Below are 225,964 nucleotides of genomic sequence, written 5' to 3' on the forward strand. Positions count from 1 at the left end.
AACTTCACCTGCGCGACGATCTTCACGCAGAGCAACCTAGTAGGAATGGTCTTGGGAGGGAAAGTTGAGGTACCGACAGATCCGCAGAGAACTCCACCGCTACGCGGCTCCGCACCAAGGGCCCTTTCCTCCCAGGGCTAAAGCCCTGGGCTTCCTTGGAGAATCCTGGTGAAACAGCGCCTGGAGAAGCTCCTCAGCCGGCCCGAGAACGAGGCGTCTCGAACACCACTACGGGCACTCGCGAAGGTGCCCCCAGTCGGCCCCCTGCCGGCGACGAGCCGCGCGGCACGGAGGAACACGGCGGCCGACCAGTCCGACCGGCTACACGGCCTGCACCCTCCACTCCACTATCGTCCACCGCATGAGCGATCCGAATGCTGCCTGGCAGGTCACCGCCGACGCAGAGGGAAAGCCCACGCGGCGTGAGTGTGCCCATCTCGGCGAAGTACGTGAGGTGGCTCCGTCCACGACTGAGGGCTGCGAGGACTGCCTGAGGATCGGCAGTACCTGGCTCCACCTCCGTGAGTGTCTGGCCTGCGGTCATGTCGGCTGCTGCGACAGCTCTCCCCACCGGCACGCACGCGCTCACGCGCGTACGGAAGCCGGCCATCACCTCGCCCGGTCCTTCGAACCGGGCGAAGACTGGGCCTGGTGCTTCGCGGATGACCTGCTGCTGACACCGCAGTAGAGGGCATTGCTCTGCCGCTGGAGGAAGACGCCGACGTGGACGAACTAGCGGCGAAGGTCGCCTGCTGATCTGGCGGCCGGGCTCACCGCGGCGCACTCAGCCGAATGCGGAACCGGCACGCGCTCCCCCATCGTTCTCCCGCAGGCGCGGCCGCAACTCGGTCCAGTCCCCCATTGCCTGCCGGACGTGGCGCTCCATCTGTTCGGCCACCTCACGCGCCTCGGCCACGATGTCGCCGCGCTCTCTGACCAAACGGTCGTAGATCGGCGGATGCTCAAAACCCCCTGCGGTGCTCATGACACCCAATCATTCCCCCTGACCGGCGATCTGTCAGGTCAGACCAGGAATAAGCCCAGGGTGCTGACCGAAAGCGGCGCCAGGACAAGGCCCACAAGGTCCACGAGATCCCGTTGCAGAGTGCGGGAACCTGCCGGCACGAGCGGCAGTCTCGTCGACTGTGTCCTGACGGCTGGAGCAGGCACCTTCGCGTCCCCGCACCGGTCGGAAGGACATCGCGAACGGGCAGTCACCGGGCGGGGCTTGCGGGACTTCGCCGAACCCGGACGTGCGCCCTCACTCCTGGAGCAAGAATGGCCACCTGGGCCCCAGGGGATGCAACGACGCGCAGGGACGGAGTTCTGCATGACGAGCCGGGCGGAAGCAGCCGGACTGAGGATCGCCAAGGCGCTGTCGTACGTGTGCCGACATCGGGATGAACTCGCTGTGCTGCTCGACGAGGACGGCAACGCCTTGCGTGCTCTCGAAGCCGCGGTCGGTCGCCCTGCCTCGGACGACGGCTCGCTCAGCGCCCTTCTGGACTCCCTGCACACGGCAGTTCGACGTGCGGGCGACCCGTTAGGGGTGTACGGAGGAGCCGGCCGTAGTGTGCTGCCGGCGGGCGTTGGTGATGTGGACATCGTGTACCGGTGTCCCTTGCAGCTGTGCATCGGCCGATCCGGTCATGAGGTGGACGGTGAAGTGCCACACTGCGGGTTCGCCCCCACCGGGACGGCGCTGATCCGCGAGAGGCTCCCGTAGTGGGAGGGCTGCTCGGCGAACTCGGCAAGAAGCTGGCCGAGCGGTGGCTGGCGCTCCTCGTACTGCCGGGCGCGCTCTACCTGGCGGTCACCGCAGCCGGACACACCCTGGGGCACGGTGCCGCGCTGGACTTGGGTCGGCTCACCCGCGCGATCTCGGACGCCGCCCGGGCTCCCCAGGTGACGACGGTGGGCGGCCAGGTCGTGCTGCTGACTGCCGTCCTGGCCGGTGCGGCCGCCGCCGGATTGGCCGCCCAGTGTCTCGGCTCCGCTGTCGAGCGGGTCGCCCTGGCCACTGGCTGGGGGGCCTGGCCGTGGCCGTTCGGCGAGTTGGCGGAGCGCTGCGTGGCACGCAGGCAGCGTCGCTGGGACGCGGTTCGGGCGGAGTACGAAGACCTGCGGCTCCGTGAACGCGCTCCTCGTCCGACCGACCGGCCCAACCCCCGGGAGCGTCATCGTGCGGCCCGCAAGTGCGAACGCATCTCCGTGGAGCGGCCTGAGCGACCTACCTGGAGCGGCGACCGCATCCATGCCGCCGCCATCCGGCTGGACCGGGACGCACACGTCAATCTGCTCGCCGTCTGGCCGCACCTATGGCTCGTGCTGTCGGAGGAGATACGCGCTGAGATCGGTGGGGCCCGAGCCGCGCTGACACGGGCCGCCGTTCTTGGCGGATGGTCCCTGCTCTATCTGCCCCTGGCCTGGTGGTGGTGGCCCGCGGCGCCACTCGCCATGACGCTCGTGGTCATCTCCGCACGTCGCCTCCGTACGGCCTCGGACACCTATGCCGCCCTGCTGGAGGCATCCGTGCGCCTTCACCTGACGGACCTGGCCGACAAGCTACGCATCGAGGAACAACCGATGGGCCCACCGCTCGGTGGGGCGATCATGCGACGGTTGAGCAGCCCGCCACCTGCCTCGGAACCGGCCTCGTAAGCACCGTCGGGCCCTTTGGCGCGCCTCACCCGGGCCCGACCACATGGGTCCGCCGGGCCGCCGAGATCGGAGGGGAACTGAACCGGCGGCAGCTCGACGACCCACCGGTTCCCGTCGTCGAATGACTGCGTTCGCCGCTGCCTGAGCGGCATTGTGTTCGTGTCAACTGTCGTGCAGACTGCGGCACATGACACAGGTGGGGCGCTTTGGAGAAGCAGACGACGCTTCCGGTGAGGAGCGTGTTCTTCTCCTGGGTTTCGATGCCGATGGGCGGGTTGTCATAGCGAGGAACAACCCGGACCACGCGCAGCATGTCGTCATCGTCATCCCTGGTGTCGGCGCGTGGCCGTCCGGCCTCGATCCACTCCTGCTCCGTGCCGAGTTCCTCTGCCGTGAGCTCTCGTCGGGACCGGACGACGATTCCGTCTCGGTCATCACATGGGTCGACTACCGAACACCCACGTCGCCCGCAGAGGCCCGCGATCCGGCGTTCGCCGCGCAGGGTGCGACCCGGTTGGCCAGGTTCATCGTGGATCGACGGGTGACGGCGGAGCACTGGAGCGGGAGGTCCTCCCCGGCGCGGATCACGGTCATCGGACACGGCTACGGCGGGCTCGTGGCCGGTTTCGCGGCGAGGGACCACGGCTTGGAGATCGATGCGCTGGTCCTTCTCGGCTCTGCGTCCGCAGGGACCGAGACAGCGAGCGGGCTGCGCCTCGCCGGGCCGGTGTACGCCACGTCTCCCGAGGTGAACGGCGACGGCACTCCCTTCGGGCTGCACGGCCCGCGGCCGGATGCCCCCGAGTTCGGTGCCACCCTTCTGCACCCCGGCCCGCTGTCGCACGGAGACGATCCGACGGTCCGGTATCTGCCGTCGATCAAGAAGATCATCCTCGGGACGGTCTGACCGCCGTCAAGCGCCGGTGTACAGGTGCGCGGCCCACAGCGAGGGCGTGCGGCGATACCGGTCCCGCTGATTGCGGGCGGCACGGTGCAGGGCCTCAGCGGCGCGGCCGAGATGCAGCGTCCCGGTCCGGGGATCGCGGAGCGCGGAGTAGAAATCCTCGGCGATGTCGACGGCGACCTCGTCGTCCACCATCCACAGCGTTCCGACGACCTGCGGGAAGCCGGCGAGCTGGAAGGCACCCGCCAGGTGCATCGCCTCGTCCAGCAGATGGTCAGCGGCGTTCAGAGCGGTGTGGCACGCCGAAAGGTAGGCGAGCTGGGCGCCTTCGAGGTCGGCCCCGGCCAGACTGCCGACGGTCAGGGGACTGCGCTCGTGGTCGTGCAGGAGAAGCCGGCTGGCCGAGGGGTCCTGGAGGTCGTGGTCGCCATGGCAGGCGAAGTGCACGATGGCGCGGCCGGGAAGTTCCGCCAGGACCAAGTCCCGGGTGGGAAACGGGCCGTGGTCGGCGTCGGGAGCCGGGTCCGGGTCCGGCTCGATCAGCACCAAGGGGTCGGGGAGCAGTCGGGCGAGCAACTCGACCTCGGCCTCGACGTGTTGGAGCAGCCCGTGCTGCGGCAACCCCGGTGTGTTCGGCATCGCGACGACAAGCGAGCGGTCCGCCCCGGGGACGGTCTGATGGCGGCGCGCATGACGCAGGGCTCTGATGGTGGGGGTGTACGAGGACACGACACGGTCCATGACCGTACGGCGAGCGCCGGAGTCGGGGTCGTCGTGGTGACCGGCCGCGTGCAGGGGCAGTAGACCAAGGCGTCCACTGGGAGCCCACCAAAGACGCGGCCAGGCGGCGCCCTCGGGCGGAGTGGCGTCGTGGCCGAGGGCGGCGAGGACCGGCCCGACGGCGCTGTCCCAGAGCCACTTCAGTACGTCGGTGAGAGTGGCCTGTGCGGCGATGCGGGTTGCGTGTGGATCGGTTGCCTCGCGCAGCGCCACATGGAAGGCGTTGACGTGGTCGATCACTGCTCGCGGCGTCAGGGCGGGCAGGTGCAGCGCGGTGATGCCGTCCGCCGTCAGCAGCAGGGCATGGCTGTGCCGATCGTGGAGGGTGAAGGTGACGATCGGGCCTTGCCCGGCGTCGGATCGCAGCTCGTCCGGGGTGGGCGGCAGGGCGAAGTCGGCGAAGCCGTCCAGAGCGCGGATCCGGCCGAGCAGCGCCGTCATCTGTGCGGCCGTATCGACGCGGTCCTCTGACACTTCCTCCCCGATGTTCTTGGCATGAAGGGGCTCGATATCGCGGTCGAGGCTCTCCCTGAGCTCTGCGAAACGTGCCGCGAGCGCGGGGTGGACGCGGCGCAGTTCGGCGAGGTCGCTGCGAGCGTCGAGGGTCTGGCCCAGGAGGACCGCGCGTCCCGCCTCCAGCAGGGAGAGGGCGCGCTGCGCACGCTCCGATAGCGGACGCGTCGTGTCGGCCAGCACGGCAGCGGCGGCACCGTCGGCGAAAGCGCCGGCCGACGCGAGGGCATGCTGCTGATCAGCGCGTCGCATACGGTGCGAGGCGAGTTCGGGCAGCAGAAGGACCACGGTTTCCAGCAGTTCCGCCGTGAGGGCGGGCGAGACGGCCAGCCCCTCGATGAGACGGGCGCTTTGGATGCGCAGGCTCGGAGGCGCGGTCTCGCGGTGGACCAACTCGGTGATGATGCGCAGCGCTTCGTCTCCGTCGACGGCAGCCTCGTCGCGGAGGAATCGGGACCGCAGGGCTGCTGCTGTCACCAGCAGCGCTCCGGGTCGGTTGGCATCGTCGGCGGCAGCTTCGTCGAGGGCCTCGCGTCCCGCGTCCACCGCGTCGTCGAGGTCCCTCGCATTCCTGGCGAAGTCGGAGCGGCCCTGGAGAAGGTGGCACAGGTTCGAGAGACCCTGCACCCGTGCCTCACTGTTCTCCGGTGCGAGTTCGACGGCCTGACGGCCGAATTCCACAGCCGCTTCGAGATCCGCCGCGTCACTGTTCCACTGGAACCGGAAATGATGGGCGTTACTCAAGGACGTGAGGTAGCCGGCGCGCTGGGGGTCCTCGGCGAAGGCGGCATCGACTGCCCGGCGCCCGGCCTCGACGGACTCGTCGAGGTCCGCACTCTCCCCGACACGTTCGAAGCGGAGCCGGAACGCGAAGCTGAGAGCCGACAGGCGCCTTGCCCGCCCGATGTCGTCCGCGGCCGTGGCCTCGACGGCCCGACGGCGTACCTCGACCACTTCCTCCGCGTCGGCCAGCGAGCGAGTCCGCCCGAAACGGTCCTTGAGGCAGTCGGCGAGCAAGTCCAAGCGGGCGGCATGCTCGAAGCCCCTTCCGATGACCAGTCTGGCGGCCCGTCCCTCGGCAGTGAACGCCTCGCCTGCTCCAGACGAATTGCCGTCCGGCTTCCGCCGCGCGGTTACCTCGACGGCGCGGCGAGCGAAGCCGACCGCCTCATCGAGATCCTGCATTGATCTCGTCAGTCCTGAGCGTCTGTGCAGCACCGTGGACAGGTTCAGCAGAACTTCGAGATCGTGTTCAGGTGTGTCATCCGCCGCCTCAACGGCCAGACGGCCGAGGGCGACCGCCTCGTTCAGGTCTTCCCGGTCGCCCAGGCGGTCGAAGCGGATGTACAGCGCGCTGCAGAGGTTCGCCAGACAGACGGTGCGCTCGGAACCCTCCCCTGCGGCTTCCAGGGCCTCGCGTTCGACGGTCAACGCCCCGTTCAGATCACCGAGCGCCTCTTCCGCGCGCTGGAAACGCCGGACCAGCGCCGCGGAAAGGCTCTGCAGCCGCGCGCACCGCTCGGCGCGCCCCGCCGAGGTCGCCTCGACGATCAGTTGCCGAATGGTGATCGCCGAGTCGAGGTCCTCAGGCGTTGCGAGCCGTTCGAAGCGTGTCCACAGTGCGGTGTCGAGGACGATCAGAGCGGCCTCGCGGTAGGGGTCGTCATCCGTCGCGTTGTCGACGGCCTGACGGCACAGTGCGACGGCCTCGTCCAGATCTGCCGCCCCGTTCATCATCTCGTGGCGGGTCAGCAGCATGGATCCGAGGTTCGCGAGCATCAGCGTCCGGCCGGAACGGTCGCTGTCGTCGGCGGTCGACTCGACGGCTTGCCGGGCCACAGCGACCGCTTCGTCGCACACCGCCGGTGCCCGGGTGGACGCGAAGCTCTCCTTCAGCACCATGCTGAGGTCCAGGAGGCGGAGGGTGCGCTGTGCCGAGTGCGGAGATGTGGCGGTGGCCGCCTGACGCAGTACCGCCACCGCTTCGTCCAGATCCTCCTGGCTGCTGGTCAGGCCGAAACGAGAGCGCAGGGCCTTGCCGAGATCCACCAGGCGCGAGACCCGCTCGCCATGGTTCGCCGGCGTGGCTTCGACCGCCCGCCGCAGCACCTCCACGGCCTCGTCCAGGTGCTCCGCCAACCGCGTCTGCTCGAACCACCCCTGGCACGCCTTGCCCAGGGTCGTCAGATACATGGCCAGGTCGGGATGCGCCGTGCCGGCTGCCACGCACTCGCGGCCGACGCGTACCGCCTCATCCAGGTCGGCCATCATCTTCGTACGGTCGAACCCGTGCCGAAGCGCGGTGCTGAGGTTGTTGAGCATCGCCGCGCGGTTGGGGTCGTCCGCGGTGGCGGCCGCGAGGGCTCGTCGGACCACGGTCGTCGCCTCGGCCAGATCTTCCCAACTGCCCCTGAGATCAAAGCGGGTTTGAAGGACAGCGCCGAGGTTCGTCAGCATGGGGCTCTGCCCCGGAAAGCCGTCGGCGGCGTCAACGGCCCGCCGGGCGACCGTCACCGCCTCGTCCAGATCCGCCTCGGCGCGTGTGTGTTCGTATCTGCTCTTGAGCGCGGCGCCGAGATTCGACAGGCCCATCACCAGATCACGGCGCCGCGAGGCGATCTCCACGGCTCGTCGCCCGGTGGCCAGCGCGTCGTCGAGATCCCGGGGGTCCCCGGTCCGCGAGAAGCGCATCCAGAACGCGCCGCAGATGATCGCCAGGCGGTGTGGCCGTTCCGGGTGGCGTTCCGGGGTGGCGTTCACCAGATGGATCCAGTGATCGACGACATAGGAGAGCAGGGTCGTGTCGGAACCGGCCGCGGCGTACTCGAGTACGGTGATCAAGCTCGGTGCGGCCCTGTCCGCCAGCGCGGGCAGCAGCGGTTCGGGCAGTTCCCACAGCCCCATGGTGATCGCGGCCGGGGTGAGATGCTCCAGAGCCTCTTCGAGCACCGCCCGTTGCTGCGGCCCCTCCGGCAGGGCCTGGAACTGGTACCACTTCAACCAGCCCAGCGCGTGCCTGGCCGGCGTGTCCGTGGTCCCTGATGCGTCGAGGCTCCGCGTGTCCGCGCTCGCTGATGCATCGAGGCTCCGCTCCAGCTCGGCGGCAAGTGCGTTGATGCCCGGCATCAACGCCTGTGACGGATCCCGCGAGTTCCTGACCCGTTGCAGAAACTCGTCCAACAAGTCCACCAACTCGTCACGACGCCGCATCAGACCCCCTTGTCGCAGCGATGTCCGATCGTACGATGACAACGTTCCGCGCGGGGTGAGAAGGCAGCTACCGTCCGGGGAGACCTTTGAGGCACGGCCGGACACGTACGCCGGAGCACATCATCATCGCCGACGTGCTCGCGGACCCACATGAAGGCGTCGATCGGTTCCGCGCTTACTCCGGAAGACGACCGCCCAGCCGACGGCCGAGTCGAATTGACGGTGTGTCAGACACAAACCCCTGAACTCGCTGAGCACAGTAGCCGTACGCTCGTTCGGCCGCGTGGAAGGATGAGGCCATGTGGTCGCGACTGCCGTTCGGGAGCGAGTTAAAGGCCGAGCTGGGATCGCCCAGGCGCTCTCGCAGACTGGGCAGCAGCCCTCGCTCGCGTGTGTGGCGCGTCGAATTGCCAGAGGCAACGGCGGTGGTGAAGCAGATCGTCGACGGTCCTGATGCCGACGAGCGATACGCCCGCGAGGTGGCCGCCCTGAGGATCGCCGCCCGAGCTGAAATTCCCGTGGTGCCCGCGTTACTGGCAACCGTCCCCGGCGAACGGGTCCTGGTACTGGAGCATCTGGCTCACCGACGCCCGGCCGACGACTGGATCGTCGACTATGCAGCCGCGTTGGCACGACTGCACGCCACCCCCCGCCCGGAGGACGTTGGCGTACTCCCCCGGTGGCAGGGCCCGAACCAGGCCGATATCGAGTCGTTCCTACGCCTGGCCGGGGCTCTGGAGGTTCCCGTCACTTCTGGTGTGTCCGGCGAACTCCATGACCTCGTGAAACGGCTGGACCACGCATCCGGGCATGCCCTTCTCCACGGGGACCCCTGTCCCGGTAACGATCTCCACACCGCCACGGGGGTCAGATTCATCGACTTCGAGCAAGCGTCGCTGGGCAGCGGCTTGATGGAACTCGCCTACCTGCGCATCGGCTTTCCGACCTGTTGGTGTGTCACTTCAGCCTCGGAGCGGCTGCTGGAACGGGCGGAGCGCGCGTATCGCAATGAGTGGCGCGCCATGACCGGCTCCCAGCTGCAGGAGGGGCTCGCTGACGCGTGCGTCGGATGGCTGCTCCGTGGCGACGCGCTGGTTGAGCGGGCCCACCGCGAAGGCACTGATCACCTGGCTCGGATTCCGCACCGGGACTGGAAGTGGGGCACCGCGACCGCACGGCAACGGCTCGTCCATCGGCTCGGGGTTGTTGGAGGGTTGACGGCCGACCACACCTCTCTCAGCGGCGTGAGCAGCCTCAGCACCGCTATGCGCCAACGAATGCTCGCTCGCTGGCCCGCACTCCAGCCAGTCCCGACGAAGCGACGATAAGGGTCGGCCGGCACCCCGGAGCCGCTGGCGGGTGGGCTGCGATCACCCCTCATGCCCGCCTGCTCAGCCGGGGCAGCCGGGGCAGCCGGGGCAGCCGGGGCAGCTGGGGCAGCTGGGGCAGCTGGGGCAGCTGGGGCAGCAAGAGCCTGGCCGGCCTGCCTCTCACTCCGTCCCGGGCCCCGGCAGCCGCCGAACACCGACCATCGAGACGGACTCCGGGGTCCGAATACGCTGGAGGGAGCCTCCGCAGCCCACCCACCCGACGTGCGGCGGAGGTCCGGAAGATGAAGGAGGTGGCGTGATCACGATGAAGCATGCCACTGCTGGTGCTGCCTGACGGGGGACGACGCCGACGGCAGTGAGACCGGATGGACACCTACCGGCGGCACGTGGAACACCCGCGTGACAGTGGCTGGGACAAATACACAAACCCAGTCGTGGTCCGGATCCAGAGCCGCAAGCGCCTCTCTGGTGAAGCTGGAGCCGGAAGTAATCGCCCGCCAAGAGCGGCGGTGAACCGCGTCCCTCCCCGGTCAAGCCTGCGACCCCTGCCTCGGCAGGGAGAGAGCGAACGGAACCCTGCGCCTCCGAGTTGAAGACCCCTTCGACTCGCTGAGGAGCAGCACCATCAGCAGAACAACCGAACACAAGGCCATCGGCCATCACGAAGCCGGACACACAAAGCGACGCCGGACACACATCTGACGCCCCTGCGGCTCCCGCCCACGGGCGGGAGCCGCTTCCCTTCACCCACAGGGGCACGAAGCGTTCCCCACCCTCGGATGCGTACTGATCTGCCTTCGACGCCTGCACACATTCCGGCACAAGGATCTACAGTTCGGCGTCGCCCCACTCCTGAACGACCACTTCGTCGCCCACCGACAGCTTCCCCGGCCGCGCCACGGAGAACTTCGCGCCGAACACCACGCCCCCGCTCGCCGCCCGCCGATAGCCGGCGAGCGTGCGCAGCGGCTCCCGCCCCTGCCGCGCCCCGGCCTCCTGATCGACCAGGGTGACAGCGCAACGCACCGCGAGCTTGGCGTAGCCCAACTCGGCCCCGCCGATGGTGATGCGGCGGGCGCGGTCCTCGGTGTGCGGGACGGACGCCCAGTCTCCGCCGTCGCTGTCATGGCCGTCGCCGCCGCCAGGGCTGCTGTCGACGACGATGTTCGGGCGGAAGCGGTTCATCGGCAGAGGCGGGGCATCCCGTTCGGCCATCCGCCGGTTGAGGAGGGTAAGGGAGGAGCGGGAGAGCAGGTGCACGGCGCTGCTGTCGGCGTAGCCGGAGGGGCCTGGTGTCAGACCGTCGGCGACGCGGTCGTGCTCGGGTGGCACGCGGACCAGGCGGCTGGGGGTGCCGAGGAACTCCGAGAGCCAGGCGGCGACTTCGTCGCCCTGGTCAATCCCCTGGAAGGCGGCGCCGAACAGGTCGACGTCGCGGCGCGGAGCGGACGTGGTCACATCGAGGCACACCTTTCCGTAACGGACCGTGGTGTCGGCCGAGTCGAGCGTGAGCCGGGTGCCGTCGGAGCTGACGGCGGGACGGATCAGGGCGAGGCGGGGGTGGCGTCGCTGGGTGCGGTAGACCCCGTCCTCGCTGATGACCATGAAGCTGCGATCGTGCGCGAGGCCTGCCGGCGTGAGGAGCGCATCGTTCATCGACGTGCCCGCGCATCCCTTGACGGGATAGCAGATCAGCTCCGTGACGCCGGACATGTGCCGCCTCCTTTGGTCGACAGCCAGATTAGAACATCAGCCCTGATGGGGTGATGTCATTCAGCCTCGGATGATCTGACCACTCTTGGGTGATCTGACCCCTCTTGGAGGTCATTTCGTGAGAGGACAGTAGGTCGCGCGTCCCTCGCTCGGCTGCTCCCTAACGCTGGGCAGCTCCCCCCTTGTTTGACTCACAGTTCGCATAGCGGGGCCCTTCAGGCGTTACTCGGGGAGGTCCGTCCGGTCGTCCAGGGCGGCAGGGGTTGTCGCGAGCGTCCGGGCGGCCGCTGTTTCCGCTTGAGTACGTCTTTCGCATGCACTGGTCGTATGCGGCGGCGCTGTCCAGGCCCATCGCGGCGCGCCGTTCGTCGAGGCCGTCGGGATCCTGGACGGGCTGGGGTCGCAGGCTGTTGCCGTCGTCGGCGTACTGCGTGCCGTAGAGGTGGGGCTTCCCGGCGCCGACCAGGACGCGGTCGGTGAGATAGGCGAGGTGCCGGGCTGGTGCGTCGCCGGCCTCGACGGCGGATTTCAGCTGTTGCAGAGCCTGGCCCTGGAACTCAGGGGCGCGATCGGCGTGCTGGACCAGGAGCCATGCCTCGTCGGCGCCCCGGTCGCCCACCAGGGCGGTACCGGGCCAGCCGTGCTCGGCGATGACGGACTTGATCCAGGCTGTGTTGTCGGCATCAATCCGTGCGAGGTCCCCGGCCTCGCCCGTCTGGCTCCATCGATTGCGGGCTCGCCGGTCGGTATCGGCGCGACGGCTCAGCTCAGCGGCCAGGCCGGCGCGAATCATGATGTACGGCACTCCCATTCCTTCAGTTGGCGGTGAACTGTGGTGGCTGGGTGCGGATGGCGCCGGAACAGCGGCAAGGTATGCGACTGCTTGCGCATGCATGCTGGATACCCACTGTCAGCAGGGACTGACATCCGGCATGCCCGACGAGCGATCCTTCAGCGGTCTGAATCGGTGACCGGAAAACCCCGTGGACCTGCTCCATCACCGCACTAGCATCTCGGGATGCGCTGCATGGACGACCGAGAGGTCGACGAGGCCGTGGCCGAAATGATGCGGGTGCTCGGCCAGCACGACACGGAGAACTGGGCGGTACCGGCGGGTTCGCTGGAGTGGAGTTGCTGGACGACGGCCGCACACGTCGCGCACGACCTGATGGCCTACGCCGGGCAAGTGGCGAGTCGCCCCGCCGGGGCCTACCTGCCGTTCGACCTCACCGTCCAACCAGGCATCGCTCCGCGCGAGGTACTTCAGGTGGTCAGCGCCTGCGGACGGCTGCTCAGCAGCGCTCTGGTCACGGCAGATCCACATACGCGGGCCTGGCACTGGGGGCCGTGCGACCCGGCGGGGTTCGCGGCAATGGGTGTCGCCGAGGTTCTCCTGCACACCAAAGACATCACCGTGGGGCTGGGGGCGCAGTGGCAGCCCCCGACATCGCTGTGCGCCGCGGTGCTCAGCCGCCTCTTCCCCGATGCCCCGACCGGTGACCCGGCCCAGGTCCTCCTCTGGTGCACCGGTCGCGGCGAATTGGAAGGACGCCCCCGCCGCACCTCGTGGACGTGGCGGGCGGCAGTGTCCGACTGAGCAGGCGCTGATGTGCAGGACGCAGGATTTCGAGCCCGGACGCGAGCTCCTGTTTCGCGGCCGCGGTGGAGTCATGAGCCTCGGAACGCGCTTGGCCCGCGACAGCCGGGCAGGTGGGCAGGTGGGCAGGTGGGGCAGCGTCCGCGCTGCTCCGGGCGGACGGATAATCTGGGCCCGTCAGCAAAGATCAAAGAAGGGTGGAGCACATGACAGACATCGTGGAGACGGCGGCGCGGAAGGTCTTCGAGCGCTACGACATCGACGGGGACGGCCTGGTCACCGCGGACGAGTACCGGAAGGTCGTAGCGGAGCTGGAGGGCTCGGAAATCACCGAGTCGCAGGCCCAGGAGCTGATCGACTCGCTCGACACCAACGGCGATCGCCAGATGTCCTTCGAGGAGTTCTGGGCGGCCATGAATGGCTGACACGGTCGGGTCCGGCACGTGAACGTGCCGGACCCGGTTCGTCACCGCACCCGTTCCGGTTCCCTGAACAGTCCAGCTCAGGCACCTGCAGACTGTTCACGATTCACTGACGTCCTCTGCCGGTGAAGTCCGTCCGCCCCTTGCTGATCGAGCTAATGGCTTTGTTCATGAGCACGGACAGCAGATGCTCACCGCTTCGGGATGCGCCAGAGCACACCGAGAACTCGAACGCTGCTTGAGTGCCGGCCCTAGAGACCACTGCCGCGGTCTGGCCGGCGGTGGCGGCGCCTGCCTGCCTGCCGATCCATCCGAACGTGGCCACGACATTCCCGCGTTTTCGTGTGTGCGGCGCCGACTGCGTCAGAGTCGCACAGGCGGCCTGGACGTGCTCAGTGGTCGCCCGTGTGCGGGCGCACGGGGCGTGGCAGTGGCTGACGCCAGTCGCCCAGCCTCGTGAGGAGGAACTGGCGGGCGAGAGAACGTATGTCGTCCCACGCCGGATCTGTGGCCAGGGCGTTGGCCCAGAGGCCGACGCGGCAGACGGCATCGATCTCGCCCAGGCGACGGCCGATGGCCCGAAGACCGCGCAGATCCTTGGGCTCGAAGGCGCCGCGCTCCGCTAGTCCCTCGGAGACGCTGCAGAGGAGCTCCACCTCTTCAACGACGTCCTTCGTCCTCAGCTCGCGCTCCCCCAGCCAGGCAAGCTGATCCTGGGTGTCGGCTGCCAGGAGGGCCATGAAGCGCAGCGTCCAGGTGTGCAGGTTCGCGTCGCCGAGATGGTTCATACATGCAGGATCGCACCTAGCTCCCGCAACCGTGTTCGATGGCGCGGAAGGGCAGCAATGGCCGACGAGGCACCGCGGAGGTCGAAGCGCGAGTGCTGCTGCCACAGGCGAACAGCGCCAGACAGCGGTGCCTCCCGAAGTGCTGAACATCTGCTGTCCATTCATGAACAAAGCCAAACTGACGAGAGCGTGGCGTCGGTGCACGGCGTGTGGATGGGGACCAGCGGCCTGCCGAGACTCGATGCACGCGTAGTGCACAACCGCACGCTTAACAGGGCCTGGACTGCGTCAGGTCGCTCCTCACGCTGACGAGTCATCACCTCGGCCTGTTGGGCCGCTGCCTGGCAGACTCCCCCGTCCCGCCTTCCACACACATGCCGGGACGGCGGTAGCCTCGCCCCGGGGCCGGTGTCGGCGCCCGGCCGACAAGCCGGACGCCCTACCGCTCACATCAGGCCGGCGAGATGACCGCTTGGCCGAGGTGCCGGGCGAAGAACCAAACGGCGCTGTCGGCCTCGAACCTGGAACGCTTCCTTGTGCTTGCCCGCGTTGGCGTGTCCGATGGGCCGACCCTGGCTGAGCAGCTGTCAAAACCTGTGGATCGGCGGAGCCCAGGAGGCCCATTCCACGAACGAAAACGAGGTGCGCGCGGTCTGAGGCCCTGACAAGCTGCGCCCGTGAACCGTGAACAGATCTCCAGGATCGCCCATGCTGATCACCCGATTAAGTCTCCGCTCGACGACGACTCGGTGCGCCGGCTTCTGGAACGCGGCCTCCCGCGCGGCGACGAGCGGGTGCTCGACCTCGGTTGCGGCGGCGGGGAATGGCTCCTGCGCGCCCTGGCCACCCGCCCGCACGTGCACGCCGAAGGCGTCGACATCTCCGGGGAAGACCTGGCGCAGGCGCACCGAGCAGCGAGCCACCTCGGCGTCCAGGAGCGTCTCGTCCTCCACCACCGGGAGGCCGCGGACTTCGTCTCGCCGCAGCCGTTCGACCTGGTCCTCAGCGTCGGGGCCGCGCATGCCTTCGGCGGTCTGATCCCCACCCTCGCGGACGCACGCAAGCACCTGGCTCCCGGCGGCCGCGTCCTGATCGGTGAGGGATTCTGGGACCGCGATCCTTCCCAGGAGGCCGTCGAGATGCTCGGAGACTTCGCCGACCTGGCGACCACCGTGGACCGCGTCGTCGCCGACGGCTGGACTCCTGTCGACGGCCACGTCAGCACGCGCCGCGAACTGGACGACTACGAGTGGGCCTGCTGGGGGTCATTGGCGTCATGGGCCCTGGACCACCCCGCCGACCCGGACAGCGCGCACGCACTCGCGACAGCCACCACCCGGCGCTCCGAATGGCTACGCGTCTACCGGGACACTTGGGGCTTCGTATCCCTGGTCCTGCGTCAGACGTCCGACTGACCGAGTGACCGACTGACCGACTTCGACATGGTGGCCGCATTCGAACTCGCAGAACGTGCCCTAGCCACGCGGCCATCACGAACCGATGATGGTCGAGGGCCAGGAGCAGCCGGTGGAGCACCGCCTTGGCGTATGGATCTCCCACACCCAGGGGCCGCCGCGACCAGCTCGCCCGGGTGCCGGGCTGTTGCAACGGGCCGTGGCGTCGTGACGCGGTCCGCCAAGCTCGCTGGTCCGTTACGAAGCCACCATCCACCTCGCCTGATCCCCCAGGCGCTTGACCACTCGGTGAGCGCGGCTAGAGACTGCCGAAATCGGGAAGGGTGACCGAGCCGTCCTCGGCGAGGGGGAACCCGGGGTTGTGCGCGATCTCCCAGGCGTGGCCGTCCGGGTCGACGAACGCACTGGAGTAGAAACCAATGGCGTTCATGGCCGCGGGCTTGGTGATGGTCCCACCGGCCCTCTCTGCCGCCGCGAGCAGAGCATCGACCTCCGCCTCGGACCGGACGTTGTGCGCCAGGGCAATTCCGCCGAATCCGACCGCCGGCCCGGGCTCCAGGCCGCAGTCCTGCGCAAGTTTGTCGCGGCTCCACAGGACCAGCCCCAGGCCGCCCGCCTGGAAGAAGACGGTCTCCTCGACTTCTTGCCCCCGCCAGCCCAGGGCCTCGTAAAAGCCCTTGGCCCGAGCGAGATCGGAAACCCCAAGCGTGACCAAAGTGATGCGCTGCTCCATGAAATCAAGGTAGGCCGCCCCCGGCGATGGCCGACTGCGCCCCTCCCAGCCTCATCTCAAACACGCCCTAGCGGGCTACCAGTCACGTGGCAGCTGGTGGTACTGGAGAACCGTCTGCAAGCTCGTGCCCCAGGATCGAGCGAAGCCCATTCGCCCATATGAGCATGAAGGACGAAGTGCCGTTCACTCCATCCACAGCGGAGTGCCGCTGACTCGGCCGGCACGCTCATTCGGTGAGGCGCTGGAGGGCGCGTGCCCGGGTGCCGCGCGGGCACGCGTCCCCGCGCGGAACGCTCACGCAGCCGCCCGGCCTCCGCGTGGAACGCCATGGTCCGGACGTGTCGGGCCGCCGCGGCGAGATGGTGGCTGAGATGTCCGGCCACCGGTCCGACAGGCTGCCGCCGGCGGTTGGGAGGCTCCAAGCCCGGACAGCTTCCCCGGCTCTTTCCGGGTGCTTGAGCGAGCGCCGGGCCCGCTGGCGACAGATGGATACGGGGGTGGGCTCGGGGTGGATACCGTTTTGCCACCCGCGTGACCATCGTTGAGTACGGCGGTGGCTGTGATGGGAAACGCCTCTTCCCCGAGGCGCAAACACACTGCTGGCTAGCGTGTACAGGCCGGGATCGCCCTGGCGGTGGTCATCGCAGCGAGGAGCCGGTAGTCCTGCAACCGGACCGGGACTACTCCGCCTCGGGCTCGAAGTCCTCCACGAAGTAGCTGTCGTGCCGCATACGAAACTGCTTGAGTTCCTCGCTGCCGCGCCGTGCCATCTCCCCGACCCGCTCGAAGTATTCCTCGCGTGGGGCACCTGGGGAGAAAAGCATGAGCATGGACATGGGCTCGTCGGTCACGTTCTTGAAGGCATGCAGGCCGCCGACCGGTACGTACAGGAAGTCGCCCTCGCGGCCCGTGACCCACTTCTCGCCGTTGTAGAGCTCAAGTTCGCCGGAGAGTACGTAGAAGGACTCTGACATCGCCTTGTGGAAATGGGTCTTGGCTCCGGCGGACCTCGCACCCAACTCCACCTTGTACAGGCCGAATTCGCCGCCGGTCGACCCGTTGGTGGCGAGGTAGTGGGTAGAGCCGCCCGGCGAGGAAATGTCCGGCGGGGTGTTGGCCGACCGGAACGCTGCGTTCACTTCGCCCTTGTTGCCGTGGTAGCGGGGCTCCGGGTACTCAAGGTTATCCGGGTAGGACATGATGCGCTCCTTTGGCAGGTCTCCACAGCATGGTGGCTCCACCTCGTAGACGGCCGCATCGGGCCTGCGGATGATCTTGAGTCGGCCGGCACGGGGCTGGGGCCCTAGTACTGCAGACCTAGTCGGTGGGGCCGTAGGGCTGACAGGTGAGGCGCTCGCGTGCGGGCTGCTGGGATTTCGGTCAACCGGGCATTGAGGCTGCGCCACTCGGCGGACAGATCGTCACCTCCAGCGACATGGTCACCACGGGTATGCAGTCACCAAAAAGCGGCCCCGGCCCCGGCCACGCCGCGCGCCCGCGCCCGCGCGCTGCACGCGACGCGCTGACCGAATGGCTTGAACGCTCTGGCTAGCGGGGCTGATGTGAACCCGGAGTGTGTCCGAAGGTACGGCGGAAGACATCGATGAACGCGCTGGCGGACGACCATCCGCACGCGTGGGCCACGGTGGTCACAGGTGTGTTCTCAGCGAGCAGGATCAAGGCGTGATGGAGGCGTAGTTGCGTGCGCCACTGCGGGAAGGTCATGCCGAGATCGGCTTTGAAGAGGCGGGACAGGGTGCGGTCGCTGGCGCCGACCTGGCGGCCCAGGGCGGTCAGGGTGCGGCCGTCGGCCGGATTCGTGCGCAGGATCTCGCACACTGCCTTCAACTGAGGGGTGGTTGGGGTGGGCAGGTGCAGCGGCTGCTGGGGTGAGGCCCGCAGTTGGTCGAGCAGCACGGCCCGCAACCGCCCGCGTTCGGGGCTGTCGTCGTGCGGGGTGTGCGTGTAGTTGAGGATCAGTTCCCGCAGGAGGGGGCCGACGGCCAGCACGGTCGGCTTGTCCAGGCCGAGCGGGTTGTCTCTTGCGGGCAGGCCGACCATGTGCAGTTGGAGTTCGCCGTGGGCCTGGTGGGCATGGACGGTGCCGGCCGGTACCCAGATGGCGCGAGTGGCCGGTGCGATCCACGAGCCGGCGCTGGTCGTGACCGCCAGCACTCCCCGGCCCGCATAGACGATCTGGTGGTCGTCGTGGTGGTGGGCGTCGATGGCGGCTCCGGACGCCAGCCGCTGGGTGCGGGTCGGCGCCACGGGCTCGTGGCGGATTTCCGTCATTGATTGGCAGTTTATCGGAAGCGGGACACATTGGTCGGCAATGATCATTGTGACGTGTCAAGGAATAAATCAATCATCATGCTGTCAGCCGGCCATGCCTGCGTGGACATCTACCAAGGCGCGGTGGCGTCGCTGGTCCCGTTCTTCGTCGCCGAGCGCGCCTACAGCTACGCCGCGGTCTCGGGCATCGTGCTCGCCGCCTCCTTGCTGTCCTCGGTGGCCCAACCGCTGTTCGGCCTGCTCACCGACCGCTGGGCGATGCCCTGGCTCCTCCCGGTGAGTACGATCCTCGGCGGACTGGGTATCGCCCTGAGCGGCTTGAGCGGTTCCTACGCCCTGACGCTGACGTTCGTGGCGGTGTCCGGTGTCGGGGTCGCCGCCTACCATCCCGAGTCCGCCCGCGTCGCCAGACTCGTCAGCGAGGGCAGCCACAGCGCGATGAGCTGGTTCTCCCTCGGCGGCAATCTCGGCTTCTCCGCCGCGCCGCTCATGGTCACCGCCGTCGTCGCCTCCGGCGGCCTGCGCCTGTCGCCGCTGCTGGTGGTACCGGCTCTGGCCGGCAGCGTGCTGTGTCTGCCCGTCCTGCGCGCGCTGGCGAAGAGGGCACAGGGCGGTTCCGGCACCACGGTTGCGGTGGGTACCGACGACAAGGTCTCGTTCGTGAAGCTGTCGTTGGCCGTGGTCTGCCGGTCCATCGTCTTCGTCGGTTTGAGCACCTTCATCTCGCTCTACGCACAGCAACGTTCGGGAGGCAGTACGGCAGCGGGCACCTTGGCGCTGTTCTTGCTCTATCTCGGTGGCGCGGTGGGCTCTGTGCTGGGCGGCAGCCTGGCCAATCGCTGGGACCGGGTCGTTGTCTCCCGGTGGGCGTACCTCCTCACGGTCGTCGCCGTCGCAGGGATCGTGTTCATACCCGGCCCGGCGATCTTTGTGTTCGTGGCGCTGGCCTCCGCCGGCCTGTACGTTCCCTTCTCCCTTCAGGTCACCCTCGGCCAGGACTACCTGCCCTCGCGTGTCGGCACCGCCAGCGGGATCACCCTCGGACTGACCGTCAGCATCGGCGGCCTGGCCAGTCCTGTCATCGGCAGCGTCGCCGACGCGACCTCCCTGCGTATCGCCCTGACGCCGCTGATCGTGATGCCCGTCCTGAGCTGGCTGCTGTTTCGCACACTGCCCGAACCCGCCGTGCCGAAGCCGGTGACGGCGCGACCGACCGGAGACGACACGGATGCCGAACTCTCCCCAGCGAGCGATCACCGCTGACCAGCCTGCGCGTCCAGCGAGAACGGGCGGCCGCGGCAGACCGGCGGCATGAACGGCGTGTGGCTTGCTTGCTTGCTTGCTTGCTTGCTTGCTTGCTTGCTTGCTTGCTGCACCACGATCCACCCGGGGCGACCGGGAACACGAAGTGTCCGAAGTCGCGCACAATCCGTCACATGATGGCCGGTGATGCTCTCCCGGTTCCTGCTGTCGTGCCGACTGCCGTCGTGGGATTCCCGCGGGCATGGGAGGACGACACGGTGCACCCGCCGAGGGGCTCCTCGCTCAAGGTGCGCGGCGGGGCAGATGGCTCCGTAAGCTCGTAGGCACAGGTTCCCTTGGGCCGTGCAGCGACGGTCTCGGAGGTGACAGCCATGCGCGCCTCGTTGATACAGCTGTCGGTGGACTCGTCGGATTCCGCCGAGGACCGCCGTCACAGGGCAGCGTCCCTGGTCCGCGGCCGGGCGGGCGACGATCTGGTGGTACTACCGGAGCTGTGGACAGCCGGAGCTTGGGCCTACGACCGCTGGGAGCGCGACGCCGAAGGGATCGACGGCCTCACTGCCGAGGTCATGTCCGCCGCTGCTCGTGAGGCCGGTGCGTGGCTCCATGCCGGATCGATCGTCGAGCGGGACCGGGACGGGACGCTGTACAACTCCGCCCTCCTCTTCGACCGGGCCGGCGTCCTGCGCGGTCACTATCGCAAGATCCACCGATACGGCTTCGACACCGGCGAGGCGACGATGATGGGCGGGGGGCGCGACATCGTCACCGTGCCCACCGACTTCGGCGTGATCGGCCTTGCCATCTGCTACGACCTCCGCTTCCCCGAACTCTTCCGGGGCCTGCTCGACGCGGGCGCGGAACTGATCGTGGTGCCCGCCGCATGGCCCGCGGCTCGTCTGAGCCATTGGCAGCTCCTCACGCGCACCAGGGCCCTGGAGGAGCAGGTCTTCCTCCTTGCCTGTGACGCGGTGGGTACCCACGGCGGTATGCAGCAGGCCGGCCACAGCACGGTCATCGACCCTTGGGGAACCGTCCTGGGCGAGGCCGGCACTACGGAGGAGTCGGTGACGGCTGACTTCGACGTGGCCCACGTTGCCCGGATCCGCTCCGAACTCCCGGTTCTGCGCGACCGTGTCCTCGCGATCGAAGCTCCCGAGGGACGCAGGCAGTAGACGTGGGCCGGGTCGCGGTGGTCGGGTGCGCAGCGCCTCGAGACGACGTGGACCCCGACATCATGCGACGCACTGTTACCGCGCAGCATGATCAGCCGAGTTGCTTCGGTCCGCCCACCATCACGACCGTGACGCTTCCATCGGCCACCGACAACGCCCGGAGCGACAACGGCCACCCCGCCCTCCCGCAGCCGAGATAGGTGCCTTGAGAGGGAATGGCGCCGGCCTCGCCCGCCGCGATCTGGCGGCCGGGCCCACCGCGGCGCACTCAGCCGAAGGCGGAACCGGCACGCGCTCCCCCATCATTCTCCCGCAGACGCGGCCGCAACTCGGTCCAGTCCCCCATTGCCTGCCGGACGTGGCGCTCCATCTGTTCGGCCACCTCACGCGCCTCAGCCACGATGTCGCCGCGCTCCCTGACCAAACGGTCGTAGATCGGCGGATGCTCAAAACCCCCTGCGGTGCTCATGACACCCAATCATTCCCCCTGACCGGCGATCTGTCAGGTCAGACCAGGGATAAGCCCACCTCACGCAGCAACGGAACCGTGGAAGTCGTAGGCGGTGAAATTGTAGGTGCCGGCGAGTCGACTCCAACCGCGGTTGCCCGGCAAGGCTTGGGAGGTGTGTCAGGTCCACGGGCAGCTCAGGGGTGGGGCCTGGGGATGGACTCACCCCTCCGAGGCCCGGCCAGCAGCAGCGAGCGAGGGACCTGCGCTCATTCGCCCGCTTCGTCGTCTGCGTCCTTGCCGGGCGGACGCGGCCCGCACCGGGTACAGGTCGGGCGCCGTGTGGAGAGCCGCGTCGGCGCTTGCCGAGTCCGAGCCGCGATTCCTCCTGTGGCGCGGCTTGGTCTCAAGACTGCGCGCACCTGCGCGCCCTTACCCCTCCGCCTTCCCTCCCCCAAGCTCGCAGGACCGTTCCTGCGCCGGCATGGGCGCGTCTGGAGGCTCTCGCGTGTGGCGCTCTCGAACTTCTCCACGACCGCCCCTGAGTGGGATGTCAGGGCGAGCGGCACCGGCCGTGACGGTGCCCCAGCTGGTGGGTTGCAGAAGGCGGTGGGCGGATCGGCGGAGATGGTCGAGGACGGCGGGGTCGGCGTCGAGGGTGTATTCGGTGTCGATGGCGGCCAAGGTCTGGGTGATGCGGGGCAGATGGTCGTCGGCGCCGTCGAGGCGGGTGGTGTGTTTGTCGAGGGCGCGGACGCGGGTGCCCAGGCCGGGGATGCGGGGGTGGACGTGGTCGGCGGGGGCGTGGATGGTGGCGATCCGCACCGAGATCGACCGTCTCGACGCCTTCCTCAACTGCACCCGCATCACCCCCTCCTACCGCACCCCTCTCGAACGCCGCCTCGCCATCGGCGCCTGAACCCGCCCCAGCGGTACGCACGGTGAGGCCCTTCCTCCAGGTGCGCGCGGCGCCGGAATTCAGGAGTCGGCCGGAAAATGGGCGGTGCCAAGGTTGTGGACGCTTTTCTACTCGGTGAGTGCCCGGGGAGCGATATCCGACATCGTCTTGATCACGGCTGGAGACATGTCAGCCGGGCACGCCCATGTGCTGCGTGCCGACGACTGACAGCAGCCGCATCGCCTCTTCCGACCGTGAGCCGGGCGCGGCGGTGTAAATGACGACTCGTTGGTCCCGGTCGGCGATATCCAGGACATCGCAGTTGACGGCGACGGGGCCGACGAGGGGGTGCTCGAAGGTCTTGCAGAGGGTGGGCCCGGCGGTCACGTCGTGCGCGGCCCAGAGCCGGGCGAACTCCTCACTGCCGGCGAGGAGTTCCTTGATCAGGTCGGTCATCTCCGGATCGTTGGGGTAGCGAGCTGCGGCGGCGCGCAGGTGCTGGGCCGAGCTCCGGGCGAACTCGTCCGCGTCCGAGACTCCGTAGAGCCGTCGGCCCTGCCGGTAGGGGCCGAGGAAGGCTCGTCGGAGGAGGTTTCGGTCCCGGCGCGACAGGGCGGAGAAGTCCTCCATCAGGGCAGCGGCCAGATCGTTCCAGGCAAGGACCTCGTACGTCGCCGACATCACGATCGCCGCAGCCTCCGGCAGCCGGTGGAGCAGGTCGACGACGCTCTGCCGTACCTCCCGCGAAGGCCCGGGCGGGGGCGCGGGCGGGGCGCCGGCGAGGTGGTGGAGATGGTCGCGCTCGGCGTCCGACAGGCGCAGCGCGCGGGCGAGTTGGACCAGCACCTCGCGGGAGGGCTGTGGGGCGCGAGCCTGCTCAAGTCGCGTGTAGTACTCGGTCGAGATGAACGCCAGCTGCGCCACCTCCTCCCGACGCAATCCCGGGGTTCGGCGGCGCGCCCCGGCGGGCAACCCCACGTCGGCGGGGGTGATGCGCTCGCGCCTGCTGCGCAGGAAGTCACCAAGCTCACGTCGTACTCGTCGATCCACTTCCCCAGTGTGCGCGGCGCCGACGCGCCTAGCCAGGTACTGCCGGTGCCTGGATGAGCAGGGTGGCCGGACACAAGCTCGTCGGCATGAACAACACAACGATCACGTCCACCACGACCTCGGGCCTGCTGGCCGGCAAGGTCGCCTTCATCACTGGTGCCGGTCGCGGTATCGGCTCGGCATCAGCGCGGCTGTTCGCCCGGGAGGGGGCCCGGGTGCTCCTCGCCGCCCGCACGGAGACCCAGCTCAAAGCGGTGACCGAGGAGATCCGGACGGCCGGCGGCACCGCGGACTACGTGGTGTGCGACCTGGCCGACCCGGCGAGCGTCCGTGCCGCCGTAGACCGGTCCGTGGAGCTGTACGGCCGGCTCGACGTGGCCTTCAACAACGGCGCGACGGGCCAGCCGCCCGGCCCGATGGACCAGCTGTCGGAGGCCGATTTCGACCGCGTCTGCGCCGTCAACTTCAAGGGCCCGTGGGTGGCCATGACCGCCGAGATCGCCGCCATCCGCGCCACCGCGAAGCGCGGGGCCATCGTCAACACCTCCAGCGTCGGCAGCCTGATGGCCAACCCCGCGCTGCCCGCATACGGCGCGGCGAAGCGGGCGGTCAACAGTCTCACCGCGTCGGCAGCCACCACATACGGCCCGGAAGGAATCCGCGTCAACGCCATCGCGCCCGGCACCACACTCACCGAGATGCTGCACGAGTGGGACGAGAAGTCTCCCGGCACCATCGAGCAGCTCAATGCCCTGACCCCGCTGGGCCGCGCCGCCGATCCGGACGAGATCGCCCAGGCCGCCGCCTGGCTCCTCAGCGACCGCTCCTCCTACGTCACCGGCACGGTCCTTCGGGTCGACGGCGGCATGCGAGCCTGAGTCGAAGCGGGGTCTTGCTCGCGGTCGCGGCGCCGTGATGGAAGGGATCGCCCCTCAGAGTCCGCGGAGAGCGTTCGCCACGAGTTCGCGTGCGTAATCGGCGTCCAGCCGGCTGGGGCGAAAGAGGATGCGGTACATGATCGGCGCTACGACGCGGTCGATCATCAGCTCAGTGGCAGGCACCGGTTCACCGCGCCGCGCCGCACGGTCCAGCACGGCATCGATCTGTTCCGCCGCGTAGCCGGAGCACTGCCCGGCGTTGGTGCCGTCCGGGTCGCCGAGGAGCGCGTCCCTGATGTAGGCGCGCCCCGACGGTGAGGCCATCTCGTCGAGGAACTGCTCCGCCCACGCGTCGAGGTCGGCCCGCAGGCTACCGAGGTCGGCGGGGTCGGTCTCCGGACGGAGCCGTTCCACCGCTACGTCGGACAGCAGTTCCTGCAGGTCGCCCCAGCGGCGGTAGATCGTTGACGGTGTCACACCGGCCCGGGTCGCCACCATGGGGACGGTCACCGCGTCGCGGCCCACCTCGCCGACGAGTTCACGGACGGCGGCGTGCACGGACTCCTGCACACGTGCGCTGCGCCCACCCGGGCGAGTCATGGGCTTGGGGCTCATAACCTCCACCTTAAGGCAAATCCGTAGCTTCTAGCCGGGCCGCTCAGCCCTCGACGGCGCGAGCCGCAGGCCAGGCGTCCGGGCCTCAGGCCGTGATAGGGGCCGGCCTCCCCGCGTCGGTGGCTGCCTCCTCGTAGGCCCGCCCCACGCGCAGCACCGTCGCGTCCCGGAAAGGACGCGCCATCAGTTGCATACCGATCGGCAGTCCGGCGGCATCGTGCCCGACCGGCAGGGTGAGTGCCGGTGCACCGGTGACGTTGGCCGGGGCGGAGAGGCGGACGTAGCTGTCGGACACGCCCTCCTTGGTGCCGTCGGCCCACTCGACCGTTTCCTGGCCGGCCTTGGCGGCGGTCATGGGTACGGTCGGCGCGGCGAGGACATCGATCCCGTCGAACATGCGGGCCCAGGCGTCGCGCATTTGGGTACGGGCCCGCTGGGCGCGGAGGTAGTCGCCCGCCGAGGTAAGTTCACCGGCCTCCAGGAGAACGCGGACGTCCGGCGCGTACAGGTCGGCCGTGGCCCGCAGCGACCGCTCGTGGTAGGCGGTGGCCTCGGGCACCATCAGGCCCCACTGGACGGCTTGGATGTAGCGCGCCATCGGGATCTCGACGTCGACGAGCTCCGCCCCGAGTTCGGCCAGCCGGTCGATCGCCCGGCGTACGGCTTCCTCGACTTCGGGCGAGACCTGCTCGAAGTAGTGGTTGCGGGGGACGCCGACCTTCAGCCCCTTCAGGTTGGCGCCGCCGGAGAAGTCCGGCGTCTGACCGGACACACTCGCCGGGTCGCGCGGGTCGTGACCGGCCGTCGCGGAAAGGACCAGGGCCGCGTCCCGGACGGTGCGGCTGATGGGGCCGACGTGGTCCAGGGACCAGGACAGCGAGGTCACTCCGTGGCGGGAGACGAGCCCGTAGGTCGGCTTGAAGCCCACCATGCCGTTCAGCGCGGCCGGGACCCGGATGGAGCCTCCTGTGTCGGTCCCCAGGGCGAACGTCGCGGCGCCCGCGGCGACCGCGACCGCCGAGCCGCCGCTCGATCCTCCGGCGATTCGGCCCTGGTCCCAGGCGTTGCTGGTCTGCGGCGTGGTCAGGCCGTACGCGAACTCATGGGTGTGCGTCTTGCCCAGGAGGACGGCTCCGGCGGCCTTCAGCAGCGCGGCCACATGACTGTCGTGGTCCGCGACATGTCCCGCCCTGACGTTCGAGCTTGCCGTGGTGGGCAAACCCTGGACGTCGATCAGGTCCTTGAGGCCCATCGGGATGCCGTGCAGTGGACCGCGCGGTCCGCGTTCGGAGATCTCCCGTTCCGCGCGGACCGCCGCGTCCAGAGCGGCGTCCGCGGCGACGGTGACGTAGGCACCAAGTCGTCCGTCGACCGCGTCGATGCGGGCCAGAACGGATGTGGTGAGTTCGACCGGGGACAGCTGCCCCGTGCGGATCGCGCGGGCCGCCTCCGTGAGGGTCAGCTCAAACGGCTGCATCGACGCTCCCCTGTCCGGCGCGGTAGGAGGCCGCGGGCGGCGTGTCACCGAAGTCGAGCTCGCGCAGTGTGGCGATGACGGAGTGGATGTGGTTGGCGGTCGCGGCCACCCCTTCATGGCGGTCGCCGGTCAGGGGAAGCCCCGCTCGGAGCGCCCCTCGGGCCGCCTCCTGAGGAGTGAGTTCGCTGGTCATACGCGCCCTTCCGGCCATGAGCGGTGCCTCGGCCGGGTACGGGCCCTGGCCATCGACACCTAAAAGCGAATCGTTTGCTTTAGGTGACAGTAGGGCCTAGGGTGGCTTAACGCAAACCAATTGCTTTTAGCTCGGGAGGGGGCAACCGTCACCAGAACCCGGCGCACCCGGCTCCCCTCCCCCGGCGCCCTCGTCGCTCACCGGCGACAGGAGCCATGCCGCCCCGGCCGACGTCACCCACGACAAGTAAGGAAGCTCCGCAATGTCCTCGAACACGCAGCCCGGCAGCACAACCGCCCCGCGGGCCCCCGCCTGGACGGTGGGCGACCACACCGTGCGACGTATTGACGAGACAGCTCTTCCCCCTCAGACCGGCCCGTGGCTGCTGCCCGGCGCGAACGCCGATGTCGTGGCCCGCACACCGTGGCTGCGCCCCGACTTCGCCGACGACCAGGGCGTCCTGCGTCTGGCGAGCCACACCTTCGCCGTCGAGGTGGAAGGACTGCGGATACTGGTCGACACCGGTATCGGCAACGGAAAGCAACGCGCCAACCCCGCCTGGCACAACCTGGACAGTGACTACGAGGCGCGACTGACCGCGGCGGGCTTCGCTCCCGAGACGGTGGACGTCGTCGTCCTGACCCACCTCCACACCGACCACGTCGGCTGGAACACCCGGGCCGAGGGCGGCTCCTGGGTGCCCACCTTTCCCAACGCGCGCTACCTGACGGCTCGTACCGAGTGGGACTACTGGGCCGGTGTCGAGATGGAGGAGGCCCGGCGGCAAATGTTCCGGGACTCGGTTCACCCCGTGCGGGACGCCGGCCTTCTCGATCTCGTCGACGTCCCGGACGAGGGAACTGACATCGCGCCGGGCGTCCGCCTCCTGCCCGCTCCCGGGCACACGCCGGGTCAGGTGGCGGTGGAGCTGAGCAGCCGGGGCGAGCGCGCCCTCATCACCGGTGACAGCATCCACCACCCGGTCCAGCTGGGACATCCCGAACTCTGCAGCTGCGTGGACATCTCCCCCGAACTCGCCACGCGGACCCGGCACCGGCTGCTCGATTCGCTGGCCGGCACCTCGACCCTCCTGCTCGGGAGCCACTTCCCGCCGCCGACCGCCGGTCACGTGCGGCGTGAGGGCGACTCGTACCGGCTGGTGCCCGCCGCCCCGGGGTTCGCGACACCTCAACTGCGGTCAGCCCCGCCCAGCGCATAGCGGTAACGGACGCGCTGTCAGGCCCTCGGCACCGACCAGCCGGCCTCAGGTCTGCGTTCCGCAGGCATCCGCAGACGCCCGTACGGCCGGTTACGCGGACGCGGCCGCGATGACTGCGCGTACGTTTTCGGCTCTGCCAGGAGCGGATGCCAACTGATCCCGGCGTGCCTTGACGAAAGCAGCACCGAGTTCGGCCCGCCGCGCGTCGCTGACGTTCTCCCGGGTGTCGTTGATCAGTGACCGCTCCTCCTCGTCCAAGTGGTGCGTCACCGCCTGGACGAGGTCCTCCAGCCGCTCATCCCATTCCTCGGTGCCGGGCTCACCGGCCTCCAGCAGCGCGAGCAGAGCCTCGTTGCCCTCCGCGTGCTCTTCCTTTCCGTGCTCCACATCGTGATCGTCGACGTTCTTGAACCGGCGAAGCGCTGGGTAGACCTCGCGCTCCTCAGCCTCGGCGTGCGCGATCAGCAGGTCGGCGAACCGGCGCAGAGCCGCGCCACGGTCCGCGTCCACACTGCGCATCTCCCGGAACAGATCCTCCATGGTGCGGTGGTCCCGCAGGATCAGCTCCACGACATCCGTTCCCGCCTCGGTCAGCTGGTCGCTCATGTCACCCACCTTTCGTTGACTGGCGGATGCCCCACAGCGATCGCCTCACTCATCCCTCCTGTCACGCCGGTGATTGAACGGACGCCTCCGACAGGCCGTACAGATAACGGCGGCCCGATCTCCCGCGCCTGGTCCGCCGTGCCACCACCGGGCTTCGCACGGAAGGACCCTCGGGTTGTCCCACTTCCCCAGCTCTCGTCAGCAGCCGGACACGGATACGGCAACAATGGATACGGCAACAACGGAGGATGTCAGGACGCAGGGCAGCCCTCTGGAGCGCGACCCGTACGACACTGTCGACGGTCAGACCGCCACAGGAGGTGACGACGCCGACGTCGGTGGCGCCGCCAGTGACCACCCGGGCTCCGCTAGGGGTTGGCGGGGCAAGTACCCCGCCGCGGCAAGGGCCTTGGCGTGGATGACCACTGCTCTGGCCGCCTTGCTCGTACTCTTCGCCCTCCTGCTGCCGAACGAGTTCACCCGTCTCACGCCCGGTACGTTCGCACGGCTCCCGGTGGAGGGGATCTTCGGTGCCGTCGTGCTGCTCGTCCTGCCGCCGAAGGCGAGGCGGCCGGCGGCGGTGGCCGCCGGTGTGGGCCTGGGTGTGCTGACCGTCCTGAATTTCCTCGACATGGGTTTCCGCTCGGTTCTCGGCCGGCCCTTCGACTTGGTGCTCGACTGGATCCTGCTCGACGACGCCGAGTCGTTCCTCAGCGACTCGGTCGGCCGGACCGGCGCGATCGGCGCCGTCATCGGAGTCGTGGCCCTCGTTCTCACCCTGCTCGTCCTCATGACGCTGGCGGTCGCCCGGCTGAGCCGTCTCATGGCCCGGCACAGCGCCGTAGCGACCCGTACGGCCTTGGTCCTGGGAACGACGTGGATAACCTGCGGGGCGCTCGGCGCGCAGATCGCTGGAGTGCCGGTCGCTTCGCGCAACACCTCCGACCTCGTCCAGGACCGTGCCGACCAGGTGCGGGCGGGCCTGAAGGATGGACGGGCGTTCGCCAAGGAGGCCGCCGATGACGCCTTCCGCGACACCCCGGCCGACCAGTTGCTGACCGGGCTGCGCGGCAAGGATGTCCTCTTCACCTTCATCGAGAGCTACGGACGCAGCGCGCTCCAGAACCCGGCGACGGCATCACCGGTCGACGCGGCGCTCGAGGACGGGACCCGTCGGCTGCGCAAGGCCGGTTTCTCCTCCCGGAGCGCCTTCCTCACCTCGCCGACAGCGGGCGGCGGCAGCTGGCTGGCGCACTCCACCTTCATGTCAGGCTTGTGGATCAAGAACCAACAGCGCTACCGCAGCGTCACCTCGAGCGACCGCCTGACCCTCACCGGCGCCTTTCGTCGAACCCATGCCTGGCGGACGGTCGGCATCATGCCGGGCGTGACCCGGGCCTGGCCGGAGGGAAAGTTCTACGGCCTCGACCACGTCTACGACACCCATCATCTCGGCTACAAGGGCCCGCAGTTCAGCTGGTCGCGGGTCCCCGACCAGTACAGCCTGGCGGCCTTCGAGCGTCTGGAGCACGGCAAGCCGGGCCGCAAGCCCTTGATGTCGGAGAACATCCTGGTCTCCAGCCACAACCCGTGGGCGCCCATACCCAAGATGATCGACTGGGGCAAGGTCGGTGACGGCTCGGTCTACGACGCCATCGAGAAGCAGGGCAAGACTCCCGAAGAGGTGTGGAAGGACCCCGCGCGGGTGCGCACCGAGTACCGGCGTGCGATCGCGTACTCACTGCGAAGTCTCATCTCGTACGTGGAGAAGTACGGCAACAAGAACACCGTGCTCGTCTTCCTGGGCGACCATCAACCGGTACCGACCGCCACCGGCGAGAACGCCGGCCGGGACGTACCGATCACGATCGTCGCCCACGACCCGGCGGTGATGCGGCGGATCTCCGGCTGGGGTTGGCAGGACGGCCTGAAGCCCGGCCCGAATGCACCGGTCTTGAGGATGGACACGTTCCGCGACCGCTTCCTGTCCGCCTACAGCTCGTAGCCCGGCCCGACACTGTCCCCGTCCGCCTTGTCCCATCCCACATATCCCTCAACGCGGACTCCTGCCGAGCGGGGCGGAGGAATGTGATGCGTCGCAAGGACGGCTGGCCGTCACGGACCTTGTCGGTCATGCTGCCGTCGGGCTGCCTCGCGTCGTGGCGTCGGCAGTGGCGTGCCGCAGCAGAACTGCTCGCTCGGATGGGCCGGCCCGGGACGGCGGGCCGGGCGGGTTACTGCCCGTCAGGCGACAGTCAGCACACCGGCTGCAGCTCCTGACGCACCACGATCGCGTTGAGCCTCAGTGCGAACGGGGCGACATCCGAGATCTCCAGGGCACCGACCCGCGCCTTCTCCAGGCCGATGGTCGCATCCACGCAGAAGGCAATGGCGTACACCCCCGCCCCGGTCTCCTCGTCCTGGAGGGCGAAGAACAGGTCCCGGTAGAAGCTGGTGTGTTCCTCGCCTTCCTCGTAGTACGAGAGCCCCGGCTCACCCTCCTGCGCGGCGAGGCCGGTGAAGGCGCGCACCAACTCCTCCTCGATCGTGTCCCAGAAGGAAGCGTCGGCGAACGCCTCGGGCAGAGCCTGACGCACTGCCTCCTTCAGGGAGAGCACCATCACCATGACCGGGGCGTACTCCTGAAGTCCCCAGCCGCGGACGGTCTTGACGATGACGCCGTCGGGTATGGAGGCGGCGGCCTCCCTGATGTTGCCGAAGTCGAAGTTGACGGTCGCCGGAGCGATCGCCTCCTGGAACACCCGGTCGATGGCCCGGGCCTGGTCGAGGTGGTCCGAGCCCACATCGATGACGGTTTTGAAATTGGCGGCCAAAACTCCTCCTGCGTGTCGCGGTGATCAGGAGGGGGCAGTATGCCGAGCAGGCTGCGCGCGACGCACCGGCGTCCCGGTGTGCGGACGGCGCCCTCCGCAGCCAGACGAATGCGGGTGCTCATCGGGAGCGGGCAAGGACCACCAGACCCTCGTGGCCCACGTCCGGCGCACTCAGGGTCAGCCAGCCGTGGCCACGTATCCGGGTGTCCGCGTCGATGCTCGGGTGCACCGACAGGTACTCGCAGGCCGACATGGCGCTCTCCGTGCCCTCGTTCGGCTCGGCCTCGTCGAATTCCGGATCGAAGTCCTCGTCGTCGACGGCCCGCGTCTCCCACGGAAGCGGATCGCCGACCCACTCCGGATCGCTCTCCCGTGCGTAACGGCGCTTGATGTGACCTTCCTCGGCGACCACCCAGATGTCGGCACCGCCCGCGATGTCCTCCAGGAACATCTGTGCCTCGCCGCACCGCCGGCTCAGCCGTCGCACGGCGTCCATCATGCCGTCCCAGCTGTAGCCGATCACGGATTCCAGGCCCCCGTAGATCAGCCGCCATCCGTCGAGTTCCGGCGTCACGAAAACCAGAGCCGTCCCTGGGCGGGACGGCAGGTCCGCGACGTTCACCCCCTCGCGAAGGGTGACCGGCATCCGGTCGTGCAGATCCAGCGCCTCGAACAGTCCTTCATATCTCTCGCCCGGCACCGCGAACCACCATGCCGTCGGCAACCCGTGAACCGGCTTCTCCCCCGCGGACTTGAGCAACGCCCGACGCGCCAACAGCCTCCGGCCCCGCTCCCCGAGACAGTCGGTGAACCCGGTCTGCAGGAGCGTCTCAAGCCTGTTCTCACTCATACGACCGGAGCATAGACAGGGCCACTGACACACGGCACGCGACAGCGGCGTCTCGTTGTGGATGAGCCTCGGGGGGCACGACGTCCCACTGGGCCACCCAGGAAGGGGCTGCGCCGGGGACGCATGGTGAGAATCGCCGTCCCGAATCGCACCGTTGACGACGCGGCGCGGCATGGGTGCCCAGGCGCGGCGTGAGTGCCCGGCACGCCGCTGGACTGCTCAAAGCCGCGGGAGGCGTGTGTCCCGGCAATACCGTGTCGCCATGGTGCGCGCCGGTAACCCGCAGGCCGATGGCGGGAAGAGACATGCGAGCTCCGGCCGAGCGCTGTCCCCGCTCCTCGCGGTCTGCGCGGGCTACTTCATGGTCATCCTGGACGTGACCGTCATCAACGTCGCCGTTCCGGTGGTGGGGCGGGAACTGTCCGCGTCGCTCACCGACATCCAGTGGATCACGGACGGCTACACCCTGGTCTTCGCCGGCCTGCTGCTCACCGGCGGCGCGCTGGGAGACCGGCTCGGCAACCGCCGGATCTTCTGCACCGGGGTGGTCGTGTTCACCCTTGCCTCGGCCGGCTGCGGGCTGGCCGGGAGCACCGGCACGCTGATCGCCGCCCGGCTGGTGGAAGGGCTCGGCGCGGCTCTGATCGTGCCCGGCTCCCTCGCCCTCCTCCAACAGGCCTATCCCGCACCGGCCGAGCGGTCCCGGGCCTTCGGCCTATGGGGCTCCATGGCAGGCATCGCTGCCTCCGCCGGGCCCCTTCTGGGCGGTCTCCTGGTCACCACGGTGGGCTGGCGCTGGGTGTTCTTCATCAACCTGCCCGTGGGATGCGTCTGCTTGTTGCTGACGCTGCGTCGTGTGTCCGCCTCGCCCCGGCGTGCGGACCGCCCATTGGACTGGCCGGCCCAGTGCGCGCTCGTCGCTGGGGTGGCCCTGCTCACCGCCGTCCTCAACGAGGCCGGACGGCGGGGTTGGACGGACCCGCTGATCCTCACCGGGACCGGCCTGTGTCTGCTGGCAGCCGCCGCGTTCGTCCTGCGCGAGCGCTTGGCCCGCTCCCCCGTACTGCCCTTGCCGCTACTGCGCTCCCGGCCGATGAGCGGGGCCGCGGTCATCGGCCTGCTGTTCAACTTCGCCTTCTACAGCATGATCTTCACCGCCAGCTTGTACTTCCAGCATGAGCGCGGCCTGAGCGCGCTGCGCACCGGGATCGCCCTCTTCCCGGCGGTGGCCATGACCATGTTCGCCTCCGTCCTGTCCGGGCGACTGGCACGCCGAACCGGACACCGCCCCCTCGTGGTCACCGGCATGGTCCTTGGAGCGGCAGGGCTGGCCGGGTGGGCCGCCGCCGGCGCGAATCCGCACTACCTCCTGCTCGTGGGGCCGATGATGGCGGCGGGCTTCGGCACGTCCTTCGCCCTCACCGGATCGACCGCCACCGTGATGTCAGCCGCCCCGGACACGCACTCCGGCACCGCCTCCGCCCTGTTCAACACCGCCCGCCAGATCGGCAGCGCCGCAGGCGTCGCGCTGGGAGGCTCACTGCTGGCCGCCACGGCCGGCTTCGCCACCGGGCTGCGGACCAGCATGGCCATCGGCGCCGCCGCGTATGTGACGGCCGCCGTCCTCGCTGTCTTCTGCATCCCGCGGAAGGAGCCCCGCCACCTCACCGGCTGAAGGGCGGCGGGCCGAAGCGGGTACGTCAGAACCGGGAGATCGGCCGCGACGACCCCTGACCTGGCTGCCGCGTTCCGTTCTGCTCCGGCCGCCGGGCCACGGTCCGGGCCGACACCGCCGGCACGGGGGTGGCCCTCGCCGATGCTCTCGCCCGGCGGTCTCCGGCCGGCGTCATGTGCTCCGTGTGTCCCGGACGTATGCGCCGGCCCGTGCCGCTGTGAAGGCGGCCTGTGCGGCGCGCTGTGCGGCGGCCTCGTCCAGGGGCAGAGGCGCGGTGAGGAGTTGGTAGTAGAGGGGCGCGGATACGGCCCGGATCACCGCGTGCGGGTCGGTGTCCTCGGGTACCTCGCCCCGCTCCGCGGCCTGCTGCACACAGGGTGCCCACTCCTGGACGCGGACCTCGTAGAAGCGGTGCAGGGCCTCGGCGGTCTTGGCGTCGCAGGTGGCCGCGGCGAGGACGGCCTTGAAGAGCGCACCCTGACGCGGGTCGGCCAGGGTGCGGCGTACGAGAGCGGCGTTGGCCTGGAGGTCGCCGAGCAGTGAGCCCGTCTCGGTGCGGGGCAGCGACTGCTCGGCCATGTCCGCCAGCAGGTCGGCCACCAGACCGGTCACGGTGCCCCAGCGGCGGTAGACGGTCGTCTTGCCCACCTCCGCGCGGCGGGCGACGTCGGCGAGGTCGAGCCGGGCGAAGCCCTGTTCGGCCAGTGCGTCGCCGGCCGCCCGCAGCACCGCGGCCCGCACCCGCGCCGTCCGTCCGCCCGGGCGCACTGTCCCCGGGTCGGCGCTCTCAGAATCCATAACGGGGCTCCTGTTCCTTTTAAGGTTCGGCCTCTGGTACGGTCGATACATCTTAACGGAACGGGTGACCCATTAACCCGTTGGGGGAAGGAATCAGTCATGGAGTACAGGCAGCTCGGTGCGTCCGGGCTCAAGGTGCCCGCTCTGAGCTTCGGCACCGGCACTTTCGGCGGCCAGGGGCCGCTGTTCGGAGCTTGGGGCGACACGGACGCCCGTCAGGCGCGCAGGCTCGTCGACATCGCGCTGGACGCCGGCATCACGATGTTCGACACCGCGGACGTGTACTCGGCCGGCGCCTCCGAGGAAGTGCTGGGACAAGCGATCAAGGGCCGCCGGGACGAGGTGATCATCTCCACCAAGGCCGGGCTGCCGATGGGAGACGGTCCGGGCGATGCGGGCACCTCCCGTACGCGGCTGATCAAGGCGACCGAGGATGCGCTGCGCCGCCTCGGCACCGACCACATCGACCTCTTCCAGCTCCATGCCTTCGACGCCGCCACTCCGGTCGAGGAAGTGCTCGCCACGCTCGACCAGCTCGTCCGCGCGGGAAAGATCCGCTACACCGGCGTCTCGAACTTCTCGGGCTGGCAGCTGATGAAGTCCCTCGCGGCGGCGGACGGACACGGCTATCCCCGCTATGTGGCCCACCAGGTCTACTACTCGCTCATCGGCCGCGACTACGAGTGGGAGCTGATGCCCCTCGGGCTCGACCAGGGCGTGGGGGCGGTCGTCTGGAGCCCGCTGGGCTGGGGCCGGCTCACCGGAAAGATCCGGCGCGGCCGGCCGCTGCCCGAACGCAGCCGCCTGCACGAGACCGCCGACTACGGCCCGCCGGTGGAGGACGAACTCCTCTACCGCGTGGTCGACGTCCTCACGGAGATCGCGGAGGAGACGGGCCGCACCATCCCGCAGATCGCCCTCAACTGGCTGTTGCGTCGCCCCACCGTTTCCTCGGTCATCATCGGCGCCCGCGACGAGACGCAGTTGCGCCAGAACATCGGCGCCGTCGGGTGGGAACTCACCGGCGAGCAGGCCGCCCGCCTCGACGCCGCCGGCGCGAAGCCGGCGCCGTACCCGTACTTCCCCTACGAGCGCCAGGAGGGCTTCGCCCGCCTCAACCCCCGCCCGGCAGGCATCGCATAGCCCGCCCCCCGGGGAGCCACGCCAGGCCGCAAAGCCTCCGCACGGGTCGCGGCGGTCAACGGTGTGGCAATTGGCGATGGATTGCGCAGTCGGTCCTGGCATGAGGCGGGCGTTCATCGGTGTCGGGTGTCCGGCCGCTCAAGCGGGCTCGCGGCCTCTCGGCCGGACGCGCCCCGCAGGTCGTCATACTCTCCGAATGGACACACATGCCATGGAGGAAGCGCGGCAATGGCTCGCCGACCGGGGCGTCGTCGAGCTCGGTGACGGATGGACCGACGAGGAAGGGCCGGACCGTCCGCTCACCGCCAACGAGATCGCGCACTCCTGGGCCGGCGAGGTGTTCTCCGACGGGTCTCGGGACGTGGTCGAACAGGTGCGGCTGGCATTCGGGCTGCTGGACCTCCTCGACGAGTACTGGGTGACGTGCGAGATCCGGTTCGAGGACCGCGGCACGGAGGGGCCCTTGCCCGCAGGCCCGTTGTGGGACGGATATCGCCGGCGGCTGGAGGCGGACCGGGACGCCGAGGCCGTCACCTATTCGCTCTGGGTCGACTGGTTCGAGGACCAGGACACGGCCGCGACGGCCTTCGCCGAGGTGCTCGGGAACGACATCGACCGCATCGTGGTGGAAGCCTCACCCGCTCCACTGCGCCGTGCCGGCAGGGTTCTGGCCTGCTCGGGCCCTGTCCCTTGGCCCGCGAAGCAGGCGGCGTACGACACCGCCGCGCGGCTCCCCGCACTGCACGAGCCGCTGTTCAAGGGCCTGTTGGCCGGGTACCACGATGTCTACGGCCAATTGGAGCCGACCGCCGCACTCGCCCTCCTGGCGCGACTGCAACTCCCGGCGGACACTCCGCACCTACCGCAACTGCGGTCCGTCCTCTCGGCAGGACACCGCAACCACTACCTCGTCCCTCCTGCCTGGGACGACGCGGCGCGGGGCTCGCTCGACTGAACATGACCGTCCGCCCGCCCCGGGATGAGGCGCTTTCCCTCAGAGGGTGCGGCGCGGTTGCACCCGACCAGCCCGGGCTGACCCGAGACATGGGCCTGACGGCCGGCAAGGAGCCGCCGGTGCTCGGCGCGGTGGGAAAAGAGCGTTCGCCGGCGCCTCAGGCGCGGGCGCAGTCGGGGCACACGCCCCGATAGGTCACCGCGGCCTCACAGACGGTGAAGCCGAAGCGTTCGGAGGTGGGCAGATCCGCCAGGGGATCGCCGTCGGGGTGAACGTCGCGAATAGTGCCGCAGCCCGAGCACACCAGGTGCTGGTGGGGGCGGTGGGCGTTCGGGTCGTAGCGCTTGGCGCGGCCGTCCGTGGCCACCTCGATCACCTCGCCGAGCGAGACGAGTTCACCGAGGGTGTTGTAGACGGTCGCGCGGGAGATTTCCGGCAGCCGGGCGGCGGCGCGCGCGAGCACCTCATCGGCGGTGAGGTGGATGTGCTCGCCATCGAGTACCTCGGCCACCACCCGGCGCTGGGCGGTCATCCGCCAGCCGCGTCCGCGAAGCCGGTCCAGCAGGTCGCTCATGCGCACCAGCCTAACTGTGCCTCGTCCGAAAAATGAATACGTACGGGACTGGTTGATGTATTGACTTGGACTTTGTCCATCGTAGGATCGGCTCCGGCGACAGCCAAGGGACAGGACAACAGCAGGGAAAACCCGTGACGGTTCAGGAGACGGGTCCGCTCACCACCGCATGCGATGCCCTGGTCGCGGACCACCACAACAGCGAACAGGCGAGCGCCGGCGGCCCGGTGCCGATCGGCGACCAGGCCCCGCTGGAGGTGCCCGCCCCCTCCCGCCGCGAGCCCCTCGTCCACACGCGCATCGCCCACGTCCGCGTCGCCGGCGCTCGGGCAGTTCCGGACCTTACGTCGAGGAACCGCCTTCACAGCACGCGATCGTGCAAGCCATCCCCTCCATGTACTTCGCATATGGGGCGCACTCCATGTGTGGAGCCCGCCGCGTGCTCACCGCGGTGGGGCCCGACCCGCATCGCATTGCTCCGCGGCCCGGCCCGGTGCGGACGCCTCCGCACCGACCACCACCCTCGTGTGCAGGTCGTGCGGTGTCGTCGCTGACGTCGACCGCCCGGTCGACGTCACGTCCCGCTTTCCCCGTCCGACGTCCACGGCTTCCCGATCACGGAGGCCGAGGCCCTCCACCGGGGCCCCTGCCCCGGCTGTTGCACCGCCCGCAGTTCCTCCAGCACTGTGATCCGCCCCGTCCGGAAGGATTTTCATGTCTGAGAACCACTCTGAGAACCACGACGCCATCGTCACAGACCCCAAGCCCGAGGAGGCAGGTGGCTGCCCGGTCGCGCACGGCCGCGCCCTCCACCCGACCCAGGGCGGCGGAAACCGCCAGTGGTGGCCGGAGCGGCTCAATGTGAAGATCCTCGCCAAGAACCCCGCCGTGGCGAACCCGCTCGGCGAGGAGTTCAACTACGGCGAGGCGTTCAAGAGCCTCGACCTCCCCGCCGTGAAACGGGACATCGCCGAGATACTCACGACCTCGCAGGACTGGTGGCCGGCCGACTTCGGCCACTACGGCCCGTTGATCATCCGGATGGCCTGGCACAGCGCGGGCACCTACCGCATCAGCGACGGCCGCGGCGGCGCCGGCGCGGGCCAGCAGCGCTTCGCCCCCCTCAACAGCTGGCCGGACAACGCCAACCTCGACAAGGCCCGCCGCCTGCTGTGGCCCGTCAAGAAGAAGTACGGCCAGAGCCTGTCGTGGGCCGACCTGTTGGTCCTCTCCGGCAACGTCGCCCTGGAGTCGATGGGCTTCGAAACCTTCGGTTTCGGCGGCGGCCGCGAGGACGTCTGGGAGCCCGAGGAGGACGTCTACTGGGGCCCGGAGACGACCTGGCTCGACGACCAGCGCTACACCGGCGACCGCGACCTGGAAAATCCCCTCGGCGCGGTCCAGATGGGCCTGATCTACGTCAACCCCGAAGGCCCCAACGGCAACCCCGACCCGCTCGCGGCCGCCCGCGACATCCGTGAGACGTTCCGCCGGATGGCGATGAACGACGAGGAGACCGTCGCGCTGGTCGCCGGTGGCCACACCTTCGGCAAGACCCATGGCGCGGGCCCCGCGGAAAGCGTCGGCGCCGACCCCGAAGCGGCCACCCTCGAAGAGCAGGGCCTGGGCTGGAAGAACTCCCACGGCACCGGCAAGGGCGGCGACGCGATCACCAGCGGCCTCGAAGGCACCTGGACGAACACCCCCACGGCCTGGGACAACACCTTCTTCGACATTCTCTTCGGCCACGAGTGGGAGCTGTTCAAGAGCCCCGCCGGCGCGCACCAGTGGCGGCCCAAGAACGGCGCCGCGGCCGGCACGGTCCCCGATGCCCACGACCCGTCCAAGAGCCACGCCCCCACGATGCTCACCACGGACCTCGCGCTCCGCGTCGACCCCGCATACGAGCAGATCTCGCGTCGCTTCCATGAAAACCCCGCCGAATTCGCGGACGCCTTCGCCCGCGCGTGGTTCAAGCTGACCCACCGCGACATGGGCCCCCTCGTGCGCTACCTCGGCCCGGAAGTACCCACCGAGACGCTCCTGTGGCAGGACCCCCTGCCGGCCGTGACGCACGAACTCGTCGACGCCGACGACATCGCCGGCCTCAAGAGCCAGATCCTCTCCTCGGGCCTGACGGTCGCCCAGCTGGTATCCACCGCCTGGGCATCCGCCTCCTCCTTCCGCGGCAGCGACAAGCGCGGTGGCGCCAACGGCGCACGCATCCGCCTCCAGCCGCAAAACGGATGGGAGGTCAACGACCCCGACGAGCTGGCGACGATCCTGCGCACCCTCGAAGGGATCCAGGAGTCCTTCAACACCGCCCAGGCCGGCGGCAAGCAGATCTCCCTCGCCGACCTGATCGTCCTCGCCGGCGGAGCAGCCGTCGAGCAGGCCGCCAAGAACGCCGGCATCGACACCGAGGTCGCCTTCACCCCGGGCCGCGCGGACGCGTCCCAGGAACAGACCGACGTCGAGTCCTTCGCCGCGCTGGAGCCGACTGCCGACGGATTCCGCAACTACCACGGCAAGGGCAGCCGTCTGCCGGCCGAACACCTGCTCCTCGACAGGGCGAACCTGCTGACCCTGAGCGCACCCGAACTGACGGTCCTCGTCGGTGGCCTCCGCGTCCTGGGCGCCAACCACCAGCAGTCGTCCCACGGCGTCCTCACCACCAATCCCAGGACCCTGACCAACGACTACTTCGTCAACCTCCTCGACCTCGGCACCACATGGAAGGCGACATCCGAGGACGCCACCACCTTCGAGGGCCGTGACGCCACCACCGGCGACGTCAAGTGGACGGGCACCCGTGCCGACCTCGTCTTCGGCTCGAACTCCGAACTTCGCGCCCTCGCCGAGGTCTACGCCGGCGACGACGCCAAGGAGAAGTTCGTCAACGACTTCATCGCCGCATGGAACAAGGTCATGAACCTCGACCGGTACGACCTCGTCTGACGCGTCCCGCCCTGACACAGGGCGTCTGACACAGGGCGTCTGACACAGGGCGTCCAGGCCGGCCGCGGACCACACAGCGGCCGGCCTGGACGCCCTCAGCTTGTGCGCCTTGGCGTCTTCTGCCGCGGCGACAGCCCGAACAACGGTCTGCCGAGTGTCTCTACCTGCGTGATCCGGTGATCCCGCGGCGGAACCCACCTGCGGTCAACTGCCAGGTGCGGTCGGCACGGCGCATGCCTTGGTTCACTACCGCCTTCCGCCGAACTGCCAGTTGTGGACCTCGATGTCGGCGTACCGGTCCGCGGTCAGAACGGCTCGTGCGGTGTCCGGGTCCGGCACCCGGACCAGCGCCGCCGTGCCCAGCCAGGTGCTGCCGTCGTCGGACAGCAGCGGCCCGTACGCGATCAGCTCGTCCCGGCCGGGCGGCACAGCGAGATCGGCGGTCTGTCCCGTGCCCAGGCCGAGCACCAGGTACCTGTTGCCATTGGTCGGGCCACCGGGGAAATCCCACATGGTGCGCCCCAGCACGTTGCGCCACCGCCGCAGCAGCACGTCACGGTAGACGCCGGCCTGGTAGCCGGGCTCGTCGAAGGCGAACGCGCGGGCGGCGGCGGGATCCGGCAGGTCGACGATGTGCACGCTGCCGGTGGGTGTGTCGCCATCGCCGGCGAGGGTCGGGCCGCGGGCGATCATCTCCTTCGCGTACCGGTCCATGTAGGACCAGTGCTCTTCCAGCATCTCGTGGCGCAACGGGACGGAACCGGGCCGATCGCGGTGGTAGCAGAAGAACTCCATGCCCACAGCCTTTCCGACTCATAGCAGCTTCTCAACGGGGTTTGGCAAGGATGAACGGGCGCTCGCAAGGCGGGCGGGCGAGGCGGCGGCTTACGGACAGCGCGATCATGTCCAGGCCGTCGTGCCACATGTCGTCGGTGACCTTGAGCAGTTCGTCGTTGGCGGCGGTAGCCGCGCTCGGCCACTTCCGTTGCGATGCCGCGGCCGATGCCGGAACTGGCGGCGGTGACGATGGCGACCGGCGCCGCGGCTCGGGCCGGTGATGCTCATCGCCGCGACGGCTTCGATGCCCGATTCCCCGGCCTCCTCGACGCCGTCCTCGCCGCTGGGGAGTTGTCAGTCGTCCCCGTCGGCCATCCGCTGAGCGCGTGCCCCGCCCGGGGTGCAGGTGATGTCGTAGGCGAGGTCGTCGGCGTCTTCGGCGCTGGGCTCCGCCTCCAGACGGGTCACCGGGGCGGGGCCACGCTCCACGTCCTCGTCGAAGGCGTATCCGTCAGCCGGACTCCAGGAGACGAGGTACACGGTCCCGCCGGGTCGGCACTCGACCGTTGCGGTGCCGCCGGTGAAGCGGACGGTTTCCCGCTGGACGGTGTCGGACGCGCCTGCCGAGGACGGGGGCCGCGGGGTGGAGGTGCCGGTGCCCGGGGGGCCGGGTGGGGCGCTGTCGGAGCCGGCGGAACCCGGCGCGGGGGCGGCGGGACCCGACCGCGCCCCCTCCGCCAGGGCACGCCGTACCGCCGCGTCATCCAGGGCACGTCCGTGCGCGGGCGTACCGGCGTCGGCGCTCGCCAGCTGCCACGCGCCCAGTGCGCCCGCGCCCGTGCCGATGGCGACCCAGACCGCGGTCACCAGGGCGCTACGCCACTTCACCAGGACCACCTCACCGGACTCCTTCGGAGCCGTCCCCGCGCCGTCTCACGGGAAATATCCTCTCGCGCCGTTCCCTAACGTCTGGTTAAGACAAGCACAAAGGGGCGGGCCGGAGAGGCCGGCTGTCCACCTCGGTGCCTCTCACGTCAACTCCTTGGCTACCGTGGCCGCATGGCTCACCTGCTGGTCGTGGAGGACGACCCCGCCCTGCGCAATGCCCTGGTGCGTGCTCTGCGGGACCGGGGGCACGCGGTCGCGACGGCGCCAAGCGGCATGGCGGGGCTCGACGCGGCCGTGACCAGCCCGCCGGACCTTGTCGTGCTGGACCTGGCGCTGCCGGATGTGGACGGCGGCCAGGTACTGCGGATGCTGCGAGCCGTCAGCAACGTACCGGTGATCGTGGCGACCGCGCGGGACGAGGAGCCGGAGATGGTCGCCCTGCTGGAGGGCGGCGCCGACGACTACATCGTGAAGCCGTTCGGAGCGGCCCAACTCGACGCGCGCATCAAGGCGGTACTGCGGCGACTGGGCCCGGCCGTTCAGGAAGAGCCACTGCGCGTGGGCGGACTCGTCGTGGATCCGGCCGCCCGTGAGGTCACCCTCGACGGGCAAGCGATCGACCTCACCCCCCGGGAGTTCGACCTCCTCGCCCACTTGGCCCGCCGCGCCGGCCAGGTGGTCCCCCGCCGCGAACTCCTCGCCGAGGTCTGGCAGCAGCCGCTGGGCGGCACCGACAAGACGGTCGATGTCCATCTGTCCTGGCTGCGGCGGAAGCTGGGGGAAACGGCCCAGAACCCGCGTTATCTGCGTACGGTCCGCACGGTGGGAGTGAAGCTGATGGCCCCCGTGCCCGGCAGTGGGCCTGACGGCGCCGGCGAGGCCGGACTGACCCGTGGGCCCGACGAGGCAAGCAGGGAAGGCGAGGCCGACGAGGCGGGCGGAGCGTAGTGCGGCGCCGTCTCCTGCTGCTGACCGGGGCCACCACCGCCCTGGTCCTGGCAGCCTTGCTGGTGCCCCTCACCCTGCTGACGCGGACGCACGCCGCCGACCGCGCCACCGCGGAGGCGACCGCGCGGGCGCAGTGGGTGGCGTCAGCGGTCGGCCCGGTACTGGCGGGCGGCGCGCGGGGGACGGCTGCTGCCGAGCAGGTGAAGCAGACCGTGCGAAGCGTCAACGGTCCCGGTCTGCCCAAGGCGTCACTGCTGCTCGCCGACGGCACCGTCGTCGGCACTCCCGCCCAGGTCACGGACGCGGTCCGGCTCGCACGCACCGGGCGGGCTTTCACCTATGAGCCACCGGACGGCGGGAGGGTCGTGCTGGTCCCGGTGCACGGGGCCGCGGAGGGCACCGCGGTGGTGCATGTGGCCCTGAGCCAAGGGCAGTTGCACGAAGGCGTCGTCACGTCATGGCTGGTCCTGGCGGGGATCGGCACCGGCCTCGTCCTTCTCGGCCTCGTTCTCGCCGACCGGCTGGGCGCACGGCTCGTGGGCGCGACGCGCTCACTGGCCAGGACGGCGGACCGGCTGGCCGCGGGCGACCTGACGGCCCGCGCGGAGGCGGTGGGTCCGCCCGAGCTCCGCCTGATCGCCGGCCAGCTGAACGAGCTGGCCGCCCGCATCGACGAACTCCTCACCGCAGAACGCGAGAACGCCGCCGATCTCGCCCACCGCCTGCGCACCCCCGCCGCCGTCCTCCGGCTGGACGCCGAGACCCTGCGCGATCCCATCGAGGCCGAGCGGATCGCGGCGGGCGTCGCCGCGCTGGAACACGGCGTCGACGAGGTCATCCGCCGGGCACGGCACCCACTGCGCGAGTCCGAGCCCACCGCGGACCTGCCGGCCATCGCCCGTGAAAGGACCGCTTTCTGGCTGCCGTTGGCCGAGGACCAGGACCGCGCCGTCGAGGTCGACGCCCCGTCCGGCCCCCTCCCCGTCGCCGTGCCACCCGATGAACTCACCGCCACGCTTGACGCGTTGATCGGCAACGTGCTGGACCACACACCCCAGGGCACGGACTTCCGCGTCACCGTCCGGACGACTGGTGACACCGCGCAGCTCCTGGTGGAGGATGAGGGGCCCGGCTTTCCGTTCCGCGATGACGGCCTGCACCCCGCCGCCCGTGGAACCAGCGGCGCGGGCTCCACCGGTCTCGGCCTGGACATCGCCCGCCGTACGGCGCAGGAGGCGGGCGGACAGTTCACGACGGACAACTCACCCGGGGCGAGGGTGACGCTCTCGTTCCCGACGGCTGCCGGATGACCTCCCGTCCCGATGCGGGGGCGACCCCGTGGCCCTACGGAAACACGCTTCGCACCGCCCGCACCCACGCATTCGCCCCCAACTCCGGACGTACGACCGCCAGTCCCGCGCTGTACTTGGTGAACCCGGCGGGCCGCACCCCGTATCCGTGCAGCATCCGGTCCGCCTCCGTCAGGTGCCCCCGCGTCTTCGTCTCGACCAGCACCAGCGCACCATCCGCGAGGGCACCGCGCCCCGTCGCCTCGTCCCGCACGACCAGCTCGGCGTCACAGGTCACCCGCTGCCCGTCGGCGACGAAGGTGACACGCCGGTAGTCCGTGCGCAGGGAGGGCACGAGGTCGTGCGGGGCGTCGGGCATGCCGTACGCGTCACGGAGCACCCCAGACAGGAACCGACGCCGGGCGCCGTCCAGCGGGTGGTCGCCCCCGGACATCCGCTGCCGGTGCTTCACCGTTTCGCCCCGCCCGCTCTTGAGCTTGACCTCGAACTGCCGTTCCCCGCTGTCCTCATACACCCGCTCCCTGATCCGGAATCTCCGCCGGCGTCCCTGTCGATGGTCGTGGAACGTGCGCAGCTCCGGGGTGTCGTAGTACGTGGAGCGGTACCGGAAGCAGCGCATGCCCTCGATGTCGAGGACGCGGAAGCCGTCGGGCCGCCGCGGATCGGTCAGCCGGGCCGCGAAGTCCTCGAAGACCCGGACCGGCACGGCGTAACTGTTGTCGTACCGGGCCAGCAATTCGGCGCGGGCGTTGAGCTCGGCCAAGGACACCGGATGCGCCGCGGCCGCGGCCCGTTCGAGGACGCGCAGCGCCTCCGAGCGCGCCCTCACCACGACGCCGGCCCCCTCGTCGCGCCGCGGGTCATGGGGGCCCCGGACGCGGCGGGCGCACCGGGCGCACCGGGCGCGAAGCTTGTACGGCCTCCGCGAGTCACGTCGGTAGCAGGAACTGCACGAGTCACGCTCCCCTGCCGGTACCGCACCTCCACCACGGTCAGGTCCCGCACGAAGTCCACTTCGCGCACCATCCAGCCGAACGGCTCCCCGAGTCGTCGCCGCAGCTCCGCGCGGAGGGCGTCCTCGTCGTCGTACACCGCGTCGAGCGTGACGACCGTGCGCCGCTCTCGTGCGTACAGGCGCGGGTGGTCGGCCACGTACAGGACCAGCAGCAACACGCCCGCAAGCCCCGCTGCCAGGTCGAGCCCCAGTCCGGGGAGCCCGCACAGCAGCCCCAGGACCAGGGTCGTGAAGTAGTACGCCACCTCCTGGTGCTGCACCGAGTCGGACCGCAGCCGGACGATCGACAGGACGCCGAAGAGTCCGAACCCCAGCGCCAGTCCGCCGTTGTCGCCCACGCGACCGAGCGCGGCGACGACCGCGAAGAGCGCGACGTTCAGCGCGAGATAAGCGGGAACGAGTTCCCGCCTGCGGTGCCGTGGCTGGTAGACGCCACACGTCAGCAGTGTCACGGCGAGGAGATCGAGCCCGAGATGGGCGGCCATCCCTCCGAGATTTCCTGAGATGTCCATGGCGGTAACGCTAGGCAGCGAGGGGTTAAACGGACTGCTGTCGGCGGTTAAGGCGGGCACCTGCCGGGGAGGTCGCGATCGTGCTCTGTCTCGCTCGTACGCCGAACTCGTGCGGGTGAATCCTAGGTCTATGGGCAACATGTGCCCTTGTCCTGGATAGGAACGGTGTCGGTTCCCGAAACGACAGTTTGCTGCCGGACCGTCAGGAGGCGATCGTGCCCGTAGACCCGACCGACCCCGCCACCTTCGAGGACGAAACCGACGCCTATGAGCACGGCGTAGGCGCTGCCAATGATGCCGACCTGGCGGAGCAGGCCAGAGTCGTGGACTTGGACGAGGACGAGTACCGCTGATCTCGGCTATGTCCGCCGGAAGCAGTCGGTCAGCCTGATACGGCCAGTCCCCACCATCACCAGGGCGCCGAGCGGGAACCTCACCAACAAGAGCGTGGATCAACCGTACGCAATGATCCGGCCAAAGGTTCTCGACTTACCCGTGGCCTAGACCGCCCCGGGTACGCTCGACCACCTCTGAAGAGAGGTTTCAGCAGTTCCCTCTGAGCGAGATCCAATACGCCAACTGGGACGGCCCGGTGACCCAACTTCGTTGTGGGCAATGTTGCTCCGCACGCCTACGTCGAACTGGAAGGGCGCCGGCTGGACCTCGACCGGCCCGTACGAAGGAGAGGAGCGCACCGTGCTGACCTTCGCCGCCGCTTCGCTGGTCCTGGTCATGATTCCCGGCCCGGACCAGGCCCTGATCACCCGCAACGCCCTCGCGGGTGGCCGGGCCGCCGGGCTGCTCACGATGGTGGGCGGGGCGCTCGGGCTGAGCGTGCATGTGGCAGCGGCGGTGCTGGGCATCTCCACCCTGCTGGTCGCCTCGGCGACGGCGTTCACCGTCCTGAAGGTCGTGGGCGCCGGGTATCTGGTGTGGATGGGCATCGCGACATTCCTGAGCGCGCGGCGCACCATGGCGCAGAAGGCGGAGGACGGTGGCCAGGAGGCCGCGAAGCTGGACACGAAGTATCTGCGGCACGGCTTCCTGTCCAACTCGCTCAATCCCAAGGTCGCCCTGTTCTTCGTGACCTTCCTGCCCCAGTTCCTGCCTGCCGGCCACAACATCTTCCCCAGAGCGCTGTTGCTGTCACTGGCGTTCGCGGTGATCTACCTGCTGTGGTTCAGCCTGTACGTGATCACGGTCGACCAGTTCGGCAAGGTGCTGCGGCGGCCGCGGGTGCGAGCCCGTATCGAGCAGGCGACGGGAATCCTGCTCATCGGCTTCGCGGCGCGACTGGCCTTCCAGTCGCCGTGACCCGGCAGGGCGGGGCGCCCGGCGTGCGGTGACACCGTGGGCCGTAGCGGTTGCCGCGCCGGACACAGAGGGTCTCCAGGGCTGAGCCCTGGAGACCCTCTTGCCTTTCCGCTCCGCTCTACGCCTGGCGAAGCCGGGCGAGGATGCCTTCGAGGTCACCGCGGAACCTCTCGGGGCGGACGAAGTGTCCGCCGGGCTCCTCGTGCCACTCGTGCTGGATACCGGCGTTGTCGAGGAGGCCGCGGAACTCCCGCTGGCCGGCGAGTACCTCGGTCTCGTTGAGCAGGTCGAACGGGTCGACCGGGTTGGGACTGGTACCGGCGACCATGAAGACCCGCTTGTCGCGGTAGCGCTCGATGTGCTCGACCGGGTTGTCGGCGGTGACCCTGGCCTCGTCCCAGGGCACGCCGTAGATCGTGCCGCCGCCCAGGTCCAGGGCACCGGAGGAGACGTTGGCCCAATGGACGACCGCGCCGAGATCGCGGCGCAGGCTGGGCGGGCCGGAGTGGGCGCTCACGGAGGCGAAGTGGCCGTAGTACTTGGCCGCGTACTTCAGTGCGCCGAAGCCGCCCATCGAGAACCCGGCGACGGCGCGGCCGTCGAATTCCGCGTACGTCCGGAAGTTCTCCTCGACCCACGGGAGCAACTGGGACATGTGGAAGGTCTCCCAGTTCCGGGGACCTGTGTTGGAGCTGACCGGGTTGGAGTACCAGCCCGCGTGACCGCCGTCTGGCATCACGACGATGATCGGCTTGCCGGCCGTCCAGGCCCGGATGCCTCCCTCCGGAAGCCGGTCCCAGGACATGAAGTCCTGGTCGGTACCGCCGCCGTGGAACAGATAGAGGACGGGGTAGGTCCGTCCGCTGGTGTGGTAGTCGTCAGGGAGCAGGACGTTGACGGCGGGCTGCCAGCCGATCGCGTCGGTCGCGAACCGGTAGTACCACATGCGGGGATCGTCCTGGTTGTGGTCCACGATGCGCAGCCCGGAGCCATCACCGGCCGCACTGGCGGCGTTGGCCGTCGGCGCCCCGGCAAGGACGCTCGCGCTGCCGAGGGCCAACGCCGCGGAGATTCCGCCGGCGGCTTTCAGGATGCTTCGGCGGGTGGAGTGGTGCTCGCTCAACATGACCTCCTGGTGGGGGGAGCGGTACGAACAGTTCGCGTGCCGCGGAACGCTCGGGGACGTCCGTCATCGGTGCACGCCCTCGCCTGGCCTGTAGAGGCCCCGACGGCTTCCTGCCGAGGCGGTCAGATCCCTGTGCGGATGCCTTGGAGCAGGCCGATGCCGCGTCCATTGGCGGGTGCGTCGGTCCGTTGGAGGAATGGTGCGAGGCCCGGGTGCGCCATGGGGCGTGGGACGCACGCCCCGACCGGTACCTTCCATCTCGCTGTTCCCCCTGCTCCCACGCATCCCAGTGGTGCCCGATGGCGACTTGCCAACCATTGCGGGAGACGCTGAAATACGAGTGAAATCTCGATGGTGCGCGGGAGCGGGGGGAGCTTCGGGATGGACGGGGGTGCTCCTCAGGGGCTTCGCGTCGCGGTGCTCGGACCAGTGCGGGCATGGCGTGACGGGATGCCTCTGGATCTGGGGCCGGTGCGGCGACAGGCGGTACTGGCCGCGCTGGCGCTGCGTCCGGGGACGTTGGTCAGCCATGAGCAGCTGCTCGATGACGTGTGGGGTACACAGCCGCCGAAGTCCGGTCGCCGGGTGCTCCCGAGCTACGTCTACCGGCTGCGCAAGGCACTCGACGCGGAAGGCGCCGAGCGTTCGGGGTCGACGATCCACAGTGGCCGGGAAGGCTACCGGTTCCTCATCGACGGGGTCCGGCTCGATGTGGCGGAGCTGACCGAGCGCGTCGCGGTAGCACAGCGCGCGAGGGCATCCGGTGACCTCGCCACCGCGATGGACCGGTTCACCGAGGCGCTCGCCCTGGTTCGGGGTGAGCCCCTGGCCGGACTTTCGGGGCCGCTCATGCGGAGCGAGCGGCAACGGCTGTCCCAGCAGCTGCGCACGTTTCAGCAGGAGCGGCTGGAATGCCTGGTCCTGCTCGGCCGGTCTGCCGACGCCCTGGACGACCTCGCCGCGTTATCCGCATCCGATCAGTACGACGAGTCGCTGACAGCCCTGCGGATGCGTGCGCTGTACGGCAGCGGGCGTCAGGTGGCGGCGCTGAGTGCCTATCAGGACATGTGCGAGCGGCTGCGGGGCGAGCTCGGGATCGATCCCGGCGTGGAACTCCGCCGGGTGCACCAGGCAGTGCTGCGTCGGGACGACGAGCAGCTCCTCGGTCCGTCGGTGGCACGCTCGGCCGCTCTGCCGGCCGTGCCCCGGCCGCGCCGAGCGGTCAATGAACTGCCGGGCGGCACCGGCCACCTCATCGGAAGGGAGCGCGAACTGGCACTGCTGACCGAGCCCTCGCCGCCCTCCTTCGTGTCGGTCGTGGCAGTGGACGGCACCGCCGGCGTCGGCAAGACCGCGCTCGTCCTGCGCGCAGCCCATGAGGTTCGCTCCCACTACCCGGACGGCTGCCTCTTCGTCGACCTGCGCGCACACAGCACGGAACGGCAGCGGCTCTCGCCGCAGCGAGTGCTGCGGCGGCTGTTGCGCTCCATCGGCACGGCCGACAGCGAGGTGCCGAACGACCTCGACGAACTCACCGCCGCCTGGCGGGCCGCGACCAGCTCGCTGCGGCTGCTCCTCGTGCTGGATGACGCCCTGAGCACACAGCAGTTACGGCCCCTGCTGCCCGCCGGGCCGGGCAGCAAAGTGATCGTGGCCGGCCGACGGCGGCTGGCCGGGCTGGACGCCGATCGACGGGTCACCCTGGAGCCCCTGGCGACCGGCAAGGCGGTGTCCCTGCTCAGGCACATCGTCGGAGAGGATCGCGCGGACCGGGAGCCTGAGGCGACGCATGAACTGGTCCGGCTGTGCGACGGGCTGCCGCTGGCGCTGCGCATCGCCGGTACGCGGCTGCAGACCCGTTCCGCATGGACGCTGGCGTACCTGGTGGACCGCATGGCGGGCGACGAGCACCGTCTCGACGAGCTAAGGGCCGGGGACCGCAGCGTGGAGGCTGCCTTCCGCCTGTCGTACGACCAGCTCCCGCCGAAGCAGCAGCGCGGGTTTCGCACACTCGGCCTCTCGCCGACGGTCGAGTTCGACGCGGTGACCTCAGCGGCCATGCTCGGCACGTCGTTCCGGGACGCCGAACAGATCCTGGAAAGCCTGGTCGACACGAGTCTGCTGCAGCAGCCTCGTCCCGGCCGCTACCGGTTCCACGACCTGGTCCGCGTGCACGCGCGGCGCTTCGCGGAAGCCGCGCCCGCCGAGGCCGCCGCAGCCCGCACCTCCGCATTCCGCCTCTATGTGGACGCGGGCCGCATCAGCAGCGACTGGGGGCCAGGCGGATTCCCCACCGGGCCCCCGTCCAGTGGAGCGTCCTTCGCCGACTGGCGGGACGCGGACAGGTGGCTGGACGCCTGTAATGAAGAACTCGTCGACGTCATCGGACACGCCGTGGGCCTCGGCGAAGTCGATTACGCCTGCTGGATCGCCGAGGCGCTGAGTGACTACTTCGAACGCCGGGGCCGCTACCACGAGCTCCGAACCGCCCTGGAGATCGCACTCGCACACGCGGACGCGGCCACCGACCGGCGGATGGCCTGCGCACTGCGGAACTGCATGGGCCTCACCAACATCTACCAGGGCCAATACCGCCAAGCGCATGCCTGGTTCAGCGAGGCACTTCACCTCAGCCGCCGTTGCGCGGACCAGCGCGAAGAGGCACGGGCGCTGACCGGGATGGGGGTCAGCGAACTCAGTTCTGGCGGGGCCGAGCAGGCCGTTCCGCACCTCACCGCGGCGATGGAGCTGGCTCAGCGGCTCAACGACAACTGGCTCACCGCGATGGTGCTCGCCGTACTGGGCATGCTGCACCACTCGCAGGGACGGAACGAGGAAGCACTGGTCTGCCTCGCCGACGCCTGCACCCAAGCCGAGAAGAACGGCCGACCTCGTATGCTCAGCAGGGCCTTGACCTGCGCCGCCGACGTCCGGCTCGCCCTCGGCCACTACGGTGAGGCCAAGAGCCTGCTCCGCCGGGCGGCCGACCTGCTCGAACAGGCCGGGGACATCCTCCTGCACACGCTCGTCCTGACCCGTCTGGGCACAGCGGAACAAGGTGAGGGAAACCTGAGCGCCGCCGTAGCCCTCCATCGCCGGGCTCTCACCCAGCAGGAGAAGCTGTCGCCGCTCAACGACCCCAACTGCGTCCGGCTGGAGATGCACATCCGTTGTCGGCTGGGCGGCACCTACTCCGCGGCCGGCAGCGTTGCCACGGCACGAGAGCAGTTCCAGACGGCGCTCGCGCTGCCGGGCGCCAGTGCGTACCCCGAGGAACACGCACTGGCGATCGCGGGCCTCAAAGAGTGCTGAGGGGATCGGCGGCGCCACCGCGCCCCCCTCCCCTCAGCCGACTTCACGTTCCGCGCAGCAGGACACCCGCACGGGGCCGGGCCCCCGCCACCGAACAGGATGAACTGCTCCAGCGGCGAGCCCGGCCGTGACACCCAACGGGACCGAGCCGACGGGTCACAGACGCACGTCGGGGCCGTCCAGCTCGGGCAGATCCGCCGTCGAGGCAGGCGGCTTGACGGTGACCTCGTCGCCGATCTCGATGGTCATGCGGTCCTGGCCCATCTGAAGCCGGCCGTCGTAGCCGGCCTTCCGCGTACGCCGCACGATCTGTTCATCGCCCTCCTTGCCGTGCAGGTGCTTCTTGGCGATGTGGGAGTAGACGGCCAGGCGGGGTCGGGTCTTGGAGAAGACGCGGGCAGCCTGTTCGGGCGTGGTGAGTTTCGCCTCGATGGCTTTGCGGTCGCCGGAGACGGTCAGCTTCTTGTTGAAGGCGATCACGTTGTGGATGAGGACGTCGACGCCCATCCCGTGCTCGACCACATGAGGGTCGTAGGTGGTGTCACCGGACAGCAGCACGGACCTGCCCGCGTAGTCCAGCCGGTAGCCGTAGGCGGGATTGCCCTCCTTGTGCTCAACCGTGAACGCGGTCACCTTCACCCCGCCCTCGTCGTAGACCACGCCGGCTCGGACGTCGTGTACGCGGACCTTCAGATCGTCCTTCTTGAACAGGTCGTTCGAGCGGTGCTCCACGTCGTGCGCGTACATCGCCCGCATGCCCTCGACCATGCCCGCCGTGCCAGCCGGCCCCCAGACCTGGAGCCGCTCCTTCCGCCCGAGCAGGAACCAGGGAGTCAGCCACAGCGCGGGCAGATCCTCGTAGTGGTCGTTGTGCAGGTGGGTCAGGAAGACCTTGGTCACGTCTTTGGGGCTGATGCGGGACTCGTACATGTTCTGCGTGGCGCCCCGCCCCACATCGAACAGCAGCCGCTGCCCGCCGGCTTCGATCAGGGTCGACATGCCCTGGCGCTCGGTCGACAGTTCCGGGCCACCCGTACCGAGCAGCCACACCTTGAGCACGGCGGATCCCGTCTTGCTCCCCGCGCCCGCAGCGGACGCGGTCCGCTTGTCGACAGCGCCCGAAGTGCAGCCCGGCAGCAAGCCGGCTCCCAGGGCTGCCACGGTGCCCAGAATCGGGCGCCGGGGTATCCGGCCATGGCTGCGCATGGTCACCGCCTCTTCAAATGGTGCGGCGTTCTTCCCGCTGCGGAAAACGTGCACAGGCCCTCCTATGGTTCACAGCCGTCGCGCCCGCCAAGTAGAGCAATGCACGGACCCGCCGCCCACGGGCAAGTCCTCCAAGATGAACCCCCTATTCCGCTCCTGCGCCTGGAGACTCCTCCAGGAGGCACGGGCGCGGCGGCGTGGGCGCGGGTGACGTCCGGCTTCGTGACGACGCTGTGTGCGGGCTGTCCAGGGGGCGGGGAGGGCCGGGTTCCCTGCCCTGGCTACCGTTTTGCCCAGCACCCATCGAACCGACTCCTGGAGACCTCCCGTGCCCGTACCCCTCAGCGAGGATGTGGTGGCGCTTCTGCGGCGCCCCAGCACCTGCTACATCGCTACAACGATGCCCGACGGCTCGCCCCAGCTCACCCAGACATGGGTCGACACCGACGGCGAACACGTCCTGATCAACAGCGTTGAGTCGCATCAAAAAACCCGAAACATCGCGCGCGACCCGCGGGTGGCCGTAGCAATCGCCGACCCCGCGGAACCGAGCTCCTACGTCCAGATCCGCGGCCGTGTGGTGCGTGTGACCACCGAGGGGGCGGTCGACCACATCGAGGCGCTCGCGCAGAAGTATCTCGGCGGGCCCTACCCATGGTTCGGCGGCCGGGACCAAGTCCGGGTGATCTATGTGATCCAGCCCGAACGGATCAGCAGCCCACGTGGCTGATGATCGTGAGGTCTACGTCGGCCGCTACCGGCGGACCGACCTGACGCTGCGACAACTGGCTCCGCGCTGTCCGAAGCCGGCCATGGCAACTCCCCCAGGCGTGTGTGGCACCCACTCATCAGAGGGCGAGGGGAAGCGGAGTCACACCGCTCGGGGTTCGGAGCCAGGGCCCGCACCGGGCATCGCCGAGAGCTCGCTTCCCAGAGCTTGACGCGCCACGTTGACGAACTCCGCGCTACTGGCGAACCGAGCGCGGAGCGCTTTCGTGCGGGCTGACGGATCGAGTTCGGCGGCACTGCTCATTGTGTCGGGGTGCGAGCTGACGACGCGTGTGTGCCGGCGAAATTCGTCGCCGATGCTGCGGACCACTTCGGCCCCTCGCTCCGCGACCTCTTCAGGTCCCACCAGGCGAACGCGGATGTATGCCTCGTCCAGTGCTCTGCGTGCGGCGAATCCTGCTTCCCACCGAGGTATCTCCGTGAAGGGCAGTGCGAACCATCCTTCATCCAGAACGCGGTAGGCCGCATCGGTCTGGGACAGGAACCGCTCGTATGACTCGCGCCGCATCTCCCGATGGTCGATCGCTCTTTTCTCGCCTCGCTCCTCGCGTGCGAGAGCAGCCTGGTGTCGCAGTTGCCTGCTGGTGACCCGTGCGGAAACCGCGCCTGCCAGTGCTGCGGCAGACAGCGTGGACAGGGAGGTGATCAGGGCAATGGCGACCGTGTCGTTCATGGCCGCCATTGTTCCGCCTCAGCCTGGCCTCCCTCCAGGCGGCGGTGAACCAACGATGGAGCCCAGCCGTATGGAAGGCCGTCCCTCTCTCCGACGAGCAGGCCGATCGCCGAGCAGCTCGAAGACCTTCGCCACAGGGACTGGGTACAACTGGGTAGTATCGCGCGGGTTTCACGAACTGCCGGGGCGGACTACGGGGGTTGGCGGTATGAGCACAGCCGGTGGAGGCGCGACGGGGGGCAGCAACTGGGGTGACGGCCCAGGCGGCATTCAAGGGGCCGGGCCGGGGTGGCCGCAGCAGGGCCCCCAAGGCGGATGGCGGCCGGGCGGCCCGCCTGGCCCGACCGTGCCGCCGCAGGCCGGCTGGGGACCGCATCCCCCGTGGCTGCCGACACTGCCGCCGGAGCCGCCCCGAGGGCGGCGGATCCTGCGGTGCATCTTCAACCCGCTCCACGCGGCCCAGCGGGTCTTCCGGCCGTCGCGGCCCGGCGTGGTCCAGGACACCACAGTCCGCAAGCTCCAACTGTGGCGCACGGTGGCGGGCGTCGTCGCCTGGGTGTGGCTGACGATCACGTACACCGCGATCAGCAACTCGGGGAAGGCAGCCGATGTCCTCTCCGACCGCTTCAATCAGAGTTGGATCAGCGTGCTGGTGCTGATCTGCACGTTCCCCGTCGTCGTCGGCGCCTTCTGTGCCGCGGCCAACGGCGGACTGCGGCACGTCTATGTGCGCCGTGCCCTCAAGCCTCTCGGCGCGGTGGCGGCCATCGTCGCCTCCATGGCCACCTTCCCGCTGGCGATGGCACCTGAGCCGGCGGGTTTGCGCGACTTCGTCGGCATCCCCGGCAAGGTGGTCATCGCGCTGCTCGCCCTGTGGTCGCTCGGCTTCGCGATCTACGGCATCGGACTCTCACTCGTGCACGTCTTCCGCACGGCCGACATCCACGAGATGGTGCCACCGATCCTCGCCGCCTTTTTGGTGTGGGAGATGGCGATCATGGACGTTGCCACGGGTGCCTACCAGAACGTCCCGCCGCTCGCCCGAATCGCCTTCATGATGGGCGCACCGGTGACCGTGACGGCACTGTCCGCCTGGGAGGTGTACCGGCTGCGCCGACACCACGGACTGTCCCTTCGAGCGGCACTGTGGGGCTGAGACACGACACGTCCGCACCCTGCGTCGCGACGTAGCGGGGCCCAGTCACAACGGGCACTCCAGGGAGGCTGCAGGGAGACCTGGGTAGGTGACCTGTCGGGCACCACCTCGCCGGCCGGAAGGTCACTGTCTCCCGGATACCACTGACTGCCTGCCTGTCAGTGGGGTCCGTGGTCGGAGCTCGATGCGCCGCCCAACGCCCGGGCCACGGCCCGGAACGGCAGGGATCTTGCTCGCCGTAACCAACACCGGCGGCGGCTCCGACAGCCGCACGGAGAAGTCCCCGGAGTCCGACTCTCGCACCCTCGGACCAACGGGCAAAAGGTTGGTCTAACTCCCGGCCGTGGCGACCGCCGTGGACGTGGCCACGGTGACCGCGATCATCGCCGCCTGCATGTCGCGGATGGCGGCGTGAACATTCTCAGCCGCCCATTGCCCGTCGGCCACCTGGGCCATCCGCGCGGTGACCTCCTTGCGCGGGCTGTCGGGGAAGGCCAGGCGGTGCAGTTTGGCGGAGTGGATCAGCGCGATCAGGCCCGCCGTCCGGGTGTCCGGCTCGGCGCCGTCCACTACGACGGCGCGGAGCCGTTCCCGCAACTCGGCCTCGACGACGCCATCGGCCTCCGGATAGCGGCGCATCGGGAACATACCGAGTGTTTTGCGCTTCTCCTCCACGACCACGCCGCGCCGGCACAGGCTCTCCAGAGCCGCACCGACGGCCTTGGCCTGGTCCTTCGTCAGCCACTCCGTCACCCGTCGCTGCTTGCGACCGCGCAGCCAGGTCTCGATCAGCGCCGTCCGGCCGTCGAGCAACTCGTCCCCGGTCGGCGTGGTGTCTGTCAGTTCGAGGCATTTGCCCGCAACGGATACCCGGCCGGCCAGGACCAGTTCCAGCAGGATCCCTCCCGACACCGCCCACCCAGCGGCGCTCCGCTGCTTCGCCGACCCGGACTCATCGTCCAGAGACAGCAGCATGATCTCCTCGGCCAGCGTGATCGCCATACCCACTACCCTCGCATAACGCCCGGTGATCGTTTTCTGGTGATCAGACGCCCGGGATGAGTAAGAGGTTCCCCCCTGATTCGGGTCTTGGCCACCCCTCCGTTCAGAGTGCTTCGACGAGTGCGAGGCGCCGCCAGCCCGGAGGCGGAAGGTGGCCGCCCGCGACGCGCGGGGCCTCCCGTGCCGTGACTTGGCGAATCAGCTGCCGCAGGTGCATCCCGAGGCGGCCTCGGCGGGCTCGGCGTTCGCGGGTTCGCTGCCGCAGCAGGCGTCGCCGTCCAGGGCGGCGCTCTTGCCCAACTGGGTGGCGTCGCCCTTGACGACGTAGACCTCCCAGGGCTCCTTGCCGGGGCCGTGGACCCAGACCTTGTCCTGGAGCGCATAGCAGCACGAGGTGTCGTTCTCCTCGAAGGTCGCCAGCCCTGCACCCTTGAGGCGGTCGGTGGCAGCGGCGACCTGTTCGGTGGAGGTGACCTCGACACCGAGGTGGTCCAGGCGGGTTTCCTGGCCCGGATCGCCCTCGATGAGGACGAGCTTCAGTGGCGGCTCGGTGAGGGCGAAGTTGGCGTATCCGGGCCGGCGCTTGGCCGGTTCGACGCCGAAGAGCTTGGTGTAGAACGCGACCGATCCTTCGAGGTCGGCGACGTTGAGGGCGAGCTGAACGCGGGACATGGCGGCCTCCCCAATCAGGCTGCATTGATGTCTGTCGATTCAAGCTTGCGCCTTGAATCGAAGACTGTCAACATAGAAGAATGTCGAAACAAGAGCTTGAGGTGCTCGGCCGGGCCGAAGCCTGCTGCCCCGGTCTACTGACCTCCCCGCTGGACGAGGAGCAGGCCGTCGAGCTTGCGAAGGTCTTCAAGGCCTTGGGCGACCCGGTGCGGCTGCGACTGCTGTCGATGATCGCCTCCCGGCAGGGCGGGGAGGTCTGCGTGTGCGACCTGACGCCGGCCTTCGACCTGTCCCAGCCGACGATCTCCCACCACCTCAAGCTGCTGCGTCAGGCCGGCCTCATCGACTGCGAACGCCGCGGGACGTGGGTGTATTACTGGCTGCTGCCCGAGATGACGGACAGGCTTGCCGGGATCCTCACCCGTCCCGGGTCCCCGCCCGTGCAGCCTTTCGACGAGCCCGCCGGGGCCGCTTCGTGACCGCCCATGCCACCACCGCGGCGCCGGTCGCGGGGCCGGTCGCCGCCCGGCTGTCGTTCCTGGACCGCTTCCTCGCCGTCTGGATCCTGGTCGCGATGGGCATCGGCCTCGGCCTGGGGCGACTCATTCCCGGGCTTGGCGACGTCCTTGCGCAGATCACCGTCACCGGTGTCTCGCTGCCGATCGCGCTGGGGCTGCTCGTCATGATGTATCCGGTCCTCGCCAAGGTCCGCTACGACCGCCTGGAGACCGTCACCCGCGACCGGCGCCTGCTGATCCCTTCGCTGGTCGTGAACTGGATCCTCGGCCCGGCGATCATGTTCGCGCTGGCCTGGATCTTCCTACCCGACCTGCCGGAATACCGGACCGGCCTGATCATCGTCGGCCTCGCGCGGTGCATCGCCATGGTCATCATCTGGAACGACCTGGCCTGCGGCGACCGCGAGGCCGCCGCCGTGCTGGTGGCCCTCAACTCAGTGTTTCAGGTGATCGCGTTCAGCCTGCTGGGCTGGTTCTATCTCTCCGTCCTGCCCGGCTGGCTCGGCCTGGAGCAGACCGCCCTGAACGTCAGCGTCCTGGAGATCGCCCGCTCCGTGCTGATCTTCCTCGGCATCCCGCTGCTGGCCGGATTCCTGACCCGCCGCCTGGGCGAGAAGGCCAAGGGGCGGGCCTGGTACGAGACCGAACTGATCCCCCGCATCGGCCCGTTCGCCCTGTACGGACTGCTGTTCACGATCGTCGTGCTCTTCGCCCTCCAGGGCGACGCCATCACCTCCAAGCCCCTCGACGTCGCCAGGATCGCGCTGCCGCTACTGGTCTACTTCGCCGTCATGTGGGCCGGATCCATGGCCCTGGGCAAGGCCGTCGGGCTCAACTATCCAAAGGCAACGACCCTGGCGTTCACCGCCGCGGGCAACAACTTCGAACTCGCCATCGCCGTCGCCATCGCGACGTTCGGCGCAACGTCCGGACAAGCCCTGGCCGGGGTCGTCGGCCCCCTCATCGAAGTGCCGGTGCTGATCGGGCTGGTCCATGTCGCCCTGGCCGCCCGCCGTTTCTTCCCCCGGCCCACCCAGGCGGCCTCAGGTCTTGCCGCCTCCGAGGAAGGCCCCGCCCGTGTCTGAGTCCAAGCCGTCCGTGCTGTTCGTCTGCGTGCACAACGCCGGCCGGTCTCAGATGGCCGCCGCCTTCCTCACCCACCTCAGCCAGGGCAAGGTCGAGGTCCGCTCGGCGGGATCGGCTCCGGCCCCAACGGTGAATTCGGCCGTGGCCGAGGCAATGGCCGAGGTAGGCATCGACATCTCGTCCGAGACCCCGAAGACGCTGACCACCGAGGCCGTGCGGGTATCCGACGTCGTGATCACCATGGGCTGCGGCGACGCCTGCCCGGTCTTCCCCGGCAAGAGGTACCTGGACTGGAAACTCGACGACCCGGCCGGACAAGGAGTCGATGCGGTCCGGCCGATCCGCGACTCGATCGAACACCGCATCCGGTTGCTGATGGCCGAACTCCTGCCGAGCGACGCCTGACCGTCCTCGCCCACGACCATGCGGGGGGCCGGCGCCAATGGGTGCCGGCCCCCCGCATGGTCCGGCCGCTCTGCCGTTCGGTGGAGGCCAGGGAGTTGACGGCATGCCGAGGATCGCAGAGCAGCGCTGTCGGACTGAGCAATCTCGCCCCGGTGAGCCTTGCCGGTCAGAACACCAGGCAGCTCGTCGTAGGTGGCAATGAGCAAGGACGGCCGCAGTTGTGCGAGACGGCAAACGAGGCGCAACCCGGCGTGAGTGCGCATGCCGGGGACGCCGACACGCCCACTCACGCTCGGGCTGCGCCCGACTGCGCGGGAGGAAGCCCAACGCAGGGACCTCATCCCTGACAACGCATCAGGGTGCGTGAGTCCGGAGTCCCTTCGCCTCAGAGACCGAGGACGTCTTCCAATACTCGGGGGACAACGGGCTGATCCGGCTGCTCTTCGGGGACGTTCTTCGACCCATCGGGCTGACCCTGCTTACCGCCCTGGTTCCCGGGCGCCATCCAGCCGTTCTCGGCGTTCCAGTAGAGGCTCTTCGACCGTTCGCCGCTGAGTGCGCTTTCGTCCACATGCTGTTGGGCGGGGGGCATCGGTTCTGCTGCAGACGCGGCTCCTGCGGTGAGGGCGAGGGATACGGCGGCGAGGGCCAGGACACGTACTGTGCGCTTGATCATGGACTGGTAACGATCCGACCATCGCCGGGTTTCCCCCACCCGACCTGATCACCCCACCCGGCCTAAACGGAAATATCGCCCTAACATCTCCAAGGCCCGGGCAGGGCCTGTCGTCACGGTTGAAGCGGTCGAGCGAGGCGGTCGAGCGAGGCCTGACGCCATCCGTCCTCATACCTCAAGCGCGTCCACGCCGCCGTCGTTCACGCCTCGCAGGACCGCCGGCGCACCGCACGCGGGAGGCCAGGGCGCCCACCTCCGCTCGCCGAGCGGCCTTGCCGAATTCGTGGCCGCCGCCGCCCCCTTGCCGATAATCCCTTGCCGTCGGGCACCGGCAGCTGCCACGATCCCGTCCATGACCCATGGAAAGGTGGACACCACCACTCTCCGGTGAGCCGGGTGCTCTCTTCGCGCGGGGCATCCTCCCGCAGCCCGCTCCCCGATGCGCGCCATCTCCCCAGCCGCGAGCGCCTGTCCTTGGCGTGCGCCTTACGGGACGACTGGCTCTCCCACGCCCTCTGTACACAACCGGCCGACCGTGCCCGAGCCGAGGCGGCCGTCACCGAGCTGTACCGCCGAATCGGCGCACGTCGGCCGCAGTTCATCTGGGTCCCGTCCCCGGCAGCGGCCCGGTCTGCACTGCGCGACGACCCGCAGAACTTCCAACCCGCGCGGCTGCGGTCGGGCGCATCGCCGGCACACGGGGCGGACTGGCCGCTCGCCGCCCGGCTGGCTTCACTGCAGTCGGATCTGCGGACCCGTATGGACACACAGATCAGCCGTGCCGCGCCGCCATGGCGGTGGTACCCGAGCGGCCTGCCGCCGGCCCGGGCCCTGAGCCCCGAGGACGCCGTCGAGGCCGGGGTGCCGCTGGGCGATGTGCTCGCGGCCACTGTGCGCGACGCGCTGGCCGCGTCGGTGCGCGACGCGGTGCGGGCCCCGGTGCGTACGGCACTGCTGCCCGCGTCCGTGTCCGGCGACTCGTCCCCACTGACCTGGTACGGCCAGCACGACACGCACTGGATCGGCCACCACGACATCCAGGCACGCGTCGGCCTGGTCCGCTACCGCGACAGCGACACCCGCCAGCTCGCCCTCTGGGCAGCCCTGGCGCGGTCGACCGGCTGGTGGTGGCCCGGCCGTGACCGGTGCGTCATGGCCGAACGGCCGGCCGAGGTGCACACCGAACCGGCGCCCGGCGGACGGCACGGCGAAGTGCGACTGCACCATCCGGACAGTCCCGCCGTGCGGTTCGCGGACGGCACGGAGCTGTACGCCCTGAACGGCACCCGGGTGCCGGCCTGGGTGATCACGGACCCGACCGTCGAACGGATCCACCGCGAGACGAACGTCGAGGTACGCCGCTGCGCCATCGAACGCATCGGCTGGGACTCCTACATCGAACAGGCCGAGCTGCAGCTCGTCGGCAGCGCCGCCGACCCCGGCAACCCCGGCTCCGACCTGCACCTCTACCACGTACCACAGCAGGTCTGGGGCCGTCCCGCGCGCGTACTTCTCGTCGTCAACGGCTCCGTCGAACCGGACGGGCGACGCCGCCGCTACGGACTGGGCGTGCCGGCCGACATCGACAACCCCGTCGACGCCGCGGGCTGGTCCTACGGCCTGACCGGCGACCAGTACTCCCGGCTTCAGCGGCGCACCTGACCCCGCCGGGCCGTTCTCCCCTCCACCTCTCCCCTTCACACACTCAAAGGTGATGCACTCATGCCACAGCACGCACAGTTGACCCTCGCCGAACTCACCACCCGCACCGGCCTCGATGTCCTCGGCCATCTGGAGCGCGAGGTGACCATCCCGGTCATCGACGGGCTCCAGGCCCAGGGCGACCTCATCGTCGTCCCCTACGCGTTGCTCGCCGACGGCATCAGCGTGCCGCCGTTCGCGGAGCGGCGGGAGGTGCCCCCGGCCGGGGTCGAGCTGCTGCGCAGTGCTGCGGGCGGCAATCCGCACACTCTGGTGGCCGACGCCGGCACCTGCTGGTGGACGGCCGGGGTCCGTGACCGCGACGGACTGGCGCTCGGCCTCATCGAGACCACGGCGGTCGCCTACCTGATCCACCCGGAGCACGGCGGCACCGGTATGGCACCCGGCAGCTACGTCGTACGGCGGCAGCGCGAGAACGACGAGCGAACGAGCCGGTTCGGCACCGGTCACGGCTATCGCCTGGTCGCGGACTGACCGTCCGCCGGCCCGGTGAGGTCGCCGCCGGCCCCCCGGGGGCCGGCGGGCACCGGTCAGCCGGCGGCCGGTGCGGACTGGTTACTCATCGTCTTGAGGCTCTCGTCCTGGACCTCGGCGACCGTGGGGCGATCGGGCCGGTACGCCTCCAGCGCACCCGCACCCGCACCCACACCCACACCCGCCGCGCCCGGGCCGCCTGCCATGATCTCCTCGGCTGCGAGTCGGCCGAGCACGGGTGCGAGGTTCACCGCGCTGTGCGAAACGAGGTGGTAGAGGCCGGGCGCCCCGGGCAGGGCCCCGGCCAGCGGCAGTCCGTCGAACGGCACGGGGCGTACGCCGATCCGTACGCCGGCGAGACGGGGCGCGGCCCTCAGCGCGGTGAGTACGGCCTGGCCGCGGCGGTGCAGTTCCAGTTCCAGGTCCGGGCGGTCCGCGGCTGCTTCGGACGCGTCGGGCAGTAGGGCGTCGATCTCCCAGGAGATGGACAGCACGCGGTCGTCGGGCGCGGGACGCAGGTCCACTCCGGGGGCGGCGAGGATGGCTCCGAGCGGGGCGTCGGGCACAGGAGTGCTCTCGCCGACGAGTCCCGGGAAGAGGGCCATCGGCAGGGAGCCGCCTGCGAGTTCTGCGATGCGGCCGGCGTACGGCCCCGTGCAGTTGACGACCCAGTCAGCGGTCCAGCTGCGGGCGCCCGCCACCACACCCGTGACGCGGTCACCACTGCGCAGCAGGCCGGTGGCATGCACGCCGTAGTGGATGACGGCGCCCTGCAGGGCGGCTCGGTCCAGGAGGTTGCGGACCAGGCGCGGGGCGTCGTACCAGGAAGCGTGGTCGTGGACGACGAGTTCGTCGCCGGTGCAGGCGGCGGGGTCGGCCCCGGGAGCCAGTTCGCGCAGGTCCCGTGGATCGGCGAAACGGCAAGGGTGGCCCCAGGACCGCAGGCGTTCGGCACGCTCGCGCAGCGTGTGCTGTTCGGCGTGGGTGTTGCCCCACTGGACGAGAGGCATGGCGTGGCGCCAAGCCGGTCCGTCGAGTTCCTCGCCGAGTGCCAGGTGTTCCGCGGAGCTGCGGCGGTTGAGTTCGTAGTAGGAATGCGGTGTCTTCAGATGGGTGACGTCAACGGAGAACGTCGCACCCGAGGTGCCGGCGGCGGGCCCGCCGGACTCGATCACGGTGACATCGGCGCCGGCGGCGGCGAGCCGATGGGCGACGGAAGCACCGAGTACTCCGGCGCCGAGAACGATTGCACGAGTCATAGGGATTCCCAGATGGCGCGGTCGAGGGTGATGCGGTCGAGGTGCGGGGGCCGGGTGTGGTGACGGGCTGTTGCACTGGTCCTCGCCCGGTCGGGGGCGCGGTGGACTCCGGGCAGCCTCAGAGGACCTTGCTGAGGAATTCCCGGGTGCGGTCCTGGCGCGGGGTGTCCAGGACGTCTGCGGGTGTGCCCGATTCGACGACCACTCCACCGTCCATGAAGACGAGCGAGTCACCCACCTCCTTGGCGAAGGCCATCTCATGAGTGACCACGATCATGGTCATCCCGTCCTCGGCAAGGCCCCGCATGACGTCCAGTACCTCCCCCACGAGTTCGGGGTCCAGGGCGGAGGTCGGCTCGTCGAAGAGCATCAGGGCGGGTCGCATCGCCAGGGCGCGGGCGATGGCGACGCGCTGTTGCTGGCCACCGGAGAGCTGGGCGGGATAGCTGTTCCGCTTGTCCGCCAGGCCCACCCGGTCGAGCAACGCCTCGGCCCGTTCCCTGACCTCGGCGGCGGGCTCCCGCTTGACGCGGAGTGGCGCATCCATGACGTTCTCCAGGGCAGTCATGTGCGGGAAGAGGTTGAAACGCTGGAAGACCATGCCGATGTCGCGCCGCTGCCGGGCGACGGCGGTCTCCTTGAGTTCGTACAGCTTTCCGTCACGCTCCTCGTAGCCGACGAGTTGGCCGCGTACCCAGAGGCGGCCGGCATCGATGGACTCCAGGTGGTTGATGCAGCGCAGGAAGGTGGACTTCCCTGATCCGGACGGCCCGATGAGGCACATCACCTCGCCGGGAGCGACCGCCAGATCGATGCCCCTGAGCACCTGGACCTCGCCATAGCTCTTGTGCACGCCCTCGGCTCTGACAGCGGATTCGATGCCGGCGGTGGTCATGTCTGCGGTCGTCCCTGCGGTGATGTCGGGGGTCATGTCTGCGGTGGCGTCCGGGGTCATGTCTGGGGTCACGTCTGGGGCTCCTGCTTCATGGCGAGGGCGGTGCGCAGCCGCTGCAGGGCGGTGGGCGGCAGTGCCTGGAGGGAGCCGCGGGTGAAGCGGCGTTCGAGGTAGTACTGGCCGACGTTCAGGACGGAGGTCGCGACGAGGTACCAGATGCAGGCGACGGTGAGCAGCGGGACCTGCTGGAACGTCCGTGAGTAGATGCCCTGGACCGACGTGAGCAGCTCCGGAACAGCGATGGCGAAGACCAGTGACGTCGTCTTGAGCATGGAGATCGCCTGGTTGCCGGTGGGCGGGATGATCACTCGCAGAGCCTGCGGCAGGACGATGCGCCGCAGTGTCTGACGACGGGTCATTCCCAGGGCGTGGGCCGCCTCTGTCTGTCCGCCGTCGACGGAGGTGATGCCGGCGCGCACGATCTCCCCCATGTACGCGGCCTCGTGCAGGCCGAGACCGAGGAGGGCGGCGGTGAGCTGGGTGATCAGCAGGTTCGTGTCGAACTCCACGAAGGTGGGGCCCCACGGGATGCCCAGACCGATCTTGGGGACAACGGCGGAGAGGAAGTACCAGAAGAGCAGTTGGACCAGGAGCGGCGTGCCCCGGAACACCCAGATGTAGAGGCCGCTGATCCTCGCCAGGACGGAGTTGTCCGACATCCGCAGGACGGCCAGCACGATGCCGCCGACGACACCGATGAGCATGGCGACGACCGTCAGCAGCAGGGTGGTGCCCAGTCCCTCGATGACCACGGGCGCGAAGAGGAACTCCCCGACGGTGTGCCACTGCATCCGAGGGTTGGTCGCCCAGCCCTCGACCAGGAAGAACAGCAGGAAGAGCAGTGCCGCGCACAGGATGAGCCGACCGGGGCGGCGCAGCGGCACGGCCTCGATCGTGGTGCGGCCGACGGGAGCTTCCTTGCCGTCCACGGGAGGGGTGTCGGACTTCGTCTGCGCGGTCATGCCGTGCCTCCGTTCACCGTGGCGCGACGAAGGGCGCCGGATTCGACCTTCCAGTACTTCAGGATCTGGCGGTAGGCGCCACTGTCGATGAGCTTCTGCAGGGCCTTTTGCACGGCCTCGGCGAGGGCTTTGTCGTCCTTGTGCACCAGGATTCCGTAGGGCAGGAAGCGATAGGGGTCGCCGACCTCGAAGAGTCGTCCGCCGGACTGCTCGGCCTGGTAGGTGACGGTGGGCGAGCCGCCGACGAAGGCATCGGTGCGGCCCGTGGACAGGGCCTGGAAGCAGCCCACCGAGTCGGGGAAGACCAGCACCTCGATCGCGGGTTTCCCCGCCCTGGTGCATTTCTTGCTCTGCTCGACGACGTCGTCGACCTGGGAAGTGCCCTGCTCCACGGCGGAGGCACGACCGCAGAGGTCGGCGAGGGAGCCGATGGACTTCCGGTCGTCCTGGCCGACGAGGATCGAGCTGCTGGTACGGAAGTAGTCGACGAAGGTGACGTGCTCCTGGCGTTCCGGTTTGTCCAGCATCGCCTGGATCGCCAGATCGTAGCGGTGCGACTGGACTCCTCCGATGATGCTGTCGAAGCTGGACTTGGAGAACTCGATGTCGACACCGAGCACCTGCCCGATCGCCTTCATCAGCTCGGGTTCCATGCCCACCAGCGTCTTGTTGTCCAGGCCGAGTTGGACAAGCGGCGGATAGTCGTCGCCCTCGGCCACCTTCAGCGTCGCGGCCTTGCGGATCTTCTCCGGTAGCAGCGCGTGCAGGGCGGGGTCCTTGTGCTGTACCCGTACCGGCGACCGTTCCACGGCCCCCGCGCTCCCGCAGCCGCCCACCAGTGGTAGCAGTCCGGCCAGGACGAGTGCGGCGGCGGTGCCGCGGCGCCTCCTGCGTACGCGGACACACCGTTCCGCGGGCCGTATGTCCATGGAGTCGTCCTTCGCGCATCGGTCGGCTGGCTTCTGACCGCACAATCTGCGTCACCCGGAGCGGCGAGACAAGATGAAGCAGAGTGAGTGTTTGCGCACGTGTTGTGCAGGTGAGCTGATGCTCGGTGCCGGCGTCCTCCGGGCCGCTGCCTGCGCCCGGACCGCTCGGATCGCTGGTCGCCCCGGGGACATCGCTGTTAAGTTCCGCTGATGCTGATACCGATGGAGTTCTGCTGATGCTGACCCCGATCCAGCTTCAGGCGATCCGCGATGTCGTCGCGACCGGTTCGCTGCGTGCCACCGCCAAGCGGCTCGGCTATACGCCGTCCGCGGTGTCGCAGCAGATCACCTCGGTGGAACGTGCCCTGGGCGTACCGCTCTTCGAGCGTTCCCCGCGCAGTGTCCGGCCCACGGCGGCCGGCGCCCAACTGGCCCGTAGGGCGGCGCGGTTGCTCGCCGAGCTGGAGGCCGTGGAGGACGAGACGCGCTCGTTCGCCACCGCCGAGCGCGGCCGGCTGCATCTGGGCAGCTTCTGGTCTGCGGGTTTCCGGCTGGTGCCGGAGGTGCTGGCTGCGTTCCTGCGGGACCGCCCGCAGGTGGACGTCCGCTACGAGGAGGGCGATCCGCAGGCCGTCACGCCCGCGGTGGGGGACGGCCGACTGGATCTGGCCGTGGTCTTCGAGTACGGCACGGTCCCCCACAAGTGGCCGGCTGACCTGGCGATGACACTGATCCTTGAGGAGCCCCTGTACGTCCTGGTCCCGATGGCCCACCGGCTCTCCGGGCGCCGGCGCATCCGGATCGCGGACCTGAGCGACGAGCGGTGGATCTGCTACCGCGAGGGGACGGACGCCGCCCGTTCGCTCTTCCACATCTGCGCGGAGGGCGGCTTTCGCCCCGAGGTCCTCTTCCGCACCAACGACTACAACTTGCCGTACGAACTCGTGCGCAAGGGGCTGGGCGTCGCGATGGTCCCCGAACTGGCGATGATCGAGTCACCCGAGGTACAGGCGATCCGGCTCGCCGACCCCTCGCATGTGCGCAGGGTCTTCGCCCTGCACCGCGCGGCCGACCCCAATCCGCTGCTGGAACAGGCGATCGGCATGCTGCGCACGGCGGCCGCTTCCATCACCGACGGACTCGCCCGAACGGACCTGCCCACAGCCGTTTGACGCACCGAAAGCGGCGAAGGTGCTCATGGTGGCGACCGATGCGCGGGAGCTGCCGACCGGATCCTCAAGAACACCAACCGTGAAGAACACTTCGAGCACAAAGCAGTGGCGAGTTCGGGCCCCCACGGCCGAACATGGACCGCATGAGTGACCAACCAGCACGATGGACCCAGGCATCCGTCTACCCCGACATGTGGGCTGACCCGGACGACGACCCGCGCAACAGCGAAGGCGTCAGTCCGGACGGCGAGCTTGCGACGCTGCTGGACTTCCTGACGAACTACCGCACGACCCTGCGGATGAAGTGCGAGGGCCTGGATGCGGAGCAACTGGCCCGTCGATCTGTCCCACCGTCGACGATGTCGCTGCTCGGCCTGCTCCGGCATCTGGCCGAGGTGGAACGGGACTGGCGCAACTGGATCAGCGACGGGGATCCGCTGCCGAAGCTGTACGGCGAGCGTGACGCGGACTTCGACGGAGCTGTCGCCGAGCAGGCCGAGGTCGACGCTGCGTACTCCGCTCTGGAGCGCGAGCAGGCCGCGACCGATGCCGCGCTGGCCGAGCACCCGGACCTGGGCGAGCGTCTGGGGAAGGACGGGTTCGCCGTTCGGGAGCTGATGGTGCACAGGATCGAGGAGTATGCCCGTCACTGCGGGCAGGCCGACCTGTTGCGCGAGTGCATCGACGGAAGGGTGGGCCAGTAGAGAGGGCCTGGGGTCATATCCGTCCGTCGGAGGCGAATACAGAAATTGCGGTGAGCGACGATTCGTCCTCGCCTGCTCGGCATAATTGAGTCGGACTCCCACGGTAGTTGAGCGCGAGTGCGGTCCGTCCACGCCACGGGCGCCAGCCGAATCTCGCCGACCCTGTCTGAGATGCGTCAACCGTAAATCGACTTAACACGCGGGGTAATAGGTGCTCTGAATCGTCGTCAGAGTTCATAATGCGCCCTCAATATCCTTCATAATCCTCCTCGTGCAGCGCGCCGGCAGGCACTGCCGGCGCCGGACGCCGCCGGACGCCGGGCAACCGTGGTGCGTTTCCTTACCGTCGCGCGCCACCGGCCCCGCAACCAACCGCGTGGCCGGGAGAGCCGTCGGCTCTCTCCCCCATGACCGGTCCGGCCGCCTCTGATGCGCGCCGGGACGGTTTCGTTCCGTGACAACGCTCACGCTGTTTCCTTGCCTTGCGTGTCGACCGGATGCCGCCTGCGGGGCGTATAGCAGGTGAAGCGAGAGATCCGGGAGAGGCTGTTGACCGTCGAGGAGTTCGAGGAGTTCTACGCCCAGACGGTCGCGCGGCTCACGGGACAGCTGTACGTGATGCTCGGCGACCTGCATGAGGCGCAGGACGTGGTGCAGGAGGCGTTCGTCAAGGGCTGGAGCCGGCGTCGGCAGCTCGACCGTGACGGACAGCCGGAGGCGTGGATCCGCACGGTCGCGTGGCGGCTGGCGGTGAGCCGGTGGCGGTATCTGCGCCGCAGCGCTGACGCGTGGCGGCGCAGCGGTGCGCCGCCACACGTCGAAGGGCCCGAACCGGCGCAGGTCGCGCTGGTCGAGGCGCTGCGTGAACTGCCGGTCCAGCAGCGTCGCACGCTGACTCTGCACTATCTGTGCGATCTCACCGTCGAGCAGATCACGGGCGAGACGGGCCTGTCGGGGAGCACGGTCAAAACGCATCTGAGCCGTGGCCGCAAGGCACTCGCTCACCGCCTGCACGACCCGCGCATTGAGGAGGCGCCCGGTGTCTGAGCCCCAGGACCCGCTGCGGTCCCTGTTCCAGCAAGCGGCCGGCACCGGGCAGGACCGCGCCGTGACCGCACCGGTGGTCCAGATCGCCGCGCGCGGGCGGCGGGCGCGCCGTCGACGCGTCGGCGCGCTGGTGACGGTGGCGTGCCTTGCCTTCGGCGGTGCCGCCACTGCCGTCGCACTCCTCCCCGGATCGTCGGCCTCCGTGGGCCCGGCCGTCACACCCAGGCCGTCTCCGGACGCGATGCCTTCTCCCCTTCCCACCAGGCCCGGCTCCAGTTCCTCGCCCACCCCGGAGTCCACGGTCAGCACCTCCCCTACGGGCGCCACTCAAGGACCGGGCACGCCGCCGCCGTCAAACACTGCCCAAGAAACGCCCTCGGCGCCGCCTTCAAACACTGCTCAAGGAACGGCCACTTCGCCGCCCTGATCCAGCCTGCCCTCCCCCACCCCGGCGGATCGTCACCGGGCGATCCGGCATGCCTGCGCACACCCCTAGGAGTCCGTTATGCCCACTATGCCCTTCGAGGTGGGCGAGCGCCCCCATGCCTCCCCCCGCCCTCCGGCACCGTCCCGCCGGCGCTTGCCGCGTCCCCTCGGTGCTGCCGCACGGACCGGCCGTGTGCGCTGGGGAGTGCGCGGTCCTGCGGTCCGGCGCCTCAGCCCGGCCGACCGGGACATCCTTTGGCTTTACCTGCTGACCCGAATAGCGATCTGGATCACGGCCTACTGCGCCCAGTGGCTGTTCCCCTCCGATCCCGCCGCGCACGCCCCCGGCCCACCCCTCGCACCCTTTCAGCACTGGGACTGGGACCACTTCCTGAATGTCGCCCGGGACGGCTACTTTCCCGGCCGGGCCGGGCCATGGCGGCCCGACTGGGACAACCGGGAAGCCTTCTTCCCCGGCTTCCCCCTCGTGCTGCGCGCGGTCCACTTCATCGTGTGGGACTGGGCGCTGGCCGGAATGCTGATCTCCCTCGTTGCCGGAGCAGTCGCCGTGCTGGCCCTGGCCCGCATCGCCCGGCACCACCTGCCCGACGCCGGGGCAGGACGACGCACCGTCCTGTTGTTCCTGCTCTCCCCGTGCGCCGTCTTCCTGGCCGTCGGCTACACCGAGGCACTCTTCCTGGCCCTGGCCCTGCCTGCGTGGCTCGCGGCTCAACGCCGCAACTGGCCCCTGGCCATGACACTGGCCGCCGCGGCCACAGCCGTACGCGTCAGTGGACTGTTCCTCGCCGCGGCCCTCATCACCCACTTCCTCCTCACCGCCCGCGGCGCCCGGGACCTGCGCCTTCTGCCCTGGCTGGCTCTGCCCGCGCTCCCCCTCGCCCTCTTCAGCTGGTTTTTGCATGCCCACACCGGCGACTGGATGGCCTGGAAGCACGCACAGGAGCGTGGCTGGTACCGCACCTTTCACACCCCGTGGGAAGCCTGGGCGAACACCTGGCACAACGCCTTCGACCACGCCCAGAGCACCGGGTACGCCTTCATGTTCCAGGCGGAACTCGCGGCCATGCTCGTCGGCTTGGCCCTGCTCGTCGTGCTGGCCCGCAAGCGCCGCTGGCCCGAGACCGTCTACGTCGCACTCAGCCTCTGCGCTCTGGGCACCTCCTACTGGTACACGTCCGTCCCCCGCGCCGCGCTCCTGTGGTGGCCACTGTGGATCCTCCTGGCCGCCCGGAGCCTGCGCAGCCCCCGCTTCCAGACCGCCTACCTCTGCCTGGTCACGCCGTTGAGCACCGTGTTCGCCCTTACCTTCCTGACGGGGCGCTGGACCGGCTGACCGGTGCGGGAGGGCGGGGTGCTTGCCGGTGCGAGGCTCGCGGTCGACCGAGAATTCGTCTCATTTGGTAAGTCCGGACCGTGTCGCGCGGAAAGGGCGTCCGGCGTCTTCCCGAATCTGCCGGACGAACCGGTGGTGTATGGCTGAGCCATTGACTCTCCTGACCGGGCGAGAACCACTGCGCATTTGCGAAGGAGCGGGAATTCGTCTCGGTGGCTGCGGCCGAACCGCGTGTACGACAGGAGGCCGGCTTCCGTCGTAGGCTGAATCCCGCTCGTGATGGACAGGAGGCTGAGGTGGCCGAGACGATGGTGGCCGAGGTGATGGCCGAGCTGGCCGAACTCGAGGACCCGAAGATCCGCGAGGTGAACGAGAAGCACGGTGACGCTCACGGTGTGAACCTCAGCAAGCTGCGCGCTCTCGCGAAGCGGCTGAAGACGCAGCAGGAACTCGCGTGCGGGCTCTGGGAGACGGATGACAGCTCGGCGAGACTGCTGGCGATCCTGATCTGCCGCCCGAAGGCGTTCGGACGGGACGAATTGGACGTCATGGTGCGCGAGGCGCGCACACCCAAGGTGCACGACTGGCTCGTGAACTACGTGGTGAAGAAGAACCCGCATTCCGAAGAGCTGCGCCTGGCCTGGTCCGCCGATCCGGATCCAGTGGTCGCGAGTGCCGGCTGGGCGCTGACCACCGAACGCGTGGCGAAGAAGCCCGAGGGCCTCGACCTCCCAGGACTGCTCGATGTCATCGAGGCGGAGATGAAAGGCGCCCCGGCTCGCCTGCAGTGGGCGATGAACCACTGCCTGGCTCAGATCGGGATCGAGCACGCCGAGCACCGCACCCGTGCACTCGACATCGGTGAGCGCCTGGAAGTGCTCAAGGACTACCCGACTTCCCCGGGCTGCACCTCTCCGTTCGCGCCCATCTGGATCACCGAGATGGTGCGCCGACAGCACGATACGTAGGCACCACGCACGATGCGGTCGTCCGGTGCCTGAGCGCCGCGCGGTGCGGACCCGGAGCAGCTGGCCAATAGTGGAAGGGTGAGCCCGCAGCAGGGAGAGCCCCCGCGCTCCGGCTCGCGGCGTACGGCCGGCGGGCCGGTGCGGGCGGCACCGCGCAGACTGCGCTACGCGCTGGAGCACGGCAGGGACGGCCTGCGCGGGCACCGCACGGTCGTCGGCACCGCGGTCCGTGTGACGGTAGCCGCCTGCGTCGCCTTCTACGTGTGCCGCTACGGATTCGACCGGACGGTCATGTCCGTGTACGCCACCTTCACCGTGGTGTCGCTCGGTGTGCTCGCCCGCATCCCGGGGTCCGGGCGGCAGCGCGCGGCGACCACGCTCACCGCGGTGCCCGCGGGGCTCGTACTCATCACGCTGGGCACGCTGCTCGCCGTACGGACCTGGGCCGCCGTCCTCGGCATGCTCGTCATCGGGTTCATGGTCGCGTACGCGGGCACCACCGGGCCGCGGATCGCCGGGGCGGCTCCCGGGATGCAACTGCTGTACATCCTGCCGTGCTTCCCGCCCTACGCCCCGGAGACCCTGGGCCAGCGGCTGTCCGGCTTTCTGCTGGGCGCGGTCCTGCTCGCGTTGGCCCAGCGCTTCGTGCTGCCCGAACCCGACACCCCGCCCTATCGCCGGCTGCTGGCCGATGCCGCAGACGCGGCCGCCGAGCTGGCCGATCAACACGCCGGGCCCACCCCCGCGCCGCAGCTCGCTCGCGCACACGCCGCCGGCGACGCGCTGCGCCCTTCCCGGGTCCCCCCGGCGGATCTGCCCGCCTCCCCCGGCGTGCGTCACAAGGCCATGGGCCACGCCGCCGAGACGGCCCGCGCCCTGCTGGCCCGGCTGGAAGCCCTGCACTCCTCGGCCGGTCCGCACCTCACGTACCACCCGGAGACGGTGGCGCTGCTCCAGGACATCAGCGCCGCCGCTCGTGAGGCGGCCTGCGCGCTACGGGCGGGGAAGCGCCTGGAGCCCGGCGAGGGGCCGTCCACCGCGGCCCTGCAGGGCCGGCTGGCCCCGGCCCGCACCCACCGGGCCGTGGACGCCCTGGTGCGGCTGGGCACCGACGACCGGCTCATCTATCTGCGCCGCCGGTCCCTGGTGGTACAGGCCGCCGACTGCGCCGTCGTCCTCGCCCTGGCCACCCGGCTGCTGCTCGGTGACCGTTCCGTCGACCGGAACCCCGCCGGGCACGCCTTCACCTACGCGCGGGCGCGCGCCCACGAGCTGTGGTGGCGCCGACTCAGTGTCCACCTCACCCCCCGCTCGGTGATCTTCCAGAACGCCTGCCGGTTCGCGCTCGGCCTGGCCGCGGCCCGTGCGATCGCGGGGCTCCTCGACCTCCAGCACGGCTTCTGGGTGCTGCTCGCCACCCTCACACTCACCCGTACGACCAGCCTGGAGACCTGGTCCGCGGTCCGGCAGGCGCTCATCGGCACGCTTGCCGGCGCGGTGCTGGCCGGCGGGCTGCTGGCGCTGGTCCACGACCGGGTCACGGTGTATGCGCTGGTGCTACCGGTGGTGATGCTGACGGCATTCATCGCGGGGCCGCTACGCGGACTGGCCTGGGCGCAGGGCGGGTTCACCCTGGTCGTGGCGACGCTGTTCGCGCAGGTCTCCTCCGTCACCTGGCAGATCGCCCCGGTGCGGCTGGTGGATGTCCTGGTCGGCAGCGTCATCGGGCTGGCCTGCGGCCTGGTCGCCTGGCCACGGGGCGCGGGGAGCGAGGTACGCAGAAGCATGGCGGCCCTGTGCTCGGCCATCGCCGACGCCATCGGACAGACCACCACACGGGTCGTCGAGCACAGTGACACCGGCAGGACACCCGACACCACCGTCCTTCTGGTCAATCGCGCCCTGGTCCTCGCACGGGAGAGCCTGGCCCAATACCAGTGCGAGCCGAGGCACCAGGTGTCCGGGAAGCCGGACTGGCCGGCGGTGCTGGTCGCCGGGGCGGACGCCCGGCGCGGAGAGCGTCTGCTGCCCGGCCGCCCGGGCAGGATCACCCATGACGAGGTCGGCGCCTGGCTGCGGCACGCGGCCGACAACACGGCAGCCGACTACCGTGCTCTGGCCCGGCATCTGTGCACGCACCAGGGTCCACCGCAGGATCTCCCCCAATCCCTCGACATCCGGGGCCTGTTGGCAGTCGCACCCCCCATCCCGCGCAACAGCCCGGACCACGACGCGCGTGCGGTCGCCGCCGCCCTCCTCATCGACTCGGTCATCTGGCTCGATGCGCTCACCGTCGACCTGAACCGCATCCACCAGGAGCTGTGATGCCCCGCCGTCGGGACGCCCGGTACCGGGCTTGATGGAACGAGGAATGTGCCCGTATCCATTGCGAGTTGACGGCCCGTCACCCGTCAGTTCGCCCCGTCCGGTTGGGTGGGCTGAGCATCTATGGCGGAGCGCAGTTCGGCCAGGACGGGCGTACGTGGTCGAGAAGTCCGGTTCCGACCCTGAGGGCCAGGACCTGCTGCACCGCATACGCCTCGCCCACTGAGGCCCCGCCACCGCACGGTGGCACGGCTCCCACCCCCGCCATGTCCCGCCCACAGCGCCTGCGCGTCGGGCGGGACACCCGACAGCCCCCGTACCGCCGCACACCTCCCTGACCGGAAAGCTCCGGGGATGGCACACCGAGAACACCCCCCCCCGGCCGCACCGAACGCCGCGCCCGCGCCGAACGGGCCCGCCGGCCGGCGCGCTCGGCCTGCTCAGCACCGACCGTTCGGGCGCGGGGGCAGACACGGGAGGCAACACATGACCCGCGCAGGCCCCCACCACGTGCGCCACCCCGCACGGCAGTCACCTCCCGGTGTCGCACGGTGTGACGAGCCTCCGCATCGCCCATCTCTCCGCACGTCTGGCTGCGGCCGGACCCGCCGAACGCACCACGCTGACCGCCGAGTTCTGGGAGAGCGTCATGAGGGAGGGCACTCCCTTGGTCGAAGCCGTCGACAACGAGTCGGCGCACCGTGCGGTGACCTTCCTGTGGCGCGGTCATCGTGCCACCCGTCAGGTTCTGCTGCTCGCGGAGGCTGACGGACCATGACCACCTCGCCGCCTCCCTCCTCACCTGCCTGCCCGGCAGGAGATCTGGTACCTGACCTATCGGCTGCGTGCCGAGGCCGGCGCTCGGGGCGATGACGAACTGCCTCCCTCCGCCCGTGCTTGTGACATCGCGGCAGCCGAGCGCGTCGGCGATCCGCCGGGTAGTGGCGGCATCTTCCATAGGCGCGTCCTATGCGGGGCATCGATTTTTGGTCGTGGACCCCACGTCGTGTGACCGGCTTCACTGTCCTGCTAGTGAGTGGGACGTCGCACGGTCTCGGCGTCGCACGGTCTCCGCCGAGCCGGCATCCGCGAAGGTAGCGCGCAGCACGGCAGCTTCGCCGTGCCCGCAGGGCGTGCAGGCGGGACCACTCCCCCCGGATGGAGGTTGCAATGACGCACACCCCGCACGACGCCGCAACGAGCACAGCGACGAAGGCAAAGCCCTGGTACGGGCAGCTCTACATCCAGGTGTTGGCCGCGATCGTCGTCGGCATCGCGCTGGGGTGGCGGTGGCCTGATCTGGCCACCTCGATGGAGCCGATCGGTACGACCTTCATCGCCGCGATGAAGATGCTGATCGGGCCGATCGTCTTTCTGACCATCATCGGCGGTATCGCCGGAGTGGCCGACCTGAAGAAGGTCGGGCTCACCGGCCTGAAGGCCCTGACCTACTTTCAGGTGGGCACGATCGCGGCCCTGGCCACGGGCCTGGTCGCCATCAATGTCTTCCGTCTCGGCGACGGGGTCCACGCGGATCCGTCCCGGCTGGCAACCTCGGATGACGCAGGCCAGTACATCGAGAAGGGCGAGCACCAGCAGTGGTGGGAGTTCCTCACCAACCTGGTCCCCCACAGCTTCTTCGGTGCCTTCGTCGAGGGCGACATCCTTCAGGTCATCTTCCTCGCGGTGATCTTCGGCATCGCCATCAAGTCGGTCGGCACGATCGGTGAACCGCTCATCGCCGGTGTCAATCGGCTGACCGACGTGGTGTTCAAGGTGCTGTCCTTCGTGATGAAGGCGGCCCCACTGGGTGCCTTCGGCGCGATGGCCTACGCCATCGGGAAGTTCGGCCTGTCCACGCTGACGAGCCTGGGCTCGTTGATCCTGCTGTTCTACGTCACGTCGATTCTCTTCGTCGTCGTGGTGCTCGGGTCGGTTCTGGCCGCCTACGTGAAGCTGAACATCTTCCAGCTCTTCCGCTACTTCAAGGAGGAGTTCTTCCTGGTCCTTGGCACCTCGACGGCCGAGCCCGCCCTACCCGGCCTGATGCGCAAGCTCCAGTTCATGGGAGTGGAACGATCGACCGTGGGTCTTGTGGTGCCGACCGGCTACAGCTTCAATCTCGACGGCGCCGCCATCTACCTCTCCCTCGCCACCCTGTACATCGCACAGGCCACCGACACCACACTCTCCGTGGGACAGCAGCTCGGACTGCTCGCCGTCATGCTGCTCACCTCCAAGGGCGCGGCAGGAGTCGCCGGCGGGGGCTTCATCGCGCTGACCGCCACCCTGTCGACCGTCGGCCATGTCCCGGCCGCGGGCATCATGCTCATCTTCGGCATCGACAAGTTCATGTCCGAGTGTCGCGCTCTGGTCAACTTCTACGGCAACGCCGTGGCGACACTCGTCATCGCCAAGTGGGAGAACGGCGTCGACCTCGCACTCGCCCGGCAGGTACTGGCAGGCCATGTCACCGAAGCGCCACCCGCGACGCACACGGCAGGCAGGCCTGTGCAGTCGTCGCCGGTTCCGGAGTCCGAGGAAGCCGCTCGCCGCCCGGATCCGGAGGCAGCCTCGCCCCGCGCCTGACAGTGCCCCGGGTGCGGAGGCTTCCGTACCCGGGAGTTCCCGCCGCAGCCTGCACCGATAGGCTGCGGCTATCTGTTTTCCTTCCGATTCGGGAGGCGCCATGGACGCCCGGCAGCTCGAATACTTCCTCGCCATCGTGGAGCACGGCGGCTTCAGCAAGGCGGCAGCCGCTCTTCACGTCGCTCAGCCCTCACTGTCACAGGCGATGGCGAATCTGGAGTCCGATCTCGGCGTCCCCCTCTTCCACCGGTTGGGCCGCGGCGTGGTGCTCAGCGAAGCCGGGACAGAGCTTCTGGAACCCAGCCGACGTGTGCTGCGCGATCTGAACGCCGTACGGGAGAAGGCGGCAGCGATGTCCGGCCTGCACGGCGGAAGTGTCGAAGTCGCCGTCATGCCCTCACCCGGTATCGAGCCTCTGACGACCCTGATCCAGCGCTTCGCCGAACTGCACCCTTCGCTGACGGTCAGCACCCGGGCCGCTTTCACGCCGGAAGAGGTCGTCGCCCTTGTCCGCAGTGGCGCCTGCGAGCTCGGTCTGCTGGGGTCAGCCAGCCCGGTCGACGCACCCGGGATCGATGTCCTGTCCGTCGAGGCCCAGCCCTTCGTGGTGGTCTCGGCGCCCGGTGGCGACATCCAGGACGGGGTCGCTCTGCGCCCGGAGGATCTCGCGGGGCACAAACTCATCGCTTCCCGCCCCGGGAGCCTGATGCGCACCATCGTCGACGACATCATGGCAGCCGGCACGGACACCGACATCGTGGCCATCGTCGACCACCGCACCTCCATCCTCCCGCTCGTGATGACCGGCGTGGGGATCGCCGTACTCCCGGCGTCCTGGACGCGGTTGGCACATCGGTGCGGAGCCGCCGTCGCACCCATCGAGCCCACAGCACACCTGCACGTCGCCATGATCAGCCTGCCCGCGCACCTGGCCCCCGCTGCCCGTTCCTTCCTGGACCTGACCCGCTCCCTGGCCAGGCGGCGCAGCGCCGAAAGCCGGGACGGGACCGCTTCCTGACCTGCCGCCATACCGATCGACACCGCCTATGGGTCGTATCGGAAGCAGGTCTTGGACGCCTTGCAGGCCCCCGTGTTGACTCGTGTGCGTCGAACGAAGCACCGCCGCACCCGCTCATTTCCGGAGGCCCCTTGTGACCGCACCCCAGACGTTCAGGATCGCCGCCGTCCCCGCCGACGGTGTCGGCGCCGAAGTCGTCGCCGCAGGACGCACCGTGCTGGACGCGCTGGCCCAGGACTCGGGCGGCGCCTTCTCCTTCGACTGGGAGGAGTTCCCCTGGGGCTGCGAGTACTACGCCAGGACCGGCAAGATGATCGACGACGACGGTCTGGAGCGCCTCAAGGACTTCGACGCCATCTACTTCGGCGCCGTCGGCTGGCCCACCGTTCCCGACCACATCAGCCTGTGGGGGCTACGGCTGAAGATCTGTCAAAGCTTCGACCAGTGGGCCAACGTCCGCCCCGTCAACTTCCTGCCCGGCGTCCGCAGCCCCCTGCGCAAGGCCGACGACACCCATCTCGACTGGGTCGTGGTACGCGAGAACAGTGAGGGCGAATACGCCGGTCTGGGCGGACGTAACCTCTCGGCCCGCGGCCCCGGAGGCGAAGTCGCCGTCCAGTCCGCCCTGTTCACCGAAGTCGGCTGCGAGCGCATCGTGCGCTTCGCCTTCGACCTCGCCAGGACCCGCGACCGGCGCAAGGTCTCCAGCGTCACCAAGAGCAACGCCCAGCAGTACGGCATGGTCCTTTGGGACGACGTGTTCAAGCGCGTCGCCGAGGACTATCCCGACGTGGAGACCGAGAGCGTCCTCGTCGACGCCATGTCGGCGAAGTTCGTCCTGCGCCCCGAGGACCTTTCGGTCGTCGTCGCCTCCAACCTCAACGCCGACATCCTCTCCGACCTGGGCAGCGCCCTTGCCGGCAGTCTCGGACTCGCCGCGAGCGCCAACCTCAACCCCGAGCGCCGCTTCCCCAGCATGTTCGAGCCCGTGCACGGTTCCGCACCCGACATCGCCGGCCAGGGCCTGGCCAACCCGATCGGGGCGGTGGGCAGCGCGGCCCTGATGCTTGAGCACTTCGGGCTTGCCGAGCAGGCCGCCCGGCTGCACCAGGCCATCGAAGCCACGACCGCTGCCGGCGTCCTGACCCGCGACGTGGGCGGAACCGCGTCCACGGAGGACGTGACCAAGGCGCTCATCGATGCGCTGCACGGCTGACGTCCGCCGAGCTTCCTGAGCCGTTCCTGTTCGCGCCGGCGGCTCGGGACCGTCGTACGGATCGATGCGTACGACAACGACAGGTCGGGCCCTGCCAGATGCAGGGCCCGACCTCTCGCTCTGCGCGAAGACCGGCTACGAGCCCGGGCGCCGCTCCGCCACCTCGCGACAAGGGGCACCCCGGCCCCCTCAGCCCGGCCCGGAGTGGCCTGCGAGGGGTTCGTCCCGGCGTGGCGGTACGTGGCCCCGGGTGCCCAGCCGGCGGTTGACCAACAGCACGAGGGCCGCGGCCGCGAGGGTGATCGCGCCGCCGGTGCGCAGGATGGCGTCGTATGCCTCCTCCGGGCCGGTCTCAGGGGTGAGCGCGGTGATCGCCGCAGCGGTGGCGGCCAGCCCGATCGCGCCGAGGACGACGAGGGCGGTGAGGACGACACCGGAGGCTTCGCCGGCGCGGGCGGGCGCGATGACCTGCTGGGTGGCGACGCTGGCGAAGGTCCAGCCGAGGCCGAGGCCGAGGGCGCACCAGGTGAAGACCGGAATGTAGAGCCACCAGGCCCACACCAGGCTCATGCCGATCATGCCGGAGCCGGCGATGACCCCGGCGAGGGCCATGACGCCGGTGGCGTGCATCCGCTGCGAGAGCCAGGCACCCAGTGGGCCGGAGCAGGCCACCATGAGCGCAGGGGCGAGGAATACGGTCCCGGCGAGCAGCGCGGACAGGCCGCGCTCCTGCTGGAGTTGCAGGGTGGCGAGGAAGACGGTGACGGCGTACCCCATGTTGCAGATCGACCCCATGACCGTGACCAGGTCGAAGGAGATGTTGCGGAAGAGCCGGAAGTCGACCAGCGGGTGGCGGCAGGCGCGCTCGCGCAGCACGAAAAGGGCACCACTCACCACGGCGACGGCGAGCAGGGTGAGGGTGCGCGCGTGGTCCCAGCCCCAGGCGCTGCCGCGTTCGACGGCGAGCGTCAGGGCGGCGAGGCTGGTGACGACGGCCAGGCAGCCGGGCAGGTCGACCTGTCGGGAAGCGGTGTCGTCGCGGGAGTCGGGGACGTACCGCAGGGCGATCAGCAGCGCGAGGGCGCTCAGGGGCGCCAGCAGCCAGAAGATCCACCGCCAGCCGGGGCCGTCGGTGAAACCTCCGCCGACGAAGGGCCCGAGGGCGGTGCCCACGTTGGCGATGCCGAACATGGCCCCGAGCGCCCGGGCCCTGGTGGCGTCGGGGAAGGTGTTGGTGATCACGGAGACGGAGCCCGGGAAGATCAGCGCCGCGCCGATTCCCTGGACGATGCGGGCCAGGACGAGCACGCCGAGGCTGCCGGCGAGGGCGCAGCCCACGGAGGCCGCCGCGAACAGCGCGATTCCGGTGAGCAGGACCGGGCGGCGGCCGAGGAGATCACCCAGACGGCCGCCGACGATGAACAGGCAGCCGATGGCAAGCATGTAGGCGGACAGTGTCCACTGGGCGGCGGAGACGGTCACCTGCAGTTCGACGGCGATACCGGGGATGGCCAGGTTCAGCGCGAAGAAGTCGAGCTGAATGCAGAACAGGGCGATGGAGGCTGCGGTGAGAACTCCGGCCCGTTTCGGGTCCCCCGGCGGCCCATCGGCGCTCTTCGCTCCCATCTCCCCAGCACATCCCCGATGCGGCCGGGCTGCGAGCCCGGGTGGGCCGGTTGGCGGGGCGGTACTGCCGGAACGGGCAGGCACCTGCGGCTCGGGCGCGTTCGCGTCATACGTGCACGCCGTGACTGCGCCGTACGTGGCGCGCGCTGCGCTTCGTGAGGAGGGCGTCCGTCCAGAGCGGGCGGTGAGGGAAAGGGGGCTACCCACTCCTTTCCACTCTCAACGTATAGCGCACAGGGGGGCTTGTGGCAAGACCCCGGTCGTGCCGCAGAATCGCTGGCCAAAGCCAGAACCTGCGGAAATCGGAGATTCACGAAGTGCGTGTGGTGTTGTCGGTTCATGGGTGGTGCGGTGGCGTCGAACCGCTGGTGGGGCTCGCGCTGAGGTTGCGGGCACTCGCCGCCGAGGGGCAGGGGTGCGCGCCGACGGACTGCGCAGGCGCCACGTCAGATCGGAGCCGGTGAATGGACCCCGTGACCACTAGCGCGTTCGACCTTCCCGAGCGCCTCTCCCCCAAGGCCGACCCGATTCTGATCGCCGGCGACGAGCAGCACTTCGCGGGCATCGCGGAGAGCCTGGAGCAGGCGATCGCCGAACTCTCCGACCGCCTCGATGCCGAGCGCAGGGCGCCCGGTGGCGTGGGCCGGGAGGCGATGGAGCGGGACCTGGAGGTGCATCGGCTGACCGGTCGTCTGCGCGCTTTGCGTCGCTTCGGTTTGGACCTGTGCCTCGGACACATCGTCAGCGCGGACAACCCCGAGCCCCTGTACATCGGACGACTTGGCCTCACCGACAGCTCGGGGCGTCGCCTGCTGATCGACTGGCGCTCCCCCGCGGCCGAGCCGTTCTTCGCGGCGACCCACGCCAACCCGATGGGTCTGTCGAGCCGCCGCAGGTATCGCTGGACCCGCGGGCGGATCAGCGACTACTGGGACGAGGTGTTCAGCACCGACGGGCTCGAAGGGCACGCCGCGCTCGACGACCAGTCCGCCTTCATCGCCGGCCTGGGCAGCAACCGGTCGGACCGGATGCGAGACGTACTCTCCACCATCCAGGCCGACCAGGACGCCATCGTCCGGGCGGGGTCCCGCGGCGCACTCGTCGTCGACGGCGGTCCAGGTACGGGGAAGACCGTCGTCGCTCTGCACCGCTCCGCCTACCTCCTCTACTCCGACCCTCGCCTGGGCCATCGTCGGGGCGGCGTGCTGTTCGTCGGTCCGCACCAGCCCTACCTGGCCTATGTCGCCGACGTCCTTCCCAGCCTCGGAGAGGAGGGCGTACAGACCTGCACGCTGCGGGACCTCGTCGCCGAGGGAGCCGGAGCGGCGATCGAGCCCGACCCGGACGTGGCTCTCCTGAAGTCGTCCGCGGACATGGTGCAGGCGATCGAGAAGGCCGTCAGCATCTACGAAGAGCCGCCCACTCAGGGGATGACGGTCACGACGTCCTGGTCCGATATCTGGCTGAGCGCCGACGACTGGGCCGAGGCGTTCGAAGCAGCAGAGCCAGGTACTCCGCACAACGAGGCGCGCGAGCAGATCTGGGAAGAGCTGGTCACGATCCTGCTGGACAAGCACGACGGCGACGACGTGTCCCCCGATCTGTTCCGGCGGTCCCTCCTGCACGACGAAGAACTGGTCACGACCCTCAACCGCGCGTGGCCGATGCTCGAAGCGGCCGACCTCGTCGGAGACCTGTGGACGGTGCCCGCCTACCTGCGGCTGTGCGCTCCCTGGCTGAGCCCTGAGGACGTCCGGAAGCTGCAGCGCAAGGACGCCCAGGCCTGGACGGTGTCCGACCTGCCGCTCCTGGATGCGGCACGGCAGCGGCTCGGTGACCCGGAGACGTCCCTGCGCAAGCGCCGGCACGAGGCCTCGGTCGCCGCCGAACGCGAGCGCATGGCCCGCGTCATCGACGACGTGGTCGCAGCCGATGCCGACGGCGAAGGCGCGGTGACGATGCTGCGCGGAAGGGACCTGCAGGACAGCCTGATCGACGAGAGCGCGCTGCCCGGTACCGAACCGGACCTGCTCGCCGGCCCGTTCGCGCACGTCGTCGTGGACGAGGCACAGGAATTGACCGACGCGGAGTGGCAGATGCTGCTGCTCCGCTGCCCGTCCCGGAGCTTCACCATCGTCGGGGACCGCGCCCAGGCCAGGCACGGGTTCACGGAGTCGTGGGAGGAACGGCTCAAGCGGGTCGGGCTCGACCAGATCAACGTGGCCTCCCTGAGCATCAACTACCGGACGCCGGAAGAGATCATGACGGAGGCCGAGCCGGTCATCCGCGCCGCGCTCGCGGACGCCAATGTGCCGACCTCCGTACGCCGCAGCGACATCCCCGTCGTCCATGGAGCGGTCTCGGACCTGGCATCGGTCCTCGACGACTGGCTCGCCACGCACGCCGACGGGATCGCCTGCGTCATCGGCGACCCCACGTTCCGGGCGACGTCCCGCGTCCGGTCGCTGACCCCGGAGCTGTCGAAGGGCCTTGAGTTCGACCTGGTCGTCCTCGTCGACCCGGAGGCGTTCGGCGAGGGCATCGAAGGGGCGGTCGACCGCTATGTCGCGATGACCCGGGCGACCCGGCAACTCGTCATCCTCACGAGCTCCTGAGCCCGAGCCGTCCGCGTCCGGCCGAGGACGGGCGTCGCGCGTCGCACAGTCAGATCTGTGCGACGGCACGGGAGTTCAGCATGGGGCGGCTTGGGCATGTGGATTTCCCACAGGAACCTCGGCGAGATTCAACACCGGAGGAAGAGCTTGGGCAGGCGCCACATCACCGTGGCCACCGGCCAGACGAAGAAGGCGAAGCGCACCGGGGAGTCCGGACCGCCGGACGTCAGGGTCAGACCGACGAGCAGCCCCAGGTCTGCGACGACCGCCACGCCGTGCTTCCACGTGCCGCGCTGACGGCCGCGAGCGGTCGCCCCCTGAGCCATACGGCCCGCAGCAGGCTCCATCCCGCGTACACGACGAGCAGCACGACGAACGTGAGGGGATCCGGGAGCGAGCCGGCGGCGAGCGTGATGACGAGGGGGATCAGTAGCGACAGCCGGGCCGGCGCGGTGTACCAAGAAGGAAGGGTCCACGGCGGAACCTGTTCCGGCCGGCCCGCCGGGGCGGTCGTCGCCCGGTCCCTGCCGCGTGCTGGGTCAGGTCGCACGTCAGGCGAGAAGCGACGTGCCGGGTCGGACCGGGCAGTGACAGCGCATCGTCGGGGCAGGTCGCGTAGTTCATCAGGGGGATGCAGCTGGTGGCCTGCGCGGCGGCGCACAGAAGGCTGCCGGTGCGGGATGGGGGAATTTGTTCAAGGCCGAACTATGAGTGCCGTCACTGGTCAGGCAGGCACCGACCAATCCGGTTCGCCTCCTCGGTGCGCGCTACCCGAGCCGCCATATGGCGAGCGTCCACGCCCGTGATGTGCCAAGCGGCCGCCCCGGCACGACGCCGGTGCGGCCGCTTGACCACTGCGAGATCAGCCGGTGGCCGAGCGCCCTCGCCAACGGGTCAGTACGAGATGAGCCACGACACCGAAGACCAGGCCCCAGAAGGCCGATCCGATGCCGAAGAGGGTCATCCCGGACGCGGTGGCCAGGAACGTGATCAGGGCCGCCTCCCTGTCCTTCTCCTCCGTGACCGCGCCGGTCAGACCGCCTGCCAGCGCGCCGAAGAGGGCGACTCCGGCGATGGCGGCGACCAACTCCTTCGGCAGACCCGCGAAGAAGACCACGAGGGTCGTGCCGAACGCACCGATCAGGAGGTAGAACGCTCCGCACGCGACACCGGCGACGTAACGCCGCTTGGGGTCGCGGTGCGATTCGGGTCCGGTGCAGATCGCCGCGGTGATCGCCGCGAGGTTGATGGCATGCGATCCGAAGGGCGCGAGTGCGGTGGACACCAGGCCCGTCGAGCCGATCAGCAGCCGGTCCTTGGGCCGGTAGCCGGACGCGGTGAGGACGGCCATGCCGGGGGCGTTCTGCGACGCCAGCGTGGCCAGAATCATCGGGACCGCGATGCCGATGAGCGAGGCGAAGGTGAACTGAGGCGTGGTCAGCACGGGGCGGGCCAGCTCGATGTGGTCCAGCTGGATGTTCAGCCGCGAGGTGGCCGCGCTGAACACCACCCCCACCGCGAGGGCGATCAGCACGGCGTATCGCGGCAGCCACCGCTTGCCGATCAGATAGGCGACCAGGACGGCCCCGGCGATCCACGGTGCGGTCTTCAGCGAGGTGAACACACCGGTGCCGAAGGAGAACAGGATGCCCGCGAGCATGGCCGAGACCACGGCCGTGGGGATCTGCCGCATCAGCCACCCGAACACCCCGGTCAGCCCGACCAGGGTGATCACGACACCGGTGACGAGGAACGCCCCGATGGCCTCCGCGTAGGAGTAGGCCCCCAGGCTGGTCACCAGAAGGGCCGCGCCCGGTGTCGACCAGGCGGTGATGACCGGCATCTTGGTCCGCAGACTGAGCCCGATGCAGGTCAGGCCACTGCCGATGGAGATGGCCCACACCCATGACCCGGTCTGCGCCTTGTCCAGATGCCCGGCCGAGGCCGCGGCGAGGACGATGACCAGCGGTCCGGAGTACGAGACCACGACGGCCACGAACCCGGCGAGGACCGCGGACAGCGACATGTCGCGCAGCAGCCCGGACGGGCCGGTCCGGCCGGACCCCGCCGGCGAAACCCCGGATCCCGTCGGGGGCGACGCTGTGGCGGTGGTGCTGGAGGTGCCGGCCTCCCCAGCGGTACCGGCCTCCCCGGCGCTGCCGGCGTTGGTGGTGTCAGAGCTCAAGATTCGTCCTTAGCGGCGCGTTCCAATGCCTGCTCCAGGTCGGCCACGAGGTCGGTCGGATCCTCGAGACCTATGGACAGCCGCAGCATGTCCTTGGGAGAAGTGCTGTCTGGTCCCTCAAAGGTGTATCGGTGTTCAATCAGACTTTCCACCCCGCCCAAAGACGTGGCGCGAATGAACAGTTCACAGTGTTCGGCCGCGTGCAGGGACCGCTGCCACGGCCCGGCGACGTGCAGGGAGAGCATCCCGCTGTAGCCACCGGTCATCTGCCGGGAGGCGACCTCGTGACCGGGGTCGGTGGGGAGGCCCGGGTAGGCGACACGGCTGACCAAGGGGTGTCCGGCGAAGTGCTCGGCGACCTCCATGGCCGTGGCCGAAATCTGACGCATCCGGGGGTAGAGCGTACGGATGCCGCGCATCAGCAGATACGTCTCCCAGGGCCCGAGGATCGGTCCCGTAAGACGCCGGTGCAGGCGCAGCCGCTCCCAGAGGGTCTGCAGGGCCTCGCGGTCTTCGGTGTGCTCCGGTGCGGCCACCAGGAACCCGGCCACGACATCGGTATGGCCGTTGAGGTACTTCGTGCCGGAGTGCATGATCAGGTCCGCGCCCAGCTCGAACGGCCGGGTGTGCACCGGGGTCGGGACGGTGTTGTCCACACCGAACAGGGCGCCGGCGCGGTGTGCGATCTCGGCGCACGCCGCCAGGTCCGTCACCAGCCAGGTGGGGTTCGCCGGGGACTCCGCCCACAGCAGCGCGGTCGGCGCCGCCTCCACCGCGGCTGCCACCGCGTCCAGGTCGTCCATGGGAACGCGGACGACCTCAAGACCGCGCTGCGCCCCGAACTCCAGCAGCCACTTCGTGAGCCCGAAGTACATGGTCTGCGGAACCACCACGCGGGCCCCGGCGGGCAGGACCTGGAAGACGGCGGTGGCGGCGGACATGCCGGACGAGAACACCAGCGCGTCGGCGCCGCCTTCCAGGCCCGCGACCACATCCTCGGCCTGCTCATAGCCGGGCGTGCCCTGATCGCGCAGGTAGGCGTAGCCGGCAGGGGTGCGGTACCGGTCGTCCCGGGCGAAGGTCGCGCCCAGCCCGACCGGGGGCGGCACGGCTCCGGTGGTCGGGCAGCGCCAGCCGTCGCCCTGGGCGGCGCGGGTCTCGGGGCGGTAGTCCCGGGTCCAAGGGGTAAAGGTCTCGCGGTTGCTCATGATGTCCTCGCGGGAAGGGCGGGCAGGGCGGTACGGAGAGCGAGTTCGGCGTCCTGCAGCGCGCGGCAAGGTACGCCGGGGGACGGAACGTAGTGGTTGTAGTAGCTGGAGCCTTCGGTGTGCGGCCCGAGGAAGAACAGCCCCGTCTGTACGTCTCCGGCGGAGCCGATGCCCTGGCCTTCCCGGGTGACGTACAGGCCCGGGGCCCGGGTGCCGCGACTCGCCATCGTGGAGACGCGGCCCGCGGCCACGAGCCGGCCGAGCAGGGAGGCGGGCAACCGGTCAGCGCTCGGTTCGGCGAGGTGAGCGAGGACGACATGGTCGACCTCGACACGCTCCGGCCGGGCCAGGCAGGTGGATTCCAGGCGCCAAGGTCCTTGCCCGCTGGGCGCGGTGACCTTGGGCCGGGGGCCGGGGCCGGCCCGGAGCACCCCCGAGTCCAGCAGGGACAGCAGTTCCACCGACCGGTCCAGCTGCGGGCCGATCACCAGGCGGTTGACGGTGGAGGCGAACTCGCCGAAGAAGTGGTCCAGGGACGGGTCGTCGACGCCCGGGGCATCGACGACGGACCGGAGGGCGTCGCGGTGGTCGCGCAGCACCTCCAGAGCTTCCTTGACGGGGCTCACGCCCAGTCCGTCCCTGGCCTCGGCGAGGTCCATGCCGATCTGCATGGAGAACCACTCGGCGTAGTCACCCTGTTCAGGCCACTGCCGTTCGGTGAGCTGGTCGGTGAGGACACCGTGCAGCGGGAAGGGGCCGTGCTCTGCGCGCAGCTCGGCCAGCAGACCGTCGCAGCCGGACTCGGCCACGCGGCGGGCGAACTCGGCGCCCATGCCCATGATGTCGTCGCAGCGACGGCCCAACAGCGCGCGATAGTAGGCCAGTTCCATCTCGGCCTCGACCAAGGGCAGGGCGTCCTCGGCAAAGTTGATCCGGCCGTCGGAGCGACGGTCACGCAGCGCCTGGATCCGGTCGGGCGTCAGCGAGAGGGGCACGAAGCGGGGCCGCCCCGGGTTGAGTACAGGCCGGCTGCGCGACAGCAGGCCGGAGCGGTTGGCGAGCACGATCAGCGGCTCTTCGCCGCTGGGTATGTAGCGCAGCCCGCCCCCGTCGGTCGGCTCGTGCCGGCCGCCGCGGCCCAGGGTCAGGGAGGCGATGACGTCCATGGCCGTCAGCCCCATGCCCAGTACCGCGACGCGGTCGCCGGGCGCGATGGTGTCCAGGGCCGTGGGCAGCGGGTACGGGCGGGTGATCAGCCGTGGCTCGTGCGGCGGTTCGGCAGGTAGATACAGGGAGTGGTGCCCGACGGTGACGAAGACCGCGTCGGCGTGCACCCGGCCGCCGTCGTCGAGGATGACGCTCTCGCCGCCGGGGGCCGGCCGCACCTCGCGGGCGGTGGTGGCGTGCCGTACGAGTGTGAAACAGGAGGGCGCCGCCGCGACGATCCGCTGCGCGGCCCAGAGCAGATACTCGCTGAGCAGCCGACGCGGCAGGAAGTCGTTGGGCCGGATCTCCCGTCCCCCCGCATCCCCCTCCCCCGCCTGCGCCTCGCGCACGGTGTATCCGTCCGCCGCCAGGCGTAACTCCTTCGCGTGGCACCACTCGTAGAGAGACGGGCCGTCCACGCCGATGGGGCCGTCGACCATCTTTTCGTCCGCGAAGGCGGTGATCTGGGCGCAGACGGTGTTCAGCAGGAGGTGGTCGGGCTGGTCGTCGAGGTGGAATCCGGGGCCCAGGGGCCTGGGGTCCACCAGGTGGACGGTGACGGGGAACGGGTCCGCCAGGCAGTGGCTGACCAGACGCTCGATGACGCCGAGGCCGCGCGAACCGGCGCCGACGACGGCGAGGGTGGTGTGTCGCCCGCTGGGCGGTGCGGGCGACTCTGCCGCCGCCGTGGAGTGTGTGGTCACCATCGCCGCGTCTCCCCGAAGAAGTGGGGAATCGCGATGGCCGTGCCGGCTTCTCGCGCCTGCTGCAGTACGAACGCGCCCACTGCGAGGTCGAGTACGCCGAGTCCGAACGGCGAGAAGATCACCGGCCGGTCGGCGGCCACCGATACGTCGCCGTTGAGGACCCCGGCCAGGGTTCCGGTCACGAAGTCCCGTGAGCCGGTGAGCTGTTCGGCCAGGTGGGGCGAGGTGTTGGCCTTCAGGCAGTGGTCGACGTCGTCGAAGATGTTCTCCGCCGCCAGCACCACCTCGGGGGCCAGGTCCCGTAGCGAGACGTTCAGCACGACCTGGCCGGGCTTGAACGGAGTGGTGACGTACGGCTCCAGCGCGGTCGTGGCGAAGACCACGGTCTCCGCCTCCAGCGCGGTGCCCAGGTCGTCGGTGAACGAGGCGGCACGCTGCTGGGTGGTGCGCAGGTGCTCCACGAGTGCCTGCCCCGACTCCTGGTGGAGGTCGTGAACGAGGTACGCGTCGGGCGCACAGCCCGCGGCGTGGAGGTAGTCGCAGATGTTCCGGGCGATGACGCCGCCGCCCACGATGGCGATACGGGTCCCGGCGAAGCCGCCCGGTCGCAGGGCGGAAGCAGCGACGGCGGCGGAGGCGGCCGTGCGGGCCGCGCTGATGTTCGCGGCCTCCAGGCAGGCGACCGGGTAGCCGGTCTCGTAGTCGTTGAGGATCAGCACGGCCGAGGCGCGGGGGTTTCCGGCCTCGGTGTTCTTGGGGAAGCTGGCGATCCACTTGATGCCGGCGAGCTGGACATCGGCACCGAGGTAGGCGGGTAGTGCGATGATCCGGGAGTCGGGCTTCTCGGGAAACCGGAGGAAGTAGCTATCCGGATTGACCGATTCCCCTGCCTCATGGCTGCGATAGGCGTTGCCGACGATCCCGAGGACCTCGGCACGTTTGCCGCTGAGCACGTCGCGAACGGTCTCGCCCGCCACTACATCGAAGTCGAACACGTTCTTTTCCTCTCCTCAGGCCCGGGTGCGGACCCGAGAATTTTCCGAGACTTTTCGGTACTCGATTTCGGGCCACCGCTCGGCCACCCAGGCGTCGTTGTAGATCGTCTCCAGATAGCGTTCGCCGAAGTCCGGCGAGATGGCTACCACAACACTTCCCTCAGGAATGTTCTTGGCTTTTTCGCTTACCGCGGCGAGAACCGTTCCTGTCGATCCGCCAAGCAGCAGTCCACGCTCTTCCGCGAGCGCTCTGCACATTTCCACGGCATCCGACTCCGGGATGTGAATGATCTCGTCGATCATTGCCTCGTCCAGGATTTCCGGCCGTCGGCTGGTGCCCAGCCCAGGTATATGGCGCCGACTCGGAGGGCCGCCGAACGACACCGACCCGACGGAATCCACCGCGATGATCCGGGTGGCTGGACTGTGCTCCCGGAAGAACTCCGCACAGCCCATCAAGGTCCCGGTCGTGCCGGCTCCGATGAAGACCTGGTCGACGTGCCCGACCTCTTCGAAGATGGAGCGGCCCGTGCGTTCTCGGTGGGCCTGCGGGCCGGCCGGGTTTGCGTACTGGTTGAGCCAGTAGGTGTCGGGCTCGCGCCGCAGGCGGTCACCGATGTAGTCGATGCGGGACTGCAGGAAACCGCCGTTGTCGTCCCGCAGGTCGATCAGGACGACCTCGGCCCCAAGCGCCCTCATCAGGCGCACCGACTGGGCGTTGGCATTCGGGTCGGTCACGCAGGTGAGGAGATACCCCTTCGCCGCGCAGACCATGGCGAGCGCCACACCGAGATTTCCCGATGTCGATTCGATCAGCCGAGTGCGAGGGAAATCGCGGCCCGATTCCTCGGCCTGCGCAACCAGGGCGACGGCGGTCTTGAGTTTGACCGATCCTGCCGGATTAAGACCCTCTAGCTTGAGGAAGACAGAGCTCCCTGGCGCCAAATGATCGGCTCGGATGAACAAGTCATCCATCACCAGATCATAGACTTCTTCCGCTATCACTGAAATCTATCCCCGTTGATTGTGGGCACGCGGACGCGCGACGCGCGCAGAATTGTGAAAGCCCATGATTGTGATACCTACGCTGGTCGGGCGCAGGCATGCAGAAGAGATTGCGTCTCCCCCCGTTCGTCGTCAACGCGCCCCCCGAGATGACGACTCCGCTGAAGAGTGCCATAAAGGACGGCTCTTGTCGAGGAATGCCTTGTCGAGATCGTTAAGAATGCAACATTCCGGATTCCGCGGCATTCCCGATCAAGTGGCTTTTCGGCACCGCCCGATAACTGGAAGGTCAGGTTCATTCCACCGGAATCTGATCCGGAAGCCGTTGGCCGAGGACCGCGAGGGGAGCGAGTACGCCGGCGCGAGCAATCGGGTGTGCAGCGAGATGAGGCGCCCCGCGTGCCGGCTCGGCCGATCGGCCCGTGGCCGCTTGGCCGCACCCAAAAGGCTGCCACGTACGGCTTCCAGGAATGGCGAGGCGGACCACAGGGCAAAGGTGGACCTCGGAATGACCCACCGCCACGGAGGCCCCGTCATGCCCGATGCCACCGGTCCCTACCCGCCCGGTACCCCCTGCTGGGTCGATCTCATGGTCCCCGACCAGCAGGCCGCTCTGGACTTCTACCGTGATCTGCTCGGCTGGCAGGCAGAGGTCGGACCGCCCGAGACAGGGGGCTACGCGGTCTGCACGATGGACGGCAAGCCGGTCGCGGGAATCATGGCCGCGATGAACCCGGACGGCAGCCGGCTCGACCCGATGCCGCCGCCCGTGTGGACCACCTACCTCGCCACCGCCGACGTGGACGCCACCGAGACCGCCGTCACGGCGGGCGGCGGCCAGGTGCAGATGCCGGGCATGGATGTGCAACAGCTCGGCCGGATGGCCATCGTGAGCGACCCCACGGGCGCCGTCTTCGGCCTCTGGCAGGCGCGGGACTTCCACGGCGCCGGCCTCGTCAACGAGCCGGGCGCCATCATCTGGAACGAGCTCAACACCAGCGATCCCGACGCCGCCTCGTCCTTCTACGCCAAGGCACTCGGCATCAAGGCCGCCCCCATGGAAGGCGGGGAAGGCTACCTCTCGCTCTCGGTGGGCGGCCGCATGGTCGGCGGCATGCAGAACCTGGCCGGGATCGATGTGCCGCCGGGCACCCCCTCGCACTGGCTGACGTACTTCTCCGTCGACGACACCGACAGCACGGTCGACGCGTTGGTCCGGGCCGGCGGCAACGTCCTCAAGCCGCCCTTCGACATGATGGCGGGCCGGATGGCCGTCGTGCAGGATCCGCAGGGCGGCGCCTTCGCACTCATCAACGCGACGGGGCCCGCAGCGTCCTGAACCGGGCGGGTGCGGCCTTTCGCGACGTTCGACGCCATGCCTCGACGCCATGCCGCACGTCGCGGACGGCCGTGCCCCACTCGGGCGTGCGGCACGTCCGGCTTCGGCCGTGACCCGGCGTGGACCTGAGTTGCCGTTCCGTCGCCCCGGTGTGGTTCTCGGGGCGTTTGTCCGGGTGCTGGGAGACTGGGTGGTATGAAGCCAGTCGCAGCGCTGCAGGCCGCCGGCGAAGCACTGGCGCGGCGCGCCTGGGGAGACGTGTTCGCGATTCTGTCGGAGGCCGATCGGCACCGGCCACTCGATCCGGAGGACCTTGAGCGGCTCGCGCTCGCCGCGCACCTGATCGGCAAGGATTCCGAGAGCGACGACCTGTGGACGAGGGCACACCACGCGTGGCTGACGCGTAGCGAGGTGCCGCGGGCCGTCCGCTGCGTGTTCTGGCTGGGGCTCGACCTGGTTCTGAGCGGCGAGTGGGCCCGTGGCGCCGGTTGGATGGCAAGGGCACAGCGGCTGCTGGATGCCGGGCAGCCGGACTGCGTGGAGCAGGGGTACCTCCTGGCGCTGGAAGGACTCCAGAGCTTTCTCGCAGGGGATGCGGCCAGGTCCGAGGCGGTCTCCGAGCAGGCGTTGACGATCGCGACGCGGTTCGGGGACCCGGACCTGATGAACTTCGCCATGATCTCCATCGGCGAGAGCCTGATCCGGCTCGGCCGGGCCGAGGAAGGAGCCCAGCTCCTCGACGAGGCCATGGTCGCGGTGACGGCGGGTGAGGTGTCCCCGGTCGTGTCCGGGCTCGCGTACTGCGCGGTGATCGCGGCCTGCCGCGAAGTCTTCGATCTGCGCCGGGCCCGGGAGTGGACGGCCGAGTTCTCGCGGTGGTGCGCGGCGCAGGAGGAGCTGGTGCCCTACCGGGGCATCTGCCTGGTCCACCGCGTCGAGATCATGTGTCTGCACGGAGACTGGGCGGACGCCCTGGAGGAGGCGAATCGCGCGTGCCGGTGGATGGGTTCGATGCCGGCCGCACAGTCCGCCGATGCCGCCTACTACCAGCTCGGTGAGCTCTATCGGCTGCGCGGGGAGCACGACGAGGCGGAGCGGTCCTACCGCGAGGCCAGCAGACTCGGGCACACCGCGCAGCCGGGAGTAGCGCTGTCGCTGCTGTCGGCCGGGGAGGTTACGGCGGCCGAACACGCGATCCGCACCGCACTCGACGGGGCGGGTGACCCGGCGTCCCGGTGCCGGATCCTGCCGGCGTACGTGGAGATCATGCTGGCAGCGGACAAGGGCGAAGACGCTCGACGTGCCGCAGCGGAACTGGCCGCGGTCGCCGAGGCCCTGGATTTTCCCTTGCTGAGCGCTGTCAGTGGACGGGCGCAGGGCGCGGTACTCCTGGCGGGCGGTGAAGCGCGCAGTGCCCAGGCGGTGCTGGGCCACGCGGTGGCATCGTTCCGGGAACTCGAGGCGCCCTACGAGGCCGCGCGGACCCGCCTGCTCGTCGGCCTGGCATGCCGGGAGACCGGTGACGAGATCACCGCCCAGCTGGAGTTCGAGGCCGCCACGTCGGTCTTCCGGGAGCTGGGGGCCGCACCGGACCTGATGCGCGTCGAGGGGCTCTCGCGCACGGCCCCGGCCCGGGCGGCCGGCCTGCTCACGGCTCGTGAGCTGGAGGTACTGCGGCATGTCGCGGTGGGGAAGTCGAACCGGGCCGTGGCGGACGCCCTGTTTCTGAGCGAGAAGACGGTTGCTCGTCACCTCAGCAACATCTTCCTCAAGCTCAAAGTGTCCTCTCGTTCGGCGGCCACGGCGTACGCCCACAGAAACCACCTCGTCTGACGCCTGGGAAGAATTACCCACGCGCAGGAGTGGACGTTCTGCGGACGCGGCGCGCCCCACCCGCCGCCTAGCGTGTGACCGTACGAACCCCGCGTCCGGTCAAGTGGGGATTCCCGGAGGCGCGCAGCGATACCAGGCGCCCGGCCGGATGACCGCCGAGACGCGCTACTGCCGCCGGACCGGACCGGTGCCGACTGATCGGCAGGTGACGACATGACGAACCACCTCTACGACGCCATAGTGGTCGGCGCACGCTGCGCCGGGGCACCGACCGCGATGCTCCTGGCCCGCCGCGGCTACCGGGTGCTCCTTCTCGACCGGGCGACGTTCCCGAGCGACACGATCTCCACCCATCTCATCCATCCGCCCGGCCTTGCCGCCCTGGCCAGATGGGGACTGCTCACCCCGGTGGTCGCGAGCGGCTGTCCGCCGATCGACACCTACTCCTTCGACTTCGGGCACTTCACCATCGAGGGGTCTCCGGCCGGCGCCGGGTTCCGGGCCGCGTACGCCCCGCGCCGTACGGTCCTGGACAAGATCCTCATCGACGCCGCGGCAGAGTCCGGCGCGGAGGTGCGCCCGGGGTTCACCGTCGAGGACCTCGTGATCGAGGGCGACACCGTGACGGGGATCAGGGGCCACAGCGCCGGCGGACACAGCGTCACGGAGTACGCTCGCGTCGTCGTCGGCGCTGACGGGGTCCACTCCCCCGTCGCGAAGGCCGTCGGCGCCGGCCAATACGCCGAGAAGCCGAAGCTCCAGTACAGCTACTACTCCTACTGGACCGGACTGCCGATGAACGGCCGGTTCGAAACCTATGTCCGGCCCGACCGAGCCTTCGCCGCATGGCCCACCAACGACGCCCGGACCGTGGTCATCTGCGGGCTGCCGATCCGTGACTTCAAGGCCAACCGGTCGGACATCGAAGCCGGCTACCTGGCGACCCTGGCGTTGGTTCCGTCCTTCGCCGAACGGGCCGCGGCGGCCACGCGGGTGGAACGTCTCGTCGGCATGGCGGTCCCCAACTTCTTCCGCAAACCGTACGGCCCCGGCTGGGCACTGGTCGGTGATGCCGGATACCTCAAGGACTTCATCACCGCCCAGGGCATCCAGGACGCCTTCCGCGACGCGGAACTGTGTGCGCAGGCGCTTGACCAGACCTTCACCGGCAGGCGCGCGTTCGACGTGGCGATGAGGAACTACCAGGAGAGCAGAGACAGGCAGGTCATGCCGATGTACGAGTTCACGGCCCAGCTCGCTTCCCTGGACCCACCGCCGCCGGAGATGCAGCAGCTGCTCGGCGAGGTGTCGCGCAGCCGTCCGGCCATGGACGGGTTCGCCAAGGTGGCGGCGGGGGTCACCTCGCCCGCGGAGTTCTTCGCGAACGAAAGCCTGGAACGCGTCCTGGCGTAAAGACGCTCCACCACACAACGACGAAGGCCGCGGACCTCTGCATCGTCCGGGCCTTCTGTCGGGGAGGTGAGGAGCTGCCCACTCGCGAGGGTCGCCCCCCAACAAGCAACTAACCTCTGCAGCACGGGAATTTGTACCGATCGGGGACGTTAGTCAATCGTGAGAAGGGCGGCTGGTTGCCGCAAGCCGTGTGGGGCCGGTGCTGATTGTAGTGGTGTAGCCACGTCTTGAGTGCGTCCCGTCGCTCTTGTTCTGACTGGTAGCAACGGGCGTAAGCCCAGCCGTCGGCCATTGTTCGATGGAAGCGCTCCACCTTGCCATTCGTCTGCGGTCGGTAAGGACGTGTGCGCTTCGGCGTGATGGCCAGGGCCTCGCAGGTGTCGCGCCAGAGGAAGGACCGGTACGCGCCTCCGTTGTCCGACAGAATTCGCTCGGTGGTAACGCCGCGTTCGGCGAACCACGCCACCGCTCGATGCAGCACCCCGACGGCGGTGATGGCGGTCTCGTCGTCGTGTACCTCGGTGTATGCGACGCGTGAGTGGTCGTCGATGATCGTGTGCATGAAGGCGTAGCCGAGTTTCGGGTTGCCCCACTTGCTCTTCAGCTTGTCGGGAGTGGCCGAGCGGTTCCTCTCGCCTTGCCGTCGCCCGACATAGCGCCACCCACCGCCGTCAGGGATGTTCCCGAATTTCTTAACGTCCACGTGCACCAGCGAGCCGGGGTACGGGTGCTCGTAAGCGCGGATGGGTTCTCCAGTGGCACGGTCGAGATAGGACAGCCTGTTCAGCCGCGCCGCGGTGAGGATACGGTGGACTGTCGACGCGCGATGCCGAGTCGTGTCGCGAGTTGAACTGGGCCCTCCCTCAATCGCCTCCGCAAGCTGACGCATCGCATCGATACTGCCTTGGGCGTCTTCTTCGGCGAGGTCTTCGGTCGGGACGAGCGGTCTTGCATTGACTCGCCAGCAAGGTGGCGGTCGACCCAGCGCTTCACGGTGGGCCAGGAGACCTGGAAACGGGCCGCAACTTCGCTGATTGGCCAGCCGTCGTCAACGACGAGTCGCGCGACTTTCAGACGGTGGCGCGGGGTGAGGGCAGCGTTCGGATGTGACATGTCTGAGCTCCTGGACAAGCTGAAGGGCCGGCCATCGTGTGTGGCCGGCCCTTCGAGAACGAACATAGTGGGTAAGGGTCGTGCAGCTCAGTCCACCGGGGAGACCCGGATGAGGTTGCCGTCGGGGTCCGTGATCACGAACGTGCGGCCGAAGACAGCGTCGTACGGCTCCTCCACGACATGGACTCCCTTCGAGACCCAACTCGTGAAGATCTCGTCAACTGCGGACGCTGCTCCCGGCACCATCAGCCCGACTTCGCTCGTGCGAGGGGTGCTCGGGACCGCGTGTTCGCTGCCCCCCGTCCACAACGCGAACAGGACGCCGGGGGCTACCTCGAAAGCCACGTAGTGGGGACTGGTGAAGGTCGGTTCGATCTCGAACAAGTCGCTGTAGAAGGCCGTAGCGGCCTCGGCGTCGCGGACGTAGATCAGGAACAGGTTGGGTGCGGGCATAGAGCGCTCCTCAGATCGTTGAATTCTCGGTACCGCTCCAGTTGATCGCTTAACCGCGACAGAACCTGTCACCTTTTTCTGCGAACGTTGGTCAGCATGAAGGCTTCGAGGCTGTTGCACCTCTTGCTGCTCCTACAGACCCGTCAGCGCATCACCACCACCGAGCTCGCCAAGCGCCTGGAGGTGTCCCGGCGGACTGCGCTGCGGGATGTCGAGGCACTCTCGACAGCAGGTGTGCCTGTTTATGCCGAACGCGGGCGGAATGGTGGGATCGTTCTGCTCCCCGGTGCACGGCTCAACGCATCCCATCTGGAACCACCAGAGCTGGAGGCCCTCTCCGTGGCTGGTTTGGACAGCGCGCAACTTGAGCGCATGGGCCTGTCTGCGGTGCAGGAGTCGGCCGCGCGCAAGATCGCCGCCCGCCAGGCCGCAGCACCTGAGTCGCCGAGCCTGCTGCGACTGGCGGACCTGGTACTGGTGGACAGCAACGCGTGGCTTGCTGACTCAAAGCCAGCGGTAGACGTATCGGATCTAGCCTCGGCCCTGCGACACCGACGCCGGCTGCGAATCCAGTACCGGCGCAGCGCCGAGAAACAGGCCTCGGCGCGGGTGGTCGACCCGTACGGGATCGTGGCGAAATCAGGCCGCTGGTATCTCATCGCCGACGACCATGGGACCGGTCGGCTGTTCGCTCTGGAACGACTCTCGGCCTACGAACAACTCGACGCGCCAGCTGTTCTCCGGCCAGATGAGACCCTCCGCACAAGGTGGGCTGCGTTGAAGGAACGCACCGAGAGGCCAGGCCGCGTGAGCGTGACCGTCCGTCTGCGAGAAAATGGCCTCGACCTGGCACGGCGCATCCTCGGCACCCGCATCCACGATGTCTCCGACACGGAAAACGGCTGGTGCACCATTGTCGTCCGCTACCCCGACATCGAGTCAGTGCGTCAGCTCCTCCAGTTCGGCAACCACATCGAGATACTCACCCCAGAGACAGCCCGCAAACGCATCAGCCAGCTTGCCAAGGACCTGACTGAAAGACACTCGGCCCCAGCCTCGTGACTGCTAAGCGGCACGCCCTGCTCTCGATCAATGTCCCCGGTCGGTACATCTAGACGACGCAGCCGGCGGCGGACGGTGGCCGGGCTGGTCGCCGTACGCGTGGCGAGTTCTGCCAGACCGAGGCGGCCGTCGCGAACCAGCTCGTCGACCAGGGCCCGGTCGACGGCATCGAGCGTGAGGGTGCGGACCGGCTCCCGCGCAGCCGCCGAGCCGGCGAGCGCCGTCAACTGCCCTCGCACGCGGCGCTCGCCCCCTGGGAGGGCGTCAACGCCCTCGACGCGATGACCGTCGCCCACACCGCCCTCGGACTGCTCCGCCAGCAACTGCCGCCCGGCGTGATCGTGCACGGGATCGTCACCGACGGCGGTCAGGCCGTCAACGTCATCCCGGCCCGTACGTCCGCACGCTGCGAGGTCAGGGCGCGCAGCACGGTGCAGCTCGCGGAGGCTTGGCTGCGGGTGCGCGCCTGCTTCGAGGCCGGGGCTCTCGCCACCGGGGCCGGCCTCGAACTCCGCAGCCATGGAAGGGACTTCGCCGACCTACGCCAAGATCCGGACATGACGCTGGCGTACGCGGGCGCTCTCGGCGAACTGGGCCGCACCGCGACGTCCCGGCACGGCGAGACGATGGCCTCCACGGACATGGGCAACGTCTCCCAGCTCCTCCCCACCATCCATCCCACAATCGGCTACGACACGGGCGGCGCCAAGCAGCACACCCCTGAGTTCACCGCGTACGGCAAGAGCCCGGGCGCCGACCTGGCGGTGCTCGACGGGGCGACCGCGCTGGCCTTGACCGGAGCCGATCTGGCGATGTCACCGGCCCAGCGGACCCGGCTGCTCGATGGCGTGCGGCAGCGGCAACGGAGTCAGCCAATGGCGACCGAGAGGGCGGCCGGTCGCCCTCCTTCACTCCGGCCAGGCGGGTGACCGGCCGAGGAGGGCGAGGATCTCTTCCAGGGGTGTGCGATGTGGGTACGGGGTCCGGGGGGCGAAGGCGGCGCCCGGGACGGTGCGGGCGGGGCCGTCGGGAACCGCGCGGGCCACGGCGAGCGCGGCGTCGAGCAGCCGGGGGCCGAAGTCCACCGTGCCACCCACGCTTCGGGCCACGTCCCAGGAATGGACGACGTAGTCGACGAGGTGGAAACCGATGGCCCGGGCCGCGCGGAAGGGACGCTCGGCGTCGATCTCCGGCAGGCGGAAGTACCCGTCGAGGACGCCGGCCTCGGCGAACGCCGCCAGGACGCGCTCGGCCGCACACCGATACGCGCTGACGGGGTCATGTTCCCCGGCCCGCGGCCGCCACGGCTCAAGGCCGCTCTCTCCGCGAGCCGCCGCCGCGAAGCCGTAGTGCTGAGCGGTCATGTGGACCAGCAGGTCGCGCAGCGTCCATCCGGCGCACGGGGTCGCCCGGTCCAGGTCCGCCGGCGTCACTCTCGCCACCACTTCGAGGCTGATGCGAACGGCGTCGGCATCGAGCACGAGGAGCTCTTCCCCCGGCGGGGGTGATGCGGCATCCCGGGAGGCGGCGCTTCCCGATCGGATTTCATTCGTAGGCATGCGCTTATGATCTGCCTCAGCATATGATCTGTCAACGAGTATCGTGACGCCATGACCGCCGACGACCGGAGCCGCGATCTCGCCGCGATGCTCCAGCCACTGCTCCGCTCCTTGGTCGACGCGGAACATCCGGTCCTCGCCGAGCACGGCCTCTCCATGTGGGGCTACACGGTGCTCAGCGCCCTTGAGGGCAGCCCGATCCGCACTCAGGCGGCACTGTGCGAGGCCATCGGCGCGGACAAGACACGCATCATCACCACCCTGGACAAGCTCCAGGCGGCCGGGCTCATCACCCGGGTGCCGGACGCGGCCGATCGGCGCGTCCGACTCCTGTCGATCACCGAGGACGGCCTCAGAGCGCACCACTCGGTGCGCGCCTCTATCCGCGTGGCCGAGGACCGCATTCTCGCCCCACTCCCACAGGCGGACCGCCGCGGTTTCCTGCGCGCGCTGCACGCCTTGACCGACCCAACAAGCGACTGACGCCCTGAGTGACATACGGAGCGCGGGCCCGAGTGCGGGCCCGCGCGCGGCTCTGCGCCACTCCCCCGCGTCCACGGAAAGCGGCATCGGCCCCGGGTAGTGTGAACGTGTGGACATGCTGCACTTGCGCTACTTCGTAGCGGTTGCCGAAGAGTTGAATTTTTCCCAAGCGGCGCGCAAGTTGCATATGGCGGCCTCTCCCCTGAGCCAGCGGATCAAGGACCTTGAGCGCGAGCTGGACCAGACACTCTTCGACCGCACCACGCATCACGTCGAGCTGACCCCGGCCGGTGCCGCGTTGCTGCCGATGGCACGCGACGTCGTCGAACGCGTCAACTCCATTCCCTGGCGGCTACGGGAGGCCGTCCGGCCACAGCGCATCACCCTGCTCATCGGGATGCCCTCCGGAGTGCATCCCGACCTCCGCGCGCGGGTCCGGGAGCTGGCCGAAGCCTGCGAGGAGACCTACGAGCTCAAGCGCTGGCCCGGCCGCTCCACAAGCCTCGCCGAGGCGGTCCGAGAAGGCCGGCTGGCCCTCGCACTGGCCCGGCTGCCGGTCGCCGACCCCTCGCTCGGCGTCATCGAGGTCATGCGCGAACGGCTCGGGGCCGCGGTCCCCGCCGACCGGTTCGAAGGCCGGGATTCGGTCACCCTGGAAGAGCTGAAGCAACTCCCCTATGTTGCCACCGCCCCCGAGGCCATGCCCGCGTACTTCGATGAAATCGATGCGCGACTGAATTCCGCGGGACTGCGCAAGAGAATTCGCATCAACAGCTCCGATTACGCGGGAACGTCGGAACTGGTATCGGGTGGTCTCGCCTTTTCCATGACGATGCTGTCCCCGGACAGCCCGATGCATCTCTACCGGCTGGAGAACGTGAAGGTGCTGCCGGTGGTGGATTTCCAGCCCGAACTGGCCACCGGTCTGCTCTACCGCAAGGTCCGGGCGGAGTCCGGCGGCGACCTCGAAGAGCTCGTCAGCGCGGCGCGACGCATCTTCGCCGAGGAACTCTTCGCCTGATCTCGCCCAACACAAACCCGAACGAAGAAGGGCATGACCACTGTGGTCATGCCCTTCTTCGTTTCTTGATCGTTCTCATTCCGCGGCTTCTCGCCTAACGTCGAAGACAGAAACATTCGCAGTACAGCTACTTCCGCAGGAGCAACGATGAACGGCACGACCGACAGCGCCAACGGCCCGCTCGACGGGGTACGGGTGATCGATCTGTCCACGGTGGTGATGGGCCCCTACGCGGCCCAGATCCTCGGAGATCTCGGCGCCGACGTCATCAAGATCGAGTCCCCGTCGGACACCGTACGGTCGGGCCTGTACCGCACCACGCCCGGAATGACGCCGCTCAACCTGAACGTCAACCGCAACAAGCGCAGCGTCTCCCTGAACCTCAAGGACGACGCGGACCGTGAGCGCGCGCTGGCGCTCATCGGCACCGCCGACGTGCTGATCACCAATATGCGCCCCGGTGCCCTGGCCCGGCTCGGACTGACCTACGCAGACCTCGCCGATCGCCACCCCGGCCTGGTCTACGCCCACGCCCAGGGCTTTCGCAGCGACTCCGACCGCGCGGGCCACGCCGCCTACGACGAAACGGTGCAGGCGTCCTCCGGTCTGGTGGACGTGGCCAACCGTGCGCTGGGCCGGCCCGTCTATCTCCCGACGATCATCGGTGACAAGGTCGCCGCGCTGACCATCGTCTACGCGGTGCTCGCCGCGATGGTGCACCGCGACCGCACCGGCCGAGGCCAGCACATCGAAGTCCCCATGACGGACACCCTCCTCGCCTTCAACCTCGTCGAGCATCTGTCCGGCCATGTCTACGAGCCGGCGGAGGGCGACACCGGTTTCCCCCTGTCGATGAAGCGCGGCCACCGGGCCGTGGCCACGGCCGACGGGCTCGCCTGCATCATGCCGTACACCCCGCAGAACTTCCGTGACGTCTTCACCGCGGCCGGCCGCCTCGACCTCGCCGAGGACCCGCGAGTGGCGGGCCCGGCCATCGAGGACGCCGATGTCGACCCACTTTTGGAGCTGGTGGCCCGGTGCGCTCCGGGCCTGACCACCACGGAGTGGGAAGAGATCTGCGCCAAGCAAAGCGTCCCCATGGCGCCGGTGCTGGAACTCGACCGGGCCGCCGACGACCCCTACGTCCGCGACGGCCACCTCCTCGACGTGGTCGAGCACCCGAGCGAGGGCCCGATCCGTTCGGTCGGCATCCCCGTGCGCTACTCCGCCACTCCCGGCTCGGTCCGGCGGCTCGCCCCGCTGCCCGGCCAGCACACCGACGAGGTCTTCGACGAGCTCGCGGCGGCCCGCAGCTGACGACCCGCCACCTCACCGCTCTCCCCACCACACCCCGAACGACAAAGGACGCGGGCCATGCCCAGCACACCGGACACCACCCCTGCCCAACGCCGCCTCGCGGACCCCACCCCCGACGTCCGCACCGAGAGGATCGGCACCTCTCTCCTCATCACCCTCGACAGGCCCCGTGCCCGAAACGCGGTCAACGCTTCCGTGGCAGCCCAACTCGCCCGCGCACTGGACGAGTTGGCGGACGATGCGACGCTGCGGGTCGGCATCCTCACCGGCGCGGGAGGCACATTCAGCGCCGGGATGGACCTCAAGGCCGCACTGGCCGGTGAATCGCCGGAGATCCCGGGCCGCGGCTTCGGCGGACTGACCGAGACCGTGACGCCCAAGCCGCTGATCGCCGCCGTCGAGGGCTGGGCCATGGGCGGCGGCTTCGAACTCGCCCTGGCCTGCGACCTCGTCGTCGCCGCGGACGATGCCCGGTTCGGCCTGCCGGAGGTCAAGCGCGGCCTCATCGCGGCCGGCGGCGGGGCGATCCGGCTGCCCAAGCGGATTCCCTACCACCTGGCCATGGAACTGCTGCTGACCGGAGAGCCGGTCTCCGGTCAGCAGGCCGGCCGGCTCGGGATCGCCAACCGGGTCGTACCGGCCGGCGAAACGGTCACGACGGCACTGGAGTTGGCCGCACAGCTCGCGGCGAACGCCCCGCTCGCCCTCGCAGCCGTGAAGAAGATCGCCCACGCCTCCGACGGCACTCCCGAGCCGGACGCCTTCGCCGCCCAACGCGGCGAGATGGCCGCCCTCGCCGCGTCGGCCGACGTACGCGAAGGCATGACGGCCTTCGCCGAGCGCCGCGCCCCCGTCTGGCAGGGCAAGTAGGAGGAGCACCCCATGCAGCAACAGGACATCGTCCGGCACCACGCCACCCCGCTGATCAACCCGGCGTATCCCCCCGTCGTACCGCGCTTCACCCACCGCGAATACCTCAACATCGTCTACCGCACCGACTACGACGCGCTGCGCGCGGTGGTCCCCGAGCCGCTGGAGATCGACGAGCCGCTCGTCCGCTTCGAGGTGATGCGGATGGGCGACGTCACCGGCTACGGGCCGTACACCGAATCCGGCCAGGCGATCCCGGTCCGCCACGAAGGGGAGCGGGGCGAGTACCTGCACGCCATGTACCTCGACAACTTCGCGGCCACCGTCTCCGGGCGCGAGGCGAGTGCCTACCCGAAGACCGTCGGGTCGCCCGCCCTCTACGTGGACCACGGTGCGCTCGTCGGCGTCCTGGACTACGGCACCGTCCGCGTGGCGACCGCCACGATGGGCTACAAGCACCATGAGCTGGACCCCGCCGAAGCAGCCGCGCAGATCACCGTGCCGACCTACATGCTCAAGCTGGTGCCGGGCTACGACGGAACGCCTCAGGTGGCCCAGTTGGTCCGCACCCGGATCAGCGATGTGGTCGTCAAGGGAGCCTGGACCGGCCCCGCACGGTTGCAGCTGGGTGCGCATGCGCTGGCCCCGCTGGCCGACCTTCCGGTCCGCGAGATCGTCTCGGCGAGCCACCTCCTCACCGACCTCACGCTGGCGCCGGTCGAGCCGGTGCACGACTACCTCGCGCGCTGAAGCCGCGCACGGAAAGAAGCATCTGCCATGAGCAACACACCTACCACCGTGGCCGTGATCGGCGCCGGGACCATAGGACTCTCGTGGGCCGCCCTCTTCGCCGGGCACGGACTTCAGGTGCGGGTCACCGATCCGCGCCCCGATCTCGCCGAAGCCGTCGATGCGGCGCTGGCCGAGGCCGCCCCTCAGCTGGCCCGGCAGGGACTCGACACCGACGGCCTCGCCGGCCGGGTCCACCTGGCCGGCGACGTCACCGAGGCCGTCCGCCACGCCGATGTCGTCCAGGAGAACGGCCCGGAGAACGCCGCCTTCAAGCGGGAGCTCTTCGCCACCCTGATCCGTGAAGCCCCCTCCCACGCACTCCTGTTGAGCTCCTCCTCCGCCATCCCCTCCAGCGCGTTCACCGAGGAGCTCGACGACGCCGGACGCGTCCTGATCGGCCATCCCTTCAACCCGCCGCACCTCGTGCCGCTGGTGGAAGTCGTGCCCGGCCCACGCACCCGCGAGGACTCCGTCAACCGGGCGGTGGACTTCTACCGCTCGGTCGGCCGGATCCCGGTGGTGGAACGCAAGGAAATCCCCGGCTTCGTCGGCAACCGCCTGCAGAACGCACTCAGCCGTGAGGCGATCCACCTGGTGGAACAGGGTGTGGTCGGCCCGACCGAGCTCGACGCGATCATGGTGAACTCGCTCGGTCTGCGCTGGTCGACCGTGGGCCCCTTTCTCGGCGCCCACCTGGGCGGCGGCCCCGGCGGCTACCGGCACATGGCCGAGCACATCGGCCCGTCGATGCAGACGATGTGGGACTCCCTCGGCCGTCCCGAGCAGAACCCCGAACAGACCGAACGGCTCATCAGGGCCGTGGAGGACGCTTACGGCTCCCGCTCGTACCGCGACCTCAGCCAGGAGCGCGACCGCAAGCAGCTCGCCGTCCTCGGCGCCCTGAACAACGCCGGCACCAACAACAACCAGAACGAGGAGACCCGGTCATGACCGCCACCCATCAGGAGAACGAAGCGACCGACGGTCTCACCGCCGACTTCTACGCCTACGAGAACCTGCTGCCCAACGACGAGCGCAAGCTGCTCCTGCAGGCCCGTGACTTCATGCGCACCGAGGTGAAGCCGCTGGTCAACGACGCCTGGGCCAAGGGGGAGTTCCCCCGCGAACTGATCGACAGGTTCCGTGGGCTCGGCCTCGCCGGCGTCCCGTACGAGGGGTACGGCGACCCGCTGCCCGCCGGGAGCAACCTGCTGGTCGGCATGCTCTCCATGGAGTACACCCGCACCGACGCCTCGTCCGCGACCTTCTTCGGCGTCCACAACGGACTGGCCATGTACAGCATCTACCGCGGCGGCGACCAGGAGCAGCGCGACCGCTGGCTGCCCGCGATGGCCGCCCTCGACAAGATCGGCGCCTTCGCCATGACCGAGCCCCTCGGCGGCTCCGATGTGGCGGGCGGGATGCGCACCACCGCCCGACGGGCCGGCGACCACTGGATCCTCAACGGCGCCAAGCGCTGGATCGGCAACGGCACCTTCGCCGATCTGGTCATCGTCTGGGCGCGCGACGAGGCCGACAACAAGGTCAAGGGCTTCGTGGTGGAGCGGGGCACCCCCGGCTTCTCGGCCGCGAAGATCGAGAACAAGACGGCCTTCCGTATCGTCGAGAACGCCGATCTCACCCTGACCGACGTCCGCGTCCCGGAGGCCGACCGCCTCCAGCGGGTGGACTCGTTCCGCGATGTCGCGGAGATCCTGCGCGCCACCCGCAGCGGCGTCGCCTGGCAGGCCCTCGGCGTCATGATCGGCGCATATGAACTCGCGCTCGCCTACGCCAAGGAGCGCCGGCAGTTCGGCCGCCCGATCGCCCGTTTCCAGCTCGTGCAGGACCTCCTCGTCAAGAGCCTGGGCAACATCACCGCCTCCTGGGGCATGCTCGTCCAGCTGGCCCGTCTGCAGGACGCCGGGATCTTCCGCGACGAACACTCCTCCCTGGCCAAGGCCTTCGTCACCGCCCGGATGCGCGAGGTCGTGGCCTGGAGCCGGGAGATATTCGGCGGCAACGGAATCGTTCTCGACTACGACGTCGCCCGTTTCTTCGCCGACGCCGAGGCCATCTACTCCTTCGAGGGCACCCGCGAGATGAACACCCTCATCGTCGGCAAGGCCATCACCGGCGAGAGCGCCTTCGTCTGACATCCCGGCCCCTGCCGCACTACGCGGTGGGGCGGCGCCCCCGAGCCGCGTCCGGTGCCCTGACAGCACCGGGCGCGGCCTTCCGCCCCGGACCTCACCCGGCCGGCGCATGCCGCTGACGGCCCGAGGCCGAACGGCGCACCTCCCGCAGGTCCTGGCGGCACCAGGGTCATTCGGCCCTATCGGGGGCCTTCGTGGCCCTGCCGCCGTCAGTTCGACGATGGGAGCGTGGGGGTGTGCGACCGATCGACGGCCCGAGGAGACCAGATGGACACCGACACTCCCGTTGGCCCGAAGTCCAAAAAGATCGTCGTAGGCATCGATGATTCACAACGTGCCAGGTCAGCCGCCCTTTGGGCGGCGGATGAGGCCGATCGGCACCAGCTGCCGCTGCTGGTCGTGCTCGGGGCGGACCTCGACCGGCTGACGCGGTTCGCGTCGTTCGAGACGGTCGAGCGCATTCGCAGCTCGGGACGGTCCCTGCTGCTCGAAACCCTGTCCGCCGTACAGCAGCGCTTCCCCGGTCTCACCGTGACCGAGGAGCTGAGTTTCAAGGAGCCCGTGGCAGCCCTCCACACATCGGCCGGACCGAAGGACACCATCGTCATCGGCAGCCGAGGCCGCGGCGGCTTCCGATCGCTCAAGCTGGGTTCCGTGAGCCTCGGTGTGGCCGCAGGAAGCGCCGTGCCGGTCATCGTGGTGCGCGACGAGATCGAACGGCCGGAGACCGGACTGGTCACGGCCGCGGTCCACGGGCCGACCGACGCCGCCTGGCTGGCCCGAGCCGCTCGAGAAGCCCAGGTCCGCAAAGCCTCCCTCCGGTTGCTGAGCGTCCAAAAGCATCTCTCCCACGTCGGCCCCGAGGACACCACGCCCGACGACGTCGCTGCGGTCGCGCGCAGGCGTGACGACGTCGAAGCGGCTCTGGTTTCCGGTCTCCGTGCCGAATTCCCCCGTCTCGACATCACCGCGGACGTGGAAACGGGCAGATCCGCCGCCGCGGTCCTCGTCGAGGCCAGTCGTCACACCGACCTGCTTGTCCTGGGTGCACGGCGATCCGACAACGTGCGCTCGGGCCTGGGGCGCGTGACCCACACGCTGCTGCATCACTCCCACTGCCCCGTAGCGGTCGTGCCGCGACGTGCAGGAGACGACCAGGAGGAGTGACGACAGCCAACTGCTCGGCTTCCGCCGGTTGGCTGACCTGTCCGATCGCCCCTTTTGTGCCAGAATAGAAATGATCTTCCCATAGAGCGCTACCGCGGATCGTGAGGCTGTCGTCGCGCAGACGCACCAACGAGACCGTCGCTTCCGTACCGCCCGGACCTTCTCGTCCCGGCGGCGAGACGGGCACTCCGTCGTACACGACACAGGAGTCGATCGAACATGACTGATTACCCGGAAGGCGCCCCGTGCTGGGCGGACGCGATGTTCGACGACGTGGAGGCCGCCAAGACCTTCTACTCGGACGTGCTGGGCTGGACCTTCGGCGAGTCGTCCACCGAGTACGGCAACTACACACAGGCCTACTCCGACGGCAAGGCGGTCGCGGCCGTGGTCCCGCCGGCGCCCGGCGGAGAGGCTCCGTCGCAGTGGTGTCTGTACTTCGCGTCGCCCGACGCGGCGGCCACCGCCGAGAAGATCAAGTCGGCGGGCGGCGAGTTGCTGATGGAACCGATGCAGGTCGGCGCCTTCGGCACGATGCTGATCGCGAAGGAGCCGAGCGGCGCGGTCTTCGGCATCTGGCAGCCGGGCGAGCACAAGGGCTTCGAGAAGACCGGGGAGCCGGGCTCGTACGCCTGGGCCGAGGTCTTCACCCGGGATGTGGGGAAGGTGGACGGGTTCCTCCCGAAGGTCTTCCCGTACGAGGCCCAGCAGATGGAAATGGGCGATGACCCCGAGGCCGCGGGCATGGACTTCAAGCTCTTCAGCGTGGGCGGCCGCAGCCCCGAGAACGTGGTGCTGGGCCGGATGAACATGGGCGACGAGTTCCCGCCGGAGATTCCCCCGTACATCCAGGTCTACTTCGGCGTCCCGGACTGCGACGAGGCGGTCTCCAAGACGCAGAAGCTGGGCGGCCGGCTCCACTTCGGCCCGATGGACAGCCCCTTCGGCCGGTTCGCCGCCCTGACGGACCAGCAGGGCGCGGCGTTCGCGGTGATCGATATGTCGACGACGTCCGGCGAGATGCCGAAGATCAAGGACGCCTAGGAGCTGTCCGGACGATCATGTGACGGCGCGGGTTCGGATCGTTGGCCTAGGCATGGGGCGGGATCAGCGTGGTGCGGGCCGCGGACACCCGCTAGCTACGACAACGCGGCTACATGCTCCTCGGAACCGTCACCGCAGCTTCCCTCGTCGTCTGGCTCCGCGTGTGATCGGCCGCACAAGTCCTCCGGCAGACGTTCTTGAAGCGCATGCATCCTCCGCCCGCTACGGTCTCTGGGTGACCGAACTCCCGACGTTGCATGCCACCCGTGAGGCCTACGACGCCATCGCACCCACCTACGCGCAGCTGTTCCACGACTCCCTGCGCGACCGCCCCCTGGAGCGCGCCCTCCTGCGTGCCTTCGCGGAGCTGGTACGGGCAAACGGCGACGGTGAGGTCGCAGACCTCGGCTGTGGACCGGGTTACGTCACGGCTCACTTGCACGGGTTGGGCCTGAATGCTTTCGGTGTTGACGCCTCCTCCGTGATGGTCGAGCTCGCTCGCGAGGCGAACCCCGGACTTCGGTTCGAGGTCGGCTCGATGGCCGCACTGGACATCGAGGACGGCACGCTGGGCGGGGTGCTCTCGCGGTGGTCCGTCATCCATACCCCGCCGCAGGACGTGCCCGCCGTCTTGGCCGAGATCGCGCGGGTCCTGGCTCCCGGCGGGCACCTGTTGATCGACTTCCCCGCCACCGACGGCCCCCACCACGAGACGCAGACCTACGACCATGCGGTGGCAACGGCCTACCGCTGGTCCCCCGACAGTCTCGCCGCGCTCCTGCGCGACCACGGACTGAGTCAGGCAGCCCGCACGGTGATCGAGCCGAAGCCCACCGACCAGCGGCAGTTCCAAGAGGTCCAGCTCCTCGCCTGCAAGGCATAGACCTCGATCACGTGACGGCAACTGCTCGGATCGATGGGCCGGGGATCGAACGAGATCGGCTGGGCGAGGAGCAGCCTCCCGAGTCACATGATCGCCCGGGCAGCTCCTAGGACCTGCCCGTCCGATCGTGTGGCTGCCTCACGCCCAGGTCTCGTTGCTCTGGACATGGGCGGGGAGCATCTCCTCCGCGAGCTGGAGGAGTTGGCGGGTGGCGGGTGAGAGGCCGCGGCACCCCCGACTTCGGCAGGCTGACCGACAAGCCCGTGCCCATTGTGGGGCGTCTCGCAGTTCCTGATCCAGGACGGCCGGATCGTAAAGGAATTCCGCATCTACGACGAAATCTCCCTGCGAGCCCAGATCAACAGCACCCGAGGTGACGGCCCCTCGGTGGAAGCGAACATCTACTGACCCCACACCCCCACCCACCCCCGCGCGGCCGGAAATCCCAACGCGCGAGCAGGCCCGCCGCTTCGGACGAAGAGGCGGGCCTGCTCGCGATTGCTCTGCAGGAAGGAGAAGCTCAGGACTCCGGCGCCGGGACCCGGCCTGGGGGCTCGGGCTCGGCTGTGGGCAGGAAATTGCCGATGAGGAACTTGTAGACGCCGGCCCCGAGGACGCCACCCACCAATGGTCCGACGATGGGCACCCAGAAATACAGCTCCCCCCATTGGTCTCGCCAGGCGCCTCCATAGCCGGTGATGAAGCTGGCAAGTCGGGGGCCGAAGTCGCGTGCCGGGTTGATCGCGTAACCGGCGTCGGTGCCCCAGGCCATGCCGATGGCGACCACGACCAAGCCGATGATGAACGGGGCCAGATTGGCGCCGGGCGGCGTGTTCAGCAGGTCGGTGATCGCGAAGATGAGAAGCACCAGCAGGGCGGTGCCGATCACTTGATCTCGGAGGGCGCCCCATTCGTGGATTCCGGCCGTGAGGGAACCGTTCCCCGGCAGCGTGGAAAAGACGAACTGCGTCTTGATCGTGTGCGTCGGGTCAGCCCTGGCCAATACTTCCGTGTAGTTCCAGCGCACCAGCAGTGCGGCGACGAAGGCGCCGGCTGTCTGGGCGAGGGCGTAGGGCACGACCTTGGCCCACGAGAAGCCTTTGAAGGTGGCCAGGGCCAGCGTCACGGCCGGATTGAGGTGGGCGCCGCTGAGGCGGGCCGCGACGTACACGCCGAGGGTGACGCCCAGGCCCCAGGCCCACGCGATGCTGTCGTGGTCGCCCAGTCCACCCTTCGGCTCTGTGAGGGCACCTCCAGCTACCACCTGAGCCACGACGCCGCACCCGAAGAGAATGAGTACCATCGTGCCCAGGAATTCCGCGGAGAGTTCGCGGAACAGCTGTGGCTTGCCAACCGGTTCGCTCATGTTTATCGGCGTCTCCTCGGCGATTCAGGGCGCAGTGTGCCGGCGTCGGGGCTTTCGCCTGATCATGGTGGGACTGCGGACACCACGCCACCCGGAGCCCGGCTGACAGGGCGTAATCACTCCGACGGGGTGATGCCGTTGCTCCGTCTGAGTTGCCGTGTGGCATTCCGCAATTCTGCCCACGCGCGGTCGGATTTCCTTCCGGGAACCAAGGGATAGTGTGCGGAATCAGGCCGGAGCGGTTCGCCGAAACGTCGGATGTGCCGCCTGAGCCCTGCCACCGCTATCCACCTGACGTACCTTCGGGGGTCAATCACCGGTGCGCGAGGGAGGCTCCGCTTTCGGCCGGCGGTCCGCCTCCTCCTGCCCACGATGTCGTCGCGCCGCACCAAGTGGCGGCGTGAGAGCACGCTCAAGCGTGACTCCGTTACCGCTCGTTTCGCGAGAGGGAGCCTTCCCGTGTCTCTACTACTGACCCTGCTGGGTGGATTGAGCGGCGGGGCGCTGCGCTACGGGACCGAACGGTACCTTCGGTCGCTCTTCCGTAGCCCTACGCACTGGATTCCCTTCGTCCTCAATTTCGTCGGGTGCTTCCTGTTCGGCGCGCTGGCGGGATGGGCCTATCTGCACCGGATGAGCAGCGGGATGATGCTGCTGGGCGGGGTCGTCACCGCATTCAGCTTCTGCGGCTACGAGGCCGGCCGGGCGCTGGCACACGGTCGGCACGGGGTCGCCCTGCTCAACTCCTTGACCGGCTGGTTCATCGGGCTGACCGCCGCAGGCATGGGTGTCTTCATCAGCCTTGGCTGACGGTGCATCCAGCGGCATCACCGGAGACCGGGCGGCCTCTCAGACATCCCGGGTGTCCGGCTGCCCGAGTGCCCGTGCCGTCCGGGCTGATCCCCTGGCCCTCACGCAGTGCATCTCAACCGCGCTGATGCGCAGCGTAATCTCGGGTGAACCTGACCGCGAGGACGATGAGAGCGACCGGGATAACCCAGTTCAGCCAGTCGTCCGCGGAGGTGAAACGCAGCGCGAGCCACCCGAGGAGGGCAATGACGGCGAATACACAAGCCCACAGCAGTGTCAGGACACGATTAGCCTTCTTGAACCGAGGTGTGTCCCACACCTGCTCAGGTGTTGACTTCCGGGCGTACTGAGCCGTGAAGGGGTCGAAGGCGAGCGAAGCGAAGGCCACCAGGGCGATGAGCCCGCTTGAGATCACCTGGGCGTATTCCTCCAGCCAGATTCCCTGACCGCGATCCCACACCAGCGCGAGGATCGATACGACGGCGAAGAAGACGAGCCCCGCCGCGTTGAGGACGTTCACTTGCCCTCGCCGGATATCAGGCACGGTGAGAACTACTGATGCGATCAAGCCGGCCAAAGCGGCGTAACCCCACGTACTTGGGCCGGCGACCACGTCGAAGATGATCCACGGGGCGAAGGCGAAGAAGAGGCTGCCGTTTCCCGGACCTGCGTCACGATCGGCCACTCGATCTTCCTTTCTGCGGTGGGGCGGGCCAGGTGACGCTACGACACCTTGGCGTCCGACCTTTGAGGTCAGTGCGCTCGGAACCCGCGCCAATTGCGAATACACCCGAATGACGTGCACCGACAGAGCGCGGCGTTCTCCCATTGTGCTTCCGCCTACGCGAATGGGGCGAGGCGGCCCACTGACACCGTTTGAGTTGTGGTACCTGTGCTGAGTGCTCATGGAGACCCACACCCTGCCGCTACCAGATGGCAATATCTACGCCGAAGTCCATGGATCAGGGGACGCCGTACCCTTGCTGGCGCTGCACGGCGGGCCGGCAGCAGGCTGTGAATATCTGAGCTCGCTCGCACGGCTGACCGACGGCGGTCGGCAAGTGATCCTTTACGATCAACTCGGCTGTGGCCGGTCGGACAAACCGGATGACCCGTCCTTGTGGACCCCAGCCCGATTTGCGACCGAAGTTCAGCAAGTGCGGGACGCTCTGGGATTGGACCGGGTACATCTCTTCGGCCAGTCGTGGGGCGGCATGCTGGCGATCGATTACATGCTGGGCCGGCCGTCGGGGGTCGTGTCCTTGGTTTTCGACGACACGACCGCGAGTATCCCTCAGGCCGCTGAAGGACTCCTCCGGCTGCGAAGTGAGCTACCGCCGGAATCCCGCGCGGCGCTCGACGAAGGTGATCGCACCGGCCGGAGAGACACCCCTGCTTATCAAGGGGCTCTCATCACCTTTTACCAACGACACGTGTGTCGGCTCGAATCCTGGCCGCAGGAGATGTTCCAGATGGCGGAGAACATGGACGGGAGCCCCGTCTACTCCCACATGTGGGGCCCCGACGAACTCAGCCCCAGCGGCTCCCTCGCATCGTGGGATCGGCGGGACCGTCTTCCCGAAATCACCGCGCCGGCCCTGGTACTGGCAGGCGAATACGGCGAACTCGTCCCGGAATGCTCCCGGACCCTCGACGCCGGCATGCCGGACTCACAGCTAGTCCTCCTGCCTGAGTGCTCACACCTCCCCCACCTCGAGGATCCGGAACGGTGGTTCAGCGCCGTCGCCAAATTCCTTGACGAAGCAGAATCCCGACCCTGACGGTGAGAGGGGGCCGCCCCCCGGCCGATGGCTCCCTCGCCCTCACGAATCACCCCGAACGGGCGGGTACCTGCACTCAGAGTGAGTGTCAGGGGAGCGCGTGGGGTCGATCATGTTCCACGTGAGAGCGAGGCGGGCTCGTGCTCCCGCACAACCTCACTACGGCCGTCCACCCACGCTCGGCGCAGGAGCCTCGACCATCTGAAGCGATCGAACGAGTCGCTGGTCGGGGGGTTCAGGTCGATCGGCGGAACGCCGGCATGTCGGCCAGCGCAACGGGGTCATACGGTGGCCCGCTTCTGACCCGAGAGGCCTTTGATGTCGAAGTCACGTGCCAGTCATGGGCAGTTGGGGAGTGTGAGAACGACTTGCCCCAGACCGATGTGAGCGATGTGAGAGATGTGAGAGATGTCAGGACCCTCCATCAGCTCCATTGCCAGGCAGCTTCCGGTCTTCGGGATATACCGCCTGCAGGAGGTCGCGGGCAAAGCGGTCGGGGTCGCCCAGGCCCGCCGCCGCCAGGGTGGCCGGCCCATCAGCCAGCAGGTGGGGGATGGCGGCGTGCATCGCGAGGGTGACGACGGCGGCGCGCTGCGGGGTGACGGGAAGGCCGGCGGTTCGCTGCGCCGTTTCGAGACCAGCGAAGTCGGAGGCCGCGATGGGGTCGAGGACAGCCGAGAGCCAGGGCTTGCGGGCCGCTTCGGCCTGTAGCTCCAGGTAAGCGAGAAGCCGGGGACGGCCAGGCCCGACGACGTTCCGGAGGAGATCCCCGAACATGCCGACAAGCCCCTCACGGTCGGTGGGCGGTGCACCGGCGGCCGCCATCTGTGCGGTGGTGTCGCGGTACTGCTCCAGACAGCGCTCGGCTACCGCGCGCAGGAGGGCGTCCCGGGTCGGGAAGTAGTTCTTGGTCGTGCCGTGCGGTACGTCCGCGGCCGCGTCGACCGCACGGTGCGTCAGACCGCGTCCGCCTGCGGCGGCCAGTACGCCGATGGCCGCATCACGCAGGCGGTCCCGTCGGTCCGGATTCACTGCCAGAGGCCCTCTCTCCTCGACTCCTTGCCCACAGTACCCCAACCGTGGTACCACAGGTGTGGTGGTCCGTTGGATCGGAAGCGTCACGGGAGGCGGCATGACCGGAAGTGCGGTTGTCGTGGGGGCGGGAGTGGGCGGACTGGCGACTGCGCTCGGGCTGCGCCGAGCCGGCTGGGCAGTCACGATTCTGGAGCGCCGGACGGAACTCGAGCGGTACGGCACCGCCTTCGGCATCCATCCCACCGCTCAGGCCGCGCTCGACCGCCTCGGAGTGGGTGAGTCCTTCCGCGCCCGGGCGGTGCCCTACCGGAACGCCCGGATCCGTACCCCGCAAGGGAAGGTGATGGCGCGTCTTCCGCTGGAGCGGATCGAGCGCAAGGCCGGCCGGCCCGAACTTCTCATTTCCCGGCCCTATTTGATCGACGCGCTCCTGGCCGAGTTACGCGCCTTCGGGGACGTCCCGCTCAAGGTCGGCGAGAACGTCAGCGATGTGCATGCGCTCCTTGCCGACAATGACCTGGTGGTAGGAGCTGACGGAATCCGCAGTGCCGTGCGTGCCGCATGTTCCGGCGGCGGGCGCAGCGGCCCGCGGCGTCTCGGGGCCGTTGCCTGGATCGGTGTAGCCGACTTCGACAGCGGCATGTACGGCGAAACCTGGGGCCCTGGCCGGTTCTTCGGAATGACGCCCATCGAGCCCGGCCGCACCAACTGGTACGCCACCGTCCCCGAGGCCACCACCTCCCAAGAACTGCGCCGAATGTTCGAGGGCTGGCACGACCCCATCCCCCGGATACTCGCCGAGACCGACCCGGCCACCTGGATCCGCTACGAGATGCGACATCTGTTCCCCGCCCTTCCCGCCTTCGTCGACCACGGAAAGGTCGCCTTGGTCGGAGACGCCGCGCACGCCATGACCCCCAACCTGGGCCAGGGGGCGTGCACCGCGATTCTCGACGCCGAGGCCCTTACCCGGGCCGTCGCCGCACACGGAACGGCCGCCCTGCCATCCGCCCTGCGCACCTACGACGCGGAGCGCCGCCGGAGTGCTCAGCGGATCGCCTTCGCCTCACGGAACCTGCACCGCTTCATGTCCACCGAGCGCACCCGCCTGCGTGATGCGCTGATCCGTACGCTGCCGAGCTGAAGGGCGAGGAGAGCGCACAGAGGGCGTGGACATCGGATCGAGCTTGGTCATCGGACGGGGGGCAGCGACCCCCACCGAGAATGCCAGGCCGATCCCAGGGCAGCCCGTTTCCGCAGAAGCCGGGCTCCCCTGCCGCCGCTGCGAATGCAGGGGGTGAGCCTCGCCCGGCTCCACTTGTCACCGCACCCGACCTGGCACTACTGTCACCACGCCTTGGTGAACGGGAAATTCGGTGTGATGCCGGTGCGGCCCTCGCCACTGTGAATCGGGAAGTCCGACTCCGGCCCTCGCGGGCAGCCACTGGGTCCTTGTGATCCGGGAAGGCGGAGTCCGGGCGGTGGTACCCGTCAGCCAGGAGACCGGCCAAGGCACTTCAACCATCCACGAGGTGCTGGAGAGGGTCTGCTGAGCCATGCACATAGCCGAGGGATTTCTGCCTCCGGCGCACGCGGTCGCCTGGGGCGTCGCGTCGGCGCCATTCGTCGTCCACGGAGTCCGGTCACTGACCCGTGAGGTCAAGGAGCATCCCGAGAGCACTCTGCTCCTCGGTGCGTCCGGGGCCTTCACCTTTGTTCTGTCCGCGCTGAAACTGCCCTCGGTGACGGGGAGCTGCTCCCACCCCACCGGTACGGGGCTGGGCGCCATCCTGTTCCGCCCGCCGATCATGGCGGTGCTCGGCACCATCACCCTGCTGTTCCAGGCCCTTCTGCTCGCCCACGGCGGCCTGACCACGCTCGGCGCCAACGTCTTCTCGATGGCGATCGTCGGGCCCTGGGCCGGGTACGCGGTCTACAAGCTGCTGCGCCGCTTCGCCGTGCCTTTGATGGTGGCGGTGTTCTTCGGCGCTTTCGTCGCCGACCTGTCCACCTACTGCGTCACCAGCGTGCAGCTGGCGCTCGCCTTCCCGGACCCGAGCAGCGGATTCCTGGGCGCGCTCGGCAAGTTCGGCACCATCTTCGCGGTCACCCAGATCCCGCTCGCGGTGAGCGAGGGGCTCCTCACGGTGCTCGTGATGCGGCTGCTCGTGCAGTCCAGCAAGGGTGAGCTGACCCGGCTCGGCGTGTTCCTCGCCGGCAAGCAGGCCCGGGCCGAGAAGAGCGAGACCGAGACCGAGGCGGTGACCTGATGAGCAGGAACGCGAAGATCAACACCCTGCTGCTGGTGGTCGTGGCCGCACTGGCCGTCCTGCCGCTGGTCCTCGGCCTCGGTGACCACAAGAAGGAGCCGTTCACGGGCGCCGACGCGCAGGCCGAGACGGCGATCACCGAGCTCGACCCCGACTACAAGCCCTGGTTCTCTCCGCTGTACGAGCCGCCGTCCGGCGAGATCGAGTCGGCGCTGTTCGCCCTCCAGGCCGCCATCGGCGCGGGCGTCCTCGCCTTCTACTTCGGCCTGCGGCGCGGACGCCGCCAGGGCGAGCTGCGCGCACAGTCGCGGCAGAACGCCGAAGGCGCCGAGAGCGGTGCCGGGGTATCCGCAGCCCAGGGGGACTGACCGCCCCGTGCTGCCGATCGACGCGGCGGCGCACAGCAGTCGCTGGCGCCGCCGCCATCCCGTGGACAAGGCCGTGCTCGGTCTCGGACTCACCGTGCTGGCGATCTCGCTGCCGCCCTGGCCCGGCGCCGCCCTGGTGCTCGTTGCCGCCCTCACCGTGCTGCTGGGCCCGGCGGGCGTATCCGGCCGTCGTCTGTGGCGCGCGTACCGGGTGCCCCTGGGTTTCTGCGTCACCGGTGCCGCCACCCTGATCATCCAGGTCGGCGGGCCCGAAGGGTTCGTGACCCTCGCCGACGGCGGGCCGGTCCGCGCCGGGCAATTGCTGCTGCGCACCTCGGCCGCGTCGCTCGGCGTCCTGCTGTTCGCCTTCACCACCCCGATGTCCGACCTGTTGCCCCGCCTGGTGAAGGCGGGGGTGCCCGCTCCGGTCGTGGACGTGGCCCTGGTGACGTACCGCATGAGCTTCCTGCTGTTGGACTCGGTGCGCCGGATCCGGGACGCCCAGGCGGCCCGGCTCGGGCACACCACCCGGGCGGCCACCTGGCGTTCGCTTGCCGGGCTCGGCTCCACCGCGTTCGTACGCGCCTTCGATCGGGCGGCGCGGCTCCAGACCGGACTCGCCGGGCGCGGGTACGACGGCACCCTGCGGGTCCTGGTGCCCGAGGCCCGCGTCTCCGCCCGCTTCGTGGTCGGCAGCATCGCGCTGCTCGTGGCCGTCGCCGCCCTCACCTTCGTCCTGGAAAGGCCGCTGTCATGAGCGAACCCGCGCTGGTCGCCCTGCGGGGCGCGTCCTTCGCTTACGAGGACGGCCCGGCCGTGCTCAAGGGACTCGACTTCGATGTGTGCGAAGGCCGTGCTCTCGCCCTGCTCGGCCGCAACGGCAGCGGCAAGACCACGCTGATGCGGCTTCTCAGCGGCGGGCTGCGGCCGCGCGACGGTCAGTTGACGGTCCAGGGGCTCCCGGTCACGTACGACCGCAAGGGGCTGACCCGGTTGCGTACGACGGTCCAGCTGGTGGTGCAGGACCCGGACGACCAGTTGTTCGCCGCGTCCGTGGCCCAGGACGTGTCGTTCGGTCCCCTGAACCTCGGCCTGCCCGATGGTGAGGTGCGGTCCCGGGTGGACGAGGCGCTCGCCGCCCTGGACATCAGCGCCCTGGCGGACCGGCCCACCCATCTCCTCTCCTACGGACAGCGCAAGCGGACCGCGATCGCGGGCGCGGTCGCGATGCGGCCCCAGGTGCTGATCCTCGACGAGCCGACCGCCGGACTCGACCCGGACGGCCAGGAACGACTGCTCGCCGCCCTCGACGCCCTTCGGGACGGCGGAACCACCGTGGTGATGGCCACCCATGACGTGGACCTCGCCCTGCGCTGGGCCGACGACGCCGCTCTCCTCACCCCGGCAGGTGTGCGGGCCGGCCCCGCGCCCGCGATGCTGGCCCGCACGGATCTGCTGCGGGAGGCGGGGCTGCGGCTGCCGTGGGGCATCGCGACCGCCCAACTGCTGCGTGCGCACGGGCTGCTGGACGAGAGGACTCCCGGTCCCCGTACCGCCGAAGAGCTCGCCGCAGCCTTCGCCTCGTCCGCCGCCGTAGAACGGACCCCGGCCGATGGCTGACGCGCCTCGGGCACAGCCGGTGGTGGTCGACGGGCAGGAGCTGGTCGCCGTCTCCGGCGAGGACTTCGCGCGGTTACTGGCCATCCGCCGTCAGGTCGGCGGACAGAGCGCCCGGATCAGGGCACTGACGACCACGTTGGGGGACCTGCTGGGGACGCTGGACGTCATCGACGGGCGGCTCACCGAGGTGAACGCGGTCCACGCCTGCGCGAGTGGTGACTGCGCGGTGTGCGCCGCACTCGCCAGGCTGTCCGAGGAGGTGCGGGAGGCCCGGCGGGCCGCTGCGGCGCGGGGCCGGGTTCCCGAGGACCGTTCCCTGCGCGACCTGAGGGGACGTACATCGTGACCCGCAGGTTCCGGTCCGGACCGGCGGTCTGATCGTCCGCGGAGCCTCGTCGTGCGGCGCCGGGGCCGGCAGTCTCGCCGCGGGCACGTGTCGCGCGCTGTTCCGGGCGAGCACCCCACGAGAAACTCAGCCAAGGGTCCAAGGCGCACGCGGACCGGATGCCATGCCCACTCGCTGACGGGGGTTTCCCTGCGCCGCTGGCACCGCTGGCACCGCTGGCACCGCTGGCACCGCTGGCACCGCTGGCACCGGCCGAGCCCATGCCCGTCCGCCGGGAAGGGGCCAGTGCCGCACATCCAGCGATGCGGCACGTACCCATACGGCCGTACCCATACGGCGGCTCCACGACTGCAGCCGTAATCCCGCCCGAGGATGCTTGAGCATGTCGTCCGCCACGACAGAGTGGGAGCGGGTACGTGAGGGCACCGAGCACGGGGCGCACCACCTTCAGACGCTGGTGGCTGCGCCACCTCCAGCTGCTGCCCGTCATCGTGCTCGCCGCAGGCGCCCTCATCGACTACCAGACCTCTCCGCATTTCAGCGGAGAGGCCTTCTACACCGCCGCGCCGATGACCGCCGCCGCACTGCTCTCGCTGCGCGCGACGATTCTGGCGGGCCTCAGCGCCTGTGCCATCGACTTCGCGCTGCTCACCCACTTCGGCTTCATAGGGGGTTCCGGTGGGCGGAGCGAGCTGGCCGCGGTCGCGACCGTCTCGGCCTTCGCCATCGTCGTCAACCGCCTCATGTACTACAGCAAGGTGCGCCTGGAGGCCGCACGCAGAGTCTCCCTCGCCGTGCAGCGCGCCGTACTGCCGCAGCTGCCGGCCGCGATCGGGCCCCTGCGGCTCGCCGTGCGCTACCAGGCAGCGGTGAAAGACGCACAGATCGGCGGTGACCTCTACAGCGCGCAGGACACCCCGTACGGCGTGCGCTGCCTGGTCGGCGATGTCCGGGGCAAGGGCATGGAGGCGGTCAAGGTGGTGGACGTAGCCATGGGGGCGTTCCGGGAGGCCGCCGAGGAGGAATCCACGCTCGCCGGGATCGCAGGCAGGATGGAGCGGGCACTGCAACGGGAAAAGGCGCGGCGGACGGGCCCCGAGCGGACCGAGGGGTTCGTCACCGGCGTGCTCGTGGAGATCCCGCACTGCGGCGACGAATTGCGCCTGGTCAACCGCGGCCACCCCGCGCCCCTGCTGCTCCATGCCGGACAGGTGCGCAGCGCGGACCCCTCCGAGCCGGCCCTGCCCCTGGGACTGGCGGACTTGGGCGCCGACCAGGAGCGGACCGACACCCTGCCGTTCCCTCCGGGGGCGACTCTCCTGCTGTACACCGATGGCCTGACCGAAGCGCGGAACCGCGCCGGCGACTTCTACAGCCCCGGCGCCGGGCTGGCCGAGCGTGACTTCGACGGACCGGACGCGCTGCTCGACACGCTGCTCGCCGAGGTGAGCCGCCACGCCGACGGCCGCATCACCGACGACATGGCACTGCTCGCGGTCACCCGGGACAGCGCCTGCGCTCAGGAACGCACGTAGTTCGCAGATGCGCCTGAGCCTTCGTCGTGACACAACGGCACACCGCGCGGAGCGCCGTGTACCGCTTCGCGGGAGGTCTGCGATAGTCGAGAGATGGTGTGGTTGCCGGACCCTGAGGCGTTGCGAGGGAAGGTTGCCGTCGTAGCGGGAGCGACGCGGGGCGCAGGACGTGGCTTCGCCGCTGCGCTCGGCGAAGCAGGTGCGACCGTGTTCTGCACAGGTCGCAGCAGTGTGCGGGGCTCGGGAGGGTCCGACTACGACCGCCCGGAGACGATCGAGGAGACGGCGGAGCTGGTCACGCGACTCGGCGGCACCGGAATCGCGGTCCAGGTCGATCACCTCGACTCCGATCAGGTTCGCCGCCTGGCCGAGCGTATTCGCGGCGAATACGGCCGTATCGACATCCTGATCAACGACATCTGGGGCGCTGAACGCCTCAAAGGCGGGCCGGCGGACTGGAACACTCCGATCTGGCGGCACCGTCTCGATGACGGCCTGCGGATTCTCCGGCTGGGTCTGGACACCCACCTGATCACCTCCCATCACCTCCTCCCCCTGCTGATCGAGGAACCGGGCGGCCTGCTCGTCGAAGTGACCGACGGAACAGCGGAATTCAATGCGTCGTCGTACCGGATCTCGGTGTTCTACGACTTGGCGAAGACCGCGGTGAACCGGCTGGCGTTTTCGCAAGGGCACGAACTGCAGCCGTTCGGAGCGACCGCGGTCGCCCTCACGCCCGGCTGGCTTCGTTCGGAGATGATGCTGGACAACTTCGGTGTCCGCGAGGAGAACTGGCGCGAGGCACTGAATCCGCACCGGGAGGACGGCTCGCCGACCGCACCGGCAGGGTTCGCCCGGTCGGAGTCACCACGCTATGTCGGCCGGGCGGCGGCAGCCTTGGCCGCGGACCCTGAACGGGGCCGGTGGAACCAGCAGTCGGTCAGCTCCGCTGAGCTGGCGAGGGAATACGGCTTCACCGACATCGACGGCAGCCGGCCGGACAGCTGGCGCGACCTGTGAGGGCACGCTGTAGACCTCGGACGATGCTGTCGCGGACGGGCGTCCTCGGTCGCTTCGGGGCTCGGTCGTGGTGATGGTCTGCTCGGCCCTGTCCTGTCCCCCGTGGGAAGGCGCCCGGGAAGTCAGCCCGCTGCGAGGAGGCTGAGGACCGCCCGCTGGTAGACGGCGTGGACCCGCGGTAGTTCCGCGAGGTGGGCGCGTTCGTCGATGCCGTGCCGCGGCCACGCCCACCGAGAGCCGAATTCGACGGAACAAAGCGGCACGTGGTGTGGGCTGAGCAGGGCTGCGCTGAGCCTCCTCCGGTCTCGGCGCAGCCCATCGCACCTGATCCTCCTCAACCGCGGCGCCCCCGGACTCACCGTGGCCCCCCTCCTGCCCCACCGTCTGCCCGCGCCGCGGCACTGCCTCCCTGCCGCTCGCGCTGAGCAACTTGCGTTGACTAATCTCGGATTAGTCAACTACGGTTGCTTGCATGTCCGGTGTGGAAAGTCCCGTTCCCTCAGAGCCCGGTGACGCATTGGCGGCTGTTGTCGCGCTGCGGCGCTTGGCCGATCAGCTGGAGGGTGCCGCCGTCGAGCAAGCCATGCGAGCGGGGTGGAGTTGGCCGCAGGTCGCTGAGGCGCTCGGCGTCACGCGCCAAGCGGTCCACAAGAAACACGCCAAGCGGCTCATCGCCGCAGGAGTGAAGCTCAGGAGGCGCGACGATGACCGTCTTTGACAGGTACCTGCACGCGATCACGGTGCGGGGAGAACACGAAGCCCGTGAGGACCGATCGGCGACGATCGAGGCACACCATCTACTGCTGGCGATCGCTGCCGAGCAGGAAAGCACCACCTGCCAGGCCCTGGCCTCGGCCGGCCTCGATCACCAAGCGCTGCGCGAGGCATTGGACCGGGAGTTCGAGCACAGCCTGAGCTTGGTGGGAGTGTCTCGGAACGCCCATGACGTACCCCGGCCCGGCAAGGCCCTGGAGCCACCCAAGATGGGCGCCTCCGCCAAGCTCGCCTTGGAACGGAGCTTCTCTTCCGTTGCTCGCAAGAAGGAACTGCGGCCTGCGCATCTGCTGCTCGGAATCCTGCAGGCTCAGGCCGGCACCGTGCCTCGCGCTCTCGCTCTGGCAGGCATCGATCCGGCCGACTTGGCGCTCAACGTACGGCAGACACTTACCGATTCGAACGAGTGACGAACGGGACGGGAGGCGCCGCCTCGTTGCCCCTTGGCCTGTTGTCCCTTGGCCCGTTGTCCCTTGCCCCTTGTCCCGACACCAGGAGAGCCCACATGAATCACAGCGACCACGCGGCCGTTCAGCGCTTACTCGACCGGGCCGTGGCCCAAGGCTGCCTTCCCGGCATACTCGCCGAGGTCCGCGACGGCGATCAGCGATGGTTCGGCACGGCAGGGGTGGCCGACACCGCAACCGCGCGCGAGCGCTCTGCGCAGGACCGGTTCCGCATCGGCAGCATCACCAAGACGTTCGTGGCCACCGTGATGCTGCAACTTGTAGCCGAGGGCACGCTGAGCCTGGACGACCCCGTGGACAAGTGGCTGCCGGACTTGGTCCACGGCCACGACGGCGGCAAGGTCACTTGCAGGCAGCTGCTCAACCACACCAGCGGGATCTTCAACTACACCGAAGACCGGGACGCACTGAACCGTCATGAGACCCACACCCCTGAGTTGCTCGTGCGGATCGCCACCTCCCATCCGGTCACTTTCCCCCCGGGTACGGGCTGGGGCTACTCCAACACCAACTACGTCCTCGCGGGTCTGATCACCGAACGGGCCACCGGCCGGGCGCTCGCCGAGGAGATCGACCAGCGGATCAGCCGCCCGCTCGGCCTGGCCGGGACGTATCTGCCGCACGGCAGCGACCCGTCCATCCGTGGACCACACTCCCGGCATTACACAAAGATGTTCCGACCCGAGCCCGACGCCCCGGTCTTCGACGTCACGGAGCTCGACCCTTCCCTGTTCTGGGCGGCCGGCGGCATGATTTCCACCGCCGCGGATCTCAACCGGTTCTTCGGCGCGCTGCTGGGCGGCCAAGTGGTGGCAGCGGCCCAGCAACGCGACATGTTCTCCACCGTTCCGACCCACGAATGGCTTCCCGATGCCGCCTACGGTCTCGGCGTCTCCTCGCTGAGGCTGCCCTGCGGCGCGACGGTCTGGGGCATGGGCGGAGCCCTTTTCGGCTCGTGGTCCTACTCCTACGGCACCCGCGACGGCGAGCACATGGTCACCACCAACGTCAACGGTGACTGGGTCGACGATGACAGTGGCTGGGACGACCCGATCGGCGTCTTCACCGACCTGCTGCAGGCGAAGTTCAGCCCGGACGATTTCCTTACGTTGCACCTCCCCTGACGGTGCGTCGAGCGCCCTCCCTGCCGCATGTTCTGCCGTGGATATACCGATTGCGGCGCAGGTGAGAGATGGCTCTGGTGGTCCACCGACCCTCCCCCTTACCCGTCACCCTCCCCCGCGGCGTCACATGATCGGCGGGACGAATCCCAAGTGGGCAAATCCGCGCTACGCGGTGGCCGGAATGTGTGAGGGTGCTGTCATGAGCAACGCAATACGACACACCCTCCGGGGGTTCGCGGAGACCTTGGTCCGGCTGGGCATCGCGACGGAGGAGCAGGCCGCAGCCGGACTGGCGGAGGCTGCCGACATCGACATGGACCTCGACGAGGAATTCGAGGACACCGAGGAGTTGACCTTCCTCATCGGCGAATGCGGCATCGGCTTCCAGACGCCCGAAAAGGTGAGTGGCTATCTGGAGGAGGGGTACGCGGAGCTGCTGCATGAGGCGGCGGCATGCACGGGCGGCTCGGTGGTGGTCGATGACGTCGAGCTGGTGAGGGTCGGGGAGGACGAGTTCCTGCACTTCCGGCGCAATGGCCGGTCGATCTGGCACCGCACGGATCACCTCTCGGACAGCACCCGTTACATGGATTGGAACGTCGCCTTCGACGCCATCTGCGCCCTCGTGCCCGGCAACGACGATCAACGGGCCTTCTACCAGCTGGACGAGGACTCCTATGACGCCTGGTGGCTCCTGCTGACGCCTGACCAGGCCGAGGGCCTACGGGAGTTCGGCCTGCCGATGCCGGTGGACCTCGGCAACTGGGTGCGCGACGGGATCCCCACGGCGGAACCCGAGACCCTCGCGTGGTACATGGAGGACGACCGCCTGCAGGCGAGCGAGGAGTCCCGTCGATGTCTTGACGAGTGGCTGGCCCCCATGGACGCCGCACTGGACCGGTGGCGGACGGGCCGGCTGCCCGACGACTTCCCCTTCGACTACTCCCTGGACTCGCTCTCGGCGCTGGAACAGCTTGTGCTGGACCGCTTCGATGGCCCCGCAGCGCTGAAGGCGGCTCCCGTCGACGAGTTCTTCGAGGGCGCGGTCAGGTACGTCGGCGAGACCGCGCTGCGGCTCTGGCCGTGCCGCTGGACGTACCGGCACTCCGACGACGACTCGTCGGCGTTCACCAACGAGCCGATGATCACTGCCAACGCCCCGCGCGGTTTCTCAGGGGGCTTCTCTCCCGACCACGAACTGCGGACCCTCGTGAAAAGCCGCACTCCGCGCGGCATGCGGGACCGTATGGCGTCGATCGAGGAAGGAGTCGAGGAGTACCGCGAGGTGCTCCGCGCCCGGACCCGGTAGGGCCGATGTGCCGCACGCGGAATCCGAGTGCGGCCCGCCCTTCTCACGTGATACTCCCCTGTCATGGACGACCTTGTGACAGCGCGGCTCGTGCTTCATCCGATGGACGCCGAGGAAGCGGAGCGGGTACTGACCGGCCATCCGGATGACACGGCACGATGGGCGCCCGGTTACCCCGCCGCGGGCGACGCGTCCGCAGCCAGACGGTTCCTGCGCACCTGTGCGGAAACCGGCGATCCCCGACCGTTCGGCACCTACGAAATCCGTCGGCGCGAGGACGGGCACACCATCGGTGGCGTGGACTTCCATGGAACGCCGGACGCGGACGGCAAGGTCACGATCGGCTACGGCCTCATCCCGTCGGCGCACGGCAAGGGATACGCCTCCGAAGCCCTCCGCGCCCTGCTGGCGTTCGCGCGCGTCCAGGGCATCACCAGCGTGGAAGGCGACACCGGCCACGACAACCTCGCGTCCCAACACGTCATGAGCGCCGTCGGCATGCGAGTGATCGCGGAAGACGAACGCCTGAAGTACTACAAGATCGCCTGGGACGACACGGGGGAGATTGCTGACCCACACTCCAGACCGCGCGATGCGGCTCGGCGGTGTCCTGGGGGTGCACCCGGATGGACTTGACGGCCACCTCGACGTTCAGGCTCAGGGCCCGGCCCGCCCCACCTCGCCCATGCCCCCCGCCGCCCAGACGATCGACCAGCTCGTACCGGTCGGCGATGACCGTGCCAGGTTCAACGTGTGCCGCCAAGTCCTCAGACCCGCCCCCGAGTTCCGACACTGCGCCCTACCGACGGCACATGGTGAGCGGTGGATACGCCCTCGGAAGCCGTAATGGCCTGACCGGAGTGCCCGCCCAGTCCCTCGTGCTCGCCTTGTGGGCGGGCCTCAGCGGCGTTGCCATTCCTCGGCCAACAGTTGGTAGGAGCGCACCCGGTCGGCGTGGCCGTGAGTGATGGTGGTGATCAGCAACTCGTCCGCGCCGGTGGCCTCCTGGAGCTGTTCGAGCTGGTCGGCAACCTGTGGTGGGGAGCCCACGAACTGGGTGTCCACGCGGTCCGCGACCAGTTCCCGGTCCGCGTCGGTCCAGGAGTGGGCGCGGGCCTGTTCGGGCGTGGGGAACTCGATGGCCCCCTCGGCGGTGCGGATGCTGCGGACCCACAGGCCGTAGCCGGTGGCCAGTTCGCGGGCGGTCGCGTCGTCCTCGGCCACGACGACGTCGGCCGAGACGCTGACATGGGGCTTGTCGAGGACCCCGGACGGCTGGAACGCGGCGCGGTAGCTCTCCGCGGCCTCCAGCACCGTGGCCGGGCTGACGTGGTAGTTGGCGGCGAAGCGGAGACCGTTGCGGCCGGCGACCTCGGCGCTCTGCCCGCCACTGCTGCCCAGGATCCAGACCTGTACGTCGGCGCCTTCGCCCGGTACGACGTGTGCCTCGACGCCGTCCGCGGACCGGTAGGTGCCGGCCAGCAGCGCGAGGATGTCGTCGATCTGCTCGCCGTAGTCCTGCGCCTCGGCCTTCGGCTGCTGGAGCAGTGTGCGGTGCAGCGCGACCCGAGGCGAGCCCAGCAGATGCGCGAAGGAGAAGCGGGGCGGGATGCGCAGACCGTTCGGGGCGCGGCCGTCGACGACCGGGGTCGCGGTCGGCAGCGGGGCGGTGGGCTGCGCGGGCGGGCGACCGCCGGAGCGGCCCAGCCCCAGGTCGAGCCGCCCGGGGTGCAGGGCGTCGATCAGACCGAACTCCTCGACGGTGGACAGGGCGGTGCGGTGGCCGAGCTGCACCGCCCCCGAGCCGAGCCGGATCGTCGAGGTGGCGGAGGCGGTCAGGGCCAGCACCACGGCGGGAGAGGTGCCGGCCACGCCCGGGTTGAGGTGGTGTTCCGCGAACCAGTAGCGGGTGTAGCCGAACCGCTCGGCCTGCCGGGCGAGGTCGATGGAGCGGTGCAGCGCCTCGGCGGCGTTCGAGCCGGACGAGATCGGGACCAGGTCGAGAATTCCCAGAGGTATGCCGGACACAGGTCGCTCCTCAGCGGTCGGCGGACGGGGGGACGGCCTCAAGCGGGGGCTTGGCCAGGACCGGGCCCCATGGGAACGGCGGATCGGGGATCTCCCTGCGCAGGACGGGCGCGATGTCGGACTGGAACAGTTCGAGCGAGTCACGGTGCCCCTTGTCGCTGAGCCCGCTCGCGTCCGCGTGCAGATGCAGGACGGTGTGCCCGAACTGCTCGTGGTAGCGGTGCACCTTCTCGATGATCTGCTGGGGGCTGCCGATCAGCGCGGAGCTACGCTCGACGAAGTCCTCCAGCGTCGGGAAGACCGGCTCCGCGCCGAGCCGCTTCTGGAGGGCCAACTGCCCTTCGAAAACGGGCCGGTAGGCGGCGATCGCCTCCTGCGAGGTGGGGGCCGCGTAGTAGCCCGCGGTGCCGGCGCCGACGGCGATGGCGGCCGGGTCGTGGCCGTAGTGCTCCCAGCGCTGTCGGTAGTAGCGGATCAACTCGGCGTACGGCTCCATGGGGTGGGTGACGTTCGCGGAGAAGAGCGGATCGCCGTAGCGGGCGGCGAGATCGACCGACTTCTTGCTCGTCGCGCTGCCGTGCCAGACCCGGACCGGCTGCTGGAACGGCCGCGGCCACACCTCCGCCTCGGTCAGCTCCGGGCGGAACCGCGTCGCCGCCGTCACCTTGTCCTGGCGCCAGATCTGCCGGAACACCTCGTAGCTCTCGGCGTTGCGGTCCCACTGGTCCTCGGTCGTGACGTGGAACAGCTCACGCTGCGCGGTGCCGTTGCCCTTCCCCACGATCAACTCCAGGCGCCCGCCGGAGAGATGGTCCAGCGTCGCGTAGTCCTCGTACGCGCGCACCGGGTCGAGGAGGCTGAGCGTGGTGACCGCCGTGAACAGCCGGATCCGTGAGGTGAGCGCGGCGAGGTGGCTCAGCACGACGGGCGGCGAGGAGGAGATGAACGGTCGCTCGTGCCGCTCCCCCACCCCGAAGCCGTCGAAGCCCAGCTCCTCGGCGAGCAACGCGTTGTCGATCACCTCGCGGAAGCGGTCGTGGGTCGCCTTCCGCACCCCGGTCACCGGGTGGGGTGCGTGCACGATCAGGGTGATGGCCAGGAACTTCATGAGGCCACCCGGACGTCGGACGCCTTGGTGTCCGGGTGCGCGAGCCCGAGGTGATCGCGCAGGGTGGTGCCCTCGTACTCCGTACGGAAGACTCCGCGCTCCTGGAGCAGCGGGACCACGGTGTCGGCGAAGCCGTCGAGGCCACCGGGGGTGAGGTGCGGGACGAGGATGAAGCCGTCGGAGGCGTCCGCCTGGACGAAGTCGTTGATCGTCTCGGCGATGGTGGCCGGGGAGCCCACGAAGGACTGGCGGTTGCCGGTCTCGATGACCAGGTCGCGGATCGACCAGTTGTTGGCGGCGGCGCGCTCGCGCCACTCGCGGGCGGTGGCCAGCGGGTCGCGGTACATGCGCACCTGGGCGCGGCCGCGGGCGATGGTGTGCTCGCCGAGGTCCGGATCGATGTCGGGCAGCGGGCCGTCCGGGTCGTACGCGGACAGGTCGCGGTTCCAGACGAACTCCAGGTGCTTGATCGCGGTGGCGCCGCTGACCTGCCGGCGGCGTACCTCACGGGCGGCTTCCTGCGCCTCGGCGTCGGTGTCGCCGAGGACGAAGGTCGCGGCGGGCAGGATCAGCAGCTGGTCGTGCCCACGGCCGTACTTGGCGAGGCGGCCCTTGACGTCGGTGTAGAACTCCTGGCCCTCCTTGAGGGTGCTGTACCGGCTGAAGATCGCGTCGGCGCCGGCGGCGGCGAACTCCCGCCCCTCGTCGGAGTCGCCGGCCTGGAAGATCACCGGACGGCCCTGCGGGCTGCGCGGCACGTTGAACTGTCCCTCGATCTCGAAGTGCTGCCCCTTGTGCACGAAGGCCCCGGCCTGCGCGTCCCGGAGGAAGGTGCCGGACTGCTGGTCGGCGACTACCTCCTCGCCGCTCCAGGAGTCGAGGAGCTCGTGGGTGGTGGCCAGGAACTCCTTGGCCCGGGAGTAGCGCTCCTCCTGCGGCAGGAAGCCGCCGCGCCGGAAGTTCTCGCCGGTGAAGGCGTCCCAGGAGGTGACGACGTTCCAGGCGGCACGCCCGTCGGAGAGGTGGTCCAGGCTCGCGAACTGGCGGGCCACCTCGTAGGGCTCGTTGAAGGTGGAGTTGATGGTGCCGGTCAGTCCGAGACGTTCGGTGACGGCGGCGAGCGCGGTGAGGATCGTGAACGTGTCCGGACGGCCTACGACGTCCAAGTCATAGATTTCTCCGCCCTGTTCACGCAGTCGCAGTCCCTCGGCGAGGAACAGGAAGTCGAACTTGGCCCGCTCGGCGGTCCGCGCGAAGTGCGCGAAGGAGCTGAACTCGATGTGACTGCCGGCCTCGGGGGCGCTCCACACGGTGGTGTTGTTGACGCCGGGGAAGTGGGCGGCCAGATGGATCTGCTTCAGGGGCTTGCTCATGTCGTACGGTCCTCCGGCTCAGGCGGTGACGGCGTCGGCCGCCGCGGCGGCGTAGCGGTTAGCGGGGCGGGCGAGTCCGAGCAGGCCGCGCAGGGTGTCGGCCTCGTACGCGCGCCGGAAGACGCCCCGGCGCTGGAGTTCGGGGACCAGGCCCCGGGTGATCTGCGGGAGTTCGTGGCCGACGACGGCGGGGCGCAGGCGGAACCCGGCCAGGCCGGCCTCTCCCAACTCCTGTAGCAGATCTGCGAGTTGGGCAGACGTGCCGGTGAAGATAGGGGCGTCGCTCGTATACCGGTGACCGGCGAGGTCGTCGAGGCGTTCGCGTCGGGCCACGGCCTTGGCGGCGTCGTCGTCCAGGAAGACCACCAGGTCTCCGAAGAGGTGCAGCGGCTCGTCCGCCCGGCCGGCAGCGGTCTGCTCGGCGCGGATCTCCGCGACGATTTCGCGAGCCTGGGCGGTGTCGTGCGGGGTGAGGTATCCGAGGTCCGCGGAGCGGGCCACCAGCCGGTAGGCAGCGGACCGGTGGGCGAGAGCGCTGACGATCGGCTGCCCCTGGGGCGGCCGCGGAGTGATGGACGGGCCCCTGACGCTGAAGTGCCTGCCCTCGAAGTCGATGTAGTGAAGCTTGTCGCGGTCGACGAAGCGGCCGGTGGCGACGTCCCGGATCTCCGCGTCGTCCTCCCAGCTGTCCCAGAGCCGGCGCACCACCTCGACGTGGTCGGCGGCCTCGTCGAAGAGATCGGTGACCAGCTCCTGCCCGGCCGGGGTGTCGAGGTCCTCGACGCGCAGCGGCGGGAACGTACGGCGTCCGAAGTGCTCGGCCTCGTTCCGGCGGGCCGTCACCTGCACGCGCAGACCCGCGCGGCCGCTGCTCACATAGTCGAGGGTCGCGATCGCCTTCGATATGTGAAACGGCTCCGTGTGAGTGGCCACCACGGTCGGCACGATGCCTATGTGCCGGGTCAGCGGGGCGGTGCGGGCGGCGATGAGCACGGCGTCCAGGCGGCCTCGCACCTGGTCGGTGCGCCCGTCGGCCCCGGAGAAGTCCGAGGACTGGAGCCCGAGCCCGTCCTCGATCGTCACGAAGTCGAGCAAACCGCGCTCGGCCTCGGTGACGAGATCGGCCCAGTAGCCGGCGGTGAGCAGGTCCCGGGGCCGGGACACGGGCTCGCGCCAGGCTGCCGGGTGCCATCCGGCGCCGTCGAGGGCGACGGCGAGGTGCAGTGCGGAGGGCGAAGCGGGCAGGGAAGAGGGTGATGAGGCCACGAGGGAGTGCCTTCCTGATCGACCGTACGAGAGAGCAGGCCCTCACCGAGTGGGTCGGGCCGCGAGGTAACAGGTCAGGAGCAACAGAGGGCGCCGGCCACGCGGCGCAGGTCGATGTGGGGCCGCGAGTACAGATGCACGGGGCGGCGCGGGGCGAGCTTCGGGACACGGAGACGCGCTGCACGAATCATCCGCGGTCACCTCCGCCCTTCCGGCTCGACATCTTCAGGGTCAACGGTCCGACGCCTCGGTCTGTTCCGTCCGCTCGTCGCGGATGCGCACCAGCAGCCATTGCGAGCGACGGCGCAGGGTGAACCCGATCGACTCGTAGAGCCGGATCGCGTGAGTGTTGTCGGCGGCGGCGTGCAGGAAGGGCGTTTCGCCGCGTTCCCTGATGCCCGCCGCGACCGCGCGGACCAGCCGGGTGGCCAGGCCCCGGCCCCGGTGGTCCGGGTGGGTGCAGACCGCGCTGATCTCCGTCCAGCCGGGTGGGCGCAGCCGCTCGCCGGCCATCGCGATCAGTCGTCCGTCGTCGTCCCGGATGCCGAGGTAGGTGCCGAGTTCGACGGTGCGCGGCAGAAAGGGACCCGGCTGGGTCTCGGCGACCAACTGAAGGATCTGCGGTACGTCGTCGAGCCCGAGCCGGACCGCTTCGGGGGCGGGTTCGGCGTACAGCGAGGTGTCGATCAGCTGCACGCCATGGCCGCGCCCCACGATCTCCCAGCCGTCCGGCACGGCCTCGGCCCCCGAGACGGGAGCGACGGTGCCGGGCCCGACGAGCGCGGCCAGGTCGGCCCAGGCATCCGGGTCGGACGGGTCGGCGAGGGCGGTGAACGGGGATACGTCGAGGGCGTAGCGGGCGGCGTGGCCGACGCGTTCGGCGAAGGAGGCGTGCGGGCCGGTCAGCGCGGCCCAGGCTGCGTTGTCCAGGACGTGCGGTTCGGCGGGGCTGTGCGACGGGGTGGGAAGGACACTGGTGGACATGGTGTTCCGGTATCTCTGTGGCTTGGGCCCGACCTGATGCCGGCGGGCCGGTGTTCCAGGGGGACTCCGCCGCCGGTCGGCGTGGCGGCGGAGTCGCTGGGCGCGCGAGGCGAGCTGGGGGTTCCCCGGCCGAAGGCCGGCGGGTGGGTCAGGAGTTGTCGGTCGGCAGGCCGGGCGGGTTGACCTCGGACTTGGCGACGGCCTCGTTGGAGAGGTTCCAGGCGGCCAGCCACTTGGCGTACTGACCGTTCTTGATCAGGTGGTTGATGGCATCCGCGACCGGCTCGGCAAGGCCGCTGTCCTTCTTCGCGGTCGCCGCGATCAGGCCCTGGAGCGACGCGCCGGCGCCGGAGTAAGTGCCCGCGATGCGGGTCGGGTTGGGGGTCTTCGCCACCCGGGTGGTGTGGTAGGAGAGCGAGGGGTTGGGGCCGAAGTAGGCGTCGATCCGCCCGCTGCTCAGCGCCAGGTAGGTGCTGTTGCTTTCCTGGAAGTGCTTGACGGTGAGCTTCTTGCCCTCCTTCTCCAGCTTGGCCTTCCACTCCAGCAGGACCTTCTCCTGGTTGGTGCCGGCGCCGACCGCGACGGTCTTCCCCGCGAGACCCTTGTAATCGCCGTCGAACTTCCACTTGCTCGCCTTGGCCACCTCGAAGGCGAGGTTGTCCTGCCGGTAGGAGGCGAACTCGTACTTCTTCTTGCGCTCTTCGGTATCGGTGACGTTGGAGACTGCGAGGTTGACCTTGCCGCTGTCGACACCTACGAAGAGGTTTTCCCAAGTGAAGTTCTTCAGCTCCGGCTCGAGGCCGAGCACCGCGGCCACCAGCCGGCCGAAGTCGGGTTCGGAGCCGGTGAGGGTCTTCTGGTCGTCGCCCACGTAGGTCAGTGGAGCGGAGCCCGAGGGCAGGGCACCGACACCGATCACCAGCTTGCCGCTCTTGGCCACGGAGGCGGGCAGCTTGGCGCTGATGGACTTCACCTCGGACACCTTGAGCTCGGTCTCCTTGGCGGCCCCGTTGGAGACCGCACCGACGGTGACGGTTCCGTCCGCGGCGCTGTCGGGGTGGGTGGACGCGTCGCTGTCGCCCCCGCACGCGGCGAGCCCGGCGGCGAGGGAGGCGACGGCGGTTCCCGCGGTGAGACCTCGGAGGAGTCGGCTGCGAAGGCTGAGGGGAGGCATGGCTGTCCTTATTCGGTATGCGCTGAGGGCGTGGTGAAGGTGTGGGGGACGCGGACCCGGCGGGCCGCGGGCTCGGGGCGAGCGGCGGGATCAGAGCACCTTGCTCAGGAAGTCCCTGGTCCGCTCGTGCTTGGGGTGGTCGAGTACCTCTGAGGGCGGGCCCTGTTCGACGATCCGGCCGCCGTCCATGAAGACCACGCGGTCGGCGACCTCGCGAGCGAAGCCGATCTCGTGGGTGACGACGACCAGGGTGGTGCCGCTGGTGGCCAGATCCTTGATGACGGCCAACACCTCGCCGACGAGTTCGGGGTCGAGCGCGGAGGTGGGTTCGTCGAAGAGGATGACTCCGGGACGCAAGGCCAGAGCGCGGGCGATGGCCACGCGCTGCTGCTGGCCGCCGGACAACTGCCGCGGGTAGGCACCGGTCCGGTCGGCGAGCCCCACCCTGCCGAGGAGTTCGCGCGCCAGGTCCCGGGCCTCCGGCCTGCTCAGCCTGCCGGTCGCGGCCGGGGCGGCGGCCACGTTGTCCAGCACGGTGAGGTGCGGGAAGAGATTGAAATTCTGGAAGACGAACCCGATACGGCTGCGCTGCGTCAGGATGACCCGTTCGCTCAGCTCCTTCAGGCGCTCGCCGTGGCGGCGTACGCCGATCAGCTCGCCGTTGACGCTGACATGGCCGATCTCGGGCTTCTCCAGGTGGTTGATCACCCGCAGCAGCGTGGATTTGCCGGAGCCGGACGGCCCCAGGATGACGGTCACTTCGCCCGGCCGTACGGTCAACTCGACGCCGTCGAGGACCTGGTGGGCGCCGTACCACTTGTGCACGTCATGCACTTCGACGGTGGCGGGGCTCGTCGCGAGGATCTCGGCGGTCCTGGTGGGCGTGGCGGCCCGGGCGGTGTTGGTGGTCTCGGTGCTCATACGGCGGTCTCCCTGCGTATGCGGGCCCGCAGGTCGCTCAGACCGGCCCGCAGCTTCTGCAACGGGGTCGGCGGCAGGCTGCGCGTGGCGCCCCGGGCGTAATACCGCTCGACGTAGAACTGGACGATGGACACGAGACTCGTGAGGATCAGGTACCAGACGGTGGCGACGAGCAGCAACGGCACGATGTCGCCGGGGTAGGTGGCACCCATGCTCTGCGCGGAGCCGAACAGGTCCAGCAGCGACACATAGAACACCAGCGAGGTGCTCTTGATCAGGCCGATCAGCTGGTTGACGTAGTTCGGGGTGATGGAGCGCAGGGCCTGCGGAAAGACGATCTTCGTGAACTGGTAGCCCTTCGGCAGGCCGAGCGCGGCCGACGCCTCGTGCTGCCCCTGGTCGACGGAGAGGAGGCCGCCGCGGACGACCTCCGCCGCATAGGCCGCCTCGTTGAGGCTGAGGCCGATGACGGCGACGACCATGTCGGTGGCGAGCCGTGACTCGTCGAAGGTGAAGAAGGCGGGACCGAAAGGCACCCCCAGGCTGAGCGTCTTGTAGAGGGCGCTGAAGTTGTAGAGAAACAGCAGCACGACGATCAGCGGCACCGAGCGGAGCAGCCAGACGTAGGTCCAGCTGATCGCGCGCAGCACCGGACTCCCGGAGAGCCGGGCCAGCGCGAGCAGAACACCGCCGACCAGCCCCAACACCGCGCTGTATGCCGCCACTTCGAGGGTGACCCACAGGCCGTCGAGGATCGTGGGACGCACGAACCAGTACAGGAAACGGTCCCACTGGTAGAAGGGGTTGGTGATCAGCCCGTGCACGATCTGGGCGACCAGCACCAGCACGATCGCCGTGGCGATCCACCGGCCGGGGCGCCGCAGCGGAAGCACCCGCTGCGGCGCCGGCGGCCGAGGCGGTTCGGCCGGGGAGGGCTCGGGGCGGGGTACCGCCTCGATGGGGGGTGCTGAGCCGGAGGACACAGCAGAGCCGACACGTTCACTCATGGAGGACTCCAGCAGGTATGGACACCCCCGGCCGCCAAGGCGACAACGGCACGGTGCGGAGACACGGCTCGGCACGCGCCGCAGCGCACGGGAGCGAGCGGTACGGGGGCAGGGAGATCAGTGCGCAACCAACGGCCGGGCCCTCGGGGCGTCAGAGCGTCAGTTGCGTCAGAACGTCAGCGTTTCAGCAGCTGTCCGCGGACGAGCTGTGGCGGACGGTACGACAGGAAGCGCTACACAGCGCACTGTTGACGCGGAGCAGATCGACCGGACGGTTCACGGACGTCACGACGCGACCGTAGCGCCGCCATGCGGCCATCTCCGGAGCTGCGTACATCGCCGTCACCCACACCCAAGTCCGCCCCGCGGGGCCTCGCGCTTACCGAAATTCGTCCGGTCCGGTCGTCACCTGGGGCACCCCACCGCGATGCGAGGGTTGCCGGCCAGCCAGCCAGGGCTTGTCGCTGACACTCATGACCGAGATGCGCCGTAAGTTAGACAGGCCGCGGAGGGGATGTCAACGCCGCCGACCGGAGGCTGAGACGGAAGGGCCGGACACCTCGCCTCGGTCTGCGAACGCGATGTTTCGGTCGTGCGAACAGCGGGGCCTACGCGGTGACACCCGCGACCGACCGTGTGAGCATGTGCGGAGAGATCGGCGGAGGAAGCCCAGCCGACGAAGTCGCCCTGCCGGCCGAAGGAGCACGCGTGAGCTTGTGCAGCCCTCGCCCTGCCTTGACGGCTCTCCCCGCGGCGTCCCTGTGGGTCATCGCCGCGACCGGCACCCGGACCCAGATCACCAACATCCCTACCTGGTCTGCCAGTTGCCTTTGCGAGTGCTCTCACTGACACAGCGCTCGCGGGACGACTTCATGCCGAGGCGTCCAGGTGACGGCCCGGCAGCGCTCGGCTCGACGAGCTCGGCCATCGACGGCTTCGCCGCTGCTTCCTGCAGCCTGCCGCATACGCCTGGAGCTGAGGCTCGATAGCGGGTACGCACCCGCGAGAGGTGTGCGCAGCCACGTCAGCCGGCAGCGGCGCTCAGGCTCGGCGCGGCTGCATTACCTCAGCAGGCGCGAGTAGGGCCGTCCCGGCAGACAGTGCACGCGGCACTCCCCCAGCCCGGCCCTGCCGGGCTCCACCTCGCCGAACGGTTCCCTCCGCGAGGATCCAGGCGATCCAGCCGACCGCTCTCCCCCACCCTCCCCTAACGCTTCCTGTGATTCGCGAGCCAAGATTTCACACATTTAATGAGATGTAAACGCTTGCGGCACCGTAACTTCATGGCTACTGTCCACGTCAATCCACGAGGAAGTGAGGAGCAAGCTCTTGCGTGCAGACGTAGCCGGCGGCCTCGACCCGCTTACCCGCGACATCACCGCGCTCGACGAGTTCACCGGGGTCGAAGCCCCCGTCAAGAGCACCGGCCGGAAGATACCCATCGCGTCGGCGGGAGTGACACAGGCATGAGCACACCCACAGAGACCCCGCACCGGCGGCATCCGATCGACAGGATCGGCATCCCCAAGCCGCTCGTCTGGGGCTACGTCGGCCTGTTGTTCTTCATGATCGGTGACGGTGTCGAGACGAGCTATCTGTCGAAGTTCTTCGGGACCGATCTGGGCTTTTCCGAGACCGGCGCCGGCGCGATCATCACCGTCTACGGCGTCACCGCGGCGATCGCCTCGTTCCTGGGAGCCGGCCTGCTGTCCGACAGATGGGGCCCGCGACGGGTGATGGCGATCGGCGCCGGCGCCTGGGTGGTCTTCCACATCCTGATGCTGACGGTGGCCATCCCGGCCGAGAGCTACAGCCTCGTCATGATCACCTACGGTGTGCGCGGCTTCGGCTACCCGATGTTCGCCTACGGCTTTCTTTCCTGGATCATGGCGGTGGCACCCAAGGACCATCAGAGCAAGGCCGTCGGCTGGTTCTGGTTCGCCTACAGCTCCGGCTACCCCATCATCGGCTCTTTCCTGTTCGCCGCGGCCATGCCGATGATCGGTTTCTACTCCACTCTGTGGCTCTCTTTGGCCATGGTCGCCGCGGGCTCCCTCATCGTGTCGCTCCTGCTGCGCGAGCGCACCGGCTTCACGGGCCTGGCGCCCGGTCGCGACGCCCGTACGGAGCTGCTGGGCACCTTCAAGATTCTCTTCGAGAAGCCCAAACTCGGGGTCAGCTTGATCATCCGGCTGATCAACACCACGCCCTCCTTCGGTATGTGGGTCTTCATGCCGTTCTTCGTCAGGGACCTCGGGTTCAGCGACGGGGAATGGAACACCCTGCTAGTGATCATGATGGTCACGAACCTGGGCGCCCTCCTGGTCTTCGGTGTGCTCGGAGACAACTGGAGCGGCCGCAAGACCTGCGCCCTGTTCGGTGGAGTGCTCGGGGCCATCGGGTGCCTGCTGTGCTACTACCTGCCCGCAGCAGCCGGTTACGACTTCCCGGTGGCCGCCATCGCGGTCGCCGTCTACGGAGCCGGCCTGGCGGGCTACGTTCCCCTGCCGGCCATGATGATCGCTCAGGCACCGGACCGCAGAGGCCAGGTGATGGGCGTCTACACGCTCGGCGCGGGTCTGAGCGTCGCTGTCGGCCCGCTCATCGGAACCGTCTCCTACAGCTCGTTCGGATTCCAGGGCCTGATGTGGATCTACGCAGGTCTGCTCCTCGTCAACGCGGTGCTCTGCCTGTACGTCACCTCACCCGACGACGGCATGCGACCCGAATCCCACACCCCGACCGCGGGAAGCCACACGGAGAATCCGGCCTCGGGAACCCTCGCCTGATCGTCCTCCTCGCCGCTCCCCCACCGCCCGATCGCACCTGGCTGCCGAGGTGGACTCACCTCCAGCCCGCTCCTGAAAGGCCGCACCCCCGCCATGTTCCCCACGCCCACCACCATGCGCGCCGCCGTACTCCACGGCCCCGAGCAGCTCGTCATCGAGGAACGCCCGGTCCCCTCTCCCGGGCCACGCCAGGTCCTCGTCCGTATCGACGCGGTCGGCACCTGCGGTTCCGATGTGCACTACTACCGCCACGGCCGGATCGGCGACTTCGTCATGACCAAGCCGATGATCCTCGGTCACGAGCCCGCCGGCACCGTCGTGGCCTGTGGCCCCGGCGCGGACAGGCACAGTGTGGGCCGGCGGGTCTCCATCGAGCCCGGTACCCCTTGCGGCTCCTGCGCCGAGTGCCGCCTCGGCCGGTACAACCTCTGCCCCGAGATGGTCTTCTACGCCACCCCTCCGGTGGACGGAGTCTTCTGCGAGTACGCGGCGGTGCACGAGGAGTTCGCGCACGCGGTGCCCGACTCGCTGAGCGACGAGGCGGCCGCACTCCTCGAACCGCTCTCGGTGGGCGTGTGGTCCTGCCGCAAGGCCCGGGTCGCCCCGGGCGACCGGGTCCTGGTCACCGGCGCCGGGCCCGTCGGCCTCATCGCCGCCCAGACCGCTCTGGCGTTCGGGGCCTCCGAGGTAGTGGTCACCGACATCGTCCCCCACCGCCTGGAACTCGCCCGGGAATTCGGCGCCACCGCCGTGAACGTCTCGCAGACCCCGATGGCCGAGCTCGGCTTCACCCCCGACGTCCTTCTGGAGTGCAGCGGCATCCCCGGCGCCATCAACGAGGCGATCCGCACGCTGGCCCGGGCCGGTCGCGCGGTGCTGATCGGTATGGGCGGCGATGAGGTTCCCCTGCCATTGGCCAAGGTCCAGAGCCACGAGCTGGAGATCACGGGTACCTTCCGCTACGCCAACACCTGGCCCGCGGCAATCGCCCTGGCAGCCTCCGGCCGAGTCCGGCTCGACCCGCTTGCCACCCACGGCTACGGCCTGGAAGAGGCCGAGAAGGCGCTCACGGTCGGGCCCCGGGACCCCACCGCGGTCAAGAGCGTGGTCTACCCGCAGAAGTGACGGCATGAGTCGGTGGCCGGTGTCTGTTCGACGCCCCGGGCTCATTTCGCTCCCGCCGGGCCATGTGCAAAACTCAGAGATCGAGGTCACAGGCGTCTGCCGATGCGTCGACGCCGAGTCGCCGGCATCGCGCCGGCCGCTCGGCGAGGTGGAACAACCGGTCGCTGAGCGAGTTCGGCCGGGAGTGGTGAGCGAGGCTCACCACGACTGCCCATGACCGTACGGCGGTCGATCCCCGGTTGCGTCCGCGGGGAGCCGACCATCAAGGACGGCGCAGCAGAGGAGGGCGGCCACGTGTCCGCAAAAGCGCGACTGTCGCAGGCCGCTCTCGAGGAGCGGCGGCAGGCCGTCCTGAGTTACGTCGTCGACCACGGCGAGACCCGCATCGGCGATCTCGCCACCCGCTTCGACGTCAGTCTGATGACCATTCACCGCGACCTCGATGACCTCGCGGGGCGGCACCTCCTGCGCAAGGAGCGGGGGCGCGCGGTGGCCTTCCCCGCCTTGACCATGGAGGTTGCCACCCGCTTCCGTGAGTCCACCGCCCTCGCGGCCAAGACCGCCCTCAGCGCCGCCGTTGCCGAGCGCGTCCGCCCCGGCAGCACCGTTCTCATCGACGACTCCACCACTCTCTACCCCCTGGCCGACGCCCTGGCCGACCTCGGCCGGCCCGACGGGCTCACCGTCATCACCAACTCCATCGGCATCGCCCAGCGCCTGGGCAGCGTCACGCCCGGGGTCGCCATCACCCTGCTCGGCGGCACCTACGAGAGCGAATTCAACTCCTGCACCGGCCCCGAGGTCACCCGCGCGCTCTCCCGCATCCGCGCCGACCTCGCCCTCATGTCCGCCGTCGCCGTGCAGAACGGACAGCTCTTCCACCCCTTGCGGGCGTACGCCGACGTCAAGGAAGCCATGCTCGCCTCCGCCGACGAGGCCCTGCTCCTGGTCGATCATTCCAAGTTCGGCAAGACGGCCACGTACGCCTACGGCAGCGCTGGCGCGTACGACACCGTCCTCACCGACCCCGACACGCCCGACGACCAACTCACCGCGCTCCAGGACCTGGGCGTGTCCGTGCAGGTCGTCAGCCCCGAGGCCGCTTCCTCCTGAAAGCCGCGCTTGCCTCGTGGACGTGGCTTCTCCTCGCCCTCTCGGAGACCCGTACGCGGGACTCCTCAGCCACTGGGACCGGAGCCGCTTCCGGTGTTCGCGGGCGGTGACGGTGACGGAGCTTCAGGGCTGTCGGGAGCTGAAGAAGCGTCACCCGGCCCCATCACGCGGTAGCCCGGCTCGCCGTCGCCGTCGCGGTCCTCGTCACCGTTGAGCGTCACGCTGCCGTACTTGCCGTCGGCCACCCACTCGACCTTCACGGTGAACCGGACATCTCTGCTGCCCGGACGGAGCCGGAGGTTCAGCTGCTCGGGGTCCTCGGCGGTGACGGTGAAGGGCAGGTCCGTGGCCTGGTGGCTGCCCGCTTTGCCGGCAGGCGCGACGACCGGTGACGGGATCCGGGTGAGATCGACATCGAATGCGCGGCCCTTGAGGGCTGCCGGGCAGCCCATCGGCTCGGCCACCCTCCCGTCCGTCGGCGGCGGTTTGCTGGACACCACGTTGACCTCGACGCCGATGACCATGATGGCCTCGTCCGTCTTGGCTTGCAGCGTGATGGGAAGGCTGGCGGGTTTGCCCGGTGCGGCGACCGGTACACCTCGCTTGCATTTCGTAGCGGGGTCCGCGGCCTCCATCGGATCGAGGTAGAGGTGTTCTCCCCCTACGGCCCGCGAGGCGAACGCCGTGAGACCGGGTGGGCCGCTGATCGAACGCCAGGCCCAATCCCACAACCCCTGCACGGCCCAGAAGCCGACAGCGCCGACGAGCGGCAGCAGGACCAGCGTCACCCAGTGCGTTCGGTCGCGCAACGGCGAGGCGGACGGGCGCGGTAACTCCGGCTCCGCCGCGGTCGGTGGAGGGGGCGCGGCGTCACCCCCATCCCTCTCCGGCGAAGAAGGCTCCTCCTCTTGCGCACTTCGCTCCTCCACATCGCTCCCCCGCGATGCGCGCTCGTCTGCCGGCACAGCTACCCCCGATTCCACAGACGGCACCGATCGGCGCCCTGCGGTGGTGACTGAGGGTGCACCACCAACCGTTCGCCGAAGGCCAGTTGTTCCGGGACGCGGTCGGCCCCGGATCTCGATCTCAGTCCATCATGCCGCCGCTGCCGGTGTCATGGCCGCGCCAGTCCGGTGACCGTCCGATCTCTGCCCCACCCGGTCTAGCTGGTGCCTCTCCTTGACGTGAGGCGCAGCGGGAGGTCGTCGCTCCCCCTCCCCCGCATCCCGCCCAGCTGAGCTGCTTCCGGTTGCGCGTGGCGGCCCACCGATCACGGAATGTGCCCAGGGCGGCAGGTCGCGCGGCGCGGCGATGAGTTCTCGCCGGTCAGGGAGTCAATCCTGGTACCGGAAAATCCCGCATCCGAAAGGCAGCATCATGAGCAAACTGATCGTGACCGCGTTCATCACCATGGACGGCGTCATGCAGGCCCCCGGCGGCCCGAACGAGGATGTCGACGCAGGCTTCGCACACGGCGGCTGGCAGGTCCCGTACGTCGACGACGACTTCATGGAACTCATGACGCGGGTATTCGAGAAGACCGCCGACCATCTCCTGCTCGGCCGGAAGACCTATGACATCTTCGCCGCCCACTGGCCCCGCGTCACCGACGAAGACGACTCGATCGCCGTGAAGCTCAATTCCATGCCCAAGTACGTCGCCTCGCGCACCCTCGACAGCTTGGAGTGGAACAACTCCCACCTGCTGAAGGGCGACGCCGCGGAGTCCGTGGCGCAGCTCAAGAAGCAGGTCGACGGCGTGATCATGACACAGGGCAGCAGCGACCTCATCGGCACCCTCCAGAAGCACGACCTCGTCGACGAGTACCGGCTGCTCGTCAATCCCGTGATCCTCGGCACGGGCAAGCGGCTCTTCAGCGAGGGCGCCGCCTCGACCGCCTGGAAGCTCACGGAATCACGCGCCACGAGCGTGGGCGTGCAGTACTGCACCTACGAGCGCGCGGGGAAGCCCGAATACGGAACCTTCATGCTGGACGAAGAGGGGTGATCACGTCCGACGCGTCTCCCCCGCGGCCGCCTTACATCTGGCGGTCGTGGGCGCCGAATGCCCGAAAGGACCTCTTCCGGCCGTCGTCAGCCGGCGGCCGGCGCCGAACTCCGTGGCGTTCTCGGTACGTCACCATCGGCTCACGTGCGCCGGCCACCGGCCTCACCTACGCGTACTAGGCAATGACGATCAGCAGATCGCCGCCTTCCACCTGCTGCACGGAGTCGACTGCCAGCCGCCCCACGCTGCCGGCAACCGGTGCGGTGATCGCCGCCTCCATCTTCATCGCCTCGATGGTCGCCACCGTCGCGCCCGCTTCGACCTGGTCACCCGCATTCACTGCCAGCGTGACGACGCCCGCGAACGGCGCCGCGACGTGCCGCGGGTCGGACTTGTCGGCTTTCTCGGCGGGCGGTACGTCGGAGGCGACCGAGCGGTCGCGCACCTGGACAGGCCGGAGCTGACCGTTGAGTGTCGTCATCACGGTGCGCATACCCCGCTCGTCCGCCTCGCCGATCGCCTCGAGTTCGATGAGCAGCTTCACCCCTGGTTCGAGGTCCACAACGTGTTCCTCGCCCGAGCGCAATCCGTAGAAGAAGTCCGTGCTGGGCAGGACGCCGGTGTCACCGAAGGTGTCGCGGTGTTTCACGAATTCCTTGGTCGGTTCGGGGAAGAGCAGCCGGTTGAGGGTGGCCCGGCGATCCTTCTCCAGGTCCTCGCGGTCCTCTTCGGTCAGGTCGGCGGCCGGGGCGCGCTCGACGCGGCCCCTCAGGGCCTTGCTGCGGAACGGCTCAGGCCAGCCACCGGGCGGGTCACCGAGTTCGCCCTTGAGGAACCCGATCACGGATGCCGGGATGTCGTAGTCTCCCGGGGTCGCGGCGAACTGCTCCGGTGTGACGCCCGCGCCGACAAGGTGCAGCGCGAGGTCGCCGACCACCTTGGACGACGGTGTCACCTTCACCAGACGCCCGAGGATGCGGTCGGCGGCCGCATACATGGACTCGATGTCCTCGAACCGTTCGCCCAGGCCCAACTCCCGTGCCTGGACCCGGAGGTTGGAGAGCTGGCCGCCCGGGATCTCGTGGTTGTACACGCGCCCGGTGGGGGCGGCAAGGCCCGCCTCGAACGGTGCGTAGATCCGGCGTACGGTCTCCCAGTACGGCTCCAGGGCACAGGCCGCCCCCAGGCTCAGTTCCGTCGGCCGCTCGGAGTGGTCGGTCGCGGCGATGATGGCGGACAGGGAGGGCTGTGAGGTGGTGCCCGCCATGGAGGCCACGGCACCGTCGACCGCGTCGACGCCGGCGTCGATGGCGGCCAGGTAGGTGGCGAGCTGACCGCCCGCCGTGTCGTGGGTGTGCAGGTGCACCGGCAGGCCGAACTCCCGGCGCAGCGCGGTCACGAGCCGTGCGGCGGCCGGGGCGCGCAGCAGCCCGGCCATGTCCTTGATCGCCAGGACGTGCGCCCCCGCATCGACGATCTGCTCGGCGAGCCGAAGGTAGTAGTCCAGGGTGTAGAGCTTCTCCGCCGGGTCGGAGAGGTCCGAGGTGTAGCACAGCGCCACCTCGGCTACGGCCGTTCCGGTGGCGCGTACGGCGTCGATGGCGGGCCGCATCTGCCCGACGTCGTTGAGCGCGTCGAAAATCCGGAAGATGTCGATGCCGGTCGCCGCGGCCTCCTGCACGAAGGCATCGGTCACCTCGGTCGGGTACGGGGTGTAGCCGACGGTGTTGCGGCCGCGCAACAGCATCTGCAGGCAGATGTTGGGCACCGCCTCGCGCAGCCCCGCCAGCCGCTCCCACGGGTCCTCGGCCAGGAAGCGCAGGGCCACGTCATAGGTGGCGCCGCCCCAGCACTCCAGCGACAGCAGCTGCGGCATGGTGTGGGACACGGCGGGGGCTACGGCCAGCAGGTCCTTGGTGCGTACACGGGTGGCCAGCAGCGACTGGTGGGCGTCGCGGAAGGTGGTGTCGGTGACAGCGACGGCGGGCGCCTCCCGCAGGCGGCGGGCGAAGCCCTCCGGGCCGAGTTCGGTGAGCAGCTGCTTCGACCCGGCGGACGGCTCGCCGTCCGGTACGTCCGGCAGTTTCGCCGTGGCGTCGATCAGGCGAGGTCGCTCGCCGTGCGGCTTGTTGACGGTGATGTCGGCGAGGTAGGTGAGCAAGCGAGTGCCGCGGTCGGCGGAGTGACGTGCGGTCAGCAGGTGCGGACGTTCCTCGATGAACGAGGTGGTGACGCGACCGGCGCGGAAGTCGGGGTCGTCCAGCACCGCTTGCAGGAACGGGATGTTGGTGGCGACGCCCCGGATGCGGAACTCGGCCATCGCCCGGCCGGCACGTCGCACCGCGGTGTCGAAGTCGCGTCCCCGGCAGGTGAGCTTCACCAGCATGGAGTCGAAGTGGGCGCTGATCTCGGAGCCGACAAAGGCGGTGCCGCCGTCGAGCCGGATGCCGGAGCCGCCCGGAGAGCGGTACGCGCTGATGGTCCCGGTGTCGGGGCGGAAGCCGTTGGCCGGGTTCTCACTGGTGATCCGGCACTGCAGCGCGGCTCCCCGTACGTAGATGGTGTCCTGCGTGAGGCCCAGGTCGGCCAGGGTTTCCCCGGCGGCGATGCGCATCTGCGACTGGACCAGATCGACGTCGGTGACCTCCTCGGTGACCGTGTGCTCGACCTGGATGCGCGGGTTCATCTCGATGAAGACGTGGTGGCCGTCGCGGTCCAGCAGGAACTCGACGGTGCCAGCGTTGCGGTAGCCGATGGTACGGGCGAAGGCGACCGCGTCGGCGCAGATACGTTCCCGCAGCTCGGGATCGAGGTGGGGTGCCGGCGCCAGCTCGACGACTTTCTGGTGGCGCCGCTGCACCGAGCAGTCGCGCTCGTAGAGGTGGAGGACGTCGCCCTGGCCGTCGGCCAGGATCTGCACCTCGATGTGGCGCGGATCCACGACCGCCTTCTCCAGGAACACCGTCGCGTCGCCGAACGCCGACTCGGCCTCGCGCGACGCCGCCTCGATCGCCTCCCGGAGCCTGGCGGGGTCCTCCACCCGCCGCATTCCGCGCCCGCCGCCACCGGCGACCGCCTTGACGAACAGCGGGAAGCCGACGTCCGCGGCGGCGTCGATCAGTTCGTCCAAGTCGTTGGAGGGCCGCGAGGAGCCGAGCACCGGCACCCCGGCCGCGCGGGCGGCGGCGACCGCGCGGGCCTTGTTGCCGGTCAGCTCCAGGATCTCGGCGCTGGGACCGATGAAGGTGATCCCGGCCTCCTCGCAGGCACGGGCCAGATCAGGGTTCTCGGACAGGAAGCCGTATCCCGGGTACACGGCATCCGCCCCGGCCCTGTGCGCGGCGCCCAGGATCTCGTCGACCGATAGATAGGCCCGCACCGGGTGGCCCGTCGTGCCGATCTCATATGCCTCGTCGGCCTTGAGTCGGTGCAGCGAGCCGCGATCCTCGTAGGGGAACACCGCCACCGTGCCCGCGCCCAGCTCATAGGCGGCGCGGAACGCGCGAACAGCGATCTCACCACGGTTCGCGACGAGTACCTTGCGGAACATCCATGGTCCCTTCTCACGTGCGCGCCGGATCGGGCGCCCCTGTCCCCGTGCCTGCTCCCTTCCTACACCCGCACGAGGATGGCCTGCGCCCGGACGCCACGGACAGTTCGATCATTTGTCCCTCAGGGGCGCCAATGACCGGTTCGCGGCGGTGGCCATTTGCCCTCGCGGCGGCTGTGGGCGCGTACGCCCACACCGGCGGACGGAGCCGGAGCCGGCAGCCGGATGATCGGCGCGGGCCGCGCGCTCACATCGGGGCCGAGAATGCGGCGCGCGCTCGCGGAGAACAGAACTGATCCACCTGCCGGCTCGTCTTGGGCGAGGAAGGTCGAGTGGATGGGAAGCCATGGTGGAGCAGGTGCGGGCGGAGAGCGGTGCGACGTCGAGGGGAAAGGCCGCAGCCCCTTGGTGGGCGCGGCGCGGGACGGTGCGATGCGCTCCGGGCGAGGACACGAAGGGGGACGCGCGGGGCCGGTCGGCCTGGGGACGGGGGCGGGTGCCGGCCGCGCTCGCGGTGCTGACGGCAGGGCTGCTCGCGTTCCACCGGGCGGTGCCCAACTCCGTGGGCCGCCTCGGCAGTCTGCTGGAGGCGTTCCTGCCTTGGCTGGGCCTGGTGGTCCCAGTGCTGCTCGGCCTGGCGCTGCTCCGCCGTTCGGCCACTGCCCTGGTGGCCCTGCTCCTGCCGATGGCGGCCTGGATGTACCTCTTCGGCGGACTGCTCCTGCCCGGAGCGGACACCGGCACGCACGAGGTGGTCGCGGTGCAGCACAACGTCAGCGACGAGAACACCGACCCGGCGGGCACTGCCGGCGCCCTTGCCGACGCCGAGCCCGATCTCATCGCGCTGGAGGAGCTGACGCCCCGGGCGCTGCCGACCTACGAGAAGACCCTCGTCACGGAGTACCCGTACCACGCGGTCCGGGGCACCGTCGGGCTCTGGTCGAAGCATCCCCTGACCGACAGCCGACTGCTGGACATCAAACCCCAGGGACTTGCGAAGACCTGGAGTCGTGGGCTGCGGACCGTGGTCCACACGCCGCACGGCGAGGTCGCGGCGTACGTCGCGCACCTGCCCTCGGTCCGCGTCCGGGCGAGCGGGCTCGCATCCGCCCGGCGCGATGAAAGCGCCGGCCGGCTGGGCAACGCCGTCGCCGCCGAGAAGGTGCGATCGGTGATCCTGCTGGGTGACCTCAACAGCACGGTCGATGACCGTGGGCTGGCCCCGCTGACCTCACGCATGAAAACGGCGGAACGGGGCTTCGCCTTCAGCTTCCCCGCCGCCTTCCCGCTGGCCCGTATCGATCAGGTCATGACCCGCTCGGCGACCGTGAACCACGTCCGCACCTTGCCCGCCACCGGCAGTGACCACCTGCCGATCGCCGCCCGGATCACGCTGGGCTGAAATAGTGGTCGCGGCGACAACAAGTCCGCGTACGCGACCGCTTGTGTACCCCGGCGCTTGGGGTACCGCAGCAGGCCAACTCGCTCACCGGCCACAATGCTCAACTCGCCGACCAAAGCGCTCAGCCCCGCCAGGCCAACTGCTCACTCGCCAAGTGAAGCGCCAAGCCACAGTCACACCGGGCGCCGGCGCAGCGGGCGGGACCGAAGTCCTAGAAATCCATCTCGACGTAGTCGATGTCGGTGAATTCCACCTGTAGCCCGGCGGCCCGGCGGCCGCGGTCCTTGAAGTAGATCTCCTGCAGACCTTCAGCGGCGATGGCCTGGAGTTGCTGATCGCTCGCTCCGGCGGCATGGGCGTCGAAGAGTCGGGCGGCGTAGGCGGGTGGCAGGTGCTGGGTGATCAGGCGGATGCGGGCGTCGTCGGTGCTGCCGGGGGCGGCGGTGAAGCCGAGCCGGGCGCGGGTTTCGATCACGATGCCACCGGTGGCCGCGGCCTTCTTCGTGGCCCGCTCACGGATGCGGGGCTGCCAGCGTTTGCGCACTTCCTCGGCGAGGCGGGTGGCGAGGTCTTTGCGGGGTCGTTTGATCTGGCCCGTGAGGTAGCGCTCGACGGTGCGCTGGGAGATGCCCAGACGTTCGGCGGCGGCCTTGGTGCCCTTCTCGCTCTTGACGAGGAAACGCATCTGCGCCCGGGGGGATTTGGGGATGGGCCGGGTGAAGGTGTTGGCGGTGGCCTTCTCGATGCTGTCGCTGAAGATTCCCACGGTCCCTACTCCCCGCCCGCGGCGGCGTCGGCGCCCTTGATGTGCCGGGCGGGATTGTGGCCCTCATCGAGCATCTGCGCTGCCCACATCATCGACTGCGTGCCTTCGTGCTTGACCATGCCCGGCGATACACCGAGGCGGAAGCCGCCCGGCAGCGGCTTGCCGTCGGGCGTGCGGGGCAGAAAGTCGAGCGGGCTGGGCCCGTCGGACAGGTAGACGGCGCAGTCGGAGAGGACGGCGATCGGGAACAGTCCGGCGCCGCCTGCGAGTTTGAGCATTTTGCGGTGCATGTTGATGCGGGCGGCCGAGATGACCGCGGCGCGGATGTCGGGCCGCCAAGTGGGGCGCTCCAGGGCCGGCCAGCGCTTGCCTGGACGGTAACCGGCACCTTGTGGGCGCTCGCGCAGCTTGCCGATGCCGCCCTTGACCGTTGCCTTGATCGCCGAGAGCACGGCGGCCTGGGCGGGGTCGGCGTCCTTGCGGTGCTCCATCGCGGCGAGGAAGTCGGCTTCGCTCATGCCGGGGACGACGCCGAGGCGTTCCATGACGGCCATATAGGCGTCGCGCAGGCGGGTGTACCAGGCGTCCAGGTACGGACCGCTCTCGGGCCGCAGGTACGCCTCGATCGGAATGATGTCGTGGCCGAGTTCGGCTGCGTACGCGACGGTGGGGGTCGCGTACCAGGCGGGCCCCTCGGGGCGGGCGCCGTGCGGGGTGAACGGGTTGGGGAGGCGTGGGTCGAAGTCGATGTGGGAGAGGTCGACCAGCCAGCTGCCGGGGACCGTCTTGTTGAAGGCCGGAGCCTTGGCGTGGACGGGTGCGCCCAGGCCGAGGGTGAGCCGGTTGGCGGCGGCTGCGAAGGCCATGTTGACGTCGATGCCGACCGCGAACTGCTGAGCGCACTCGCTGTCGGTGAGCAGTTCCGGGTCCCGGATCCACTCGTAGGCTTCCTCGTCGAGGACTTCGGCCGCCGTGCGCTGGTGGCCCCGGGGGTACCGGGCGGTGACGACGGGGTGCTCGTCAGGAGCCTCCGGAGGGGCAGGGTCCACCGCCTGGGTGAGGGCCCCGGAGTTCGGGCCCGAGGCCCAGGTGCCGGCCGCTTCGTCCTTGACCGGGCGGGTCGGCGGACGCAGGGCGGTCATCAGCTCCAGACCGCCGACCGCCGCCGACCCGCGCGGGGTGATCACGAGGGTGGCGTAGTCGCCCAGGATCTGGGCGAGTTCGGCGGCTTCCAGCTCGTCGGCGCTCCCCCATGCGCGGTTGTCGAGCGCCCCCCAGGGCAGGACGGCCAGCTGGACGCACTGCCGTTTGCCATCCTGGGCGGGCCGGTAGATCCGCGCCCAGGGGCCGAAGCCTCGGCGGGTCAACTGCCACTTGGCGCGGGCGAGCCCACGCACCACCGGGTGGTCGTCGGACAGGCGCAGGCTCCGGCGGTCTTCAAGAGCGGGGGGCAGGCCGAGTCGGGCAGCGGCCCGGGCCGTGAGGACGATCAGCGGGTCGGCGTCCTTGCCATGGCGGTGCAGGCGCGGCGCGCCCAGCTTCGCCTCCCACAGTGCCCACTCCACCAGAGCGGGCAGATCGGAGGCCGGGCAGTCCAGCACGATGCCGCCGACGCCGTATGCCGTCCCCTCACCGTCCAGTACGGCGAGGGGGCCATCGGCGAAGCGCGGATCGGCAGGGGCACTCGTCGTCTCCCGTGGCGCGCTCTTCGCGCGCGCACCATGGCGCCGGGCCGCAGGGGCAGGCGCCGTGTGCTGTGGCGCGGTCCGGGCGCGCGGACCATCGAACTCCGCAGGGCGTCGACGGCTGATGTCCGGGGCGGCGGGTGCCGGCTGCGGGGCGGTCGCTCGTGCCGGCGGGTCCTGGTTGGTGTGCGCGGTCTGCGCCGGCTGCACATCCTCGGGCTGGGGAGCGAGCTGATCAGCCATCCCGTCGAGGAGCTTGGCGTACGCGGCCCGGGTGGCGCCCTGGGGTTCGCTGCGGCCCGACTCCCAACCCGCGACGGTATTGCGTGCCACGCCGAGCGCTTCGGCGACCTCGGCCTGGCTCAGGCCGTAGTCGGTGCGCAATTGGGCCCGCTGCGCGGGCTCCGGCAGTGCGGTGCGGCGCGGCCCCGCCTTCAGCAGGGTCTCGACGGGGTCGGGTGTGCGGCTGGCCATCTCGGTGCGGGCTCCCTTCGGCTCAGTCCTGGCCGGTGTGGTGGGCGTAGTGCGGGTCGGCGTCAAGGAAAGCCCGCAGATGCTGGCCGGTGAGAATCCGTGCGGGGTTGCGTCCGGGCGGCAGCGGCAGCCTGTGCCCCAAGGCCCACTGGAAACGTGGGGTCGGGGACAGGTCCAAGGCGTACTTGCCATCGGTGCCGGGGGTGTTGCCCAGGACCTCGAACGCCCCTACGCACACACTGCCGTCGACGAAGGCGAGCAGGAAGTCGCCGTGCTGCATGATGGTCTGCTCCGAATAGCGCCAGGCGCGGGAGGCGGCCTCCGCGACGGTGCGGCCCTGCCGAAGTCCTTGGCGCACATCCACCGCCAGCATCCGTCTCCCACCTCCGTCCACATCGTTGAGCAAACCAACGCAACTGTACCGCAGAACAACGATCTTTATCGGCTGATAAATCTGTGCCGTGCGCTTCTCACAGTGCCGCAACATAAGCCGGAGTCCCCAGGCGTTCGGAGGGACGGACACGGCGTCAGATGTCGTCCGGGTGTTGATGGCGGGTCGGCGACGGTGCGCTGTGTAGGGTCTCGGCGAGCATCAGCTCCCGGCGAGAACCGCCCCCGAGTGGCTGAACATCCCGTCGCCGTACGCGCAGACCTGCCCGATCCCCAGGAGTGCTGCTCTTGCGCCCCACCGAGACGTCATCTGCGCCAGGCAGTCTGGGGTGGAACCGAGACACCGCGACACTGGCGCTCCTGTCGTTCGCGATGCTGATCGTTTCACTCGACCAGTACATCGTGGTGGTGGCGCTGCCCGACATCGCGCGCGACCTCGGGTATTCGGCGCAGACACTCCAGTCGGTCATCAGCGCCTACGCGGTGGCCTCGGCGGGCTTCCTGCTGTTCGGCGGGCGGGCGGCAGACCTGCTCGGGCGTCGACGCATTCTGGCCACCGGCCTCGGCCTCTACGCGGGAGCGGCTCTCGCGGGCGGATTCGCGACCGAGCCCGGGACGCTTCTCGCCGCCCGCGCTTTCCAGGGTCTCGGCGGAGCCCTTGTCTTCCCCACCACTTTGGCGCTCATCAACACCAGCTTCGTGGAAGGCCGGATGCGCAATCGCGCGCTGGGGATCTGGGGCGGCGCCGGCGCCGCGGGACTCGTGATCGGCGTGCTGCTCGGTGGCCTTCTGACCCAGGTGTTCGGCTGGGAGGCGGTGTTCCTGGTCAACGTTGCCTTGGCGGGACCTGCGCTGCTGCTGACGTTCGTGGTGATTCCCCCGGACGGCGAGCGCGAGAAGGGCCGCAAGTTCGATCTGCCCGGGGCGCTCAGCGTCACCCTGGGCGTCACATTGATCGTGTTCGCTCTGGTGCAGGGTCCCGGATTGGGCTGGCTCTCGCCGGGGATCCTCATCAGCGCCGCTGCGGGCGTGCTGATGATCGGGATCTTCGCCCTCGTTGAGCGGCGCAGCGAGGACCCGCTCATGCCACCCCGGCTGCTCTCCCACCGCAACCTCATCACCGGCGTCGTCATTGCGTTCATGTTCATGGCGACGTTCGGCTCGGTGCTCTACTTCCTGTCCCTCTACTTCCAGGAAATCCTGGGCTACGACGCATTGCAGACGGGCGCCGGCTTCGTCATCCCCACCGCGGTGGTCGTCGCCGGCTCGACCACAGCAGGCCAGTTGGTGACACGGTTCGGCCTTCGCATCACGCTCGTCGCCGCCCTCGCCATCGGTGCGCTCGGTGCGGTAGGGCTCGGCCTCGCGATCACGCCGGACGGCACGTACACCGAACTGATCCCCGGCCTGGTGGCGCTCAGCGTCGGTGACGGCGTGGTCTTCACCGCCATGTTCATCGCTGCCGCCAGCGGAATCTCCGACCGCGAACAGGGCATCGCCTCAGGGATCGCCTCCACCGGCTCAGGCGTCGGCGCAGCCGTCGGACTCGCCCTCCTCGTCCTGGTCGCGACCGCCGGCCTCGACGGCCTCTCGGGCGAACAGCTTCGCATCGCCACCGCCGACGGGATCAGCGCCGCCTTGTACGTCATCGCAGGCGGGATCGCGCTGACCGTTCTTGTCGCCCTGCCCCGGTGCCCGACGCCGACCGAGCCGCATCCCTCCCCCGTGCCCTACCAGACCCGCCGCTGCTGAATGCGTTCCCGAACCCGGCGGCCGCTCACGTCGCCGAAGGGGTGGCCGCACTCCTACAGCGCGGAACCCACAGCGGATCGCGACCTCGCGTGACCGCTCGCTGGTCGCGCAGGCACTACACGTTCTCGTTGTCCGCCAAGTCCTGAAGAGCGGTAACCAGTCCGGCAACAAGGTTCGCCCGCTCGGCCATGGCGTCGATCACCAGATACTCGTGGTCGGCGTGGGCACCGCCCCCGACTGCTCCGAGGCCATCGAGTGTGGGCACCCCCAGTGCGGCCGTGAAGTTGCCGTCGCTTCCGCCGCCGACAGCCCTGCCTTCAAGACCAGGGAGGAGCTTCTCCGCCACGGCGAAGAGCTCGGTGGACGTCGACTCCGGCATCGGGGGCCGGCCGACAGCTCCCTGGACCGCGATCTCCGCCTCGTCGAGATGGGGAGCCAGCGCCGCGAAAGCGGACTCGATTCGCTCCTTCTCCTCGACCGACTCGACCCGGACGTCGACAATGACGGTCGCCTCCGCGGGGACGACGTTGTCCAGGGTTCCCGCGGACGCGACGGTCGGGGTAACGGTCGTGCCGATATCGGGTCGACCCAGCGCGGCGATGTCCAGTACCTGATGTGCCGCTTCGACCAGAGCGTTCACCCCTGCTTCGGGCTCCAGGCCCGCGTGCGATGCCCGGCCCGCGATGGAGACCTGGAACGTGCCGCAGCCTTTACGCCCCGTCTTCAGGGCGCCGCCCTCAGCGGCGCCCTCGAACACAAGGACAGCGCCGCAAGCAAGAGCACGCTCTTCGATGAGAGCGCGAGAGGAGCGCGAACCCACCTCTTCGTCGGCGGTCACGAGGATCTCGACACCTGACAGGTCGTCGAGCGCCGCCAGGCCGTGAATGGCCTGCACCAAACCGCCGAGCATGTCAAAGACTCCGGGGCCGGTCGCATGCCCCTCTTCGGCCCTGAAAGGGCGGCGTTCAAGCGTGCCGAGCGGGAACACCGTGTCATGGTGACCGAGGATCAGTACTTTGGGATCGCCGCCGGCTGCCCAATGGACATGCGGCCCGGCTTCGCTCTCCACGAGGACGGCCTGCCCGCCGAGGCGGTTTTCGATGACAGCGGCGACTGCTTCGGCCGATGTCCTCAAGGCGTCGAGATCGCGCGACGGAGACTCGATTTCCACGAGTGTTTTGAGGTCCTCGAGCATCGCGTCAACACTCACAGGGACGGCCTTGTGCATCGTCATGCGGCCAGGGTAGCTGGCACTCCGTGCCGGTCCGTTGGCGAGCGGCGAGCGACGAGCGACGAGCGACGAGCCACCGAACATGACTCCGAGCGTCATGCTCAGGCCGCCGCGTCATCCGCATGGGCGAGGACCCCGTAGGCGGTGGCCGCCTAGGGCATTTCCTTCGGATCATCTGATCGTTGGTTCGGGTGTGGCCTTAACTGACGTGCAGTGGCAGCGAATTGAGCCGTTGCTCCCGGACCGGCTGCCCCGGCGGGGCGGTCGGTGGCGGGATCACCGGCAGGTGATCGACGCGATCGCGTTCAAGTACCGCACCGGCTGTCCGTGGATGGACCTGCCCGAGGAGTTCGGCTCCTGGAAAGGCGTCCACAACCGGCTGCGGAAGTGGGCTGCCGATGGCACCTGGGAGAAGGTCTTCACTGCCCTGCTGGCCCAGGCGGACTCCGAGGGCGACCTCGATTGGGTCGTCGCGGTGGACTCCACCATCGTCCGCGCCCACCAGCACGCCGCCGGGGCCCGTCAAAAGGGGCCCCGGCCGGCGAGCCGCACGACCATGCCCTCGGCCGGTCCCGAGGCGGACTGACCACCAAGATCCACCTGGCCGCCGACAGCCGTTGCCGGCCACTGGCCATCCATCTCACGGCCGGCCAGTCCGGTGATGCGCCTGCGTTCCCACAGGTCATGAGCCGTTTACGGGTTCCCCGGCCAGTCGGACGGCCCCGCGTCACGCCCCAGTTAGTCCTCGCGGACAAGGCGTATTCCTCCCGCGCTATCCGCGAACATCTGCGCCGACGGGGCATCCGGGCAGTGATTCCACAGCCCGCGGATCAGACCGCACACCGCAAGCGCCGTGGTCGTCTCGGGGGAAGACCGCCCGCCTTCGACCGTGACGCCTACAAGCAACGCAACACCGTCGAGCGCTGCATCAACCGCCTCAAACAATGGCGCGGCCTGGCCACCCGCTACGACAAGACCGCAACCATGTACCTCGCCGCACTCCACATCGCAGGCATCCTCATCTGGTCAGCGAGGTGATCCAGAAGAAACGCCCTAGGGGTGTCGCCCTTTCTTCTCGCCGGACGGGACGGAGTGGGACGAGCCCCAGCAGATGAGCTTCAGCAGATGAGAGAACTCGTCCCACTGTGTCCGCGCGGGCCTCGGTCAGGAGCCGACGTAGGCCGCGAGGTGCTCGCCGGTGAGGGTGGAGCGGGCGGCGATGAGGTCGGCGGGTGCCCCCTCGAAGACGATCTTCCCGCCGTCGTGGCCGGCGCCGGGTCCGAGGTCGATGATCCAGTCGGCGTGCGCCATGACCGCCTGGTGGTGCTCGACGACGATGACGGACTTGCCGGAGTCGACGAGCCGGTCGAGCAGTCCGAGCAGCTGCTCGACGTCGGCGAGGTGCAGGCCGGTGGTCGGCTCGTCGAGGACGTAGATACCGCCCTTCTCGGCCAGGTGCGTGGCCAGCTTGAGCCGCTGCCGCTCGCCGCCGGACAGCGTGGTGAGCGGCTGCCCGAGCCTGAGGTAGCCGAGTCCGACGTCGGCGAGCCGGACGAGGATCTTGTGCGCGGCCGGCGTGCGCGCGTCGCCGGCGCCGAAGAACGCCTCGGCCTCGGCGACCGACATCGCGAGCACCTCGCTGATGTCACGGCCGCCGAAGGTGTACTCGAGCACCTCGGCCTGGAAGCGCTTCCCCTCGCACTCCACGCAGGTGGAGGCGACGCCGGCCATCATCGCCAGGTCCGTGTAGGTGACGCCGGCGCCGTTGCAGGTGGGGCAGGCACCCTCGGAGTTGGCGCTGAACAGCGCGGGCTTGACCCCGTTGGCCTTCGCGAACGCCTTGCGGATCGGGTCGAGCAGCCCGGTGTACGTCGCCGGGTTGCTCCGTCGCGAGCCGCGGATCCCGCTCTGGTCGATAGACACCACGCTCTCGCCGGCGGCCCCCGACCGATGCGGCAGCGATCCGTGCACCAGCGAGCTCTTGCCGGAGCCGGCGACGCCGGTGACGACGGCAAGCACCCCGAGCGGGATGTCGACGTCGACGTCGCGCAGGTTGTTCGTCGTGGCGCCGCGGATCTCCAGCTTGCCGGTGGGCTTGCGCACCGTCTCCTTGAGGGAGGCCCGGTCGTCGAAGTGGCGGCCGGTGATCGTTCCCCCGTCCCGTAGCCCCTCGACGGTGCCCTCGAAGCAGACGGTGCCGCCCTCCGAGCCGGCGCCGGGGCCGAGGTCGACGACGTGGTCGGCGATCGCGATCGCCTCCGGCTTGTGCTCCACGACGAGCACCGTGTTGCCCTTGTCCCGCAGCCGCAGCAGCAGGTCGTTCATCCGCTGGATGTCGTGGGGGTGCAGCCCGATCGTCGGCTCGTCGAAGACGTAGGTGGCGTCGGTGAGCGAGGACCCGAGGTGGCGGATCATCTTGGTGCGCTGCGCCTCGCCGCCCGAGAGCGTGCCCGACGGGCGGTCGAGGCTGAGGTAGCCGAGGCCGATTTCGACGAACGAGTCGAGGGTCTGCCGCAGCGACTCCAGCAGCGGCCCGACGGACGGTTCGTCCAGACCCCGCACCCAGTCGGCGAGGTCGCTGACCTGCATCGCGCAGGCGTCGGCGATGTTGATCCGCTTGATCTTCGATGACCGAGCCGCTTCGCTGAGCCGGGTGCCATCGCACTCGGGACAGATGGCGAACATCACCGCCCGCTCCACGAACGCGCGGATGTGCGGCTGCATCGCGTCGACATCTTTGGACAGCATCGACTTCTGGATCTTCGGAATCAGCCCCTCGTACGTCAGGTTGATGCCTTCGACCTTGATCTTGGTCGGCTCCTTGTGGAGAAGATCGTGGAACTCGCGCTTGGTGTACTTGCGGATCGGCTTGTCCGGGTCGAAGAAGCCGCAGCCCCTGAAGATGCGGCCGTACCAGCCGTCCATGCTGTAGCCGGGGATCGTGAGCGCGCCCTCGTTGAGCGACTTGCTGTCGTCGTACAGCGCGGACGGGTCGAAGTCGGTGACCGAGCCCCGGCCCTCGCAGCGCGGACACATGCCGCCCGTGCGGGTGAAGGTCGCCTTGACCGCCTTCCTGTCGCCGCGCTCGACGGTGATCGCACCGCTCGCCCGGACCGTGGGGACGTTGAAGGCGAATGCGTTGGGCGAGCCGATGTGCGGCTTACCGAGCCGGCTGAAGAGGATGCGGAGCATCGCGTTGGCGTCGGTGGCGGTGCCGACCGTGGAACGGGGGTCGGCACCCATCCGCTGCTGGTCGACGATGATCGCGGTGGTCAGCCCGTCGAGGACGTCGACCTCGGGCCGCGCCAGCGTCGGCATGAAGCCCTGCACGAACGAGCTGTAGGTCTCGTTGATCAGCCGCTGCGACTCCGCGGCGATCGTGTTGAACACCAGAGAGCTCTTGCCCGAGCCGGAGACGCCGGTGAACACCGTCAGGCGGCGCTTCGGGATCTCGATGCTGACATCCTTGAGGTTGTTCTCGCGTGCGCCGTGCACGCGGATCAGGTCGTGGCTGTCGGCAACGTGCGGTTCAGGCGACTGCGTGCCCGTCCTCGTGGCCCTGCTCATCGTGTCTCCATCTGTTGGGCGGGACCGTCTTCGCGGCCTCCGTCGTCGCCTGGCTCGATCCGACCAGCTGCGAGCCGTACGTCTGATTCTCCTTCGCCGGCCCGATCGCAGCACAGACCTCTGACTATCGGAGCGGAGGTGTCGGCCTGGGCCGCGGGACGGCCGTCCGTCTGACGCCGGCCGGGGTCCCACTCGACGCGAGAGGGACGGCATGCGTGGCGATGTCCATGGCGGTCACGCTATGTGCAGCTCCGTGACATGCGCTTCTCCATTCCTGATCGGTTCGGGCACCGGCATCGGTGTGATCCCGGCATCGTCCGGGCCCCGCTGGGCGACGCACGATCACGACTCCCCCGCCGTCGCGCAAGCTGTCCCTCCCCCTGTCTCGGGTGCTGTGGGAAACTGATCAGGTGAAACGTCAGAGCCTCGACGACCTCGTCCGACTGCGGCGGGCCCGCGATCGGATGGACCGCGACTACGCCGAGCCGCTCGACGTCCCGGCGCTGGCGCGCGACGCCCTGATGTCGCCGGGCCACTTCTCCCGCAGTTTCCGCGCCGCATTCGGCGAGACGCCCTACAGCTACCTGATGACCCGCCGCATCGAGCGGGCAAAAGCGCTCCTGCGACGTGGCGACCTCTCGGTGACCGAGGTCTGCTTCGCGGTCGGCTGTACGTCGCTGGGGTCGTTCAGCTCGCGCTTCACCGAGCTCGTCGGCGAGAGCCCGAGCGCCTATCGTGCCCGCAGCCATGATCACGGCGCCGCCATCCCTGCCTGCATTGCCAAGATCCACACGCGACCGGTCAGGAATGGAGAAGCGAGCCCCGCCGCTCAGCCGTAGCGTGAACGCCATGGACATCACGCTTTCCCAAACCTTCATCGCCGTCGACGACCACGACAAGGCGATCCCCTTCTACCGCGATGTGCTCGGCCTCGAGGTACGCAACGACGTCGGGTTCGAGGGGATGCGCTGGGTGACCGTCGGGGCACCCTCGCAGCCGGACGTGAACATCGTCCTGGAACCACCCCTCGCCGACCCGAACGCCTCTTCGGCCGACAGACAGACGATGGCGGAGCTGATGGCCAAGGGCCTGCTGCGCGGCGTCATCTTCGCGACGGCCGACTGCGACGCCACCTTCGAGCGCATCAACGCCGCGGGCGGCGAGGTGCTGCAGGAGCCGATGGACCAGCCCTACGGCGTCCGCGACTGCGCGTTCCGCGACCCCGCCGGCAACATGCTGCGCTTCACCCAACCCCTCCGGAAGTGAGCCCTCCCCGGGCCCCGATCAGGGGCCCGGGGGGCCGGTCTCGGGGTGGTGGCCGACGGCGGCACGGTGATCGAGAGGTGCTGGCTGCAATCGTGTTCGTGGCCACTTCGGGCTGCACGGGGCAGCAGTTGCCGTCGGCTTCGTTCGGTCCGTCAGGGCAACCGCTCACAGGCGTTTCGCCGAGTGGACGAAGGCCCAGGTCATGAAGAACATGCCGGACAGCAGGCCCAGCATCAGCTGGGTGGACAGGCCGCCGGAGAACTGCAGCACCGAGGGGCGGCAAATAATGGCCGCCGCCGCGACTCGCCCATGTCGTAACCTCGCATGATGACGGAGACGGATTCGCGCGCCGACCTGCGGCCGCCAGGGCTCAATGCCGACGAGAAGACGACCTTGCTGACCTTCCTCGACTACTTGCGCGATGCCGTCGCGGCCAAGGCAGTTGGCGTCCCGGAACGGGAGGCCCGCAGGCCAGGGGTGGAGTCGGGAACGAGCTTGCTCGGGTTGGTCAAGCACTTGACGGCGGTCGAGCTCAACTGGTTCGTATGGGCTTATGAAGGCACGGGGACCGACCCATGGGAGGACGAGTCACCGAGCGCGGACGAGACGGTTCATGACGCGCTGGACGCCTATCGGGACGCGGTCGCGAGGAGTAACGAAATCGCGGCATCGTGCGAGGACTTGAACCGGCCCGGAGTCCGTTCGCTGCGTGAGACGCCTGCACCGTCGATGCGGTGGATTTTGGTGCACATGATCGAGGAGACCGCGAGGCACGCCGGGCATGCGGACATCCTCCGCGAGCAGATCGACGGCAGCACGGGGCGGTAACTCCCGTTCCCAGCACGGGTGGACGGCCATGACGACCCGCAGCAGGCGGCTAAAGCCGCAGCAGGTGAGCGCCGGCCTCATGGCAGGGAGTGCCTTGATGATCGGGGAGGTCTGCCCGCGGTCGGGGTTGTCGTGGCTGTCCGTGGGCTCGCGGGTTGATCCAAACAAGAGACCTGGGGCGTGGCCGTCACTCGGGTCTGTTCAGCGGGGCTGGAGCGAGCAGCGGGGCGGGGTGGTCGACGATGGCGGTCCGCTGTGGCTCGCATCCCGGGCCGTCTGGCGGGGATGGGACGGCTCAAGCCCGGTAACCGAGCTCCCGGTCGAGCAAGCTGCGCAGACGAGCGGAAGCCCCCCGGAGAGCCCCGAGCCGTCGTACCTCTTCCACACCAAGTTCTCGCCGTGCCGCCAGAGCAAGAACGGCGGCATAGGGCCGTTCGCCCTCCGTGAGGACCGCTGCCACCGCATCGAGGACAGCTAGCAAAACGATGCGGTCCGCACCGGGATGCTCCGCCAACAGGCGAAGAAGCTTGTTGTTGTTCCAGGCGCTGTCACGGGACGCGCTCAGCTCCAGAAGGGTAGCGGGCGGCGTACGGGGATTTACAGCCAGCGCGTGCCAGACGAAGGGGTACGGGCATCGCGCGAGTCGATGCAGGACAGCAGCGTCGTTCTCGGCGTGCGCCAGTTCCAGGTAGTCGGCAGGCGTGTGCACGCGTGATGGCCCCTCAGCATCGTTGGAGCCGCCATCTTGCCACCGCGAGTGGTGCCGGCTGGAGGGGTCCGACTCGCTGCACAACCAGCTCGGCGACCAGTCACGTGAAGGCCTTGGGAACGCGAACCGACCGCCCAAAATGTGCTTGTCCGCCGTTCCGGTGCGGCGTTACCGTGCCGCAGTGGATCTCTTCTCACGCTCTTGGGCGGCGTTGCGCACGGCGGTCGCCGAAATGCCGGACGAGTCTTTCGAGCTGCCGTCCGGCTGTACCGGCTGGCTCGTGCGGGACCTGGTGTGCCACCTGGTCATCGACGCCCAGGACGTTCTGATCACCCTGGTCACGCCCGCCGCAACCGAGCCGACCGTGGACGCGGTCACCTACTGGAATCTCGTCGACCCCCCGACCGGCGAGGATCCGCTCGACGCGCTGATCCCCCGGCTGGCAGCGGCATACGGCGAGCCGCGCTTGCTCAAGTTCCACCTCGACGACGTCGGTTCCGCCGCGGGCCGCGCAGCCGAACTGGCCGATCCCGCCGCCCGCGTCAGCACCCAGGACCAGGTGCTGACCGTCGGCGACTACCTGTCCGCGTACCTGCTCGAATGGACCTTGCACCACCTCGACCTGATCGCGCATCTGCCTGATGCCGCCGAGCCGCCCGCCGAGACCCTGGCGGCCGCACGCGCAGCGCTGGAGAAGATCGCCGGGGCCTCGTTCCCCATCTCGTTCTCCGACAAGGACGCGCTGCTGATCGGCACGGGACGTCGCACGCCGACCGACGCGGAGACGGCCGCGCTGGGCGAACTCGCCACGAACCTCCCGCTCATCCTCGGCTGAAGGGTCCATTGCCCACCACAGGCCACCCCGACAACGACATCAATCACCTACACGTCGCGCTTTGGGCAGCCCCGGCCTGGCGGCTGGAAAGTCGCAGAACCGCGGTGTGCCGGCTTCCGGTGCGAGCCTGGTTGCGCGGGCGGTGAAGCTGACGGCGTGGTACCAGCCGCACAGCATGAACAGGTCGAGGAGCTGCTCACGGGAGAACTCCGCGCTGAGACGCGTCCACAGCAGGTCGTCGATGTCATGGTCGGCGTGAAGCGCATCCGTGGCGTCGAGGAGCAGCCGGTCACGTTCGGCGCTCCAGCAGGTGTCCGCACTCGTGCCATGGGTCAGAGATGCGATCTGCTCCGTGGTGAGCCCGGCACGTGAGGCGAACCGGGCGACGTGCACGCCCCATTCGTACTCGCAGCCGCACAGGGCGCACGTGCGGTCGATGAACCGTGCAGCGCTTCGGCGAGATGCTGGTTGCGCGCGTACATCCGGAAGAGCGCGATGGGTTCTTCGTCGCCGGGCATCATCCGGCGGAGTACTGCCGCGGCCTCCGGCTGGTAGGGCTGCTCCAGCGGCGCTATCCGTTCAGGCATCCCGCTCCCTCCCCGTGCTTCGATTTTCGAATCACGGGAGAGGGTAGTGTTTCTGAAATCGAAGCACCAGCCTGTTCGGAGAGGAACCACCGAGCGACATGCCCTCAACTCCCAGACCGGGCAACCGCGTCCGCGGCTCCACCACGGGCCGTCCGCTCATGGCCGCACTCGACCTCTTCGGCCGCCGCTGGACCTTGCGGATCCTGTGGGAACTACGCGACCAGCCCCTGGGGTTCCGTACGTTGCAGCAGCGGTGCGACGGCATGTCTTCGAGCGTGCTGCGGCAGCGTCTGGTCGAGCTGTCGGAGGCTCGGTTGGTGGAGCGCGACCTCAATGACGGCTACGGACTGACGGCGCTCGGGGAGGAGGTCATCGACGCGCTCAGCGGCCTGCATTCCTGGTCGGAACGCTGGGCTGCGGAGTTCGACGCGAGCACCACCGACCCACCTGAACAGACGGAATAGTCCGCAGAGTTGCCGCTCCCAGGCGTGAAGCAGATCGACGAGAGGCCGAGTATGCCGCCGCGGAGCCGTCGATCCGACAAGTTGGCTCGTGCCGTCATGTAGGGAAGGAATCCAGGTCATGACGAGGACCGCACAGGAATGGCATCTGGTCGCACGGCCCGTGGGAGAGCCGGTCGCAGGCGACTTCCGCCTGATGGAAAGAGCGTTGCCCCTGCCGGGCGCCGACGAGGTCCTTGTCCGCAACACCTACCTCTCGGTGGACCCATACATGCGGGCCCTCATGGGCGCCCCGGAGACCGATGTCCCCTCCTACTTACTGGATCGGCCGATGACCGGTGGGGCCGTCGGCCAGGTCGTCGAGTCGCGCGCGGCCGAGCTGGCTCCGGGAGACCTCGTACTCAGCAACCTGGGCTGGCGCACTGCTGCTGTCGCCCACGCCGGGCTCTTCACAAGGCTCCAGCGGGTCGAGGGCGTATCGGACTCCGCTTTCCTCGGAGTGCTCGGCATGCCTGGACTCAGCGCCTACGTCGGGCTGACCGAGATCGCCGACCTGCGCGAGGGTGACACCGTTTTCGTCTCCGGAGCAGCCGGCGCAGTGGGCGGCCTGGCAGGCCAGATCGCTCGTCTGCGCGGGGCCGAGGCCGTCATCGGCAGCGCCGGCTCCGACGAAAAGGTGAAGTACCTGATCGGCGAACTCGGCTTCACCACTGCCTTCAACTACAAGGACGGCAGCGTGCGCGAGCAGCTCATGCAGGCTGCCCCCACAGGCATTGAGGTGTACTTCGACAATGTGGGAGGCGACCATCTGGAAGCCGCCATCGACGCGCTGAACCCGCACGGTCGAGCGGCTTTGTGCGGGGCCATCTCCGGCTACAACGCCACCGAGCGGCCGCCCGGTCCGCGCAACCTGATCGAGGTGGTGAAGAAGCGCCTCACCCTGCGCGGCTTCGAGGTCGGCGATCACTCGGCCCTCCAGCCCTACTTCGCCCGCGAGATGAGCAACTGGCTGGTCGGCGGCAACATCACCTTCCGGGAGACCATCGAGGACGGCATCGGCAACGCGGTGAACGCCTTCCTCGGCCTGATGGACGGCCGGCACACCGGGAAGATGCTGGTCCGTATCTGACCGGCACCTGGCTGACCCGACACGCCGTACGCACAGCCGTCAGCCGCCCCAGGGCGGCCGACCTCCCGAAACCCAGCGGCCGAGGGCTCTGCCGTCGACGAGGTGCAGGGGGTGGTCGAGTTCGGCGTTGGCGCGTTGTGCTGCCGGGGTGAAGGTGCTGGTGGTGACGATCAGGGCCTGGTCGCAGCGGTGGTAGGCGCGGTAGGTGCCGTTCACCGCATAGATGACGGGGGCTCCGACGCGGTTGGACGGCGCGTAGCGCTTGCACTGGACGGCGATGCGGCGGCCGTCGGTGAGTTGGAGGAGGACATCGAGGGCGCGGTCGTTGGCGCCGCCGGAGACGGTGGCGGCGCGGACGGCGGGTTCCCGGCGCGCCAGATCGGCAATGGCGTGCTCGAACTGGGTCCCGGTCATGTGGTGGTAGGCGGCGATGCTGTGCGTGAAGTCCGCCCGGACACCGGTAGGGAGCGCGGGCAGGTTGATCCGACCGGTGCGTACGAGGAGAAGGAGAACGGCCGCTGCCACGGCGAGGGCTGCCACGACGCTGACGGTGACGGGATATTCGCGGATCGCGGCGACGACCGTCGCAAGGATGATGACGGCGGCGATGAGGCGGCCGGTGGCGGTCTCGCGCGTACGGCGCCGGGCAGTGCGGGACCGGGCCGTGCGGGACCGGCGTCTCGTGACGGGGCGGCGAGAGCGGGTGGATCGGCGTCGTGCTGGTGCTGCCATGTGTCCCCCGGGTGAGATACCTGGTTTCTTGCGGTGCGGTGCGGTGCGGTGCGGCTGCCGGCGCGCCGTGGGCAGGCCCGAGCGATGCCCCTCCGGTTACCGATCGGCCGAGGCTCGTGCCCGTCGCGGCGGTTTCGTCCACGACGACTTCGCCGGGAAGGGCACGCGTCTACCTGACGGCCTCACTGGACGGCTCGCGAGAGGCCGTTCACAAGCTGGGTGAGGAAGTCCAGAATTCCGTGGCCTACTGCCGTCGGAGCGATCAGCACCCCGAGGGCCAGGACGATGAACACGGTCAGCTTCTCGTCGAACCTGCTTCTGGCTTCCGTACGGCGACGCAGCCGCAGGATGACGATGACAGCGAGGAATACCGCCACGTTGATCGTCAGCAATTACCCAAGCCTCCCCCGACGGTGGCTCCCCTCTCCCCGAGGAGAGCCGATGCCCTTGCCCGCCTTCATGTGTAGCCCGCGCTCGTCGGTGCTGTCTCTGAGATGCCTGTGCTTGGCAATAAAGCGCTCTCCTGGCTCGATTCCGCAGGTGAGCGATGCGCGGCGCCACTCGCGGGGTCTGGCGGATGCCTCGCGTTCGGCATCGGCGACGGCCTCGCGACCGACGGATCGGAGGTGATGGCCCCCCGACCCAGCAGAACCCACTGACTCGTTGGGTTCACGCACGACAGAATGCCGTGATGCGCCATGCCCACGAGGATTCCGAGCTGCGTGAATTGGTTCACCGGTATGTGGTGACCGACCGTCGCTACCTTCGGCTCGGTGGCAGTCTTCTGCGTTTGGAGGGTCGCGAGCGCACCCGGTTCGCTCAGGAGCTTGCCGAGGCCGCCGAGGAGATCACCCCTCGCGAACTCGGCATCCTCCTCGACGGCGGATGGCGCGAACGCAAGGTGGCAGCCTGGCTGATCGCCGTCGCGGGCAGAACCACGTTCCGCGACCGGCTGGGGCAGCTTCTGCTCGCGAGCGAAGTCTGTTACGCGGGTGAGGCCTACTGCATCGCACTCGCTGCGTTCGGCACCGCAGAGGACGCCGTTCCACTGATTGACTACCTCGACCGTTACTTGGCGCGCCCCTACCTCCACTACGACCAGCCGTTCGCCATCGGCGCGCTGCTTCACCTCGATGCCACTCGCGCCACCGGTAATGCGACGCGATTCCTCACTCCGCACGGCCCCTGGGCACGATGGAACGCCGGCCGAGACATCGATCCACGCAGCTTCCAGCGGATCGTCGGCTCCTTCTGTGAGTTCGCCGCGGAAAGCAGCCGGTATCGCGCCTCGGCGTAACCGGAGAGCTGAGCCGGCGGCGCCTACGGCCGCTATGGCACCGTCACCGCGGCCTCGACCCATCGCGGGCTGATGCCGTGATCAGCCCACCTCCGCTCCTGGTGTTCTAGGCTGCACGCCGGTGTGGGCCGGTACTCGCCCCCGAAGAGACACCGGGCGTGCTCCGTCAAAATGCCGTGCATGTCCTGCATGCCTACGACGCCACGATCCGCCGGACGGAACCTAGGCGTAGTCCCTGAGGTAATCGCGTTGGACCTGGCGGGCGAGGGCTCGGCGCAGCGAGGCCGGCGCGGTGGTGGTGATCTTCGAGCGGGCGGGGACGTCGAGGCCCCGGCTGATCTCGTCGTACGCGTCCCGATAGCCCGCAGACATCTCTGCCCGACGCAGCATCAGGTCCTCTTCGACGAGGCGCCGCAACTCGTCGACGTTCTGAGGCGTGAAGCGCTTCTTTCCCCGTGCGAAGGCATGGACACAGCGGGTGCAGCGAGCGGTGTCGTTGAGGGTCTCGGAGAGGTCCTCGGCGAGACCCCACAGGCGCCCTTCGAGCCACGGCGCGTCGTCCTGGTCGAGGGAGAGCCCCATCGGGGTCAGCGGGTCGCCCGCCTTGTCCTTTCTCACCTGCTTGGAGACAGCAGGCTGACTCATGTCGGTGAGCTGGGAGATCTTCTCCTGGGTCCAGCCGAAGCCGGCGAGCAGCTTGATCATTTCGGCCCGCAGCTGGCGCATCTCCTCGCCTGCCCGGATGACGTCGTTCATCTCGGCGAGCATCCGCTCGGCCTGCTCCTCGGTCAGCCTCTCATGGCCCTGAGGCGTCATCTCTTTCCTTGCCATAGCTCGGATGTATACCGGAATTCCCTCATCATAACCCGGTTGTAGAACCTGGTTATGACTGACAAGGTGTCCGTCATGCCTACCTTCTCCGCACCTGACGGAACCCGGCTCGCCTACCGCTTGACCGGAGCCGGCGACCCGGTCGTCTGCCTCCCGGGAGGCCCCGCGGACTCCCTCTACCTCAGCGACCTCGGCGGGCTGTCCAGGCACCACCAGCTGATCGTTCCGGATCTGCGCGGCACCGGCCGGTCCGCGATCCCCGAAGACGTCTCTTCCTATCGCTGCGATCACTTGGTCGACGACGTCGAGGCGCTGCGCGCGCACCTCGAACTTCCCCGGATGGCCCTTCTCGGCCACTCCGCCGGCACGAACATCGCGGCACAGTACGCGGCCCGCTACCCGAAGAGGGTCAGCAAACTCGCTTTGATCGGCCCCGGCACTCGTGCAGTCGGCATCGCGATCACCGGGGAGACGCGACGCGAGCTCGCAGAGCTTCGTAGGAACGAGCCGTGGTTTCCGGCGGCGTTCGCCGCCTTGGAAGCGATCACCGAAGGCACGGGCGAGGACTGGGATGCCATCAGCCCCTTCTTCTACGGCCGCTGGGACACCGCGGCACAGAAGCACCATGCAGCCGGTCAACCGCGCAACCAGGAGGCTGTCGCTCTCTTCGCCGCCGAGGGCGCCTTCCACTCGGAGAGCACTCGCGCGGCGCTCGCCACTTGCGAGGCCCCCGTCCTGCTGCTCACCGGAGAGTTCGACTTGAACAGCCCACCCCGGACGGCGGCTGAGTTCGCGGAGGTCTTCCCTGACGCCAGGCTCGTGGTGCAGCCGGGGGCGGGCCACTACCCCTGGCTCGACGACGCCGACCAGTTCGTGGCGACCACGGCGGCATTCCTGGGTTGAACGCCGGCCACGCCCTCTTGAGCCTGAAGTGCACCAGGCCAGGCCGGTGTTCGCCGCCCTGTCCCCGCAGCTCCCGCAGGGCGGCATTGACGGTGGCGGGTGGTTGGGTGCGTGGGTAGTAGCCGGCCACGCGCAGCAGACGGACGCCGACGACGTCGGCTACGTCAGAGGCACCGTCGCCTCCCACACCGTCACATGAATGGCGGTCATCCGTGTTCCCCCGTTGTGGCTTCCGGCTACGTGTCTCTTCAAGTGCCCCGGCGCCATTACGCGCGGCGCGCCCGGAAGGCGCCCGATCTGCGTGATCCTGGACGACCTGTCCCCACCCAAGAGACCCGAGGTTCGCCGCCGGGCCCGCAGACGCAGGAGGAAACACGTGGATCAGCTGCTGAGAGTCCAGAACTTCAGCATCTCGTCCGACGGATTCGGTGCCGGTGAGCACCAGAGCCTCGAGCGACCGTTCGGCCATGCCGATCCCGGGGAATTGTTCGCCTGGGCCGGCGCCACTGCGAGCTGGCCCCGGCGTACCGACCCCGGCGGGAGTCGCGGTCTCGACGACTACTTCACGCGAGACTACGCACGCAACATCGGCGCCGAGATCATGGGCCGCAACAAGTTCGGGCCCCAGCGCGGGCCCTGGCAGGACCATGACTGGCGCGGCTGGTGGGGCGACGAGCCCCCGTTTCACACCCCGGTGTTCGTCATGACCCACCACAAGCGTCCTTCGTTCACACTCTCCGACACCACGTTCCACTTCGTCGACGACGACCCGGCCACCGTTCTTGAGCGGGCGCGGGACGCGGCGCAGGGCAAGGACGTACGACTCGGCGGCGGGGCCACCACCATCCGCGAGTTCCTCGACGCCGACCTCGTCGACACCCTGCACGTGGCCGTCTCGCAGGTGCGGCTCGGGTCGGGGGTGCGACTCTGGGAGTCACCCGATGAGCTGCTCGACCGGTTCCACCTCGATGCCGTGCCCAGCCCGAGCGGCGTGACGCACCACTTGTTCTGGCGAAGGTGACGGTCAGGGCAGGGTCAGGATGCGGGGGCCTTCTTCGGTGATGGCGACGGTGTGCTCGATGTGGGCTGCCCGGCTGCCGTCAGTGGTGAGCAGAGTCCAGCCGTCGGCGCCCGTGCGGTAGTCGTCGCGCCCGCCGGCCATGAGCATGGGCTCGATGGCGAGGGCCAGGCCGTGGCGCAGGGGGAAGCCGCGGCCAGGGCGTCCGCGGTTGGGGACCGAGGGGTCTTCGTGCATGCGGCGGCCGATGCCGTGGCCGCCGAAGTCGGCGGGCATTCCGCAGCGCGCGGAGCGGGCGACGGCGCCGATGGCGTGGGAGATATCGCCGATCCGGTGGCCCACGGTGGCCGCGGCGATGCCGGCGTCGAGGGCCTCCTGGGTGGCGTCGATCAGGTCGAGGTCGGCGGGACGAGGTGTGCCGACGGTGAAGCTGATGGCGGCGTCGCCGGTCCAGCCGTCCAATTCGGCCCCGCAGTCGATGCTGACCAGGTCACCGTCGCGCAGGCGGTAATCGGTGGGGACGCCGTGCACCACCGCGTCGTTGACCGAGGTGCAGATCACCGCGGGGAAGGGAGTGGAAGCGAAGGAAGGCCGGTAGCCGAGGAAGGGCGAGCGGGCCCCGGCCTTGGTCAGGACCGTGCGGGCCGTTGCGTCCAGGTCACGCAGGGACACCCCGACCCCTGCCGCTTCCCGGACAGCGGCTAGTGCTTGGCCCACGACGCGCCCGGCCTCCCGCATGGCTTCCAGCGCCGCATCCGTCTTGATCTCCACCATGTCCCGCAACTCCCATACCTACGTACCGGCACCCAATTCTTATACCGGTATTAGTATCACGGGTATGGTGAGAACTCCTTTGACTCCGTGGGAACGGCAGCGCGGAGAGCAGTTCGGCGCACTGCTGCGTCAGGCGCGCGGCGATCGCAGCATGGTGGAGGTGGCCGCCGCGGCAGGGTTGTCGGCCGAGACGTTGCGCAAGATCGAAACCGGGCGGGCGCCGACTCCCGCCTTCTTCACCGTGGCGGCGCTGGCTACCGTGCTGGAGGTGTCCATGGACGAGCTGGCTGTCGCCTGCGCGCACGACGCCGACCAGGAGGAACCGGCGCTCTCGGCCTGAGCCGCCGGTCGACCTCACGTCCGGGGCGGGCCAGGGCTCTCCGGCTCCGGTAGGCCCCGCGACTGCCCGGCGGGAGCCCGGCCGGCCACCACCCGCTCCCCCGCCGCACGCATCCGTGCCGCTACGACATCGCGTCGGCGACCACGGATGCCGCTTCCGCGATCAGCTTGTTGTCGTAGTCCCCGTCTTCCTTGCTGCGGTTCGTCAGGATCGCCATGACGATGGGGGCGGCGCCAGGGGGCCACACCACGGCGATGTCGTTGCGGGTGCCGTAGGTGCCGCCCATTCCCGTTTTGTCGCCGACGACCCACCCCTTGGGCACACCGGCCCTGATGAGCTCGGCTCCGGTGGTGTTGGTCTTCAGCCACTTGGTGAGCTGTGCTCGTTCGCCCTTGCGGAGGACGTCTCCGACTGCGTACGCGCGCAGGTCCTTGACCAACGCCCGCGGCGTGCTCGTATCCCGCGTGCTGCCCGGGGCCCATTCGTTCAGCTGCGGCTCGGGGCGCTCCATCCGGGTGACGTGGTCACCGATCTTCTCAAGCTCGGCGTCGAGGCCCTTGGGCCTGCCAAGCTGGTCGAAGAGCAGGTTGGCGGCGGTGTTGTCACTGAACCGGACGGCGGCGTCGCACAGCTCGCCCAGGCTCAGTCCGGTCCCTACGTGCTTCTCGGTCACGGGAGAGTTGGCGACCAGGTCGTCCTTGGAGTACTTGATCACTCGGTCCATCCCGTTCAGGGAATACTTTCGCAGCACGGCACCGGCGGCCAGCGCCTTGAACGTGGAGGCGTAGGCGAACCGTTCGCCGTCGTTGTAGGCCACCTCACGCCCCGTTGCGGTGTCGACGGCATAGACGCCCAGCCGCGCGTCGAACTTGCGCTCAAGTTCCTTGAACTCGCGGGCGGACGGCTTCGCGTCCGCTCTCGGCTTCGTTGCGGCGGACGGGGACGACGAGGCGGGGGAACCGCCTTCGCCGCAGGCCGCAAGGGGGACGAGGGCGAGCGTGACGAGCGCGCCGATGAAAGCTCGCCGGGCACGAGTGTGCTGCATGATCCAACCTCCGGGTGCCCCGCAAACAGGGCGCACAGGGGATGGAGTAACACCCCATCCCGTAGCGTGGTCTTGTGTCGCAAGCACCCTCACCTTCGTGTGGTCATGCGGTCCAATACCCTCATGCGCTCTTTCATGCCGATCTGGCATAGGGTCCTGGTTGTGGATCTGTTGGGGGCGTGTCGTGCGTTTGTCAGCGTCAGCGAGTACGGCAGTTTCACCGTCGGAGCGGACGCTGCCCGGATGTCTCAGTCGGTGGCCAGCCGTCGCGTCGCCGCCCTGGAGGAACGCTTCGGTGAGCAGCTGTTCGAGCGCACGTCGCGACGAGCCGTCCTCACCCCGTTCGGCCGGGCCATGCTTCCGTCGGCCCGACAGCTCGTGCAGACGGCCGATGTGCTGCTGGACGAGGCGGAAGCCGCCAAGCGCAAGCCCTGGCGACTCGCGGTGCCCGGCACCTGCTCCACTGCCGGCCTCGCACGCCTCGTCGCCGAGGCGCGAGGGCATGGCATCACGCTCGACCTGCGGGTCACCGAGCCGGCCCGACGCAGGGAACTCCTCCACTCGCAGCAGGTGCGTGCCGCGTTGCTCGCAGTGCCGCCGGACGAGGCGACATGGTCGGCACCACTGGGACTGGCGAGTGCCCAGGATCCCGGCGTGAAGCGCGTCTACCTCGAAACGCTGCGGGTCGGACGAGTCTCCGTCGGCCCGGCCTGCCGTATCTGGATCCAACCGGAAGACGACGTGCCGCACATCCGTGACCCCCTGACGCGACTGCGCGACGCCGTTGGCCTGCGGCCGGCCCAGCTCGTCGCCGCGACCGATCTGACGTCCGCAGCGGCAGAAGTCCTCTGCACACGCGACCTGTTGCTGTGCACGCCTGCGCAAGCCGAGGAACTCGCCCTGCGCTGGCGGCCCATCGGTGAGATCACGCTCGGCAGGGGGTTCGCCCTCTCCGCCACCGCGGACGGCAATCCGCAGCACCTCGAAGAGCGCCTGGGCGACGCCATCGCCCGCTGCCTCAGTGCGGACGCCCGGGCGGGCACCGCGGATGGGGCGGCCGCGTGAGCTCGGCGGCGATGCTTCGCGAGATTCAGCGGGAGCTGCACGACGGCGGTATGCGCGGCTGTGTGCTCGTGCGGGACCTGCACACGGGAGAAGAGCTGGGGATCGAGCCGGAGACCCAGCTGCCTGCCGCATCCCTGGTCAAGGTTCCGCTCGCGCTGGCGACGGCGGAGCGGATCCGAAGGGGCGAGCTCGACGGGGCGACGCAGCTCGACGTGCAACCCGGGCGGATCGCCACGCCCGGCCCGGCCGGGCTGAGCCGGTTCCGGCACCCCGCCCGGATCGCGATCGACGACCTGCTCTACCTGAGCACCTGCGTGAGCGACGGAACCGCCGCCGACACGCTGTTCGAGCTCACCCCGCCCGCCCAGGTCGCCGACATCCTCCAGGAGTTCGGCCTTCGCGGCTTCACCTTCCGGCACGGCATGCGCGAGTTGTCCGACACGCCGGCGGAACGCTTCGACGCCACCCAGGCCCATCTCGCGCACGCCCTCGCCATCGACGCCGGCACCAGCGGCCGCGGTCATCGGGTGCCGCAGCTCGACACCACCCGCGCCAGCACCGGTAGCGCACGCGCCTGCGTCGAACTGCTGCAAGCGCTGTGGACGCCGTCGAAGATTCCCTCCGAAGTGGCCGAGCGCGTGCGCGGTCTCATGGCCCACAATCTGCTCCGGCACCGACTCGCCCCGGACTTCAGCTCGGACTTGACGACCTGGTCCTCCAAGACCGGCACCCTCCTCAACCTCCGCCACGAGATCGGCGTCGTCGAACACTCCGACGGTCAGGCCTTCGCCATTGCCGTCCTCACCGAGTCGCTCGTTCCGGCCAGTACCCAGCCCGGAGCCGACGCCCTCATGTCGCAGGCCGCCCGAAGGCTGCGTGACCACCTTCGGCAGCTTTAGCCCAGGAACCGGCACGTTGTCATCCGGCCTTTCCGGCTCGGGCACGGGGACCTCGTGCCCGGTCACCTGCCGGCCGGCCCCGCCGTCGGACCTGTGGCACGCCCGGCCCAAACAAAAAACCCCCGCACCGAATTGACGGCCGGGGTATTTCTCTGCGTATATTTAGGGCTTCTATGTTTTGAACTCGGTCTTGAACTCGCGCTGAAAACTCAACCCTCATCTTCATTTCAAATAGTATCGGAGCAGAGCTGCATTGTCAAACACGGAAATACGGAACGAGCAGGAATTCATCGATCTGCTTTACGGACGTCTCGCCGAGCTGCGGGACGGAGCCGAGGCGGCGGTGCGGGGAGCCCTGCCGCAGGAGGTGAGCACCTTTCAGTCGCGGTTGGAGCGAGATGTGCTGGTGGCTGAGCAGGCCGGCCTGCTCGCGGCCTTCGACTCCGGTGAGCACGGTCTGTGCTTCGGCCGCCTGGCATTCCGCGACGGCCGGGATCACCACATCGGCCGGATCGGTATCCGGCGCGATGACGCGGAACGTACGCCCCTCGTCATCGACTGGCGGGCGGAGGTCGCCCGTCCGTTCTACCTCGCGACCGGGCACACTCCGATGGGCCTGCGCCGCAGACGCCACATCACGACCGAGGGCCGCCAGGTCACCGCTCTGCACGACGAGATCCTGGACCTCACCGATTCCGTGCGCACCGGACACGAGGGATCCGACGCGGACGCCGTCCTGCTCGCTTCGCTGGACGCGGCGCGCACCGGTCGGATGCACGACATCGTGCAGACCATCCAGGCCGAGCAGGACCGGATCATCCGTGCCCCGCACGACGGCGTCCTGGTGGTGGAGGGTGGCCCCGGCACCGGGAAAACCGTCGTCGCGCTGCACCGTGCCGCCTATCTGCTCTACGCCCATCGAGAGCAGCTGGCACGGCGCGCCGTGCTGATCGTCGGGCCCAACCCGGCGTTCCTCGGCTACATCGCGGAGGTGCTCCCCGCGCTCGGCGAGACGGGGGTGCTGCTCGCCGCCCCCGCCGAGCTCTTCCCGGGCGTCACCGCGACGGGAACCGACACCGCTCGGTCCGCCGAGGTCAAGGGCGGCGGGGCGATGGCGGATGCGCTGGCGCGCTTTGTCCGGGACCGGCAGACGCTGCCCGACCCGGTCATCGTCGTCGATCACGAGGACGGCGAGCTGCGGCTGGACGCGGACATGGTGAGCGAGGCCCGGCGCCGGGCCCGGGAGACCGGGCTGCCGCACAATCTGGCCCGTCCCCACTTCGCGTTCCGCGTCATCGACGCGCTCACCGCTCAGCTGGCCGAGCGGATCGGCGCGGACCCCTTTGGCGGGCCGAACCTCCTCGGTCCCGATGACATCGCCCAGCTCGGCAAGGCGGTCGCGGTCAGCGCCGAAGTGCACGGTGCCATCGAGGAGTTGTGGCCTTCCCTCACGGCGCGGCAGCTGGTCGCCGACTTCCTCGCCGAACCGGTCCACCTCCCGGAGGCGGACGCGGCGGCGATCCGTCGCAGCGACGGCGCATGGACGCCCGCGGACGTGCCGCTGCTGGACGAGGCCGCGGAACTTCTCGGCGAGGACGACTCCGCCGCTCAGGCCACCGCCGAGGCGCAACGCCAGGAGCGGATCGCGTACGCGCAGGGCGTGCTCGACCTCTCCTACGGCTCGCGCACCCAGGAGTTCGAGGACCGTGACGACGAGGATTCGGAGGTACTGGCCGCGCACGACCTGGTCGACGCGGAACTGCTCGCCCACCGGCACGAGGAGGCCGATCACCGCAGCGCCGCCGAACGTGCCGCGGCCGACCGCACCTGGGCCTTCGGCCACATCATCGTGGACGAGGCGCAGGAGCTGTCCGCCATGATGTGGCGGCTGCTGATGCGTAGGTGCCCCACCCGTTCGATGACGCTGGTCGGTGACCCGGCGCAGACCGCGGAACCGGGTGGCTGCGGCTCGTGGGAGGCGGTCCTCGCCCCGTACGTCGACGACCGCTGGCAGCATGTCAGGCTCGGCGTCAATTACCGTACGCCGACCGAGATCATGGAGGTCGCGGCCGCGGTCCCCCGGGCTACCGACTCCTCGTTCGAGCCACCGCGCTCGATCCGTTCCACGGGCATACAGCCTTGGGCACGGCGCGCAGAGGACCTGCCCGGTGCGGTCGCCGAAGCCGTCGCGCGGGAGTCCCAGGAGGAGGGCCGCCTTGCCGTGATCGCCTCAAGGTCACGGCACGAGGCCCTCATGGCAGCCCTTCCGGACGCCTCTGCCGGTTCCTCCCCCGACCTGACCAGCCACGTGGTGCTGATCGATCCCCGGCAGGCCAAGGGCCTGGAATTCGACACGGTGATCGTGGTGGAACCGGAGGAGCTGGGAGCGAGCGACCTGTATGTGGCGCTCACCCGGGCGACACAAAGGCTGGGCGTGGTCCATTCCCGGGGTCTGCCGGCGACCCTGGAAGCCCTCTCGACGGTGGCCGCCGCATCCGGCCGGTGACCGCAGGTGGGCGGTGCGCCGCAGGGTCCGCCTGCGGCGCACCCGGGGTCGGGACCGGGCCGGTCGCGCCGGCGCCGCGCGGATCACGCTCCGGGCGCACCGGCGCGGAGGCCGTCCATGACCAGGTCCAGGAGGCGTTCGGCGCGCGACTGCCAGTCGCCGCCGTGCGCGTTGATCTGCCAGAGGCCGGCGATGGCGAGCATGAAGTCGTCGGGGGTCACCCCCGGGCGGAGGGTGCCGGCTTCTTCGTTGGCTTCCAGCAGGAGGGTGACGGCCGAGGTCACCGAGCCGTGGCCCACTCCGGCGAGGCTGCCCTTCGCGCTGGTGGCCTGGCGCATCGCGTCGGCCAGGCCGGCCTTCGCCATGGCGTACCGGGCGAGGCGGTCCATCCACTCGCGCAAGGCCTCGTCGGGTGCGCGGGATTTGAGGAGTTGGGATGCGCTGTCGGCGACCTGCTGGACTTCGTAGCGGTAGACCTCCAGCACGAGTGCTTCGCGGTTGGGGAAGTTGCGGTACAGCGTTCCCTGTCCGACGCCGGCCTTCTTCGCGATCGTGCTCAGCGGCGCGTCGGCCGACCGCGTCAGCTCCTCCAGTGCCGCTTCCAGGATGCGCTCGCGATTGTGTTGCGCGTCCGAGCGCAGTGGCGCGTCTTCTGTCGGGGCCACGTGTCCTCCTTCCGGGAATCGCGCGCTTCACGGGACTCACGGATGGGTCCGCTTGTTAAGCGGACAACTGTCCGGTAGCTTTGACGACTAACGGACAGTTGTCCGCTTGGGTCCACCATAGCGGCAGATCCGACTGGTGGGGACAGGTGGCGGCCGGCGCGACCAGCCGCGGGCCACCGCATACCCCGCAGGTCTCCCAGCTCCCGCCGCTCTACGCACAGCGCCACCTCTCCTCCCGTACTTCCGCCGGGATCGTCTCGTTCGACGCTCTCGCTCCCGCGTGACAGTGACAGCTTGGCCTCCTGGCCGAACCTCGGCCCCAGGGCTGCCGCCCGCCGCGCACATATACGCGAAAGAAGGCTGATCATGGCCCTATCGACGTCCAGTGCCATCACCCTGAACATCAACGGCGAAAAGCACTCGCTGCCGGTCGACCACCGCACCACCCTGCTCGACGCGCTGCGCGAGCACCTTGATCTGACAGGCACCAAGAAGGGCTGCGACCAGGGCCAATGCGGCGCCTGCACGGTGTTGCTCGACGGACGCCGAACCGTCTCCTGCCTCCAGCTCGCGGTCGCCGCTGAGGGGCGCGTGATCACCACCATCGAGGGCGTGGCGGACGGCGAGCGGCTGCATCCGGTCCAGCAGGCGTTCCTCGACCTGGACGGCTACCAATGCGGCTACTGCACACCCGGCCAGATCTGTTCGGCCATCGCGGTGATCGAGGAGCACGCGGCGGGCTGGCCGAGCGCCGCGAGCGCCGACGTACGGCCGGAAGCGGGCGTGCCACCCCTGACCGCTGACGAGATCCGGGAGCGGATGAGCGGCAACCTGTGCCGCTGCGGCGCGTATGTGTCGATCGTTCAGGCGGTCGCACGGGCGGCTGAGGACGGGACGTCCGCGCCGCAGCATGTCAGCGGCACGGCGGGCGCGGAGGTGACGGCATGAGGGAATTCGGCTATCAGCGCGCGGTCGACGTCTCCGGGGCGGTCACCCTGCTCGGCGCCGATCCCGATGCGCGCGCGCTCGGCGGCGGCACCAATCTCGTCGACCTGATGAAGGCCGGGGTGGAACGCCCCGCGCTGCTCATCGACGTGCGCGAGCTCCCTCTCGGCGGGATAGAGACCACGGACGACGGCGGGCTGCGTATCGGCGCCACCGTCACCAACAGCGACCTCGCCGCCCACCCCGAAGTACGCCGCCGCTACCCCGCATTGGCCCAGGCCGTCCTGGCCGGCGCCTCGGGGCAGCTGCGCAACATGGCCACGGTCGGCGGGAATCTGCTCCAGCGCACCCGCTGCGGGTACTTCGCCGATCTGAGCAAGCCGTGCAACAAGCGTGTACCCGGCAGCGGTTGCCCCGCCATCGAGGGTGAGCACCACAACCACGCGATCCTGGGCGCTTCCGCGCACTGTGTGGCCGTCCACCCCTCCGACATGGGGGTGGCGCTCGCCGCCTTCGATGCCGTCGTCCGGTACGAAACGGCGGACGGGCCCGGTGAGTTGCCGATCGCGGACTTCTACCTCCCGGTGGGCGACACCCCGCACCTGGAGACCGCGTTGCCGCCCGGTGCGCTGATCACCGGCATCACCCTGCCGCCGGCTCCGGTGGCCGCCATCTCCCGCTACCGCAAGGTGCGCGAGCGCGCGTCGTACGCGTTCGCGATCGGCTCCATCGCCGCCGCCCTCGACGTCCGCGACGGAGTCGTCCACGAGGTGCGCCTGGCCTTCGGGGCGGTCGCGTCCCGGCCATGGCGGGCCCGGGAGGCGGAGCGGACGCTCACCGGGGGGCCGGCGAGCGCCGAGGCGTTCGCGGCCGCCGCGGACGCCGAACTCGCAGCGGCGGAGGCACTGCCCGACAACGGATACAAGGTGACCCTGATGCGCAACCTCGTCGTAGCCGTGCTGACCGAGCTCACCGAGGAGGCCACCCGATGACCACGGCGACGGGAACCACCGCGGTGACAGGCGCCGTCGGCACCGCGCACACCCGACTCGAAGGGCTGGCCAAGGTCACCGGAGCGGCTCGCTACGCCGCCGAGATCCCCTTCGCCGAACTCGCCCACGGCTGGCTGGTGCTGTCCACGATCGCCCGCGGCCGGGTCCGCTCCGTCGAGACGGACCCCGTATTGGCGATGCCCGGCGTGCTCGCCGTCCTGCACCACGGGAACGCGCCGCGCGTCGACCTCGACTACGTGGGCCTGTTGGGGCGGCCCGACCCGACCCTCGGGGTTTTCCAGCAGGATCGTGTGCCGCATGTGGGCTGGCCGGTGGCGCTCATCGTCGCCGAAACGTCCGAGCAGGCCAGGGAGGCCGCCGAGGCACTGGTGGTCCGGTACGACGAGGAGCCGCACGACGTGGCATTCTCCGCCGGACGACCCGGTACGTACACGCCGGAGAATTCCGCCGCGGAGAAGGGGGACGTCGAGGCCGAACTCACCGCGTCCGCCGTCGTCGTGGACGCGGAGTACAGCACGCCGGAAGAGCACCACGCCATGCTGGAACCGCATGCGGCGACGGCTCGCTGGGAGGGTGGCCGGCTCGACGTCGTCGACTCCAATCAGGGCACGATGTGGGTGGCGGCGGAGCTCGCCAATCTCTTCTCCCTCGATCCGGCCTCGGTACGGGTACGGTCCGAGCATGTCGGCGGCGGCTTCGGCTCCAAGGGCCTCCGCGTGCACCAGGTGTGCGCCGTGATGGCCACGACTGTCCTGCACCGCCCGGTCCGCGTCGTGCTGACCCGCCGTCAGATGTTCTCGCTGACCGGCTATCGCAGCCCCACCGCGCAGCGGCTCCGGCTCGGCGCCGACGCCGACGGGCGACTGCGCGCGTTCGACCACCAGGCCCAGAACATGACGTCGACCGTGCATGAATTCGTCGAGGCGAGCGCCAATGTGGGGCGCGTGATGTACGAGGCGGACGCGCACCACAGCGTCAATCGCGTCGTGCCGCTGGATGTGCCGACCCCGACATTCATGCGCGCGCCCGGCGAGGCGCCGGGCTCGTTCGCGATGGAGTGCGCGCTCGACGAACTCGCCGAGAAGTGCGACCTGGACCCGATCGCGCTGCGCGCACGCAACGAACCGGACGCGGGGCCCCTCTCCGGGCTTCCGTTCAGCAGCCGCAACCTGCTCACCTGCTTCGAGGAGGGTGCCCGCAGGTTCGGCTGGGCGGACCGGGATCCGAGGGCCGGCGTGCGCCGCGAGGGACGCTGGCTGATCGGGACCGGTACGGCGGCGGCCGCATTCCCCGCGGGGGTGATGCCGTCCACCGCCGCGGTGACGGCCGAGGCGGACGGCACCTTCACCGTACGGATCAATGCCGCGGACATCGGGACCGGGGCGCGGACGGCGTTGACCCAGATCGCCGCGGACGCGTTGGAGGTGGAGCCGGGCCGTGTCCGGACACGGATCGCGGACAGTGACTTCGGGCAGGCGATGATCGCCGGCGGCTCGATGGGCACCCGCTCCTGGGCCTGGGCGGTCACGGCTGCGGTGGCCGAGCTGCGGGAACAACTCGCCCTGGGCGGCGACATCCCGCCGGAGGGGATCACCGCCCGGTCGGACACCTCCGAGGCCGTCGGCGCGCTCTCGAAGAAGGAACGGCACTCCTTCGGCGCACAGTTCGCCGAGGTCGCCGTCGATGTCACTACCGGTGAGGTACGCGTCCGGCGCATGCTCGGCATCTTCGCAGCAGGCCGGATAGTCAACCCGCTGACCGCGCGCAGCCAGCTGATCGGCGGTATGACCTGGGGGCTTTCCATGGCGCTGCACGAGGAGGCGATCAGGGACCAGGCGTCGGGTGCCCACGTCGGCGCCGACCTCGCGGGCTACCACTTCGCCGCGAACGCCGACGTACCGCTGATCGAGGCGGACTGGGTGGACGACCCGGACAAGGACGACCCGGTCGGGTTCAAGGGCATCGGCGAGATCGGGATCGTCGGAGCCGCGGCGGCGATCGCCAACGCCGTCTGGCACGCGACCGGAGTTCGCCACCGGGCCCTGCCGATCCGGCCCGACCGCGTCCTGATGGCAGGAGGCGGGGTCACCGACGCCGGATGAGACCGCACGGCGCCGGCGGAGCTGCCGCCGGCGCCGCCGGCCGACCCCACACGAGGAGACCGAGATGCTGGACATCGCCGAAGAGTTGAACCGATGGGTCGAGCAGGGCCGGGACTTCGCCGTCGCCACGGTCGTGGCCGTCGGCGGCAGCGCGCCGCGCAGGCCCGGCGCCGCCCTCGCCGTCGACGGCCAGGGCACAGCCATCGGCTCGGTCTCCGGGGGTTGCGTGGAGGGCGCGGTGTACGACTTGTGCGCCCAGGCGCTCCAGGACGGCGTGACGGCGCGCGAACGGTTCGGATACAGCGACGAGGACGCCTTCGCGGTGGGCCTGACCTGCGGCGGGGTAATCGAGGTCCTGGTCACGCCGGTCCGCGCGGACGCGCCGGACGCGCGGAGGCTGTGGGCGGCGGCGCTGTCGGCGGCCGCCCGCGGCGAGACGGCCGCGCTCGCCCGGGTAGCCCGTGGGCCTGCCGAACTCCTCGGCAGGGCCCTGCTCGTACACCCCGACGGCTCCTACGAAGGCGGACTCGGCGGAACCCCGGAGCTGGACCGCACAGCGGTGGCGGAGACCCGCGCCCTTCTGGACGCGGGGCGTACCGGCGCGTTCGACGTCTCGGAGAGCGGGTCGCGCTGCGGTGCTGCCCTGACGGTGTTCGTCGAGTCGAGTGTGCCGCCGCCCCGCATGATCGTCTTCGGTGCCATCGACTTCGCCGCGGCCCTGGTGCGTACCGGCGTGTTCCTGGGCTACCACGTCACCGTGTGCGACGCCCGTCCCGTCTTCGCCACACGCGCCCGCTTCCCGGAGGCCGACGACATCGTGGTCGACTGGCCGCACCGGTACCTCCAGCGCACCGAGACCGACCGACGCACCGTCCTGTGCGTGCTCACCCACGACGCCAAGTTCGACGTCCCTCTGCTGCGGGAGGCCCTGCGGATGCCCGTCGCGTTCGTCGGCGCGATGGGGTCGCGCCGGACCCATGAGGACCGCAACCGCAAGCTCCGCGAGGCCGGCGTCACCGAACACGAACTCGCCCGCCTCCGCTCACCGATCGGCCTCGACCTCGGCGCCCGGACGCCCGAGGAAACCGCTCTGTCCATCGCCGCCGAGATCGTTGCCGCACGGCACGGCGGTACGGGTGCGCCGCTGACAGGGTCGCGAACGCCGATCCACCGCGGTCCCGACGAACGGGAAGCCGGCCAGGGGAGATCCGGCACGTCGGGGCCTCATGCGGCGGCGTGAGTCGGGTGGCCGGGCTGGTGACCGGTAACCAGTGACCGGTGAGGGCGGCGAGAGCGGTGGCCGCGTGCGGAGCGGACAGGACCCAGCGGCCTCTTGAGGCTCATGGCCGCCCCGACCGCCGTGACAATGGCGTCCCTGCAGACATCAGCCGCCCGGCTGAAGAGCCTCAGAACGGCAGGCGGCCTCGGGCGCGTCGGCCTGCGGAGCCGCTACGTCCCACCGCCTTGGAGCTGCTGCGGAAGGACTTGCTGAAAATCCGCCCCAGGACCCCCGGGGCCTTCCCGCCCACGCGCGATCCGGCTCCCAGGGTCCGCTGGGTACCGCGTTCGGGGTGGCGTGACAAGCGAGGGACAAGGAAGGCCAGGACGGCCAGAGCGACACAGACGGCGACAATGCCAACAATCAGCACAAGAACTCCCTAGGTCGAGGCCTACCTGCCGGGTGCCCCGCCAGGTTTGCCGCATGCCGATGACGGGGGTATCGCCGCCCTGTGGCGCTACCAGGCGACATCAGGGAATTCCAGGAGCTTTGATCGCTTTCGGGTGCGCCGAAGGGCCAGGGGTACGGTGGCTCGCCGCGCCGGGCCGGACGGCACCGCCACTCCCCCGCTCGTGCCGGCCAGGCGACGCCATGACCAGCATGCAAGATCCGCCGGAGCCCACGCCGCGCGCCTCGGATGCGCGGGCCGCCGCCTCCTTCGAAGATCGCGCCGTTCGCATGCGCCGACACCTGGATCGGTTGATCGGCCTCGCGGCCGCCGAGGGCAACGCCCTTCTTCCGCCGCGCAACGAGGACGAGAATTTTGCCGCCATGCCGGACGGAATCCGCTCCGCTCAACACACGGTGGACGTGATGACTCGACTCGACCGACGCTCTTTCGACCACGTCGAAGAGGGCATGCTCGCCATCCTGGACGAGCAGTTCACGGCGGCGGCGCTGCTCGACGGGCACTCGAACGACGACCTCACAGTGAGCACACCGATCCGGGACGGCCGGTGGAGGCGACGCTCTGTCGTACAGAGCGTCCAAGAAGTGGCCGTACTGCCCATTTCGCTTTCTGTGACCTTGTCGGTGCTGCCGCCCCCCGGGCCGACGCTGTGACACCCGCCGGTAGGCTCACGGCCCGATACGAGTAGCTGAGGGGGACGGCTATGGAGGGACTGCGGCAGGACGACCCGCCGAGGATCGGCGAGTACGTCACACTCGCGCGGCTGGTCGCGGTGGCCGAGGCACGTGTGGTGCCGGAGCGCCGCTATCTGGCGCGCAGCGCGGACGGAGCGCGCACCGTGCTGGTGAGCCTGCCCGCGCCGGGCGTCGACCCGGTCCGCTGGGCAGCCGAAGCTCAGTGGGCCCACCGGCTGACGCAGCCCGGGTTCTGGCCGGTGGAGCAGTTCGGTGGCACTGCGGCGTTTCCCTGGCACGCCTCGCCGTACCGTCCCGTTCTGCCACTGAACGCGGCCCTCGGCGCGCACGGCGGCCCGCTGCCCGAGGAGGCGGTGCGCGTCCTCGGCGCCGCGCTGGCCGAGGCGTTGGCGTCGGCGCACGTCCTGGGCGTGGTGCACGGCGGCATCTGTCCGGCGTCCATCCTGCTCACCGCGTACGGGCCGTTGCTGGCCTGCTTCGGTGCGGTGCGCGCCGCGGCGCCCGAGGGCACGCCGCGCGCAGGGCTGCCAGCCCTCGACACGGGGTGTCTGGCGCCCGAGCAGGTCGCGGGCGGACCGGTCGATGCGCCAGGCGACGTGCACGCACTGGGTGCCGTACTGGCGTACGCGGCAACCGGCCATACCGTGCCGGAGCGGGACGAGATTCCCGCCGGGCTGCGTCCGCTGATCGCGGCCTGCCTGTCCAGGGACCCGGCTGCGCGGCCCGAACCGGTGCGCTTGTTGACCGAGTTGGCTCCCGGCGCCGCGTACGGAACCCATGCCGAAGGGACGGAGCCGGTGTCGCTGCCGGGCCGCGTCGTCGCGGCGCTGTCCGAGCAGGCGGCGGGCGCGCTCGCCACGGAACTCCCCGCTGAGGTGCGCTGAACCGATGCTGTCCGCTCTTCTTCACGACGACCCGCCCACCGTCGGGCCCTACAGGTTGCTGGCCCGGCTCGGCGCCGGCGGCATGGGCACCGTCTACCTGGCCCGAACGGCAGGCGGACGCACCGTGGCCGTCAAGACGCTGCACGCCCGTCTGTCCTCGGACACGGCACTGCGGTCCCGCTTCCAACTGGAGGCGGACGCCGCACGCGTCATCGGCGGCCGTCACGGTGCCGCGGTCCACGACGCCGACCCTTCGGCGCCCAGGCCGTGGCTGGCGACGGAGTATGTGATCGGTCCGCCGCTTGACGACGCCGTGAACGCCGGCGGCCCGCTGCCGGCTGCCGCCGTGCGGGTGCTGGGCGCCGCCCTGGCAGAGGGCCTGGAGCAGCTGCACCGGTCGGAGGCGGTGCACCGCGACCTCAAACCGTCCAACGTCATGGTGACGACGTCGGGCCCGAAGATCATCGACTTCGGTATCGCCCGGGCGGTAGGCGAGGAGCCGCTCACGCACGTCGGCGACGCCGTGGGGACCCCCGCCTTCATGTCGCCGGAGCAGGCCGCCGGCCTCGAACACACGGCGGCGGGTGACGTCTTCGCGCTCGCCGGCGTCCTCGTCTTCGCCGTGGCCGGGCACGGCCCGTTCGGCTCTGGGCAGCCCACCGACCTGCTGTACCGCGTCCGCTATGCCGAACCGGACCTCGGCGGTGTCCCGCCGGAACTCGTCCCCGTACTGGCCCGCTGCCTGTCCAAGAACCCGGCCGACCGCCTGACGACCGGTGAGCTGGCCAAGGCACTCGGGGAAGGTGCCGGCCCGCACCGGTTCGCGGATGTGCTGCCGGACGCCGTCCTGCGGGAGATCGCGCGGCGCGGCGATGACGTCTGGCGGCAGCCCCCGCACCGGCTGCCGCCCCCGCCCCCTGAGACGGCGCCGGAGACCATGCCGGCACGCCTCCCCGGAATGTCGCGGCGGCGAATGCTGGCGGTGACCGGCGGCGGCGCACTCGCCGGCGCCGGTCTGGCGGGTGGCGGGATCTGGGCCTGGCTCGGCAACCGAGGCGGCACGGGCGGTGCGGACGGCGAAAGCCCCGCGAAGAAGGTGAAGGCACCGTCGCGGCTGTGGACGAGCCTCATACGCTGCCCGGATACCCGCGGCGACGTCCGGCTGGCGGGGCACGGGTTGGCGGTGCCGGCGGGCATCGTGCTGTCCGGCATCAACCCCGAGAGCGGCGAGGCCACCTGGCAGGCGAACATCGCCGACCCGTGGCGGTCGGCCACCGACGGCACGAGGGTGTACGCGCTGCGCGAGCACGACGAGGGCGACAAGGTCGCCGTGTGGGAGCTCGACCCCACCGACGGCCAACCCGGCAAACCGCTGGTCGAGTTGTCGGCCTTCGCCGGGGACGAGCCCCGCAACCAGCTGCTGTGCGTGGTGAAGGACAGCGCCTACCTGGTCGCGCGCTCCGCCTCGGGCAAGCGCTGGTATCTGGTCGCCGTCGACCTGCGTGGCGGCCGGGAACGCTGGCGCAGTCCGGTGGAGGCCGCCACGGACGAGTACGAAGCGCCGATGGTCAGCGGTGCGGTCGAGGGAGACCGCATCCTCCTCTACCAGGCCGACTCGTTCATGGATTCCCTGGACGTGTCGGTCCACGCCGTCGCCGACGGGAAGAAGCTGTGGTCGGAGTCCGGGCCCTCCTACGACAAGATCCCCAGCCCGCTCGTCCACGACGAACGGCACGTCTACCTCGGCGACAAGGCCCTGGAGGCTGTCAAGGTCTCCGACGGCGGCATCGGGTGGCTCTTCGGTGACCGGCGCAATGTCGGCGGCAGCGCGGGCGAGGCCCGGCTGTACGGCTCGCCCGCCCTGCGGGACGGTGTCGTCTACTGCACGGAGGGAGACCGCGGGATCGTCGCCGTCGACGCCGCCACCGGCAGCCTCAACTGGCTGGAGAAGGGCCTGACGGGCAGGCGGCTGAATCGCGACGTGCCGCCCGTGGTCGGCAAGAAGTACGTCTACAGCCTCGACGACAAGGGGTTGCGCGCGGTGGACCTGCGCACCCGCCGCGCCGTCTGGACCTACCAGACCAGCGCGACCGTGCTGACCGCGGACCACGGGCGCGGCCGCCTGTACGTCCGCGAGGAGCGACAGACCTTCGCCCTGCCGCTCGCCTGAGCGCCGCCAACCCCGCCTCACCCTCAAGGAGACCACCGTGAAACCGCTCGGCCCCGGCGACCCGCTCCGCCTCGGCCCGTACCGCGTCGTCGGAGTGCTCGGCGAAGGCGGCATGGGAAAGGTGTACTTCGGGCGGAACGCGGCGGGAGAGCCGGCCGCGGTGAAGGTGCTGCTGCCCGAGCTGGCGGACGACGAGCACCTCGCGCAGCGCTTCGTACGGGAGGCGCAGACCGCGCGTGCGGTGACCAGCGAGGGCGTGGCCCGCGTGCTGGGCGCGGAATTGGAGTCGGGGCGGCCGTGGATCGCGACCGAGTTCCTCGCCGGCCCCACCCTGGACGACGCGGTGGAACGGTACGGGCCGTTCGGTGACGCCCTGCTGCGGGAGTTGGCGCGCTCCCTCGCCCACACACTCCGGGACATCCACGCCACCGGGCTGGTCCACCGCGACCTCAAGCCGTCCAACGTCGTGCTGACCTCACGCGGCCCGCGGATCATCGACTTCGGCATCGCCCGCCCCGAGCACGGCCTGACACTGACCCGGACCGGCCAGATCCCGGTCACGCCCGGGTACGGGGCGCCTGAGCAGGTGCTGGGACGTCGCGTCGGCCCGGCCGCGGACATCTTCTCGCTCGGTACGGTCCTCACCTTCGCGGCGGCCGGCCGGCCCGCGTACACGGGCGCGGAAATATCGGCGGTGCTGTACGAGGTGGTGCACGGCACCCCCGACCTGGAGCTGGTGCCGGAACCGCTGCGGTACCTGGTGGAACCGTGCCTGGCCAAGGACCCCGCCGCCCGTCCGCTTCCCCAGCAGGTCGCCGAAGTCGCCCAGCCACCGCGCGGCGCCGAACGGCTCTGGAAGAGCGGGCCGTTGGCCGACGAGATCCGGGAACGGGAGAAAGCGGCCCGGCGGCTGGTCGGCGACGAAAGGCGGGCCGGGCCCCCGCCGCTCCACGCGCCCACGGCGGGAGTGGACGGCGCCCGCCCCTCACGACGTCGCCTCCTGCTCACCCTGGCCGGCGCGGGCGGTCTGCTGGCGGCCGGTGCGGGCGGCACCGCGTGGTGGCTCTCCGGTGACGACGCGCCCTCCGCCCCGTCCGATCCGTTCGACGTGCCGGCGGCCGCGGAGGTGAAGCCCGCCGAACTCGGCACCGACACCGGGACACCGCAGTCCCTGTGGGGACCGTTCCAGGGGGTGGCGGACGCCGGATCGGCGCCTCCGCTTCCGGTGCGGGACGTGGTGGTGTTCGCGGCGGCCGGCGGGGGCATCGCCGCCCACCGGGTCACGGACGGCAAGCAGCGGTGGCGGGCCGGCGACGCGCACGCCGACGCGGGCTATCTCTCGATCGCCGGTCGGCTCGTGGCCACCGCGGACGCGGACGGGGTGCTGCGCACCTACGTCGCCTCGACCGGCGCCCCCATGTGGACCGCCGACGTGAAGGCGAGCGCGCTGCTGGCCGCCGACGCCGACCACGTCTACGTACTGACGTCCGAGGGTGCCTTGCGCTGCGTCGCGACGGCCGACGCTCGAGTGCGGTGGACCCAGCGCCCTCCCCTTTCGCTGACCGGAGGGCGTCCCGCGGCGGCGCTCGGCGGGGGCGTCCTGGTGGTGTGCAACAACTCCGGCGACGTGGTCGCGGTGCGCACTCGCGACGGCGCGAAGGCGTGGGTCCGCAAGGGCCAGGCCACGGCCGCACTGGCCCCCGCCGTCGAGGGGGGCACGGTCTTCCTCGGCGGCCACACCCTCGCCGCGGTCCGCGCGAGCGACGGTGAGGAGCTGTGGAGCCTGAATCCGCACCGCGACGTGCAGCGGGGGGCATACGGCTGGGGTCCGCCCACCGTCGCGGGCGGGGTGGTGTTCGCCCTGGACAGCGACATGCTGCGCTACCTCCGCACCAACGGTGAGGAGGCGAACGACGCGGTAGTCGTTGCGGGAGTGACCCCGCCCTGGCAGCCGCCGGTCGTTCAGGCGGACAGCGTATGGGTGGTGGAGAGCCAGGACACCGGCGTGACCGGCTTCCCCCGCTCCACCCGAGGCGTCGCCCAGACCTACCCGCTCACGGGCGAACAGGGCCGTTCGACCGCCGGGGACGGGAACCGGCTCTTCGTCCTCAACGCGGGGACGCTGCTGGCTCTGCCGGTGTTCTAGGGGCGTTGCCGGTGTCGAACTACGGCTCGGACCTGGCCTCCGCCGGCCCCGGTCCCGGGCCAACTCACCGCCCGCTTCCTGCTGACAGCTGACGGGGGAAGCGGACGGGTCGATACTGTGACCCGCATGACGCATGACGACGCCGCGCCCCGGAACATCGCGTCGCTGCCCCGGGCCGAATTCGCCTTCCCGGGCCCGCTGCGCGACCGGCTGGTCGCGGCCATCCTCAACGGTTCCAAGACCTCCACGACAGGGCTCGTCGTCGACTACGAGCATGACGGAGAGCCCCTGCCGGAAGTCGGCAGCCGTTCGGTGGTCATCGACTCCGACGACCGTCCGGTCGCGGTCATCGAGGTCACCGGCGTACGTGTCGTCCCACTGGCGCAGGTGGACCTCGCTCACGTGGTGGACGAGGGGGAAGGAGACGCCACCGTGGCCCATTGGCGGGCAGGCCACGAGCGGTTCTGGCACAGCGAGGAGATGCGCGCGGCGTTGGAGGACCCTGAGTTCACCGTGCACGACGGAACGCTGACGGTTCTGGAACGTTTCCGACTCATCACCGACCTTCGCCCCGGGGCCTACTGACGGCACAGGAGCACCTGATGGCCAAACCGCCCGTGCCGGCACCGGATGTCACCAGCGCTGAGGTGTAGCGGGTGGCCTCACCTTTTCGAACTGCGCTGCCGACGTGTCGGGTTCCGTGGCGAGAGGCATCCGGAGCGGTGCCGGTGCCGCAGGTGAACCGGACGGAGCAGCCTGGCCACTGTCCGATGGACCGCGTGACCCAGCCACATCATTCACATCGTTCCGGCCGGTATGGGGCGGGGCGATCTGCCGGATCAGGAGCGGACTCGGCGGAGCTCGAACTCCTTGAGATGAGGCCCTGGGCCGATCCCGCGATGTGCTCACCTGCAAGATCCATCTGGCCGGTGAAGGCGGCCGGCGGTCGCTCTCGTTCGTTATCACTCCAGGTCAGTGGAGCGGTGCCCCACAGCCGATCCCGGTCCTCGAACGCATCCGTGTCCCACGTGCGGCCGGTGGTCATCCGCGTACACGTCCCGACCACCTGGGTGGCGACAAGGCGTACTCGTACCGCCGGAACCGCCGCTCCTGCGGCGACGCCAGATCAGGCACACGATTCCCGTGCGCAAGGACCAGAGAGCCAACCGCCGGCGCCGTGGTAGCGCGGGCGGCCGACCCACCGGCTTCGGCAAGAGGGCGTACATCTTCCACGGCACCGTGACCATCGCTGCTGTTCGCCTCTGGCCTCGATCGTGACCCGCCGGACAGCCGCGGAGTCGCGGAGTCGCGGAGTCGCGGAGTCGCGGAGTCGCGGAGTCGCGGAGTCGCGCCAAGGCTCCTCGGCCTCATTGCCTGGCATTCGTGAAGGCTCGCGTTGAGCAGTCGTCAAAGGAACGTTGATGGCAGCTCCCTAGCGTTTCCGGCGCATCGATCTCCGATCAACGGCGAGGTGAAGTACGCATGTTGTTACGCACGCGAGGCAAGGGAAGGGTCTCTTCCTTATACGCCGGGGCGAAGGCGCCCAGGCGGCGGGCCGCGGTCATGGCCGGGGTGCTCGCGAGTGTGTCCGTGGTGGCGCTGGGGACGAGCTCCGCGGCGTCGCAGGGTTCGGGGGATCCGACGAAGGCCGCTGTACAGGCGGCTCCGGCGACCGACTCGGTGCGTGAGCACTGGCAGCCGCCGACGGTCCGGAGCGATGGCCCCGAGGACCCGCAGTCAGGCAAGATCAACACCGACTACCTGATCAGCGAGGTATCGCCGGCGCAGTTCAGGGGCTATTGGTACCAGTCCCACGTCAAGGGGGTCAGTGTCACGTGGGTGGCGCCCTCGGGACGGGATCCGTACAACGGCTGGGACTGGGTCGAGATCCAGGACAGCAACGGCAAGCGCGTCACGTGGGACTGGGCCTGTGGCAACGCCAACTGCGGCGCGTACGGCTCGACCCTGATCGATGCGAACCTGACGAAGGGCGCGGAGTACAAGGCCCTCTACTACAGCGACGGGGGCCGGGTCACCAAGGGCCAGCTGCAGGCCGAGTTCGAGTTCTGGGCCTGACATGGGAGACGCGGCAGAGATGAGGCGAAGGGTTGATCGGGCCGACCGGTCCGAACGCGGGCCGGTGCGGCGGCGGTTGGTCAGCGCGTCTGTGGTGGTTTCGGTGCTGGCGGGCACGCTGGGCGCGGGAGAGGCGGTCACCTATGGCGCACCGGCCCGGCCCGGACAGGACCAGAGCGCCCAAGCCCAGCCCCAGAGGCAGGCGCAGCCGAGGGCGGTGACGGAGGACGAGGATTTCGCCGACCTCTACACCCGCACGGTCGCGAACGTCCGCAACGCCATGCTGGGGGAGCAGAGCGTCCGGCGGCCCGGTGCCGGCCACCTGATCCAGAACCCCGACCCCGAGGTCATGCAGACGATCAACCTCGGACGGTTCACCGAGGACGAGTTCATCCTGGGCCGCATGGTCCGAGGAGTCTTCCGCAGGTCCGACAACTATCTGCTCGGGTTCTACGTGGAGAACAGGGACGCGACCAGCCGCGTCCTCTACACGTTCACCGAGCAGGTGAACGGCCGCACGCGGGACATGGTCCCGGGCGACCTCTTTCCGCGTGTCCGCAGGGAGCACTTCGGCTGGGGCGTCAACTACCGGAACCTCCCCGCCACCACCATCAGCCGGAGCCGCCTGCGGGATGCGGTGCTCTCCATCTACCATCACGACCCGAACACGAGCACCCACACGCTGGAGACCGGAGTCCAGGCGCTGGCCGTGGCCCTGGCCGAAGGGGCGCGGTTCCAGGCGATTCCTGCGCAGATCGCCCAGGCGATCCGTGGCAGGACGGCCTGGACCGTGGGCACCCACGAGGACGAGATCTTGAACTGGAATCAGCGATCCGGGGTCATCCTTCGTGCACGCGCCGCCGACCCGACCGGTAATGGCGAGGTGTGGCAGCAGCGCCGTGAATACGACTGGAATGGGGCCCAGGTGCTGCTGACCGCGCTGGATCTGGCCCGCCGGCTCTACCTGATCAAGCCGCCGACGAGGAAGGGCTGACACTCACAGCACCACACAGGGGGCTCACCGGGAGCGGCTGCCGCCGCGTTCCACCGCGTGCCGGAGGATGGCACTGCTGCCACTGCGCCAGTGCCTCGGTGCGGTCGCCCCGGCGTCCTCGGCGGCGAGGCCCGTCGCTGTTGCCAGGCCCTACCCCTGAGACCCGGCCTCAGCACCGTCCCGCGCCGCCTTGAGGTTGGCCTTTTTCACCTTGTTTCCGCAGGTCGCCATGGAGCACCACCGCCGCCGCTGTCCGCGGCTGGTGTCCACGAAGAGCCCTCCGCAGGTGCGCTGCTCGCAACGCTTGATCACACCGTCCCGGTGGCCGCCCAGGGTCTCGACGGCATCCAGGGCAACGATGGCGAGCGCGGCGCGCGCGGGGTCGGTGTCCGGAAGATGCCACTGGGCCTGTCCGCCGGTGAGGACGAGCCGCGCACGGTGACGGGCGGTCCAGCGGTTGAGCAGGTCTTCGTCCGCCACGTCCGGAACGGCGCCGGACGCTACGGCGGTGCCGGCCCGATGGATGGCCTCGCGCAGTGCCCGGGCGTCCCGCAGGAGGGCTTCGGAGACCGGCATGTCCGCACCGCCGATTCCGTTGACGGCGAGCCAGGTGCGCAGTTGGCCCGGGGTGGCGATCCGCTCCACGGGCTCCTCGCGCCGTTCCCCGAGCGTGGCGACGAAGCGGAACGCGAGGATCTCGTTGCCGAGCCGGAATTCCGGCGAGTGACGCGGGCACTACGTTCCCGAAGAGCGCCCCGACGCCCTCCTCGACCACCTCCTCCCCTTCCTCCGCCACTGACCCCGCGTGGCCCGTACCGTCGATTCTTAATTCAGTCGATTGACTTAATTAGCCCTCTCGGTTTGACTGCTGGTACGTACCCCCACCAGGAGGCAGCGAGTGACTGATGTCCAGGACACCGGGTCCTTGAGCTACCCGATCGCCTCTCCGGCGGCGCTGGAGCCACCGTCGCAGTGGGCGGATCTCCGGCAGAAGTGCCCGGTAGCGCGGGTGACGTTGCCGAGCGGTGATGAGGCTGCCCTGCTGACTCGCTACGAGGACGTGAAGAGGGCGCTCTCCGACCCCCGCTTGAGCCGCGAAGGTCTGGCCTCCCCCGACGCCGCCCGAGTGGCGGCCGGCGACTCGGAAGGCATTTTCAGCAGCCCGATGGCGAAGGCGCTCAACGCCGAGGGGCACCAGCGGTGGCGGCGCATGGTCGGCAAGTGGTTCACGGCGAAGCGGATGACGGCGCTGCGGCCGAGCATGGAGGCCATGGCCGATCAGCTCATCGACGAGATGCTGGAACACGGGCAGCCGGCGGACCTGGTGACGCACCTGGCCTTTCCCCTTCCGGTGTTCGTGATCTGCCAGATGCTCGGTGTACCGGAGAGCGACCGCGACAGGTTCAAGGGCTGGTCCGACACCTTCTTGAACACGACCCGGTACACGCGGGCCGAGACCGAGGCGGCGTATCAGCAATTCGCCGAGTACATGTCCGGTCTCATCGCAGGCAAGCGCGCACAGCCGGGCGGCGACCTCCTCAGCCTTCTCCTGGAGGGCGCGGACGCCGACGGCCGGCCGATGTCCGAGGCCGGGCTGGTGGCCACCGGACAGGCGCTTCTGCTCGCCGGGCATGAGACCACCGCGGGTTTCCTCGCCATGATGGTGGCGCACCTGCTGTCCGACCGGCGGCGTTGGGAGCGCTTGTTGGCTGATCCGTCGCTGGTCCGCCTTGCGGTGGAGGAGGCGCTCCGCTTCGATCCGAACGCCGGCGGCTTCGGCATGCTCCGCTACGTGCACGAGGACACGGAGTTCTCCGGCGGCGTGGTCGCCCGCGGCACCACCGTGGTGTGCAGCATGGCCGCGGCGAATCGTGACGAGAGCGCGTGGGAGGCGGCGGGCGAGATGGATCTGGGCCGTAGCCCCAATCCGCATCTCGCGTTCGGCTCCGGCCCGCACTCGTGCCTGGGACAGCCGCTGGCCCGCACAGAGTTGCAGGCCGCGCTCACCGTTCTGCTGCGCAGGCTGCCCACACTCGATCTCGGCATCGGCGCACAGGACCTGCGCCGTCAAGAGGGGCTGCTGACCGCCCCGCTGCGTGAGCTGCCGGTGACGTGGTGAGCGGCGTCAAGGCCGGGGCCTCTCGCGCCGACCGCGTCGCCGAGACCCGTGAGGCGATCATGGCGTCCGCGGAAAGGCTCTTCGCTGAGCACGGGCTGTCGGCCGTGTCCAACCGTCAGATCAGCGAGGCGGCGGGCCAGGGCAATGTCACGGCCGTCAGCTATCACTTCGGCACCAAGGCCGGGCTGGTGCGCGCCATCATGACCAAGCACGGCGAGCAGATCGAACTGCTCCGGCAACGGCACCTGGAAGCGGTCGGCGCCGGCCAGGGCCTCCGGGACTGGGTCGGCTGTCTGGTGCGTCCCGTACCGGAGCATCTGGGTTCGCTGGGTACCCCTTCCTGGCATGCCCGTTTCGCCGCCCAGGTCATGGCCGACCCCATGATGCGCGCCCTCATCACCGATGAGGCCCTGGTCAGAAGGCATCTGGGACAGACTCTTGACGGTCTGGGCCGCTGCCTCCAGGCATTGCCGGCGCAGGTGCGAGCCGAACGCGGGAGCATGGCCCGCCACCTCATCACCCACACCTGCGCGGAACGGGAGCGCGCGCTGGCAGAGGGCACGCCTCCGTTGCACTCCTCGTGGGAGCACACGGCCGACTCGCTGACCGACGCGATCGTCGGCCTGTTCGGCGCGCCTGTGACCGCGCCTCGCAACTCCCGGGAGGGGAACGGCACATGAAGGTCACCGTTGATGAGGACAAGTGCTGCGGAGCCGGGCAGTGCGTGCTGATCGCGCCTGAGGTGTTCGATCAGCGTGACGACGACGGGATAGTCGTTCTCCTCGACGCGGCTCCGCCCGAGGAGCAGTACGAGGCCGTCCGAGAATCCGCCGGTGTGTGTCCTGCCGCTGCCATCCACCTCAGCGAGAACTAGCGCCGTGGCGTGGGGGCCCGCTTCGCTGAACCCCGACATGTCGTGGCCCGCACACCTGGTTGGTGTGCGGGGCGCACAGGTACGGAATTCAGCTACCGGGTACCACCGGCGCGCACCTCGAAGAACCGCTCACTCCATGGGACAGACCTGCGACACCGGCCGGAGGAACAACCGGATCTCGGTCCGTAGTTCTTCTGCGCCCACCAAGGCGGCGGTCACATCGGGGTGCATATCGGGGTCGGGGCTCTCGCCTTCCTTGGTCTCGGCCGTGTCGGCGAAGGCGGTGGCCTGCTTCTGGAGGGTGGACTTCACCTCCGGGTCGGTCGCCTCTCCGGCGGCGGTGTTCAGGTCGGCCGCCATCTGCCGGTAACCGGAGGCGAGATCCTGCGGGGTTCTCGGATCCCGCTCGCGCAGCGCGTCGTTCGCGGCGTACGCCTCGGCGCAGCCCGCAGGCGTGCCGTCCCCGGTGGCCGCCACCACCACGCCCGCGGCGGTCGCCGTCGCCACCGTGACCGCCGCTACGGTGAGGCCGGTCTTGGTGGTGACGGTGGCGGTGAACTTCCCCAGGAGACTTGCGATCTTGCCGCCGGCCGTCACCGCCGCCGGCGCGACGGGAGGGGCAAGGACCAGGAGGGCCGCGGCGACGGCGGCCTTGTCGCCTTGCAGGAGGTTGCGGGTCTGCTCCTCGGTGCGGACGTAGTAGGCACGGTCCTTGTCCAGGCCGCCGCGCAGCGCTGCGGCCTTGCCCAGGGCGTAGAGCTGCAGGGCGACCTGCGGAGCCCCCGCCGTGAGTGCGGTCGCCACAGCGGTCCGCACGAAATGCGAGGCCAGGGCCCACTGCCGGCCGGCATTGAGGACCTGCGCGACGGCCAGGAGGAGATACGGGTCCGGACGCACCGCCCCCTCGTCCGCGGCCAGGGCGGTCATCAGCCCCTCGGCGGCAGTGGCGGCAGGCGTCGGCGCCCAGTCCAGACCACGGACCGCGGCCGCCGCGTCCCCAGTAATCCGATACGCGCCACCGTCGTACGTGACCAGGCGCCGGTCGAAGAGCTCGGGGCCCACGTACATGTCGTCCTGGTGGCCGGTGACCGGCACGAACCACGAGGCGGCCAACGGCACTCCGAACGTCGCCAGCGCGACCAGGACGCGGCGGGCCGGTTCGCTCAAGGCGACGGCCAGGGCCTCGGCCTGGCGCAGCGGGCTCAGCTGCTCCGCGTCGACCGGCGGCGGCTGGTCATGGGGCTCCCTGGTACGGCGATCCCGCCATTCATCCGCCCCTTTGATGAACTCCGCGTACAGCCGCAGGCGTTGGGGCCTGCCCTCGGCCATCCGGTAGGCCCAGTCGAACTGCAGGTTCTGCAGACCGACCGGGCCGAGTTCCAGGCCCAGTTCGGAGCTGAGCAGCTCGATCGCGGCGGCCCGGCCCAAGGGCTGGACGTGGTGGGCGGCGGATGTGTCCGGCAGGGTGAGGTACGGGGACGTGAACAGGAAGGTGAAGCCGGGGAAGGTCTGCTGGAGTCGGCTCAGATCGTCCCGGCCCAGCGCGCCGTCGATGACGGTGATGTGCACATCGCGGACGTGGGCGACAGCTTGATGCAGCTCCGTCTCGTCGACCCCGCGCAGGAACTGCTTACCGAAGAGCACCGTGGCGAGGCGCTTGTACAACGTCTCCAGCGTGCCGGGTTCCTCGCCCTGCGGGCGCAGGACATGGCCTCGCTGCCCGCGTGCGGCCAGGCGGTGGTGCACGGCGTCGGCGATCGCGTTCTTCCCGACACCCTCGCTTCCGTACAGCTGCACACTCGTGCCCGCGATCAGCTGGGTGGCCACCTGGTCCACGAGTCCGTCCCGGCCGAACAGCCTGATGCCCGTCGGCGCGGCAAGCACCTCGGCCTGGCGCAGCGGCAGTTCGAGGAGGCTGTGGATCTCGACGAAGCGGCGCCCGTCGAACACCACGTTGAGGGCGTTGTCGCCCTGGCTGATGATGCCGTGGTTGTCACCGTGGACCACGATGGCCGACTCGACGTGGCCGGAGGGCTGTTCCGGTGTCGTCTCGTCCGATGTCGTCTCGTCGGGTGCCGTCTCGCCCGGTGCCGCCCCGTCCGGGGCTCCCGCCTCGGTGCTCATCGGCTCTCCCGGTTCACGATGTTCGTCGCGCCGTGTCCGGTCGAAACGATCCCGGTCACGCTCCCGCCCACGGCCACGCCGCCCGCTCCACCGGCCGGCGGCTCGGGCAGCAGCGCCGCCAGCTCTGCGAAGAGCTCCGGGGAGGCCACCAGGGCCTGCCGGATACGCAGGCGCAGGGCGGCCACCGCGTCCGGGTCACCGTCCGTCTGCGCGAGGTCCGTCACCGCCGCATCGATCGCCGCGGGTTCGGGGCCGCTGCCCCGCAAGCGGTCGAGCAGCCGCTGCCCGAGGCGCACGGTCGCTCCGGCGGCCTCGTCCTCGGCTCGGGCCAGCACGGCTACGCCGTAGGCACTCACCGCCGCGCCCACCGCGGGCACAACCTGGCTCAGTAGGGCTTCGATCTCCGGCACGTCTTTCCCCCGTGGTCACGGCAGCGGACGCCCGGCACCCGCTGCCTCAACTAACGCTGTTCGAGGGCGATATGGCGCGCGATCCCATCTGCTCGGCCCACTCGCTCCTCGTTCGCCGTACGGGGCGGACCCGGTGCGTCCGCCTCCCCCCGGGACGGGCGGAGCCGGCCCGGGCATGGGGCCAGTCTGGAGGACCGGTCGCCGGGTTTGTAAGGGGTTTCTAGAAAATTGTTCTAGAAATCTGAGTGTTCTACGCTGTGCTCGCGGGGATCATGAGGAAGCCGCCCGCACCACACCCGAGGACGGTCGCACGATGAGCCCCAAGCAACAGCGTGGCGAGGCCACCGTCGAACAGGTCCTCGAGGCTGCCCTTCGCGTGTACGCCGCCTCGGGCGATCAGGGCCTCACCGTCAGCGCGGTCACCAAGGCCAGCGGCGTCAGCCTCGGCAGCCTCTACCACCACTTCGGCAGTCTCGACGGCCTCGTCGCCTCGCTCGCGCTGCGCTGGCTGTCCCGGCTGCTGAGCGAAGTGGTCGGCGCCTTGGAGCGGACGCGTACCGCCCGCTCGGGCATCCGTGCCGTCGTCCGGGCCTACCTGGGTTTCGTCCGGGATCACCCGGACGCGGCTCGGCTCGTGCACTCCGTCCCCGCCGACCGATACGGCATGGCCCACGCCAAAGAGATCCGCGACTCCCAGGAGGCACGGCTGTCACCGGTCGCCGGCTGGATCCGGACGCGCATCGACTCCGGCGAACTCGCCCCGCTTCCCGTCCCCCTGATCGAGTCCTTCATCCTCGGCCCCGTCGTCGCCGTCGCCCGCCGCTGGCTCACGATCGGGGACGTCGACCTGGAGGAGGCAGAGCGCGCTCTCCCGGACCGGATCTGGCGCTCGGTCAGCCCGTAGGAGCAACCCTCACGGTCGACAGCGACAATCGCGCGTAGGAGTCCGGCGCACGCAGCCGTCAGTACGGCGAGGGGCGCCGCGGGTCTGACCGGCCCCGAGCGCGCGATCAGCTCGACGCGTACTTCTGCAGACCGGCCTGGACGTCGTCGAAGGTCATCACGGGGATGAATTCCACCTTGGCGCCGAGTTTCTGGAAGAGGGGTTCGGCAATGGAGGGGATGTCGGTCGGGTCCGCGAGGTCGAAGACGATGAACGCCGTACGCATCCCGTCCCTCGCCCCGAAGAACGCGGCCTCCGGCTTGACCCGGTCGAACACCGACTTCATTGTCTGAGGCAACGTGTTGTCCGTGATCGCTTGATTTGCCTTCTCGGTGTCCATCTCGACGGTCAGCAGCAGCCTCATGGCCTTACACCTCTCTGTGGCGTGACAGCGCAGAGCGCCTGTCTGCCGATCGTCGCCGCCGTTCCGGGCCTTCGCATCCGGAGCGGGCAAGGGGGTGGAGCGCAGCCGACATCAGCCCTGGTGGGCGGCCTGGAAGCAGTTTTCAACGGCATCCAAGGACAGCCCTCCCCCGAAGGGCGTCCCGGACGTGAGTGCCGCGTTTGCTATTCCTCGATCGTCGCGACCGCATCGACGCCGGCGTGGTGCAGTGTCCGCTGGATGTCGCGGCGGGCACCCCGGATGGTGATGGAGGTGTCTGCCGGCAGGGTCGTCGCCGCGCGGAGCAGCGCGTAGGCACACGCCAGATCTATCCGTTCGACGGCGCTCATCTCCCACACCCAGGTGTCGGCCTGGCGCAGACGTGGGCCGAGGAGTCGTTCTTCCAGCTCGCGCAGGGCGTGTGCGTCCAGAACGCCGGAGAAGGTCAGGACGGCGCGCCGTTCGTCAGCCGTGTCGATGGCCACGTGTGTGGCCTGCGGCGATGCGGGGCGGGGTTCTGTTGTCACGGCGACCTCCTCCACAGCGGTAAGCCGCGGGGCATGCGCCCCCTTCTCTCGGCGCATGCCTCCCGTACCGGGCCGCATCAGCAGCCTGGCGCAGGGTCGAGTAATCGTTCATTGCCCTTACGTACGACCCTGGGCTCATCCGCACGCTCCTACCCAGGCTAATCCCCTCCGGGCGTCTGTCTCCTGCGGGAATGTGCCGGGTCAGGAAGATTTCGCGATGGCGATCATGGCTGCGTCGTCACCGAGGTTCCCGTCGGCATGCCGGATCAGGTCGTCGTGCAGGTACCGCACGAGAGACTGCGGGCCGGACCCGTTCCACGAGCCGGCACGGTCGACCAAGGGGTAGAAGGCACCCGAGCGGTCTCGACACTCGATGACCCCGTCGGTGTACAGCAGGAGGAGATCGCCGGGTTCAAAACCGAAGGTCTCCGCCTTGTACTGGTCCTCCGGCAGCCCGCTGATGCCCAGAGGAAGCGCGGGCTCGCCGACATCCAGGGACCGCACCTGGCCGTCACGCAGCAGCAACGGCGGCGGATGCCCGCAATTCACCAGGGCGACGAACGGGCCGTCCTCCTGGATGTCCAAAACCAACGCGGTCACGAATGACTCATCGGCTTCCGAACCGCCATTGGCGAGATGAGCCGCGTTCCAGTACACGGCGTTCCCCAGGTGCGCCGCGATGCCGGGAAGCGACAGATTGCGGTAGGCGGACCCATGGAACGCCCCGACCAGCACCGATGCCTCTCCGATGGCCGGCAGGCCCTTGCCGCGTACGTCGCCGATGACGATGCGGGTCGCGCCCGGAGCGGGCACCACGGCGTACAGATCACCGCCGATCTGCGCCTCGGCCTCGGCTGCGATGTAGACGGACGCGATCCGCAGCGGTCCGACGCGGTGCGGCAGGGGCCGTAGCAGGACCTGCTGCGCCGCCACGGCCACGGACCGCACCTGGCCCAGCTGCCGCTCGTGCCGGTCGCGCGCGTACCGGAAGATCGTGACGAACACCGAGATCACAATGAGGGCGGCGATCTGCGCCTGGTGGTTCGCGGTCATCAGTCCGCCGTGGAGATGACCGATGACGGCCTGCGCCGCCACGGCGAGGGCTCCGATTGCTCCGGTGAGTCCCGGGCCGGCGAAGGAAGCAGTGATCGCGGGCGCCGCCACCAGGAACGGCCCCAGGTGGACCGTCGTCGGGGCGTGGATGTCGATCACAGTGACCACGACGATGAGCGCCAGCGGGACAGCGATCAACCCATAGCTCGGCCTCCAGGCCATGCCGAGATGAGTGAAATCGTGCCGGAAACCCATATCTCCTGCTTACACCCGGACCGGCCCATGTGCTGGGTAGGTGTTGATCAACGATGGGGCTTCTGCGGGAGCGGCAGGAACCGGTGCCCCTTTCGCGCTCATGACTCCTGTTTACGCCCGGCCCTCGGACTGTGCGACTCCACCCGCACGGCGGAAGTCAGGGAGCGGCTGGATCAGCTGTCCGGCAGATCGATCCCGCAGTCGGCATTCGACTTCCGGTGCCCATGGAGCCGGTGGCAGGGCTGAGCCCCTCCCCCGCGCGGCGGTGACAGCAGGGCCGGGCCGGAGCCGGACGGTGGTGACCTTCAGGCACGAGAGGCGATGAGGTTGCCGCGCCGCGAGGCCCGCGAGCAGGTGCATGCTCTGACACGGACCTCGCCGACATCACCGGCCTCATACGGTTAGAGACGGCGTACCCACGCAGCGATCCCATGACCGATCAGAAGGTAAATCACGGCAGCCAGACCGTAATTGAGGAAAACCCGCAGGCTTTCGACGTCCATGGTGAAGATGTCCTGGGACCAGCCGCTCAGCCAGTCGGCCACGCCCTGGACAAAGCCGACGAAAACATTTCCCTGGTTCGCTTCAAGCAGGTAGAGCAAGATCCACAGGCCCAGGAAGCCTGCCGCGACGTCAGCGATCGAATGAATGATCAAGGCCGTCCGGTCTGCGCCGGCACCCTCCCGACCGCGCCTGCGGGTATCCCGGTTGGGGTCATACGGGGTGTAGTTGTCGTTAATGGGCATGGGCTCATGGGGATTGTTCATGCTTCGTTGCTTGCCTCGCACGGATACCCGAAACCTCTTTCAAACCTGCGATTGCATCTCGATTTCCGGAACTGATGCGCGTTTTGCGTCTTACCGCAAGCCGATGCCCCAAATTCACAGGGCCTTCATATCGGGTCCAAATGAATTCCGCATCGGACAAACTCGGTTCATGTCCGTTCCGTCCGGCCCTGCGCCCCCTGCCGACGGCCCTGCCGTGCGGAGCGTTTCTCGGTCGTAGCGGACAACCAACGGGCAGGTTCCGGGCTCTCCCTCTCCGAGCCACGCCATCGATCGGAGACCACTGCATGCGCCCACGCACAGGGAACAGGTATGCACTACTGCGGCACGCGGCCCTGGGCACAGCAGTGGCCACGGGGTTGTTGGCCGTATCGGCGTGCGGCAGCGCGAGCACACCATCCGACGCCGCGCACGCTTCGCGCCCGGCCGGGGAACGTCCGGCAACCTCGCCCGCCTTCAGTAAGGCTTACGTGGCGGGATACGACCAAGGCGAGAAGCTGTATGACGCGGGGGGCAAGGGTGCCGCGATCCGCGAGGTCGTGTGGGGCGGCTGTGCCCGCCAGGCCCTTGGCGCAGGCTCCGTGGCCGACCAGGACCGCGGCGCCTGGGTGAAAGGCTGCCAGGACGGGGTCACCCACTCCCCTCGGCGTCCTCCGAGCCATCACCTGACCAAGCGGACGGCGAATCCGCGGCTCCTCAAGGACTTCCGGGCCTGGGCGCGGGCCGAGGGCGATACCGCGGCCGCCCGCCGTGCCGGCCGGGTCTTCACCGTCGAACTCACAGGCCCCGAGTACGACGTGGAAGTGTCCACCGACCACACCTCACGGAAAGCGGCCGCGGAGTTCGCAGACACCTTCGCGGAGTGGTGGGACGGAGACGACGGCCCCGGGGTGGCGAGAAGCCTCGTCGTTCTCGACCCGCAGCAGCGGCGCATCGCCACCATGCGCCTGCGGTGAAGACCCTCATCCGGGACAACCGCCCGCCGACCTCGCTCGATCAACTCCCGGATCCGACAAAGGAAATACAAAAAGGCCGGTTCCATGAACAGCGCCTCACCGGCAATGATGATCAGCCGAGCGGGGGCGCTGCAGACCCCCGAGGATCGCCGCCCGGCGGCTACGGATGTGTCTTGGGGGACGCATGAAGCGCATAGGGGTCTACCTCGCACACCCGCGACCCGGCAGTTTCAACCACGCCGTGTTCGATGCCGTGGTGCAACAGCTGCGCGACTGCGGGTGCCAGGTCCTCGCGCATGACCTCTGCGCCGAGGGCTTCGCGCCAGGGCTGTCCGCCGACGAGACGGAGACGGTCCAGTCGGCCACCGGCACCCACGATGCGCAGGTGGCGCTGCATCGGACCGAGGTGTCCACGCTCGACGCCTTGGTGTTCGTCCACCCGAATTGGTGGGGCATGCCACCCGCTGTCCTCGCCGGTTGGGTACAGCGGGTACTCGCGCCCGGCGTCGCCTACAAACTGGGTACCGCGGAGGGGGAGCCCGAAGGGCTGCTGAAAGCCGGCCGGGCCCTCATCCTGAATACCTCCGACACTCCCGCCGATCGCGAGGAGGGCGAGTTCGGGGACCCGCTGCAAAGGATCTGGGCGGCATGCGTGCTGCCGTACGTCGGAGTGACCGACGTACGCCGGGCCGTCTTCCGTACGGTCACCGACTCCTCCGAGGAAGCACGCGCATCCTGGTTGGGTCAGGCACGACAGCACGCCGCCGCGCTCGTGATCTGACCTCTACCCCTCCCCTGCCTCATGGGTCCTGACCGGCGAGGCTCCGGCATGCATGCGTACGACCAGTCCCTGGGCATGCTCAAGCATGCTGTTTAATTGCAAAGCACTCGCAATAGCTTTCGATCTTCATTAGGGGTTGGGCATGACGGTCCGGTCCATACGGGCAGTGGCCGCCGCGGCGGTGGCGGGCGCCATGACGCTCACGGCGGCGGGGTGTTCGACGCCGGACGACGGCCGAGGCCGGGCCGCCGGCGGCAAGGACTCCGCCGTCGTCGGAATCGCGTACGAGCCGGAGTCGCTCAGCCCGCTCCTGGGCTACGGCAAGGACGGCAACTCCAAGATCTTCGACGGGTTGCTCACCCACGACGCCGAGATGAAGCTCAGGCCCGCGCTGGCCGCTGCGCTGCCCAAGGTCACCGATGGCGGGAAGACCTACACCTTCACGCTGCGCAAGGGCGTGAAGTTCAGCGACGGCAAGCCCTTCACCGCCGAGGACGTGGCCTTCACCTACGAGACGATCCTCGACAAGAAGACCAACAACGCCTCCAAGACCGAGCTGGACGCGATCAGGACGGTGGAGAAGAAGGGCGACCACACCGTCGTCTTCCATCTCAAGTACCCGTACGCGCCGTTCGCCGAGCGCACCGTGCTGCCCATCGCCCCCCAGCACATCGCGGGCAAACAGGACGTGAACCACGGCCCCTTCACCACCAAACCGGTCGGCACCGGCCCCTACGTCCTCACCAACTGGTCCAAGGGCGAGAAGCTCACCTTCAAGGCCAACCCCTCCTACTGGGGCGGCGCACCGAAGGTGAAGAAGTTCACCATGTCGATCATCAAGGACGACGACATACGGGCCACACGGCTGCGCTCCGGGGATCTCGACGGCGCGATCCTGCCGCCGAATCTCGCCGCCACGTTCAAGGACGAGCCGGGCAAGAAGACCCTGACGGCGAAGACCTTCGACTACCGGAACGTCACTCTGCCCAGCGCCAACCCCGTCACCGGCGACCGCGCCGTACGCCGGGCACTGGACGTCGCGGTCGACCGGGAGGCGATGGTCAAGGGCATCCTGAACGGTGCCGGCAAGCCCGCCCACGGACCGGTACCCACCGACAGCCCGTGGTTCGCCAAGGGCACCGAACGCCCCCACGACCTGAAGAAAGCCGAGCGGATCCTCGACGCCGCCGGCTGGAGGAAGGGCGACGACGGCGTCCGGGAGAAGGACGGGCAGCGCGCCTCCTTCACCCTCTGGTACCTCTCCGGCGACAAGCTCCGTCAGGAACACGCACTCGCCTTCGCCTCCGACGCCAAGAAGGCCGGCATCGAAGCCAAGGTCGAGTCGGGCACCTGGGAGGCCATCGAGCCGAACATGAAGCGCGACGCGGTGCTCGCGGGCGGCGGCAGCCCGGCCGACCCCGACTTCGACCAGTACCTGTTGCTGCACTCCTCCCTCGCCGGTGACGGCTTCAACAACATGTCCCGGTACGCCGACAAGACCGTCGACGACAAGCTCGTCCAGGCCCGTCGCACCAACGACGACGGCAAACGCAAGGCCGCCTACGACGCCATTCAGAAGACGCTCGTCGACGACCCCGCCTACACCTTCCTGACGCACATCGACCACGTCTACGTGCTCAGCGACCGCTGGAAGTCCCTGTCCACACAGATCGAGCCGCACGATCACGGTCTCGCCTCGGGCCCCTGGTGGAACGTAGAGGACTGGCAGCCCGCCAAGTGAGTGCCCTGACAGCTCTGCCCTGGCGGCCGATGGCACGGATGACGGCACGGCGGGCGCTGCTCGCCGTGCCCGTCCTCCTCGCCGTCACCCTCGGGGTGTTCGCGATCGCCGCCGCCTCGCCCTTCGACCCGGTGAGGGCGTACGCGGGCACCGCAGGACTGACCGCGTCCCAGGAGAACCTCGACCAGATCCGGCACAACCTGGGCTATGACCAGCCGCTGCTCGCACGCTGGTGGGAGTGGCTGAGCAACGCTCTCTCCGGAGACCTCGGCGATTCCGCGACGCTGCGCGCACCGGTCTCGCAGGTCGTCGGCGAACGCCTGGGCTGGTCCGTGCTGTTGTGCGCCCTCGCCTTCGCCCTCGCGGTAGTCCTCGGCACCGTGCTGGGCGTGCTCGCGGCCCGGCGGCGGGGTTCGCTGCTCGACCGTGCCGTCACCGCCACCGCGTACGTTCTCGAAGCGGCCCCGCCGTTCTGGCTCGGCCTGCTCGCAGTCTGGCTGTTCGCCCTCAAGCTCGGTGTGCTGCCGGCCGGCGGACTGACCGACACCGGCAGCGAGGTCGCGACCTTCGGGCAGATCGCCGGGCATGTCGTGCTGCCCGCGCTGGTGCTGGCCGTATCCCAGCTCCCCTGGTTCGTGCTGTACGTACGCCAGGGTGTCGGGGATGCCCTGGAGGAGGATCCGGTGCGCGGGGCGCGGGCGCGCGGCCTGCGCGAGCGCACCGTGTTGCTCCAGCACGCGCTGCGCTCCGGTCTGCTGCCGGTCCTGACCCTGATCGGTTCACGGGTGCCGGAGCTCATCACCGGCGCGCTGCTGGTCGAGACCGTCTTCAGCTGGCCGGGCATCGCCGCGGCCACCGTCGAGGCGGCGACCGCCGTGGATTTCCCGCTGCTCGCCACACTGACCGTTCTCGCCACCGCCGCCGTCCTCGCCGGAAACCTGCTCTCCGACCTGCTGTACGGACTCGCCGACCCGAGGGTGGCCTTCGATGGCTGACATCCTCCAAGGCACCGGGGCCGGCGGGCCGTCGGGCCACAGGGCCTGGCACGCGCGTGACGCGAAGGCCGCCGGTGGAGTCGGCAGTCGCACCGTACGAGTGCGGGTCTCCGCCACGCTGGTGGTGCTCATCGTCCTCGCGGCGCTGGTCGTACCGCTGTTGGTCCCACTCGACCGGCAGGCCGTGGACCTGGCCGTCAAACTGCGGGCCCCGTCCCTGGCACACCCCTTCGGTACCGACGAGGTCGGCCGTGATCTGCTGCTGCGCTGTGTCTACGGGCTGCGTGTCTCGCTGCTCGTCGGCGTGGTCGCGGCCCTGGCCGCCACCGTCATCGGTACCGCCGTCGGAGCGCTCGCCGGAACCCTGGGCGGCTGGGCCGACCGGGCCGTGATGCGCGTGGTGGACCTGTTCTCCTCCGTGCCGCATCTCCTGCTCGGCATCTTCATCGTGGCGATGTTCCGTCCCGGCGTCGGGCCGGTGATCGTCTCCGTGGCACTGACCCACTGGCTTTCCACCGCGCGGATCGTACGGGCCGAGGTGCTCTCGCTGCGCTCCCGTCCCTTCATCGACGCGGCGGTCTCCGGCGGTGCGTCGCGGTGGCGGGTAGCGGTCCGTCATGTGCTGCCCGGGGTGCTGCCGCAGGCCGGGCTCGCCGCGGTGCTGATGGTGCCGCACGCCATCTGGCACGAGTCCGCGCTGTCGTTCCTGGGCCTCGGACTGCCCGCCCACGAGGCCAGTCTGGGCAATATGGTCAATTCCGCGCGCAGCTCGCTGCTGGCCGGCGACTGGTGGCCCACGCTCTTCCCCGGCCTGTTCATCATCGTCCCCACCCTCGCCATCGCGGGCCTGGCCGGCGCCTGGCGCGAGCGGCTCAACCCGCGCCGCCGATCGGAGCTGATGCTGTGAACGCGCCCGCGGACACCGAGCCCCTGGCGCGTACCGAGAGCCCGGAGCCCGTGCTCTCGATACGCGGGCTGTCCGTCCGCTTCCGGATGCGAGGTGGCCGGCACATCGCCGCCGTCAGTGACGCGGCATTCGACCTCACGCCCGGGGAGTGCCTGGCCTTGGTCGGGGAGAGCGGCTGCGGCAAGTCCGTGCTCGCGTCCGCGCTGCTCGGGCTGTTGCCCGGCAACGCGCAGACCGCGGGCTCGGCCTTGCTGGGCAGCACCGGCCCGACCGCGGCGGAGGCGACGGTGGACCTGCTCACCGCCACCGAGCGGCAGCTCGCCGGCACACTGCGCGGCCGCCGTGTCGGCCTCATACCACAGAGCCCCGCGGCCCACCTCACGCCCGTCCGCACCGTACGCGCCCAATTGGAGGAGACGGTGCGCGAGGTGACGCGCACGCCCCGCGCCGGACTGCGTGCCGCCGCGGAGCGCGCGGCCGGACGCGCGTCGCTTCCGCTCGACCACTTGGACCGCTACCCGCACCAGCTCTCCGGCGGTCTCGCGCAACGAGCGGCCACCGCACTATCACTCGTCGGGAACGCCCCCCTGCTGCTGGCCGACGAGCCCACCACGGGGCTCGACCGCGAGCTCGTCCACAGCACCGTCGATGAGCTCCGTCGACACGTGGACGACGGCCGCGCCCTGCTGATGATCACCCATGATCTGGCGGCGGCCGAGCGCATCGCCGACCGGGTCGCTGTCATGTACGCCGGCCGGATCGTCGAACTGGCCGATGCCGGGGCCTTCTTCGGCAAGCCCGGCCCCCGACATCCGTACGCCAGGGGCCTGCTCGACGCCCTTCCGGAGCGGGCCTTCCGGCCCATCCCCGGTAACCCGCCCGAGCTGGGCGCTCTCCCGGCCGGCTGCGCCTTCGCCGCCCGCTGCGACCGCGCCACCGATGCCTGCGACACCCTGCCCGAGCAGACCGGCGGTACCGCGTGCCACCACCCCGTCGTCGACGTACCCGAGGGGCGCGAGCAACCCGGAGTCGTCCGCGCGGCCGCCCAGCAGACGCACACCCGCCCACCCCTGGCAGGAGGGCCGCAGTGCTCGAACTAGCCGACATCACCGCCGGATACGAGCGGAGGAAACCCGTGGTCAGCGGAGTGTCCCTGACCGTCGCCGCGGGGGAATCCGTCGGCCTGCTGGGGCCCAGCGGCTGCGGCAAGTCGACGCTGGCGCGGGTCGCCGCACTGCTGCACCGGCCGGAGACCGGGACGGTGACGCTGGACGGGGAGCTTGCCGGTGGCTGGCGGCACCGGGCACCGCGCCGACAGCGCACTGCGTACGGCGTGGTCTTCCAGCAGCCCCGCCTCGCCGCCGATCCACGCCTTCGGCTGGCCGACCTCATCGCGGAGCCGCTGCGCGCGGCCGGCCGCCGCGCCGAAGCCCCGGCACGGGTAACGGAGTTGGCGCAGGCCGTCGGCCTCACGGACGAGCTGCTGCTGCGCCGCCCGCACGAGGTCAGTGACGGCCAATTGCAGCGCGCGTGTCTGGCCCGCGCGCTGGTGCTGCGGCCGCGCTGGCTGATCTGCGACGAGATGACCGCGATGCTCGACGCCTCCACGACCGCTGCGCTGGTGGCGGTGGTGGAGACCTACCGGGCGGAGAGCGGCGCCGGGCTGCTCGCGGTCGGGCACGACCGAACACTGCTGGAGCGGTGGTGCGACCGGACCACTCACTGGGACGACCTCACCTGCCGCACGCCCGCCTAGGTTGTGTCCGCAAAGTCCCTTCGTCCGCCCGGAGGGCGGGGCTCGCGGTGTCTGGTGCACTGCACTCGCTGCGCTCGCTCCGTCTCCGCTCCTCATTCAGCCGGTGGATGCCGAGCGCCCTCGCAAGGCGGAGGGCCTTCCCGGTACTGGGCGTACCGGGAAGATCCTGACAACGCAGCGGGGTGCGTGCCAGGCGCCGCGAGCCAGAAGGGACTTTGCGGACACAACCTAGGCCGTTTCGATCGGATCTTTTGTTCTCGCCCGTCAGCACGCCGCCGGCTCGGACTGTCAGTGCCCGTCGCTACGGTGCCCCTCATGACCGACACCACTTTTTGGACCTGCCCACCCGACCGAGAAGTTCGGGGGCATGGCGATGACTACACCCTCACTCTCCTCCTTCCCCCCTTCCCCGCGGGCACCGTGAACTTTTCTCCCCACGACTCGGAAAAAGCCCGCCACTTCGCCGAAAACTTCGACACCGTCGACGAGATCCTGGAAGAGCTACCCCCCGTCTCCGCGGGCGAGCACCTGGCTCTGAAGACGCGGGCGGACCTGGACATCATCAAGGTGGGCTGCTGGGGCGACGTCATCTCCATAACCGACCCGGCCCTGGCGGATAGCGTCGGCGATTTGCCACTGCTCGGGGCATCCACCACTCTCCGCAGGCGTTACCCCGACGCCTGGATCGTCGGATCGGCCAACGTCGACTGCGGCGAAGACCACACCGAGGACACCATCCAGCTTCCCGACGGTTTGATGCTGCACGCCGAAGGCTGGCCTGGCGTGGAGCAGTTGGAAGTCACCGGCGACCCTCAGGCCGTGGTGCGCGCCCTCGACATCAGCTCCCAGACCCTCGCCGAGGAAGCGATCGACCTGGACGAGGAGTCCGATGAAATCGACTGGCGGGCCCTGGGCCGGCTGGCGCTCGGACCCGGCGACCCCTGGGGCCGCGCGGACCTCCGGATGTCCGTCTTCCGCGTCCGCCACACCAGCAGCTCCACGTTCCGGATGGAAGAGTCCTGGTTCTTTTAAGCGGTAACGATCCAGAGGCCGGCTCCAGGTCGCCCACGTGTTTTGGCCGCCCACTCCAAGCCGCAGCCTGATCAACCCGCCGAAATCTCCGCAGACACAGCACTAGCCTCGGCCGCGGATCATCGACAACAGCAGACCGTGAGTCTCGGCGTCCGAGGCCACTACGAGCCCACGGCCTGCCTGCCCGATGGGAGCGCCGTCGACTCCGGTGACGACGCAACCCGCGGCCTGGCACAAAGCGATGCCGGCGGCGAAGTGCACGCTCTCGGCCAGATCACCGCCGTCGGTAACGTATGCGGCACGCCTACCGGCCGCGACCCAGGCCAACGCCAGCGTCGTGGACACGACCCGCGGCCGGAACCGCTCGACGAAGCCAGGGTGAGCGAGCAGATCCACAGCCCTGAACCCAGGCGCGCTCGGAAAGGGCGGATCCAGGTTCACGTCCACCAGCTGGGTGGTCGCCGTCGGCACCAGCTGTGTGTCGCCCCCGTCGCGGCGGACCCAAGCCGTCTCACCGTCGGTGAAGAACACCTCGCCGCTGAACGGATCGGCCACCGCGGCCGGACCGTTGCGCAGTGCCACGTTGACGGCCACCAGCATGTTCCCGACGGCATAGTTGAGGGTGCCGCACAAGGGGTCAACCAACCACTGGCGCACGGCGTCGGCCGCACCCTGCTGCCCGCCCTCCTCGCCGTGCACCGCATCCTCAGGCCGCGCAGCACGGATGACGCCGAGGATCGCTCCCTCAGCCGCCACGTCGGCATCAGTGGCGAAGTCCCCGGCGCCTTTGTCGATGCGGGCAAGCCGCAGTCCGTACCTGGCGCGCACGACCTCCGCCCCGGCACGTACCGCAGCTACCGCAACCTCAGCATCTTCAAGGCTCGCATGTGAGTTGACCACGGCGTGCAGAGTATCGAGGGCGCATCCCCCGCCGTGGGCGGAGCCAACCGACAGGCGCCACGCCGCCGCGCTCGCCAACCCGGTGAACCTGTGTCATCACAGCACTAGCCGAGCCAGACGATGTCGATGACGTACAGGCGGCCGGCGGGCCGGTTGATCCAGTAGACGGCCGTGAGCTGTCCGACCGAGGCCGCTCGGACGTCCTCGCCTTCGGGGTCCCGGCTGTCGAAGGGCGGGAAGCTCCATGGGTCGCGGGCGGCGATGTCCAGGACGTCTCGGAGCGTCTCGCGGGCGTGTCCGGGCAGCGAGTCCAGCGCGGTCAGTGCCTGCGGGGACAGCCGCGCCTGCCAGAGGGCGTCGCTCATGGGCGGGACCCGAGCGCGTCCTCCAGGGCGATCCCGTCGGAATCGTCCTTCCCGCAGGCGACGAACGCGTCGACGGCCGGGGCGGCGGAGAGGCGGGCCTGCCAGGTGCGGACGACGTCGTGCAGGGGGGTGAGGCTGTAGCTGTGGCGGGAGTCCTCCAGCGCCTTGGCCCAGTCCTGCTCGAAGGCCGGCCCCCACTGTGGGGCGCGGCGGTCGGCGCGGATCCGGGCGAGCAGCTGCGCGGCCGCGGTCGGAGCGGGGGCGGGCGACGGGACGGGCGCATACTCGGGCTGGGTGGTCATGGGCTCCTCCAGACGGTGCTCCTTGCCACGGTAGCCGTCGGCGCACGGACTGATGAGGGCTTCGGACGTGCTGATCCCGTCGCGGGTGACGGGTCGCGCGCGACCGGCCGGCCCCGGGCCCGATCCGGGGCATGCACGAGCGCGAAAGACCCGGGGCGCCGGTTCAGTTGAGGATCTTGAACAACGATGTCCAGAGGATCAAGAACCCCAGTGAACTCGCCAGTGCCACATACACGCGACGCATCTGGTCCCGCCGCCACGCCCGGACGATGACATAGAGCCCCAGATACGTGCTGATCAGGTTCAGCACCGCCAGCCAGAGCAGCCCCACATTCCGTGTCGCGACATAGAGGAAGATCCATGGCGATACCACGCCGAAGAAGAGCAAAGCGTTCCTGTGCCAGGTGTACTGACTCGGCGTAGGACCCTCGCGGGGAATCGGATCTCCCATATCGGGAAGCTCTGGCATCGTCATGCTGTTCCTTCGCGCTTTACCGGTTGAGGCTTTACCTCTCACGCCGCTCCGTGCCCGGCTTCGGCCGCCTCAACTGTCACCACAGCAACCATCCCCAGGAGACAGCACAACCTACGGCGGTTGTCGGGAAGTTCAGGTCCCGTCGGCTCATCACCTGCCGAAACGGAACGCTGTCAGTGGGCACCCCTACAGTAACGGCATGACCCCTGAGACTCAGCCGCAGAGCTCCCCACAGCATCTGCTGCAAAACTGGATCGGCGGCCTTCCGTATCAGCTGCTGCTTCTGGAGAAGGTGATCCTTCCCGACGATTTCCCCTTCGACTACTCCCCCAGATCGCTCGACACCCTGGAGACGCATCTGCTCGACCGCCACGACTCCCTCCAAGACCCCGATAAGCGAGCGGAGTTCGTGGCAAGTGCGACGGCATATCTCGGCGAGATATTGCTCGGCATCGCGGGCGGCTCCTGGGGATGGAACGCCCGGCCGGTCGACGATCTCCCGGGGCAGCCTGTCGTCTGCCCCGACCCGGAATTGGAACTCTCCCCCGTCGCACCGATGCTGCTGATCTCGTACGCCCTCCGGGTCCGTACCGGGACCGCGTTCGCCGAGGAGATCGAACGGCTGCGGCAGGCCGTGACGGCGCGACGACAGGCAGTCCCGGGGTGGAACCCGCTCAAGGAGCACACCCCGAGCGTGGACCCCAAGGAACCGCTTCCGGAGCATCCGGCGCTGACGGCCTGGCTGGCCGAGCGGGAGGAGGCGCTCAAGGCCTGGGCCGAGAACGCGTTCGAGGGAGCGTGGCGGTGGAATTTCCACCCCGACACACTGGACTGGCTGGAAGCCGTCGTGCGGCGCCGATTCGCCACGGTGGAGGAATTCGACGCTTCGCGAGACGAGCCGTTCGTGCAGGGCGCCTGCTGGTATATGGGCGAGGTGATCCGGCGGAACAAGGGCGCGGTGTGGCAGTACATCCCGTTCACCCCTGACGCCGAGCCCGGGTCCCCGGGGTCCAGGGAGAGCGTGTGGACCGAGGTCCCGTTCGTGGATCAGCCGGACAAGCGGGTCGGGGGCGCGGCGGTCCCACTGGGCTGCCTGCGTGAGCTTCTCCTTGAGAAAGAGATGGACGAGGAGCAGGAGGAGGGCCTGTGGGACACACTGTTCTGGTTCAGGCCGTCCTCGTATGCGTACGTGGGAGCAGTCCTCCAGCGGATGGACATGGTGACGCGGGAAAAGGTCGACAGCGTTCTCGCGAGATACGCCGAGTGGGCACACGAGGAGTTGCCGCCCCATGAAGTGCCCGACGCGCTCCAAGCGTTCGGTGTGGCGGTCTCGGCGCACGCGGACGATGTCGACTGCCTGGAGGAGAGCTACGCGGGCATCCTGGAGGAGGCAGCGGCACTCACCGACGGCGCGGTCACCATTACCGACGTCCGGCTGCGGGAGGACGAGGAGGAGGGCGAGATTCTGGAATTCGCGCGCAACGGCGTCCTGGTCACCCAACAGACCGACCATCAGTCGGACGAGTACCTCGACCAACTGGCGATCATGGACTTCATAGGCCACGTCGACCCCGACCCGGGAGACGACCCCCGCCGGTTCTACGTAGCCGACTACGTCCGCCTCAAGGACGCCAACTACGACAACTACTTCGTCTTCGCCTCGCCGGAACAGGCAACCGCGCTGGAGAAGCAACTCGGCCTGCAACTGCACTGAGCGAACCGAGCGGATCGGTGATCGGCCCCGGCGCGGGGTGGGGCCGATCACCCCAGCGGGCTCTACGGGACCGGGTGGGACGAGTCCAGGCCGGAGGCCCGGGAAGAGGCCGGCAAGCGGCCGCAAGAGTCAGCCCCACGATCGCGGCTCCCTCGCAGGGTTTCGACGAGCCAGGCGTACACCGGGATCAGGCCCGGTAGCACCTGCCAGCCGTTGACGATCCACACCAGCCGCCAGTAGCGGTCCACGCGCGAATCATGGGCTTCCGCGAACTGCTCGGCCATCCACTCCCGGAATTCCGCGTCGGGGGCGCGCATGAAAACTTCGGCGAATCGCCGCACGACATCGTCGACGATGGGCGTGGCCTCCTCACCGAGCGGGTCGATCCCCGATTCCGCGACCTCGGCGAGCTTGTGTCGGGTGAAGGCCATCAGATCGCTGCCCGCCCGGGTCTCGATGTCGAGCGTCCGCTGAGCGGCGTGGTGGCCGGCCGTCCGGCGCATACGGGCGCGGAAGTCCTCGTCACCGACCATCTCGGCCAGCTCCACCCACGCAGCGACCTGCTCGGTGGACGGATCGTCGGGGAGGTCAGGAGTGGCGGCGCGCACCATGGCCACCACAGCCGGGTCGGCACCTGACGTGCCGAAGGTGCCGTCCACGAAATCGTCGACAAGACGTCGGCGTTCGTCGCCGGACAACTGCGTAAGCCTGTGCATGAGCTTGGTCTCCTCGGGACTGGACCCGCTTTTGGCCACGACTCGCAGCACACTTCGACGCAGTTGCAGCATCCGGATCTGGACGTTCACGGCATCGGCATGCGCAGCGGCGACTTCCGCCATCGAGAGTTCGCGCTTCAGCACCCGCTGGACCGTGGCGAGGTCGATACCCAGCTCGCGCAGCGTGCGGACGAGGTCCAGACGAAGCAGTGCGTCGAGGTCGTAGAGTCGATAACCTGCGGGACTTCGATCGGTCGGTGCCACCACCCCCGAATCGGAGTAGAACCGGATCGTCCGCACCGACAAACCGGTCCGCCGGGAGAGTTCCCCGATCGAGAAGAGCGTTGTACCGTCCATGCCGCCATCCTGTGGTCTCCAGTCGGTGGAGACTCAAGGCCGGCCGCCGTTTCGGTGGCGCGAGTTGGGGCCGAACGCTGCTGCAGCAAGCCTTACCAGGGAGCGGAGGACCGAAGGGTGCAGCCGTAGGGCCGGGAACCGAACCGGAAGCGGACTTCGTCGTGTAGATCATGATCAAGACAACCAGCCTGACCGTTGACCAGCTCGCCGACGCCTGGAAGCACATCTACGGCACGTCCCCTGCGGACGAAGCGGACCCGCTCGTCCTGGAATGCGCCCGCAGGCTCGCCGCCGACCCGGGCGGGGAACAGGCCCGTGCGTGGGTTTCCGGGCTGGTGGCGATGTCGGGCTACCTCGCCTGGCGTCCCGGTGAGGAGGCCGAGCGCGCCGCCCTCGACGCCCTGAGCGCCGCGGTGAAGGCGCTGGGAGACCGGCCCTGTTCGCACGCCGATCACCCCTACGAGGCCGAGATGGACTCGTTGGAGGACGAGGTCTGGGCGGGCGACACCGGGCTGCTCACCGGCCAACTCGCGGCGCAGGACGATGACGCCGATGCCGACCGGGTGCTGTGCCCGCGCAATATCGCGGGATGGGCTCGTCTCGCGGCGGACGTGATCGCCCCGTTCACCGTCCGCCGTGTCCCTGTGGGAGCACCGAAATACCACGACAGCTGCATGAGGACTCTCTCGGGGATCGTGAACGACTATCCCTACGGCGATCCACATGACGACCTCATCGACGAGGCGGCCGCTCTTCCCACCCGGCCCACCCGCGGGGTGCTGGCCGGCTACCTCGTGACCATGAACGCGACCTGTTGGTACGCGACGTCGGAGAGGATCACGGACCGCTCGGTCCTGGACGCGATGCTCAAGGGCATCGAGGCCGCCGTTCCGCTGCTCGGCGACGAACGGTGCACCCACGACCCCGATGAACACCCCGACACCGCCGACTCGGACCATGCGAACCGGATCGGCTACCTCCTGCGCAGCCCGGGTGGCCGGGCCGAGATTGCCGAGTCCTACGGCTGGGACGAGGAAGAAGAGGAGGACCCGGAGGACGATCCCCTCGACGCCTGGGTGTGTCCCGCCTTCCTCCACGACCTCGCGGAGGAGACGATCGCCGAGCTCGAGGACGGCCTGGAGTCGTACGAGACGGCAGAGGCAGAGGGTGACGAGCCCGGCGGGGACGACGGCGGGCGCGCTTGATCGCTACCCCGGACGACCGGGGGCACTGTGTGCTCGACAGCGGGAGCGCCCCCGCCACCGCCTGGCCTGACCCATCGACAGCTCCTCGCGGTATGAGAGGGAGGAGCAGCAATCGTTTTCACGTTCGTAACGTTCCGTATTCATAAGATACTTGACCGTAGTCGTCAGCAAAAGGTTGACTCTTGATCCCCATCGCCGATGTGAGAGCGTGCCCCTTGACTGATGACCTGCTCACACCGCTCGACCTGGCGTTCTGGTGCCTCGAATCCCCTGAGCACCCGATGCACCTGGGCGCGCTCGGCGTTTTCACCGCCGACTCGGTCACGGCCGCGCAGCACGCGGCCGAACTGCTCGCCGCCCGCTCCGCCGCCGTGCCGGGGCTGCGCATGAGAATCCGCGGGGTCTGGGTGCCGGTTGGCGGCGCCGTTCGCGAGGCCGCGCAGGACTTCTCCCCCCAGGACCACGTCCATCTGGCTCCCGCCACTACGGACTACCACGGTGCAGCAGGCAAGCTGATGGAGCGTCCCCTCGCGCGGGAGCGGCCACCGTGGGAGGCCCATGTGCTGCCTCACTCCGATGGCACGTCCTTCGCGGTGCTGTTCAAGTTCCATCACGCGCTCGCCGACGGACTGCGGGCCCTGACCCTCGCGGCCGGCCTCATGGATCCGCCCCCCGCCTCCCCGACCCCCGCGGCCAGGAAAGCACGCGCCGCCGAGCGTGCTCCGGAGCCGACGCGGGGCTGGAAGCTGCCCAACCCGTTCGACCTGCCCGGTGTCGTACGCCGCCGCATGGGTGAAGCCGGGCGAGCCCTCGATATCGGCGCCGCCGTCGTCGGCGCCAACTGGGACGTACGCACCTCACCGGCGCTCACCGCACCCCCCACCGGCACCCGCCGCACCGCGGGCGTCGTCCTCGACCTCGACGATGTGCACCGCATCCGCAAGAAGGCCGGCGGCACGGTCAACGACGTGCTCCTGGCCGTCGTCGCAGGGGCCCTGCGCCGCTGGCTCGACGAGCGCGGCGACGGCAGCGAGGGAGTCGCACCCCGTGCCCTGATCCCGGTCTCGCGGCGCCGCCCGCGTACCAGCCACCCGCAGGGCAACCAGCTCTCCGGCTATCTGATCCGCCTGCCCGTGGGCGACCCCGACCCGCTGGGCCGGCTGCGGACGGTACGTACCGCGATGGACCGCAACAAGGACGCCGGTACCCAACGAGGCGCGGGCGCGATCGCCCTGCTCGCCGACCATGTGGCACCCCTCGGGCACCGGCTCGGCGGGCCCGTCATGGCGCAGGCGGCCCGGCTCCTCTTTGACGTACTGGTCACCAGCGTGCCGCTGCCCAGCCTCGGCCTGAAGCTGGCCGGATGCCCACTGATCGAGGTCTACCCCTTCGCCCCGCTCGCCCAGGGGCAGTCCCTCGCCGTGGCCATCTCGACGTACCGCGGACACGTCCACTACGGGCTCGTCGCCGACGGCGAGGCCATCCCTGACCTCGGGCGGCTCGCGCGCGCCCTGCAGGACGAGATCACCGAACTCACGGCGGCCGCCGCTGAGTGAGGATCCTCGCCCAAGGGACGACCGCCGCCACGTCCGGCCGGGATTTTGGGGAGCGCCACCTCCGGGCCGGACCGCGGAGGTGACGGGATCAATCGCTGCGCTCCCCGGCGGCGGAACGGCGGGCCTCGCGCCGGCCTGCGTAGCGTTCCTTTCGGTTCTCGCCCCTGGCCATCTGCTGCCGCTCCTTGACGCAGGCGCGGTTACTGCATCCGGAACAGCAGGTACGGCGGAACAGCAGTGCGCCAGGGTGTTCCCACCGGCAGCGGGTGTCCGGCTCCTCCTCCGTCGGATTCGGCGGCAGATCGCAGGCGCCGTGGCGGTGGTCGTGGACCGGCCGGGGGTGGTGCTCCGCGTAGCGCACCCACAACGGCTTCGTCCTGTCCGTACGGGACATCTCGTTCCTTCCGGAACCGCCGCCCGAAATTCCGGAACTTCCGGGCGGGCGGCTGGGTTCGCCCTTTCATGGCGACACGCTCCTTCCACCTGTCTGCGGCAACGCCGCACCCGTCCGGGCAGATCCGTACGATCTAGCACGCACGATCTACCGGCCGCCGGCGTCCGGCGCGTTCCCCTTCGCGGTACCTGCCGCCCGGTTGCGACCGCGACCCAGTAGCGCGCTTCCGGCGACCACCAGGCCGATGGCGACAACCTTCGCGGCGCCGTAGTAGCCACCCGCCAAGTTCTCCGGAGTGCCGGGCAGTCGGAGGAACACCCAGGCTGCCGCGAGACCTCCGAAGGCGATCAGCGCGACGGCCCCGAGCGTGCCGATCTCCGCCCACCAGGGTCCGGGGCCGTAACTCCGCTCGTCGGCCTGTTCAACGTCCTTGTCGGTCACGGTCGGTCTCCTGAGTGTGTGGGGGCTGTTGCGAAGGAGGATGAGGTCACGGTGCCGACGGTTCACCCAACCGCTGTTTCTGTTGGGCCGGTCGAGTCCGAACCAGCCGCAGGAGCTGCCGAACTACCGCAATTCGAGGAGGAGTTCGCGCTCTCCGAACTCCATCTCAGCAGTTCCGCTGCCCGGCCGTGCTGTACGGCGGCACCCGCGAACCCAAGGCGAGACCTCCGTTACTCATCAGCAGTTGGCCATTGATCCACTGCCCCTGGGGCGAGCACAGGAAGTCAACAAGGTGCGCAGTGTCCTGTGGCGTGCCGAGGCGGCCCAGCGGTGTCTGACGGACGCAGTGTGCCCGCACCTCGTCGGGCATCCAGCCCGTGTCCACAGGACCAGGGTTGATGACGTTGGCGGTGGCGCCGAGGTGGGCGAGTTCCTGGGCTGCGGCCAGGGTGATGCGGTCGAGGGCGGCTTTGCTCGCGCCGTAGGGAAGGTTGCCGACGGTGTGGTCACTGGTGAGGCTGATGATCCGCCCCGTTCCGAACGGGCCACGGAAGCGCCTCCCGTACTCACGGATCAGCAGCCAGGTGGCCCGAGCGTTGACGGCGAAGTGCCGGTCGAAGCTCTCGACGGTGGTGTCGAGCAGGCCGGAGTCCACCGACTCGCAGTGGCACATCACCAGAGCGGTGACCCCGCCGATCCGGCTCTCGGCAGCGTCGAAGATCGACGCTGGGGCGTCCTGATCAGCGAGATCAGCCTCGATCGCGGCGGTGGCAGCGCCCTGCACGGCCACGGATCCGTCGATCGCATCCGTCGCCCCCGGCTCGACACCCCAGGCCATGCGCGCGTCGTACGCAGGCCAGTAGGTGAAGGCGATGTCCCAGCCCGACGAGGCCAGTTGACGGGCGATACCCGCACCGATGCCGGCAGTGCGGCCTACGCCGGTGACCAGCGCCAGCGGACGAGAACGCTCGGATGGGTGCGGGCCAGCGCCATCACCCCGAACCTGATCAGCGGGCAGACTCATAGGAGCGGATCCTCCTGGATCGACCGACGGTCCGCCAATGGATTTCGGGTCGCCCGCCCCCGCGGATCGCGCGTAAGCGCTGGTCGCCGTCGAGGTAGCCGGGGCTCGTGGGCTGGGCGCAACTATCGGTCAGCGGCTAAGTAGCTGCTTCTGATACCCGGTTCTGAGTAGGTTTGAGTCCGTCGCTGACGTGGTGTCCATGGGCACCGGGCGAGCCGGGAAGAGGAGTTGTCGGGCTTGTGGCGAACGGCTGAGGCCGGGTGCCCGGCCCGATGCGGTGTTCTGCTCTTCGGCATGTCGTGCCTGGCAGTGGCGTACGGACCGGCGGTTGCGCAAGCGCTTGGCCATGCGGGACGGTGTGGGCGAGGTCGAGTGTCCTAAGTGCGGGGTCCGGTGGGTGGTCGGCGTGGATCGGCGGTCGAACGCCCTCTACTGCTCGCGCCGGCGTGTGGTGAGGGCCTGGAGATGCCGGAAGGAAACGTTCGGCGAACGTGCACAGCGACCGCATCGCGAACGCACCTGGAGCCTAACTTCGTTCAGAGTCAGGTCACTTGCGGTCATTCGTTGTGCTCACTGGATTTATGGTCTGACTCTCGGTAATGAGCGGGATCGTGTCCACATCACGGGGTGTCAGTTCCGTGCCCGGCCCGCAATGGATGGTGAAAGCCATGCCCGAGGAGATCGACAACGTCGGAAACGTCAGCCAGTCCCGCTACGAGCAGATCGTGGCCGAACTGCGGCAAGTCGTCGAACAGCAGACCCAGGGCCCAGTTCACGATCGGTGACCGGGCTCTGGAGATCGAGCCGGCCAGGTCTCGCGGCTTCCTCAGATGCCGCGGATACGCGACCAGTTTCAGAGACACGGGGGCTCCGGGGCCAGCCCGGTACGGGTGCTGGCCCACGGCCTGCTCGCGACTCGCGCCGCCGACCGGCAGTAGCACGACGGCGACAACCACTGGACCCGGCCGCAGACCGGTGAAGCTGAAGCTTTGCAGGGAGCAGATTCCGGCCTGAGCCTCGACCGCCGCCGCGCCGGGAGTATCCCCAACAGAAAGGCTCCGGCAAGGGCCTTGACGTGGCCGGAACGAACGGCGCCGCCGGTGCCCTGATCCGCGCGCCGGCCGGCGTTATCGCCCTCGTGACCTGGCGGGTAGTCCCCATCGACTGGCTCCCGGTCAACGACGAGGCCGCGTCCCGCATTCCGGGACCGGCCTGCGCAGGAACCGGAGGGTGGCAGAATTACGGCGGAGTCCGGGGGCGTTCAATGCCCCCTTTGATCCCGCAGCGGGTATACGTCCTGTCTACGGTCGTGGCGAGTTGGTGTGGAAATCGCCAATAAGGGGGGGAGCATGGTCAGCCGCATCGGCGTAGACAGGTGCTTAAAACGCCGGAGACTGCCGTCGTGCTGCGAGACGAGCCCCCCCCACCTCATCGCGCCCGCAAAACCAGAAAGCATCACATATGGGTCAGCAATTCAAAGTCGATACGGATCAACTCACTCAATTCGGCAACTCGTTGACGCACGCTCACACGGCCCTCAACGAGGCTCGCGAGGCTCTTGCGCACGTGCGGACCGGGCAGATCGGCACCAAAGAACTGGACGAAGCCTGCGACAATTTCAATATGCGCTGGCATCACGGTGCCAAAGAGCTCGGTGAGCGCGTCAAGGAAATATCGAAGGGTGTCCTGGCGAACCGGGACAACTACCTCGAAATCGAGAAGGCCCTCGATGCGGCGTTCAAGAAGCAGGGAGGCACCCACTGATGGCCGTCGCTGATCCGTACCCGCACCTCGGCTGGAACCCTGTCCCCGGCGAACTCGGGGAAATCCAGGCTCTCGCCTCCAAGATCAAGAAGTCTGCCGACGCCCTCGACGACGCCCATCAACGCATCAAGCGGCTCCTCGGCGAGAGCGACCAATGGCAGGGTGACGCAGCCAAGGCATTCCGCGAGGCCCTGGACGGCGATCTCCCGACCTACCTGATGAACGCCAACCACTCGTTGCGCAAGGCACTGAAGCAGCTGGACAACTGGCACGACGACCTGAACGGTTACCAGGAGACGGCCCAGAAGTACGACGACGCCGCGCGAGAGAAGAAGACCGCCCTCACGGCCGCGAAGTCCCACCACGAAGCAGCCAAGAGCAACCCGGACCTCAAGCTGGCCCACCAGCACTTCGAAAGCAAGGAGGCGCTCGACGCGGCACAGGCACGTCTGGACAGCGCCGGCAAGGAGCTGACGAACGCCGGCAAGGCAGTCGACAACGCCCAGGACGCCCTGGACGACATCATCAAGAAGGCGCACGAGCTGGAGTCCACCCACAGGGACCAGTCCTCGGTCGTCGCCAAGGGCCTCAACGATGCCACCGACAAGCTCGCCCCCAAGGAGCCGGGCTGGCTCAGTAAGGCCCTCAGCTCGATCGGGGAAGCACTCAAAGACCTCGGCTCATGGCTCAAGGAACACGCCGGGACCATCGGCGCGATTGCCGGCCTCCTGGCACTCATACCCGGCCCCTGGTCACCAGCCCTGCTGGCGGTCTCCGTTCTGTGCAGTGCCGTCCAGTTGGGCAACGACATCCAGGGCGGCGCGCTGAAGGACCTGGCGCAATGGCCTCCCAACATGAAAACGCTGGGCGCCGCCACCTCGATCGGCGGTGACGTGCTCGGCGTGCTGCCCGGCGTCGGCGTAGCCGCCCGCGCCGCCTCGGGAACCATCAAGGGCGCCAAGGCTGCCGCCGCGGCCGGAAAGGCGCTCTCGGCGACCGAGACGGCGGCCCAGTTCGGCAAGAACGCCGTCAAGGTCACCAGCCGTGTGGCTCATAGTGGCGCGTCTGGTGCCGGCGCCATGGAGCGGGGTCTTGCGGGAGGGGGCGCAGGCACCACCCTGTACGCCGACCTCGTGGAGCACAAGGTGATCGGTGAGAACGACACCCGCGACAATGCCAACCAGGTCGGCAACAGCGCCTCCACCTTCAACAAGCCGGCCTACAGCGGTGCGGTGGATGTCGCGAACGACGTCAAGAACCTGGCGACGGCGGTGTTCAAGTGACGGCGAACGATCCGTTCGGCTCGGTGGTGGCATCCGCGCCGCCGCAGGAGCCCGCCGCCGAGATGTGGTTCTGGCCGCCCGAGGGGTACTTCCCCTTCCCCCTGGAGGACTGGCAGGAGCCACTGGGGAAAATCTGGGAGGCCCTCCGGGAGATCCCCGGGACCGCCCAGGCCGATCCTTCCCCCCTTCAGCTGCTGGAGCTCTTCGGAGGCATCCTGGGCATGCTGGAGAGGCAGGACGTCATCCATCTCTCCATCGGCGCCCACCCGGAGGAGGACGGCTCCGCCTTCATGCTGTCCGTCCTGACGGTGTCGGAACAACCGCTCGGGGTGGCCAGGCCCGCCCTGGCCCTTGCCGGGGCGCTCGAGGCCCTGGGCACGGGCGGCGCCACTCAAGCGAACATGGTTGACCTGCCCTGCGGGCCGGCTCTGCTCACCGACGGCGTGGAACGCGCTCCGGCACCGCCCGCCCGTGACGGGACAGACCCCGACGACGCCGAGGACTCCGTCTGGCGCGGCACCGTACTGATCCCCAGCCCCACCGGTTCGTCGGTTTACCTCATGCAGCTCACCACGGCCGCCCTTGCACATGCGGCCGAGTACCGGGAGATTTTGCTGGCCATGGCTCACACCGTTACGTTCGATTCCCCGGACGGGCCGAGCCCGGTCGAGGATCCGGCCGCCATCCGGCGACAAGAAGTCGAGGAACACACGCGGAAGGCATTCGGATGAGCCTGAATCGCTTGCCGGCCGACGGCCCGCAGATACCGCCGATTCCGGGGAATGCCCTGGACGATCCGCGGATGCAGGAGATCTGCCGATCCCTGCGCATACGGGTGTGGACACGCCTGGTGCCGGCGATCCTGATCGCCGCCGCCGTCGGCGTACTCGCCGCCATCGGCTCCCGCCCGGCTCAAATTGCCGCGATTTTCGTGGCAATCGGCTGTTTCGTGATGATGCAGATCGCCATCAGCAATGCCTTGTGGCTGCGGCGCATCGAACGCGTTCTCCAGGTCTACCCCTGGGAGCAGCGCCCCGGAGTCCAACGCCTCGATACCAACGAGCGACGGCCCCGGAGCCCCCATGTCGTCAAGGTCTCCCGGGGCTCCGGCGGATGGTCCGCGGAGATGGTCATGAGCCCGGTCCTCGGCCACCGCACGTGGGAAGCGGACATGTCCGAGGCCATCTGGTTCGCGGGCGACGAACGCTTCGGCGGAGTGGTCGCCATTCCCGGTGGCCGGGCCCCGATGTTCACCAAGCCCCGGCAATGGGACCAGCTGGAAGCCCGCAGGGCAAAGGCCGGCGCCGATGAGGTGGGCCGCGCCCGGCGAGCCGGGCTCGACGGGAAGAAGTGGTAGGAGGCTTCATCGGCCCGCCGCTCTGTATCGCGCTCGCGCCTGCGGGCAATGCCGGATGCAGGCCTGGGCGGCATCGCACCCCAGGGTGACCCGCTGCCTGCCTGCGGCATGCGGCAGGCGGCAGGCGGCAGGCGGCAGGCGGCAGGCGGCAGGCGGCTGACCGACGTCCGGGACCACCCGCACGATACGCAACACGCGACAGTGGGCTCGGCACACGTCTACGGGTGAGCCGGACCGTGGCCGGCGGCGCTCCCAGAAGAACGAGCAGGATATGCGGGAGGCGCGCCCCACTCCGGGGCGCGCCTCCCGCACCATGTTGGCCACCGTCATTGCCCGGGCCTGGCCCGGCCACCACGACGTGACCAGCCAAAGGGGCGCCGGCCCCGGTCACCGTCCACCCTGACGCGGGCGCGACACGCCGGGGCAGAGCGTGAATCACGGGTGCTCGAAGCACCCGGCAGCGGCGCGCAACTACCCCTCAATGCAAGGGGTGTTCGAGGTGCACCCGAGGTGTTCGGCTACGGCGTTTCCGTAACGCCCTTCCGTGACGCCCGCCGCTGACGACAGGCCCGCACCCGGCAACGGTCCGAGCAGCACACCGCTGCCCTGGACCGCTCCACTCCCACCGTCTACGACTTGCCGCAAACCGGACACTCCGTCTGCACTCCCGCTGCATGCGATAACCCGCACACGGCTCCGCTGACGCCTCCGCCAGAGCCTTGACCCGCACCGCCCCCAACAGAACACCGCCTGCGCCGCCATTGTCTGCGGCAGCGGATCACCACACTTCCCGGCAGTACCGCAGAGCCGTCTCGCCAACCCCCACACACCAGATCACCCAGCCGTACACGCCTCTCGGCCAGGGATCAAAAACACCTAATAACGGTTCGGCCAGCGAAGGCCCGAAGCGCCGGCTTCACGCCGCGGGCGCTTCTGCCGTCACTCCGCGAGCCCGGCGCCGTCCCCCACGGCCCTCACAAATCCGCGTCGTCGCACCCATTGACCCCACCGGGTTCATCAACTTAGCCTCCATCCTCATACATAGACGCCGTCTACATATAGGGATCGCATTCATGGGGCAGATCAGCGTGGAGCCGAAAGACGTTGTCCAGCGGCTGCGAGACGGCATGGCCCACGGGGTGCTGTCCTTCCCGCTCACGTCCCTGCGAGGCGACGGCAGCCTGGACCTGGAGTCCTACCGGGCCTATCTGACCGCCCAGTTGGCCACGGCGCCGGGTGCGGTGTTCCCCGCCTGCGGAACCGGGGAGTTCTTCTCCCTGGACGAGGACGAGTACCGCGCGGTCGTCCAGGCGACGGTCGAGATCGCCGACGGCCGGCTCCCGGTGGTCGCGGGCATCGGCTACGGCTGGGCACAATCGCTGCGGTTCGCCCGCATCGCGGAAGAGGCAGGCGCGGACGCCCTGTTGGTCCTCCCCCACTACCTGGTCGGGGCCCCACAGGACGGTCTGGTGGAGCAGCTGCGCCGGATCGCCGCCGGCACGGGGCTGCCGCTCATCGCGTACCAGCGCGGCCAGGTCACCTTCACCGTGGAGAGCCTGCGCCGGATAGCCGAGATCTCCACCGTCATCGGCTTGAAGGACGGGCACAGCGACCTCGACCGACTCCAGCGCCTCACGCTCGCGGCACCCGACGGCTTCCTCTTCTTCAACGGCGCCGCCACCGCCGAGATCCAGGCGCGCGCCTACGCCACGGTGGGCGTCCCCGCTTACTCCTCGGCCGTCCACGCCTTCGCACCCGAGATCGCGAACGCCTTCTTCACCGCCCTGCGTGAGGGGGACGACGCAGGCATGAACAAGCTGCTGCGCGACTTCTACGTCCCCCTTGTCGAGCTGCGCGACCGGGTGCCTGGCTACGCCGTCTCGCTGGTCAAGGCAGCTGCCAGGCTGCGCGGCCTCCCCGTAGGTCCGGTCCGTGCCCCCCTCACCGACCCCTCTCCGGGCGACCTCGCCGACCTGGAGAAGGTCCTGGACGACGGTCTGAGTCTGGTCGGCGCGGTACGACGACCCGCCTGACGAACCTGACCGCCCTTCGCGCCCTGCAGGCGACCGCACGGCCCGGACGAGAGCCGGGGCCGTCGGCCACCGTCATCGGCTCCGACCGGGAGCCGCCCGCAACACGCACACCAGCAGTCGCCCGCGCCTCACGCCGTACGGCACATCCGGCGGGGTCTGCCGGCCACTTGGTCACAGTTCAAAGGGGAACTGAAATGCCACTAGTCGTAGTCGGGGTCAGCGTGGCAGTTCTGCTGCTCCTCATGACCCGGCTGAAACTGAACGGCTTCGCCGCCCTCCTGCTCGTGGCCGTCGGCGTCGCGCTGGTCCAGGGGATTCCCGCGGCAACCATCCCGGACGTCCTCTCGGCGGGCATCGGGGACCAGATCGGTGACACGATGCTGACCATCGGGCTCGGAGCCATGGTCGGCCGCGTCATGGGCGACTCCGGAGCCGCGCAGCGCATAGCGAACAAACTCCTGGACGCCTTCGGGCCGCGAGGAGTCCAGGTGGCCATGGTGGTCACCTCCATGCTCATCGGCGTGACCATGTTCTACGAGGTCGCCTTCATCATCATCGTGCCGATCGCCTTCACTCTGGTGCGGGTCACGGGGGCGAAACTGCTGTGGGTCGGGCTGCCCATGTCCATCGCCCTGTCCACCATGCACAGCTTCCTCCCCCCGCACCCCGGCCCCACGGCCGTCGCCGCGACCTTCCACGCGTCCGTCGGTCTCGCGCTGTTCTACGGCCTCTTCGTCGCGGTCCCGGTCGGTGCCTTCATCGCCCTGGCATGGCCGCGTCTTCCGTTCATCAGGCGGATGGACCCCGCCATCCCCAGCGGCTTGGTCAGCGACCGCGAATTCGGAGACGAGGAGATGCCGGGCCTGGGCTGGTCGCTGTTCGTGGCCCTCTTCCCGGTGGTGCTGATCGCCGGCGCGGCCGTCACGCACATGGTCACCCCCGATGAGAGCCCGTTCCTGCACACCGTCGCGTTCATCGGCTCGGCGCCGATCGCCCTGCTGCTGACCCTGCTGCTGGCGATCTGGGCGTTCGGGCCGCGGATCGGCCGCAGCCTGGCGGACGTCAGTGCCTCCTGCGGCTCCGCGGCCAAGGCGATGGCGATGATCCTCCTGGTGATCGGTGCCGGCGGCGCGTTCAAGAACGTCCTCGTGGAAGGCGGCATCTCCGACTACATCAAGACCGCCACGGACAGCTGGTCCATCTCGCCGGTCATCCTCGCCTGGCTCATCGCGGTCATCCTGCGCGTGGCGCTCGGCTCGGCGACGGTAGCGGTCGTCACGGCCTCCGGTGTGGTGCTGCCGCTCCTCTCCGGCAGCGGCGTCCAGCCCGAGATCATGGTGCTCGCCGTCTCCTGTGGATCCATCGCCTTCTCCCACGTCAACGACCCCGGGTTCTGGCTGTTCAAGGAGTACTTCAACCTCTCGGTCATCGAGGCGATCAAGGTCCGCACCACCTATACGACGGTGCTCGCGATCCTCGGTCTGGGCGGCGTCCTGGCCCTCGAAGGGGCCCTCAACGCCCTCAGCCTCTGAGGACACCCTCAGCCTCTGGACAGCCCGGTCACCAACCCCGGCCACCTCCCGATCAACACCTGATACTCCCCGCATACAAGGACGTTGATGAGCATGAGCAAGCAGCCGACCGTCACCGCGTTCTCCGTCTACCCGGTAGCCGGCCGGGACTGCATGGAGCTGAACCTCTCCGGCGCGCACGGCCCCTACTTCACCCGCAACGTCGTCGTCCTTCAGGACTCTGAGGGCCGTACGGGGCTAGGTGAAGTACCGGGCGGCGAGAAGATCACCCGGACCCTACGCGACGCCGAGTCGCTCGTCGTGGGCGCGAAGTTGGGCGACTACAAGCGTGTCCTGCAGGCGATCGGGGACCGGTTCGCCGACCGCGACGCCGGTGGACGCGGTGCGCAGACCTTCGACCTGCGGACCACCGTCCACGCCGTCACCGCCGTCGAGTCCGCACTGCTGGACCTCCTCGGCCAGCACCTCGACGTCCCCGTCGCGGCACTCCTGGGTGACGGGCAGCAGCGCGACTCCGTACGCGTCCTGGGCTACCTCTTCTACGTCGGCGATCCCGACCGCACCGACCTGGACTACTGCCGTGAGCCCGACTCCGCCACCGACTGGTACCGGATCCGGCACGAGGAGGCCCTCTCCCCCGAGGCGATCGTCCGTCAGGCCGAGGCAGCCTTCGACCTGTACGGCTTCCGGGACTTCAAGCTCAAGGGCGGCGTCCTGGAAGGCACCGAGGAGGTCGACGCCATCCGCGCCCTCAAGGACCGCTTCCCCCAGGCCCGCATCACCCTCGACCCGAACGGCGCATGGTCGCTGAGCGAGGCCATCGACCTGTGTGCGCCTCTGGTCGGCACTCTCGCCTACGCCGAGGACCCCTGCGGAGCCGAGGGCGGCTACTCCGGACGCGAGATCCTGGCCGAATTCCGGCGCGCCACCGGACTCCCCACGGCGACCAACATGATTGCTACGGACTGGCGGCAGCTGACCCATGCCCTGGCCCTGCAGTCGGTCTCCATCCCCTTGGCCGATCCGCACTTCTGGACCATGCAGGGCTCCGTACGCGTGGCCCAACTGTGCAATGCGATGGGCCTGACCTGGGGCTGCCACTCCAACAACCACTTCGACATCTCTCTCGCCATGGTGACCCACTGCGGAGCCGCAGCACCGGGCGCGTACAACGCCCTGGACACACACTGGATTTGGCAGGAGGGCCTGGAGCGGCTCACCACCGCACCGCCCCGCATCGTCAACGGCGAGATCGCCGTCCCCGACGCCCCCGGCCTGGGCGTGCAGATCGACATGGACCGCCTGCTCGCGGCCCACGAGCTCTACAGGGAAAAGGCGTTGGGTGCACGTGATGACGCGGCCGGGATGCGCTACCTCGTCCCCGGCTGGGAGTTCGACAGCAAGCGCCCCTGCCTGGTGCGGTAGTGCGATGCTCCTCCTGCGCTCCTGTGCTCCTGTGCTCTTGTGCTCTTGTGCTCTTGTGCGCCGGCGGGTGTTGCGGGGCTTCCAGGACGTCCGAGCCGGGTCCTGAAGATTTCTGGAAATTCACATCTGAACCACCACTTCCGAGGCTGCTCCTTTCCGTCGCCGGGGGCACCACGTCCTTGAAACCAGCTCTCCGCCCTCGACCGGCGACGCAGCCTCTTCACGATCCGGCCTCGCCGGCAAGCCCGTCGTTCGAAACCGAGGGCGCGGGAGGCGGCGATTGCCACACCGCCAGCGCGTCACCCTTGGTGATAGACCTTTTGACCGGCAATAGTGCGGAACATGAGTGAAAGCCGGGGAATCTGGGAGCGCCGGAAAGCCATCAATTACGAGAGGGGCCTCTGGGAGCTCAGGGAAGTCCTCTGTTCGCGCATCAGCGAACTTGAGGCGCTTCTGCGTACCGAGACGGAGTCGGAGCAAGGGCGCGCGCCCTCGGACGCGCAGACGCTGGCGGTGCAGGCGTTCAAGGAATTGGAGGAAGCAAGGAAGGCCCTCCGCCATGACCACCCCCGGCGTCTGCCTTCAGCTCACCTGGCGGTCGCCCAGACCCACTTCGACGTGGCGCACAGCCTCATGCTGCGGCTGTCGCCTCTGGAGAAGGTCAGTGCCATGATGCCGGGCTCCGTGGCGTACATCCGCGAGCATCTGCCCGTGAGCGACGAACGAAGGGTGCAGGTCGAGCAGATCGCCCTGTCCATTCGAGCCGGCGGCGTACTCGATGACGCGCAACGCGAAGTGCTCGTCGACGCGATGAGC

The 225,964-nt window shown here is 69.3% G+C and carries 213 protein-coding genes, 4 pseudogenes and 2 riboswitches (1 of these 219 cut by a window edge); of the genes and pseudogenes, 130 read left to right on the forward strand and 87 right to left on the reverse strand.

Annotated features, from left to right (window positions below; all coding sequences use genetic code 11):
- The first annotated feature begins 361 nt into the window (after positions 1–361).
- Entirely contained in the window at positions 362–688 is a 327-nt protein-coding gene (locus ACH4FH_RS11900; RefSeq protein WP_398555656.1) for a UBP-type zinc finger domain-containing protein, read from the forward strand.
- 96 nt (positions 689–784) lie between these two features.
- Here ACH4FH_RS11900 and ACH4FH_RS11905 read toward each other — a convergent pair whose 3' ends face one another.
- Positions 785–985 carry a hypothetical protein gene (locus ACH4FH_RS11905; protein ID WP_398555657.1) on the reverse strand — a complete coding sequence of 67 codons (201 nt, stop codon included), beginning with the start codon at positions 983–985 and terminating at the stop codon, positions 785–787.
- A gap of 345 nt (positions 986–1,330) precedes the next feature.
- Here ACH4FH_RS11905 and ACH4FH_RS11910 point away from each other — a divergent pair, with 345 nt between their 5' ends.
- From ACH4FH_RS11910 to ACH4FH_RS11920, 3 genes are all read left to right on the forward strand, one after another.
- Positions 1,331–1,726 carry a hypothetical protein gene (locus tag ACH4FH_RS11910; protein WP_398555658.1) on the forward strand — a complete coding sequence of 132 codons (396 nt, stop codon included), beginning with the start codon at positions 1,331–1,333 and terminating at the stop codon, positions 1,724–1,726.
- The gene (locus ACH4FH_RS11915) at positions 1,726–2,661 is read left to right on the forward strand and encodes a hypothetical protein (RefSeq protein ID WP_398555659.1); all 936 of its coding nucleotides are present in this window, start codon (positions 1,726–1,728) and stop codon (positions 2,659–2,661) included. Before ACH4FH_RS11910 ends, ACH4FH_RS11915 begins: the two co-directional genes overlap by 1 nt.
- Before the next feature lie 187 nt (positions 2,662–2,848).
- Positions 2,849–3,568 (forward strand): alpha/beta hydrolase, encoded by a 720-nt coding sequence (locus ACH4FH_RS11920; protein ID WP_398555660.1) that lies wholly within the window; start codon positions 2,849–2,851, stop codon positions 3,566–3,568.
- A gap of 6 nt (positions 3,569–3,574) precedes the next feature.
- On the opposite strand, the gene ACH4FH_RS11925 is transcribed toward ACH4FH_RS11920, so the two are convergent.
- Positions 3,575–8,068, reverse strand: coding sequence for a CHAT domain-containing protein (locus ACH4FH_RS11925; protein ID WP_398555661.1), 4,494 nt, complete (start codon positions 8,066–8,068; stop codon positions 3,575–3,577).
- A gap of 299 nt (positions 8,069–8,367) precedes the next feature.
- Between ACH4FH_RS11925 and ACH4FH_RS11930 the strand changes: the two genes are divergently transcribed.
- Entirely contained in the window at positions 8,368–9,396 is a 1,029-nt protein-coding gene (locus tag ACH4FH_RS11930; protein WP_398555662.1) for an aminoglycoside phosphotransferase family protein, read from the forward strand.
- A gap of 831 nt (positions 9,397–10,227) precedes the next feature.
- Here the strand turns inward: ACH4FH_RS11930 and ACH4FH_RS11935 are convergent.
- A complete protein-coding gene (locus ACH4FH_RS11935) occupies positions 10,228–11,112 on the reverse strand; it encodes an MOSC domain-containing protein (protein WP_398555663.1) in 885 nt (294 codons plus the stop codon).
- 160 nt (positions 11,113–11,272) lie between these two features.
- Entirely contained in the window at positions 11,273–11,917 is a 645-nt protein-coding gene (locus tag ACH4FH_RS11940) for a DUF6624 domain-containing protein (RefSeq protein WP_398555664.1), read from the reverse strand.
- A gap of 222 nt (positions 11,918–12,139) precedes the next feature.
- Here ACH4FH_RS11940 and ACH4FH_RS11945 point away from each other — a divergent pair, with 222 nt between their 5' ends.
- A complete protein-coding gene (locus ACH4FH_RS11945; RefSeq protein WP_398555665.1) occupies positions 12,140–12,709 on the forward strand; it encodes a hypothetical protein in 570 nt (189 codons plus the stop codon).
- A 206-nt stretch (positions 12,710–12,915) separates the two neighbouring features.
- Positions 12,916–13,134, forward strand: a complete 219-nt coding sequence (locus ACH4FH_RS11950) for an EF-hand domain-containing protein (RefSeq protein WP_398555666.1) — start codon at positions 12,916–12,918, stop codon at positions 13,132–13,134.
- Positions 13,135–13,523: 389 nt separating this feature from the next.
- Here ACH4FH_RS11950 and ACH4FH_RS11955 read toward each other — a convergent pair whose 3' ends face one another.
- The gene (locus ACH4FH_RS11955; protein WP_398555667.1) at positions 13,524–13,919 is read right to left on the reverse strand and encodes a hypothetical protein; all 396 of its coding nucleotides are present in this window, start codon (positions 13,917–13,919) and stop codon (positions 13,524–13,526) included.
- A gap of 677 nt (positions 13,920–14,596) precedes the next feature.
- Between ACH4FH_RS11955 and ACH4FH_RS11960 the strand changes: the two genes are divergently transcribed.
- Positions 14,597–15,334: an SAM-dependent methyltransferase gene (locus ACH4FH_RS11960; RefSeq protein WP_398555668.1), complete on the forward strand. Its 738-nt coding sequence runs from the start codon at positions 14,597–14,599 to the stop codon at positions 15,332–15,334.
- A 298-nt stretch (positions 15,335–15,632) separates the two neighbouring features.
- Here the strand turns inward: ACH4FH_RS11960 and ACH4FH_RS11965 are convergent, their stop codons facing one another.
- From ACH4FH_RS11965 to ACH4FH_RS11975, 3 genes are all read right to left on the reverse strand, one after another.
- On the reverse strand, positions 15,633–16,067 hold the full coding sequence (locus ACH4FH_RS11965; protein ID WP_398555669.1) for a VOC family protein: 435 nt from the start codon (positions 16,065–16,067) through the stop codon (positions 15,633–15,635).
- 680 nt (positions 16,068–16,747) lie between these two features.
- Positions 16,748–17,266: a cupin domain-containing protein gene (locus tag ACH4FH_RS11970; RefSeq protein ID WP_398555670.1), complete on the reverse strand. Its 519-nt coding sequence runs from the start codon at positions 17,264–17,266 to the stop codon at positions 16,748–16,750.
- A gap of 349 nt (positions 17,267–17,615) precedes the next feature.
- Complete coding sequence (locus ACH4FH_RS11975; protein ID WP_398555671.1) at positions 17,616–18,359, reverse strand: AraC family transcriptional regulator; 744 nt, start codon at positions 18,357–18,359, stop codon at positions 17,616–17,618.
- 54 nt (positions 18,360–18,413) lie between these two features.
- On the opposite strand from ACH4FH_RS11975, the gene ACH4FH_RS11980 reads away from it, so the two are divergent.
- Both ACH4FH_RS11980 and ACH4FH_RS11985 read left to right on the forward strand, forming a co-directional pair.
- Positions 18,414–19,622: an MFS transporter gene (locus tag ACH4FH_RS11980; RefSeq protein ID WP_398555672.1), complete on the forward strand. Its 1,209-nt coding sequence runs from the start codon at positions 18,414–18,416 to the stop codon at positions 19,620–19,622.
- 371 nt (positions 19,623–19,993) lie between these two features.
- Positions 19,994–20,797 carry a carbon-nitrogen family hydrolase gene (locus tag ACH4FH_RS11985; protein WP_398555673.1) on the forward strand — a complete coding sequence of 268 codons (804 nt, stop codon included), beginning with the start codon at positions 19,994–19,996 and terminating at the stop codon, positions 20,795–20,797.
- Between the two features lie 268 nt (positions 20,798–21,065).
- Here ACH4FH_RS11985 and ACH4FH_RS11990 read toward each other — a convergent pair whose 3' ends face one another.
- From ACH4FH_RS11990 to ACH4FH_RS12000, 3 genes are all read right to left on the reverse strand, one after another.
- Positions 21,066–21,266: a hypothetical protein gene (locus ACH4FH_RS11990; RefSeq protein WP_398555657.1), complete on the reverse strand. Its 201-nt coding sequence runs from the start codon at positions 21,264–21,266 to the stop codon at positions 21,066–21,068.
- 411 nt (positions 21,267–21,677) lie between these two features.
- The gene (locus ACH4FH_RS11995; RefSeq protein ID WP_398555674.1) at positions 21,678–22,070 is read right to left on the reverse strand and encodes a hypothetical protein; all 393 of its coding nucleotides are present in this window, start codon (positions 22,068–22,070) and stop codon (positions 21,678–21,680) included.
- Between the two features lie 262 nt (positions 22,071–22,332).
- Positions 22,333–23,193, reverse strand: coding sequence for a helix-turn-helix transcriptional regulator (locus ACH4FH_RS12000; protein ID WP_398555675.1), 861 nt, complete (start codon positions 23,191–23,193; stop codon positions 22,333–22,335).
- Between the two features lie 86 nt (positions 23,194–23,279).
- Here ACH4FH_RS12000 and ACH4FH_RS12005 point away from each other — a divergent pair, with 86 nt between their 5' ends.
- Positions 23,280–24,071 (forward strand): SDR family NAD(P)-dependent oxidoreductase, encoded by a 792-nt coding sequence (locus tag ACH4FH_RS12005; protein ID WP_398555676.1) that lies wholly within the window; start codon positions 23,280–23,282, stop codon positions 24,069–24,071.
- 54 nt (positions 24,072–24,125) lie between these two features.
- Here the strand turns inward: ACH4FH_RS12005 and ACH4FH_RS12010 are convergent, their stop codons facing one another.
- From ACH4FH_RS12010 to ACH4FH_RS12020, 3 genes are all read right to left on the reverse strand, one after another.
- Positions 24,126–24,686, reverse strand: a complete 561-nt coding sequence (locus ACH4FH_RS12010) for a TetR/AcrR family transcriptional regulator (RefSeq protein WP_398555677.1) — start codon at positions 24,684–24,686, stop codon at positions 24,126–24,128.
- 85 nt (positions 24,687–24,771) lie between these two features.
- Positions 24,772–26,163: an amidase gene (locus ACH4FH_RS12015; RefSeq protein WP_398555678.1), complete on the reverse strand. Its 1,392-nt coding sequence runs from the start codon at positions 26,161–26,163 to the stop codon at positions 24,772–24,774.
- Positions 26,150–26,356 (reverse strand): hypothetical protein, encoded by a 207-nt coding sequence (locus tag ACH4FH_RS12020; RefSeq protein WP_398555679.1) that lies wholly within the window; start codon positions 26,354–26,356, stop codon positions 26,150–26,152. The genes ACH4FH_RS12015 and ACH4FH_RS12020 overlap by 14 nt, the downstream gene beginning before the upstream one ends.
- A 262-nt stretch (positions 26,357–26,618) precedes the next feature.
- Here ACH4FH_RS12020 and ACH4FH_RS12025 point away from each other — a divergent pair, with 262 nt between their 5' ends.
- Positions 26,619–27,575, forward strand: coding sequence for an MBL fold metallo-hydrolase (locus ACH4FH_RS12025; protein WP_398555680.1), 957 nt, complete (start codon positions 26,619–26,621; stop codon positions 27,573–27,575).
- 90 nt (positions 27,576–27,665) lie between these two features.
- Here the strand turns inward: ACH4FH_RS12025 and ACH4FH_RS12030 are convergent, their stop codons facing one another.
- Positions 27,666–28,181 carry a hemerythrin domain-containing protein gene (locus ACH4FH_RS12030; RefSeq protein ID WP_398555681.1) on the reverse strand — a complete coding sequence of 172 codons (516 nt, stop codon included), beginning with the start codon at positions 28,179–28,181 and terminating at the stop codon, positions 27,666–27,668.
- Between the two features lie 418 nt (positions 28,182–28,599).
- Here ACH4FH_RS12030 and ACH4FH_RS12035 point away from each other — a divergent pair, with 418 nt between their 5' ends.
- A complete protein-coding gene (locus tag ACH4FH_RS12035) occupies positions 28,600–30,186 on the forward strand; it encodes a sulfatase (RefSeq protein ID WP_398555682.1) in 1,587 nt (528 codons plus the stop codon).
- A gap of 250 nt (positions 30,187–30,436) precedes the next feature.
- Here ACH4FH_RS12035 and ACH4FH_RS12040 read toward each other — a convergent pair whose 3' ends face one another.
- Together ACH4FH_RS12040 and ACH4FH_RS12045 are read right to left on the reverse strand one after the other, a co-directional pair.
- The gene (locus ACH4FH_RS12040) at positions 30,437–31,015 is read right to left on the reverse strand and encodes a Type-2Aa cytolytic delta-endotoxin (protein ID WP_398555683.1); all 579 of its coding nucleotides are present in this window, start codon (positions 31,013–31,015) and stop codon (positions 30,437–30,439) included.
- A gap of 118 nt (positions 31,016–31,133) precedes the next feature.
- Complete coding sequence (locus ACH4FH_RS12045) at positions 31,134–31,865, reverse strand: hypothetical protein (protein WP_398555684.1); 732 nt, start codon at positions 31,863–31,865, stop codon at positions 31,134–31,136.
- A gap of 361 nt (positions 31,866–32,226) precedes the next feature.
- On the opposite strand from ACH4FH_RS12045, the gene ACH4FH_RS12050 reads away from it, so the two are divergent.
- Complete coding sequence (locus ACH4FH_RS12050) at positions 32,227–33,540, forward strand: MFS transporter (RefSeq protein ID WP_398556055.1); 1,314 nt, start codon at positions 32,227–32,229, stop codon at positions 33,538–33,540.
- Between the two features lie 171 nt (positions 33,541–33,711).
- Here the strand turns inward: ACH4FH_RS12050 and ACH4FH_RS12055 are convergent, their stop codons facing one another.
- The gene (locus tag ACH4FH_RS12055) at positions 33,712–34,338 is read right to left on the reverse strand and encodes a TetR/AcrR family transcriptional regulator (RefSeq protein ID WP_398555685.1); all 627 of its coding nucleotides are present in this window, start codon (positions 34,336–34,338) and stop codon (positions 33,712–33,714) included.
- A gap of 99 nt (positions 34,339–34,437) precedes the next feature.
- On the opposite strand from ACH4FH_RS12055, the gene ACH4FH_RS12060 reads away from it, so the two are divergent.
- A complete protein-coding gene (locus ACH4FH_RS12060; RefSeq protein ID WP_398555686.1) occupies positions 34,438–35,481 on the forward strand; it encodes an aldo/keto reductase in 1,044 nt (347 codons plus the stop codon).
- Positions 35,482–35,677: 196 nt separating this feature from the next.
- A complete protein-coding gene (locus ACH4FH_RS12065; RefSeq protein ID WP_398555687.1) occupies positions 35,678–36,436 on the forward strand; it encodes a hypothetical protein in 759 nt (252 codons plus the stop codon).
- Between the two features lie 157 nt (positions 36,437–36,593).
- Here ACH4FH_RS12065 and ACH4FH_RS12070 read toward each other — a convergent pair whose 3' ends face one another.
- Positions 36,594–37,010, reverse strand: a complete 417-nt coding sequence (locus tag ACH4FH_RS12070; RefSeq protein WP_398555688.1) for a Fur family transcriptional regulator — start codon at positions 37,008–37,010, stop codon at positions 36,594–36,596.
- A 714-nt stretch (positions 37,011–37,724) separates the two neighbouring features.
- Between ACH4FH_RS12070 and katG the strand changes: the two genes are divergently transcribed.
- On the forward strand, positions 37,725–39,968 hold the full coding sequence (gene katG, locus ACH4FH_RS12075) for a catalase/peroxidase HPI (RefSeq protein WP_398555689.1): 2,244 nt from the start codon (positions 37,725–37,727) through the stop codon (positions 39,966–39,968).
- 246 nt (positions 39,969–40,214) lie between these two features.
- On the opposite strand, the gene ACH4FH_RS12080 is transcribed toward katG, so the two are convergent.
- Both ACH4FH_RS12080 and ACH4FH_RS12085 read right to left on the reverse strand, forming a co-directional pair.
- Positions 40,215–40,763: a YciI family protein gene (locus ACH4FH_RS12080; RefSeq protein ID WP_398555690.1), complete on the reverse strand. Its 549-nt coding sequence runs from the start codon at positions 40,761–40,763 to the stop codon at positions 40,215–40,217.
- A 336-nt stretch (positions 40,764–41,099) separates the two neighbouring features.
- A complete protein-coding gene (locus tag ACH4FH_RS12085; RefSeq protein WP_398555691.1) occupies positions 41,100–41,633 on the reverse strand; it encodes a hypothetical protein in 534 nt (177 codons plus the stop codon).
- 171 nt (positions 41,634–41,804) lie between these two features.
- Between ACH4FH_RS12085 and ACH4FH_RS12090 the strand changes: the two genes are divergently transcribed.
- Together ACH4FH_RS12090 and ACH4FH_RS12095 are read left to right on the forward strand one after the other, a co-directional pair.
- The gene (locus tag ACH4FH_RS12090) at positions 41,805–42,581 is read left to right on the forward strand and encodes a response regulator transcription factor (protein WP_398555692.1); all 777 of its coding nucleotides are present in this window, start codon (positions 41,805–41,807) and stop codon (positions 42,579–42,581) included.
- Positions 42,581–43,891 (forward strand): sensor histidine kinase, encoded by a 1,311-nt coding sequence (locus ACH4FH_RS12095; protein WP_398555693.1) that lies wholly within the window; start codon positions 42,581–42,583, stop codon positions 43,889–43,891. Before ACH4FH_RS12090 ends, ACH4FH_RS12095 begins: the two co-directional genes overlap by 1 nt.
- A 34-nt stretch (positions 43,892–43,925) precedes the next feature.
- On the opposite strand, the gene ACH4FH_RS12100 is transcribed toward ACH4FH_RS12095, so the two are convergent.
- Both ACH4FH_RS12100 and ACH4FH_RS12105 read right to left on the reverse strand, forming a co-directional pair.
- Positions 43,926–44,720 carry a VTC domain-containing protein gene (locus ACH4FH_RS12100; RefSeq protein WP_398556056.1) on the reverse strand — a complete coding sequence of 265 codons (795 nt, stop codon included), beginning with the start codon at positions 44,718–44,720 and terminating at the stop codon, positions 43,926–43,928.
- Positions 44,717–45,418 carry a DUF4956 domain-containing protein gene (locus ACH4FH_RS12105; RefSeq protein WP_398555694.1) on the reverse strand — a complete coding sequence of 234 codons (702 nt, stop codon included), beginning with the start codon at positions 45,416–45,418 and terminating at the stop codon, positions 44,717–44,719. The genes ACH4FH_RS12100 and ACH4FH_RS12105 overlap by 4 nt, the downstream gene beginning before the upstream one ends.
- A gap of 215 nt (positions 45,419–45,633) precedes the next feature.
- Between ACH4FH_RS12105 and ACH4FH_RS12110 the strand changes: the two genes are divergently transcribed.
- Positions 45,634–45,771, forward strand: coding sequence for a hypothetical protein (locus ACH4FH_RS12110; RefSeq protein WP_398555695.1), 138 nt, complete (start codon positions 45,634–45,636; stop codon positions 45,769–45,771).
- Between the two features lie 262 nt (positions 45,772–46,033).
- Positions 46,034–46,732 carry a LysE family translocator gene (locus ACH4FH_RS12115; protein ID WP_398555696.1) on the forward strand — a complete coding sequence of 233 codons (699 nt, stop codon included), beginning with the start codon at positions 46,034–46,036 and terminating at the stop codon, positions 46,730–46,732.
- 118 nt (positions 46,733–46,850) lie between these two features.
- Here the strand turns inward: ACH4FH_RS12115 and ACH4FH_RS12120 are convergent, their stop codons facing one another.
- Positions 46,851–47,858, reverse strand: coding sequence for an alpha/beta hydrolase (locus ACH4FH_RS12120; RefSeq protein ID WP_398555697.1), 1,008 nt, complete (start codon positions 47,856–47,858; stop codon positions 46,851–46,853).
- Positions 47,859–48,308: 450 nt separating this feature from the next.
- Here ACH4FH_RS12120 and ACH4FH_RS12125 point away from each other — a divergent pair, with 450 nt between their 5' ends.
- Positions 48,309–51,170, forward strand: coding sequence for a BTAD domain-containing putative transcriptional regulator (locus ACH4FH_RS12125; protein WP_398555698.1), 2,862 nt, complete (start codon positions 48,309–48,311; stop codon positions 51,168–51,170).
- Between the two features lie 156 nt (positions 51,171–51,326).
- Here the strand turns inward: ACH4FH_RS12125 and ACH4FH_RS12130 are convergent, their stop codons facing one another.
- Positions 51,327–52,430, reverse strand: a complete 1,104-nt coding sequence (locus ACH4FH_RS12130; protein ID WP_398555699.1) for an MBL fold metallo-hydrolase — start codon at positions 52,428–52,430, stop codon at positions 51,327–51,329.
- 274 nt (positions 52,431–52,704) lie between these two features.
- Between ACH4FH_RS12130 and ACH4FH_RS12135 the strand changes: the two genes are divergently transcribed.
- Positions 52,705–53,106 carry a PPOX class F420-dependent oxidoreductase gene (locus ACH4FH_RS12135; protein ID WP_398555700.1) on the forward strand — a complete coding sequence of 134 codons (402 nt, stop codon included), beginning with the start codon at positions 52,705–52,707 and terminating at the stop codon, positions 53,104–53,106.
- A 141-nt stretch (positions 53,107–53,247) separates the two neighbouring features.
- Here ACH4FH_RS12135 and ACH4FH_RS12140 read toward each other — a convergent pair whose 3' ends face one another.
- Positions 53,248–53,838, reverse strand: a complete 591-nt coding sequence (locus ACH4FH_RS12140) for a hypothetical protein (protein WP_398555701.1) — start codon at positions 53,836–53,838, stop codon at positions 53,248–53,250.
- Between the two features lie 346 nt (positions 53,839–54,184).
- Between ACH4FH_RS12140 and ACH4FH_RS12145 the strand changes: the two genes are divergently transcribed.
- The gene (locus tag ACH4FH_RS12145) at positions 54,185–54,994 is read left to right on the forward strand and encodes a hypothetical protein (RefSeq protein ID WP_398555702.1); all 810 of its coding nucleotides are present in this window, start codon (positions 54,185–54,187) and stop codon (positions 54,992–54,994) included.
- A 330-nt stretch (positions 54,995–55,324) separates the two neighbouring features.
- On the opposite strand, the gene ACH4FH_RS12150 is transcribed toward ACH4FH_RS12145, so the two are convergent.
- Positions 55,325–55,996 (reverse strand): GPP34 family phosphoprotein, encoded by a 672-nt coding sequence (locus ACH4FH_RS12150; protein ID WP_398555703.1) that lies wholly within the window; start codon positions 55,994–55,996, stop codon positions 55,325–55,327.
- Between the two features lie 198 nt (positions 55,997–56,194).
- The gene (locus tag ACH4FH_RS12155; RefSeq protein ID WP_398555704.1) at positions 56,195–56,668 is read right to left on the reverse strand and encodes an ArsI/CadI family heavy metal resistance metalloenzyme; all 474 of its coding nucleotides are present in this window, start codon (positions 56,666–56,668) and stop codon (positions 56,195–56,197) included.
- A gap of 80 nt (positions 56,669–56,748) precedes the next feature.
- Between ACH4FH_RS12155 and ACH4FH_RS12160 the strand changes: the two genes are divergently transcribed.
- From ACH4FH_RS12160 to ACH4FH_RS12170, 3 genes are read left to right on the forward strand one after another with little or no spacing between them, the layout of a single operon-like run.
- Positions 56,749–57,147, forward strand: a complete 399-nt coding sequence (locus tag ACH4FH_RS12160; protein ID WP_398555705.1) for an ArsR/SmtB family transcription factor — start codon at positions 56,749–56,751, stop codon at positions 57,145–57,147.
- Positions 57,144–58,271, forward strand: coding sequence for an ACR3 family arsenite efflux transporter (gene arsB, locus ACH4FH_RS12165; protein ID WP_398555706.1), 1,128 nt, complete (start codon positions 57,144–57,146; stop codon positions 58,269–58,271). The genes ACH4FH_RS12160 and arsB overlap by 4 nt, the downstream gene beginning before the upstream one ends.
- Positions 58,264–58,677 (forward strand): arsenate reductase ArsC, encoded by a 414-nt coding sequence (locus ACH4FH_RS12170; protein ID WP_398555707.1) that lies wholly within the window; start codon positions 58,264–58,266, stop codon positions 58,675–58,677. The genes arsB and ACH4FH_RS12170 overlap by 8 nt, the downstream gene beginning before the upstream one ends.
- Before the next feature lie 385 nt (positions 58,678–59,062).
- On the opposite strand, the gene ACH4FH_RS12175 is transcribed toward ACH4FH_RS12170, so the two are convergent.
- Positions 59,063–59,353 carry a hypothetical protein gene (locus ACH4FH_RS12175; RefSeq protein WP_398555708.1) on the reverse strand — a complete coding sequence of 97 codons (291 nt, stop codon included), beginning with the start codon at positions 59,351–59,353 and terminating at the stop codon, positions 59,063–59,065.
- A gap of 759 nt (positions 59,354–60,112) precedes the next feature.
- Here ACH4FH_RS12175 and ACH4FH_RS12180 point away from each other — a divergent pair.
- Both ACH4FH_RS12180 and ACH4FH_RS12185 read left to right on the forward strand, forming a co-directional pair.
- Positions 60,113–61,015: a DUF6745 domain-containing protein gene (locus tag ACH4FH_RS12180; protein ID WP_398555709.1), complete on the forward strand. Its 903-nt coding sequence runs from the start codon at positions 60,113–60,115 to the stop codon at positions 61,013–61,015.
- Between the two features lie 60 nt (positions 61,016–61,075).
- Positions 61,076–61,549, forward strand: coding sequence for a hypothetical protein (locus ACH4FH_RS12185; RefSeq protein WP_398555710.1), 474 nt, complete (start codon positions 61,076–61,078; stop codon positions 61,547–61,549).
- Between the two features lie 56 nt (positions 61,550–61,605).
- On the opposite strand, the gene ACH4FH_RS12190 is transcribed toward ACH4FH_RS12185, so the two are convergent.
- The 4 genes from ACH4FH_RS12190 to ACH4FH_RS12205 form a co-directional block, all read right to left on the reverse strand.
- Positions 61,606–62,808 (reverse strand): NAD(P)/FAD-dependent oxidoreductase, encoded by a 1,203-nt coding sequence (locus ACH4FH_RS12190; RefSeq protein WP_398555711.1) that lies wholly within the window; start codon positions 62,806–62,808, stop codon positions 61,606–61,608.
- A gap of 118 nt (positions 62,809–62,926) precedes the next feature.
- Positions 62,927–63,703, reverse strand: coding sequence for an amino acid ABC transporter ATP-binding protein (locus tag ACH4FH_RS12195; RefSeq protein ID WP_398556057.1), 777 nt, complete (start codon positions 63,701–63,703; stop codon positions 62,927–62,929).
- A 68-nt stretch (positions 63,704–63,771) separates the two neighbouring features.
- Positions 63,772–64,725 carry an amino acid ABC transporter permease gene (locus ACH4FH_RS12200; RefSeq protein WP_398555712.1) on the reverse strand — a complete coding sequence of 318 codons (954 nt, stop codon included), beginning with the start codon at positions 64,723–64,725 and terminating at the stop codon, positions 63,772–63,774.
- On the reverse strand, positions 64,722–65,654 hold the full coding sequence (locus ACH4FH_RS12205) for an ABC transporter substrate-binding protein (RefSeq protein ID WP_398555713.1): 933 nt from the start codon (positions 65,652–65,654) through the stop codon (positions 64,722–64,724). The genes ACH4FH_RS12200 and ACH4FH_RS12205 overlap by 4 nt, the downstream gene beginning before the upstream one ends.
- A gap of 236 nt (positions 65,655–65,890) precedes the next feature.
- Here ACH4FH_RS12205 and ACH4FH_RS12210 point away from each other — a divergent pair, with 236 nt between their 5' ends.
- The 10 genes from ACH4FH_RS12210 to ACH4FH_RS12255 all read left to right on the forward strand — a co-directional run bounded on the left by ACH4FH_RS12210 (position 65,891) and on the right by ACH4FH_RS12255 (position 78,473).
- Complete coding sequence (locus ACH4FH_RS12210; RefSeq protein ID WP_398555714.1) at positions 65,891–66,826, forward strand: LysR family transcriptional regulator; 936 nt, start codon at positions 65,891–65,893, stop codon at positions 66,824–66,826.
- Between the two features lie 134 nt (positions 66,827–66,960).
- Complete coding sequence (locus ACH4FH_RS12215; protein WP_398555715.1) at positions 66,961–67,530, forward strand: DinB family protein; 570 nt, start codon at positions 66,961–66,963, stop codon at positions 67,528–67,530.
- 549 nt (positions 67,531–68,079) lie between these two features.
- Positions 68,080–68,577 (forward strand): SigE family RNA polymerase sigma factor, encoded by a 498-nt coding sequence (locus ACH4FH_RS12220; RefSeq protein ID WP_398556058.1) that lies wholly within the window; start codon positions 68,080–68,082, stop codon positions 68,575–68,577.
- Between the two features lie 505 nt (positions 68,578–69,082).
- Complete coding sequence (locus tag ACH4FH_RS12225; RefSeq protein WP_398555716.1) at positions 69,083–70,357, forward strand: mannosyltransferase family protein; 1,275 nt, start codon at positions 69,083–69,085, stop codon at positions 70,355–70,357.
- A gap of 308 nt (positions 70,358–70,665) precedes the next feature.
- A complete protein-coding gene (locus ACH4FH_RS12230; protein ID WP_398555717.1) occupies positions 70,666–71,325 on the forward strand; it encodes a DNA alkylation repair protein in 660 nt (219 codons plus the stop codon).
- Positions 71,326–71,403: 78 nt separating this feature from the next.
- Positions 71,404–73,650 carry an FUSC family protein gene (locus tag ACH4FH_RS12235; protein ID WP_398555718.1) on the forward strand — a complete coding sequence of 749 codons (2,247 nt, stop codon included), beginning with the start codon at positions 71,404–71,406 and terminating at the stop codon, positions 73,648–73,650.
- 553 nt (positions 73,651–74,203) lie between these two features.
- Positions 74,204–74,428 carry a hypothetical protein gene (locus ACH4FH_RS12240; protein WP_398555719.1) on the forward strand — a complete coding sequence of 75 codons (225 nt, stop codon included), beginning with the start codon at positions 74,204–74,206 and terminating at the stop codon, positions 74,426–74,428.
- Positions 74,429–74,820: 392 nt separating this feature from the next.
- Positions 74,821–76,239, forward strand: a complete 1,419-nt coding sequence (gene dctA / locus ACH4FH_RS12245) for a C4-dicarboxylate transporter DctA (protein ID WP_398555720.1) — start codon at positions 74,821–74,823, stop codon at positions 76,237–76,239.
- 100 nt (positions 76,240–76,339) lie between these two features.
- Positions 76,340–77,257 carry a LysR family transcriptional regulator gene (locus ACH4FH_RS12250; RefSeq protein ID WP_398555721.1) on the forward strand — a complete coding sequence of 306 codons (918 nt, stop codon included), beginning with the start codon at positions 76,340–76,342 and terminating at the stop codon, positions 77,255–77,257.
- 133 nt (positions 77,258–77,390) lie between these two features.
- The gene (locus tag ACH4FH_RS12255; RefSeq protein ID WP_398555722.1) at positions 77,391–78,473 is read left to right on the forward strand and encodes a tartrate dehydrogenase; all 1,083 of its coding nucleotides are present in this window, start codon (positions 77,391–77,393) and stop codon (positions 78,471–78,473) included.
- Between the two features lie 189 nt (positions 78,474–78,662).
- Here ACH4FH_RS12255 and ACH4FH_RS12260 read toward each other — a convergent pair whose 3' ends face one another.
- The gene (locus ACH4FH_RS12260; RefSeq protein ID WP_398555723.1) at positions 78,663–80,099 is read right to left on the reverse strand and encodes an MFS transporter; all 1,437 of its coding nucleotides are present in this window, start codon (positions 80,097–80,099) and stop codon (positions 78,663–78,665) included.
- A 464-nt stretch (positions 80,100–80,563) separates the two neighbouring features.
- On the opposite strand from ACH4FH_RS12260, the gene helR reads away from it, so the two are divergent.
- Positions 80,564–82,714, forward strand: coding sequence for an RNA polymerase recycling motor ATPase HelR (gene helR, locus ACH4FH_RS12265; protein ID WP_398555724.1), 2,151 nt, complete (start codon positions 80,564–80,566; stop codon positions 82,712–82,714).
- A 128-nt stretch (positions 82,715–82,842) separates the two neighbouring features.
- Here helR and ACH4FH_RS12270 read toward each other — a convergent pair whose 3' ends face one another.
- The 6 genes from ACH4FH_RS12270 to sbnA form a co-directional block, all read right to left on the reverse strand.
- Positions 82,843–82,986, reverse strand: coding sequence for a hypothetical protein (locus ACH4FH_RS12270; protein WP_398555725.1), 144 nt, complete (start codon positions 82,984–82,986; stop codon positions 82,843–82,845).
- 590 nt (positions 82,987–83,576) lie between these two features.
- Positions 83,577–84,899, reverse strand: a complete 1,323-nt coding sequence (locus ACH4FH_RS12275; protein ID WP_398555726.1) for a benzoate/H(+) symporter BenE family transporter — start codon at positions 84,897–84,899, stop codon at positions 83,577–83,579.
- Positions 84,896–86,107 (reverse strand): trans-sulfuration enzyme family protein, encoded by a 1,212-nt coding sequence (locus ACH4FH_RS12280; RefSeq protein WP_398555727.1) that lies wholly within the window; start codon positions 86,105–86,107, stop codon positions 84,896–84,898. Before ACH4FH_RS12280 ends, ACH4FH_RS12275 begins: the two co-directional genes overlap by 4 nt.
- Complete coding sequence (locus ACH4FH_RS12285) at positions 86,104–88,020, reverse strand: FAD/NAD(P)-binding protein (RefSeq protein ID WP_398555728.1); 1,917 nt, start codon at positions 88,018–88,020, stop codon at positions 86,104–86,106. The genes ACH4FH_RS12280 and ACH4FH_RS12285 overlap by 4 nt, the downstream gene beginning before the upstream one ends.
- On the reverse strand, positions 88,014–89,015 hold the full coding sequence (gene sbnB, locus ACH4FH_RS12290; protein WP_398555729.1) for a 2,3-diaminopropionate biosynthesis protein SbnB: 1,002 nt from the start codon (positions 89,013–89,015) through the stop codon (positions 88,014–88,016). Before sbnB ends, ACH4FH_RS12285 begins: the two co-directional genes overlap by 7 nt.
- A gap of 15 nt (positions 89,016–89,030) precedes the next feature.
- Entirely contained in the window at positions 89,031–89,990 is a 960-nt protein-coding gene (gene sbnA, locus ACH4FH_RS12295) for a 2,3-diaminopropionate biosynthesis protein SbnA (RefSeq protein WP_398555730.1), read from the reverse strand.
- A 565-nt stretch (positions 89,991–90,555) separates the two neighbouring features.
- Here sbnA and ACH4FH_RS12300 point away from each other — a divergent pair.
- The 3 genes from ACH4FH_RS12300 (at position 90,556) to ACH4FH_RS12310 (ending at position 94,605) form a co-directional block, all read left to right on the forward strand.
- A complete protein-coding gene (locus tag ACH4FH_RS12300; protein ID WP_398555731.1) occupies positions 90,556–91,359 on the forward strand; it encodes a VOC family protein in 804 nt (267 codons plus the stop codon).
- Positions 91,360–91,554: 195 nt separating this feature from the next.
- The gene (locus tag ACH4FH_RS12305; RefSeq protein ID WP_398555732.1) at positions 91,555–93,192 is read left to right on the forward strand and encodes a LuxR C-terminal-related transcriptional regulator; all 1,638 of its coding nucleotides are present in this window, start codon (positions 91,555–91,557) and stop codon (positions 93,190–93,192) included.
- A 213-nt stretch (positions 93,193–93,405) separates the two neighbouring features.
- Positions 93,406–94,605 carry an NAD(P)/FAD-dependent oxidoreductase gene (locus tag ACH4FH_RS12310; RefSeq protein ID WP_398555733.1) on the forward strand — a complete coding sequence of 400 codons (1,200 nt, stop codon included), beginning with the start codon at positions 93,406–93,408 and terminating at the stop codon, positions 94,603–94,605.
- A gap of 109 nt (positions 94,606–94,714) precedes the next feature.
- Here the strand turns inward: ACH4FH_RS12310 and ACH4FH_RS12315 are convergent.
- Both ACH4FH_RS12315 and ACH4FH_RS12320 read right to left on the reverse strand, forming a co-directional pair.
- Positions 94,715–95,718, reverse strand: a pseudogene (locus tag ACH4FH_RS12315) (IS481 family transposase).
- An 87-nt stretch (positions 95,719–95,805) separates the two neighbouring features.
- On the reverse strand, positions 95,806–96,171 hold the full coding sequence (locus ACH4FH_RS12320; RefSeq protein ID WP_262036924.1) for a VOC family protein: 366 nt from the start codon (positions 96,169–96,171) through the stop codon (positions 95,806–95,808).
- A gap of 96 nt (positions 96,172–96,267) precedes the next feature.
- On the opposite strand from ACH4FH_RS12320, the gene ACH4FH_RS12325 reads away from it, so the two are divergent.
- Positions 96,268–97,233: a helix-turn-helix transcriptional regulator gene (locus ACH4FH_RS12325; RefSeq protein WP_398556059.1), complete on the forward strand. Its 966-nt coding sequence runs from the start codon at positions 96,268–96,270 to the stop codon at positions 97,231–97,233.
- On the opposite strand, the gene ACH4FH_RS12330 is transcribed toward ACH4FH_RS12325, so the two are convergent.
- Positions 97,119–97,580, reverse strand: coding sequence for an AsnC family transcriptional regulator (locus ACH4FH_RS12330; protein ID WP_398555734.1), 462 nt, complete (start codon positions 97,578–97,580; stop codon positions 97,119–97,121). The genes ACH4FH_RS12325 and ACH4FH_RS12330 overlap by 115 nt on opposite strands.
- Here ACH4FH_RS12330 and ACH4FH_RS12335 point away from each other — a divergent pair.
- A complete protein-coding gene (locus ACH4FH_RS12335) occupies positions 97,461–98,162 on the forward strand; it encodes a peptidase dimerization domain-containing protein (RefSeq protein ID WP_398556060.1) in 702 nt (233 codons plus the stop codon). The genes ACH4FH_RS12330 and ACH4FH_RS12335 overlap by 120 nt on opposite strands.
- On the opposite strand, the gene ACH4FH_RS12340 is transcribed toward ACH4FH_RS12335, so the two are convergent.
- Positions 98,142–98,792 (reverse strand): TIGR03086 family metal-binding protein, encoded by a 651-nt coding sequence (locus ACH4FH_RS12340; RefSeq protein ID WP_398555735.1) that lies wholly within the window; start codon positions 98,790–98,792, stop codon positions 98,142–98,144. The two genes, ACH4FH_RS12335 and ACH4FH_RS12340, sit on opposite strands and share 21 nt — an antisense overlap.
- 51 nt (positions 98,793–98,843) lie before the next feature.
- Here ACH4FH_RS12340 and ACH4FH_RS12345 point away from each other — a divergent pair, with 51 nt between their 5' ends.
- The 11 genes from ACH4FH_RS12345 to ACH4FH_RS12395 all read left to right on the forward strand — a co-directional run bounded on the left by ACH4FH_RS12345 (position 98,844) and on the right by ACH4FH_RS12395 (position 108,933).
- Positions 98,844–99,275, forward strand: coding sequence for a MarR family winged helix-turn-helix transcriptional regulator (locus ACH4FH_RS12345; protein WP_398555736.1), 432 nt, complete (start codon positions 98,844–98,846; stop codon positions 99,273–99,275).
- Positions 99,276–99,390: 115 nt separating this feature from the next.
- On the forward strand, positions 99,391–100,296 hold the full coding sequence (locus ACH4FH_RS12350) for a LysR family transcriptional regulator (protein WP_398556061.1): 906 nt from the start codon (positions 99,391–99,393) through the stop codon (positions 100,294–100,296).
- Positions 100,297–100,443: 147 nt separating this feature from the next.
- Positions 100,444–101,613: a CaiB/BaiF CoA transferase family protein gene (locus tag ACH4FH_RS12355; protein ID WP_398555737.1), complete on the forward strand. Its 1,170-nt coding sequence runs from the start codon at positions 100,444–100,446 to the stop codon at positions 101,611–101,613.
- 57 nt (positions 101,614–101,670) lie between these two features.
- On the forward strand, positions 101,671–102,483 hold the full coding sequence (locus ACH4FH_RS12360) for a crotonase/enoyl-CoA hydratase family protein (protein WP_398555738.1): 813 nt from the start codon (positions 101,671–101,673) through the stop codon (positions 102,481–102,483).
- A gap of 12 nt (positions 102,484–102,495) precedes the next feature.
- Positions 102,496–103,233, forward strand: coding sequence for an acetoacetate decarboxylase (locus ACH4FH_RS12365; RefSeq protein ID WP_398555739.1), 738 nt, complete (start codon positions 102,496–102,498; stop codon positions 103,231–103,233).
- 27 nt (positions 103,234–103,260) lie between these two features.
- Positions 103,261–104,226 (forward strand): 3-hydroxyacyl-CoA dehydrogenase NAD-binding domain-containing protein, encoded by a 966-nt coding sequence (locus ACH4FH_RS12370; RefSeq protein WP_398555740.1) that lies wholly within the window; start codon positions 103,261–103,263, stop codon positions 104,224–104,226.
- Positions 104,223–105,431 carry an acyl-CoA dehydrogenase family protein gene (locus ACH4FH_RS12375; RefSeq protein ID WP_398555741.1) on the forward strand — a complete coding sequence of 403 codons (1,209 nt, stop codon included), beginning with the start codon at positions 104,223–104,225 and terminating at the stop codon, positions 105,429–105,431. Before ACH4FH_RS12370 ends, ACH4FH_RS12375 begins: the two co-directional genes overlap by 4 nt.
- Positions 105,432–105,698: 267 nt before the next feature.
- Complete coding sequence (locus ACH4FH_RS12380; protein ID WP_398555742.1) at positions 105,699–106,598, forward strand: universal stress protein; 900 nt, start codon at positions 105,699–105,701, stop codon at positions 106,596–106,598.
- A 219-nt stretch (positions 106,599–106,817) separates the two neighbouring features.
- A complete protein-coding gene (locus tag ACH4FH_RS12385; protein ID WP_398555743.1) occupies positions 106,818–107,642 on the forward strand; it encodes a VOC family protein in 825 nt (274 codons plus the stop codon).
- 235 nt (positions 107,643–107,877) lie between these two features.
- Positions 107,878–108,525, forward strand: a complete 648-nt coding sequence (locus ACH4FH_RS12390; RefSeq protein WP_398555744.1) for a class I SAM-dependent DNA methyltransferase — start codon at positions 107,878–107,880, stop codon at positions 108,523–108,525.
- Between the two features lie 270 nt (positions 108,526–108,795).
- A complete protein-coding gene (locus tag ACH4FH_RS12395) occupies positions 108,796–108,933 on the forward strand; it encodes a hypothetical protein (RefSeq protein WP_398555745.1) in 138 nt (45 codons plus the stop codon).
- Between the two features lie 112 nt (positions 108,934–109,045).
- On the opposite strand, the gene ACH4FH_RS12400 is transcribed toward ACH4FH_RS12395, so the two are convergent.
- Positions 109,046–109,891, reverse strand: a complete 846-nt coding sequence (locus ACH4FH_RS12400; protein WP_398555746.1) for an MIP/aquaporin family protein — start codon at positions 109,889–109,891, stop codon at positions 109,046–109,048.
- 459 nt (positions 109,892–110,350) lie between these two features.
- Between ACH4FH_RS12400 and ACH4FH_RS12405 the strand changes: the two genes are divergently transcribed.
- Positions 110,351–110,701, forward strand: a complete 351-nt coding sequence (locus ACH4FH_RS12405) for a CrcB family protein (RefSeq protein ID WP_398555747.1) — start codon at positions 110,351–110,353, stop codon at positions 110,699–110,701.
- A gap of 115 nt (positions 110,702–110,816) precedes the next feature.
- Here ACH4FH_RS12405 and ACH4FH_RS12410 read toward each other — a convergent pair whose 3' ends face one another.
- Positions 110,817–111,386 (reverse strand): hypothetical protein, encoded by a 570-nt coding sequence (locus ACH4FH_RS12410; RefSeq protein ID WP_398555748.1) that lies wholly within the window; start codon positions 111,384–111,386, stop codon positions 110,817–110,819.
- Positions 111,387–111,606: 220 nt separating this feature from the next.
- Between ACH4FH_RS12410 and ACH4FH_RS12415 the strand changes: the two genes are divergently transcribed.
- Positions 111,607–112,482 carry a proline iminopeptidase-family hydrolase gene (locus ACH4FH_RS12415; protein WP_398555749.1) on the forward strand — a complete coding sequence of 292 codons (876 nt, stop codon included), beginning with the start codon at positions 111,607–111,609 and terminating at the stop codon, positions 112,480–112,482.
- Between the two features lie 411 nt (positions 112,483–112,893).
- On the opposite strand, the gene ACH4FH_RS12420 is transcribed toward ACH4FH_RS12415, so the two are convergent.
- Positions 112,894–113,514 carry a TetR/AcrR family transcriptional regulator gene (locus tag ACH4FH_RS12420; protein ID WP_398555750.1) on the reverse strand — a complete coding sequence of 207 codons (621 nt, stop codon included), beginning with the start codon at positions 113,512–113,514 and terminating at the stop codon, positions 112,894–112,896.
- Positions 113,515–113,614: 100 nt separating this feature from the next.
- Here ACH4FH_RS12420 and ACH4FH_RS12425 point away from each other — a divergent pair, with 100 nt between their 5' ends.
- The 13 genes from ACH4FH_RS12425 to ACH4FH_RS12485 all read left to right on the forward strand — a co-directional run bounded on the left by ACH4FH_RS12425 (position 113,615) and on the right by ACH4FH_RS12485 (position 124,986).
- Positions 113,615–114,661, forward strand: a complete 1,047-nt coding sequence (locus ACH4FH_RS12425) for an FAD-dependent oxidoreductase (protein WP_398555751.1) — start codon at positions 113,615–113,617, stop codon at positions 114,659–114,661.
- Positions 114,662–114,836: 175 nt separating this feature from the next.
- A riboswitch (cobalamin riboswitch) is annotated at positions 114,837–115,044 on the forward strand.
- Positions 115,045–115,073: 29 nt separating this feature from the next.
- On the forward strand, positions 115,074–115,787 hold the full coding sequence (locus ACH4FH_RS12430; protein WP_398555752.1) for an energy-coupling factor ABC transporter permease: 714 nt from the start codon (positions 115,074–115,076) through the stop codon (positions 115,785–115,787).
- Positions 115,787–116,155: an energy-coupling factor ABC transporter substrate-binding protein gene (locus tag ACH4FH_RS12435; protein WP_398555753.1), complete on the forward strand. Its 369-nt coding sequence runs from the start codon at positions 115,787–115,789 to the stop codon at positions 116,153–116,155. Before ACH4FH_RS12430 ends, ACH4FH_RS12435 begins: the two co-directional genes overlap by 1 nt.
- Before the next feature lie 7 nt (positions 116,156–116,162).
- Positions 116,163–116,912: a cobalt ECF transporter T component CbiQ gene (cbiQ, locus tag ACH4FH_RS12440; protein ID WP_398555754.1), complete on the forward strand. Its 750-nt coding sequence runs from the start codon at positions 116,163–116,165 to the stop codon at positions 116,910–116,912.
- Positions 116,909–117,775, forward strand: coding sequence for an energy-coupling factor ABC transporter ATP-binding protein (locus ACH4FH_RS12445; protein WP_398555755.1), 867 nt, complete (start codon positions 116,909–116,911; stop codon positions 117,773–117,775). Before cbiQ ends, ACH4FH_RS12445 begins: the two co-directional genes overlap by 4 nt.
- Complete coding sequence (locus ACH4FH_RS12450; RefSeq protein ID WP_398555756.1) at positions 117,768–118,121, forward strand: hypothetical protein; 354 nt, start codon at positions 117,768–117,770, stop codon at positions 118,119–118,121. Before ACH4FH_RS12445 ends, ACH4FH_RS12450 begins: the two co-directional genes overlap by 8 nt.
- Positions 118,122–118,537: 416 nt before the next feature.
- Complete coding sequence (locus ACH4FH_RS12455; RefSeq protein WP_398555757.1) at positions 118,538–119,656, forward strand: PP2C family protein-serine/threonine phosphatase; 1,119 nt, start codon at positions 118,538–118,540, stop codon at positions 119,654–119,656.
- 93 nt (positions 119,657–119,749) lie between these two features.
- Entirely contained in the window at positions 119,750–120,676 is a 927-nt protein-coding gene (locus tag ACH4FH_RS12460) for an SDR family oxidoreductase (RefSeq protein WP_398555758.1), read from the forward strand.
- A gap of 472 nt (positions 120,677–121,148) precedes the next feature.
- Entirely contained in the window at positions 121,149–121,394 is a 246-nt protein-coding gene (locus tag ACH4FH_RS12465) for a hypothetical protein (protein WP_398555759.1), read from the forward strand.
- The gene (locus ACH4FH_RS12470) at positions 121,381–121,860 is read left to right on the forward strand and encodes a Clp protease N-terminal domain-containing protein (protein WP_398555760.1); all 480 of its coding nucleotides are present in this window, start codon (positions 121,381–121,383) and stop codon (positions 121,858–121,860) included. The genes ACH4FH_RS12465 and ACH4FH_RS12470 overlap by 14 nt, the downstream gene beginning before the upstream one ends.
- A gap of 95 nt (positions 121,861–121,955) precedes the next feature.
- Positions 121,956–123,041, forward strand: a complete 1,086-nt coding sequence (locus tag ACH4FH_RS12475; RefSeq protein WP_398555761.1) for a serine hydrolase domain-containing protein — start codon at positions 121,956–121,958, stop codon at positions 123,039–123,041.
- 199 nt (positions 123,042–123,240) lie between these two features.
- A complete protein-coding gene (locus ACH4FH_RS12480; protein ID WP_398555762.1) occupies positions 123,241–124,350 on the forward strand; it encodes a hypothetical protein in 1,110 nt (369 codons plus the stop codon).
- Positions 124,351–124,413: 63 nt separating this feature from the next.
- Positions 124,414–124,986, forward strand: a complete 573-nt coding sequence (locus ACH4FH_RS12485; protein ID WP_398555763.1) for a GNAT family N-acetyltransferase — start codon at positions 124,414–124,416, stop codon at positions 124,984–124,986.
- Positions 124,987–125,250: 264 nt separating this feature from the next.
- Here ACH4FH_RS12485 and ACH4FH_RS12490 read toward each other — a convergent pair whose 3' ends face one another.
- The 9 genes from ACH4FH_RS12490 to ACH4FH_RS12530 all read right to left on the reverse strand — a co-directional run bounded on the left by ACH4FH_RS12490 (position 125,251) and on the right by ACH4FH_RS12530 (position 134,211).
- Positions 125,251–126,378 (reverse strand): LLM class flavin-dependent oxidoreductase, encoded by a 1,128-nt coding sequence (locus ACH4FH_RS12490; protein WP_398555764.1) that lies wholly within the window; start codon positions 126,376–126,378, stop codon positions 125,251–125,253.
- A gap of 10 nt (positions 126,379–126,388) precedes the next feature.
- The gene (locus ACH4FH_RS12495; protein ID WP_398555765.1) at positions 126,389–127,486 is read right to left on the reverse strand and encodes an LLM class flavin-dependent oxidoreductase; all 1,098 of its coding nucleotides are present in this window, start codon (positions 127,484–127,486) and stop codon (positions 126,389–126,391) included.
- A complete protein-coding gene (locus ACH4FH_RS12500; RefSeq protein ID WP_398555766.1) occupies positions 127,483–128,859 on the reverse strand; it encodes an NtaA/DmoA family FMN-dependent monooxygenase in 1,377 nt (458 codons plus the stop codon). The genes ACH4FH_RS12495 and ACH4FH_RS12500 overlap by 4 nt, the downstream gene beginning before the upstream one ends.
- A gap of 18 nt (positions 128,860–128,877) precedes the next feature.
- The gene (locus ACH4FH_RS12505) at positions 128,878–130,125 is read right to left on the reverse strand and encodes an LLM class flavin-dependent oxidoreductase (protein ID WP_398555767.1); all 1,248 of its coding nucleotides are present in this window, start codon (positions 130,123–130,125) and stop codon (positions 128,878–128,880) included.
- A 74-nt stretch (positions 130,126–130,199) separates the two neighbouring features.
- On the reverse strand, positions 130,200–130,316 hold the full coding sequence (locus tag ACH4FH_RS12510) for a putative leader peptide (protein ID WP_398555768.1): 117 nt from the start codon (positions 130,314–130,316) through the stop codon (positions 130,200–130,202).
- Positions 130,317–130,356: 40 nt separating this feature from the next.
- Positions 130,357–131,109: a GNAT family N-acetyltransferase gene (locus ACH4FH_RS12515; protein ID WP_398555769.1), complete on the reverse strand. Its 753-nt coding sequence runs from the start codon at positions 131,107–131,109 to the stop codon at positions 130,357–130,359.
- Positions 131,110–131,257: 148 nt separating this feature from the next.
- Positions 131,258–132,283, reverse strand: a complete 1,026-nt coding sequence (locus ACH4FH_RS12520; RefSeq protein WP_398555770.1) for an ABC transporter substrate-binding protein — start codon at positions 132,281–132,283, stop codon at positions 131,258–131,260.
- Positions 132,284–132,373: 90 nt separating this feature from the next.
- Entirely contained in the window at positions 132,374–133,204 is an 831-nt protein-coding gene (locus ACH4FH_RS12525; RefSeq protein WP_398555771.1) for an amino acid ABC transporter ATP-binding protein, read from the reverse strand.
- A complete protein-coding gene (locus ACH4FH_RS12530) occupies positions 133,201–134,211 on the reverse strand; it encodes an amino acid ABC transporter permease (protein ID WP_398555772.1) in 1,011 nt (336 codons plus the stop codon). The genes ACH4FH_RS12525 and ACH4FH_RS12530 overlap by 4 nt, the downstream gene beginning before the upstream one ends.
- Before the next feature lie 370 nt (positions 134,212–134,581).
- Positions 134,582–134,690, reverse strand: a riboswitch (SAM riboswitch).
- Between the two features lie 850 nt (positions 134,691–135,540).
- On the opposite strand from ACH4FH_RS12530, the gene ACH4FH_RS12535 reads away from it, so the two are divergent.
- The 4 genes from ACH4FH_RS12535 (at position 135,541) to ACH4FH_RS12550 (ending at position 139,238) form a co-directional block, all read left to right on the forward strand.
- Positions 135,541–135,681, forward strand: coding sequence for a hypothetical protein (locus ACH4FH_RS12535; RefSeq protein ID WP_398555773.1), 141 nt, complete (start codon positions 135,541–135,543; stop codon positions 135,679–135,681).
- Entirely contained in the window at positions 135,678–137,000 is a 1,323-nt protein-coding gene (locus ACH4FH_RS12540) for an MFS transporter (RefSeq protein WP_398555774.1), read from the forward strand. Before ACH4FH_RS12535 ends, ACH4FH_RS12540 begins: the two co-directional genes overlap by 4 nt.
- Positions 137,001–137,093: 93 nt before the next feature.
- Positions 137,094–138,125, forward strand: coding sequence for an NAD(P)-dependent alcohol dehydrogenase (locus ACH4FH_RS12545; protein ID WP_398555775.1), 1,032 nt, complete (start codon positions 137,094–137,096; stop codon positions 138,123–138,125).
- Positions 138,126–138,419: 294 nt separating this feature from the next.
- Positions 138,420–139,238 carry a DeoR/GlpR family DNA-binding transcription regulator gene (locus tag ACH4FH_RS12550; RefSeq protein ID WP_398555776.1) on the forward strand — a complete coding sequence of 273 codons (819 nt, stop codon included), beginning with the start codon at positions 138,420–138,422 and terminating at the stop codon, positions 139,236–139,238.
- Between the two features lie 65 nt (positions 139,239–139,303).
- Here the strand turns inward: ACH4FH_RS12550 and ACH4FH_RS12555 are convergent, their stop codons facing one another.
- Entirely contained in the window at positions 139,304–140,047 is a 744-nt protein-coding gene (locus ACH4FH_RS12555; RefSeq protein ID WP_398555777.1) for a hypothetical protein, read from the reverse strand.
- Between the two features lie 568 nt (positions 140,048–140,615).
- Here ACH4FH_RS12555 and ACH4FH_RS12560 point away from each other — a divergent pair.
- On the forward strand, positions 140,616–141,245 hold the full coding sequence (locus ACH4FH_RS12560) for a dihydrofolate reductase family protein (RefSeq protein ID WP_398555778.1): 630 nt from the start codon (positions 140,616–140,618) through the stop codon (positions 141,243–141,245).
- A gap of 175 nt (positions 141,246–141,420) precedes the next feature.
- On the opposite strand, the gene ACH4FH_RS12565 is transcribed toward ACH4FH_RS12560, so the two are convergent.
- Positions 141,421–144,795 (reverse strand): pyruvate carboxylase, encoded by a 3,375-nt coding sequence (locus ACH4FH_RS12565; RefSeq protein WP_398555779.1) that lies wholly within the window; start codon positions 144,793–144,795, stop codon positions 141,421–141,423.
- A 496-nt stretch (positions 144,796–145,291) separates the two neighbouring features.
- On the opposite strand from ACH4FH_RS12565, the gene ACH4FH_RS12570 reads away from it, so the two are divergent.
- Entirely contained in the window at positions 145,292–146,197 is a 906-nt protein-coding gene (locus ACH4FH_RS12570; RefSeq protein WP_398555780.1) for an endonuclease/exonuclease/phosphatase family protein, read from the forward strand.
- A gap of 211 nt (positions 146,198–146,408) precedes the next feature.
- Here the strand turns inward: ACH4FH_RS12570 and tpg are convergent, their stop codons facing one another.
- The 3 genes from tpg to ACH4FH_RS12585 are packed head-to-tail and all read right to left on the reverse strand — an operon-like array spanning position 146,409 to position 149,495.
- Complete coding sequence (gene tpg, locus ACH4FH_RS12575; protein WP_398555781.1) at positions 146,409–146,963, reverse strand: telomere-protecting terminal protein Tpg; 555 nt, start codon at positions 146,961–146,963, stop codon at positions 146,409–146,411.
- A gap of 5 nt (positions 146,964–146,968) precedes the next feature.
- On the reverse strand, positions 146,969–149,122 hold the full coding sequence (gene tap / locus ACH4FH_RS12580; protein ID WP_398555782.1) for a telomere-associated protein Tap: 2,154 nt from the start codon (positions 149,120–149,122) through the stop codon (positions 146,969–146,971).
- Between the two features lie 22 nt (positions 149,123–149,144).
- Positions 149,145–149,495 (reverse strand): hypothetical protein, encoded by a 351-nt coding sequence (locus tag ACH4FH_RS12585; RefSeq protein ID WP_398555783.1) that lies wholly within the window; start codon positions 149,493–149,495, stop codon positions 149,145–149,147.
- 389 nt (positions 149,496–149,884) lie between these two features.
- Here ACH4FH_RS12585 and ACH4FH_RS12590 point away from each other — a divergent pair, with 389 nt between their 5' ends.
- A complete protein-coding gene (locus ACH4FH_RS12590) occupies positions 149,885–151,264 on the forward strand; it encodes an MFS transporter (RefSeq protein ID WP_398555784.1) in 1,380 nt (459 codons plus the stop codon).
- A gap of 115 nt (positions 151,265–151,379) precedes the next feature.
- Here the strand turns inward: ACH4FH_RS12590 and ACH4FH_RS12595 are convergent, their stop codons facing one another.
- Positions 151,380–152,498 (reverse strand): M20 family metallopeptidase, encoded by a 1,119-nt coding sequence (locus tag ACH4FH_RS12595; RefSeq protein ID WP_398555785.1) that lies wholly within the window; start codon positions 152,496–152,498, stop codon positions 151,380–151,382.
- A 175-nt stretch (positions 152,499–152,673) separates the two neighbouring features.
- Between ACH4FH_RS12595 and ACH4FH_RS12600 the strand changes: the two genes are divergently transcribed.
- A protein-coding gene (locus ACH4FH_RS12600) for an IS5 family transposase (protein WP_398556062.1) occupies positions 152,674–153,533 on the forward strand; the annotation gives its coding sequence in 2 pieces (ribosomal slippage) (positions 152,674–153,019 and positions 153,019–153,533; 861 coding nt in all).
- 126 nt (positions 153,534–153,659) lie between these two features.
- On the opposite strand, the gene ACH4FH_RS12605 is transcribed toward ACH4FH_RS12600, so the two are convergent.
- Positions 153,660–156,062 carry an ATP-binding cassette domain-containing protein gene (locus tag ACH4FH_RS12605; RefSeq protein WP_398555786.1) on the reverse strand — a complete coding sequence of 801 codons (2,403 nt, stop codon included), beginning with the start codon at positions 156,060–156,062 and terminating at the stop codon, positions 153,660–153,662.
- Positions 156,063–156,526: 464 nt separating this feature from the next.
- Here ACH4FH_RS12605 and ACH4FH_RS12610 point away from each other — a divergent pair, with 464 nt between their 5' ends.
- The 4 genes and pseudogenes from ACH4FH_RS12610 to ACH4FH_RS12625 all read left to right on the forward strand — a co-directional run bounded on the left by ACH4FH_RS12610 (position 156,527) and on the right by ACH4FH_RS12625 (position 158,156).
- Positions 156,527–156,901: a helix-turn-helix transcriptional regulator gene (locus ACH4FH_RS12610; RefSeq protein WP_398556063.1), complete on the forward strand. Its 375-nt coding sequence runs from the start codon at positions 156,527–156,529 to the stop codon at positions 156,899–156,901.
- A gap of 10 nt (positions 156,902–156,911) precedes the next feature.
- Positions 156,912–157,328 (forward strand): VOC family protein, encoded by a 417-nt coding sequence (locus tag ACH4FH_RS12615; protein WP_398555787.1) that lies wholly within the window; start codon positions 156,912–156,914, stop codon positions 157,326–157,328.
- Positions 157,329–157,333: 5 nt separating this feature from the next.
- Positions 157,334–157,530, forward strand: a pseudogene (locus tag ACH4FH_RS12620) (transposase); the annotation flags it as partial.
- A gap of 125 nt (positions 157,531–157,655) precedes the next feature.
- Positions 157,656–158,156 carry a DinB family protein gene (locus tag ACH4FH_RS12625; RefSeq protein ID WP_398555788.1) on the forward strand — a complete coding sequence of 167 codons (501 nt, stop codon included), beginning with the start codon at positions 157,656–157,658 and terminating at the stop codon, positions 158,154–158,156.
- A 295-nt stretch (positions 158,157–158,451) separates the two neighbouring features.
- On the opposite strand, the gene ACH4FH_RS12630 is transcribed toward ACH4FH_RS12625, so the two are convergent.
- A complete protein-coding gene (locus tag ACH4FH_RS12630) occupies positions 158,452–158,865 on the reverse strand; it encodes a hypothetical protein (protein ID WP_398555789.1) in 414 nt (137 codons plus the stop codon).
- 181 nt (positions 158,866–159,046) lie between these two features.
- On the opposite strand from ACH4FH_RS12630, the gene ACH4FH_RS12635 reads away from it, so the two are divergent.
- Complete coding sequence (locus ACH4FH_RS12635) at positions 159,047–159,700, forward strand: maleylpyruvate isomerase N-terminal domain-containing protein (protein ID WP_398555790.1); 654 nt, start codon at positions 159,047–159,049, stop codon at positions 159,698–159,700.
- 39 nt (positions 159,701–159,739) lie between these two features.
- On the opposite strand, the gene ACH4FH_RS12640 is transcribed toward ACH4FH_RS12635, so the two are convergent.
- The gene (locus ACH4FH_RS12640) at positions 159,740–160,093 is read right to left on the reverse strand and encodes a hypothetical protein (RefSeq protein WP_398555791.1); all 354 of its coding nucleotides are present in this window, start codon (positions 160,091–160,093) and stop codon (positions 159,740–159,742) included.
- Positions 160,094–160,385: 292 nt separating this feature from the next.
- Between ACH4FH_RS12640 and ACH4FH_RS12645 the strand changes: the two genes are divergently transcribed.
- The gene (locus ACH4FH_RS12645) at positions 160,386–160,751 is read left to right on the forward strand and encodes a winged helix-turn-helix transcriptional regulator (protein ID WP_398555792.1); all 366 of its coding nucleotides are present in this window, start codon (positions 160,386–160,388) and stop codon (positions 160,749–160,751) included.
- A gap of 118 nt (positions 160,752–160,869) precedes the next feature.
- Positions 160,870–161,877, forward strand: coding sequence for an NADP-dependent oxidoreductase (locus ACH4FH_RS12650; RefSeq protein ID WP_398555793.1), 1,008 nt, complete (start codon positions 160,870–160,872; stop codon positions 161,875–161,877).
- 39 nt (positions 161,878–161,916) lie between these two features.
- On the opposite strand, the gene ACH4FH_RS12655 is transcribed toward ACH4FH_RS12650, so the two are convergent.
- Positions 161,917–162,609 carry a restriction endonuclease gene (locus tag ACH4FH_RS12655; RefSeq protein WP_398555794.1) on the reverse strand — a complete coding sequence of 231 codons (693 nt, stop codon included), beginning with the start codon at positions 162,607–162,609 and terminating at the stop codon, positions 161,917–161,919.
- Positions 162,610–162,791: 182 nt separating this feature from the next.
- On the reverse strand, positions 162,792–163,001 hold the full coding sequence (locus tag ACH4FH_RS12660) for a hypothetical protein (protein ID WP_398555795.1): 210 nt from the start codon (positions 162,999–163,001) through the stop codon (positions 162,792–162,794).
- Between the two features lie 299 nt (positions 163,002–163,300).
- Between ACH4FH_RS12660 and ACH4FH_RS12665 the strand changes: the two genes are divergently transcribed.
- Positions 163,301–163,906 carry a DUF6000 family protein gene (locus ACH4FH_RS12665; protein WP_398555796.1) on the forward strand — a complete coding sequence of 202 codons (606 nt, stop codon included), beginning with the start codon at positions 163,301–163,303 and terminating at the stop codon, positions 163,904–163,906.
- 222 nt (positions 163,907–164,128) lie between these two features.
- Here ACH4FH_RS12665 and ACH4FH_RS12670 read toward each other — a convergent pair whose 3' ends face one another.
- A complete protein-coding gene (locus ACH4FH_RS12670) occupies positions 164,129–164,722 on the reverse strand; it encodes a sigma-70 family RNA polymerase sigma factor (RefSeq protein WP_398555797.1) in 594 nt (197 codons plus the stop codon).
- A 90-nt stretch (positions 164,723–164,812) separates the two neighbouring features.
- On the opposite strand from ACH4FH_RS12670, the gene ACH4FH_RS12675 reads away from it, so the two are divergent.
- The 3 genes from ACH4FH_RS12675 to ACH4FH_RS12685 all read left to right on the forward strand — a co-directional run bounded on the left by ACH4FH_RS12675 (position 164,813) and on the right by ACH4FH_RS12685 (position 166,661).
- The gene (locus ACH4FH_RS12675; RefSeq protein ID WP_398555798.1) at positions 164,813–165,640 is read left to right on the forward strand and encodes an alpha/beta fold hydrolase; all 828 of its coding nucleotides are present in this window, start codon (positions 164,813–164,815) and stop codon (positions 165,638–165,640) included.
- A gap of 28 nt (positions 165,641–165,668) precedes the next feature.
- Positions 165,669–165,839 (forward strand): hypothetical protein, encoded by a 171-nt coding sequence (locus ACH4FH_RS12680; protein ID WP_398555799.1) that lies wholly within the window; start codon positions 165,669–165,671, stop codon positions 165,837–165,839.
- Between the two features lie 177 nt (positions 165,840–166,016).
- Positions 166,017–166,661, forward strand: coding sequence for a dihydrofolate reductase family protein (locus tag ACH4FH_RS12685; protein WP_398555800.1), 645 nt, complete (start codon positions 166,017–166,019; stop codon positions 166,659–166,661).
- A 3-nt stretch (positions 166,662–166,664) separates the two neighbouring features.
- Here the strand turns inward: ACH4FH_RS12685 and map are convergent, their stop codons facing one another.
- Positions 166,665–167,432, reverse strand: a complete 768-nt coding sequence (gene map, locus ACH4FH_RS12690) for a type I methionyl aminopeptidase (protein WP_398555801.1) — start codon at positions 167,430–167,432, stop codon at positions 166,665–166,667.
- A 64-nt stretch (positions 167,433–167,496) separates the two neighbouring features.
- Between map and ACH4FH_RS12695 the strand changes: the two genes are divergently transcribed.
- Entirely contained in the window at positions 167,497–167,772 is a 276-nt protein-coding gene (locus ACH4FH_RS12695; protein WP_398555802.1) for a helix-turn-helix domain-containing protein, read from the forward strand.
- A 121-nt stretch (positions 167,773–167,893) separates the two neighbouring features.
- Here ACH4FH_RS12695 and bla read toward each other — a convergent pair whose 3' ends face one another.
- Positions 167,894–168,817: a class A beta-lactamase gene (gene bla / locus ACH4FH_RS12700; protein ID WP_398555803.1), complete on the reverse strand. Its 924-nt coding sequence runs from the start codon at positions 168,815–168,817 to the stop codon at positions 167,894–167,896.
- Positions 168,818–168,952: 135 nt separating this feature from the next.
- Here bla and ACH4FH_RS12705 point away from each other — a divergent pair, with 135 nt between their 5' ends.
- The 3 genes from ACH4FH_RS12705 to ACH4FH_RS12715 all read left to right on the forward strand — a co-directional run bounded on the left by ACH4FH_RS12705 (position 168,953) and on the right by ACH4FH_RS12715 (position 173,287).
- On the forward strand, positions 168,953–169,882 hold the full coding sequence (locus ACH4FH_RS12705; protein ID WP_398556064.1) for a LysR family transcriptional regulator: 930 nt from the start codon (positions 168,953–168,955) through the stop codon (positions 169,880–169,882).
- A gap of 11 nt (positions 169,883–169,893) precedes the next feature.
- Positions 169,894–170,781 carry a serine hydrolase gene (locus tag ACH4FH_RS12710; protein WP_398555804.1) on the forward strand — a complete coding sequence of 296 codons (888 nt, stop codon included), beginning with the start codon at positions 169,894–169,896 and terminating at the stop codon, positions 170,779–170,781.
- A gap of 253 nt (positions 170,782–171,034) precedes the next feature.
- Positions 171,035–173,287, forward strand: coding sequence for a HelD family protein (locus ACH4FH_RS12715; protein ID WP_398555805.1), 2,253 nt, complete (start codon positions 171,035–171,037; stop codon positions 173,285–173,287).
- Between the two features lie 83 nt (positions 173,288–173,370).
- Here ACH4FH_RS12715 and ACH4FH_RS12720 read toward each other — a convergent pair whose 3' ends face one another.
- A complete protein-coding gene (locus ACH4FH_RS12720) occupies positions 173,371–173,952 on the reverse strand; it encodes a TetR/AcrR family transcriptional regulator (RefSeq protein ID WP_398555806.1) in 582 nt (193 codons plus the stop codon).
- A gap of 366 nt (positions 173,953–174,318) precedes the next feature.
- Between ACH4FH_RS12720 and ACH4FH_RS12725 the strand changes: the two genes are divergently transcribed.
- The 4 genes from ACH4FH_RS12725 (at position 174,319) to ACH4FH_RS12740 (ending at position 179,252) form a co-directional block, all read left to right on the forward strand.
- Entirely contained in the window at positions 174,319–174,900 is a 582-nt protein-coding gene (locus tag ACH4FH_RS12725; RefSeq protein WP_398555807.1) for a (2Fe-2S)-binding protein, read from the forward strand.
- A complete protein-coding gene (locus ACH4FH_RS12730; protein WP_398555808.1) occupies positions 174,897–175,889 on the forward strand; it encodes an FAD binding domain-containing protein in 993 nt (330 codons plus the stop codon). Before ACH4FH_RS12725 ends, ACH4FH_RS12730 begins: the two co-directional genes overlap by 4 nt.
- On the forward strand, positions 175,886–178,012 hold the full coding sequence (locus ACH4FH_RS12735) for a xanthine dehydrogenase family protein molybdopterin-binding subunit (protein WP_398555809.1): 2,127 nt from the start codon (positions 175,886–175,888) through the stop codon (positions 178,010–178,012). Before ACH4FH_RS12730 ends, ACH4FH_RS12735 begins: the two co-directional genes overlap by 4 nt.
- 64 nt (positions 178,013–178,076) lie before the next feature.
- On the forward strand, positions 178,077–179,252 hold the full coding sequence (locus ACH4FH_RS12740) for an XdhC family protein (protein WP_398555810.1): 1,176 nt from the start codon (positions 178,077–178,079) through the stop codon (positions 179,250–179,252).
- Between the two features lie 166 nt (positions 179,253–179,418).
- Here ACH4FH_RS12740 and ACH4FH_RS12745 read toward each other — a convergent pair whose 3' ends face one another.
- Positions 179,419–179,661 (reverse strand): DUF6411 family protein, encoded by a 243-nt coding sequence (locus tag ACH4FH_RS12745; RefSeq protein WP_398555811.1) that lies wholly within the window; start codon positions 179,659–179,661, stop codon positions 179,419–179,421.
- A gap of 221 nt (positions 179,662–179,882) precedes the next feature.
- Here ACH4FH_RS12745 and ACH4FH_RS12750 point away from each other — a divergent pair, with 221 nt between their 5' ends.
- From ACH4FH_RS12750 to ACH4FH_RS12785, 8 genes and pseudogenes are all read left to right on the forward strand, one after another.
- Positions 179,883–180,353, forward strand: a complete 471-nt coding sequence (locus ACH4FH_RS12750; RefSeq protein ID WP_398555812.1) for a hypothetical protein — start codon at positions 179,883–179,885, stop codon at positions 180,351–180,353.
- Between the two features lie 50 nt (positions 180,354–180,403).
- Positions 180,404–181,279 (forward strand): serine/threonine protein kinase, encoded by an 876-nt coding sequence (locus tag ACH4FH_RS12755; protein ID WP_398555813.1) that lies wholly within the window; start codon positions 180,404–180,406, stop codon positions 181,277–181,279.
- 4 nt (positions 181,280–181,283) lie between these two features.
- Positions 181,284–183,449 carry a protein kinase gene (locus ACH4FH_RS12760; RefSeq protein WP_398555814.1) on the forward strand — a complete coding sequence of 722 codons (2,166 nt, stop codon included), beginning with the start codon at positions 181,284–181,286 and terminating at the stop codon, positions 183,447–183,449.
- A gap of 37 nt (positions 183,450–183,486) precedes the next feature.
- A complete protein-coding gene (locus ACH4FH_RS12765) occupies positions 183,487–185,595 on the forward strand; it encodes a serine/threonine-protein kinase (protein WP_398555815.1) in 2,109 nt (702 codons plus the stop codon).
- Between the two features lie 126 nt (positions 185,596–185,721).
- Positions 185,722–186,180: an ASCH domain-containing protein gene (locus tag ACH4FH_RS12770; protein WP_398555816.1), complete on the forward strand. Its 459-nt coding sequence runs from the start codon at positions 185,722–185,724 to the stop codon at positions 186,178–186,180.
- Positions 186,181–186,469: 289 nt separating this feature from the next.
- Positions 186,470–186,873 (forward strand): annotated as a pseudogene (locus tag ACH4FH_RS12775) (IS5/IS1182 family transposase); the annotation flags it as partial.
- 285 nt (positions 186,874–187,158) lie between these two features.
- Positions 187,159–187,671 carry a hypothetical protein gene (locus ACH4FH_RS12780; RefSeq protein WP_398555817.1) on the forward strand — a complete coding sequence of 171 codons (513 nt, stop codon included), beginning with the start codon at positions 187,159–187,161 and terminating at the stop codon, positions 187,669–187,671.
- A 103-nt stretch (positions 187,672–187,774) separates the two neighbouring features.
- Positions 187,775–188,665, forward strand: coding sequence for a ribosome-inactivating family protein (locus tag ACH4FH_RS12785; protein ID WP_398555818.1), 891 nt, complete (start codon positions 187,775–187,777; stop codon positions 188,663–188,665).
- Between the two features lie 150 nt (positions 188,666–188,815).
- On the opposite strand, the gene ACH4FH_RS12790 is transcribed toward ACH4FH_RS12785, so the two are convergent.
- Positions 188,816–189,361: a CGNR zinc finger domain-containing protein gene (locus ACH4FH_RS12790; protein WP_398556065.1), complete on the reverse strand. Its 546-nt coding sequence runs from the start codon at positions 189,359–189,361 to the stop codon at positions 188,816–188,818.
- Between the two features lie 202 nt (positions 189,362–189,563).
- On the opposite strand from ACH4FH_RS12790, the gene ACH4FH_RS12795 reads away from it, so the two are divergent.
- Genes ACH4FH_RS12795 through ACH4FH_RS12805 form a run of 3 tightly spaced genes read left to right on the forward strand, consistent with a single transcriptional unit; the run spans position 189,564 to position 191,658 of the window.
- Positions 189,564–190,784 carry a cytochrome P450 gene (locus ACH4FH_RS12795; RefSeq protein WP_398555819.1) on the forward strand — a complete coding sequence of 407 codons (1,221 nt, stop codon included), beginning with the start codon at positions 189,564–189,566 and terminating at the stop codon, positions 190,782–190,784.
- Positions 190,785–190,843: 59 nt separating this feature from the next.
- Positions 190,844–191,464 carry a TetR/AcrR family transcriptional regulator gene (locus ACH4FH_RS12800; RefSeq protein ID WP_398556066.1) on the forward strand — a complete coding sequence of 207 codons (621 nt, stop codon included), beginning with the start codon at positions 190,844–190,846 and terminating at the stop codon, positions 191,462–191,464.
- Positions 191,461–191,658, forward strand: coding sequence for a ferredoxin (locus tag ACH4FH_RS12805; RefSeq protein WP_398555821.1), 198 nt, complete (start codon positions 191,461–191,463; stop codon positions 191,656–191,658). Before ACH4FH_RS12800 ends, ACH4FH_RS12805 begins: the two co-directional genes overlap by 4 nt.
- Before the next feature lie 129 nt (positions 191,659–191,787).
- On the opposite strand, the gene ACH4FH_RS12810 is transcribed toward ACH4FH_RS12805, so the two are convergent.
- Positions 191,788–193,782: a hypothetical protein gene (locus ACH4FH_RS12810; RefSeq protein ID WP_398555822.1), complete on the reverse strand. Its 1,995-nt coding sequence runs from the start codon at positions 193,780–193,782 to the stop codon at positions 191,788–191,790.
- Positions 193,779–194,192, reverse strand: coding sequence for a hypothetical protein (locus tag ACH4FH_RS12815; RefSeq protein WP_398555823.1), 414 nt, complete (start codon positions 194,190–194,192; stop codon positions 193,779–193,781). The genes ACH4FH_RS12810 and ACH4FH_RS12815 overlap by 4 nt, the downstream gene beginning before the upstream one ends.
- Before the next feature lie 313 nt (positions 194,193–194,505).
- On the opposite strand from ACH4FH_RS12815, the gene ACH4FH_RS12820 reads away from it, so the two are divergent.
- Positions 194,506–195,096 (forward strand): TetR/AcrR family transcriptional regulator, encoded by a 591-nt coding sequence (locus ACH4FH_RS12820; protein ID WP_398555824.1) that lies wholly within the window; start codon positions 194,506–194,508, stop codon positions 195,094–195,096.
- 106 nt (positions 195,097–195,202) lie between these two features.
- Here ACH4FH_RS12820 and ACH4FH_RS12825 read toward each other — a convergent pair whose 3' ends face one another.
- The 4 genes from ACH4FH_RS12825 to ACH4FH_RS12840 all read right to left on the reverse strand — a co-directional run bounded on the left by ACH4FH_RS12825 (position 195,203) and on the right by ACH4FH_RS12840 (position 198,119).
- Positions 195,203–195,499 (reverse strand): hypothetical protein, encoded by a 297-nt coding sequence (locus tag ACH4FH_RS12825; RefSeq protein WP_398555825.1) that lies wholly within the window; start codon positions 195,497–195,499, stop codon positions 195,203–195,205.
- A 203-nt stretch (positions 195,500–195,702) separates the two neighbouring features.
- Complete coding sequence (locus ACH4FH_RS12830; protein WP_398555826.1) at positions 195,703–196,044, reverse strand: STAS domain-containing protein; 342 nt, start codon at positions 196,042–196,044, stop codon at positions 195,703–195,705.
- Positions 196,045–196,245: 201 nt separating this feature from the next.
- A complete protein-coding gene (locus ACH4FH_RS12835) occupies positions 196,246–197,319 on the reverse strand; it encodes a PP2C family protein-serine/threonine phosphatase (protein ID WP_398555827.1) in 1,074 nt (357 codons plus the stop codon).
- Positions 197,320–197,753: 434 nt separating this feature from the next.
- Complete coding sequence (locus ACH4FH_RS12840) at positions 197,754–198,119, reverse strand: hypothetical protein (protein WP_398555828.1); 366 nt, start codon at positions 198,117–198,119, stop codon at positions 197,754–197,756.
- Positions 198,120–198,607: 488 nt separating this feature from the next.
- On the opposite strand from ACH4FH_RS12840, the gene ACH4FH_RS12845 reads away from it, so the two are divergent.
- The 8 genes from ACH4FH_RS12845 to ACH4FH_RS12880 all read left to right on the forward strand — a co-directional run bounded on the left by ACH4FH_RS12845 (position 198,608) and on the right by ACH4FH_RS12880 (position 206,305).
- On the forward strand, positions 198,608–199,093 hold the full coding sequence (locus tag ACH4FH_RS12845; RefSeq protein ID WP_398555829.1) for a hypothetical protein: 486 nt from the start codon (positions 198,608–198,610) through the stop codon (positions 199,091–199,093).
- A gap of 184 nt (positions 199,094–199,277) precedes the next feature.
- A complete protein-coding gene (locus ACH4FH_RS12850) occupies positions 199,278–199,874 on the forward strand; it encodes an NAD(P)H-dependent oxidoreductase (protein ID WP_398555830.1) in 597 nt (198 codons plus the stop codon).
- Positions 199,875–200,016: 142 nt separating this feature from the next.
- Complete coding sequence (locus ACH4FH_RS12855; RefSeq protein ID WP_398555831.1) at positions 200,017–201,615, forward strand: ABC transporter substrate-binding protein; 1,599 nt, start codon at positions 200,017–200,019, stop codon at positions 201,613–201,615.
- 38 nt (positions 201,616–201,653) lie between these two features.
- Entirely contained in the window at positions 201,654–202,610 is a 957-nt protein-coding gene (locus ACH4FH_RS12860) for an ABC transporter permease (protein WP_398556067.1), read from the forward strand.
- Entirely contained in the window at positions 202,603–203,517 is a 915-nt protein-coding gene (locus ACH4FH_RS12865) for an ABC transporter permease (protein ID WP_398555832.1), read from the forward strand. Before ACH4FH_RS12860 ends, ACH4FH_RS12865 begins: the two co-directional genes overlap by 8 nt.
- Positions 203,518–203,603: 86 nt before the next feature.
- The gene (locus ACH4FH_RS12870) at positions 203,604–204,617 is read left to right on the forward strand and encodes an ABC transporter ATP-binding protein (protein ID WP_398556068.1); all 1,014 of its coding nucleotides are present in this window, start codon (positions 203,604–203,606) and stop codon (positions 204,615–204,617) included.
- Complete coding sequence (locus ACH4FH_RS12875) at positions 204,605–205,273, forward strand: ABC transporter ATP-binding protein (protein ID WP_398555833.1); 669 nt, start codon at positions 204,605–204,607, stop codon at positions 205,271–205,273. Before ACH4FH_RS12870 ends, ACH4FH_RS12875 begins: the two co-directional genes overlap by 13 nt.
- Positions 205,274–205,588: 315 nt before the next feature.
- A complete protein-coding gene (locus ACH4FH_RS12880) occupies positions 205,589–206,305 on the forward strand; it encodes a DUF6333 family protein (protein ID WP_398555834.1) in 717 nt (238 codons plus the stop codon).
- Positions 206,306–206,407: 102 nt separating this feature from the next.
- Here ACH4FH_RS12880 and ACH4FH_RS12885 read toward each other — a convergent pair whose 3' ends face one another.
- The 4 genes from ACH4FH_RS12885 to ACH4FH_RS12900 all read right to left on the reverse strand — a co-directional run bounded on the left by ACH4FH_RS12885 (position 206,408) and on the right by ACH4FH_RS12900 (position 208,347).
- Complete coding sequence (locus ACH4FH_RS12885; protein WP_398556069.1) at positions 206,408–207,205, reverse strand: inositol monophosphatase family protein; 798 nt, start codon at positions 207,203–207,205, stop codon at positions 206,408–206,410.
- Between the two features lie 104 nt (positions 207,206–207,309).
- Positions 207,310–207,570 (reverse strand): hypothetical protein, encoded by a 261-nt coding sequence (locus ACH4FH_RS12890; RefSeq protein WP_398555835.1) that lies wholly within the window; start codon positions 207,568–207,570, stop codon positions 207,310–207,312.
- Entirely contained in the window at positions 207,567–207,872 is a 306-nt protein-coding gene (locus ACH4FH_RS12895; protein ID WP_398555836.1) for a DUF6247 family protein, read from the reverse strand. The genes ACH4FH_RS12890 and ACH4FH_RS12895 overlap by 4 nt, the downstream gene beginning before the upstream one ends.
- 163 nt (positions 207,873–208,035) lie before the next feature.
- Positions 208,036–208,347: a hypothetical protein gene (locus ACH4FH_RS12900; RefSeq protein WP_398555837.1), complete on the reverse strand. Its 312-nt coding sequence runs from the start codon at positions 208,345–208,347 to the stop codon at positions 208,036–208,038.
- Positions 208,348–208,546: 199 nt separating this feature from the next.
- On the opposite strand from ACH4FH_RS12900, the gene ACH4FH_RS12905 reads away from it, so the two are divergent.
- On the forward strand, positions 208,547–210,061 hold the full coding sequence (locus ACH4FH_RS12905; RefSeq protein WP_398555838.1) for a hypothetical protein: 1,515 nt from the start codon (positions 208,547–208,549) through the stop codon (positions 210,059–210,061).
- A gap of 62 nt (positions 210,062–210,123) precedes the next feature.
- Here ACH4FH_RS12905 and ACH4FH_RS12910 read toward each other — a convergent pair whose 3' ends face one another.
- Positions 210,124–211,134 (reverse strand): MerR family transcriptional regulator, encoded by a 1,011-nt coding sequence (locus ACH4FH_RS12910; RefSeq protein WP_398555839.1) that lies wholly within the window; start codon positions 211,132–211,134, stop codon positions 210,124–210,126.
- A 170-nt stretch (positions 211,135–211,304) separates the two neighbouring features.
- On the opposite strand from ACH4FH_RS12910, the gene ACH4FH_RS12915 reads away from it, so the two are divergent.
- Both ACH4FH_RS12915 and ACH4FH_RS12920 read left to right on the forward strand, forming a co-directional pair.
- On the forward strand, positions 211,305–212,339 hold the full coding sequence (locus ACH4FH_RS12915; protein ID WP_398555840.1) for a hypothetical protein: 1,035 nt from the start codon (positions 211,305–211,307) through the stop codon (positions 212,337–212,339).
- Between the two features lie 215 nt (positions 212,340–212,554).
- On the forward strand, positions 212,555–213,895 hold the full coding sequence (locus tag ACH4FH_RS12920; protein WP_398555841.1) for a wax ester/triacylglycerol synthase family O-acyltransferase: 1,341 nt from the start codon (positions 212,555–212,557) through the stop codon (positions 213,893–213,895).
- A gap of 88 nt (positions 213,896–213,983) precedes the next feature.
- On the opposite strand, the gene ACH4FH_RS12925 is transcribed toward ACH4FH_RS12920, so the two are convergent.
- The 3 genes from ACH4FH_RS12925 to ACH4FH_RS12935 all read right to left on the reverse strand — a co-directional run bounded on the left by ACH4FH_RS12925 (position 213,984) and on the right by ACH4FH_RS12935 (position 215,754).
- Positions 213,984–214,289 carry a hypothetical protein gene (locus ACH4FH_RS12925; protein WP_398555842.1) on the reverse strand — a complete coding sequence of 102 codons (306 nt, stop codon included), beginning with the start codon at positions 214,287–214,289 and terminating at the stop codon, positions 213,984–213,986.
- Between the two features lie 147 nt (positions 214,290–214,436).
- Positions 214,437–214,730: a hypothetical protein gene (locus ACH4FH_RS12930; protein ID WP_398555843.1), complete on the reverse strand. Its 294-nt coding sequence runs from the start codon at positions 214,728–214,730 to the stop codon at positions 214,437–214,439.
- A 166-nt stretch (positions 214,731–214,896) separates the two neighbouring features.
- Positions 214,897–215,754, reverse strand: coding sequence for an SDR family oxidoreductase (locus ACH4FH_RS12935; RefSeq protein ID WP_398555844.1), 858 nt, complete (start codon positions 215,752–215,754; stop codon positions 214,897–214,899).
- 668 nt (positions 215,755–216,422) lie between these two features.
- Between ACH4FH_RS12935 and ACH4FH_RS12940 the strand changes: the two are divergent.
- The 9 genes and pseudogenes from ACH4FH_RS12940 to ACH4FH_RS12980 form a co-directional block, all read left to right on the forward strand.
- Positions 216,423–216,576 (forward strand): annotated as a pseudogene (locus tag ACH4FH_RS12940) (RacO protein); the annotation flags it as partial.
- Positions 216,577–217,215: 639 nt separating this feature from the next.
- Positions 217,216–217,518, forward strand: a complete 303-nt coding sequence (locus ACH4FH_RS12945) for a hypothetical protein (RefSeq protein WP_398555845.1) — start codon at positions 217,216–217,218, stop codon at positions 217,516–217,518.
- Positions 217,518–218,801, forward strand: a complete 1,284-nt coding sequence (locus ACH4FH_RS12950; RefSeq protein ID WP_398555846.1) for a hypothetical protein — start codon at positions 217,518–217,520, stop codon at positions 218,799–218,801. The genes ACH4FH_RS12945 and ACH4FH_RS12950 overlap by 1 nt, the downstream gene beginning before the upstream one ends.
- On the forward strand, positions 218,798–219,532 hold the full coding sequence (locus tag ACH4FH_RS12955) for a hypothetical protein (protein WP_398555847.1): 735 nt from the start codon (positions 218,798–218,800) through the stop codon (positions 219,530–219,532). The genes ACH4FH_RS12950 and ACH4FH_RS12955 overlap by 4 nt, the downstream gene beginning before the upstream one ends.
- Entirely contained in the window at positions 219,529–220,158 is a 630-nt protein-coding gene (locus ACH4FH_RS12960) for a hypothetical protein (RefSeq protein WP_398555848.1), read from the forward strand. Before ACH4FH_RS12955 ends, ACH4FH_RS12960 begins: the two co-directional genes overlap by 4 nt.
- Positions 220,159–221,231: 1,073 nt before the next feature.
- Positions 221,232–222,191 (forward strand): 5-dehydro-4-deoxyglucarate dehydratase, encoded by a 960-nt coding sequence (locus ACH4FH_RS12965; RefSeq protein WP_398555849.1) that lies wholly within the window; start codon positions 221,232–221,234, stop codon positions 222,189–222,191.
- Positions 222,192–222,385: 194 nt separating this feature from the next.
- On the forward strand, positions 222,386–223,723 hold the full coding sequence (locus ACH4FH_RS12970) for a gluconate:H+ symporter (RefSeq protein ID WP_398555850.1): 1,338 nt from the start codon (positions 222,386–222,388) through the stop codon (positions 223,721–223,723).
- An 87-nt stretch (positions 223,724–223,810) separates the two neighbouring features.
- A complete protein-coding gene (locus tag ACH4FH_RS12975; protein WP_398555851.1) occupies positions 223,811–225,148 on the forward strand; it encodes an enolase C-terminal domain-like protein in 1,338 nt (445 codons plus the stop codon).
- A gap of 342 nt (positions 225,149–225,490) precedes the next feature.
- Positions 225,491–225,964, forward strand: the start of a protein-coding gene (locus tag ACH4FH_RS12980) for a hypothetical protein (protein ID WP_398555852.1). It continues 624 nt past the right edge of the window; 474 of the gene's 1,098 nt are visible here — the first part of the coding sequence; its start codon is at positions 225,491–225,493; its stop codon lies off the right edge, out of view.

Source organism: Streptomyces sp. NPDC017993 (assembly GCF_044328065.1).
Classification (GTDB): domain Bacteria; phylum Actinomycetota; class Actinomycetes; order Streptomycetales; family Streptomycetaceae; genus Streptomyces.

Bases quoted from the DNA above. Each gene is read 5' to 3' on its own strand.
- ACH4FH_RS12890 (WP_398555835.1), bottom strand. From the start codon at position 207,570: ATGAGCGACGCCCTCTGGCAGGCGCGGCTGTCCCCGCAGGCACTGACC.
- ACH4FH_RS12300 (WP_398555731.1), top strand. From the start codon at position 90,556: ATGCCCGATGCCACCGGTCCCTACCCGCCCGGTACCCCCTGCTGGGTC.
- ACH4FH_RS12695 (WP_398555802.1), top strand. From the start codon at position 167,497: ATGGTGAGAACTCCTTTGACTCCGTGGGAACGGCAGCGCGGAGAGCAG.
- ACH4FH_RS12850 (WP_398555830.1), top strand. From the start codon at position 199,278: ATGAAGCGCATAGGGGTCTACCTCGCACACCCGCGACCCGGCAGTTTC.
- ACH4FH_RS12020 (WP_398555679.1), bottom strand. From the start codon at position 26,356: ATGACCAGCGAACTCACTCCTCAGGAGGCGGCCCGAGGGGCGCTCCGA.
- ACH4FH_RS12975 (WP_398555851.1), top strand. From the start codon at position 223,811: ATGAGCATGAGCAAGCAGCCGACCGTCACCGCGTTCTCCGTCTACCCG.
- ACH4FH_RS12160 (WP_398555705.1), top strand. From the start codon at position 56,749: ATGTCGAAACAAGAGCTTGAGGTGCTCGGCCGGGCCGAAGCCTGCTGC.
- map (WP_398555801.1), bottom strand. From the start codon at position 167,432: ATGGTGGAGATCAAGACGGATGCGGCGCTGGAAGCCATGCGGGAGGCC.
- ACH4FH_RS12005 (WP_398555676.1), top strand. From the start codon at position 23,280: ATGAACAACACAACGATCACGTCCACCACGACCTCGGGCCTGCTGGCC.
- ACH4FH_RS12485 (WP_398555763.1), top strand. From the start codon at position 124,414: ATGGACGACCTTGTGACAGCGCGGCTCGTGCTTCATCCGATGGACGCC.
- ACH4FH_RS12185 (WP_398555710.1), top strand. From the start codon at position 61,076: ATGCCACAGCACGCACAGTTGACCCTCGCCGAACTCACCACCCGCACC.
- ACH4FH_RS12870 (WP_398556068.1), top strand. From the start codon at position 203,604: ATGCGAGGTGGCCGGCACATCGCCGCCGTCAGTGACGCGGCATTCGAC.
- ACH4FH_RS12755 (WP_398555813.1), top strand. From the start codon at position 180,404: ATGGAGGGACTGCGGCAGGACGACCCGCCGAGGATCGGCGAGTACGTC.
- ACH4FH_RS12105 (WP_398555694.1), bottom strand. From the start codon at position 45,418: ATGGACATCTCAGGAAATCTCGGAGGGATGGCCGCCCATCTCGGGCTC.
- ACH4FH_RS12510 (WP_398555768.1), bottom strand. From the start codon at position 130,316: ATGATTCGTGCAGCGCGTCTCCGTGTCCCGAAGCTCGCCCCGCGCCGC.
- bla (WP_398555803.1), bottom strand. From the start codon at position 168,817: ATGCAGCACACTCGTGCCCGGCGAGCTTTCATCGGCGCGCTCGTCACG.
- ACH4FH_RS12195 (WP_398556057.1), bottom strand. From the start codon at position 63,703: ATGACCACCGCCGGCATCGAATCCGCTGTCAGAGCCGAGGGCGTGCAC.
- ACH4FH_RS11975 (WP_398555671.1), bottom strand. From the start codon at position 18,359: ATGACGGAAATCCGCCACGAGCCCGTGGCGCCGACCCGCACCCAGCGG.
- ACH4FH_RS12115 (WP_398555696.1), top strand. From the start codon at position 46,034: ATGTTGCTCCGCACGCCTACGTCGAACTGGAAGGGCGCCGGCTGGACC.
- ACH4FH_RS12960 (WP_398555848.1), top strand. From the start codon at position 219,529: ATGAGCCTGAATCGCTTGCCGGCCGACGGCCCGCAGATACCGCCGATT.
- ACH4FH_RS12750 (WP_398555812.1), top strand. From the start codon at position 179,883: ATGACCAGCATGCAAGATCCGCCGGAGCCCACGCCGCGCGCCTCGGAT.
- sbnA (WP_398555730.1), bottom strand. From the start codon at position 89,990: ATGGATGACTTGTTCATCCGAGCCGATCATTTGGCGCCAGGGAGCTCT.
- ACH4FH_RS11990 (WP_398555657.1), bottom strand. From the start codon at position 21,266: ATGAGCACCGCAGGGGGTTTTGAGCATCCGCCGATCTACGACCGTTTG.
- ACH4FH_RS12355 (WP_398555737.1), top strand. From the start codon at position 100,444: ATGAACGGCACGACCGACAGCGCCAACGGCCCGCTCGACGGGGTACGG.
- ACH4FH_RS12735 (WP_398555809.1), top strand. From the start codon at position 175,886: ATGACCACGGCGACGGGAACCACCGCGGTGACAGGCGCCGTCGGCACC.
- ACH4FH_RS12520 (WP_398555770.1), bottom strand. From the start codon at position 132,283: ATGCCTCCCCTCAGCCTTCGCAGCCGACTCCTCCGAGGTCTCACCGCG.
- ACH4FH_RS12500 (WP_398555766.1), bottom strand. From the start codon at position 128,859: ATGAGCAAGCCCCTGAAGCAGATCCATCTGGCCGCCCACTTCCCCGGC.
- ACH4FH_RS12540 (WP_398555774.1), top strand. From the start codon at position 135,678: ATGAGCACACCCACAGAGACCCCGCACCGGCGGCATCCGATCGACAGG.
- ACH4FH_RS11945 (WP_398555665.1), top strand. From the start codon at position 12,140: ATGGACGACCGAGAGGTCGACGAGGCCGTGGCCGAAATGATGCGGGTG.
- ACH4FH_RS12480 (WP_398555762.1), top strand. From the start codon at position 123,241: ATGAGCAACGCAATACGACACACCCTCCGGGGGTTCGCGGAGACCTTG.
- ACH4FH_RS12015 (WP_398555678.1), bottom strand. From the start codon at position 26,163: ATGCAGCCGTTTGAGCTGACCCTCACGGAGGCGGCCCGCGCGATCCGC.
- ACH4FH_RS12180 (WP_398555709.1), top strand. From the start codon at position 60,113: ATGGACACACAGATCAGCCGTGCCGCGCCGCCATGGCGGTGGTACCCG.
- ACH4FH_RS12030 (WP_398555681.1), bottom strand. From the start codon at position 28,181: ATGAGCGACCAGCTGACCGAGGCGGGAACGGATGTCGTGGAGCTGATC.
- ACH4FH_RS12770 (WP_398555816.1), top strand. From the start codon at position 185,722: ATGACGCATGACGACGCCGCGCCCCGGAACATCGCGTCGCTGCCCCGG.
- ACH4FH_RS12945 (WP_398555845.1), top strand. From the start codon at position 217,216: ATGGGTCAGCAATTCAAAGTCGATACGGATCAACTCACTCAATTCGGC.
- ACH4FH_RS12435 (WP_398555753.1), top strand. From the start codon at position 115,787: ATGAGCAGGAACGCGAAGATCAACACCCTGCTGCTGGTGGTCGTGGCC.
- ACH4FH_RS12400 (WP_398555746.1), bottom strand. From the start codon at position 109,891: ATGAGCGAACCGGTTGGCAAGCCACAGCTGTTCCGCGAACTCTCCGCG.
- ACH4FH_RS12585 (WP_398555783.1), bottom strand. From the start codon at position 149,495: ATGCTGGCGGTGGATGTGCGCCAAGGACTTCGGCAGGGCCGCACCGTC.
- ACH4FH_RS12470 (WP_398555760.1), top strand. From the start codon at position 121,381: ATGACCGTCTTTGACAGGTACCTGCACGCGATCACGGTGCGGGGAGAA.
- ACH4FH_RS11900 (WP_398555656.1), top strand. From the start codon at position 362: ATGAGCGATCCGAATGCTGCCTGGCAGGTCACCGCCGACGCAGAGGGA.
- ACH4FH_RS12740 (WP_398555810.1), top strand. From the start codon at position 178,077: ATGCTGGACATCGCCGAAGAGTTGAACCGATGGGTCGAGCAGGGCCGG.
- ACH4FH_RS11910 (WP_398555658.1), top strand. From the start codon at position 1,331: ATGACGAGCCGGGCGGAAGCAGCCGGACTGAGGATCGCCAAGGCGCTG.
- ACH4FH_RS12595 (WP_398555785.1), bottom strand. From the start codon at position 152,498: ATGACGATGCACAAGGCCGTCCCTGTGAGTGTTGACGCGATGCTCGAG.
- ACH4FH_RS12305 (WP_398555732.1), top strand. From the start codon at position 91,555: ATGAAGCCAGTCGCAGCGCTGCAGGCCGCCGGCGAAGCACTGGCGCGG.
- ACH4FH_RS12230 (WP_398555717.1), top strand. From the start codon at position 70,666: ATGGTGGCCGAGGTGATGGCCGAGCTGGCCGAACTCGAGGACCCGAAG.
- ACH4FH_RS12325 (WP_398556059.1), top strand. From the start codon at position 96,268: ATGAAGGCTTCGAGGCTGTTGCACCTCTTGCTGCTCCTACAGACCCGT.
- ACH4FH_RS12320 (WP_262036924.1), bottom strand. From the start codon at position 96,171: ATGCCCGCACCCAACCTGTTCCTGATCTACGTCCGCGACGCCGAGGCC.
- ACH4FH_RS12360 (WP_398555738.1), top strand. From the start codon at position 101,671: ATGCCCAGCACACCGGACACCACCCCTGCCCAACGCCGCCTCGCGGAC.
- ACH4FH_RS12565 (WP_398555779.1), bottom strand. From the start codon at position 144,795: ATGTTCCGCAAGGTACTCGTCGCGAACCGTGGTGAGATCGCTGTTCGC.
- ACH4FH_RS12260 (WP_398555723.1), bottom strand. From the start codon at position 80,099: ATGGGAGCGAAGAGCGCCGATGGGCCGCCGGGGGACCCGAAACGGGCC.
- tap (WP_398555782.1), bottom strand. From the start codon at position 149,122: ATGGCCAGCCGCACACCCGACCCCGTCGAGACCCTGCTGAAGGCGGGG.
- ACH4FH_RS12665 (WP_398555796.1), top strand. From the start codon at position 163,301: ATGCGCCATGCCCACGAGGATTCCGAGCTGCGTGAATTGGTTCACCGG.
- ACH4FH_RS12010 (WP_398555677.1), bottom strand. From the start codon at position 24,686: ATGAGCCCCAAGCCCATGACTCGCCCGGGTGGGCGCAGCGCACGTGTG.
- ACH4FH_RS12905 (WP_398555838.1), top strand. From the start codon at position 208,547: ATGACCCCTGAGACTCAGCCGCAGAGCTCCCCACAGCATCTGCTGCAA.
- ACH4FH_RS12370 (WP_398555740.1), top strand. From the start codon at position 103,261: ATGAGCAACACACCTACCACCGTGGCCGTGATCGGCGCCGGGACCATA.
- ACH4FH_RS12385 (WP_398555743.1), top strand. From the start codon at position 106,818: ATGACTGATTACCCGGAAGGCGCCCCGTGCTGGGCGGACGCGATGTTC.
- ACH4FH_RS12450 (WP_398555756.1), top strand. From the start codon at position 117,768: ATGGCTGACGCGCCTCGGGCACAGCCGGTGGTGGTCGACGGGCAGGAG.
- ACH4FH_RS12280 (WP_398555727.1), bottom strand. From the start codon at position 86,107: ATGAGCAACCGCGAGACCTTTACCCCTTGGACCCGGGACTACCGCCCC.
- ACH4FH_RS12215 (WP_398555715.1), top strand. From the start codon at position 66,961: ATGGACCGCATGAGTGACCAACCAGCACGATGGACCCAGGCATCCGTC.
- ACH4FH_RS12950 (WP_398555846.1), top strand. From the start codon at position 217,518: ATGGCCGTCGCTGATCCGTACCCGCACCTCGGCTGGAACCCTGTCCCC.
- ACH4FH_RS11905 (WP_398555657.1), bottom strand. From the start codon at position 985: ATGAGCACCGCAGGGGGTTTTGAGCATCCGCCGATCTACGACCGTTTG.
- ACH4FH_RS12285 (WP_398555728.1), bottom strand. From the start codon at position 88,020: ATGGTGACCACACACTCCACGGCGGCGGCAGAGTCGCCCGCACCGCCC.
- ACH4FH_RS12965 (WP_398555849.1), top strand. From the start codon at position 221,232: ATGGGGCAGATCAGCGTGGAGCCGAAAGACGTTGTCCAGCGGCTGCGA.
- ACH4FH_RS12445 (WP_398555755.1), top strand. From the start codon at position 116,909: ATGAGCGAACCCGCGCTGGTCGCCCTGCGGGGCGCGTCCTTCGCTTAC.
- ACH4FH_RS12825 (WP_398555825.1), bottom strand. From the start codon at position 195,499: ATGAGGCTGCTGCTGACCGTCGAGATGGACACCGAGAAGGCAAATCAA.
- ACH4FH_RS11950 (WP_398555666.1), top strand. From the start codon at position 12,916: ATGACAGACATCGTGGAGACGGCGGCGCGGAAGGTCTTCGAGCGCTAC.
- katG (WP_398555689.1), top strand. From the start codon at position 37,725: ATGTCTGAGAACCACTCTGAGAACCACGACGCCATCGTCACAGACCCC.
- ACH4FH_RS12525 (WP_398555771.1), bottom strand. From the start codon at position 133,204: ATGAGCACCGAGACCACCAACACCGCCCGGGCCGCCACGCCCACCAGG.
- ACH4FH_RS11970 (WP_398555670.1), bottom strand. From the start codon at position 17,266: ATGTCCTACCCGGATAACCTTGAGTACCCGGAGCCCCGCTACCACGGC.
- ACH4FH_RS12820 (WP_398555824.1), top strand. From the start codon at position 194,506: ATGAGCCCCAAGCAACAGCGTGGCGAGGCCACCGTCGAACAGGTCCTC.
- ACH4FH_RS12710 (WP_398555804.1), top strand. From the start codon at position 169,894: ATGCTTCGCGAGATTCAGCGGGAGCTGCACGACGGCGGTATGCGCGGC.
- ACH4FH_RS12340 (WP_398555735.1), bottom strand. From the start codon at position 98,792: ATGCCTACGAATGAAATCCGATCGGGAAGCGCCGCCTCCCGGGATGCC.
- ACH4FH_RS12515 (WP_398555769.1), bottom strand. From the start codon at position 131,109: ATGTCCACCAGTGTCCTTCCCACCCCGTCGCACAGCCCCGCCGAACCG.
- ACH4FH_RS12880 (WP_398555834.1), top strand. From the start codon at position 205,589: ATGACCGACACCACTTTTTGGACCTGCCCACCCGACCGAGAAGTTCGG.
- ACH4FH_RS12070 (WP_398555688.1), bottom strand. From the start codon at position 37,010: ATGAGCGACCTGCTGGACCGGCTTCGCGGACGCGGCTGGCGGATGACC.
- ACH4FH_RS12900 (WP_398555837.1), bottom strand. From the start codon at position 208,347: ATGACGATGCCAGAGCTTCCCGATATGGGAGATCCGATTCCCCGCGAG.
- ACH4FH_RS12055 (WP_398555685.1), bottom strand. From the start codon at position 34,338: ATGGATTCTGAGAGCGCCGACCCGGGGACAGTGCGCCCGGGCGGACGG.
- ACH4FH_RS12460 (WP_398555758.1), top strand. From the start codon at position 119,750: ATGGTGTGGTTGCCGGACCCTGAGGCGTTGCGAGGGAAGGTTGCCGTC.
- ACH4FH_RS12345 (WP_398555736.1), top strand. From the start codon at position 98,844: ATGACCGCCGACGACCGGAGCCGCGATCTCGCCGCGATGCTCCAGCCA.
- ACH4FH_RS12045 (WP_398555684.1), bottom strand. From the start codon at position 31,865: ATGAGTGAGAACAGGCTTGAGACGCTCCTGCAGACCGGGTTCACCGAC.
- ACH4FH_RS12425 (WP_398555751.1), top strand. From the start codon at position 113,615: ATGACCGGAAGTGCGGTTGTCGTGGGGGCGGGAGTGGGCGGACTGGCG.
- ACH4FH_RS11935 (WP_398555663.1), bottom strand. From the start codon at position 11,112: ATGTCCGGCGTCACGGAGCTGATCTGCTATCCCGTCAAGGGATGCGCG.
- ACH4FH_RS12430 (WP_398555752.1), top strand. From the start codon at position 115,074: ATGCACATAGCCGAGGGATTTCTGCCTCCGGCGCACGCGGTCGCCTGG.
- ACH4FH_RS12545 (WP_398555775.1), top strand. From the start codon at position 137,094: ATGTTCCCCACGCCCACCACCATGCGCGCCGCCGTACTCCACGGCCCC.
- ACH4FH_RS12650 (WP_398555793.1), top strand. From the start codon at position 160,870: ATGACGAGGACCGCACAGGAATGGCATCTGGTCGCACGGCCCGTGGGA.
- ACH4FH_RS12780 (WP_398555817.1), top strand. From the start codon at position 187,159: ATGGCCGGGGTGCTCGCGAGTGTGTCCGTGGTGGCGCTGGGGACGAGC.
- ACH4FH_RS12150 (WP_398555703.1), bottom strand. From the start codon at position 55,996: ATGGCGATCACGCTGGCCGAGGAGATCATGCTGCTGTCTCTGGACGAT.
- ACH4FH_RS12840 (WP_398555828.1), bottom strand. From the start codon at position 198,119: ATGAACAATCCCCATGAGCCCATGCCCATTAACGACAACTACACCCCG.
- ACH4FH_RS12140 (WP_398555701.1), bottom strand. From the start codon at position 53,838: ATGAACGACACGGTCGCCATTGCCCTGATCACCTCCCTGTCCACGCTG.
- ACH4FH_RS12200 (WP_398555712.1), bottom strand. From the start codon at position 64,725: ATGACCGCGCAGACGAAGTCCGACACCCCTCCCGTGGACGGCAAGGAA.
- ACH4FH_RS12670 (WP_398555797.1), bottom strand. From the start codon at position 164,722: ATGACGCCTCAGGGCCATGAGAGGCTGACCGAGGAGCAGGCCGAGCGG.
- ACH4FH_RS12615 (WP_398555787.1), top strand. From the start codon at position 156,912: ATGGACATCACGCTTTCCCAAACCTTCATCGCCGTCGACGACCACGAC.
- ACH4FH_RS12530 (WP_398555772.1), bottom strand. From the start codon at position 134,211: ATGAGTGAACGTGTCGGCTCTGCTGTGTCCTCCGGCTCAGCACCCCCC.
- ACH4FH_RS12475 (WP_398555761.1), top strand. From the start codon at position 121,956: ATGAATCACAGCGACCACGCGGCCGTTCAGCGCTTACTCGACCGGGCC.
- ACH4FH_RS12725 (WP_398555807.1), top strand. From the start codon at position 174,319: ATGGCCCTATCGACGTCCAGTGCCATCACCCTGAACATCAACGGCGAA.
- dctA (WP_398555720.1), top strand. From the start codon at position 74,821: ATGACGCACACCCCGCACGACGCCGCAACGAGCACAGCGACGAAGGCA.
- ACH4FH_RS12865 (WP_398555832.1), top strand. From the start codon at position 202,603: ATGGCTGACATCCTCCAAGGCACCGGGGCCGGCGGGCCGTCGGGCCAC.
- ACH4FH_RS12675 (WP_398555798.1), top strand. From the start codon at position 164,813: ATGCCTACCTTCTCCGCACCTGACGGAACCCGGCTCGCCTACCGCTTG.
- ACH4FH_RS12835 (WP_398555827.1), bottom strand. From the start codon at position 197,319: ATGGCCTGGAGGCCGAGCTATGGGTTGATCGCTGTCCCGCTGGCGCTC.
- helR (WP_398555724.1), top strand. From the start codon at position 80,564: ATGGACCCCGTGACCACTAGCGCGTTCGACCTTCCCGAGCGCCTCTCC.
- ACH4FH_RS12760 (WP_398555814.1), top strand. From the start codon at position 181,284: ATGCTGTCCGCTCTTCTTCACGACGACCCGCCCACCGTCGGGCCCTAC.
- ACH4FH_RS12250 (WP_398555721.1), top strand. From the start codon at position 76,340: ATGGACGCCCGGCAGCTCGAATACTTCCTCGCCATCGTGGAGCACGGC.
- ACH4FH_RS12605 (WP_398555786.1), bottom strand. From the start codon at position 156,062: ATGAGCAGGGCCACGAGGACGGGCACGCAGTCGCCTGAACCGCACGTT.
- ACH4FH_RS12025 (WP_398555680.1), top strand. From the start codon at position 26,619: ATGTCCTCGAACACGCAGCCCGGCAGCACAACCGCCCCGCGGGCCCCC.
- ACH4FH_RS12645 (WP_398555792.1), top strand. From the start codon at position 160,386: ATGCCCTCAACTCCCAGACCGGGCAACCGCGTCCGCGGCTCCACCACG.
- ACH4FH_RS12970 (WP_398555850.1), top strand. From the start codon at position 222,386: ATGCCACTAGTCGTAGTCGGGGTCAGCGTGGCAGTTCTGCTGCTCCTC.
- ACH4FH_RS12495 (WP_398555765.1), bottom strand. From the start codon at position 127,486: ATGAAGTTCCTGGCCATCACCCTGATCGTGCACGCACCCCACCCGGTG.
- ACH4FH_RS12860 (WP_398556067.1), top strand. From the start codon at position 201,654: ATGACGGCACGGCGGGCGCTGCTCGCCGTGCCCGTCCTCCTCGCCGTC.
- ACH4FH_RS12415 (WP_398555749.1), top strand. From the start codon at position 111,607: ATGGAGACCCACACCCTGCCGCTACCAGATGGCAATATCTACGCCGAA.
- ACH4FH_RS12560 (WP_398555778.1), top strand. From the start codon at position 140,616: ATGAGCAAACTGATCGTGACCGCGTTCATCACCATGGACGGCGTCATG.
- ACH4FH_RS12060 (WP_398555686.1), top strand. From the start codon at position 34,438: ATGGAGTACAGGCAGCTCGGTGCGTCCGGGCTCAAGGTGCCCGCTCTG.
- ACH4FH_RS12035 (WP_398555682.1), top strand. From the start codon at position 28,600: ATGACCACTGCTCTGGCCGCCTTGCTCGTACTCTTCGCCCTCCTGCTG.
- ACH4FH_RS12625 (WP_398555788.1), top strand. From the start codon at position 157,656: ATGACGGAGACGGATTCGCGCGCCGACCTGCGGCCGCCAGGGCTCAAT.
- ACH4FH_RS12935 (WP_398555844.1), bottom strand. From the start codon at position 215,754: ATGAGTCTGCCCGCTGATCAGGTTCGGGGTGATGGCGCTGGCCCGCAC.
- ACH4FH_RS12090 (WP_398555692.1), top strand. From the start codon at position 41,805: ATGGCTCACCTGCTGGTCGTGGAGGACGACCCCGCCCTGCGCAATGCC.
- ACH4FH_RS12050 (WP_398556055.1), top strand. From the start codon at position 32,227: ATGGTCATCCTGGACGTGACCGTCATCAACGTCGCCGTTCCGGTGGTG.
- ACH4FH_RS12175 (WP_398555708.1), bottom strand. From the start codon at position 59,353: ATGATCAAGCGCACAGTACGTGTCCTGGCCCTCGCCGCCGTATCCCTC.
- ACH4FH_RS12800 (WP_398556066.1), top strand. From the start codon at position 190,844: ATGGCGTCCGCGGAAAGGCTCTTCGCTGAGCACGGGCTGTCGGCCGTG.
- ACH4FH_RS12065 (WP_398555687.1), top strand. From the start codon at position 35,678: ATGGACACACATGCCATGGAGGAAGCGCGGCAATGGCTCGCCGACCGG.
- ACH4FH_RS12810 (WP_398555822.1), bottom strand. From the start codon at position 193,782: ATGAGCACCGAGGCGGGAGCCCCGGACGGGGCGGCACCGGGCGAGACG.
- ACH4FH_RS12705 (WP_398556064.1), top strand. From the start codon at position 168,953: ATGCCGATCTGGCATAGGGTCCTGGTTGTGGATCTGTTGGGGGCGTGT.
- ACH4FH_RS11965 (WP_398555669.1), bottom strand. From the start codon at position 16,067: ATGGAGCAGCGCATCACTTTGGTCACGCTTGGGGTTTCCGATCTCGCT.
- ACH4FH_RS12855 (WP_398555831.1), top strand. From the start codon at position 200,017: ATGACGGTCCGGTCCATACGGGCAGTGGCCGCCGCGGCGGTGGCGGGC.
- ACH4FH_RS12125 (WP_398555698.1), top strand. From the start codon at position 48,309: ATGCCTCTGGATCTGGGGCCGGTGCGGCGACAGGCGGTACTGGCCGCG.
- ACH4FH_RS12610 (WP_398556063.1), top strand. From the start codon at position 156,527: ATGGACCGCGACTACGCCGAGCCGCTCGACGTCCCGGCGCTGGCGCGC.
- ACH4FH_RS12225 (WP_398555716.1), top strand. From the start codon at position 69,083: ATGCCCACTATGCCCTTCGAGGTGGGCGAGCGCCCCCATGCCTCCCCC.
- ACH4FH_RS12365 (WP_398555739.1), top strand. From the start codon at position 102,496: ATGCAGCAACAGGACATCGTCCGGCACCACGCCACCCCGCTGATCAAC.
- ACH4FH_RS12730 (WP_398555808.1), top strand. From the start codon at position 174,897: ATGAGGGAATTCGGCTATCAGCGCGCGGTCGACGTCTCCGGGGCGGTC.
- ACH4FH_RS11925 (WP_398555661.1), bottom strand. From the start codon at position 8,068: ATGCGGCGTCGTGACGAGTTGGTGGACTTGTTGGACGAGTTTCTGCAA.
- ACH4FH_RS12915 (WP_398555840.1), top strand. From the start codon at position 211,305: ATGATCAAGACAACCAGCCTGACCGTTGACCAGCTCGCCGACGCCTGG.
- ACH4FH_RS12190 (WP_398555711.1), bottom strand. From the start codon at position 62,808: ATGACTCGTGCAATCGTTCTCGGCGCCGGAGTACTCGGTGCTTCCGTC.
- ACH4FH_RS12465 (WP_398555759.1), top strand. From the start codon at position 121,149: ATGTCCGGTGTGGAAAGTCCCGTTCCCTCAGAGCCCGGTGACGCATTG.
- ACH4FH_RS12350 (WP_398556061.1), top strand. From the start codon at position 99,391: ATGCTGCACTTGCGCTACTTCGTAGCGGTTGCCGAAGAGTTGAATTTT.
- ACH4FH_RS12895 (WP_398555836.1), bottom strand. From the start codon at position 207,872: ATGACCACCCAGCCCGAGTATGCGCCCGTCCCGTCGCCCGCCCCCGCT.
- ACH4FH_RS12120 (WP_398555697.1), bottom strand. From the start codon at position 47,858: ATGTTGAGCGAGCACCACTCCACCCGCCGAAGCATCCTGAAAGCCGCC.
- ACH4FH_RS12080 (WP_398555690.1), bottom strand. From the start codon at position 40,763: ATGGAGTTCTTCTGCTACCACCGCGATCGGCCCGGTTCCGTCCCGTTG.
- ACH4FH_RS12655 (WP_398555794.1), bottom strand. From the start codon at position 162,609: ATGGCAGCACCAGCACGACGCCGATCCACCCGCTCTCGCCGCCCCGTC.
- ACH4FH_RS11930 (WP_398555662.1), top strand. From the start codon at position 8,368: ATGTGGTCGCGACTGCCGTTCGGGAGCGAGTTAAAGGCCGAGCTGGGA.
- ACH4FH_RS12310 (WP_398555733.1), top strand. From the start codon at position 93,406: ATGACGAACCACCTCTACGACGCCATAGTGGTCGGCGCACGCTGCGCC.
- ACH4FH_RS11955 (WP_398555667.1), bottom strand. From the start codon at position 13,919: ATGAACCATCTCGGCGACGCGAACCTGCACACCTGGACGCTGCGCTTC.
- ACH4FH_RS12805 (WP_398555821.1), top strand. From the start codon at position 191,461: ATGAAGGTCACCGTTGATGAGGACAAGTGCTGCGGAGCCGGGCAGTGC.
- ACH4FH_RS12205 (WP_398555713.1), bottom strand. From the start codon at position 65,654: ATGGACATACGGCCCGCGGAACGGTGTGTCCGCGTACGCAGGAGGCGC.
- ACH4FH_RS12375 (WP_398555741.1), top strand. From the start codon at position 104,223: ATGACCGCCACCCATCAGGAGAACGAAGCGACCGACGGTCTCACCGCC.
- ACH4FH_RS11920 (WP_398555660.1), top strand. From the start codon at position 2,849: ATGACACAGGTGGGGCGCTTTGGAGAAGCAGACGACGCTTCCGGTGAG.
- ACH4FH_RS12590 (WP_398555784.1), top strand. From the start codon at position 149,885: ATGCTGATCGTTTCACTCGACCAGTACATCGTGGTGGTGGCGCTGCCC.
- ACH4FH_RS12910 (WP_398555839.1), bottom strand. From the start codon at position 211,134: ATGGACGGTACAACGCTCTTCTCGATCGGGGAACTCTCCCGGCGGACC.
- ACH4FH_RS12155 (WP_398555704.1), bottom strand. From the start codon at position 56,668: ATGTCCCGCGTTCAGCTCGCCCTCAACGTCGCCGACCTCGAAGGATCG.
- ACH4FH_RS12925 (WP_398555842.1), bottom strand. From the start codon at position 214,289: ATGTCCCGTACGGACAGGACGAAGCCGTTGTGGGTGCGCTACGCGGAG.
- ACH4FH_RS12210 (WP_398555714.1), top strand. From the start codon at position 65,891: ATGCTGACCCCGATCCAGCTTCAGGCGATCCGCGATGTCGTCGCGACC.
- ACH4FH_RS11985 (WP_398555673.1), top strand. From the start codon at position 19,994: ATGCGCGCCTCGTTGATACAGCTGTCGGTGGACTCGTCGGATTCCGCC.
- ACH4FH_RS12380 (WP_398555742.1), top strand. From the start codon at position 105,699: ATGGACACCGACACTCCCGTTGGCCCGAAGTCCAAAAAGATCGTCGTA.